The sequence below is a fragment of the Salinicola salarius genome, from assembly GCF_002179555.1.
In the GTDB taxonomy this organism is placed as follows: domain Bacteria; phylum Pseudomonadota; class Gammaproteobacteria; order Pseudomonadales; family Halomonadaceae; genus Salinicola; species Salinicola salarius_A.
The window spans coordinates 57672-257400 of sequence record NZ_NHOU01000003.1 but is presented as its reverse complement, the minus strand read 5'-3'; the positions used below and the strand labels follow the sequence as shown (position 1 = coordinate 257400).

The 199729-nt window shown below is 63.4% G+C and carries 177 protein-coding genes, 8 tRNA genes and 1 pseudogene (1 of these 186 running past the window's edge); 117 read left to right on the top strand and 69 right to left on the bottom strand.

From position 1 onward, the window contains the following. The first annotated feature begins 409 nt into the window (after positions 1–409). Together CCD76_RS04450 and CCD76_RS04445 are read left to right on the top strand one after the other, a co-directional pair. Positions 410–1240 (top strand): VIT1/CCC1 transporter family protein, encoded by an 831-nt coding sequence (locus tag CCD76_RS04450; protein ID WP_087718320.1) that lies wholly within the window; start codon positions 410–412, stop codon positions 1238–1240. Positions 1241–1516: 276 nt separating this feature from the next. Next, entirely contained in the window at positions 1517–1717 is a 201-nt protein-coding gene (locus CCD76_RS04445) for a hypothetical protein (RefSeq protein WP_087718319.1), read from the top strand. Positions 1718–2041: 324 nt separating this feature from the next. On the opposite strand, the gene CCD76_RS04440 is transcribed toward CCD76_RS04445, so the two are convergent. Beyond that, positions 2042–4594 (bottom strand): membrane-bound PQQ-dependent dehydrogenase, glucose/quinate/shikimate family, encoded by a 2553-nt coding sequence (locus CCD76_RS04440; protein WP_087718318.1) that lies wholly within the window; start codon positions 4592–4594, stop codon positions 2042–2044. A 294-nt stretch (positions 4595–4888) separates the two neighbouring features. Here CCD76_RS04440 and CCD76_RS04435 point away from each other — a divergent pair, with 294 nt between their 5' ends. The 8 genes from CCD76_RS04435 (at position 4889) to CCD76_RS04400 (ending at position 12353) form a co-directional block, all read left to right on the top strand. Next, positions 4889–5713, top strand: a complete 825-nt coding sequence (locus CCD76_RS04435; RefSeq protein ID WP_087718317.1) for a hypothetical protein — start codon at positions 4889–4891, stop codon at positions 5711–5713. A gap of 46 nt (positions 5714–5759) precedes the next feature. Continuing rightward, the gene (locus CCD76_RS04430; protein ID WP_087718316.1) at positions 5760–6212 is read left to right on the top strand and encodes a hypothetical protein; all 453 of its coding nucleotides are present in this window, start codon (positions 5760–5762) and stop codon (positions 6210–6212) included. A gap of 336 nt (positions 6213–6548) precedes the next feature. Further along, positions 6549–7670, top strand: a complete 1122-nt coding sequence (locus tag CCD76_RS04425; protein ID WP_087718315.1) for a branched-chain amino acid ABC transporter substrate-binding protein — start codon at positions 6549–6551, stop codon at positions 7668–7670. A 122-nt stretch (positions 7671–7792) separates the two neighbouring features. After that, positions 7793–8707, top strand: a complete 915-nt coding sequence (locus tag CCD76_RS04420) for a branched-chain amino acid ABC transporter permease (RefSeq protein ID WP_087718314.1) — start codon at positions 7793–7795, stop codon at positions 8705–8707. 1 nt (position 8708) lies between these two features. Beyond that, entirely contained in the window at positions 8709–9707 is a 999-nt protein-coding gene (locus tag CCD76_RS04415; protein ID WP_087718313.1) for a branched-chain amino acid ABC transporter permease, read from the top strand. 9 nt (positions 9708–9716) lie between these two features. After that, complete coding sequence (locus CCD76_RS04410; RefSeq protein WP_087718312.1) at positions 9717–10493, top strand: ABC transporter ATP-binding protein; 777 nt, start codon at positions 9717–9719, stop codon at positions 10491–10493. Beyond that, positions 10490–11266, top strand: a complete 777-nt coding sequence (locus tag CCD76_RS04405; RefSeq protein WP_087718311.1) for an ABC transporter ATP-binding protein — start codon at positions 10490–10492, stop codon at positions 11264–11266. The genes CCD76_RS04410 and CCD76_RS04405 overlap by 4 nt, the downstream gene beginning before the upstream one ends. A gap of 49 nt (positions 11267–11315) precedes the next feature. Beyond that, the gene (locus tag CCD76_RS04400) at positions 11316–12353 is read left to right on the top strand and encodes a trans-3-hydroxy-L-proline dehydratase (protein ID WP_087718310.1); all 1038 of its coding nucleotides are present in this window, start codon (positions 11316–11318) and stop codon (positions 12351–12353) included. A 24-nt stretch (positions 12354–12377) separates the two neighbouring features. Here CCD76_RS04400 and CCD76_RS04395 read toward each other — a convergent pair whose 3' ends face one another. The 5 genes from CCD76_RS04395 to CCD76_RS04375 all read right to left on the bottom strand — a co-directional run bounded on the left by CCD76_RS04395 (position 12378) and on the right by CCD76_RS04375 (position 17475). Beyond that, positions 12378–14441, bottom strand: a complete 2064-nt coding sequence (locus CCD76_RS04395; protein ID WP_087718309.1) for an FUSC family protein — start codon at positions 14439–14441, stop codon at positions 12378–12380. Positions 14442–14446: 5 nt separating this feature from the next. Further along, complete coding sequence (locus tag CCD76_RS04390; protein WP_087718308.1) at positions 14447–15451, bottom strand: efflux RND transporter periplasmic adaptor subunit; 1005 nt, start codon at positions 15449–15451, stop codon at positions 14447–14449. Continuing rightward, positions 15451–15669 carry a DUF1656 domain-containing protein gene (locus CCD76_RS04385; protein ID WP_087718307.1) on the bottom strand — a complete coding sequence of 73 codons (219 nt, stop codon included), beginning with the start codon at positions 15667–15669 and terminating at the stop codon, positions 15451–15453. The genes CCD76_RS04390 and CCD76_RS04385 overlap by 1 nt, the downstream gene beginning before the upstream one ends. A 219-nt stretch (positions 15670–15888) precedes the next feature. Then, positions 15889–16506 carry an O-methyltransferase gene (locus tag CCD76_RS04380; protein ID WP_218776953.1) on the bottom strand — a complete coding sequence of 206 codons (618 nt, stop codon included), beginning with the start codon at positions 16504–16506 and terminating at the stop codon, positions 15889–15891. 33 nt (positions 16507–16539) lie between these two features. Continuing rightward, positions 16540–17475: a LysR family transcriptional regulator gene (locus tag CCD76_RS04375; RefSeq protein ID WP_087718306.1), complete on the bottom strand. Its 936-nt coding sequence runs from the start codon at positions 17473–17475 to the stop codon at positions 16540–16542. Positions 17476–17720: 245 nt separating this feature from the next. Between CCD76_RS04375 and CCD76_RS04370 the strand changes: the two genes are divergently transcribed. The 5 genes from CCD76_RS04370 to CCD76_RS04350 all read left to right on the top strand — a co-directional run bounded on the left by CCD76_RS04370 (position 17721) and on the right by CCD76_RS04350 (position 23824). Continuing rightward, positions 17721–19682 carry a TonB-dependent receptor domain-containing protein gene (locus CCD76_RS04370; protein WP_087718305.1) on the top strand — a complete coding sequence of 654 codons (1962 nt, stop codon included), beginning with the start codon at positions 17721–17723 and terminating at the stop codon, positions 19680–19682. Between the two features lie 119 nt (positions 19683–19801). Further along, the gene (locus CCD76_RS04365; protein WP_087718304.1) at positions 19802–20740 is read left to right on the top strand and encodes an ABC transporter substrate-binding protein; all 939 of its coding nucleotides are present in this window, start codon (positions 19802–19804) and stop codon (positions 20738–20740) included. A 121-nt stretch (positions 20741–20861) separates the two neighbouring features. Then, a complete protein-coding gene (locus CCD76_RS04360) occupies positions 20862–21830 on the top strand; it encodes a FecCD family ABC transporter permease (protein WP_087718303.1) in 969 nt (322 codons plus the stop codon). Positions 21831–21836: 6 nt separating this feature from the next. Further along, the gene (locus CCD76_RS04355) at positions 21837–22946 is read left to right on the top strand and encodes a FecCD family ABC transporter permease (RefSeq protein WP_087718302.1); all 1110 of its coding nucleotides are present in this window, start codon (positions 21837–21839) and stop codon (positions 22944–22946) included. Next, positions 22943–23824: an ABC transporter ATP-binding protein gene (locus tag CCD76_RS04350; RefSeq protein ID WP_087718301.1), complete on the top strand. Its 882-nt coding sequence runs from the start codon at positions 22943–22945 to the stop codon at positions 23822–23824. The genes CCD76_RS04355 and CCD76_RS04350 overlap by 4 nt, the downstream gene beginning before the upstream one ends. 12 nt (positions 23825–23836) lie before the next feature. Here CCD76_RS04350 and CCD76_RS04345 read toward each other — a convergent pair whose 3' ends face one another. Both CCD76_RS04345 and CCD76_RS04340 read right to left on the bottom strand, forming a co-directional pair. After that, a complete protein-coding gene (locus tag CCD76_RS04345) occupies positions 23837–24295 on the bottom strand; it encodes a GNAT family N-acetyltransferase (RefSeq protein ID WP_218776952.1) in 459 nt (152 codons plus the stop codon). Continuing rightward, positions 24292–25161 (bottom strand): DMT family transporter, encoded by an 870-nt coding sequence (locus tag CCD76_RS04340; protein ID WP_087718300.1) that lies wholly within the window; start codon positions 25159–25161, stop codon positions 24292–24294. Before CCD76_RS04340 ends, CCD76_RS04345 begins: the two co-directional genes overlap by 4 nt. Before the next feature lie 232 nt (positions 25162–25393). Between CCD76_RS04340 and CCD76_RS19665 the strand changes: the two genes are divergently transcribed. From CCD76_RS19665 to CCD76_RS04295, 9 genes are all read left to right on the top strand, one after another. Continuing rightward, positions 25394–25624 (top strand): hypothetical protein, encoded by a 231-nt coding sequence (locus tag CCD76_RS19665; protein ID WP_143543249.1) that lies wholly within the window; start codon positions 25394–25396, stop codon positions 25622–25624. 52 nt (positions 25625–25676) lie between these two features. After that, entirely contained in the window at positions 25677–26285 is a 609-nt protein-coding gene (locus CCD76_RS04335) for a DedA family protein (protein WP_087718299.1), read from the top strand. 30 nt (positions 26286–26315) lie between these two features. Next, positions 26316–26795 (top strand): DUF192 domain-containing protein, encoded by a 480-nt coding sequence (locus tag CCD76_RS04330; protein ID WP_087718298.1) that lies wholly within the window; start codon positions 26316–26318, stop codon positions 26793–26795. 324 nt (positions 26796–27119) lie between these two features. Next, positions 27120–28094, top strand: coding sequence for a TAXI family TRAP transporter solute-binding subunit (locus CCD76_RS04325; protein ID WP_087718340.1), 975 nt, complete (start codon positions 27120–27122; stop codon positions 28092–28094). Positions 28095–28364: 270 nt separating this feature from the next. Next, positions 28365–30965: a TRAP transporter permease gene (locus CCD76_RS04320; RefSeq protein ID WP_087718297.1), complete on the top strand. Its 2601-nt coding sequence runs from the start codon at positions 28365–28367 to the stop codon at positions 30963–30965. Between the two features lie 135 nt (positions 30966–31100). Then, complete coding sequence (locus CCD76_RS04315; RefSeq protein WP_256961100.1) at positions 31101–31547, top strand: DUF4385 domain-containing protein; 447 nt, start codon at positions 31101–31103, stop codon at positions 31545–31547. 40 nt (positions 31548–31587) lie between these two features. Beyond that, positions 31588–32388, top strand: coding sequence for an MOSC domain-containing protein (locus CCD76_RS04310; RefSeq protein WP_087718295.1), 801 nt, complete (start codon positions 31588–31590; stop codon positions 32386–32388). A 568-nt stretch (positions 32389–32956) separates the two neighbouring features. Next, positions 32957–33616 carry a carbonic anhydrase gene (locus CCD76_RS04300; RefSeq protein WP_087718293.1) on the top strand — a complete coding sequence of 220 codons (660 nt, stop codon included), beginning with the start codon at positions 32957–32959 and terminating at the stop codon, positions 33614–33616. A gap of 79 nt (positions 33617–33695) precedes the next feature. Continuing rightward, positions 33696–35354 (top strand): SulP family inorganic anion transporter, encoded by a 1659-nt coding sequence (locus CCD76_RS04295; protein WP_087718292.1) that lies wholly within the window; start codon positions 33696–33698, stop codon positions 35352–35354. An 82-nt stretch (positions 35355–35436) separates the two neighbouring features. Here CCD76_RS04295 and CCD76_RS04290 read toward each other — a convergent pair whose 3' ends face one another. Both CCD76_RS04290 and cra read right to left on the bottom strand, forming a co-directional pair. After that, positions 35437–37338 carry a hypothetical protein gene (locus tag CCD76_RS04290; RefSeq protein ID WP_087718339.1) on the bottom strand — a complete coding sequence of 634 codons (1902 nt, stop codon included), beginning with the start codon at positions 37336–37338 and terminating at the stop codon, positions 35437–35439. A 196-nt stretch (positions 37339–37534) separates the two neighbouring features. Next, entirely contained in the window at positions 37535–38518 is a 984-nt protein-coding gene (gene cra / locus CCD76_RS04285; RefSeq protein ID WP_087718291.1) for a catabolite repressor/activator, read from the bottom strand. A 319-nt stretch (positions 38519–38837) separates the two neighbouring features. Here cra and ptsP point away from each other — a divergent pair, with 319 nt between their 5' ends. Genes ptsP through CCD76_RS04260 form a run of 4 tightly spaced genes read left to right on the top strand, consistent with a single transcriptional unit; the run spans position 38838 to position 45229 of the window. After that, the gene (gene ptsP, locus CCD76_RS04280; protein WP_087718338.1) at positions 38838–41762 is read left to right on the top strand and encodes a phosphoenolpyruvate--protein phosphotransferase; all 2925 of its coding nucleotides are present in this window, start codon (positions 38838–38840) and stop codon (positions 41760–41762) included. Then, entirely contained in the window at positions 41762–42727 is a 966-nt protein-coding gene (gene pfkB / locus CCD76_RS04275) for a 1-phosphofructokinase (RefSeq protein WP_087718290.1), read from the top strand. Before ptsP ends, pfkB begins: the two co-directional genes overlap by 1 nt. A gap of 11 nt (positions 42728–42738) precedes the next feature. Then, positions 42739–44727 carry a PTS fructose-like transporter subunit IIB gene (locus tag CCD76_RS04270; RefSeq protein ID WP_256961103.1) on the top strand — a complete coding sequence of 663 codons (1989 nt, stop codon included), beginning with the start codon at positions 42739–42741 and terminating at the stop codon, positions 44725–44727. After that, positions 44672–45229 (top strand): hypothetical protein, encoded by a 558-nt coding sequence (locus tag CCD76_RS04260; protein WP_444875466.1) that lies wholly within the window; start codon positions 44672–44674, stop codon positions 45227–45229. The genes CCD76_RS04270 and CCD76_RS04260 overlap by 56 nt, the downstream gene beginning before the upstream one ends. A 64-nt stretch (positions 45230–45293) precedes the next feature. On the opposite strand, the gene wrbA is transcribed toward CCD76_RS04260, so the two are convergent. The 5 genes from wrbA to CCD76_RS04235 form a co-directional block, all read right to left on the bottom strand. Beyond that, on the bottom strand, positions 45294–45890 hold the full coding sequence (gene wrbA / locus CCD76_RS04255) for an NAD(P)H:quinone oxidoreductase (protein WP_087718289.1): 597 nt from the start codon (positions 45888–45890) through the stop codon (positions 45294–45296). Between the two features lie 146 nt (positions 45891–46036). Then, positions 46037–46978, bottom strand: a complete 942-nt coding sequence (locus CCD76_RS04250; protein ID WP_087718288.1) for an aldo/keto reductase — start codon at positions 46976–46978, stop codon at positions 46037–46039. Positions 46979–47042: 64 nt separating this feature from the next. Then, on the bottom strand, positions 47043–47564 hold the full coding sequence (locus CCD76_RS04245) for a cytochrome b (RefSeq protein ID WP_179208840.1): 522 nt from the start codon (positions 47562–47564) through the stop codon (positions 47043–47045). A gap of 93 nt (positions 47565–47657) precedes the next feature. After that, a complete protein-coding gene (locus tag CCD76_RS04240) occupies positions 47658–48452 on the bottom strand; it encodes an SDR family NAD(P)-dependent oxidoreductase (RefSeq protein ID WP_087718287.1) in 795 nt (264 codons plus the stop codon). 65 nt (positions 48453–48517) lie between these two features. Continuing rightward, positions 48518–49348 (bottom strand): DODA-type extradiol aromatic ring-opening family dioxygenase, encoded by an 831-nt coding sequence (locus CCD76_RS04235; RefSeq protein ID WP_087718286.1) that lies wholly within the window; start codon positions 49346–49348, stop codon positions 48518–48520. A 122-nt stretch (positions 49349–49470) separates the two neighbouring features. On the opposite strand from CCD76_RS04235, the gene CCD76_RS04230 reads away from it, so the two are divergent. The 4 genes from CCD76_RS04230 to CCD76_RS04215 all read left to right on the top strand — a co-directional run bounded on the left by CCD76_RS04230 (position 49471) and on the right by CCD76_RS04215 (position 54367). Further along, positions 49471–50439 carry a LysR family transcriptional regulator gene (locus CCD76_RS04230; RefSeq protein WP_087718285.1) on the top strand — a complete coding sequence of 323 codons (969 nt, stop codon included), beginning with the start codon at positions 49471–49473 and terminating at the stop codon, positions 50437–50439. Between the two features lie 367 nt (positions 50440–50806). Further along, a complete protein-coding gene (locus CCD76_RS04225; protein WP_087718284.1) occupies positions 50807–51406 on the top strand; it encodes a recombinase family protein in 600 nt (199 codons plus the stop codon). Positions 51407–51554: 148 nt separating this feature from the next. Continuing rightward, positions 51555–53525 carry a sensor domain-containing diguanylate cyclase gene (locus tag CCD76_RS04220; protein ID WP_179208839.1) on the top strand — a complete coding sequence of 657 codons (1971 nt, stop codon included), beginning with the start codon at positions 51555–51557 and terminating at the stop codon, positions 53523–53525. Between the two features lie 299 nt (positions 53526–53824). Then, complete coding sequence (locus CCD76_RS04215; protein ID WP_087718282.1) at positions 53825–54367, top strand: O-acetyl-ADP-ribose deacetylase; 543 nt, start codon at positions 53825–53827, stop codon at positions 54365–54367. 48 nt (positions 54368–54415) lie between these two features. Here the strand turns inward: CCD76_RS04215 and CCD76_RS04210 are convergent, their stop codons facing one another. The 4 genes from CCD76_RS04210 to folB form a co-directional block, all read right to left on the bottom strand. Continuing rightward, positions 54416–55108, bottom strand: a complete 693-nt coding sequence (locus CCD76_RS04210; protein ID WP_087718281.1) for a response regulator — start codon at positions 55106–55108, stop codon at positions 54416–54418. 15 nt (positions 55109–55123) lie between these two features. Beyond that, positions 55124–56728, bottom strand: a complete 1605-nt coding sequence (locus CCD76_RS04205; RefSeq protein WP_087718280.1) for an ATP-binding protein — start codon at positions 56726–56728, stop codon at positions 55124–55126. Between the two features lie 123 nt (positions 56729–56851). Then, positions 56852–57394: a 2-amino-4-hydroxy-6-hydroxymethyldihydropteridine diphosphokinase gene (gene folK, locus CCD76_RS04200; RefSeq protein ID WP_087718279.1), complete on the bottom strand. Its 543-nt coding sequence runs from the start codon at positions 57392–57394 to the stop codon at positions 56852–56854. Further along, positions 57394–57747, bottom strand: a complete 354-nt coding sequence (gene folB / locus CCD76_RS04195) for a dihydroneopterin aldolase (protein ID WP_087718278.1) — start codon at positions 57745–57747, stop codon at positions 57394–57396. Before folB ends, folK begins: the two co-directional genes overlap by 1 nt. 148 nt (positions 57748–57895) lie before the next feature. Here folB and CCD76_RS04190 point away from each other — a divergent pair, with 148 nt between their 5' ends. Beyond that, positions 57896–58567, top strand: a complete 672-nt coding sequence (locus tag CCD76_RS04190) for a glycerol-3-phosphate acyltransferase (protein ID WP_179208838.1) — start codon at positions 57896–57898, stop codon at positions 58565–58567. Here the strand turns inward: CCD76_RS04190 and tsaD are convergent. Next, positions 58536–59576: a tRNA (adenosine(37)-N6)-threonylcarbamoyltransferase complex transferase subunit TsaD gene (tsaD, locus tag CCD76_RS04185; RefSeq protein WP_087718277.1), complete on the bottom strand. Its 1041-nt coding sequence runs from the start codon at positions 59574–59576 to the stop codon at positions 58536–58538. The two genes, CCD76_RS04190 and tsaD, sit on opposite strands and share 32 nt — an antisense overlap. A gap of 301 nt (positions 59577–59877) precedes the next feature. Between tsaD and rpsU the strand changes: the two genes are divergently transcribed. The 3 genes from rpsU (at position 59878) to rpoD (ending at position 64623) form a co-directional block, all read left to right on the top strand. Next, positions 59878–60093: a 30S ribosomal protein S21 gene (gene rpsU, locus CCD76_RS04180; RefSeq protein WP_075560838.1), complete on the top strand. Its 216-nt coding sequence runs from the start codon at positions 59878–59880 to the stop codon at positions 60091–60093. Between the two features lie 235 nt (positions 60094–60328). Beyond that, positions 60329–62233 carry a DNA primase gene (gene dnaG / locus CCD76_RS04175; protein ID WP_087718276.1) on the top strand — a complete coding sequence of 635 codons (1905 nt, stop codon included), beginning with the start codon at positions 60329–60331 and terminating at the stop codon, positions 62231–62233. A gap of 551 nt (positions 62234–62784) precedes the next feature. Next, the gene (gene rpoD / locus CCD76_RS04170) at positions 62785–64623 is read left to right on the top strand and encodes an RNA polymerase sigma factor RpoD (protein ID WP_087718275.1); all 1839 of its coding nucleotides are present in this window, start codon (positions 62785–62787) and stop codon (positions 64621–64623) included. Between the two features lie 259 nt (positions 64624–64882). Here rpoD and CCD76_RS04160 read toward each other — a convergent pair whose 3' ends face one another. The 4 genes from CCD76_RS04160 to CCD76_RS04145 all read right to left on the bottom strand — a co-directional run bounded on the left by CCD76_RS04160 (position 64883) and on the right by CCD76_RS04145 (position 71594). Next, a complete protein-coding gene (locus tag CCD76_RS04160; RefSeq protein ID WP_087718274.1) occupies positions 64883–68842 on the bottom strand; it encodes a hybrid sensor histidine kinase/response regulator in 3960 nt (1319 codons plus the stop codon). 96 nt (positions 68843–68938) lie between these two features. After that, positions 68939–69454, bottom strand: a complete 516-nt coding sequence (locus CCD76_RS04155; protein ID WP_087718273.1) for a hypothetical protein — start codon at positions 69452–69454, stop codon at positions 68939–68941. Between the two features lie 91 nt (positions 69455–69545). Next, on the bottom strand, positions 69546–71327 hold the full coding sequence (locus tag CCD76_RS04150; RefSeq protein ID WP_087718272.1) for a sodium:solute symporter family protein: 1782 nt from the start codon (positions 71325–71327) through the stop codon (positions 69546–69548). Between the two features lie 6 nt (positions 71328–71333). Next, positions 71334–71594 carry a DUF4212 domain-containing protein gene (locus tag CCD76_RS04145; protein WP_071231497.1) on the bottom strand — a complete coding sequence of 87 codons (261 nt, stop codon included), beginning with the start codon at positions 71592–71594 and terminating at the stop codon, positions 71334–71336. A gap of 720 nt (positions 71595–72314) precedes the next feature. On the opposite strand from CCD76_RS04145, the gene CCD76_RS04140 reads away from it, so the two are divergent. The 3 genes from CCD76_RS04140 (at position 72315) to ttcA (ending at position 75691) form a co-directional block, all read left to right on the top strand. After that, positions 72315–74132 carry a putative nucleotidyltransferase substrate binding domain-containing protein gene (locus CCD76_RS04140; RefSeq protein WP_087718271.1) on the top strand — a complete coding sequence of 606 codons (1818 nt, stop codon included), beginning with the start codon at positions 72315–72317 and terminating at the stop codon, positions 74130–74132. 11 nt (positions 74133–74143) lie between these two features. Beyond that, on the top strand, positions 74144–74761 hold the full coding sequence (locus tag CCD76_RS04135; RefSeq protein WP_087718270.1) for a 3'-5' exonuclease: 618 nt from the start codon (positions 74144–74146) through the stop codon (positions 74759–74761). Between the two features lie 75 nt (positions 74762–74836). Further along, complete coding sequence (gene ttcA / locus CCD76_RS04130) at positions 74837–75691, top strand: tRNA 2-thiocytidine(32) synthetase TtcA (protein WP_087718269.1); 855 nt, start codon at positions 74837–74839, stop codon at positions 75689–75691. Positions 75692–75774: 83 nt separating this feature from the next. Here ttcA and hpxO read toward each other — a convergent pair whose 3' ends face one another. After that, positions 75775–76947, bottom strand: coding sequence for an FAD-dependent urate hydroxylase HpxO (gene hpxO / locus CCD76_RS04125; RefSeq protein ID WP_179208837.1), 1173 nt, complete (start codon positions 76945–76947; stop codon positions 75775–75777). Positions 76948–77234: 287 nt separating this feature from the next. Between hpxO and CCD76_RS04120 the strand changes: the two genes are divergently transcribed. The 13 genes from CCD76_RS04120 to CCD76_RS04060 all read left to right on the top strand — a co-directional run bounded on the left by CCD76_RS04120 (position 77235) and on the right by CCD76_RS04060 (position 88776). Then, a complete protein-coding gene (locus CCD76_RS04120) occupies positions 77235–77960 on the top strand; it encodes an alpha/beta family hydrolase (RefSeq protein ID WP_087718267.1) in 726 nt (241 codons plus the stop codon). A gap of 77 nt (positions 77961–78037) precedes the next feature. Beyond that, a tRNA-Val gene (locus tag CCD76_RS04115) sits at positions 78038–78113 on the top strand. 80 nt (positions 78114–78193) lie between these two features. Continuing rightward, positions 78194–78270 (top strand) — tRNA-Asp (locus CCD76_RS04110). Between the two features lie 104 nt (positions 78271–78374). After that, positions 78375–78451, top strand: a tRNA-Asp gene (locus CCD76_RS04105). 45 nt (positions 78452–78496) lie between these two features. After that, a tRNA-Val gene (locus CCD76_RS04100) sits at positions 78497–78573 on the top strand. 4 nt (positions 78574–78577) lie between these two features. Further along, positions 78578–78654: transfer RNA gene (locus CCD76_RS04095), tRNA-Asp, on the top strand. Between the two features lie 299 nt (positions 78655–78953). After that, on the top strand, positions 78954–80966 hold the full coding sequence (locus CCD76_RS04090; protein ID WP_087718266.1) for an NADPH-dependent 2,4-dienoyl-CoA reductase: 2013 nt from the start codon (positions 78954–78956) through the stop codon (positions 80964–80966). Positions 80967–81229: 263 nt separating this feature from the next. Continuing rightward, positions 81230–82279, top strand: coding sequence for a threonine aldolase family protein (locus tag CCD76_RS04085; RefSeq protein ID WP_087718265.1), 1050 nt, complete (start codon positions 81230–81232; stop codon positions 82277–82279). Positions 82280–82611: 332 nt separating this feature from the next. Next, on the top strand, positions 82612–84534 hold the full coding sequence (locus CCD76_RS04080) for a PrkA family serine protein kinase (RefSeq protein ID WP_087718264.1): 1923 nt from the start codon (positions 82612–82614) through the stop codon (positions 84532–84534). 110 nt (positions 84535–84644) lie between these two features. Further along, complete coding sequence (locus CCD76_RS04075) at positions 84645–85928, top strand: YeaH/YhbH family protein (protein ID WP_087718263.1); 1284 nt, start codon at positions 84645–84647, stop codon at positions 85926–85928. A 47-nt stretch (positions 85929–85975) separates the two neighbouring features. Next, positions 85976–87532: a SpoVR family protein gene (locus tag CCD76_RS04070; RefSeq protein WP_087718335.1), complete on the top strand. Its 1557-nt coding sequence runs from the start codon at positions 85976–85978 to the stop codon at positions 87530–87532. A 107-nt stretch (positions 87533–87639) separates the two neighbouring features. Next, entirely contained in the window at positions 87640–87915 is a 276-nt protein-coding gene (locus tag CCD76_RS04065) for an Lrp/AsnC family transcriptional regulator (RefSeq protein ID WP_071231344.1), read from the top strand. 6 nt (positions 87916–87921) lie between these two features. Beyond that, positions 87922–88776 carry a DNA/RNA non-specific endonuclease gene (locus tag CCD76_RS04060; protein WP_256961092.1) on the top strand — a complete coding sequence of 285 codons (855 nt, stop codon included), beginning with the start codon at positions 87922–87924 and terminating at the stop codon, positions 88774–88776. A 125-nt stretch (positions 88777–88901) separates the two neighbouring features. On the opposite strand, the gene CCD76_RS04055 is transcribed toward CCD76_RS04060, so the two are convergent. The 3 genes from CCD76_RS04055 to CCD76_RS04045 form a co-directional block, all read right to left on the bottom strand. Then, positions 88902–88988 (bottom strand) — tRNA-Leu (locus CCD76_RS04055). 31 nt (positions 88989–89019) lie between these two features. Continuing rightward, positions 89020–89106, bottom strand: a tRNA-Leu gene (locus tag CCD76_RS04050). A gap of 66 nt (positions 89107–89172) precedes the next feature. After that, a tRNA-Leu gene (locus tag CCD76_RS04045) sits at positions 89173–89259 on the bottom strand. A 270-nt stretch (positions 89260–89529) separates the two neighbouring features. Here CCD76_RS04045 and rnr point away from each other — a divergent pair. The 10 genes from rnr (at position 89530) to CCD76_RS03995 (ending at position 99479) form a co-directional block, all read left to right on the top strand. Further along, complete coding sequence (gene rnr, locus CCD76_RS04040; protein ID WP_087718261.1) at positions 89530–91968, top strand: ribonuclease R; 2439 nt, start codon at positions 89530–89532, stop codon at positions 91966–91968. Between the two features lie 52 nt (positions 91969–92020). Beyond that, a complete protein-coding gene (gene rlmB, locus CCD76_RS04035; protein WP_087718334.1) occupies positions 92021–92836 on the top strand; it encodes a 23S rRNA (guanosine(2251)-2'-O)-methyltransferase RlmB in 816 nt (271 codons plus the stop codon). A 267-nt stretch (positions 92837–93103) separates the two neighbouring features. Then, the gene (rpsF, locus tag CCD76_RS04030) at positions 93104–93523 is read left to right on the top strand and encodes a 30S ribosomal protein S6 (RefSeq protein WP_071231347.1); all 420 of its coding nucleotides are present in this window, start codon (positions 93104–93106) and stop codon (positions 93521–93523) included. A gap of 26 nt (positions 93524–93549) precedes the next feature. Then, positions 93550–93777, top strand: coding sequence for a 30S ribosomal protein S18 (gene rpsR, locus CCD76_RS04025; protein ID WP_035472385.1), 228 nt, complete (start codon positions 93550–93552; stop codon positions 93775–93777). 76 nt (positions 93778–93853) lie between these two features. After that, positions 93854–94705: a hypothetical protein gene (locus CCD76_RS04020; protein WP_087718260.1), complete on the top strand. Its 852-nt coding sequence runs from the start codon at positions 93854–93856 to the stop codon at positions 94703–94705. Positions 94706–94721: 16 nt separating this feature from the next. Then, entirely contained in the window at positions 94722–95168 is a 447-nt protein-coding gene (gene rplI / locus CCD76_RS04015; RefSeq protein WP_087718259.1) for a 50S ribosomal protein L9, read from the top strand. Positions 95169–95344: 176 nt separating this feature from the next. After that, positions 95345–96730 (top strand): replicative DNA helicase, encoded by a 1386-nt coding sequence (dnaB, locus tag CCD76_RS04010; RefSeq protein ID WP_071231350.1) that lies wholly within the window; start codon positions 95345–95347, stop codon positions 96728–96730. A 121-nt stretch (positions 96731–96851) separates the two neighbouring features. After that, positions 96852–97145, top strand: a complete 294-nt coding sequence (locus tag CCD76_RS04005) for a hypothetical protein (protein ID WP_087718258.1) — start codon at positions 96852–96854, stop codon at positions 97143–97145. 89 nt (positions 97146–97234) lie between these two features. Then, entirely contained in the window at positions 97235–99007 is a 1773-nt protein-coding gene (locus CCD76_RS04000; protein WP_179208836.1) for a bifunctional diguanylate cyclase/phosphodiesterase, read from the top strand. A 169-nt stretch (positions 99008–99176) separates the two neighbouring features. Next, positions 99177–99479 carry a DUF6482 family protein gene (locus tag CCD76_RS03995; RefSeq protein WP_071231353.1) on the top strand — a complete coding sequence of 101 codons (303 nt, stop codon included), beginning with the start codon at positions 99177–99179 and terminating at the stop codon, positions 99477–99479. Positions 99480–99546: 67 nt separating this feature from the next. Here the strand turns inward: CCD76_RS03995 and CCD76_RS03990 are convergent, their stop codons facing one another. Then, entirely contained in the window at positions 99547–99855 is a 309-nt protein-coding gene (locus CCD76_RS03990) for a hypothetical protein (protein WP_087718256.1), read from the bottom strand. 138 nt (positions 99856–99993) lie between these two features. Between CCD76_RS03990 and hemH the strand changes: the two genes are divergently transcribed. Then, positions 99994–100977, top strand: a complete 984-nt coding sequence (gene hemH / locus CCD76_RS03985; protein ID WP_087718255.1) for a ferrochelatase — start codon at positions 99994–99996, stop codon at positions 100975–100977. A 53-nt stretch (positions 100978–101030) separates the two neighbouring features. Here the strand turns inward: hemH and CCD76_RS03980 are convergent, their stop codons facing one another. The 7 genes from CCD76_RS03980 to CCD76_RS03950 form a co-directional block, all read right to left on the bottom strand. Continuing rightward, positions 101031–101423, bottom strand: a complete 393-nt coding sequence (locus CCD76_RS03980; protein ID WP_179208835.1) for a Na+/H+ antiporter subunit G — start codon at positions 101421–101423, stop codon at positions 101031–101033. A gap of 11 nt (positions 101424–101434) precedes the next feature. Further along, the gene (locus CCD76_RS03975; RefSeq protein ID WP_071231356.1) at positions 101435–101704 is read right to left on the bottom strand and encodes a K+/H+ antiporter subunit F; all 270 of its coding nucleotides are present in this window, start codon (positions 101702–101704) and stop codon (positions 101435–101437) included. Continuing rightward, positions 101701–102198 carry a Na+/H+ antiporter subunit E gene (locus tag CCD76_RS03970; protein WP_071231357.1) on the bottom strand — a complete coding sequence of 166 codons (498 nt, stop codon included), beginning with the start codon at positions 102196–102198 and terminating at the stop codon, positions 101701–101703. The genes CCD76_RS03975 and CCD76_RS03970 overlap by 4 nt, the downstream gene beginning before the upstream one ends. Next, entirely contained in the window at positions 102195–103712 is a 1518-nt protein-coding gene (locus tag CCD76_RS03965; RefSeq protein WP_087718254.1) for a monovalent cation/H+ antiporter subunit D, read from the bottom strand. Before CCD76_RS03965 ends, CCD76_RS03970 begins: the two co-directional genes overlap by 4 nt. Further along, the gene (locus CCD76_RS03960) at positions 103709–104059 is read right to left on the bottom strand and encodes a Na+/H+ antiporter subunit C (protein WP_087718253.1); all 351 of its coding nucleotides are present in this window, start codon (positions 104057–104059) and stop codon (positions 103709–103711) included. The genes CCD76_RS03965 and CCD76_RS03960 overlap by 4 nt, the downstream gene beginning before the upstream one ends. Further along, a complete protein-coding gene (locus CCD76_RS03955; protein WP_087718252.1) occupies positions 104059–106863 on the bottom strand; it encodes a monovalent cation/H+ antiporter subunit A in 2805 nt (934 codons plus the stop codon). The genes CCD76_RS03960 and CCD76_RS03955 overlap by 1 nt, the downstream gene beginning before the upstream one ends. 298 nt (positions 106864–107161) lie before the next feature. Continuing rightward, positions 107162–107356, bottom strand: coding sequence for a hypothetical protein (locus CCD76_RS03950; protein ID WP_087718251.1), 195 nt, complete (start codon positions 107354–107356; stop codon positions 107162–107164). Positions 107357–107835: 479 nt separating this feature from the next. Here CCD76_RS03950 and CCD76_RS03940 point away from each other — a divergent pair, with 479 nt between their 5' ends. From CCD76_RS03940 to CCD76_RS03930, 3 genes are all read left to right on the top strand, one after another. After that, complete coding sequence (locus CCD76_RS03940; RefSeq protein ID WP_256961090.1) at positions 107836–109089, top strand: lytic murein transglycosylase; 1254 nt, start codon at positions 107836–107838, stop codon at positions 109087–109089. A 215-nt stretch (positions 109090–109304) separates the two neighbouring features. Further along, complete coding sequence (gene flhF, locus CCD76_RS03935; protein ID WP_087718248.1) at positions 109305–111566, top strand: flagellar biosynthesis protein FlhF; 2262 nt, start codon at positions 109305–109307, stop codon at positions 111564–111566. Beyond that, a complete protein-coding gene (locus CCD76_RS03930) occupies positions 111563–112036 on the top strand; it encodes a hypothetical protein (RefSeq protein WP_087718247.1) in 474 nt (157 codons plus the stop codon). The genes flhF and CCD76_RS03930 overlap by 4 nt, the downstream gene beginning before the upstream one ends. An 80-nt stretch (positions 112037–112116) precedes the next feature. Here CCD76_RS03930 and CCD76_RS03925 read toward each other — a convergent pair whose 3' ends face one another. Beyond that, positions 112117–112827: a 16S rRNA (uracil(1498)-N(3))-methyltransferase gene (locus CCD76_RS03925; RefSeq protein WP_087718246.1), complete on the bottom strand. Its 711-nt coding sequence runs from the start codon at positions 112825–112827 to the stop codon at positions 112117–112119. A 216-nt stretch (positions 112828–113043) separates the two neighbouring features. On the opposite strand from CCD76_RS03925, the gene purD reads away from it, so the two are divergent. The 4 genes from purD (at position 113044) to coq7 (ending at position 116506) form a co-directional block, all read left to right on the top strand. Continuing rightward, positions 113044–114339, top strand: coding sequence for a phosphoribosylamine--glycine ligase (gene purD, locus CCD76_RS03920; RefSeq protein ID WP_087718245.1), 1296 nt, complete (start codon positions 113044–113046; stop codon positions 114337–114339). Positions 114340–114536: 197 nt separating this feature from the next. Beyond that, positions 114537–115409: a phosphoribulokinase gene (locus CCD76_RS03915; protein WP_071231367.1), complete on the top strand. Its 873-nt coding sequence runs from the start codon at positions 114537–114539 to the stop codon at positions 115407–115409. 33 nt (positions 115410–115442) lie between these two features. Further along, positions 115443–115787 (top strand): histidine triad nucleotide-binding protein, encoded by a 345-nt coding sequence (locus CCD76_RS03910; protein ID WP_071231368.1) that lies wholly within the window; start codon positions 115443–115445, stop codon positions 115785–115787. A gap of 77 nt (positions 115788–115864) precedes the next feature. Next, entirely contained in the window at positions 115865–116506 is a 642-nt protein-coding gene (gene coq7, locus CCD76_RS03905; RefSeq protein ID WP_087718244.1) for a 2-polyprenyl-3-methyl-6-methoxy-1,4-benzoquinone monooxygenase, read from the top strand. A gap of 208 nt (positions 116507–116714) precedes the next feature. Here the strand turns inward: coq7 and CCD76_RS03900 are convergent, their stop codons facing one another. The 3 genes from CCD76_RS03900 to CCD76_RS03890 all read right to left on the bottom strand — a co-directional run bounded on the left by CCD76_RS03900 (position 116715) and on the right by CCD76_RS03890 (position 119068). Beyond that, positions 116715–117134, bottom strand: coding sequence for an OsmC family protein (locus tag CCD76_RS03900; RefSeq protein ID WP_087718243.1), 420 nt, complete (start codon positions 117132–117134; stop codon positions 116715–116717). Positions 117135–117374: 240 nt separating this feature from the next. Next, positions 117375–118040 (bottom strand): N-acetylmuramate alpha-1-phosphate uridylyltransferase MurU, encoded by a 666-nt coding sequence (gene murU / locus CCD76_RS03895; protein ID WP_087718242.1) that lies wholly within the window; start codon positions 118038–118040, stop codon positions 117375–117377. After that, on the bottom strand, positions 118037–119068 hold the full coding sequence (locus CCD76_RS03890) for an aminoglycoside phosphotransferase family protein (RefSeq protein ID WP_087718241.1): 1032 nt from the start codon (positions 119066–119068) through the stop codon (positions 118037–118039). The genes murU and CCD76_RS03890 overlap by 4 nt, the downstream gene beginning before the upstream one ends. Before the next feature lie 369 nt (positions 119069–119437). Here CCD76_RS03890 and CCD76_RS03885 point away from each other — a divergent pair, with 369 nt between their 5' ends. The 8 genes from CCD76_RS03885 (at position 119438) to CCD76_RS03850 (ending at position 127886) form a co-directional block, all read left to right on the top strand. Beyond that, complete coding sequence (locus tag CCD76_RS03885; protein WP_087718240.1) at positions 119438–121903, top strand: LPS-assembly protein LptD; 2466 nt, start codon at positions 119438–119440, stop codon at positions 121901–121903. Between the two features lie 89 nt (positions 121904–121992). Further along, complete coding sequence (locus CCD76_RS03880) at positions 121993–122952, top strand: peptidylprolyl isomerase (RefSeq protein WP_087718239.1); 960 nt, start codon at positions 121993–121995, stop codon at positions 122950–122952. After that, the gene (gene pdxA, locus CCD76_RS03875) at positions 122952–123959 is read left to right on the top strand and encodes a 4-hydroxythreonine-4-phosphate dehydrogenase PdxA (protein ID WP_087718238.1); all 1008 of its coding nucleotides are present in this window, start codon (positions 122952–122954) and stop codon (positions 123957–123959) included. Before CCD76_RS03880 ends, pdxA begins: the two co-directional genes overlap by 1 nt. 15 nt (positions 123960–123974) lie before the next feature. Beyond that, positions 123975–124820 carry a 16S rRNA (adenine(1518)-N(6)/adenine(1519)-N(6))-dimethyltransferase RsmA gene (rsmA, locus tag CCD76_RS03870; protein WP_087718237.1) on the top strand — a complete coding sequence of 282 codons (846 nt, stop codon included), beginning with the start codon at positions 123975–123977 and terminating at the stop codon, positions 124818–124820. Continuing rightward, a complete protein-coding gene (gene apaG, locus CCD76_RS03865; protein WP_087718236.1) occupies positions 124817–125200 on the top strand; it encodes a Co2+/Mg2+ efflux protein ApaG in 384 nt (127 codons plus the stop codon). Before rsmA ends, apaG begins: the two co-directional genes overlap by 4 nt. 106 nt (positions 125201–125306) lie before the next feature. Continuing rightward, positions 125307–126161 (top strand): symmetrical bis(5'-nucleosyl)-tetraphosphatase, encoded by an 855-nt coding sequence (locus tag CCD76_RS03860; protein ID WP_087718235.1) that lies wholly within the window; start codon positions 125307–125309, stop codon positions 126159–126161. A gap of 36 nt (positions 126162–126197) precedes the next feature. Further along, positions 126198–126524 carry a thiosulfate sulfurtransferase GlpE gene (gene glpE, locus CCD76_RS03855; protein ID WP_087718234.1) on the top strand — a complete coding sequence of 109 codons (327 nt, stop codon included), beginning with the start codon at positions 126198–126200 and terminating at the stop codon, positions 126522–126524. A gap of 180 nt (positions 126525–126704) precedes the next feature. Further along, a complete protein-coding gene (locus CCD76_RS03850; protein ID WP_087718233.1) occupies positions 126705–127886 on the top strand; it encodes a polynucleotide adenylyltransferase in 1182 nt (393 codons plus the stop codon). Here the strand turns inward: CCD76_RS03850 and CCD76_RS03845 are convergent. Both CCD76_RS03845 and CCD76_RS03840 read right to left on the bottom strand, forming a co-directional pair. Next, positions 127881–128453 (bottom strand): hypothetical protein, encoded by a 573-nt coding sequence (locus CCD76_RS03845; RefSeq protein ID WP_087718232.1) that lies wholly within the window; start codon positions 128451–128453, stop codon positions 127881–127883. The genes CCD76_RS03850 and CCD76_RS03845 overlap by 6 nt on opposite strands. 13 nt (positions 128454–128466) lie before the next feature. Next, the gene (locus tag CCD76_RS03840; RefSeq protein WP_087718231.1) at positions 128467–129813 is read right to left on the bottom strand and encodes a GntT/GntP/DsdX family permease; all 1347 of its coding nucleotides are present in this window, start codon (positions 129811–129813) and stop codon (positions 128467–128469) included. Positions 129814–130020: 207 nt separating this feature from the next. Here CCD76_RS03840 and CCD76_RS03830 point away from each other — a divergent pair, with 207 nt between their 5' ends. Next, complete coding sequence (locus CCD76_RS03830) at positions 130021–130578, top strand: gluconokinase (protein WP_256961088.1); 558 nt, start codon at positions 130021–130023, stop codon at positions 130576–130578. A gap of 21 nt (positions 130579–130599) precedes the next feature. Here CCD76_RS03830 and CCD76_RS03825 read toward each other — a convergent pair whose 3' ends face one another. The 3 genes from CCD76_RS03825 to CCD76_RS03815 form a co-directional block, all read right to left on the bottom strand. Further along, positions 130600–131607 (bottom strand): LacI family DNA-binding transcriptional regulator, encoded by a 1008-nt coding sequence (locus tag CCD76_RS03825; protein ID WP_179208834.1) that lies wholly within the window; start codon positions 131605–131607, stop codon positions 130600–130602. 120 nt (positions 131608–131727) lie between these two features. Further along, positions 131728–132657 carry a lysine exporter LysO family protein gene (locus tag CCD76_RS03820; protein ID WP_087718228.1) on the bottom strand — a complete coding sequence of 310 codons (930 nt, stop codon included), beginning with the start codon at positions 132655–132657 and terminating at the stop codon, positions 131728–131730. A 133-nt stretch (positions 132658–132790) separates the two neighbouring features. Next, positions 132791–133522 carry a hypothetical protein gene (locus CCD76_RS03815; protein WP_087718227.1) on the bottom strand — a complete coding sequence of 244 codons (732 nt, stop codon included), beginning with the start codon at positions 133520–133522 and terminating at the stop codon, positions 132791–132793. Between the two features lie 165 nt (positions 133523–133687). Between CCD76_RS03815 and CCD76_RS03810 the strand changes: the two genes are divergently transcribed. After that, a complete protein-coding gene (locus tag CCD76_RS03810; RefSeq protein ID WP_256961087.1) occupies positions 133688–134698 on the top strand; it encodes a hypothetical protein in 1011 nt (336 codons plus the stop codon). Between the two features lies 1 nt (position 134699). Next, the gene (locus CCD76_RS03805; RefSeq protein WP_087718225.1) at positions 134700–135446 is read left to right on the top strand and encodes an HIRAN domain-containing protein; all 747 of its coding nucleotides are present in this window, start codon (positions 134700–134702) and stop codon (positions 135444–135446) included. 80 nt (positions 135447–135526) lie between these two features. Here CCD76_RS03805 and CCD76_RS03800 read toward each other — a convergent pair whose 3' ends face one another. The 3 genes from CCD76_RS03800 to ehuR all read right to left on the bottom strand — a co-directional run bounded on the left by CCD76_RS03800 (position 135527) and on the right by ehuR (position 138301). After that, the gene (locus CCD76_RS03800) at positions 135527–135742 is read right to left on the bottom strand and encodes a hypothetical protein (protein WP_087718220.1); all 216 of its coding nucleotides are present in this window, start codon (positions 135740–135742) and stop codon (positions 135527–135529) included. A 130-nt stretch (positions 135743–135872) separates the two neighbouring features. Next, entirely contained in the window at positions 135873–136814 is a 942-nt protein-coding gene (locus tag CCD76_RS03795; protein WP_087718218.1) for a 2-hydroxyacid dehydrogenase, read from the bottom strand. Between the two features lie 80 nt (positions 136815–136894). Further along, positions 136895–138301 (bottom strand): MocR-like ectoine utilization transcription factor EhuR, encoded by a 1407-nt coding sequence (gene ehuR / locus CCD76_RS03790; RefSeq protein ID WP_087718217.1) that lies wholly within the window; start codon positions 138299–138301, stop codon positions 136895–136897. Positions 138302–138497: 196 nt separating this feature from the next. Between ehuR and doeA the strand changes: the two genes are divergently transcribed. The 7 genes from doeA to CCD76_RS03755 all read left to right on the top strand — a co-directional run bounded on the left by doeA (position 138498) and on the right by CCD76_RS03755 (position 147001). Continuing rightward, entirely contained in the window at positions 138498–139697 is a 1200-nt protein-coding gene (gene doeA / locus CCD76_RS03785; protein ID WP_087718216.1) for an ectoine hydrolase DoeA, read from the top strand. 204 nt (positions 139698–139901) lie between these two features. After that, the gene (gene doeB, locus CCD76_RS03780) at positions 139902–140972 is read left to right on the top strand and encodes a N(2)-acetyl-L-2,4-diaminobutanoate deacetylase DoeB (protein WP_087718214.1); all 1071 of its coding nucleotides are present in this window, start codon (positions 139902–139904) and stop codon (positions 140970–140972) included. After that, positions 140969–141451, top strand: coding sequence for an Lrp/AsnC family transcriptional regulator (locus CCD76_RS03775; RefSeq protein ID WP_087718213.1), 483 nt, complete (start codon positions 140969–140971; stop codon positions 141449–141451). Before doeB ends, CCD76_RS03775 begins: the two co-directional genes overlap by 4 nt. Positions 141452–141707: 256 nt before the next feature. Further along, positions 141708–143171: an NAD-dependent succinate-semialdehyde dehydrogenase gene (locus tag CCD76_RS03770; RefSeq protein WP_087718212.1), complete on the top strand. Its 1464-nt coding sequence runs from the start codon at positions 141708–141710 to the stop codon at positions 143169–143171. Positions 143172–143513: 342 nt separating this feature from the next. Beyond that, positions 143514–144914: an aminotransferase gene (locus CCD76_RS03765; protein WP_087718211.1), complete on the top strand. Its 1401-nt coding sequence runs from the start codon at positions 143514–143516 to the stop codon at positions 144912–144914. Positions 144915–145016: 102 nt separating this feature from the next. Then, the gene (gene eutB, locus CCD76_RS03760) at positions 145017–146003 is read left to right on the top strand and encodes a hydroxyectoine utilization dehydratase EutB (RefSeq protein WP_087718209.1); all 987 of its coding nucleotides are present in this window, start codon (positions 145017–145019) and stop codon (positions 146001–146003) included. A gap of 50 nt (positions 146004–146053) precedes the next feature. After that, the gene (locus tag CCD76_RS03755) at positions 146054–147001 is read left to right on the top strand and encodes a cyclodeaminase (RefSeq protein ID WP_087718208.1); all 948 of its coding nucleotides are present in this window, start codon (positions 146054–146056) and stop codon (positions 146999–147001) included. Positions 147002–147052: 51 nt separating this feature from the next. Here CCD76_RS03755 and zwf read toward each other — a convergent pair whose 3' ends face one another. Further along, positions 147053–148654, bottom strand: coding sequence for a glucose-6-phosphate dehydrogenase (gene zwf, locus CCD76_RS03750; protein ID WP_087718207.1), 1602 nt, complete (start codon positions 148652–148654; stop codon positions 147053–147055). A gap of 173 nt (positions 148655–148827) precedes the next feature. On the opposite strand from zwf, the gene CCD76_RS03745 reads away from it, so the two are divergent. From CCD76_RS03745 to CCD76_RS03735, 4 genes and pseudogenes are all read left to right on the top strand, one after another. After that, positions 148828–149151 carry a YrhK family protein gene (locus CCD76_RS03745; RefSeq protein ID WP_087718206.1) on the top strand — a complete coding sequence of 108 codons (324 nt, stop codon included), beginning with the start codon at positions 148828–148830 and terminating at the stop codon, positions 149149–149151. 103 nt (positions 149152–149254) lie between these two features. Beyond that, positions 149255–149719, top strand: a pseudogene (locus tag CCD76_RS20330) (amidase family protein); the annotation flags it as partial. 19 nt (positions 149720–149738) lie between these two features. Next, the gene (locus CCD76_RS20325; protein WP_306298788.1) at positions 149739–150671 is read left to right on the top strand and encodes an amidase family protein; all 933 of its coding nucleotides are present in this window, start codon (positions 149739–149741) and stop codon (positions 150669–150671) included. A 176-nt stretch (positions 150672–150847) separates the two neighbouring features. After that, entirely contained in the window at positions 150848–152560 is a 1713-nt protein-coding gene (locus CCD76_RS03735; protein WP_087718205.1) for a thiamine pyrophosphate-dependent enzyme, read from the top strand. Positions 152561–152712: 152 nt separating this feature from the next. On the opposite strand, the gene CCD76_RS03730 is transcribed toward CCD76_RS03735, so the two are convergent. The 5 genes from CCD76_RS03730 to CCD76_RS03710 all read right to left on the bottom strand — a co-directional run bounded on the left by CCD76_RS03730 (position 152713) and on the right by CCD76_RS03710 (position 156542). Beyond that, the gene (locus tag CCD76_RS03730) at positions 152713–153000 is read right to left on the bottom strand and encodes a DUF1330 domain-containing protein (protein WP_075562974.1); all 288 of its coding nucleotides are present in this window, start codon (positions 152998–153000) and stop codon (positions 152713–152715) included. Between the two features lie 4 nt (positions 153001–153004). Next, positions 153005–153691 (bottom strand): type 1 glutamine amidotransferase domain-containing protein, encoded by a 687-nt coding sequence (locus CCD76_RS03725; RefSeq protein ID WP_087718204.1) that lies wholly within the window; start codon positions 153689–153691, stop codon positions 153005–153007. Between the two features lie 105 nt (positions 153692–153796). Next, positions 153797–154831, bottom strand: a complete 1035-nt coding sequence (locus CCD76_RS03720) for an NADP-dependent oxidoreductase (RefSeq protein ID WP_087718203.1) — start codon at positions 154829–154831, stop codon at positions 153797–153799. Positions 154832–154934: 103 nt separating this feature from the next. Then, positions 154935–155534 (bottom strand): TetR/AcrR family transcriptional regulator, encoded by a 600-nt coding sequence (locus tag CCD76_RS03715; RefSeq protein WP_087718202.1) that lies wholly within the window; start codon positions 155532–155534, stop codon positions 154935–154937. An 81-nt stretch (positions 155535–155615) separates the two neighbouring features. Further along, on the bottom strand, positions 155616–156542 hold the full coding sequence (locus tag CCD76_RS03710; RefSeq protein ID WP_087718201.1) for a LysR substrate-binding domain-containing protein: 927 nt from the start codon (positions 156540–156542) through the stop codon (positions 155616–155618). Between the two features lie 92 nt (positions 156543–156634). Between CCD76_RS03710 and CCD76_RS03705 the strand changes: the two genes are divergently transcribed. After that, positions 156635–157537 carry a DMT family transporter gene (locus CCD76_RS03705; RefSeq protein WP_179208833.1) on the top strand — a complete coding sequence of 301 codons (903 nt, stop codon included), beginning with the start codon at positions 156635–156637 and terminating at the stop codon, positions 157535–157537. A gap of 189 nt (positions 157538–157726) precedes the next feature. After that, positions 157727–158524 carry an MBL fold metallo-hydrolase gene (locus CCD76_RS03700; protein ID WP_087718199.1) on the top strand — a complete coding sequence of 266 codons (798 nt, stop codon included), beginning with the start codon at positions 157727–157729 and terminating at the stop codon, positions 158522–158524. A 32-nt stretch (positions 158525–158556) separates the two neighbouring features. Here CCD76_RS03700 and CCD76_RS03695 read toward each other — a convergent pair whose 3' ends face one another. Together CCD76_RS03695 and CCD76_RS03690 are read right to left on the bottom strand one after the other, a co-directional pair. Continuing rightward, on the bottom strand, positions 158557–159744 hold the full coding sequence (locus CCD76_RS03695) for an HlyD family secretion protein (protein ID WP_087718198.1): 1188 nt from the start codon (positions 159742–159744) through the stop codon (positions 158557–158559). 37 nt (positions 159745–159781) lie between these two features. Beyond that, the gene (locus CCD76_RS03690) at positions 159782–161335 is read right to left on the bottom strand and encodes a DHA2 family efflux MFS transporter permease subunit (protein ID WP_087718197.1); all 1554 of its coding nucleotides are present in this window, start codon (positions 161333–161335) and stop codon (positions 159782–159784) included. Positions 161336–161759: 424 nt separating this feature from the next. Here CCD76_RS03690 and CCD76_RS03685 point away from each other — a divergent pair, with 424 nt between their 5' ends. Further along, positions 161760–162611, top strand: a complete 852-nt coding sequence (locus tag CCD76_RS03685) for an oxidoreductase (RefSeq protein WP_179208832.1) — start codon at positions 161760–161762, stop codon at positions 162609–162611. Between the two features lie 125 nt (positions 162612–162736). Here the strand turns inward: CCD76_RS03685 and CCD76_RS03680 are convergent, their stop codons facing one another. From CCD76_RS03680 to CCD76_RS03665, 4 genes are read right to left on the bottom strand one after another with little or no spacing between them, the layout of a single operon-like run. Then, positions 162737–163501 carry a transporter substrate-binding domain-containing protein gene (locus tag CCD76_RS03680; RefSeq protein ID WP_256961086.1) on the bottom strand — a complete coding sequence of 255 codons (765 nt, stop codon included), beginning with the start codon at positions 163499–163501 and terminating at the stop codon, positions 162737–162739. 53 nt (positions 163502–163554) lie between these two features. Further along, positions 163555–164970, bottom strand: a complete 1416-nt coding sequence (locus CCD76_RS03675) for an NAD(P)/FAD-dependent oxidoreductase (RefSeq protein WP_087718196.1) — start codon at positions 164968–164970, stop codon at positions 163555–163557. After that, positions 164967–165284, bottom strand: coding sequence for a (2Fe-2S)-binding protein (locus CCD76_RS03670; RefSeq protein ID WP_087718195.1), 318 nt, complete (start codon positions 165282–165284; stop codon positions 164967–164969). Before CCD76_RS03670 ends, CCD76_RS03675 begins: the two co-directional genes overlap by 4 nt. After that, positions 165265–166383: an NAD(P)/FAD-dependent oxidoreductase gene (locus tag CCD76_RS03665; RefSeq protein ID WP_179208831.1), complete on the bottom strand. Its 1119-nt coding sequence runs from the start codon at positions 166381–166383 to the stop codon at positions 165265–165267. Before CCD76_RS03665 ends, CCD76_RS03670 begins: the two co-directional genes overlap by 20 nt. 92 nt (positions 166384–166475) lie before the next feature. Between CCD76_RS03665 and CCD76_RS03660 the strand changes: the two genes are divergently transcribed. After that, a complete protein-coding gene (locus tag CCD76_RS03660; RefSeq protein ID WP_087718193.1) occupies positions 166476–167390 on the top strand; it encodes a LysR family transcriptional regulator in 915 nt (304 codons plus the stop codon). An 88-nt stretch (positions 167391–167478) separates the two neighbouring features. After that, positions 167479–167826 (top strand): RidA family protein, encoded by a 348-nt coding sequence (locus CCD76_RS03655; protein WP_087718192.1) that lies wholly within the window; start codon positions 167479–167481, stop codon positions 167824–167826. A gap of 60 nt (positions 167827–167886) precedes the next feature. On the opposite strand, the gene fucP is transcribed toward CCD76_RS03655, so the two are convergent. Beyond that, positions 167887–169185 (bottom strand): L-fucose:H+ symporter permease, encoded by a 1299-nt coding sequence (gene fucP / locus CCD76_RS03650; RefSeq protein ID WP_087718191.1) that lies wholly within the window; start codon positions 169183–169185, stop codon positions 167887–167889. A gap of 540 nt (positions 169186–169725) precedes the next feature. Between fucP and CCD76_RS03645 the strand changes: the two genes are divergently transcribed. The 3 genes from CCD76_RS03645 (at position 169726) to CCD76_RS03635 (ending at position 172598) form a co-directional block, all read left to right on the top strand. Beyond that, positions 169726–170952 carry an MFS transporter gene (locus tag CCD76_RS03645; RefSeq protein WP_143543248.1) on the top strand — a complete coding sequence of 409 codons (1227 nt, stop codon included), beginning with the start codon at positions 169726–169728 and terminating at the stop codon, positions 170950–170952. A gap of 66 nt (positions 170953–171018) precedes the next feature. Beyond that, positions 171019–171531 (top strand): cupin domain-containing protein, encoded by a 513-nt coding sequence (locus tag CCD76_RS03640; RefSeq protein ID WP_087718189.1) that lies wholly within the window; start codon positions 171019–171021, stop codon positions 171529–171531. A 179-nt stretch (positions 171532–171710) separates the two neighbouring features. Next, the gene (locus tag CCD76_RS03635; RefSeq protein ID WP_087718188.1) at positions 171711–172598 is read left to right on the top strand and encodes an NAD(P)-dependent oxidoreductase; all 888 of its coding nucleotides are present in this window, start codon (positions 171711–171713) and stop codon (positions 172596–172598) included. A 96-nt stretch (positions 172599–172694) separates the two neighbouring features. On the opposite strand, the gene argC is transcribed toward CCD76_RS03635, so the two are convergent. Then, positions 172695–173672 carry an N-acetyl-gamma-glutamyl-phosphate reductase gene (argC, locus tag CCD76_RS03630; RefSeq protein ID WP_087718187.1) on the bottom strand — a complete coding sequence of 326 codons (978 nt, stop codon included), beginning with the start codon at positions 173670–173672 and terminating at the stop codon, positions 172695–172697. A 63-nt stretch (positions 173673–173735) separates the two neighbouring features. Then, positions 173736–174956: a pyridoxal phosphate-dependent aminotransferase gene (locus CCD76_RS03625; protein ID WP_087718186.1), complete on the bottom strand. Its 1221-nt coding sequence runs from the start codon at positions 174954–174956 to the stop codon at positions 173736–173738. 224 nt (positions 174957–175180) lie between these two features. Here CCD76_RS03625 and CCD76_RS03620 point away from each other — a divergent pair, with 224 nt between their 5' ends. Continuing rightward, entirely contained in the window at positions 175181–176728 is a 1548-nt protein-coding gene (locus tag CCD76_RS03620; RefSeq protein WP_087718185.1) for a succinate CoA transferase, read from the top strand. A gap of 87 nt (positions 176729–176815) precedes the next feature. Here the strand turns inward: CCD76_RS03620 and CCD76_RS03615 are convergent, their stop codons facing one another. The 3 genes from CCD76_RS03615 to tmpA form a co-directional block, all read right to left on the bottom strand. Then, positions 176816–177772: an ABC transporter substrate-binding protein gene (locus tag CCD76_RS03615; protein ID WP_256961084.1), complete on the bottom strand. Its 957-nt coding sequence runs from the start codon at positions 177770–177772 to the stop codon at positions 176816–176818. 90 nt (positions 177773–177862) lie between these two features. Continuing rightward, on the bottom strand, positions 177863–178441 hold the full coding sequence (locus CCD76_RS03610) for an HD domain-containing protein (RefSeq protein ID WP_087718184.1): 579 nt from the start codon (positions 178439–178441) through the stop codon (positions 177863–177865). Continuing rightward, entirely contained in the window at positions 178438–179568 is a 1131-nt protein-coding gene (tmpA, locus tag CCD76_RS03605) for a 2-trimethylaminoethylphosphonate dioxygenase (RefSeq protein ID WP_087718183.1), read from the bottom strand. Before tmpA ends, CCD76_RS03610 begins: the two co-directional genes overlap by 4 nt. Positions 179569–179663: 95 nt before the next feature. Here tmpA and CCD76_RS03600 point away from each other — a divergent pair, with 95 nt between their 5' ends. From CCD76_RS03600 to CCD76_RS03585, 4 genes are all read left to right on the top strand, one after another. Next, a complete protein-coding gene (locus CCD76_RS03600) occupies positions 179664–180683 on the top strand; it encodes a GlxA family transcriptional regulator (RefSeq protein ID WP_087718328.1) in 1020 nt (339 codons plus the stop codon). A gap of 161 nt (positions 180684–180844) precedes the next feature. After that, positions 180845–181726, top strand: a complete 882-nt coding sequence (locus CCD76_RS03595; protein WP_087718182.1) for a 3-keto-5-aminohexanoate cleavage protein — start codon at positions 180845–180847, stop codon at positions 181724–181726. Positions 181727–181824: 98 nt separating this feature from the next. Continuing rightward, on the top strand, positions 181825–182796 hold the full coding sequence (locus CCD76_RS03590; protein ID WP_087718181.1) for an L-carnitine dehydrogenase: 972 nt from the start codon (positions 181825–181827) through the stop codon (positions 182794–182796). A gap of 17 nt (positions 182797–182813) precedes the next feature. Continuing rightward, positions 182814–183302 carry a thioesterase family protein gene (locus CCD76_RS03585; RefSeq protein WP_256961082.1) on the top strand — a complete coding sequence of 163 codons (489 nt, stop codon included), beginning with the start codon at positions 182814–182816 and terminating at the stop codon, positions 183300–183302. A gap of 122 nt (positions 183303–183424) precedes the next feature. On the opposite strand, the gene CCD76_RS03580 is transcribed toward CCD76_RS03585, so the two are convergent. Both CCD76_RS03580 and CCD76_RS03575 read right to left on the bottom strand, forming a co-directional pair. After that, positions 183425–184675: a TauD/TfdA family dioxygenase gene (locus CCD76_RS03580; protein ID WP_087718180.1), complete on the bottom strand. Its 1251-nt coding sequence runs from the start codon at positions 184673–184675 to the stop codon at positions 183425–183427. A gap of 88 nt (positions 184676–184763) precedes the next feature. Continuing rightward, positions 184764–185765 carry a GlxA family transcriptional regulator gene (locus CCD76_RS03575; protein WP_087718179.1) on the bottom strand — a complete coding sequence of 334 codons (1002 nt, stop codon included), beginning with the start codon at positions 185763–185765 and terminating at the stop codon, positions 184764–184766. Positions 185766–185881: 116 nt separating this feature from the next. Between CCD76_RS03575 and CCD76_RS03570 the strand changes: the two genes are divergently transcribed. From CCD76_RS03570 to CCD76_RS03535, 8 genes are all read left to right on the top strand, one after another. Further along, entirely contained in the window at positions 185882–186577 is a 696-nt protein-coding gene (locus CCD76_RS03570; RefSeq protein ID WP_087718178.1) for a haloacid dehalogenase type II, read from the top strand. 121 nt (positions 186578–186698) lie between these two features. Further along, on the top strand, positions 186699–188051 hold the full coding sequence (locus tag CCD76_RS03565; RefSeq protein WP_179208830.1) for an NfeD family protein: 1353 nt from the start codon (positions 186699–186701) through the stop codon (positions 188049–188051). A 95-nt stretch (positions 188052–188146) separates the two neighbouring features. After that, positions 188147–188935: a slipin family protein gene (locus CCD76_RS03560; protein WP_087718176.1), complete on the top strand. Its 789-nt coding sequence runs from the start codon at positions 188147–188149 to the stop codon at positions 188933–188935. Between the two features lie 70 nt (positions 188936–189005). Continuing rightward, positions 189006–189710 carry an HAD family hydrolase gene (locus tag CCD76_RS03555; protein WP_179208829.1) on the top strand — a complete coding sequence of 235 codons (705 nt, stop codon included), beginning with the start codon at positions 189006–189008 and terminating at the stop codon, positions 189708–189710. A 235-nt stretch (positions 189711–189945) separates the two neighbouring features. Then, positions 189946–191223: an Nramp family divalent metal transporter gene (locus CCD76_RS03550; RefSeq protein WP_256961080.1), complete on the top strand. Its 1278-nt coding sequence runs from the start codon at positions 189946–189948 to the stop codon at positions 191221–191223. A gap of 76 nt (positions 191224–191299) precedes the next feature. After that, positions 191300–191722 (top strand): manganese-binding transcriptional regulator MntR, encoded by a 423-nt coding sequence (gene mntR, locus CCD76_RS03545; protein ID WP_087718174.1) that lies wholly within the window; start codon positions 191300–191302, stop codon positions 191720–191722. Positions 191723–192302: 580 nt separating this feature from the next. Continuing rightward, on the top strand, positions 192303–193790 hold the full coding sequence (locus CCD76_RS03540; protein WP_087718173.1) for a SulP family inorganic anion transporter: 1488 nt from the start codon (positions 192303–192305) through the stop codon (positions 193788–193790). A 68-nt stretch (positions 193791–193858) separates the two neighbouring features. Beyond that, on the top strand, positions 193859–194719 hold the full coding sequence (locus tag CCD76_RS03535; RefSeq protein WP_087718172.1) for a universal stress protein: 861 nt from the start codon (positions 193859–193861) through the stop codon (positions 194717–194719). A gap of 151 nt (positions 194720–194870) precedes the next feature. Here CCD76_RS03535 and CCD76_RS03530 read toward each other — a convergent pair whose 3' ends face one another. Continuing rightward, positions 194871–195476 carry a hypothetical protein gene (locus CCD76_RS03530; RefSeq protein WP_087718171.1) on the bottom strand — a complete coding sequence of 202 codons (606 nt, stop codon included), beginning with the start codon at positions 195474–195476 and terminating at the stop codon, positions 194871–194873. Positions 195477–195801: 325 nt separating this feature from the next. On the opposite strand from CCD76_RS03530, the gene CCD76_RS03525 reads away from it, so the two are divergent. The 4 genes from CCD76_RS03525 to alaS all read left to right on the top strand — a co-directional run. Then, complete coding sequence (locus CCD76_RS03525; protein ID WP_087718170.1) at positions 195802–196332, top strand: CinA family protein; 531 nt, start codon at positions 195802–195804, stop codon at positions 196330–196332. A gap of 178 nt (positions 196333–196510) precedes the next feature. Then, positions 196511–197575 carry a recombinase RecA gene (recA, locus tag CCD76_RS03520; protein WP_087718169.1) on the top strand — a complete coding sequence of 355 codons (1065 nt, stop codon included), beginning with the start codon at positions 196511–196513 and terminating at the stop codon, positions 197573–197575. A gap of 21 nt (positions 197576–197596) precedes the next feature. Further along, positions 197597–198091, top strand: coding sequence for a regulatory protein RecX (locus CCD76_RS03515; protein WP_087718168.1), 495 nt, complete (start codon positions 197597–197599; stop codon positions 198089–198091). A 450-nt stretch (positions 198092–198541) separates the two neighbouring features. Continuing rightward, on the top strand, positions 198542–199729 hold the 5' end (the start) of the coding sequence (gene alaS, locus CCD76_RS03510; protein WP_087718167.1) for an alanine--tRNA ligase. 1416 nt of this gene lie beyond the right edge of the window; only the first 1188 of its 2604 coding nucleotides appear in the window; its start codon is at positions 198542–198544; the stop codon falls past the right edge of the window.

The following is a 199729-nucleotide window of genomic DNA, read 5'->3' as shown; positions in this document are numbered from 1 at the left end:
TCCCCATGTGAGAGTAGGTCATCGTCAGGCACTTATTTCGAACCCCGGCCATTGGTCGGGGTTCATTCGTTTAGGGGTCTCCCATGGAGAGCGCCGGACGACGGGTGGCCGCCCCCGTCATCGTCAGGCATCTATCCCGAAACCCCAGCCCACAAGGCTGGGGTTTTTTTATGTCCGCACGGAACGTCACGGGCCTCTCAGTCAGTCGTGACGGCTTTCTGTCGTGACGGCATCGATCAGGCCGTACTGAACCGTCTATTCGTGCTGAACTGTGTATGAAGAGCGAGCGGGTCTGGACGCGCCATTGCCGATCACGCCAACGAAAATAGCATCCCGCTTTTGATCAGCTCGATATCCTTGTTGTGCATATACTCCTGTGGTTAGCCATCCAGATCACAGGAGGTTCATCATGCCGACTCCCAGCCGCGAGGAGCTTCTGGGCGAGCATCAGCCCGATGCGGTGCGTGCCCGGCTAGCAAGGCCAATGAGAGCATCAACGTTACCTGATGCTGTACTCGGAGGTATCGATGGCTGTGTCACTACCTTTGCTGTGGTATCCGGTGCTTTCGGTGCGGGTTTCTCGCCACAAGTAGCATTGGTACTGGGTTTCGCCAACTTGGCTGCTGATGGCTTCAGCATGGCAGTGAGCAACTATGAGGCTGGCCAAGCACAATTGGCCCAGATTGCTAACGCTGAACAGGTCGAACAACAACATATCGCCTTGGTGCCAGAAGGCGAGCGAGAAGAGATTCGTCAGCTGTTTCAAGCGAAGGGATTTGAGGGGGAGTTGCTTGAACAGGTGGTCGAAGCGCTATGTCACGATCCAGAAGTATGGGTCTCGACCATGTTGCGAGAAGAATATGGGCTTTCCGCTGCTGGAATTAGTCCCTTGCGATCGGCTCTGACTACCTTCGCTGCATTCCTTTTGGTCGGCGCTTTGCCCCTATTGCCCTATGCCCTGCCAGGGCTCGGTATTACCACTCAATTCCTGGTCAGTCTTGGCCTCGCAGGGCTGGTGTTTTTAGGTATCGGCATGCTTAAGAGCGCGGTGTATGGCGTGCCAGTGTGCCGGCCGGGACTACGTACATTGTTAATGGGTACCGCAGCAGCCGGATTGGCTTTTGCTACCGGCTATTTCGCACAAGGGGTACTAGGGCCTGTTGACGTTTTGAGGGNGCCCACAAGGCTGGGGTTTTTTTATGTCCGCAAGAAACGTCACGGGCCACCCAGCCTGTCATAGCGGCATCGCGATGACTTGGTGGCCTCATGGCGAAGCCCGTATGGGTATGTGGATAAGGGTGAGCTTGAAGAGAGCCCTCCGTTACTTCGCTAGCGCCATTCTTGATATCTCATGGCAAGGGACGGAACCCCTTGACGCCAGAAGCAGACACTTTTGCCCATTTTCGAATAATTAGGAGAAATTAGGGAAGGCTGCTTTGAAGTTGGCTGATTCCGCAATCTGTGGCTATGGTTGTTAGGGCAAATACATGGAAGCAGTTGCTCAGGAGAATGCGAGATGCGCACTGACCTATTGAAAAAAATGGCAATGGCTATGCTACTGGGCCTGATGGCATTTGGCGTTGTGGCTTGCGATAACGACGAAGGGCCAGCAGAGGAAGCCGGAGAATCGGTCGATGACGCCGTGGACAACGCAGGCAGCACGATGGAAGATGCTGGCGAAGACATTCAGGATCAGGCAGAGGATGCGCAGAATTAATTCTGTCATGGTGCCCGCGTAGGGTGAGAGAAAAAACTCTGCGTTTATCACCATGGTTTGCCTGAAAACTAATCAGGCGATCATGGAGAAAAGGCCCGAGTGCCGTGCTTACGGCACTCGGGCTTTTCATTGCTATCGATATGAACGTCTAATAGTTGAGTATCGAGATAGCCTTGGCCTTCACTATCACTATTTCGCAATAAAAGAACGGGCGGTGATGTCCACGACACCACCGCCCGTTAATCCTTTATAACACTTACTTCGTTACCAACTCCCCGCACGGATTTTATCCTGACAGGGAGTGGTGCTGGCTAAAGCCATTGATCAGCTATCATCCCTTTTCGGAAGTGCATAGGCGATCACATAGTCACCGGAAGGGGTCTCCATGAAGTGGTGCCCGGTGGCGACGATAACGACGTACTGTCGGCCATTAGCTTCATACATCATCGGGTTGGCCTGGCCGCCCGCGGGTAGGGGAGCCTGCCACACCGTCTCGCCACTTTCGATGTCGATGGCACGAATGAGGTCGTCAGTCGCGGCAGCAATGAAGATCAAGCCACCAGCGGTCACCACGGAGCCGCCGTTGTTGGGCGTGCCGATATCGATAGGTAGCCCTGAACGAATGCCCCACGGGCCGTTGGCACGGGCCGTGCCTAGCGGCCGATCCCATAGCGTATCGCCGCTGGCCAGATCGATGGCGCGGATATGACCATACGGCGGCTGCTTGCAGAGCATGCCGGTGTAGGGCACACGCCAGCCAGCGTTGACGTTGATCGCATACGGCGTATTGGCCTGCGGATCACCGGCACCCTCGGCGCCACCACTATCTTCCTGCTGTTCCTCGCGGGGCACCCAGCCCAGTTTGTTGGCGACGTCACGCGGTACGAGTTCGTTGTAGTTGGGCATGTCGTTGTAGTTGGCAATGATGACACCGCGACGCGGGTCGATCGCCACGCTACCCCAGTCGGAGCCGCCGTTATAGCCGGTGTACTGGATCCACGGCTGCTCGGCGGTCGGCGGGGTATACATGCCCTTCCAACTGGCCTGATGATACTGAATGCGGCAGAACAATTGGTCGAATGGGGTCATGCCCCACATATCCTTCTCGTCGATGTCCGGCTGACGCAGTGTTGCGTAGAGCGAGAAAGGTTGCGTCTTGCTGCGCTGCTCCGGCTCGGCGCCGCCCTGGGGAACCGGGCGCTCTTCGGCGCCGCCGCCCAGCAGCTCACCCGTCTCACGATTGAAGACGTAGATCTCGCCCTGCTTGGTCGGCATGACCAATGCCGGCACCTTGCCATTGTCGGTGGGGAAGTCGATCAATGTCGGCTGTGAGCCCGGATCGTAATCCCAGACGTCCTTGTGCGCCGTCTGGAAATGCCATTTCGGCAGGCCGGTTTCGACGTCCAGGGCAATCATGGAACTGGCCCACTCGTTTTCCTCGGGCGTTCGCGAACTGCTCCAGTAATCGCCAGCGCTGTTGGCCATCGGCAGATAAACCAGGCCGAGCTTGCTGTCACCGGCAGCGGTCGTCCACATGTTGGGAGAGCCGCGCACATAGGTTTCATCGCCGCTCAGGGGTTCGCTCTGATCCGGACGACCAGCATCCCACGCCCAGAGTAGCTCGCCGGTTACGACGTCATAGCCCTTGATCACGCCGGAGGGCGGATAGCGACGCTGACCATCCAGGACCTGGTGACCCGTGACGAGCACGTTGCGTACGACAACCGGAGCGGAATTGATGGAGACATACCCTTCCGGCGTCTCGCCCATATTGCGCTTGATATCCACCTGACCATTGTCACCGAAGCCGGTGCACGGTTCGCCGGTCGCGGCATCGACTTCGATCAGGCGGCCGTCAAGGGTGCCCGAAATGATGCGCGCTTGGCAGGACTGGTCGTCATTCGAAGTGACGGCCATCTGGTTCTGCGATGCCTCGCTGTCCGGCGCCTGACCTTCGTCATCACCTTGTGACTCGTTTGCTGCCGTGGATTGGCCCTGGCCCGTCGGCTGGCCAGCGTCCGGCGAAGGTTCTTCCGGCACCTCGTAATACGTCACGCCGCGGCATGCAGCCGTGTAGGGGATGGCGTCCTCGGAAACCTGCGGATCGTAGCGCCAGTTCTCCTCGCCGGTTGCAGCGTCCAGGGAGATCAGGATGTTGCGCGATGTGCACAGAAAAACGTCGTTCCCGATTTTCAGCGGTGTAGTTTCAGCGCCCCAGCGATGATCGAGAACGTCACCGGTACGATACTGCCAGGCTACCTCCAGGTCGCCGACGTTATCCGGTGTGATCTGATCCAGAGGCGAGTAGCGCGTGGCCGCCGAATCACGACCATAGGCGGCCCAATCGCCCGAGGCCGGGACATCGGCTGGCTGCGCGTTGCCGACATCCGTCGATAGCGACTCGTCGGCTACCGCAGGTACATCCTCGAGATTTTCGTAGCCGCGGTTGGGAAGGAATGCCAGCGCGCCGGCCACCACCAGGCCCAGAAACAGGACGCCTGCCAGCGAGAATCCGGCCTTGCGGGAGGGGCCGTTCTTCAGCGCTGGGGTAACCAGCGCGACCAGAATGGCCAGGATCAGCACGATATCCAGCCGAGGAATCCAGCGCCAGTAATTCAGCCCCGATTCCCAGGCCGCCCACAGGAAGGTACCGATAAAGACGATCCCGTAAATAACGGCGCCAGAAATCTGGTTGCGAAACAGTTGGATGCCAGCAACCAGCATCAGCACACCGGCGATAAGGTAGTACCAGGAACCGCCTAGCGTCGCCAAGTAAGCGCCGCCGGCTCCCAGAGCCAGACCAACGAGCGCAACAATGATTCCGACGAGCTTGGCAAAAATGCCCCCTGCACCGCCGGAAGAAGTCGTATTGGCCACTGTATTCTCCCTTGAATGATATTTGATGTTAGGTTGGTCATGCTCCGAAGCGACCAACTGCCTGATGCGATAAGCTGTGGCATGAAGTAAGGGTAGTCACGGTCATCCAAGCTGGCGATCAATTCCGTCCGGAACCCAATCAGTTCTTTGCCTGCAACTTCTCCGAGGTACCTCTCCCATAAGACAAAGGTTTAAGGACCATAACAGATTTGTTACGGTTCAAGCGAAGCAGGCTAACAATAGCTCCTAACTGCTTCCTACAAGACCTCAGAATTCGTACAAGGGAACGACAACGTGACTTCGAAGACCTTCAAGTCCCTCGGTATTGCCGTGGGCATGATGACGTGCGTCCCGTCAGCACTGGCGCAATCCCCTCAGGACAGCGAAGCCATTCAACGCCGGCTCGATGCGTTGCAGCAGCAGGTTCAGCAACTGCAGCAGCAATTGGCGGAACAGCGGGCCAGCCAGCAGGCAGATAGTGTTCAGACTCGTCAGATCGCCGAAGAAAACCGCTCCCTGCTGGACGAGGTGGGTACGCCACAGTTCACTGGGCTCGTCGAACTTGGTTACACTTTCAACGACTGGGACGAAGCCAGCAAGGACACCACGGGCGACGTCGATTTCGGGAAATTCATTCTCGGGATGGACGGTGGCGAAGGGCCGCTGTCGTACTCTTTCCAGTACCGTTTATACGACGACTACAATTTCCTGCATCACGCCTGGGCGGCCTATCAGTTCAGCGATAACGACAGCGTCAAGCTGGGGCTGTTCCAGACGCCGTTCGGCAACATGGATTACGGCTATCTCGGTTGGTACGGCACGCTGCCGTATCTGGCCGGGTTCAATGACAACCAGAATGCCGGTATTGCCTGGAACCACAGCCAGGGCGCCTGGGATACCAGCCTGGCCTTCTTCAAGAGCGACCAGCTCGGCGACGAGAACGATCATTACGGCGCCAATCCGATTGGCAGTAGCGATCAGGGCAACACCGAAGAGAACCAGCTCGCTGCCCGCATTGCCTATACCTTCAATCAGGGTACGGATTACACCACCGAGGTGAATCTGTCGGCCAAGGGCGGCCAGCTCTATAACAACCAGACGCACGGGCCAGCTCTATAACAACCAGACGCACGAGAGTGGCGACAGCTGGGCAGTCGCACTTGGCATGGATGGCAGCTACGGCAACTGGATGACACAGCTCCAGGCCACGACCTACGAGTTCAATGCCGAGAACCCGGACGAGTCGGTTTCCGGCATTTCCGATAACGTCATCCAGATCGGCGCGTTCAACTTCAACTATCTGATCCCGGCCGAGGGCGAGATGTACTCGGCGAGTCTGGCTTACAGCATGGACGTGGACTGGGGCGCGATCGAGAATCTCTACTTCTACAACGATTTCAGCTATATAGATCCTGCCGACGACTATTCCGCGATCAACGGCGGCTTCGGCGATATGGATGATCCGATGCTCAACGACCTGGGCATGAAGATCACCGCCGGACGCTACTATGCCTGGTTCGATATCGTCACCAACAAGAACGGGCTTAACTACTTCGGCTCGCCGGTCGACGATGGTTGGCACACCAGCTTCCAGACACACGTCGGCATCACTTACTGAGCTTTCGAAAGTCTTGCCTGATCAAGCACCCGGCATCGTTGTCGGGTGCTTTTTTATTTCTGCACGATTCCTGCACGACGCGCTGCCCATCCACGCCATGCCTTGATGCCAAGGGTTGGAATAGCGTGAACAGGGGGTAGGCAAGTTCGCCGGACATGCTCTTGTATATTTTATACAAACACCCTAGTGTCTACGAAAAGCATAGTGTCGGAATGTAATCATCCATGGCAGGATGACTTCGACGCTGCTGTCGATGTGGCTCGAATACGGAAGGGCGCCCGCCCGACCCCTTTGCAGTACGAATAAACAACAATCGCTGAAGGGAGTAATCGCTGTATGGGTAAATTCCTCAAACTGATCGCCTCTGCGGCCGTCGTCAATCTGGCAGCCGGTTCGCTCGCCATGGCGCAGGACGGGCCCATCACCATCGGTGTCCAGGTGCCGACTACCGGCTCCGAAGCCACCTACGGCAAGGACATGTACAACGCCATGATGCTGGCCGCCGACGAGATCAACGCCGACGGTGGGCTGCTGAATGGACGCCAGATCGAACTGGTCACCGGAGACACGGCCTGCGACCCGCAGCAGTCGGTCAACGCCGCCAGTCGTCTGGCCTCGCAGGAGGTCGTCGGTGTGGTGGGCGGCTACTGTTCCGGTGCGACCCAGCCGACGCTCAAGACCTACGGTGATGCCAACATCCCGTTCGTGATCGTGGCAGCCAACTCAACCCAACTGATCCCGGCCAACCCCGGCAACGCGGTAATGATCAACTCCACTGGTGACGACCAGGCCAAGACCGCGCTCGAGTTCTTCGAAGGCAAGGACATCGAGAAACTGGCGATCGTCAATCAGGGGGATGCCTATTCCCAGGATCTGGCCAATCTGACCCGGGACGCCTGGACCGGTGCCGGTCACACCGTCTCGGCCTTCGAATACGTCAACAAGGGGGAGCAGGACTTCTCCGCGCTGGTCAACAAGATCCGTGGCTCCGGTGCCGAAGCGGTTTTCTGGACAGCCTACTACGCCGATGGCGGTCTGCTGATTCGTCAGCTGCGTCAGCGTGGCTTCCAGGGCACCATCGCCGTGGGTGACGGATCCAACTCACCGGAACTGTTCAATATCGCCGGTCAGGCTGCCGAGGGCGTATTCGCATTCTCCAACCCGACAGCCGACTTCCTGCCGGCCGCCAAGCAGTTCACCAGCGACTACGAGTCCCGGTTCGGCAATGCGCCGGGGCCGTATGCGCCGCTCGCCTATGATGGCATGCAGCTGATGGCCTGGGCGATCGACAAGGCCGGCTCCACCGATGGCGACGCCATCATCAAGGCGCTGAACAGCGCCGACGGGCAGGAGTGGCTGGCCGGTCCGATCTCCTTCACGCCTCAGCACACGCTGGCACGCAGCAACTTCGTGGTGCTCGAGGGCCAGGGCGGCAAGTGGACTCGCTACGAGGAATGACGACTCGCTCTTCGGTTCGAGCCTCGGCTCGGACCGAAGGTGCCGTCACGCGTCGCGGGGCGTGAAACCCGCGACGCGCTCGCTCTCCTCATCCGCTTTCCGCTGCCCAGAGACATACGCCCATGACCTGGTACGATTCTTTTCTGCAGCAGCTCGTCGACGGGCTGGTGCTGGGCTCTTTCTATGCCCTGGTGGCGCTCGGTTACACCATGGTGTTCGGGGTCATCAAACTGCTCAACTTCGCCCATGGCGATCTCTACATGACGGGCGCCTTCGCAGGCTTCGGTGGCCTCTCCCTGGTTTCCGGATTCCTCGGCGCCGGCTGGCTTGGCATCTTCGTTGCGATGCTGCTGGCCATGCTCGCCGTCGGCTGCCTGGGGGTGGTGATCGAACGGGTGGCGTACCACCCGATGCTCGGCGCGCCTCGGCTGTCTATCCTGATCACGGCGCTGGCGGTATCGCTGGTGCTGCAGAACGCAGCGCTGGCGCTGACCGGCGGCCAGTACACCGCGTTTCGCACCGATCTCGGGTTCGGCGGCTTCAATCTCGGTAATCTCTTTCTCTCCCACAACCAGATCGTGCTGGTGGCGACCGCAGCGGTATTGATGATCGCGCTCGAGCTGTTCGTCTCCAGGACGCTTTACGGCCGAGCCATGCGGGCGGTCTCCATCGACAAGGACATGTGCCGGATGATGGGGATCAACGTCTCCGCCGTCATCGCGGTGACCTTCTTCATCGGCTCGGGGCTGGCGGCAGCCGCAGGCACCATGGCCGGCGCCTATTACGGCAGCATCTGGTACTTCATGGGCTTTCTGATCGGGCTCAAGGCATTCACAGCCGCGGTGATCGGCGGGATCGGCAGCATCACCGGCGCCATGCTGGGCGGTCTGATCCTGGGGTTGCTGGAGTCCTTCGGAACGCACATTCCGTTCATCGGCAGCGAGTGGAAGGACGTCTTCACCTTCTCGATCCTGATTCTGGTGCTGGTGTTCAAACCCACCGGCCTGCTGGGCAAATCCGAAGTGGAGAGGATGTGACATGGACAGACATTCGCCCCCCACGAGGCCCGATACCCACGAGCCTAGGCCACGCAATCCGCTCCAGCGTCTTTACGCGGCGTTCGAATCGCCAGGCCGGAGACGAGCGCTTCATCTCGCCATCATTGCGATCCTGATCATCACACCCTGGATCTCGAGTCAGTACACCACGGTGATCCTGACCAACGCGCTGCTCTACGTGGTGCTGTGCCTGGGGCTCAATATCGTGGTCGGCTACGCCGGTCTGCTCGATCTCGGCTACGCCGCCTTCTTCGCCGTCGGTGCCTATACCATCGGCATTCTGACGCAGCAGTTCGGCGTCAATTTCTGGGCGGCGATCCCCTTCGCGCTGATGGCGGCGGCGCTGGCCGGCGTCATCATCGGCGGGCCGACGTTACGCCTGCGCAGCGACTATCTCGCGATCGTGACGCTGGGTTTCGGCGAAATCGTGCGCTTCACCGCACGAAACCTCGAAATCACCGGTGGCGCCAGCGGCCTCTCGCATATCCCGGAACCGTCACTGTTCGGTTGGCACATCGATAGCTCGATCGACTTCTACTACGTCTTCGTGGTGTTGGCGGTGCTGGCCTATATTGCCAGCCAGCGGCTGTTCGATTCGCGTCTCGGCAGGGCCTGGCTCTATGTCCGCCATGATGAAGATGCCGCCGAAGCGATGGGGATCAACCGGGTCGCAACCAAGCTGGCGGCGTACGTGATCGGCGCCATCTTCGGGGCGATCGGCGGCATCTTCTTCTCGGTAAATCTGGGCGCCATCTCGCCGGAAAGCTTCAGCTTCCAGCAGTCCGTGCTGATTCTGCTGGCCGTTGTGCTGGGCGGCATGGGCAAGATACCCGGCGTCATTCTGGGCGCGTTCATCGTGGTGCTAGGCCCCGAGTTGCTGCGCGACTTCGGCACCTTGCGACTGCTGATATTCGCCGTGCTGCTGCTGCTGATCATGCTGTTTCGGCCGAGTGGTATCTGGCCCGAGAAACGATCCTAGGGGGAAGCGATGCTGCTGCAACTGAAACAGGTGTCGCTGAGCTTTGCCGGCAACACCGTCCTGCACGACGTCGATTTCGGCGTTGAACCGGGACGCATTCATAGCCTGATCGGCCCCAACGGGGCCGGCAAGACATCGATGTTCAACGTGATTACCGGGTTCTATCGCCCCCAGCAGGGGGAGATCACTCTCGATGGCGAGTCCATCGTCAAGCGCAAGCCGCACGCTGTGACGCGTCTGGGCATCGCTCGGACCTTCCAGAACGTCCGGCTGTTCCGGGAAATGTCGGTGCTGGAGAACGTCATGGCCGGCCAGCACTGCCGGACGCGATCGGGTGCCCTCGCCGCCGTCCTTCGGCTACCGAGTCAGCGCGCCGAAGAGCGCCAAATTCTCGAAACCAGCCTCGAGTGCCTCGATTTCGTCGGCCTGCTGGGGCATCAGGACCGGCTGGCCACCAACCTTGCCTACGGTCATCAGCGGCGTGTCGAAATCGCCCGCGCATTGGCGACCCAGCCCAAGCTGTTGCTGCTCGATGAACCGGCCGCAGGTCTCAACAGCGGCGAGAAGCAGGCGCTGATCGAGTTGATCCGGCGTATCCGTGACGAGCGCGGCGTCGCCGTGCTGTTGATCGAGCATGACATGAGCCTGGTGATGAACGTCTCCGAGCGTATCAGCGTGCTCGACCACGGCAGTCTGATCACCGAAGGCGACCCGCACACCGTGCAGAACGATCCCAAGGTGATCGAGGCCTATCTCGGCCAGGACGATGAGGAGCTGGCACTGTGACGGAAACCCTCAATCAAACCGATAACGATAGGTCGGAAAGCGTCACGCGGCCTGGCAAGGTACGGCTGAGCATCCGCGATGTCGAAGCCTTCTACGGCCAGATCCAGGCGTTGCGTGGGGTATCGCTGGATGTCCATGAAGGGGAAATCGTGACCCTGCTGGGCAGCAACGGGGCCGGCAAGTCGACCACGCTCAAGACCATATCTGGACTGGTGCGGGCCCGGCGCGGCGATGTCCATCTGGAAGGGGAATCGATCGCCACGCTGGCCGCTCACGAGATCGCCCGTCGCGGCGTGGTTCACGTGCCGGAAGGCCGGCGTATCCTGCGCGGGCTGACGGTCAAGGAGAACCTGGAACTGGGTGCCTTCACGGTCAAGGACAACGCGCTGCGGCGACAACGGCTCGAGGAAGTCTATGAGCTGTTCCCGATCCTGCACGAGCGTCGCCATCAGGACGGTTCGCTGCTCTCCGGCGGTCAGCAGCAGATGCTGGCGATGGGGCGTGCCCTGATGCACGGCCCCAGCGTGATGCTGCTCGACGAACCCTCCATGGGGCTGGCGCCGAAGCTCGTTACCGACATCATGCGCATCATCAAGCGCCTGAACGAAGCGGGTACCACCATTCTGCTGGTCGAGCAGAACGCACGGCTCGCGCTGCGGCTGGCGCATTACGCCTACGTGATCGAGAACGGCGAGATTCGCATGCAGGGCGAGGCGGCGAGGCTGCGTGAAGACGAATCGATCGTGAAGGCCTACTTGGGTGTGGGTGAATGACAGGGCGTCGGTGAATGACTCGGTAAATAACGAAGTATCGGAGAATCGTATGCAGACCACTCGCGTGATCCATAGTGTCAGTTGTCATGCCGAGGGAGAAGTGGGGGATGTCATCGTCGGCGGCGTGGCGCCGCCACCCGGCGAGACGCTCTGGGAGCAGTCGCGCTGGATCGCGCGTGACGAAACGCTGCGCAACTTCATGCTCAACGAACCCCGTGGCGGCGTCTTCCGGCACGTCAACCTGCTGGTGCCGCCCAAGGATCCACGGGCGCAGATGGGCTGGATCATCATGGAGCCGGAAGACACGCCACCGATGTCCGGCTCCAACAGTCTCTGTGTCGCGACCGTGCTGCTCGAAACTGGGATCCTGCCGATGCAGGAGCCCGAGACACATCTGGTGCTGGAAGCGCCCGGTGGTCTGATCGAGGCCGTGGCGCGCTGCGAAAATGGTCGGGTGCTAGACGTCACCGTGCGCAATCTGCCGGCGTTCGTCGATCGGCGAGACCTGCGGCTCGAGGTGGAAGGGCTCGGTACGCTGCGTGTCGACACGGCATTCGGCGGCGACAGCTTTGTGATCGTGAATGCCGAGGACCTCGGTTTCAGACTGGAACCGGACGAAGCGCGGGATCTGGTCGAGGCCGGCATTCGGATCACCGATGCCGTCAACGCGCAGTTCGGTTTCCATCACCCCACCAATCCCGACTGGAAGCACGTCTCTTTCTGCCAGATTGCCGCGCCGCTCAGGCGGGAGGGTGATGCCTGGCTTGGCCGCAATACGGTGGCGATCCAGCCGGGCAAGCTCGATCGTTCTCCCACCGGAACCGGCTGCTCGGCGCGCATGGCGCTGCTGCATGCACAGGGCAAACTCAAGCAGGGCGAGACCTTCATCGGTGAATCGATCATCGACTCGCGCTTCTACTGCCGGCTCGATGGCACGACGCGGGTCGGCGACAAGGAAGCGGTGACGCCGCTGATCCGGGGGCGAGCTTTCATCACCGGTACACATCAGCACACCCTCGACCCGCGTGACCCGTGGCCTGCCGGCTACCGTCTCGCCGACACCTGGCCGCGTATCGGTCGTCGATGATAGGCATCAGGCCGCCGGTCGCGATCAGGAGGTGACGGGTTCGGGCTGGCGGTCGGGCTTGATATGCGGGCGCTCGGCCATGATGTGCCCGAGGCGTTCCAGCGCCAGTTCCAGTCGTTCGACCAACCCCACCAGCAACACATGGTGATCCGTCGAGGCATCGCCATGTTTGACTATAGCCTCTTCCAGACGCTCGCCCGCCTCGCGGATCCCCTGCGGCTGGCGGCCGTTGGCACTCTCCTCGAAGCCGGTGGCCAGCGCCTGAAGCAGCTGGCGATGGGCGCGTCGAATGACCGGGTGGGGCGCATCATCGAGTCGATCGCGCAGGCGTAGCGTAGCGGTGCCCAGATCCAGCCCCGTCAATCCGAGTATGAAAAGGTGGCGCTGATCTTGGGGCAGCATGTCGTCGTGCTGGGCCAGTTGCAGGATGCGATCCGCCATATGGCCAATGAAGCGGGTTTCGGCATCGCGTATCGACCGCCGCCGCAGATGATGAATATCCCTGGAGATCGCATTGATCAAGCGGCGCCGACGCAGGCGCGTGCCCAGACCGGGCAACAGCCGGAAGCCCACCACCACGCAGGTGAGGCCGATGATCACCGCGACCGCGCGATTGGCGAAGCTGTCGAAAGAGAAGTCCATGTTGTTGCCGGGCATGGTCAGCAGGATGTTGAAGATGGTGAAGGCCAGGCAATAACCCATCGTCGCCGGATTGGTCGCCCCCATCAGCCCCAGAAACAGCGGCGTGCCGAACAGCAGCGCCAGCATCGGAAAGCCGTTGGCCTGCGACAGCAGTACATGTCCGAACAGGAACGCGCTGGGAATGGCGGCGAGCATGCCCTTGTAGAACATCATGGTGATCGCGACCGGATTGTCTCGGCTGGCAAAGAAGGACGAGAATAGCGTGCCCAGCAACATGGCAATCATGGCGCTGTTCCAGGCCGTGAGAATCCAGAACGTGGCGAGCGTGCCGAAAACGATGCCCGAGCGAATCGCATTGATAGCGGCGGCGAGATGATCGCGGTGCCAGGCCAGAGAAGCGGAGCGCAACTTGTGCGAGCCAGGTGAGGCGATCGCTTCGCGGGCGTTCAGCATGACCATGGCATGGCCGATCGATTCGCGCAGCCCCAAGTGTGCGCGTCGGTCCAACGGTGCCATGCCTTTTTCGTCGCTCTGGTGCACGAGGTGACGCAGCTTCTGAAGTTCCTGACGCCCTTTGACAACGCCCCTGACTTGCTCCGCCTCGCGAAAGCCTTGGGCGACCTGGCGTGCGATCTCGATGCTGCGCGGATCCAGCTTGTCGGCATGGTCACGCATCATTTGATGCAGCGCCTGGAGATTGGCCAGGAAGCGCAGCGTGCGTCGGGTCAGAACGTGGGTGGCACGGACGCGGCCCGGGCCTTCCGGACCCTCGAAGCGCGCCGCCTGGCTATCCGTTTCCAGCGTGGTCAGCGGGCCGAGGCTACCCCGCAGCGCCTTCTGCATGGCGGGAATGTCGTCGCTCGCCTCCAGGCGCAGGGCCGCGTTCTCGAACGCTTCGTTGATGACGCTATCAGCTTGAGTTGAGAGATGCTTGCCGACTCGGGAGGGCCACAGCAACGAGCTGACCAGGGTGGCACAGATCGCGCCCAACCCCAGTTCCGACAGTCGCGCCACGGCGATGTCGAAGATCCCGCCGGGCGTGCTGCCGTTGGAGATCACCACGATCAGCATGGCGGTGACGGCTGCCATCAGACAGCCGTAGGTATAGTTGTTGCGCCATAGTGAGCCGACATAGGTACACAGCATGATCCATAGCGTCAGGGTCATCAGCGCGGGCACCCTGGCCTGGGCAAACAGCGACATGATGACGATTCCCGCCACCGCCCCGACGAACGTGCCGCCGAGCTGGCAGATGCCTTTCTCGATTACCATGCCGCTCATCGGGCGGATCTGCAGAAAGGCCGCCGAAATCAACGCCCAGTAAGGGCGGTCGAGGTTGAACCAGAGCGCCAGATAGAGCGCGATCATCATCGCCACGGTGGTCTTGATGGCGAACTTGACCGCCGTGGCGTCGGGCATCAGGTAGGTCTTGACGAGCGGTGGCATGGCGCTCACTGCGTGTCGTCGGCAGCGTTCCCGGCTGGCATTGCGTCAGCCGGTCTCGATTGAGCCTGCTCGGTCGGGCGCCGGTCGGCTGGCTGGGTCGGCTTCGTTGTCGTACTGACGGGGTCGGCAGGAGACTCGGATGGCGGCGTGCCGTCGCCGTGCTGAATCCTGACCGTTGCCGTCATGCCGGCGCTGAGCAGCGTCTCGTCCGGAATGTCGTCCAGGGTAATGCGAACCGGAATGCGCTGTGCCAGTCGCACCCAGTTGAAGGTTGGCTGCACTTGCGGCAACAGCTGGTTGTTGAGGCTGGTATTGGTATCGGCGATCCCCCGGCCGATGCCGGCGACATGTCCATGCAGATGGGTATCGCCATTCATCAGGATGACCTCCGCGGGATCGCCGACATCGATGGAGGACATCTTGGTCTCTTCGAAATAGCCCATGACGTAATAGGAGTTCGACTGCACCAGCGCCATCACCGGCGTGCCTCGACTGACATAGTTGCCGGCCGACAGCTGCAGGTTGAGCACATGGCCGCTGACCGGCGCGACGACGCGGGTACGCTCCAGGTCGATTCTGGCGCTGGCGAGATCGGCCTGAGCCTGCTTCAGATCGGCGGCGGCAACCCGGCTGTTGATCTGGGCGATCTGGCGATCCTCGGCGCTGATCGAGCGGTTGCTCAACTGATTGCGTCGCTGGGCTTCCGTCTGGCGCAGCTTCAACGTGGCCTCGCGATTTTCGACCGTCGCCTGCGCCTGATCCAGTGCCGCCTGATAACGCGCCTTGTCGATCTCGAACAGCGTATCGCCCTTGGCGACGAAGTCGGTGTCGTTGACGTTGAGCGTGCGTACCCAGCCGGAGACGTCCGGCGCAATCGTGATCACTTCCGCGCGCACGCGGGCATCCCGCGTCCAGGGGGTGAAAAGATAGTAGTTCCAAAGCCAGATGCCGGCGGCCACGGCGATCGCGACGACGACGAGGGTCATGAGGATACGTAGCGAATTGCGCATCAAGTACTCTCGAGCAGGACGGAAAACAGAAAGGTAATGCCGGCAGTGAACAGCACGAACAGCGAGACGTCGAACCAGGCTTCATACCACAAGGCGCGCTGCCCGATCACCCAATGCAGCAGCGAGCGAAGGAAGAGGGTAGCGATGAAGCCAAAGAAGGCATAAATCAGCAGTGGACTGAGAAAGATCCCGCCAACGGCAATTTCCTGTAGACCCATATCTTCCCTGTCAGCCGAGTCGTGATTCGACAAGCGATCAATGTTAGCACGCTATTTAAGTCACTGTCAGACACGCGGCGCTGGAGCCGCCGCGTCTTTCCTGCAGTCTAACCGGAAAAGCCGGAATTCGCGTACCTGGCCCGTGTGAAGGAAAGGGCCGTCAGTGGCGCGCAGGGTAGGTATCGAAGGAGCGGGTATTGAAGGGGCGAGTGGGGGCGTTCATTCGGGATGGTAACGGCTCACTTCCAGCCCCGAGCCAACGGGCAACAAGACGCTGCTCATGCCCGGTGTCGCGCGAACGGCGGCGGCGTAGGCGGCCTGCCCCTTGTCTTCACGTCGGGGAATCATGTTGTCGGCAACCACGATGGCACCGGGTGCCAGTTTGCTCCGGAACGCTTCGAAACTGGGCAGGTAGAGATCTTTCCAGTGATCTACCAGCACGAAATCGAAAGGGCCTGCCTCGTCAGCGAGCAACTGCAAGGCATCGCCTACGCGATAGTCGATCCACTTCGCCAGTCCGGCCTGTTCGGCCATGTCCCGCGCATAGGCCGACTTTTCGGCTTCCAGCTCCATGGTAATGACCTGACCACCCGCAGCGCGTGCGGCGTCGGCCAGCCAGATCGTCGAGTATCCCAGCGAGGTGCCCAGCTCGAGGATTTGCGGTGATTCGAGGCTGCGCACCAGCAGGTTGATCAGACGCCCCGATGCGGGGCCGATCGCCATGTGGCGATGTGGGCCGCCTTGCCCGCGCTTTTCCGCCTCGATGCGCTGATGGTAAAGCTCGATGACGCGTCGCATCGCATCGCTCATGTCCATTTCGGGGAATGACATCGTCATTGGGGTGCTCCAGGTGCAGAGAGTGAATGAGGTTCAGCGACCGATGGCCGGGGTTGGCAGCTCCATCGTCTCGCGTTGCCAGGCGGCCGGTATCGATTGGCGCAACTGCTCGATCAGTGCAGTGATCTTCCGGGGCTGGTGGCCATAGGGATAAAGCAGCGTGACCGGTAGCGGCGGCGCCTGCCACTCTTCCAGACACGGCACCAGGGTCCCCGGATGATGGCGCAAGCGGCGCTCGGCCATCCAGTGGGGCATCAGCCCCAACCCCTGGCCACGAGCGATGGCATCGGAATGTAACGCCAGTTGATCGACACGCAGCCGACTGCCGGCCGACGGCAGGTGATAACGGCCCTGGTAGAGATGACTCAGCGTCACGCCGCTTTCGGTATCGCCGAGCAGGTCGACCCAAGCGTGGTTTTTCAGTTCGTGCGGATGGCTAGGCGCGCCCCGATGGCGGAGATACTCGGGATTGGCGTAGATACCGCGCGTGATCCAGCCCAGCACCTCCTGGCGCAGGCCGCATTCCACCACCGCTCCGACCCAAAGGTGAAGGGCGCTGCCGTCCGGTAGCGAAGGGGCCGATCGAAGCGTGCGCACTTCCAGCCTGGCCTTGGGGTGGCGCTCCAGGAAGCGTTCTGCCTGCCTCGCCACGAAACCGCGCGCCAGCGCCGAGTGAACCTTGACGACGACCTCGCCGCTGATTTCCGCCTTCAAGTCGTCCAGCGCCAGATGGCTCTGTTCTGCAATCCGCAACATCTCCCGCGCGTAACCCAGGAAAAGCCCGCCGGCCTCCGTGGGCATCAGACGGTTGGCCTGGCGCCGAAGCAATGGCTGATCCAGCCGGGTTTCCAGATGCGCGATGCGGCGACTCAAGGTCGATTTGGCGACGCCCAGACGGCGAGCGCTCACCGTCAGGCTGCCGGATTCCATCACATCAGCGAAGGTCGCGAGTTCCTCGAGATCGTACATGAATTTCCTGGCAAGCCTGCCCGGTGGCGGGGCGGATTCGGGCGTGAATGAAAATGGTTATCAGAAACTTTAACGGTTTTATCGCCCCGGTGCGATCTTTCCAGCGGTTGCAAAACACGCAACGCACTGTCGCGAGATTTTAGACAGACAGTATGAAAGAATCTAAATGATAAATATTCGTATTAAGATTTTCGGCCGTGCGAGCCGCTTGTTCATTCGGACTCGTCTTATCAAGGGAACCAACAATGACGTTTTCAACGCCATTACGCTTTTCAGCGCTCACACTGGCGGCTGCGGGGGCCGTCGGGTTTGCGAACCATAGCCAGGCCCAGAGCGAGCTGGACCCTATGGTCGTCACGGCCGCGGGCTACGCGCAGCAGGTGACCAGTGCTCCCGCTTCGATCAGTGTGATCTCACGCGAACAGCTCGAGCGCCGTCAGTACCGCGATGTGACCGATGCCCTGGTGGACGTGCCCGGCGTCATCGTGACGGGCGGCGGGTCGGGGGACAACGGCGCCGACATCAGCATCCGTGGTATGCCTGCCGAATATACCTTGATCCTGGTCGATGGCATGCCGGTCAGTACACGTGAATCGCGCCCCAACGGTAGCGCCGGGTTCGAGCAGGATTGGCTGCCGCCGCTCTATGCCATCGAGCGCATCGAGGTGATCCGTGGGCCGATGTCGACGCTCTACGGATCGGATGCCATCGGTGGGGTGATCAACGTCATCACGCGTAAAGTCCAGGACGAATGGCATGCCAATCTGCGGTTGGGAGCGACGATCCAGGAAGATCGGGACTCCGGCGATGCTCAGCAGACCGAATTCTATACCACCGGGCCGCTGGTCGATGATTTGCTCGGGCTGCAGGTCTTCGGCCGCTACAGCACTCGGCAGGAGGACGACATCGTCGACGGCTACGAGGACAAGGAGCTGGTCAACGGCACGGCGCGCGTGACGCTGACGCCGACCCAGAACCATGACTTCATGCTGGAAGCCGGTCGCACCAAGCAGCAGCGCGAGATGAACGTCGGGAAGACCGTCGAAGAGGGCGGTGATCCTAGTGAATCCGATAATGAGACAGAGCGTTACTCGCTGCGTCATGAAGGGCGCTGGGGTATCGGCACCTCGACCACCTACGTACAACAGGAAGAGACCGAAAACGAGGGGCGAGACATCACGGTCAAGAATACCGAGGCCAAGTCGCAGGTGGTGATGCCTTTTCGCTCGCATACGCTGAGCGTGGGCGGCAGCTACTCCAAGGAGGAGCTGGAAGATACCACTACTAATAAGATCTCCGAGCTCTCCGAGCTGGACATGTACCAGTGGGCGCTGTTCATCGAGGACGAGTACTACCTCACCGATACTTTCTCGGTCACCGCCGGCGTGCGCATGGATGACAACGAAGAGTTCGGCAATCACTTCAGTCCGCGTCTCTACGGTGTCTGGAATCCAGCGCCGCTGTGGACAGTGAAGGGTGGCGTCTCGACGGGCTACAAGGCGCCCGGCGTACGCGATCTCTCGCCGGAATGGGGGGCCGTCAGTCGTGGCGGCAATACCTACGGTAACCCGGATCTCGAGCCCGAGACCTCGGTCACCAAGGAGATCGGCCTGCTCTACGGTCGGCCCAGCGGGCTCAATGGCGGGATCACGCTGTTTCGTAACGACTTCGAGGACAAGATCAGCCGGGTTCCCTGTACGGCCGTGGGCGCCCCCTGTGCGTCGGAGCCCGACAACAGCTATGGCCGTAGCCCCACCACCCGCGTCAATATCGACGAGGCTTATACACAGGGGGTCGAGCTGACGCTGGGAAGTCCGCTGAGCGAGACGCTGTCGGCCAAGGCGAGCTACACCTATACCGATTCCGAACAGGAGTCCGGTGAGGCAGAAGGGGAGCAGCTCACGCAGCTGCCCAGGCATCTGCTGAGCACCACCTTGGACTGGGATCCTGCCGGTCGATTCAGCGGCTGGGGTCGCCTGACATTCCGCGGCGATCAGGAAGAGTATGTGGCGTCGGGGCGTTCCGGCTCCACCGATGCCATTCCCTCCTACACATTGGTCGATACGGGCGGGTCCTGGCGAATCGCCCCGCAAGCCAAATTGCTGTTCGGCGTCTACAACGTCTTCGACAAGCGGATCGATTACGACACCTACAGCCTGGTCGAAGACGGTCGTCGCTACTGGCTCGCTATCGATCTCGAAATATGACGCCGCCTGGAAACTATCCACATAGGATCATCCTCTGGGGCAGCGTAAGACATATCCGGCATCGCCATAGGCCGATGCCGGCTTTCTACTCCATGAACTCGCTAGACAGGAAATCATTCATGCAGATTCGTTCTCACTCTCGTGGCGGCGTGCTGTTTTGCGCTGCGATCGCTCTGGCCGCATTGGCACAGGCTGCCCTGATCCCGCAAGCCCAGGCCCGCACGCTGGATACGGCGTACGGCGATGTCAAAATCGATGGCCAGCCCGAGCGCGTGGTGACGCTGTACGAAGGGGCGCTGGATACCGTCCTGACAGCGGGCGTGACGCCGCTGGGGGCGGTGGCGACTCGCGGCGGCGAGGGCGTGGCGAGCTATCTGGGAGAGGCCGCCGCGGATATAGCCATCGTCGGCACCGCACGCGAGACCAACATCGAGGCGGTCATCGCGCAGCGGCCGGATCTGATCCTGGCCTCGTCGCGCCTGCCCGAGTCGCAGTACCAGCTGCTGTCGCAGATAGCGCCGACGGTGGTGCCCAAAACCGAAGGATTCGAGCCGGAAGCCTGGAAGGCCGAAGCACGTCTCTTCGGCGAAGCGCTGGGCCGCGAGGCGGCGATCGATGACGCCATAGAAGCAATTGAAAATCGTTCTCGATCGCTTGCACAACGCCAGCCCAATGGTGACACTACCGCCACGCTGGCGCGCTGGATGCCCAACGGCCCGCTGGTGATGTCGACCCAGCTGTTCGCGACCGGGCTGCTGGCGGCTAGTGGTTTCGATGTGAAGGACGGCGGTGTGGTCAAGACCGGGCGTCCGCACAGCGATTCGCTGAGTCTCGAGAATCTGTCGAGTATCGACAGCGACTGGCTGTTCCTGGCGACGCTGAACGACGACGGCGAAGCAGCGCTGGAATCCGCCCGCCAGTCGCCGGCCTTCGAGCGCCTCGATGTCGTGCAGCAGGGCCATGTGGTGCCGGTGGACGGCCAGCTCTGGACCAGCGCTTCCGGGCCCATCGCCGCGCAGCGCATTCTCGATGATATCGAGGGCGTGTTGACGCAGTGACTACTGATGCCCTGATCCTGGATTCGATTCCATGCCTCGGATTTCATGACGACCTGCCGTGACTGAAACGATTTCCCGTGAGCGCTCGTCTTTTCGTGAACGATCGTCGCTCCTCAATCTGATGCTCGTCCTGCTGGCCAGCCTCCTGCTGGTCGGCGTGACGAGCCTGCTCCTGGGCGCCGGCGACGTTGGCCCGCTCGACGCCTGGTCGGTTCTGACCGGTGGCGGTAGCGACGAGGCGCGTTTCGTCGTCGAGTCGCTACGCTTGCCGCGCACACTGATCGGCGTGGCCGTCGGCATGGCGCTTGGCGTGGCGGGGTCGCTGATCCAGGCAGTCGCCCGTAATCCGCTGGCCGAGCCAGGGCTTCTCGGTGTCAGCGCGGGCAGTGCCCTGGCGGTGGCGATCGCGCTGGTGCTGGGCGCCAGCGCGGCGACGCTGCGAATCTCCGTGGCGCAGCTGGGGGCGCTGGCCGGATGCCTGTTCGTGCTGACGATGGCGCGCGTCAACGGGGTCGGCAACGATCCGGTCAGGCTGGTGCTGGCCGGGGCGATCCTGTCCGGGCTGCTGGGGGCATTGACCTCACTGCTGCTGCTGGTCGACCAGCGCAGTGCCGACGAAATCCGGTTCTGGGTCATCGGCAGCCTGGCCGGGCGTCGGCTCGAGGACCTTCGCGCTATCCTGCCCAGCCTGCTGTTCGCCGGTGTGCTGATCGTCGCCATCGCCCGGCCGTTGGCGGCGCTCGCGCTCGGCGAACGAGTGGCCGTCGGGCTGGGCCATCATCCCCGCTGGATCCGGCTCCTGTGCGTCATCGCGGTGGCGGTACTGGTCGGCGCGGCCACGGCGGTTGCCGGCCCGATCGCTTTCGTGGGGCTGGTGGTGCCGTTCGTCGCCCGGGCGCTGGCCGGTCCCGACATTCGCCGTACCCTGTGGCTGACGCTACCGCTGGGGCCGATCATGATTCTCAGCGCCGACATTCTGGCGCGACTGTTGGTGGCGCCCTCGGAGATGCCGCTGGGTGTGATTACCGCGCTGGTCGGGGCGCCGGTGCTGATCGCTGTCGTCCGTGCCCACCGATTGCCCGCGCTGTGACGCCTGATGAAGACTCGTACCCTGACACCGCCCGCCTGCCCGATGAATCGTCCTGATGCCGGCGTGACGCCTCCGCCCGGCTCGTGGCGCCTGAGCTGGGCGCTCGGCGAGCGCGACTATTCGATCCTGATCGAGCGTCGCGCCTGCTTCGTCTGCCTCGGCTTGCTGGCTGCGCTGCTGGCCGTTTCGCTTCTGTCGCTATGCCTGGGCACGCTGACGTTGAGCCCGCGGGAGGCGCTGGCCGGCGTCTTCGGTTACGGCGATCCGGTCAGCGCTTTCGTCGTCCAGGAGCTGCGTCTGGTGCGATTGGCCGCGGGTGTCGCGACCGGCGCGGCGTTTTCGCTCTCCGGCTGCCTGATGCAGACGCTGGCCCGCAACCGTCTGGCCACGCCCGGGATCGTCGGCATCGACAACGGCGCCACGGCCTTTGCCGTTGCCTCGGTCGTGGGGCTCGGCACGAGCCTGGCGCCGCCGCCGATGGCGCTGGCGGGGGCCGCCACGGCGACGGCCATCACCTTTGCGCTGGCCAATGACGTCGGGACGCGCGGCTATCGCTTCATCGTGACGGGGATCGGGGTCGGCGCGGTCTTCGGGGCGTTGACGCAACTGCTAATGGCGCGGGTCGCCATCGACACCGCCAACGCCGCTTATCCCTGGACCGTCGGCAGTCTCAACGCCCGCGACGGTGCCGCGCTGGTCTGGCTCTGGTGCGGTCTGGCGATCGGCCTCGTGGTGGCGTGCTATCTCTCCCGGGCGATGCGGATACTGCGCTTTTCGGACGCCGTGGCCCAGGGGCTGGGCTACCGCGTGCGCGCCTGTCGTTACACGGCGCTGGTGGTGTCGGTGGCGCTCGCAGCACTGGCGGTCGCGGTCGCTGGCCCGGTCGGGCTGGTCGGGTTGATCGGCCCGGAAATCGCCCGCCAGCTCTCTTCGCACCGGGGCGTTTCGCTGATCGCTTCGGCACTCTCCGGGGCGATCGTGATGGTCGCCGCGGATCTGGTCGGGCGGTTACTGCTGGCGCCGATCGAAGTGCCCGTCGGTATCGTGACCGCGATCGTCGGGGCACCGTTTCTTCTGTGGATACTGTTACGTCCTGCACCGAGGTTCCAGTCATGAACTCGTTTGCCGCTATCTCGTCCGATGCGTCACTGTCGAATGCGTCGCCCTCGAACGTGTCGCCGGACGTCGCACCGCCCCTGGCCGCGCGCCAGCTCTCGTTGAGCTACGGGCGGGGCAGCGCGCGGCGCACGGTGATCGATGCGCTCGATCTCGAGCTCCCTGCCGGGCAGGTGACGGCGATCGTCGGCCCCAACGGCTGCGGAAAGTCGACGCTACTGGCGAGTCTGGCGCGTCTGCATGTGCCGGATCAGGGCGCGGTGCTGCTCGACGGTCACGATATCCAGCGTCTGCCGGCGCGCGAGATGGCGCAGCGGCTGGCACTGCTGCCGCAGGAAACTCACGCGCCGGAAGGCCTGACCGTCGCCGAGCTGATCCGCTTCGGACGGCAGCCGCATCAAAGTCTGTTCAAGCAGTGGTCGAGGGACGACCGGCGCGTGGTCGACGAAGCGCTGGCGGCGGCGGATCTGCACGCGCTCGCCGACCGGCCTCTGGATGCCATGTCCGGCGGTCAGCGCCAGCGCGCCTGGATCGCCATGGCGATCGCCCAGCAGACACCGCTGCTGCTGCTCGACGAACCGACTTCCGCGCTCGATCTCGGCCATCAGCTGGAAGTGTTCGAACTGATCCGGGACCTGGCCGCGGCGGGCAAGACGCTGGCGATGGTGGTGCACGATCTGGTCAGCGCGTGCCGCTTTGCCGACTACCTGGTGGCGATGCTGGACGGCAGGATCGTCGCTGCCGGCAGGCCGAGCGACGTGGTGACGACGGCGCTGGTTCGTGATCTCTACGGCGTGGAATGTACCTTGATGCAGGATCCGGCCACCGGCAGCCCGCTCCTGACCAACATCCGCTCGGCTCGCCACTCGCGAGGCTAGGGTGGCGTTGGCTCAGGCGTTGGCGTCTTCGACCAGCACGCGGGAAAACTTGACGATCTCATCGCGGCGATCGGCCCAGCCCAGATGCTGCCAGAAGCGGTGAGCCTCGTGATTGTCCGCCAGGGTATCGAGATGCACCTTCTCGATGCCCGCCGCCAGCAGCGCGGCCAGGCAATGATCGACCATCGCCCGGGCGAGCCCCAGCTGGCGATAATCCGGATCGACCATGACGTGTTGCAGATAGCCGCGGCGGCCGTCGTGGCCTGCCATGGCGCAACCCACGATGCTTTCCCCGCTGGCCGGGCGCGCCACGAAGCTCAATCCTGGATTTCGCTCCAGATAGCGTTGCGTGGCCGCGTAGCCATCGGCGGTTCTGAGCACCACGCCCGGCGTGCGCAGCATCATCGCGGTGAAATCCGCATGATCGTCGAGTGTCATGGGCAGGATATCGGGAAAGGCAGGGTGACTCATGAAACGGGCCTCGGCTTGCGTTGACGGCGAAAACGGATGTTGATGACGGCCAACCCGGCGATGACCATGGCCCCGCCCGCGACCTTGTTGATTCCCAGCGGATCGTCGAGCAGCCAGACGCCGAGAATGACGGCGAACACCGGCATCAGCAGCGTCAATGGCACCACGCGGCTGACCGGATGCTTCTGCAGCAACCGGTACCATAACCCGTAAGCGGCGATCGAGGACATCAAGGCGGTATACACCACCGCGCCCCAGCCGGCCCAACTGGCCTGGTGAAGCGCCAGCCACTGGTCGTCCTCGAAGATCCAGCTGCCCAGCGCGACCAGGGGAATCGCGAACAGCGAGATCCAGCCGGTCATGGTCAGCGGCGCGATGGGTGGGGAGAGCTTGATGATCATGGTCGAGACCGCCCAGAAAAAGGCGCTGGCGAGCAGCAGGGCGGTGGCAGCGGGTGGCGGCAGCGACGGGCCGCCGGCCAGCACCACGACGCCACCGAAGGCGAGGATCAGGCCGACGACCCGGCGGGGCCCCAGCTTCTCCTTGAGGAACATCGCCGCCAGCAGAGTGGCGAACGGAGTACCCATCTGGACCAGAAGCGCACCGGTACCGGCCTCCGATTGCTGGAGTCCGAGAAACAGCAGCGGGAAGTGCAGGCCGCCGAAGGTGACCGCCAGCAGCAGGATCCAGGGGAGTTGTTGGCGCGAGATCCGGGTAAACGGTACGACCAGCACCGCGACCAGCATGAAGCGCAGGACCGTCACCAGCAGCGGCGGCAAATCCTCGACCCCGAGCTTGATCACGATGATGTTGAAGGCCCAGATGGCGATGATGCCGAGACCGATCAGTAAATCCTTGAGGGGCACGCGCGGTACTCATCGTTGAAAGACGTTGTCGAAAGGCGTCGTTGGAGACGTTACCGAATGGCGCCGATACCCCATTGTCTCAGCGACTCGGGCGAGAGCAAGGTTATTTTGAGATGTCACGCGGCCGGGCGTGAAACGCCGACAGGTCTCGGCGTGCCATCGCTGGAACCGCGGGCGATGTCCGGTTGCCGGCGGCTAACTCGGCGTCCCGTTATCCGAGGAATGCGCTACCATGCGTCAACGTCTTCCGAAGGATGACGCCCCGATTTCGTCATCATCGCCACCGAGAGCCCGGAACATGTTCAAGGGAATCGCCTTCTGCGTCTGTTTTCTCGTCGTCCAACTGTTCGCGCTGTCCTACATCGACCATCGGGTCGGCCAGGGTGAATCCGCCACGCGTCAGACGGCCACGGCGCAGAACGGCTCGCGCCAGCGCGAGTCCGGGACGGAGGAACAGGCGTGACGATATGGTTTCAGAGTGAGGGGCGCGGCATGCCGCCGGCGGGAGCGGCTGCATGTATTCACTGATTCAGCAGGCGGTCGATACGCTGAGCTACTTCGGGCTGGTGCTGCTGATGTTCGCGGAGAACCTGTTCCCGCCCATTCCCTCCGAACTGATCATGCCGCTGGCGGGTTACCTGTCGAGCCAGGGTAAGCTTTCGCTGATCGGCGCGATCGTGGCGGGCACGGTCGGCTCGGTGCTGGGGGCACTGCCGTTCTACGGCGTCGCTCGCTGGTTCGGCCATGACCGGATGTCCGCTTTCGTCGAGCGCCACGGCCACTGGCTGGCGCTATCGCGGCGGGACCTGGATCGCGCCGATCGCATCTTCAAGCGCCACGGCGACTGGATCATCCTGTTCGGCCGGCTGGTGCCCGGTGTGCGGTCGCTGATTTCGTTGCCGGCCGGGGTCTACGCCATGCCGATCGGGCGCTTTTTGCTGCTCACCGCGTCGGGCAGCGCGATCTGGAGCGCCTTCCTGGCCGTAGCCGGCTATCAGCTGGCCGAGAATTTCCGCGCGCTGGAGGCCTATATCGGCCCGGCGTCGAAGCTGGTGCTGGGGCTGCTGGTGCTGGCCTGGCTCTATCATATCGGTAAGCATTACTGGCGCCGTCGCTACGGGTGAGGCGGCGCCGCAACGGCGAGGAGGAAGGGCATGCTGGCGAGGGTTCGGGCCTGTGGAGTATGGGTGTTGTGCGCGCTCTTCGCGGTACCGGCATGGGCGGAGACGTTGCCGCGCCAGACGGTGATCCTCGACGACGGCCGGCATGAGCATACGCTGCATGTCGAGGTGGCGCGGACGGCATCCGAGCGTGCGCGTGGGCTCATGGAGCGCGAGTCGCTGGCGGAGAACGCGGGCATGCTGTTTCTCTACGACCGCGAGCAGCCGGGCAGCAACGCCTACTGGATGTACAAGACCAGAATCCCGCTGGATATCGCCTTCATCGGCGGTGACGGCGTGATCCGCTCGCTCAGGACGATGCCTCCCTGCCATGCGACCTCATCTCGCGACTGCCCCGTCTATCCGGCAGGCGCGCCGTTTTGGGCTGCGCTCGAGGCCAATGCCGGCTACTTCGACGCCCATGACCTGGCCGTGGGAGATCGAGTCGATCTCTCCTCCTGGCTGGCGCCGTGACGGCATTCGTGTCCGGCATGAGGCATGCCGATCATGAAGGCATTTGAGCCGGGAAGGGCCGCTTTAGGCGACGAAAGCGGGCGATGGATGCGGTGATGGCGCATCATCGGGGGAAACGGACGGCGGACACGTTACCTCGCGGTTTTGCCCGGCTCGAACTCACTATATGATGGCGCGCCGTCAGGGATAAGATATGTTGCAATAGGCAAGTCCACGGGCACGGTGCGATTCGAATCACACCCTGACGCACGCCGGCCAGCCTGTCGTCTTCGCGGTCGGGAAACCGATCAACACAATAAACGGGAAAATCTTCGAGGTATGCGCATGAAACGCCATGCATTAACCGCAGCCGTTCTCTCCTCCGCCCTGATGGGTGCCGCATCGATCTCCACGCCGGCCATGGCTCAGGAGCAGCAGTACATCACCATCGGCACTGGTGGCCAGACCGGCGTTTATTACGTCGTCGGCCAGTCCGTCTGCCGGATGGTCAACCGCAGTGCCGAAGAGAGCGGCATTCGCTGCAACGCACCGTCCACCGGTGGTTCCGTTGCCAACGTCAACGGCATCAAGTCCGGCGAGCTGAACATGGGTGTCGCCCAGTCCGACGTCCAGTACAACGCCTACAACGGCGAAGCGCAGTTCGACCAGCCGATGGAGAACCTGCGTTCGGTCTTCTCGCTGCATGGCGAGCCGCTCACCATCCTGGCGCGCGAAGATGCCAACATCCATTCCGTGCAGGACCTGAAAGGCAAGCGCGTGAACATCGGTAACCCGGGTTCCGGCCAGCGCGCCACCATGGAAGTGCTGATGGACGCGGAAGGCTGGGACACCAGCGTGTTCTCGCTCTCTTCCGAGCTGGGCGCCGCCGAGATGGCTTCCGCGCTGGCGGACAACAACATCGACGCCATGGCGTACGTCGTCGGTCACCCCAACGGCGCGATCCAGGAAGCGACCACCACCGTCGCCTCCAACCTGGTGCCGCTGAACGACGAGGCCGTCAAAGGACTGGTCGAGAAGTTCCCCTACTACAGCATGTCCACCATTCCCGGCGGCATGTACGAGGGTAACCCGGACGACGTCGAGACCTTCGGTGTGCGCGCGACCTTCGTCACGTCTGCCGACGTCGACGACGAAGTCGTCTACCAGACCGTCAAGGCCGTATTCGACAACTTCGACCGCTTCAAGCGTCTGCACCCGGCATTCGCCAACCTGACGCCGGAAGACATGATCAGCCAGGGGCTCTCCGCACCGCTGCATGAAGGCGCCAAGCGCTACTACAAAGAGCAGGGCTGGCTGTAATCGCCCACGGCGTCATTCCTGACGGAATGCGTTAATCTTCGGCGCGGCGGTTGGTTGCAACCGCCGCGCCGTTGGATCGATACCTTGCGACATCGACCGTCGCATCGAGTCAAGCGCGGAACGCGGACGCGAAGCGTAGCGATTCATTCGCGCAGGCGATTACTCAGTGTTTGCTCAGAAGTTGTCTGCAACACGGGCGAGTCTCCGGCTTCCCGCCGTATGGCCGGGTACCGCTCTTCTGAAGGCACCTTCTCAAGTCAGGATCTGCTCATGACGGATAACAAGGCTTCTGGCCCCGATCAGGCCAAGCTGGACGAACTGGCTGCGACCGACACCGGTGGTCGCAAGCTGACCGGAACGCCCAACCGCATCCTGCTGGGTGTGGCGGCGCTGTGGTCGCTGTTTCAGCTCTGGATCGCTTCGCCGCTACCCTTCATCGTCGGGTTCGGTGTCTTCAGCGCCACCGAGGCGCGCTCCATCCATCTGGCGTTCGCCGTTTTCCTCGCCTTCATGGCCTATCCGGCGTTCAAGCGCTCTCCGCGCGAACGCATGCCGATTCTCGACTGGGCCATGGCCCTCGTGGCGGCGTTCTGTGCCTCCTACCTCTACTTTTTCTATGCCCAGCTTTCCCAGCGTCCCGGCGCGCCGATTCTGCAGGACGTGATCGTCGGCGTGGTGGGGATCGTGCTGCTGCTCGAGGCGACACGTCGCGCGCTCGGCCCGCCGCTGATGATCATCGCGCTGATCTTTCTGGTCTACTCGCTGGCCGGACCGTACATGCCGGGCATGCTGGCCCACCGTGGCGTGAGCTTTTCCGGACTGGTCAACCATCAATGGCTGACCACGCAGGGGGTGTTCGGCATCGCGCTGGGGGTCTCCACCAGTTTCGTGTTCCTGTTCGTGCTGTTCGGTGCGCTGCTCGACAAGGCCGGGGCGGGCAACTATTTCATCAAGGTGGCGTTCTCGCTGCTGGGGCACTATCGCGGTGGCCCGGCCAAGGCCGCCGTGGTCTCTTCCGGCCTTACCGGCCTGATTTCCGGTTCCTCGATTGCCAATACGGTCACCACCGGCACCTTTACCATCCCGATGATGAAGCGCGTCGGCTTCAGCGCGACCAAGGCCGGTGCGGTGGAAGTCTCTTCGTCCGTCAACGGTCAGATCATGCCGCCGGTGATGGGCGCGGCAGCGTTCCTGATGGTGGAATACGTCGGTATTCCCTACATCGAGGTGATCAAGCACGCGTTCCTGCCGGCGGTGATCTCCTATATCGCGCTGCTCTACATCGTCCATCTCGAAGCGCTGAAGGCGGGCATGCAGGGCTTGCCCAGCGGTAACCCGCAGCGGCCGTGGCTCAACAAGATTCTCGGCTTCCTGACCGGCCTGGTCGGCATCATGGCGATGGCGTTCGCGGTCTATTACGGCATCGGCTGGCTCAAGCCGGCCTTGGGAGAGGCAGCGCCCTGGGTCATCGCGCTGGGTGTCGGTGCGATCTACATCGCGCTGATGAAGATCGGTTCCCGCTATCCCGAGCTGGAAGTGGACGATCCCTCGCAGGAGATCACTCAACTGCCGCGCACCCGGCCGACCGTCATGGTGGGGCTGCATTACATCCTGCCGGTGGTGGTGCTGGTGTGGTGTCTGATGGTGGAGCGTCTGTCGCCGGGGCTGTCGGCGTTCTGGGCGACCGCCTTCATGATCTTCATCATCCTGACCCAGCGGCCGATCGATGCCTTCTTCCGCGGCAAAAGCGATCTGGCCAACGACATCAAGCGCGGCGGCATGGATCTGTGGGACGGGCTGATCGATGGTGCTCGCAACATGATCGGCATCGGTATCGCCACGGCCACCGCCGGCATCATCGTCGGCGCCGTGGCACAGACCGGCGTCGGCCTGGTGCTGGCGGATCTGGTCGAGACCCTGTCGATGGGCAACCTGCTGCTGATGCTGCTGCTCACCGGCGTGCTCAGTCTGATCCTGGGCATGGGGCTGCCGACGACCGCCAACTACATCGTGGTGTCGGCGCTGCTGGCGCCGGTCATCGTCCAGTTGGGGGAACAGAACGGGCTGATCGTGCCGCTGATCGCCGTCCACCTGTTCGTGTTCTACTTCGGCATCATGGCCGACGTGACGCCGCCGGTGGGGCTAGCCTCGTTCGCGGCGGCGGCGATCTCCGGCGCCGATCCGATCCGGACCGGCTTCCAGGCGTTCTACTACAGCCTGCGGACAGCGGCGCTGCCGTTCCTGTTCATCTTCAACACCGACCTGCTGCTGATCAACGTCGACTGGATCCACGGGATCCTCATCTTCGTCGTGGCGACGGTGGCGATGCTGATCTTCGCGGCCGCGACCCAGGGCTTCATGCTGGTCAGAAGTCGCTGGTACGAAAGCCTGCTGCTGCTGCTGGTCGCCTTCTCGCTGTTCCGTCCGGGCTTCTGGATGGACATGGTCGACGCCCCCTACGAGGAGGTGCCGCCGGCGCAGTTCGAGCAGGCGCTGGGAGAGATCGGACCCAATGAGCACCTGATGACGCGCATCGATGGTCTCGACGCCTACGGCGCGCCCACCAGCTTCGTGATCCAGGTGCCGGCGACGGAAGGCGACACCGGTGCCGAGCGGCTCTCGAGCCTGGGCCTGCATCTGATGCGGGAAGATGGCAAGACGCTGGTGGACATGACCGACTTCGGTAGCCAGGCGGAAAAGCTGGGCTTCGATTTCGACCAGGAGATCGTCTCGGTGCGTATCCCCACGTCCCAACTGCCGAAAGAGCTGATGTGGATCCCGGCGCTTTTGCTGTTCGGATTGGTGGTGGCGCTCCAGCGACGTCGGCGCGGATCTAGGGCCAACAAGCCCCAGCAGGTCGCGGCAACCTGACGTAGCATTAAAGGCGTGGCAACATGACGGTCGTCTCCTCGGAGACGGCCGTTTTTCGTCCCCGCGATGTCTCGCGCTGCCTCCGCCGCGCGATCCCGTCGCGACCCTGAGCGAGATGACCTGAGCGAGGTGAGCGTGAGCTTCCCCGACGCGTCTATCGATTATCGTCGGCATCCGGAATGCTACCGGATCGGCCATGGCGAGCGCGGTGTGTTCCATGTCCAGCCCTACAAGGATGAGCTGCTTCCGCTGTGGGCCATCCGCAACGAGGCGGACGCCAGGCAGGCCGTCGCCGAACTGCACGCGCGCTATTGCGACTATCGCGAACGAGGCGATTTCGTGGGCATGGACATGGCGCGGAAATACCTGCAGATGGGCTATACCCGCGCACGGCGCTATGCGTGCTATCCCGGCGGGCGTAAGAAGGACGCCCAGGGTCGCCAGCGCCAACCGCGAAACGCCGATGCCGAGAAAGCTCGCATCGCCGAGTGCTATCGCGAAAGGCTGGATCGCGTTCGGGCCGACGAGGCCTACCAACAGGCCAAGCGCGAGCATCAGCGTCGTCTGAAATCCAGGCGCTGATCGCCGAATCAAAAGATCAATGTTGTGACAGGAGCCTTTCATGCCAGCGCTTGCTGCCATTCATCATTATCCGATCAAATCCACGGCCGGCTCGTCGCTGCAGCGCGCTCGGGTCGAGGAAGAGGGCCTGGTCGGCGATCGCCGCTTCATGGTGGTCAAGCCCGACGGCACCTTCCTCACGGCGCGGACGCATCCCCAGCTGCAACGGGTGCGGGCGCAGTTCGATGGCGAGCGTCTGACAGTGACCCACGGCACGCTGCCGCCGGTGGATGTGGCGCGCCAGGAGTTCTCCGGGCAGCCGTTCGATACCCAGGTGTGGGCCGATCCTTTCAGTGCGACCACCACGCATGCCTCTCTCGACGACTGGTTCAGCGAGGCCGCGGGCGAGCCCGCACGGCTGCTGTGGCTGGGGGAGCGATCGCCGCGCTATCGGCAGTCGATCGGGGTGAGGGTCAGCTTCGCCGACGGCTATCCGCTGCTGCTGATCTCCGAGGCCTCGCTGGAGGATCTCAACGCCCGCACCGACGGGACGCATGTGATGGCGCAGTTCCGGCCCAATCTCGTCGCGACCGGCACCGAGCCCTACGCCGAGGATGGCTGGAAACGCATCCGGATAGGCGAGGTGACGTTTCGGGTCGATGCGCCATGCTCTCGCTGTGCCATGGTGACGGTCGACCCTTCCAGGGGCGAAAAGCGGGCCGACAAGGAGCCGCTGAAGACCCTGGCGGGCTATCGCCGAGGCGAGAAGGGCAAGGTCTATTTCGGTCAGAATCTCGTGGCGGAGAATAGCGGTGACATCAGCGTGAACGACCCGATCGAGGTGCTGGAATCGTCGCTGTGACATGAACCGAGCATGAACGTCATCGGCGGGTAACGTTCATGCTCGTCGAGCCCTCTCGGCAGCATGAAAGGGTTCATCTTCACGCAAGGTTGTCGTGCCTTCTGTTACATTAGATTTTATTAAATTTCTGATGTTTCTCGACTTTCTTTTCCCTCCCTGAAGCCGGCTGTCATGCAGAGTTCATGAACACGATCGACGAAGGGCGGAAGGCCAGATTTTACGTTTCTTGACACTCGTCGGCTGTCGACCAAGTCGCGAAAAATCGCGATTTCGTGATCCGCTTCGGACCCGCCTGCATCAACACTCCATCACGTAGCCTTACAAAATTTGCAGCCTGCAAAGCGGTTTTTGCTTGCCCGATCCTGCCTTTCCGCCGTACGACTGGAAGCGAAGTCTGCGCCTTTCGTCTCATGCTCGAGTCGTTAGCCAACGATGACGACGGCCAGGCCGACATCACCGCCGGAAAGTCGAGTTCGGACGCCGAAACGACCGCGTGGAAGCCGAGCTCGTCGATCGTCGCTATCCATATCGCCACTACACAGAACGCCACCGCACAAGGAGTGCTGCCATGCAATTCTTCGACCGTCTGCTACTCGAGAATCGGGCCTGGGCCGACGACATGAAGGCCTCCGATCCCGACCTGTTCGAACGTCTGCACCAGGGGCAGTCGCCCGCCGCGCTGTGGATCGGCTGCTGCGACAGTCGGGTGCCGGCGGAGCAGATCTGCAATGCCAGGCCCGGAGAGCTCTTCATCCATCGCAATATTGCCAACCTGGTGCATGAAGACGATGCCAACGTGTCGAGCGTGCTCGAGTACGCGATCAACGCGCTGAAGGTGGACCACATCATCGTCTGCGGGCACCGCGGCTGTGGCGGCATCCAGGCAGCGGTGAGCGGCGGCGACGCCCTTCGGACGCTGCCCCATGTCGACAGGCATCTGGGGCAGGTCAAGCAACTGGTCGCCGAGCGGGACGCCGAGCTCGCGCAGTTCTCGCAACTCGGCGACAAGGTCGACCATCTGGTCGAGCTCAATGTGATCGCGCAGATTGAACGGCTTGCCGGCCTGAAACTGATCACCGGGAGCTGGCAGGCGCGGCGGGCGCCAAGCCTGCATGGCTGGGTCTACGATCTGGCGAGCGGACACCTGGAGGAAGTCTATCGTCGCGAGGTCGAGGGCGCGGAAGACGGGCTCGACGAACAGCGCTGGCAGCGTGTGGCGGCCGGTTAGAAGCTGATCTTCGAGAGCAACCAAAAGCAATAGGCCACGCCATTTCCACGCTGTGACTCAAGGATCCGAGGACACGACAATGACGGCATCGAGACAGACGACATCGACCCAGAAGACATCGAGACAGACGACGCCTGCGGCGTCGGCCGCTCACGACGGCTCCGATACCTTCCGTGACACCAGTCCCGACAGCCCCGATACCTTCTCGCTTCGACATCTCTCCCGCGATATCCCGGCGGGCATCGTGGTCTTCCTGGTGGCGATCCCGCTCTGCCTGGGGATCGCGCTGGCCTCCGGCGCGCCGCCCATTGCGGGACTCGTCGCCGGCATGGTGGGCGGCCTGGTGGTAACGATGTTCAGCGGCTCGGCGCTCAGTGTCAGCGGCCCGGCGGCGGGGCTGACCGTGATCGTGCTGGACGCGATCGAGCAACTGGGCAGCTTCGCTGCGTTCCTGATCGCGGTGATACTCGCCGGCGTGCTGCAGCTGCTGATGGGTGTGTTCAAGCTGGGGCGGATCGGTGCCTTCGTGCCGACTTCGGTGATCAAGGGCATGCTGGCGGGGATCGGCCTGATTCTGGTGCTGGGGCAGTTCCCGATGGCGCTGGGGCATCCGCTGGACGAGATGCCGTCGCTCGCCGACCCGGTTGCGCTGTTCAGTGGCATCTCGCCGCTGGCGACCGGGATTGCGCTGTTCAGTCTGGGCCTGCTGATACTCTGGGAGCAGCCGATGATCAAACGCCATCGCGTGCTGGCTCTGATCCCGGGGCCACTGCTGGTGGTGCTCGGCAGCGTCGCGATCGATCGCCTGGTCGGCGGTGCGATGCCTGGCTGGGCGCTGAGTGCCGGGCACCATATCGACCTGGGCGGGCTATCCGGGCCGACGGAACTGATCGGGCAGATGACACGTCCTGACATCGGCGCGCTGGCCAACCCGGCGGTCTATACGGTCGCGATTACCATCGCCATCATCGCCAGTCTCGAGACCCTGCTGAGCCTGGAGGCCATCGACAAGCTCGATCCTCTCAAGCGCCACTCGCCACCGCATCGCGAGCTGAAGGCGCAGGGTATCGGCAATATGGTCTGCGGGCTGGTGGGGGCACTGCCGGTAACGGCGGTGATCGTGCGCAGCTCCGCCAATGCCAACGCGGGTGGCCGCACCCGGCTGTCGAGCCTGATCCACGGCAGCCTGCTGCTGGTGAGCGTGGCGTTCCTCGCCATGTGGCTGGAGCTGATTCCGCTGGCGACGCTGGCGGCGATCCTGCTGCATACCGGCTACAAGCTGGCCAGGCCGGCGCTGTTCCTCGATCAGTATCGCGAAGGCATGCGCCGTTTCATCCCGTTCACCGTCACGGTGATCACGATTCTGGCTACCGATCTGCTGATGGGCGTGCTTGTGGGGCTAGTGTGCAGTCTCTACTTCCTGCTGCAGTCGGGTTACCGCTCGGCAATCGCCTGCACCCGGCGCGGCGATCACGTGCTGCTCAAGTTCCAGCAGGATGTCTCATTTCTCAACCGCGAAGAGATGCGTCAGTGTCTCGATACCGTGCCGGACAACGGCGAGCTGATCATCGACGCTATCGGTGCCAACTACATCGATCCGGATATTCGCGAGGATATCGATCGTTTCGTCGAGCATGCCGCGGCCAGGGGGATCGTGGTCGAACTACGCGATGTCGAAGGGAGGACCGGCACGTTCGGCGATGTCGAAGCGCTACCGGGTATCGCTCGCGCCGGTTGATGGAGACCCGATGACAATCCATGGCGGTCGCCATGCCCATCGAACCGTGGCAACCAGCATATTCGATCGGCATGGCGCCGTATCACGAGCGGGATTCCGAGAAACGGGTGTCGCAGTCGTCGGCGCCCAGCTGCGTGACCTCTCGTGGCGCGCCCTGATCGTCGAGCAGGACCTGACCGATACCGGCCCGGTTCCACAGGCGCTCGCCTTTCGAGGCCCGTTCGGGATAGTAGGGATCCACCGCCATGCGACGCCGCTTGGTGAGCCAGTTGAGCGGTGACCAGGGCGCGTAGAGCCAGCGATTGAGGCGGTCGAACCAGTCGAGCAGGGTGTCGGGGAAGGTGTTCTTGAGGCCACTGCTGGTGATCTGCCACATGCGAGGGCTGTTGCGATGCTGGCGAATGGTGATCGCGTAGACGAAGGAGTAGTGCACGTCGCCGGAGAGAATCACGTAACGCTGGGGCGTGCGGCTATGGCGCAGGATGTTGAGCATGGTATGAGCCGCACCGGGGTGCGCCATCCAGTTCTCCGCGTCGACCAGCAACGGCTTGCCGAACCAGGTGAAGACGCGCTGGATGCCTTCGATCAGCTTGACCCCGAAGATCGGCGCCGGAGAGACGATGATCACCGAAGGTTCCTCGAGCAGTTCCTGCTGGAATTCGCTCAACGCTTCCCAGTCCATCAGGCCCGAGGGGTGGTGCCGGCGACGTTCGCTACGCCAGCGCCGTGTGCGTGTATCCAGCACCACCAGGCGCGGCGTCGAGTCGAGGGTGTAGCCCCAGCCGGTGAAGCCCAGCAGGTGGGTCACGAGCCGGTTGTGCGTCTCGCAATCGAGCCGGCCGTCATGGCTGGCCGAGTCGAGCCATTCGCGGCTGGCGGCCAGCGGCTCGGCCAGGCCGTCGGGGTCGTTGCCCCATCCCTGACACAGCAGGTACGCGATCAGCGCGTTACCCACGATCCGGCGCGAGAACGGATGCTCATAGACCGCGGCTTCCCAGGCGGCGGAGAGATTCCAGTCGTCGGTGACGTCATGGTCATCGAAGATCATCAGCGTGGGAAGGTGGGCGAACAGGCGCGCCACGTTTGGCAGCCCAGCGACGAAAGCATCGATGTGGCGCTGTTCGGCGCGGTAGCGGTCCTGCTCCTCGGCGGCGAGTTGGGGAATTTCCACCTCGATCAGCCGCCACGGTGTCGGTGACCACACCAGTAGATACATCGCCAGCAGCTCGGCGAAGGTGATCAGGTGATTTTCCGCGCTGGCGGTGGTGAAGATCGGCTTGCGTACGCCGCCGAAGAATTTCTCGCGCAGGGCTTCGGTGGAGCGGATCGCCGGCAGCAGATCGTCGCGATGATAGTAGGTCTCGTCGCGGGCGTAGAGCTCGCTGCCGCTGGCGATCTCCGTTCCCTCCAGGCACTCGTCGTAAAGGCCCAGTCTCGCAATCAGCGCATGAATGGCGGCGAGCATCGGCCCGGCCACGTCGTCGGCATAGATTTGATCGCCGGTCATCAGTAGCGCTGCCGGCCGCGCGGCGCTGTCGGCGTGGCGCTCGCTCAGCCAGCGATCGGCGCGCACCAGGCCATCGGGGCTGGCGTGATGCGGCTTGCGGCAGGAGCCGTGGAGCAGATTGTCGTAGCGCGAACGCAGCACCAGCGTAGGCAGTGGCTCACCGTCGTAGCAAAGGGCCTCGCCCCAATCCCGCATCGAGCACCAGCCGGTGCCTTTCCCTTCCTCATTCACTCCCCCTGCGGCATTCACACGATAGGCGAGGTCGTAGGCGATGCGGACATCCCGGGGCAGGGCATCGCCGAGCGGCAGGTCGATCAGGTGAAGGTGAGCGTGATGACCGACCGCCAGGCGAGTCGTCGCCGACTCGAGATCGTGGTGCTGCGAGAGGTCATCGGCAGATAGCGTCAACTGGAGTTCGATCGGGCGCGAAGCGATCAGCCACATCACCAGTCGCTGCGGCATGGCGCGACGGAGCATTGGCCCGGCCAGGATGTCGGGAAGATCGTCTGACAAATGTCGTTCCTGATACGTCGGTGAACTACGCTCTGTCGGAAAAATGGCTGCGCTTGGCGGCTTTCAGCCAGATTTCAGGCAGAGCTCAAGCATACTTCAGTCGCGACGTTCAGCCCACGCTCTGCCGTGGACAATCCGTCTCGCCGGCATCCACCGGCATTCAACGTCGGCGCTTGAGCGTCCTGTCGATCACGTCCAGCCCGGGCACGTACTGGCCGCGAGCTGCCTGCATGGCGCGCGCCAGGGCCTGTTCGGCAACCCGGTCGTGATCCTGGGGGAGCGAGTTGACCTTGCACGGCAGGAAATCGAGCAGCCGATCGTCACCGAATGTCGCCAGATGCAACTCGGCGGGCGGCGCACCGTGTTCGAGCAGGACGTCGAGCAGCCCGTCCATTAGCGTGTAGGAGGCGGTGACGATGGCATCCGGCAAACCGCCCTCGTCCAGCAGGCGGCGCATCAGCGCTGCGCCGCTGTCACGATCGTAGCGTTCACCGCTGAAGCAGCGCGGGCGACACCGGGGCCTGTCGACCAGGGCGTCCAGAAAGCCGCGCCGTCGTTCGGTGCTGATCGACAGATTCGGCACCGCGTCCAGCCACACCACGTCCGACACGTCGTCGGCCAGCACCGAACGGGTCAGCATTTCCCCGGCAGCGCGACCGTTGGTGACGATGTTGACGAATCGCTCGGGGTCCAGCGGGCGGTCGATGGCGATCACCGGCAATCCCTGGGCCGACAGTTCGATATAGAAAGCGTCCTCGGGGCTCAGGCTGCTGGCGACCAGCAGCACGTCGCAACGCTGGGCGCGCAGCGACTTCGCGACTTCACGCTCGCTTTGCGGATCGTCGTCGGAACCGGCGATCAGCAGTTGATAGCCCTGCTGGCGCGCGCCGTGTTCGAGCCGCTTGGCCAGGCGTGCGTAGCTGCCGTTTTCCAGGTCCGGCACGATCAGGCCCAGCGTCCGGCTGTCGCCGCCGCGCAGGGCCGCCGCCTGGGCATCGATCCGGTAATCGTGGGCATTGGCGATGGCCAGCACGCGGGCTACCGTGGCCTCGCTGATGCGACGCGTCCTGGCCTGGCCGTTGAGCACATAGCTGGCGGTGGTGCGAGAAACGCCGGCCAGTCGGGCGATATCGGCAAGCTTCATGCAAGGCTCCTGCAACGTTCATGATCGACGATGACGCGTCCGCACGGTTGGGAACGATACCGCGTCGGGCCGCCCCGGCCCAGCCTGATTTTACGCTCGGCGCTATCCGGCCCGCTCCGTCGCAGAGAACTGTGGCGAAGATCTGAGGCGAAGGTCTGCTGCGAAGGTCTAGCTTGTCAAACGGCCGACGAACGGAGAGCATGTCGACACGACAGGTGACACGATTCAGCAAAAAGTTGGAACATCCGATGTCCTGGTGGTATCGGAAGCGCCGCTGCCCCATGCTACGGACATCGAACGACCATTCGGAGAGATCGTTATGCTGACCCTCCAGCCGCAGGACGCGGCGCTCAATTGCCAGGCCGACAGCTGGCAGGATGCACTGGATCAGGCCGCCGCGTCGCTGCACCGGGCCGGCCTGGTCGAGGCGAGCTATCGCGACGCGCTGCACGCCCGCGAGGCGCAGGGTTCGACCTTTCTCGGCAGCGGTATCGCCATTCCCCACGGCACCCCGGAGAGCCGCGAACAGATTCACCGAACCGGTGTGCGGCTGCTGCAGTTTCCCCAAGGCGTGACGTGGCACGACGGGAATCAAGTATTCCTGCTGGTGACGATCGCCGCCGCCAGCGACGAACATCTCGACGTTTTGCGGCGATTGACGCACGTGCTCGACGACGAGAGCGTGGCCGAACGCCTGGCCAACGCCGACACGGCCGAGGCGATGGTGGCGCTGCTGGCCAAGCCTCAACGCAAGGCACGCCTGGATGCCGGTACGCTCTGCCTGGGTTTTCCGGCGCGTGACCGTTTCGAGCTGGCGCTGGCGGCGGCCGCGCGGCTGCGCCAGGCCGAGTGCGTCGATGCGCGCTTCGTCGCCGCGATCACCGAGCAGGAACCGATCTCGCTGGGCCAGGGGCTGTGGCTGGTGAGTGCTGCCGCCGGCGTCAGTCAGCCGGCGCTGGCGCTGGCGACGCCGGAACGCTCGTTCACTGGCCCGAAAGGCGTGGTCAATGGCGTGTTCTGCGTGGCGGCGCAAGACGACGTTCATCGGGAGCTGCTGGAACGGCTGGCGGATCTGCTGGATAGCGGCGAAGGCGAAGCGCTGGTCGACGCCGATGCCGACCACGTTCTGGCGCGTCTGTCCGGCGAGTCTAGCCACGCCGAGACCGCTCGCGTGACGCTGCTCAACGCCCACGGACTGCACGCCCGCCCGGCCAAGCTGCTGGTCCAGGCAGCCCGCGAGCAGTCCGTGCCGGTTCGCGTGCGGCTGTTGGAAGGCGCGGCGGAGACGGTTTCCGCCGCCAGCCTGACCAAGGTGATCGGGCTCGGTGCCCGGCGCGGCCAGACGCTGATCTTCTCTGCCGAAGGCGGGGGCGAGGGTGGGAGCGCCGAGGCGGCGTTGGCGGCGATGGTCGCCGCCGTCCAGGGCGGGCTCGGCGAGTCCGTGAGGCCGCTGGCGGATGCCGCCAGCACCAGCCACGTCTCGCGGCGCGATGCGGTGGCCGAGGCAACGGGAGAAATTCCCGGCACGGCGGTACCGGAGCCCATCACCGACGATACCGCGTTGCCGGCTACCGCCGCCTCGCCGGGACTGGCGATCGCGCCGGTCTTCGTGATGCGCGCACCCAGCTTCGATTATCCCGAACGGGCCCGCGATCTGACGCCGGAAAAACAAGGCGACGCCGAACGGCAGCGCGAGCGACTGCGCGCCAGCCTGGTCGAAGCGCGCGAGCAGCTGCACGCGCTGATCGGCACCGCCAAGGGCGGCGACGTGGCCGAGATTCTCTCCATGCATGCCGAGATGCTCGACGACCCGGAATTGCACGAGGCCGCCTTCGAGGGCATGCGCGACGGTATGAGTGCCGAAGCGGCGTGGTGGCAGGCGATCGATACCGCCGCCCGCGCCCAGGAGGTGCTGGCGGATCGGCTGCTGGCCGAGCGCGCCGCCGATCTGCGCGACGTGGGTCGCCGGGTGCTGGGCGTGCTGTGCGGGGTCAAGATGCCGACACCGCCGCAGCGCCCGTACATTCTGGTCACCGACGATATCGGCCCTTCCGACGTGGCGCGCCTCGATACCGCCCAGGTGCGCGGATTGCTGACTGCCCGCGGCGGCGCGACCTCGCACAGCGCGATTCTGGCGCGGGCGCTGGGCATTCCTGCCGTGGTCGGTGCCGGTGAGCGAGCGCTGACACTCGCCAACGACGACGAGCTGATCCTCGACGGTGACCTCGGCCGGGTGATCGTGCGGCCCAGCGCGGAGCGCCGCGACCGTGCCGAACTACGCCTCAAGGAGCTGGAGCGGCTGCGTCGCGAAGCGCACGGCCTGCGCTTCGAAGAGGGCCGCACGGCGGATGGCCGGCGTATCGAAGTCGCTGCCAACTTGGGTAACACCGCCCATGCCGAGGATGCCGTCGAACACGGTGCCGAAGGCGTCGGATTGCTGCGCACCGAATTCCTGTTCATGGCGCACCCGGAGGCGCCGGATCTGGAGACCCAGATCGGCGAGTACCGGCGTGCCTTCGACGCTCTCGACGGCCGCCCGCTGGTGGCGCGTACGCTGGACGTTGGCGGCGACAAGCCGCTGCCTTACTGGCCGGTAGCGGCGGAGGACAACCCGTTCCTCGGCCTGCGCGGCATCCGGCTGGCGCTGACCCGCCCGGACGTGCTGGAAACTCAGCTGCGGGCGCTTCTGACCGCCGCCGGCGATCGGCCGCTGCGGATCATGTTTCCGATGGTCAAGGACGTCGACGAGTACCGTCAGGCCAGGGCGATCGTCGACCGGCTGCAACAGGAGATCGGCGCGTCCGACGTCCAGGTTGGCGTGATGATCGAGATTCCCTCAGCGGCGCTGCTGGCACCGAGCCTGGCGGCGGAGGTCGACTTCTTCTCCATCGGCACCAACGACCTGACCCAGTACACCCTGGCGATCGACCGCGGCCACCCTGAGCTGTCGTCCCAGGCGGATGGCTTGCATCCGGCAGTGCTGCGGCTGATCCGGATGACCGTGGAGGCGGCTCACGCCGAGGGCAAGTGGGTCGGCGTCTGCGGCGAGCTGGGCTCGGACGCTGCCGCCGTGCCGGTGCTGGTCGGGCTGGGCGTCGACGAGCTCTCGGTCTCCGTGCGCCAGGTGCCGATGGTCAAGGCACGCCTGCGCGGGATCACCGAGGAGAGCGCTCGCCTGCACGCCGAGACGGCGCTGGCCCAGGCTACCAGCCAGGCCGTGCGCGATGCGCTGGAGGCGCTCTAATGGCGCACGTGCTGGTGGTGACGCTCAATCCGGCGCTGGATCTGTCGATCCAGCTGCCGCGGCTCGAGCCGGGGGCGGTCAATCGCACGCGTTCGTCGCATCTGGCGGCGGCCGGCAAGGGGCTCAACGTGGCCCAGGTGCTGGCGTCGCTGGGTCACCGGGTCACCCTGTCCGGCTTTCTGGGCGCGGACAACGACACCGCGTTCGTCCAGGCCTGCCGGCGCGACGGGATCGAGGACGCCAGTCTGCGCCTGCCCGGCGAGACCCGGATCAACGCCAAGCTGGCCGAGGACGACGGTCGCGTGACCGACATCAACGGCCCGGGCATCGAGGTCTCCGAGGCGGCACTGGCCGAACTGACGGCCGATCTGGTCACGCGCTGCAAGGCGACGTCGCCGGCTGCGGTCGTGGTGACCGGCAGCCTGCCGCCGGGCGTGTCGCCTGAGGCGCTGGCGACGCTGATCCGGGCGCTCAAGGCCAGCGGCGTGCCGGTCTGGATCGACACCAGCGGCCCGGCCCTGACCGCGGCGCTGGCGGTACTGCCCGACGCGGCCAAGCCCAACGAACAGGAGCTGGCCGACTGGGCCGGCGGCCCGCTGGCCGATCCGGCGGCCCAGCTCGATGCGGTCCGGCGTCTGCACGCTTCCGGTGTCGAGGAGGCGATCCTGTCGCTGGGTGGTGAGGGCGTGCTGTGGATCGGCCGGCGCGGAGAGTGGCGCGCCACGCCGCCCCGGGTCGAGGTCCGCAATACGGTGGGCGCGGGCGATACGTTGCTGGCCGCTTTGCTGCATGGCGTGATCGCGGATCAATCACCGCAGGAGGCGCTGCGCCAGGCGACGGCACTGGCCGCCGAGGCGGTGCGCCATATCGGTGTCGGCAATCCGCACGCCGAAGACTTCCAGGAATTACTGCAACAGACGAGCGTCAGCCGCTGCGGCGAAGCGCGCGTCGGGGGGAATGCATGAACGGGGAACGCATGAATGTCATTCTGATTACCGCCTGCCCCAGCGGCATGGCGACGACCTTTCTGGCTGCAAGACGCCTGGAGCAGGCCGCCAAGCGTCGCGGCTGGGAGGCCCGGACGGAAATGCATGGCGAGCTCGAAGCCGTCACGCCGGTGTCGGAAGCGGCGATCGCCGCGGCGGATCTGATCGTCGTGGCCGCCGAGCGGGTGCCCGAAGCCGCTCGCTTCGCCGGCAAGCGGCTCTATCGCGCGCCGATCCAGCAGGCGCTGCCCGACCCCGAGGCGTTTCTCGAACGCGCCGCCCGCGAGGCGACGGTGTTCAATGCTGCCAGTGAGCCCGCGGAACCAGCGAAGACAGTGTCGCCCGAGTCTTCCGGAATCAAGCGCATCGTCGCAGTGACGGCCTGCCCGACCGGCGTGGCCCATACCTTCATGGCGGCCGAGGCGCTGGAGCAGGCCGGGCGGGCGCTGGGCCACCGGATTCATGTCGAGACGCAGGGATCGGTAGGTGCGCAGAATCCGATCAGCGACGAGGATGTCGAAGCGGCGGATGTGGTGCTGCTGGCCTGCGATATCGAGATCGACAACGCCCGCTTCGCCGGCAAACGGATCTACCGGACCTCTACCGGCAGCGCGCTCAAGCAGCCGCAGCAGACGATCCAGAAAGCGCTCGACGAGGCGCAGGTGGAGTCGGCCGGCAGCGAGCGCAAGAGCGGCGGATCCCCGAAGAGCGCCAAGGAGCGCGGGTTCTACAAGCACCTGCTGACCGGAGTCTCGTTCATGCTGCCGATGGTGGTGGCGGGCGGGCTCTGTATCGCGCTCTCGTTCGTGTTCGGAATCAAGGCCTTCGAGCAGGAAGGGACGCTGGCGGCGGCGCTGATGCAGATCGGCGGCGGCACCGCCTTTGCGCTGATGGTGCCGGTGCTGGCCGGTTACATCGCCTATTCGATTGCCGACCGTCCGGGCATTGCGCCCGGCATGATCGGCGGAATGCTGGCTTCGACGCTGGGCGCCGGCTTCATCGGCGGGATTCTGGCCGGCTTCCTGGCCGGCTACTCGGCCAAGGCGGTGACGCGCTACGTCAAGCTGCCGGCCAGCGTGGAGTCGCTGAAGCCGATCCTGATCATTCCGCTGCTGGCGAGCCTGGTCACCGGCCTGATCATGATCTATGTGGTCGGCACGCCGGTGGCGGCGGTTCTTTCGGCATTGACCGCCTTCCTCAACGACATGGGTTCGACCAATGCGGTCCTGCTGGGCGTGCTGCTCGGCGCGATGATGTGCTTCGACCTGGGCGGGCCGGTCAACAAGGCGGCTTATACCTTCGGCGTCGGCCTGCTCTCGACCGAGACCTACATGCCGATGGCCGCGATCATGGCCGCGGGCATGGTGCCGGCCATCGGGATGGGCCTGGCGACGTTCCTGAGGCGCGGCCGGTTCGCCCAGGCCGAGCGCGAGGCGGGCAAGGCATCGTTCGTGCTGGGGCTCTGTTTCATCAGCGAGGGGGCGATACCCTTTGCCGCCAAGGATCCGCTGCGCGTGATTCCGGTATCGATGGTCGGCGGCGCGGTGACCGGGGCGCTCTCCATGTGGTTCGGCGTCAAGCTGATGGCACCGCACGGCGGCCTGTTCGTGCTGCTGATCCCGAATGCCGTCAACCTGGCGCTGCTCTATCTGCTGGCCATCGCTGCCGGCTCGGTGATCACCGGTGTCGGCTACGCTCTGCTCAAGCGTGGCGAGGCCGGCATGGCACCGGCCGCCGCAACCCTGCCCGAGTCCGCGTCGGCCGAGGCGAGCCGCCAGGTGTCATTTTCAGAAGACGACTGCACCAGGTGGCGGGGCGTAACGCCAGGTGTGAAGGCGGCTCCTGACAGCCCGGTATCAGCAGTCACCTTCACCAACCTCGACTATGCTCAGTACTCCTATGCACCACAGGCGAGTCGGGGGCATGGCGTCAGACTCAACACCGATTGCCGAGCAAGGCGTGGCCACCCTGCCCGATAAAGCCTGGGCCCAGGCCCGGCAGCGAACGGACATCATCGGACCACTGGCAGCGCTTGAGGTGGTGGGGCATGAGGCCGTCGACGCCGCCGCTCAAGCGCTGGGCCTGTCCCGGCGACAGGTATATGTCCTGATCCACCGTGCCCGGCAAGGCACTGGCCTTGTGACGGACCCGGCTCCCGGCCAATCCGGCGGCGGGAAAGGCAAGGGGCGTCTGCCGGAGTCGGTCGAACGCATCATCCGTGAGCTGCTGCAAAAGCGCTTTCTGACCAAGCAGAAGCGCAGTCTGGCGGCGTTTCACCGCGAGGTCGCTCAGGCGTGCAAAGCGCGCCCGTTGCGGGTGCTGGCGGCGTACCTCCCGCTGCTATTACGCCGCTGGAACAAGTGCAGATCGACCACACGGTCATCGTCCTGGTCGTCATGGACGAGCGCGACCGGCTACCCACGAGACCTTCGACCGGACCATCGCCGAGCATCTTGCCCGGGGCTGAACCTCTGGCCCTGACACACGAAAGGCCCCGCACGGGTGACCGGGCGGGGCCTAATCGGCAAGGGCGAGAGGAGCGCTATCATCCGGCCAGCCGTGCAGCGATGCCGGCGACGTGCTCGCCCTGAAAACGGGCGAGGTTCAGCTCGGTCTCGCTGGGTTGACGTGAGCCGTCACCACCGGCGATGGTCGCGGCGCCATACGGCGAGCCGCCCTTGACCTCGGAGATATCGAACTGGGCCTCGAGACCATAGCCGATGGGCACGATCACCATGCCGTGATGGGCCAGGGTCGTCCAAGCGGTGAGAATCGTGGTCTCGTTGCCGCCGCCGGTGCCGGTGGAGGTGAAGACACTGGCCACCTTGCCGCGCAGGCTGCCGCTCGCCCACAGACTGCCGGTCTGGTCGAGGAAGGTGCGCATCTGGCCGGCCATGTTGCCGAAACGGGTCGGCGTGCCAAAGATAACGGCGTCATAGTCGGCCAGTTCCTCGGGACGCGCCTCGGGGGTGTCGAGTGCCTTGCCGCCGGCCTTGGCGAAGGCCTCCGGGTCCATCGTCTCGGGGACCCGCTTGATCGTCACTTCGACACCGTTCACCTGGCGTGCGCCGTCCGCGATGCTGTTCGCCATGGTCTCGATATGGCCATACATGGAGTAGTAGAGCACCAGTACCTGGGTCATGGGGTGTACCTCCTTGGGAGTGTTGCGAGTTGTCGATCTTTCGAACAAACGGGAGTATCCGGAAGTAAGTGGTTGATACCTGTCCATCACAGGAATGAGCCTAGTCGCTTGCTCACCGGATTACCTGGTTGATGGAGGGTGGTCAGTTATCGCCTAGCAACATCTAGCCTGGCCAGCGCCTGTTCAGGCAGCGACAAGCTCACGGAATCCAGTACTTCATCCAGCTGACCTAGGCTAGTGGCGCTGGCAATGGGCGCGGTGACCGCGGGGCGGCTCAGCAGCCAGGCCAGAGCTACTTGGGCGGGCTTGGCGCCAAGCTCATCGGATACGTTCAACAGCTCCTGCAGAAGTCGCTGACCGCGCTCATCGAAGTAGCCCTTCAGGAAATCGGCCCGGGCGTTACCTTCCAGATCTTCGAGCTTCGAATACTTACCGGTCAGAAAGCCGCTGGCCAGGGAGAAGTAGCTCACCACCCCGAGCGCATGCTCCTCGGCCACATTCGCAAGCCCGGCCTCAAAGTCGTCACGGTCATAGAGGTTATAGAGCGGCTGCGTCACTTCGTAGCGGGGCAGCCCCTGATTCCGGGAGACCGCCAGGGCCTCGCCCAGTCGCTCGGCGGAATAGTTGGAAGCGCCGATGGTTCGCACTTTGCCGGCCTCGATCAGCCGGGCGAAGGCCCCAAGGGTTTCCTCCAGTGGCACATCCTGGTCATCGATATGTGCGAAGTAGACGTCCAGGTAATCGGTACGCAGGCGCTTCAGGGAGTCCTCGACGGCGGCCTCGATGTTGGCCGCCGAGAGGCCCTTGCGCGGCTCCCACATGCCCACCTTGCTCATCAGTACGAGATCGTCGCGCCGCCCGCGCCGGGCCAGCCACTGACCCAGAACCGTTTCCGACTCACCGCCCTCGAGCCCCGGCGCCCAGGCCGAATAGACATCGGCGGTGTCGATGGCGTTGAAGCCACGCTCGACGAAGCGATCGAGCAGGGTGAAGGAGCGGTCTTCATCGGCGGTCCAGCCGAAAACGTTGCCACCGAAGACGAGCGGTGCGATCTCGACCCCGGAGCGGCCCAAGTTGCGTTTTTTCATGATCCTTTTCTCTCCCATGTCGAAAACCTGTTGAAGGCAATGCCTGGTACCTGTCACGGTCGCGCTACAGCATCCGCTTGAGCGTATCGTCACGCTGGACAAAGTGGTGAAACAGGGCGATGCCGATATGCCCGAGGACCAGCGCGGTCAACGCCCAAGCCAGCGGTGAGTGCAGGCTGCCGAGACTTGCGGCCCAAGCGATCTCTTCACTCTCCGCAAAGATCTCCAACCCGAAGGCGGTCAGTCCATAGCCGCCTCCCAGCATCACCATCACCCCGGTGATCGGCATCAGCAGCATGCCGGCGAAGAGCAGGCCATGCCCGGCCTTGACCAGCTTGGCAGTGGCCGGGTCCTGGGCCGGACGCTGATGACGCTGACGCGCCACCCACGCCAGGCGCAGCACGATCAACACCAGTAGCAGGGTGCCGATGGAGACGTGCCAGGGAACCAGGGTCTGGCCTACCCAGTGCTCCCCCTCGGCGATCCGGTCACCAAACTTGAGCAGCTGCCAGATGATCAATACCGCCATCAGCCAATGGAAGGCCTTGCTGACGCTGCCATAGCGTTCTTTGGAATCGTTGATCATCGACATCTCCGCCAGGTAGTTTCAAAAATTCAAGCAGCTCCAAGCTAGCAGGCTAGCAAACCGCCTGCTATCGCCGCGGTCCCGACGTCTCGATCAGGCAATGCTCTCGACGATGCCGCCTTCCACTCGCAGGGCGGAGCCGGTGGTGGCACTGGCCTGGGGCGAGGCCGCATAGACGCACAGGCTGGCGACCTCCTCGGGGGTGGCGAAGCGCTTGAGCAGCGTCGAGGGGCGGTTCTCCTCCAGGAACAGGGTCTCCATCTCTTCGGCCGAGACGCCGCGCTCGGCGGCCAGCTTGGCCATCATCGCCTGGGCGCCTTCGGTACGGGTCGGGCCGGGCAGGATGGTGTTGACCGTGACGCCACCGCCGGCCAGCACCTTGGCCAGACCGCGGGAGACACCCTGCAGGGCCGCCTTGCTGACGCCGTAGTGCACCATCTCGGCGGGTATGTTGAGTGCCGACTCGCTGGAGATGAACTGGATGCGCCCCCAGCCACGGGCCTGCATGCCCTGGGCATAGTGCCGCGCCAGGCGCACCCCGCTCATGACATTGATCTGGAAGATCTCTTCCCAGGCGGCGTCGTCAATCTCGAAGAAGGGGCGGCCGCCGTAGATACCCAGGTTGTTGACCAGGATATCGACCTCGGGGCGGGCCGCGATCAGCGCCTGACAGCCTTCGGCGGTGCCGGGGTCGGCCACCACGCCGCTGGCATCGTCACGGCCACTGGCCTGCTGGATATGGGCCACGGCCTTGTCCACCTTGGCCTGATCGCGACCGACCACGGTCACGCTAGCACCCGCCTGGGCCAGGCCAGTGGCGATCGCCAGCCCAATGCCCGCGGTGGAGCCGGTGACTAGGGCCTGTTTGCCAGAAAGTTCAATTCGCATCATCTACCTCCTGCTGTATTGCGTGAGTTGCCATGTGAGGTGGCTGTGAAAGTGGCGTGGCCGCCTCAGCCGAAGCGGTAGGCGGACAGCTGCGTCTTGAGCACTTGTTCCGAATAGATCTTGCGGCCCTTGTCCTTCCCCGCGGCGCCGGCGGCGACCATCAGCGGGATCAGGTGCTCTTCGTCGCCCGGCGGGTGGCACTGAGGCGCATGGGGTGCCCGAGCCCAGTCGCCAAGCGCGGCGTGGCGCCGATCCGGCTCAGCCTCCACGGTCTGAGTCAGCCAGTCATCAAAGGCCTCGGAGGGTGCGGTAAAACGCGCATCCCCGTAGCCGCGCATGTTGTGGAAGCTCATGCCGCTGCCGACGATCAGTACACCTTCATCACGCAGCGACGCCAAGGCCTCGCCAGCGGCGAGATGGGCCGCGGGATCGAGATCATCGCGCAGCGACAACTGCACTACGGGGATATCCGCCTCGGGGAACATCAGCTTCAGCGGCACGAACATACCGTGATCGAACCCCCGCTCGGTGTCCCGTTGGCTGGCCAGACCGGCTTGAGAGAGCAGCCTGTCGACCTGCTCTGCCAGGGCCGGTGCGCCGGGGGCCGGGTAGGTGAGCTCATAGGTGTGGTCAGGAAACCCGTGGTAATCGTAGATCAGCTCGGGGTATTCACCCGCGCTCACGCGAAAGCCGGGGGTTCGCCAGTGGGCGGAGACCATCAGGATCGCGCGGGGGCGGGCCGGCAGCGAGGCGGCCACGCCCTTGAGGAAGCCTGCCATGCCTTCCCAGGTGCCGGGCGGGTTCCAGTCCATGAAGAAGCACGGGCCGGCGCCGTGGGGAATGAACAGCACCGGCTGGGTGGTTGAATCAGGGGGCGATACGCTCGCGTTGGTCATCGTGTAATTCCTTGGGCCATGCGGCCCGGTGAATACTTAGGTAGGTAATACTGTATCCTCACTCCCTTAGTAAGAGAATATGGTATTTTATGCAAACACCTTTAACTATGAGTGCGAAATAGATGCTGGACCGTTTTACGGGGATGCGGGTCTTTACCCAAGCGGCAACCCACGGCAGCCTATCGGCGGCGGGACGCGCGCTGGGCATGTCGCCGGCTATGGCCACCAAGCACATGGATGCCCTGGAGGCCCGGCTGGGCGTCAAGCTACTGCATCGCACCACCCGACGGCTGACGTTGACGGACGCCGGCACCGACTATCTCGAGGCCTGCCGGCGCATCCTGCAGGAACTCGACGAGGCGGAGTCGGAAGTGGCCGCCCAGAGAGTCGAAGCGGTCGGGCGGCTGCGCATGAATGTACCGCTCTCCTTCGGCGTGCGCTTCATCGCGCCACTGCTACCCGCGTTCCACCGTCGCTATCCGAAGGTGGAGGTCGAACTGGGCCTGAGCGATGCCCAGCACGGCCTGATCCAGGAAGGCTGGGACCTGGCGATCCGCATCGGTCATCTTGCCGACAGCTCGCTCAAGGCGCGACGGCTGGGCGACTGCCCGATGCGGGTATGTGCCGCGCCGGACTATCTGGAACGATACGGCACGCCGGGGGGCGTCGCCGAACTATCCGGCCATAACTGTCTGAGCTATACCCTGTCGCCCTCTCAGAGAGAGGGGACCTGGAGCTTCGGTCGCGAGGGCGACATTCAGGTGCCTGTGCAAGGCGATCTCAAAGCCAACAATGGTGATGCATTATTGGCGGCGGCGCTTGGCGGGCAGGGCGTGATCTATCAGCCGAACTTCATCGTGGGGGAGGCCCTGGCGCGCGGTACCCTGGTGGCCCTGGAACTCGACCAGCCCACGCTCGACCTGGGCGGCTTGCATGTGCTGTTTCCCCCCGACCGGCGCCCACCAGCCAAGGTCAGGGCGATGATCGATTACTTGGTTGAGGCATTTGCGCAGTCCTCCTGCCAGACCCCGTCTCTGACAACTAGGGAAAGCTCGGCCAGTGTAAGGAGACTCCGTGACCAGCCCGACTGATAACATTCTCCATCTGCCGGACTTCCAAGGACGATAGCATTCTGGAGAATCGCGCCATTTGGTTCTTGAACACAGGGCCACAGGGCCCAGAGGAGGCCGTTCAATACCTGGCGGTGATCCCGCCCTGGCAAGCTCATCGTCTGGAGCGGCGAGACGATGTCCTCGATCAGCGACCAGCTGGTCAACAGGAAAGCGCACTTGTTCAAAGCGATTGCCCGCTTGCTCAGAACTCCCGTGCATAATGCATGCTTTGTCCGGAAAACGATCATTAGACGGCCAACCCGGACAATGTCCGAGAATAGACTTGTTTGATGGGTTTTCGGACAATAAGATAGGCGGACGGATTAACGGACAAAAGGGGCGGTCAATGGCGCTGATCGGCTATGCGCGGGTCTCGACGGCGGAGCAGGATACCGCCTTGCAGACGGATGCGCTTCGCAAGGCGGGGTGCGAGCGGATCTTCGATGACACTGTCTCCGGGGCCAAGGCGGATCGACCGGGCCTGACGGCCGCGTTGGAGTTTCTACGCGACGGGGATGTGCTGGTCGTGTGGCGACTGGATCGACTGGGACGCTCGCTGCCGCATCTGATCGAGGTCGTCAGTGCCCTGGAGGCGCGGGGTATCGGGTTCCGGTCGCTGACCGAAGCCATCGACACCACCACGCCCGGTGGGCGGCTGATCTTCCATGTGTTCGGTGCCCTGGGGCAGTTTGAGCGTGACCTGATCCGGGATCGTACCAGGGCGGGACTGGCCGCTGCCGCCGCTCGCGGGCGCAAAGGGGGACGCAAGCCTGTCGTCACCGAGGACAAATTGAAGCGGGCAAGGGAGTACCTGGCCAACGGGCTGAACGTCCGCGAGGCCGCCGCACGGATCAAGGTCAGCAAGACGGCCCTCTACGCCGCCTTGAAGGCCAGCCAGCCCGATATCCACGATAAGGCCGAAAAGGCGGACGACCTTACAAGATGACGGCCGCCAAGCAGCGGATTGCGCCATGTCGGTCGCCATGCGGGCTGTGCGGACATGGCGTAGGGTGTTACCGAAACAGGCTTTGGGAACAAGCGTCGCCGATTGCGCCGCGGGAGTGGCGTCGCCGTTGAGCATAGGAGTGCCGAATATGAGGGTCGCCCAGTCTCTGAAACACGTCCTGCATCATTACCTCTTCTCGTTGCGGGGCCGCCTGCTGTTGGGGGTCGTGGTGATCTGGACGCTGCTGAGCATGACACTACTGGCCTTCGGCTGGCAGTCCGGCACCCTGCTGGTCGAGGAATCCAACCGCGTGCATCTGCGGTATGAGGCGGAGCTGATCCGCAACGACATCACGCATGAGATCGAGCAGCGTCTGGAGGTACTGGAGCGCCTGGCCGGGCTGTATCCCGACGCCTCGCCGGGAATGCTGGCCCGGGGTAACCATGACCCCTTGCTCGCCCTCTTCGAGGGCCTGATTCTGGTCGATGCCGAGAACATCGTCGTCGATGACTGGCCGACGCTTGAAGGTCGCCGCGGCCAGGACATCGGCTATCGGTCCTATGCGCGCTTCATGCGCAACGTGCAGCGCCCGCATGTCAGTGAACCCTTCGTCGGAGCGGTCTCCGGCAAGCCCATGGTCATGATGCTGGTACCGCGCCACACGGAGCAGGGCCGCTACACGGGCTTCGTGGGTGGCCTGGTGGAGATCGCCCGCAGCGAGCTGTTCGAGGGGTTCCAGCGCCTCCGGCTGGGCGACGAGGGCCATGTGGTGATCGCCACGGCCTCGGGCCGGCTGCTCTATCACCCCGACCAGCGGCAAGACCTGCCAACGCTGGAGGACGTGGCGCGCGACCCCTGGCTCGATCTGGCGCGCGATGGCTGGCAGGGCGAGGCCAGTGGCAACCTGCTTGGAAGCAGCGCGGGCCTGACGGCCTATCGCCAGATTTGGCCCGCCGACTGGATACTGGGTCTCTACCTGCCCCTCGATCAGGTCTATACCCCCCTGGCAAACGTCATGGAGCGCATTACGTGGCGGGGCTGGTGGGTGTTGGGGCTGTTGCTGCCGATGATGGCGGCCGTGATCTGGCTGACCCTGCGGCCACTGACGCGCCTGGCCCAGCAGCTCAAGGAGCTGAGCCAAGGCCACCGGCGCTCCCTTCAGATCGCCACCCGCCTGTCCGAGCTGCGCAACGTCATCGACGTCTTCAATGAGGTGGAGCATGGCCGTCTGAAGGCCATGGAAGACCTGCAACAGCGTAAGGCATTCCTGAAAGGTATCCTGGCCGCCTCGCCCCAGGGCATGTTCGTCACCGACACCCAGGGAAACCTGACTTTCGTCAATCAGGCACTGAGACAACTGCTGGGGATCACGCCGCCGGTCCACCTGCCGACCTGGGCCCAGCGTATCCACGAAGAGGATCGCAAACCGGTGGTGGCCGCCTGGCAGGCGAGCCTTCTCCGGCACCAGGACGTCGCGCGCCAGTTTCGCTACTACGGCGAGCATGGTGAGCTGTACTGGTTGGACGTCCACGCCACTGCGATCCGGGTGGACGGCGAGATCATCGGCCAGGTGGGGGTCGTACGCGATATCACCCAGCGTCAGCACGAGGATGCCCTGCGCCGCTGGGAAGCGGAGCACGATCCGCTGACCGGCCTGCTCAACCGCCGCGGTTTCGAGCGCCGGCTGGAGGAAGCCTTTGCCGCTTGGAAAAAAGCCGGCACCCAGTCGGCCCTGCTGATGTTCGATCTGGACCATTTCAAGGCCATCAACGACGCAGGCGGTCACGCCCTGGGCGACAGCATGCTCCGCGAGGTGGCGGCCGCGATGAGCGCGGAAACGCGCAGCAGCGACCATGCCGCCCGCCAGGGGGGCGACGAGTTCGCCATTCTGCTGCCTGGCTGCGAGTTCTCCCAGGCCATGCGCATTGCCGAGTCGCTGCGAGCGCGCATTGCGGCCAAGGGTCTGGAACACAACGGCCGCACGTGGAAAGTGACGGCCAGCATCGGGGTGAGCAACTTCCAATGGTCGGACCAGAGCGTCGATGACGTGGTAAGGCGTGCCGATGCTGCGAGCTATGCAGTCAAGTCACGGGGGCGAAATGGTGTGGTCAACGCATGACCCTGCCCTGGAGGTAGCCGGCAGGGAAAGGGCAAGACCGAGTGTTACCTATGCCACAGCAGCAAGCCCGGAGGGTGCAATCGACCCCTGACATTCCGTGCAGCCGTCTTCTGAAAATGACACCAGGCCTCCTGATTCGAAACGGCTCTGGTTCGCGAGCGTTGGCATCGCGTCCTACATTGTGTGAAAACGACGGGTTGGGAAAGAGGGGTTGGGAAAGAGGGGTTGGCAGCGATTCGGTCGTTGCCAACCTTTTGCGTTTTACCGATCGAGTATGCGTGGTCCACAGGAGAGACGTGATGAAGATTCACTGGCAGGGCGACCGCCTGGTCGTTGCCGAGGGCGATATCACCCGCTTCGAGGGCGATGCGATCGTCAATGCCGCCAACAAGAGTCTGCAGGGCGGTGGCGGCGTCGATGGCGCGATCCATCGCGCGGCGGGGCCGGACCTTCTCGAGGCGTGCCGCGAGTTGCGACGCACGACCTGGCCGGAGGGGCTACCGGTGGGCGAAGTGGCGATGACGCCGGGGTTCCGGCTGCCGGCGTCTCACGTGATCCACACCGTGGGGCCGGTTTTCGCCAAGTCGGAGGATCGCTCCGAGCAGCTGGCCGATTGCTATCGTAATGCGCTGCGCCTGGCGGGAGAGCATCGATTCACGCGGCTGGCGTTTCCGGCCATCTCGACCGGTGTCTACGGTTATCCGGCCGACGCGGCTGCCGCCATCGTGGCCGGCGTGATGCGCGAGTTGCTGCCCACGCTTCCCGACCTCGAGGTGACGCTGCTGTTCTTCTCGGCGAGGGATGTCGATACCTTCCTGGCCCACGGCGTCCCGGCCGGCTGACTGGTGCCGGCGCTTGCCGGCCAGCGTCGAGACCGGGCCGGGGCGGTCTCACTCCTCGGGCTGATACTTGTAGCCGACGCCGTAGACGGAGCGGATGATGTCGCGGTCCGGCCAGACATCGGCGATCTTGCGTCTGAGCTTCTTGACGTGGCTATCGACGGTACGCTCGGAAACGATACGGTGATCGCGATACATGTGATCCATCAACTGGTCGCGGGAGAAGATGCGCCCGGGGCTGTACATCATCACCTTGAGGAGCTGGAACTCGACCGCGGTGAGATTCAGGTCCTCGCTGCCCGCCATCGCGCGCCAGCCGTCTTCGTCCAGCGTCAGGCGGTCGCCTTCGGAGGTGGATTCGTCCGTGCCGGTGGCGCCGTAGCTGCGGCGCAGCACGGCCTTGACACGGGCCACGACCTCCCGGGGGCTGAAGGGTTTACAGATATAGTCGTCGGCGCCCAGCTCGAGTCCCAGCAGGCGATCCACTTCCTCGACACGGGCGGTCAGCATGATCACGGGGATGGCGGGAAATCGCTCGCGGATCTGGCGGCACAGGGTGAGACCATCGGTGCCGGGCAGCATCAGGTCGAGCAGGATCAGCATCGGCTGATTCTCTTCGAGCCACGCCATCACGGCATTGCCGTGATCGATGTGATCGGAAGCGTAGCCGCTCTTCGACAGATAGTCGGCGACCAGGCGTGCGATCTTGGGTTCGTCCTCGACGATCAGGATGGTGTCGTTCATCAAACCGGCTCCCTGTCAGTTGGCATGGCTGCCGTGGCTACTGAATGGTTCGTTGTATCGTTCGTGTCGTTCGTGTCGTTCGTGTCGCTCGCCGGCCCGCTCCGGGAGCGACGCCTTGGCGGGCGAGCCGCACGAGTGGTCGGCGCGCTCGAGGGAGGCGTCCGCCGTCCGGTCGGCGGGAAGCGCCTGCGGGAACGTCAGCGTCCAGCGCAAACCGCCGAGTGGCGAAACCGAGGGCACCAGCGTGCCGCCCTGCGCTTCGATCAGCGCGTTGGCGATCGACAGTCCCAGGCCGCTGCCACCGCTGCGGCGATTGCGCGACCCTTCCACCCGGTACAGCCGCTCGGTCAGGCGGGGCAGCTCGTCCTCCGGCACGCCGGGGGCGGTGTCCTCCCAGACGACGGTCGCCTGATCGCCACGGCGCTTCAGCGTGACGCGCAGCGTGCCGGGGCTGTCGGTATAGGCGATGGTGTTGGACAGCAGGTTATCCCAAAGCTGACGCAGACGCTGGCTGTCGGCACGCACCCACAGCGGTTCGGTTTCGAGCTGAAGCGCGAGGCCGAGGCTTTCCAGTCTCGGCTGACTGTCCTCGAGGCGCTGTACCAGCGACTCCTCGAGATCCACGGGCACGAGGTGCATGTCCAGCGCGCCGGCGTCGCTCTGGGCCAGCAGGCGCAAGTCCTCGACCAGATGCCCGAGCTGGTCGACCTCCTGCTGCAACGATCCCAGGTTGTCCACCGACAGAGGGCGGATGCCGTCCTGCATGGCTTCGATCTCGCCTCGCAGCACTGCCAGCGGCGTGCGCAGCTCATGGGCGATATCGGCGACCCAGCGCTGGCGCGCGCGACGGTTGGCCTCGAGCGTCTCGGCGAGCTGGTTGAAATCCGCCGAGAGACGCGACAGCTCGTCGCGGCCACGTTCGGAAAGGCGCACGCTGTAGTCACCGAGAGTCAGCCGGCGTGTGGCCAGGGTCATGAGCCGGGCACGGCGGCCCAGCCACCAGGCGAGCCCGCCAGCCAGGAGCAGAGAGGCGAGAAACAGCGAACCGACGATGATGGTCAGGTTGCGCTGCTGGCGCTCGAGAAAGATCTGGTCCATCCGCGCCATCAGTCGTTCCGGCGGCAGATAGCCCAGTTGGCCGACCAGCTTGTCGCCACTGCGGATCGGCACAAAATGGGGCTCTGGCGGCGGCGGAATGTCCAGATCGTCCCGGGGAGGCGGCTTGAGCAGGGGCTCGCCGATCACCGGATTGCTCAGCTCGTCGAGCAGAACGTAGCCGCGGGCATCGGAAAACTGGCGGTCGATCCCGCTGGGAGGGCGTTTCTCGCTCGACCAGAGCTGGCTGCGAACCAGACTTTGCCAGGCGCGAGGATTGTCGCGCAGCCACTGCCAGCTGCCGCGCTGTGTCCACTGTTCGCCCAGTGCGTTGGCCAGTGTCTCGGCGCGTGTCGACTGGCTGCGCTCGAGATAGTTGACGAAACCTTCGTCCAGGCTGCGCGAGACGAACACGAACACCAGTCCGCTGATCAAGACGTTGGTGATCAGGATGATGGCGAACAGTTTGATGCCGAGACGCGACAGTCGAGGCCAGTCGCGCCATCTGCTATACGATAAGGACATGGGATCCGGCTTTTTCACGGGCGGTATCGATTCCTCCAGTGTGTCTCAACGCGCAGCAGTGACAGTTCAGACAATGGGCAAAGAAGATGGAGATTGCGAGTGCTTCATCGTTGCTGGTTGCCGTCAGGCATCGGTGGCGCGGGAAACGAGTCGGCCTTTCCACCGGAAGTCCACCGGCCAGTGAGGTTGAGCGCGGGATTGATCGGCGGCGTCGAAAGCGGCCCATAGCGCCCCGAACGTGCGGCCGTCGACCGGATGGGCGTGGGAGGGCAGCAGGTCGGCCAGCGGGTGCAGCACGAAAGCGTAGCGCAGGATGTCTTCGCGCGGCAGGCGGGCGTCGCCATGGCGGCCGACGGCCTCGCCCCACAGCAGCAGGTCGATGTCCAGCGTGCGGGCGACGAACTTGGTCGGGCCGGCGGGCCGGCCATTGTCGCGCTCGATGCGCTTGCAGCGGTCGTTGAGCGCGGTCGGCGACAGCTCGGTCTCGAACGCCACCACCAGATTGTAGAAGGGGCGATCGTCCTCGAAGCCGACTGCGGGACTCTCGTAAACCGGGGAGAGTCGTAGCGGGGCCGGGTCGGCGAGGGTTGCCAGCGCGTCCAGGGCGCGGGTCAGGTGATGCCGGCGCTGGATGTTGCTGCCCAGCCCGAGAACGGCCAGCGGCATCAGTCGGCACTGCGCTCGATGCGAATGCCCACGGCGCGTGCCGCGGCCACGGCGCCGGGCTTGCGCACGGTCAGGCGTAGCTGGCGGACGCCGAATTCGTCGATCAGCAGTGCCGCGACGCGCTCGGCGAAGGTTTCCACCAGGCCGTGGGCGTTGGCGTCGGCGTAATCGGCAAGACGCTGACAGATGGCGGCGTAGTCGAGCGTCCGGTCGAGGTCGTCGTCCCGGGCGGCCGGGCGGATATCGGTGCCGAGTTCCAGATCCAGCTCCAGGCGTTGGCGCACCGTACGTTCCCAGTCATAGACGCCGATGACCGTCTCCAGGCTCAAGCCTTCGATCAATACCTGATCCACGCTAACTCCTCGTCGGCAGCGATGCTTTTGGCGGTGATTGCCATCGGCGGGCCGTTCCCGCTCGACGCAACGGCCATCGATTGTACGCGAAGAGAGTGGCAGAATCAGGGCTCGATGATGACCGCCACGCGGCCAGGGGAGTGTTGTCTTGCCACCGATCCTTGTTACCGGCCTGCTGGTGGGGGCCGGCTATCTCAGCGGTTCGCTGCTCGGGGCGATCTGGGTATGCCGTGCCTGGGGCCTGCGCGATCCTCGCTGGGCGGGCTCGGGGAATCCGGGATTTTCCAATGTGCTGCGTGCCTTCGGCTGGCGGCCGGCGCTGGTGACGCTGACCATCGATGCCGCCAAGGGCATGCCGGTGCTGTGGCTGGCCGGCGCGGCGTCGCTGTCGGTCTGGTCCCAGGGGCTGGTCGGCCTCGGCGTGCTGATCGGGCACAGCTGCCCGGTCTGGCACCGGGGGCGCGGCGGCAAGGCGGTGGCCAGTGCGTTCGGCGTGCTGCTGATGCTGGCGACGCCGGTGGCGCTGATCTGCGCGATCTGCTGGTTCCTGCTCGCCTGGCGGGTGCGCACGGCGGCGGTGGCCTCGCTGGCCACGGCGTTGATGGCGCCGCTGCTGAGCTACTGGCTGGTGCCGCCGATGACAGGCGTCATCTGCGTGTTCTCGCTACTGGTTCTGGCTCGGCACGCCTGGAACATCCGGCTGTGGCGGGAGCGACGCCGCGAAACGCACGAACCGGCGCTGGCCGATCCGTTCGACGAAGAAGATGCCCTGTGCGATCGCCGCGGGCTCAGACAACAGGACAGGCAGCAGGAGGAGTGAGCTCCGCCAGCGGCCAGCGCGGGCGCGGCTGCAGGGTCTGGCTGCGCTGGCCGGCGGCGAGACGCTGCGCGCCGGCGTAGGCGATCATCGCGCCGTTGTCGGTGCAGAAGCGGCCACGCGGGTAGAATGCCTGGGCGCCCAGTTTGGCGAGCGCGGTATCCAGCGTCTCGCGCAGGCGACGATTGGCGCTGACGCCGCCGGCGACGACCAGGCGTTTCCGCCCGCTCTCCTTGAGGGCGCGCCGGCACTTGATCACCAGCGTGTCGACCACGGCATCCTCGAAGGCGCGGGCGACGTCGGCGCGCGCCTGGGCGTCGAGGGCGTCCTGTTCGCGAAGCGTGCGCAGTGCGGTCAGGGTGTGGGTCTTCAGTCCGGAGAAGCTGAAATCGAGCCCCGGCCGGTCGGTCATCGGGCGGGGAAAGCGAAAGCGCTCGCTGCGCCCCTGCTCGGCCAGCGCGGCCACCTGCGGGCCGCCGGGGTAGGGGAGTTCCAGCATCTTGGCGACCTTGTCGAACGCTTCGCCGGCCGCATCGTCGACGGATTCCCCCAGCAGCCGATAGTCGCCCAGGCCGCGGACGTCCACGAGCTGGGTGTGCCCACCGGAAACCAGCAGGGCGACGAAGGGAAACGCCGGCGGATTCTCCTCCAGCATCGGCGCCAGCAGGTGGCCTTCCATGTGATGCACGCCGAGTACGGGGATTCCGAGTGCGCGCGCCATGCCGTGAGCGGTGCAGGCACCCACCATCAGCGCGCCGACCAGGCCGGGGCCGGCAGTGTAGGCGATGGCATCGAGATCGCGCTTGGCCAACCCGGCCTCGTCGAGCACCTGATCCACCAGTGGCAGCAGCTTGCGGGTGTGATCGCGGGAGGCGAGTTCCGGCACCACGCCGCCAAATTCGGCATGTAGCGCTATCTGACTGTAGAGCGCATCGGCCAGTAGCCCGGCCTCGGTGTCATAGAGGGCGACGCCGGTTTCGTCGCAGGAGGTTTCGATGCCCAGCACGCGCATGATCGGGTGTCCGTCGGGGTCGTGAAGCGAAAAGGGGCGTTAGTTTACGCTGTCGAAAAGCCATTTGCATTGGTTCCGGGGCGCGACTAGAATACTCTGCTCTGTAGAACTGGGTCGTGCGCCTTTAACACGTCCTCGGCTGTCGATCGATCTCGTGAGACAGATCTGGGCCGGGAAGATCCGGATAGCGACACGTCAGGATTCGAAGCCTTTCGCGGCGTTGTCTCGAATTTCTCGGGTCGTGCGTTCAAAAGGGCGTGCGTTCAAACCGAACTCAATTCCCAAGGTAGGTGAGTGCTTCATGCCCGCTGTTAAAGTACGTGATAACGAGCCGTTCGACGTCGCGCTGCGTCGCTTCAAACGCTCCTGCGAAAAAGCCGGAGTCCTGTCCGAAGTCCGCCGTCGCGAAACTTACGAAAAGCCCACTGCAGTCCGCAAGCGTAAAGCCGCGGCTGCCGTGAAGCGTCATGCCAAGAAGTTGCAGCGTGAGCGTAAGCGTTTCGAACGCTTGTATTGATCCGTACTGCGGGTGACTTCGGTCACCCCAGAGGGACGATCAAACGGCCGCCGTTCAGGTGGCCGTTTGTTTTTGTTCCGCTGCCATTGCGCCAACGTCCATGGGATCAAGATCCATGTCGGCGCGGATGCAGTGTTTTCTTGCCTGTCCTATCTTCAGCTGGATATCTCTCCATGACAGGCATGGCAGTTCGCAGCCTGGCCTGCGAGCGGATCCCCCGAGAGCGTCTGATGATATGGCCGGACAGATTTCCCAACGTTTCATCGATGACCTGTTGGCCCGTACCGACATCGTCGATGTGATTTCCGAGCGGGTGCAGCTCAAGAAAAGCGGGCGCAACCACAGCGGCCTCTGCCCGTTCCATCAGGAAAACTCCCCGTCGTTCACGGTAAGCCACGACAAGCAGTTCTATCACTGCTTCGGCTGCAGCGCGCACGGCAATGCGCTGCGGTTTCTGATGGAGTTCGACAATCTGCGCTTTCCCGAAGCGGTCGAGCAGTTGGCATCCCGGGCAGGTATGCAGGTCGAGCGGGAAGGCGGCGAGGATCCGGGAGCGCGTCAGCGTCAGCAGAAGCGTGAAGAGGGCGTCAATCTGCTGGAGCTGGCTTCGCGCTTCTTTCGCGAGCGCCTGGCGCTCGGCGGCGGACGCCAGGCCCGGGAGTATCTCGATCGTCGCGGCCTGAGCCAGGAGATCATCCGGGATTTCGGCATCGGTTACGCCGAGGACGAGTGGGAGTCGCTCAAGCGCTATCTGCTGCAACAGGGCATCAGCGAAGCGGTCCAGGTCGAGTACGGCCTGCTGGTGCACCGCGAAGAGACCGGACGCACCTACGATCGGTTTCGTGACCGGGTGATGTTTCCGATTCGCGACTGGAAAGGCCGCACCATCGCCTTCGGTGGCAGGGTGCTGGGCGATGCCAAGCCCAAGTATCTCAATTCGCCGGAGACGCCGGTCTTTCACAAGGGACGCGAACTCTACGGACTGTTCGAGGCGCGTCAGGCCAATCGGCAGCTCTCCCGGGTTCTGGTGGTCGAAGGCTACATGGATGTGGTCGCGCTGGCGCAGTTCGGCATTCGCAACGCCTGCGCCACCCTGGGTACGGCGCTGACGACGGACCATCTGCAGCGGCTGTTCCGGCTGGTCGACGAGGTGGTGTTCTGCTTCGATGGCGACAACGCCGGCCGTCAGGCTGCGCGTCGCTCGTTGCAGACGGCGCTGCCGTCGATGATCGATGGGCGGCAGGTGCGATTCCTGTTCCTGCCCGAGGGCGAAGACCCCGATACGGTGGTTCGCCAGGAAGGTCAGGAGGCGTTCGAGAAGCGCATCACCTGCGCCAGCCCCCTGTCGGAGTTTCTGTTCGAGCAGGCGGCGGAAGGGCGTGATCTCAAGCAGGTGGAAGGGCGCGAGCGCTTCGTGACGGCGGTGCTGGACGCCCTGAAACTTTTACCGGAAGGCGTGCTCAAATCGCTGCTGGTCAAGGAGCTGTCGGTCAGAAGCGGGATAGACCAGTCGCACTTCGCCGGCTGGCTGGAGAAGCACGCGATGCCTGAGCCGCGCCAGGCGATGACGCCGGACGCTGGCTACGAAGCGCTGATGATGACCTCGGATGGCGATATCGACGCCACTTCAGACCCGGGCGTGACGGTCGATAATAGCAATAATCGTGCAAGGCGGCGCGGACTCCCGGCATCTCGCCCAGGAACTGCTACGCTTTCTCTGAGCATTCCGGCTCGGATATTGCATCTGTTGTTGCACGAACCGGGATTGGTCGAGGGGCTGCCGGAGACGGTCGAGTGGTGTCCGATCGAAGCATCCGATGGGCGCTTGTGCCGCGAAGTGGTGCAGTTGTTGCGCGCCGGACGCTATCGCAGCCCCCAGGTACTACTGGCTCACTTCCACGGCAGCGCGGACGGTGAGCGCCTCGATCAGCTGGCGCGTCGTGAACTGGAAATTCCGCGCGACGTTCGGGCCAGTGAGCTGGAAAGCTGGGTACGTTATCTCGAGCGCGAGAGCGCTCGTTTGACGCCGGTGGAGGAGTACCGCCAGTTACTGGAAAAGAGCCGTCAACCGGGAGCACTCAGCAGCGCGGACAAGCAGCGCCTGAGAGAGCTGATCGGAAAGTTGGCCGAAGGGCCGTGAATCATGAAGTTCGTAGGGCACGAAACGTCGCGAATAAGGTCAGGACTACTAGGGTCTGTTGACGTTTCATGCACGGCCGCGCCGGAGCCAGTTTTTGTGCGGGGCAAGGCGTGAGGAGCGTAGTTTGGTCATTCCAAATGAACGACGAATAACGCAGCACCGTGCAAAAACTGGCCCGGCCCTTCGGGTTGCGCGGCAAATGGCGCCATGCGGCGTTGCGGGATTGGAAAAGGGAACCACCCTTCTCTGCATCCCGCGCCTGGCCTGGCGCCATTTGGCGCAGCAACGCGGTTCGCGCTGAAACGTCAACAGACCCTAGGCAAGGAAGCGTGAAGTGGTCAATCGGTAAGGTTATCAACCGAGAGCGCGGTCGAAAGGTTGAAATGGCGGTGATCGCCACCAAATAGGTTAACCAAGCACACTAGCACACCTGGCAGGCAAGGTAATAGAAGCTGGCAGCAAAAAGCGGGGGCGCGCTATACTAGCCGGCTTTTGGGTCGTCGCGCCGTCGCCCCCAGGTGCTTCATTCTTCTTCGTCGAGTAGGGTTTCTATGGCTGGAAATGCGCAGCAGTCACGTTTGAAGGAGCTGATCGCACGCGGCAAAGAGCAGGGTTTCCTGACTTATGCCGAAGTGAACGATCATCTCCCCGAAGATATCGCTGATCCGGATCAGGTGGAAGACATTATCTCCATGATCAACGACATGGGGATCAATGTCGTCGAGGAGGCGCCTGATGAAGACACGCTGATGATGTCCGACGATTCCACCGACGAATCCGCGGCGGAAGAGGCCGTGGCGGCGTTGGCGGCAGTGGAGAGCGATGTCGGACGTACGACCGACCCGGTGCGCATGTACATGCGCGAGATGGGCACGGTGGAGCTGCTGACCCGCGAAGGCGAAATCCTGATTGCCAAGCGCATCGAGGAAGGCCTGCGGGAAGTCATGTCTTCCCTGGCCTATCTGCCCGGCGCGGTGGATTCCATTCTCGACGTCTACGATCAGACCCAGGACGAGGAAGCCCCCGGGCGCCTCTCGGATCTGTTCTCCGGTTTCATCGATCCTGACGAAGGGATCCCGGGGGTTGCCGAAGTCGAGATGCCGGAAGAAGTCGAAGCCGACATCAGCGGCGATGAAGACGACGAGGACAGCGAAGACGACGACAGCGCGAGCGAAGGCGGCCCCGACCCCGAAGAGGCACGGGTGCGCTTCGAGCAGATTCGCGATCAGAACGAAGCGGCCAAGGCGGCTATCGAGAAGCACGGGCGCGGCTCCGAAGAAGCCAATGTCGAGCAGGCGCGTCTGGCCGAGCTGTTCTCGCCGATCAAGCTGTCGCCCAAGCATTTCGAGCGCCTGGTCGGCCAGGTACGGATCAGTGTCGATCAGGTACGGAGTCAGGAAAAGGCGATCATGCAGGTGTTCGTCAAGCAGGGCAAAGTGCCGCGCAAGACGTTCATCAGCTCGTTTCTGGGCAACGAAACCGCCGAAGGCTGGTTCGACGAATTCATCGCCAAGAACGGCAAGTATGCCGATCGTCTCGAACCGTTCCGCGGTGACGTTCAGCGCGCCCAGCGCAAGATCGGTTTCGAGCAGGAAATGGTGTTGCTCAATGTCGGCCAGTTGAAGGAAGTCAACCGCCGTCTCTCCATCGGCGAAGCCAAGGCGCGTCGTGCCAAGAAAGAGATGGTCGAAGCCAACCTGCGTCTGGTCATCTCGATCGCCAAGAAGTACACCAACCGCGGCCTGCAGTTCCTGGATCTGATCCAGGAGGGCAACATCGGCCTGATGAAGGCGGTGGACAAGTTCGAGTACCGCCGTGGCTACAAGTTCTCCACGTATGCCACCTGGTGGATTCGCCAGGCGATCACGCGCTCCATCGCCGACCAGGCCCGCACCATCCGTATTCCGGTGCACATGATCGAGACGATCAACAAGCTCAACCGCGTATCGCGTCAGATGCTGCAGGAGATGGGCCGCGAGCCCACTCCGGAAGAGCTGGGCGAGCGTCTCGAGATGCCGGAAGACAAGGTGCGCAAGGTGCTCAAGATCGCCAAGGAGCCGATCTCCATGGAGACGCCCATCGGTGATGACGAAGACTCGCACCTGGGCGACTTCATCGAAGACAGCACCATGGTGCTGCCGATCGACTCCGCTACCGGCGAGGGTCTGATCGAGGCGACTCGTAACGTCCTCGGCGGCCTGACCGCGCGCGAAGCCAAGGTGCTGCGCATGCGCTTCGGCATCGACATGAACACCGACCACACGCTGGAAGAGGTTGGCAAGCAGTTCGACGTCACCCGCGAGCGTATCCGTCAGATCGAAGCCAAGGCGTTACGCAAGCTGCGTCACCCGTCGCGCTCCGAACCGCTGCGCTCGTTTCTCGACGAATAGAACATAGCCGCGAGCCACGGGCTTCGAGCAAAAGCTAGTTGCCTTGCTATGCGGAGTGGTTTGATTTTGGCTTTGAATAAAAAATGTCAGCGACGCTAGCGTCGCTGACATTTTTTTGTTCAAAAACAGCATCCTGATTTTCGAAGCTCGAAGCTCGAAGCTCGAAGCTCGAAGCTCGAAGCTCGAAGCTCGAAGCTCGAAGCTCGAAGCTCGAAGCTCGAAGCCCGAAGCCCGAAGCCCGAAGCCCGAAGCCCGAAGCTCAGTCGCCCGACAGCCTCGCTGCGCGACTGGCCTGCAGTGTCCGGGTCATCAGCGCGCGCAGAGCGGCCGGGCGCACCGGCTTGAGCAGGATCTGATAGCCGCCGCGCTTGATCTCCTCGGCGACTTCTTCGGTGCGGTCGGCGGTGATCACGATGCCCGGTACGGCCTGCTCGCAGAGCTCTTCCAGCGCTTCCAGGGCCATCATGCCGGTGACTTCGTTGTCGAGATGGTAGTCCGCGAGAATCGCATCCGGATCGCCCCCCATGTTGCGAAGCGCCGACTTGGCGCCACCGATCGAGGTGGCCGTATAGACTTCGCACTCCCAGCCTTCCAGCATCGCTTTCATGCCTTCGAGGATGAGGCGCTCGTTGTCGATGCAGAGAATGCGCGTGCCCGCCAGCTTGTTGCTGGCCCGCTTGTTGGGCGCCGTCTCTTCCGGCGTGGCGGCGCCGCGGCGATCGGCGATCATCGGCACGGAGACCGAGAACACGGTTCCCAAGCCGACTCGGGAGCGAACGAGAATCGGGTGATCCAGTACGCGGCTCATGCGCTCGGAAATCGACAGGCCCAGGCCCAGACCGCGCTCGCTCTCCTTGTGCCGGGAGGCCTGATCGAGACGCCGGAACTCCTGGAATATCTCGCTCAGCTTGGATTCCGGTATCCCCGGACCGGTATCCCAGACCTCGATCGTCACCCGGCCGCCGGCGCGACGGCAGCCCAGCAGGACGCGTCCCTGCTGGGTGTAGCGCAGGGCATTGGACAGGAAGTTCTGAATGATGCGTCGCAGCATCTGGGCATCGCTCTCCACCCACAGACTGGTCGTGACCATGTCCAGATCGAGGCCGCGATCGTCAGCCATGACTTCGAATTCGGCGCGCAGCGGACGCAGGATGTCGGCCAGGGGGAACTGGCTGCGACGCGGCGTGAGCGCGCCGGCGTCGAGCTTGGAGATATCCAGCAGCGTGCCCAGCAGTTCCTCGGCAGCCTGCAGGGAGTTGTCGATATGACCGATGGTGCGGCCGTGATCGGGATCCTCGATCTGCTGGCCCAGCGCCGAGGTGAACAGTCTGGCGGCATTGAGCGGTTGCAGCAGATCGTGGCTGGCGGCGGCGAGGAAGCGCGTCTTCGAGGCGTTGGCGTCCTCGGCGGTCTGCTTGGCCTGACGCAGCGCCTGTTCGGCCTCGGCGCGGACGCGGTTTTCCTGACGCAGCGCCGCGTTGGCTTCGGATAGCGCCTGGGTACGCTCGCGGACTCGCTCCTCGAGATTCTCGTTGGTCTCGCGCAGGGCGATTTCTGCCAGCCGGCGCTCGGTGATGTCCTGGTAGAGCGCGAAGAAGCCGAGGATTCGCCCGCCTTCGCCGAAGTGCGGCGTGTAGGTCACCAGCATGTAGCGAATGCCGCCGTCGCCGTCGTCGAGCGAGATCTCGAAGGTGACCCGCTCGCCGCTCAGGGCTCGCTGCATCCAGGGCGTGCGTTGACGCGCCGTCTGCGGCGGCAGCACGTTATCCGCCCGCTCCCCGATCACCGCGTTGCGGTCGATCCCCATCGCCGCTTCGTAGGCGCGGTTGGTGAAGAGATAGCGACACTCCTTGTCGAAGTAGGCGATCAGTGCCGGCACGTTGTCGGTGTAGATGCGGATGTTGCTTTCGGAGCGGATCAGCGCTTCCTCGGTGCGCTTCTGCTGCGTGATGTCCTGATAGGTGTAGACGAAGCCGCCCCCCGGCATCGGGTTGCCCAGCACCTCGAGCACCGAGCCATCCGGGCGGTAGCGCTCGTAGCGGTGGGGCTGGCCGCTGCGGATGTTCTCGATCAGCTGCTCGACGTGTTCCTCGGGATCGCCGGGGCCGTATTCGCCGTTGTGGGCGTTGTAGCGGAACACCTTTTCCATCGGCGTGCCGACACGGATCAGGTTGTCGGGGAAGCGGAAAATCTCCAGATAGCGCTGGTTCCAGACCACCAGGTTGAGATTCTGATCGACCACGCCGATGCCCTGGTTGATGTTCTCGATGGTCGCCTGCAGCAGCGCCCGGTTGAACTCCAGCACCTGTGACGCTTCGTCGACGATCGATATGACGTCCGAGATGCCGATACCGCGGCCCTGAAGCGCGGAGTTGACCACGATGCGCGCCGACGATGCGCCGAGAACCGAGGCCAGAAGGCGTTCGGTGAACTGGATGACGTCGATCGATGCCCGAATGTTGTTGTCCACCGGCTTGGCGTTGCGCCGGGCGTAGTCCTCGAAGGCGCGTTCGACCTGCGATTTGCCCAGGAAACGCTCGCACAGCACCTTGAGGTCGCCCATGGTCGTGGCGCCCGTCCAGGGGCGGTTGACCGTGGTCTGACGGGTTTCGATGCTGTCGACGAACAGCGAGGCCTGGATGCGCTCGACGACCCGCTGCGGTGTCAGCTGCGAGATGAAGATGTAGAAGAACAGGTTGAAGCCCAGCGACAGCATCACGCCGTGGGCGAAACTGTCGGTGACGTTGAGGCCGAACAGATGCAGCGGCGAGAGCCACTCCAGCCCCAGCGGGCCCCCGATCAGCCACGCTTCCGGCAGCAGGTTGGCCTGGATCAGCGCCGGCATCAGCAGGGTGTAGGCCCAGATCGCGAAGCCGACGTTGAGTCCGGTCACCACGCCGAGACGATTGCCGCGCTTCCAGTAGAGCCCGCCGAGCAGCGCCGGGGCGAACTGGGCGGCGGCCGAGAGCGATAGCAGGCCGGTGGCGGCGAGCGAGCTGTACTCGGCGACCAGCTGGTAGAACAGGTAGGCCAGGGCCAGGATGACGACGATGGTGAGTCGACGGGCGCGCAGCACCAGCCGGCCGTAGTCCCGGGGCTGCTCCTCGAACCAGCGCAGTCGGAACAGCGCCGGCAGCACGATTTCGTTGGAGATCATGATCGCGTTGGAGACGACGGCCATGATCACCATGCCGGTGGCCGCCGAGAGTCCGCCGACGAAGGTCATCATCGCCAGCCACGGCTGGTCGGCGACGATCGGCAGGGCGAGGACATAGCTGTCCGGCGAAATGCCCTCGCCGGGAAACAGCGATAGCCCCGCAGCCGCCAGGGGCAGGACGAAGAAGCCGATGGCCACCAGATAGACCGGAAATAGCCAGCGTGCCCGCTTGGCATCATCGGTATGGGTATTCTCGACTACCGTGATATGAAATTGCCGAGGTAGACAGAACACCGCCAGCATCGCCAGCAGCGTCTGGGTCCAGAAACTGGTATCGAAGTTCTGCTCGGTCAGCTGCTGCTGCAGCTTCAGATAGGTATCCGCGCGCGTCAGCAGTTCGCCCAGGCCATCGAACATGCCCCAGGTGACGTAGGCGCCCAGCACCAGAAAGACCAGTAGCTTGACCACCGACTCGAAGGCAATGGCCTGGATCAGCCCTTCGTGATGCTCGGTGGCGTTGGTATCGCGGGTACCGAAGAGGATCGCGAAGACCGCCATGAAAATGGTGATATAGAACGCCGTGTCGTCGACGATCGGCGCCTTCACTGCATGGCCGTCGCTGGTCATCACTCGAAAGGCGCTGGAGACGGCTTTCAGCTGGAGGGCGATGTAGGGCAGCGTCCCGATCAGGGCGATCATGCTGGCAAAAGCGGCCAGCGACTGGGACTTGCCGTAACGCGAGGCGATGAAGTCGGCGATCGAGGTCACGTTCTGGCGCTTGGCGACCCGGATCATCTTGGTGATTACCGGCCAGAACAGCAGGAACGCGAGCACCGGGCCTACGAAGATGCTGGCAAACGACCAGCCCGACGTCGCGGCCTGGCCGACGCTGCCGTAGAAGGTCCAGGACGTGCAGTAGACCGCCAGCGCCAGACTGTAGACGATTGGCCGGCGGCTTGCGGCGCCGTGGCGTCTGGCGTGCCGATCCCCGCGCCAGGCAATGGCGAACAACGTGGCGACATAGAGCAGTGCCACCACGATCAATAAACCGCCTTCGAACATGAACTCTCTCCCTTGATATGCGGCCATTCTAGGGCAACGCCAACCTCGAGGGCAGCCGCGATCCGGGGCTTGATATCGATGGTGCCGCGTGCCGGATCAGCTTTCGGAACAGACCGTCTCGAGTTGCGGGTCGTCGCCCGCGAGATGACGCAAACGGCCGATGTCGGGCTGGCGGCTATCGCCCACGAGCGGGACGCTCTCGCGAGCGCTGCAATTGACCAGATACGCCTGGTGGGTCAGCACGTCGCGATACTGCATTTCGAAACGATAGAGAACGAACTCGACGAGGCGCTCGCCGTTGGCTCGCGATTGCACCAGTTTGTCCCGGTCGACGACGCTGAACGCCGTGGTCAGCGGATGGAGATAGGTCCATGGGCGCCATAACATCCGGCTCTTCTCGGTCGACACCACTGTCGCCGATTCGGGCAACTGCTGGCGCTTGTATTCATACCAGTCGTACTCGTAGTTGATCTGGTAGGCCAGTAGGCCCAGCCCCGCGCAGGCTGGGATGATCCAGCGCGGTAGACGTTTACCGCTGAGAGAACGCAACAGTAGCGCCACGCCGGCGGCGCCCAGGCCGGCGGAGGCTGCCGCGACCAAATGCCATATCATGGTGATTCCTTGCTCAAAGAATCGGGCTTCCCGCTGGGAAGCCCGATTCGAGTGGTGCCAGTTAGCCTGACTCTTCAGAAAGCATTGTCGCTTAGTGATCGATCGCGACACCAGCCCCCTTGGGATAGCGCACGCTTTCCACCAGATCCTGAATCTCCTGCGGCGGCTCCTCAGTGACGCTGGAAACCATGTATGCCACGGCGAAGTTGAGGATGGCGCCCACGGAGCCGATGGACAGCGGCGAGATGCCCATTACCCAGTTGGCCTCAGTGTCCGGCAGGTTGTTGGTATCGGGAATGAAGAACCAGCCCTTGTAGACGAAGATGTATACCAGGGTGAAGATCAGGCCCGAGAGCATGCCGGCGATCGCTCCCTTGTTGTTGATCCGCTTGGAGAAGATTCCCATCATCAGCGCGGGAAACAGCGAGGCGGCGGCGATACCGAAGGCCAGCGCCACGACCTGGGCGGCGAATCCGGGAGGGTTGACGCCGAGGTACGTCGCGACCACGATCGCCACGGACATCGAAATGCGGGCTGCCCGCAGTTCGCCCCTTTCGGTGATCCTCGGATTGATCGCCCCTTTGATCAGGTCATGACTGATCGCCGAGGAAATCGCCAGTAACAGACCTGCCGCCGTGGACAGCGCTGCAGCCAGGCCCCCCGCGGCGATCAGACCGACCACCCAGCCGGGCAGATTGGCGATTTCGGGGTTGGCCAGCACCAGAATGTCGTTGCTGACCTCCAGTTCGTTACCTTGCCACCCGCGGTCGGAGAAATCGGCGGCGCCGTTGTAGAGTTGAATGTTGCCGTCGTTGTTCTTGTCGTCGAAGGTTATCAGTCCTGTCTCTTCCCAGGTGCGAATCCAGTCGGGACGGTCCGCGTACGCGATGGGATTGGCGGCGGCGTCCTCGTAGTTCTCGACCTGGGCGGCCATGTCCGGGTAGATGGTGGTCACCAGATTGAGGCGGGCCATCGAGGCCACGGCAGGCGCGGTCAGATAGAGCAGGCCGATGAACACCAGCGCCCAGCCGGCGGACCAGCGTGCGTCGGCGACCTTGGGAACGGTGAAAAAGCGCATGATGACGTGCGGCAGCCCCGCGGTACCGATCATCAGCGATAGCGTGAACAGCACCATGTTCAGCTTGTTGTCGACCATCGCCGTGTACTCATTGAAGCCCAGTGCGGTGACGACTTCGTTGAGCTTGGCCAATAGCGGCTCGCCGGAGGCGCTGTGATCGGAGAACAGGCCGAGCGGCGGTATCGGGTTGTCGGTCAGTTGCAGCGAAATGAATACCGCCGGGATGGTGTAGGCGATGATCAGTACGATGTACTGAGCCACCTGGGTATAGGTGATGCCCTTCATGCCCCCCAGGACCGAATAGAAGAACACGACAATGGCGGCGATGATGAGGCCGGTGGTCGCATCGACTTCCAGAAAGCGCGAGAAGGCCACGCCGGCACCGGCCATCTGACCGATGACGTAGGTGAGCGAGGCGATGATCAGGCAGACCACCGCTACCATGCGCGCCGATTTGCTGTAGAAACGGTCGCCGATAAACTCGGGGACGGTGAACTTGCCGAACTTGCGCAAGTAAGGGGCCAGCAGCAGAGCCAACAGGACATAGCCTCCGGTCCAGCCCATCAGGAAGGTGGAGGCGCCATAGCCTGCCGAGGCGATGATGCCCGCCATGGAAATGAACGAGGCGGCGGACATCCAGTCGGCGCCGATCGCCATGCCGTTGGTGATGGGGTGTACCCCGCCGCCTGCGACGTAGAAGTCCTTGGTCGAACCGGCCTTGGCCCAGATCGCAATGCCGATGTAGATGGCAAAGGAGCCGCCGACGAAGAGAACGTTGATGGCAAATTGACTCATGCAGGCTTACTCCCCGAGACCGAATTGTTTGTCCAGCCGGTTCATCTTCCAGGCATAGAAGAAGATCAAGCCGATGAAGATCAGAATGGACCCCTGTTGCGCGAACCAGAAACCCAGGTCAGTGCCACCGATGGATATGCCAGCCAGCAAGGGTCGTAACAGGATAGCGCAGCCATAGGACGCCAGCGCCCAGACGATCAGGCAGCCGGTTATCAGGCGAAGATTCGCCTTCCAATAGGCAGCAGCGTTGGATTTGTCATCTGCCATATTATCGTTCTCCGCGTCATTGAAGCTGGGAAGTGTTCCGAGTTTATGCCCGCCCGGCGGGAAACCGCTCGACTACAAACTACATTTATCATGAGTGATTCACATGCGTACGAATTTTACGCGGGAAGGTTCGGTCGACAGCCGCTTTTCGATCACTCATTTATGAAGACTAAAGTCTCCTTTATTCGCGCCTTGGCTCGTCGACAGGGTACGTTATCGACTTGCGATCTCCCTATAGTGCTCAATAGCAATATTGAGTAGCGAAAACAAGATGTTAAATCTTCTACCTTAGTATCGTGGAAACGATTGGCTAATGTTTTATACATAGTTGATTGGATATGAAATCGCTTTTTAATGATTTTGATTGAGATCTATAAGACCATGGTCTAGCCAAAAGTGCGGGGCGTTGAGTCCAGCTGGGTGTAGATATTCTGCTTTGCTATAAAAGTGATAAGTCATGACTTAATAAGGGAAGGGGAGGTTCGTTAAGTTATGATGAGTTGGCAAACAAATCGTTAAGTGTAGAGTGCCGGAAGGATATCGGGAGAGTATACAGAGCGCCGTAGATTGCGTTTTTGCCTGAGCATCGCCGCAATGGCGCTTTTTTGAAGGGTGAATTCTCGTGGCTGAAACGATATGACGGTTCGAGCATGCCTTCGTCGAGCCCGCTCGCGGCAGGGTGCTCGGCAAGAGTGCCATTGCGATGACGGGGGCCGCCTGATGGTCGATATGGACCTTTCCCAGCCGCCTTTCACGCTGCTCGACGATAGCGGGCGTGAGCGTGTCGTTCGTGGCGTCGATCTGCTCTACTTCAATCGCGGCGAGATCATTCTCGACGCCGGACAGCCCGGCGAGTTCGTGTACATCATCCACAAGGGCGAGGTCGCGGAGCTCGACCCCCACGCGCCGAGCGATCAGGCGCGCATTGCCCATTACACGGCTGGCGACCTGTTCGGTGCTATCAGCATTCTCAAAGGATCCAGCCGATATCGCTTCAAGGTGGAGCAGGAAAGCCTCTGCTATGCGATGCCCAAGACACTCTTCGAGCACCTTTGCGACGATTACCCGGCTTTCGCCGACTTCTTCCAGCGCGGGCTGGCGCAGAAGACCCGCCTGCTAGCCGAGCGTCGCGCCGAAAGTGGCGTGAACATGGCGGGTTTCATGCTGGCTCGGGTCAGCGCCTGCATGCGAGCGCCGTTGATCGTCGAGGCGACCACCAGTATTGCCGCGGCGGCCAACCGGCTCAACGAAAGCCATGCCGACAGCATGCTGGTCGGCAAGGACGGTCGCTTCGGGGTGGTGACCAAGACCGATCTGCTCAATGCATTAGTGATGGAAGGCGCGACGCAGGCGCGTCCGGTGGTCACCATCGCTCACTTCGAGCTGGTTTCCGCCGCTCCCGATCAGTATCTGTTCGAAGCGCTGGTGCAGATGACCCGGCATCAGGTGGCCAGGGTGGTGGTGGTCGAGCAGGACCGGCCGGTTGGCGTGGTGGAGTTGACCGATGTGCTCAGCCATTTCTCGAGCCGTTCCTACATGGTCAGTCTCGAGCTCGAGCAGGCCGACGATCTCGAGGCCCTGGCTCGCGCCAGCGCACGGCTGCCGGAGCTGGTCCAGGCGCTGATGGCCCAGGGGATCAAGCTCCGCTTCGTCATGGATCTGCTGGCGGCGCTCAACGGGCGTATCGTCGACAAGGCCTATCAGTTTCTCGTCGCCCCCCGCTACCGCGCTCAGAGCTGTCTATTGGTAATGGGCAGTGAAGGACGCGGTGAGCAGATCCTCAAGACCGATCAGGACAATGCGCTGATCGTCGCCGACGACAGCGATTGGCCTGATCGCGAGATCGCCATGCAGCGTTTCACCGAAACGCTCTATACGCTGGGCTACCCGCCCTGTCCGGGCAATATCATGGTCTCGAATCCTGCCTGGGTAGATAACGAGAGCGGCTGGCGAAGGACGGTCACGCGCTGGGTCGAGCGTCGTGACGGCGCGTCGCTGATGAATCTCGCCATCATGCTCGATGCCCGTGGCGTCGCCGGCGACACTCGTTTGCTGGATCGCGTGCGCGAACATCTCTTCGCCAGCTGCTCCCACGATGAATTGCTGCTTTCCTACTTTGCTCGGGCCGCGCTGCATTTCGCCGCGCCGTTGACCCTGTTCGGCACGCTCAAGACACCCAGACACGGTATCGACATCAAGAAAGGCGGTATCTTCCCGATCGTGCACGGGGTGCGCACTCTGACGCTGGAATGTCGCATCAACGAGACATCGACCCTGGCTCGGCTGGCGGCGCTTGCCGAACAGGGGCGGCTGGAAGCGGACTTTGCCGCAGATCTCGGCGAGGCGCTGGCGCTGTTCATCGAACTGCGCCTCAAGCAACAGCTGGCCCAACTCGACGGACGGCAGAACAGCGACGAACCCAACCTGGTCGTGGTGCAGTCTCTGTCGTCGCTGGAGCGCGACCTGTTGCGCCAGGCGCTGCATATCGTCAAGGATTTCCAGCAACGTCTGACGCACCGTTTTCATCTCGAATACTGACGAGGACTGCGATGATACGTTCGCTACGCCGTGTGGCCGATCGCCGCCGCCAGGCGGATGGCCGCTATGGCTGGCTGTTCAGTCCCTACACCGGTGACGAGATGGTGGCCATCGACTGCGAGACCACCGGCCTCGATACCAGGACCGCCGAACTGGTCTCGATCGCTGCGGTACGCATCCAGGGCGAGCGCGTGCTGACCAGCGGCTCGCTGGATCTGCGCCTCCAGCCGCCGGCCAGCCTGCGCGGTGATTCCATCAAGATCCATCGTATGCGCGGGATCGACTTGAATGATGGCGACGAGCTGGGGGAGGCGCTGGAAAAGTTTCTCGATTTCATCGGCAACCGCCCGCTGTTGGGTTGGTGCATCGATTACGACCGGGCGGTGATCGACCGTCAGCTTCGGCCGCTGTTCGGCTTCAGCCTACCCAATGCATGCCTTGACGTGGCACAGCTCTATCTGCGCGAGATGCATCGGACGCGCCCGCAGCTGGAGCCGACGGTAAATTTCGAGTCGGTCGCCGAGGCGCTCAATGTGCCGGTGATGGGCCGCCACACCGCCCTCGGTGATGCGACAACCACGGCCTTGATGTACATACGCCTGAAGAAGGGCGCCCTGACGACGAGTTAGCGAGGGCGCATCGCAAGTCGCCGGGCGCAGTGATAGCATGAGCGCGCCTTCATACCCATATGTGTCGTTCGACCCATGCAAGCATCTACCGTTACCCAGAAGTACGAGTTCAACAAGCTGCAGAAGCGCCTTCGCCGTCAGGTCGGCAACGCGATCATCGATTACGGGATGATCCACGAAGGCGACAAGGTGATGGTGTGCCTTTCCGGCGGCAAGGACTCCTACACCATGCTGGAGATTCTGATGAATCTGCAGCGTAACGCGCCGGTCAATTTCGAACTGGTCGCGGTCAATCTCGATCAGAAGCAGCCGGGCTTCCCCGAACACGTGCTGCCCGAGTATCTGGATGCCAAGGGGGTGAACTACCACATCCTCGAGCGCGATACCTATTCGGTGGTCAAGGAGAAGACGCCGGAGGGCAAGACCACCTGTGCGCTCTGTTCGCGGCTGCGGCGCGGCTCGCTCTACGGCTTCGCCGAGGAGATCGGGGCGACCAAGGTGGCGCTCGGGCACCATCGCGAGGACATCCTGGAGACGCTGTTCCTCAACATGTTCTTCGGCGGTTCGCTCAAGGCGATGCCGCCCAAGCTGCTGTCGGACGATGGCAAGAACATCGTCATTCGTCCGCTGGCCTACTGCCGCGAGGCCGACATTGCTGAATTCTCGCGGCAGATGGCATTCCCGATCATTCCCTGCAACCTGTGCGGATCGCAGCCCAACCTGCAGCGTCAGGTGGTCAAGGAGATGCTGGCGGAGTGGGAGGTCAAGCACCCCGGGCGGCTCGAGACCATGTTCAAGGCGGTGACCAATGTCGCGCCCTCGCAGCTTGCGGATCGCGGCCTGTTCGATTTCGAGGGGCTGGAAGCCAAGCAGCGTCAGATGCAGGAGACGCGGATCGATGCCTTCGATCTGCTCGCCCGCGAAGCCTGAGCGAACACGGAATTCAGAAGGCCCGCCGGAGATGATATTCGGCGGGCCTTTTGCATTGGGGCTGGGCGGTTTTCAGGCAGTGCCTAGCCCAGTGGACCGCCCAATATCGTCTTGCGCATACCGCTCATGATATGGGTGCCGTCCTCTTCGGCGAGTTCTGAATACCATGCTTGCGTCGCCGAAGGCTCGGCGCCATGGGTCGTGTCGGCACGCTGGCGTGCGCGCGTGACGATACTGCCGACCCGCTGGACGCGGGCACGGTCGTAGGCTTGCAGGGCGGCGGGAATGTCGCCATCGGCGTCATCGAGCGTGCGAGCCAGTACCCACGCGTCTTCCATCGCCTGGCAGCCCCCCTGGCCCAGATCCGGCGCCATGCCGTGCGCCGCGTCGCCGAGAATGGCAGCACGTTCGCCGATCAACGTCTCCAGCGGTGCGATGTCGTGAATCTCCACGCGAGCCATCGCGGCGGGGTCGACGCGCTCGATCAGCCGCTGAACCGGCGGTGCCCAGCCGGCGAAATGCCGTGCGAGCTCGTCACGATAACTGGCGGGATCGTTGGGCGTGCCGGCGGGCAGCGGGACGTCGAAGAAACAGTAGAACTCGGGCGAGGCGCCTTCGCCGCTCATCGGCATCATCGAGACGCGCTGATGGTCGCCGACGTACTGCACCCACCGGTCGAGCGGGGCGAGATCGGGCGTGGCAGCGACCCGCACGTTCCAGTTGACGTAGCCGCAGTAGCGACGCTCCACGGCATGGCCAAGCGCCCGTTCGCGCAATCGGGAGTGCGTGCCGTCGGCGATCACGATCAGGTCGGCCCGGCGCGTCGAACCGTCGTCAAAGGTGGCTTCCACGCCGCTGTCGTCGCAGCGGTAATCGGTACAGGCCAGGCCGAGCGTGACGTTGTCCGACCCCACGGCATCCAGCAGCAGCTGCTGGAGCGCCGCCCGCGCAATGGGGCAGGCCCGCTGTCCCACCTGATCGTAGAGCGGCTGCAGGCTGAAATGGGTCAGGGGCTGGCCGTTCTTGGTGAGATAGGCCATGTCGTTCATGCGCCCGCTGGCCTGTTCGACGGCATCGCCCAGTCCCAGAGCCTTGAGCACCTTGACGCCGTTGGACCAGACCGAGATGGCCGCGCCCACCGGGCGAAGCTCGGCGACGCGGTCGATGACCTCGACCTGGTGACCTGCCTTCTGGAGCGCCAGGGCAGCGGTGAGTCCGCCCATGCCGGCGCCGATGACGAGAACGTTCAGCGTCATGGGAATGTCCTGGTTGTTGTCGTTAGCTTGTTGTCGTTAGCTTGTTGTCGTTGGCTTATTGTCATCAAGGAATGCGTCGTTGAACGACGTATCTTGAGAATCTGTCATGCCAGATGAGCACAACCAGAAAACCTGACCGATCGATCAAGTTTTGTCATCCTACGCAAAAAAGATGCCGCATGGGAATGCCGGAGTCATCGCCGGGCCTGACGCGAGGCTTCACCGATTCATCGCTGGCACCGGCTGAAGCGGCATGATTTGCCGGAACCAATCGACAAGGGGGCACGATGACCGGAACGGCCATAGTTCCATCACTCGAGACTCAGGATAGCGAAACATTACGTGCAGCGCTGGCAGCGGGCGACGGCGCGAGCCATGAGGCCGTCCTGGGCGGATTCGTCGTCGAAGGGGAGGCGAAGCATGCGCGCCTGATTCTCTGTCACGGGGCAGGGGTCGGGCACGATTCCCCGTTTCTGACCCGATTGCGCCAGCAGTTGGCCGCGTGCGGCATTCAGGTCGTGGCGCTGGAGTTCGGCTACATGGCGACCATGCGCAAGGAGGGCAAACGACGGCCACCGCCCAGGATCGAGAGGCTGGTGACGGAGCTGGCCGAATGGCACCGGGCGTTGCAGGCGCTGGATGGCGAGACGCCGCTGTGGCTTGGCGGCAAGTCCATGGGAGGCAGGGTCGCGAGCCTGCTGGCCACGCAAGTCGACGTGGCGGGGCTGGTCCTGTGTGGCTACCCGTTTCATCCCCCCGGCAAGCCTGCGCGTTTGCGACTCGATCACTGGCCGGAGATTCGGTGTCCGCTGCTGTTGCTTCAGGGGACGCGCGACCCGTTCGGGCGACGCGACGAGGTCGAAGGATACGATTTACCGGCACAGACGGAGTGCCACTTCCTGGATGGCGGAGACCACGATTGGAAGCCGCCCAAACGCCACGCGCGGACGCAGTCGACATTGATCGATGAGGCTGTCGGCCACGTATCACGCCGGCTGGGCGCAAGTGAATGATCCGGATGGAAAATAGTGGTGTGAAAAGCTGTTGACTTTCGACCGGTCACAGGTAGAATGCAGCGCCACGTGACCACGGGTGGTTAGCTCAGCTGGGAGAGCACCAGCCTTACAAGCTGGGGGTCACAGGTTCGAACCCTGTACCACCCACCATTACGTTTTCGTAGTGCTCGGGTTCACGTGTTGCAAGTCGTAGTTGCAAGAAAGAGTGGCAAGAAGCAGTTGGAAAATGCGGACCGGTAGTTCAGTTGGTTAGAATGCCGGCCTGTCACGCCGGAGGTCGCGAGTTCGAGTCTCGTCCGGTCCGCCATTTCCACCGACATCGGCACGTCGCAAGGCATGCTATGTCACCCGCTAGTCGCGTAGTTGGTATCGTTGGTCTGTGTTTCGACTCAAGCCTCTGATACATCGAGTGGACCGGTAGTTCAGTTGGTTAGAATGCCGGCCTGTCACGCCGGAGGTCGCGAGTTCGAGTCTCGTCCGGTCCGCCACGCTTCGCACTGCTAGTGTTTGTTGTATCGAATTGTTTGACGTCTGGGTGGTTAGCTCAGCTGGTTAGAGCACCAGCCTCACATGCTGGGGGTCACAGGTTCGAGTCCTGTACCACCCACCACAGCGGACCGGTAGTTCAGCTGGTTAGAATGCCGGCCTGTCACGCCGGAGGTCGCGGGTTCGAGTCCCGTCCGGTCCGCCATCGACGTCTTCTGCTCCGATTATCTCCTCGCTGTTATTCTCTGCTGTCGCGATACCTTCAGGCCGACACGCTCGCCATTCGATGGTTTTCACGCCATTCGATAGTCTTCGCGCCCCAGCCTCGCTGGCATTTTATCGATCTGTCTTGTTCCGTTCGTCCCTGCGCTGCTCATCCTCGGCCGCACCCTGATACCGCTTTGGTGGAATGGTTCCCGTCGGTGTTTTCGTTACACTGATGTTCATACGTGCGTTTGAAAGCCGCTATCGGCGGTAAGCGCCCCGACATGAGTGGATCCGACCGTGACGCGTTTCTCCCATCTATTTCGCCCTCTGCAAGTCGGCTCGTTGACACTGCGCAATCGCGTGGTGATGGGGTCGATGCATACCAACCTGGAAGAAGCGTCGAACGGCTTCGAGCGTCTGGCGGCGTTCTATGCGGAACGGGCGCGTCATGGCGTCGGCTTGATCGTCACCGGCGGCATCGCGCCCAACGCGGAAGGGGCGGTCTTCCAGGACGCCGCCAAGCTCACCGATGGTGTCGAGGCCGAGCGGCATCGCCCCGTCGTGGAAGCGGTGCACGCCCACGGCGCTCATATCTGCCTGCAGATACTGCATGCGGGCCGCTATGCCTATTCGCCGGATCTGGTCGCGCCCTCGGCGATCGCCGCGCCGATCAATCGCTTCACGCCACGCGCGCTGAATGGCGACGAGGTCGAGCGGCAGATCGACGACTTCGTCCGCTGCGCCAGGCTGGCCCAGGCCGCCGGGTACGACGGCGTCGAGATCATGGGTTCGGAAGGTTACCTGATCAATCAGTTCCTTTGTCGCCGTACCAACCATCGCGATGACGCCTGGGGTGGCGATAGCGCGGGACGCCAGCGTTTCGCGATCGAGATCGTGCGTCGGGTTCGCGAAGCCTGCGGCACGGATTTCCTGCTGATCTTTCGACTGTCGATGATCGATCTGGTCGAGGAGGGCAGCACCCGCGAGGAGATCGTGGCGCTGGCGCAGGCGATAGAAGGCGCCGGGGCGGACATGATCAACAGCGGCATCGGCTGGCACGAGGCACGAGTGCCGACCATTGTCACCAGCGTGCCGCGTGCGGCGTTCGTTCCTGTCAGCCGGGCGGTGCGCGAGGCGATTTCGATACCGCTGATCGCGACCAATCGTATCAACATGCCGGCGGTGGCGGAGGCGGTGCTGGCCGAGGGGCATGCCGATCTGGTGTCGATGGCGCGTCCCTTCCTGGCCGATCCGGCATGGGTGAGCAAGGCCGAGCAAGGCCGGGTCGACGAGATCAACACCTGCATCGCCTGCAATCAGGCCTGTCTCGATCACACCTTCAAGGGCAAGCTGACCTCCTGTCTGGTCAATCCGCGCGCCTGCCACGAAACGGAACTGACGCTGACGCCGACCGATACGCCCAAACGGATCGCCGTGGTGGGGGCCGGCCCGGCCGGACTGGCTGCCGCCGTTGCCTGCGCCGAGCGCGGGCATCGGGTGACGCTGTTCGAGCGTGATTCAAAGGTTGGCGGCCAGTTCCGGCTGGCGCAGCGCATCCCGGGAAAGGAGGAGTTCGCCGAGACGTTACGCTACTTCACCACCCAACTGATGCTGCGCGGTGTGGAACTGCGCCTCGATACCCAGGCCGATGTCGAGCAGTTGCGGGGCTTCGACGAGGTTGTCGTCGCCACCGGCGTCAAGCCTCGCGAGCTCGAGCTCGAAGGCATCGATCACCCCAGCGTGCTTCCCTATCCCGTGGCGATCCAATACCCCGAGCGAGTAGGGCGGCGAGTGGCGATCATCGGTGCCGGCGGAATCGGTTTCGATGTCGCGGAACTGCTGGCCCACGCAACGTTGCCTGCGCAGGATGTCGAACGCTGGTGCGACGAGTGGGGCGTTGATCTGTCGGTGGCTACCGCTGGCGGGCTGAAGCCGCGGATGTCGCCGGCGGTGCCGCGCCAGATCACGCTGCTGCAGCGCAAGACCGGCAAACCGGGCGAGGGGCTTGGCGTGACCACCGGCTGGGTCCACCGGGCGGTGCTCCGGGCGCGTCGGGTCGAGACGTTGTCGGGCTGTGTCTATCGGCGTATCGATAATGATGGTCTGCATGTCAGCGTCAACGGGGAGCCCCGGCTGCTGGCAGTCGACAATATCGTGATCTGTGCCGGTCAGGTGTCGCAGCAGGCACTTCATGAGGCGCTGGTCGCAAGCGGCGTGAGGGCTCATCGAATCGGCGGTGCCGATCTGGCTGCGGAGCTCGATGCCAAGCGTGCCATCGATCAGGGCGTGCGGCTGGCGGCGAGTCTATGAGCCTGGGCCGGTTGCGTTGAGTCAGCGTGAGTGGCGAGTGCTCGTGCGCTGCCGAGCGTCGAAGACAGGTGTTAGACTGGAATTTCACCAGTGAGCGCGAGCCGTGCGACGGCGACCCCGTCGCTCCCCGGGTCGCGCTTCTTGTTATTCAGGCTGCCGTGTCTCGCGACCGCCATGCCTGACCCTCAGAAAACGCAGACTCTCGTGTCGTGACCGGCCTTGGTCGCTTTTTCTCGATGGAGGGATCGTACAAGGACCCCCAGATGACATCCGATTGTAGCCCTCGCTATCTGGCGAGCGATAACACCTCCGGTATTTGCCCGGAAGCCCTCGATTACCTGATTCGGGCCAATGCCAGCGATGATCTCGCTTATGGCAATGATGCCTGGACCCATCGCGCTGCGGATCGTTTCCGCGAGCTTTTCGATTACGACTGTGACGTCTTCTTCGTCTTCAATGGCACAGCCGCCAACTCGCTGTCGCTAGCGGCGCTGGGGCAGAGCTATCACAGCGTGATCTGTCACGAACTGGCCCACATCGAGACCGACGAGTGCGGCGGGCCGGAGTTCTTTTCCAACGGCTCCAAGCTGCTGACCAGCTCGGGTGAAGATGGCAAGCTGACGCCGGAAGGGATCGAGCGGCTGGTGGTGAAGCGTAACGACATTCACTACCCCAAGCCGCGGGTCGTCTCGATCACCCAGGCCACCGAGGTGGGCACGGTCTATTCTCGCGAGGAGCTGTTGGCGATCCGCACCGTCGCGGACAAGTATGATCTGCGTGTTCACATGGATGGCGCCCGTTTTGCCAACGCCTGTAGTGCCTTGGGGGCGTCTCCGGCCGAGCTGACCTGGCAGGCCGGGGTCGACGTGCTCTGTTTCTCCGGCACCAAGAACGGCTTGCCGATGGGCGAGGCGATTCTGTTCTTCAACAAGGAGCTGGCCGAGGATTTTCCCTACCGCTGCAAGCAGGCGGGTCAACTGGCTTCCAAGATGCGCTTCATCGCCGCACCCTGGCTGGGGCTGCTGGAATCCGGCGCCTGGAGAAGCAATGCCGACCATGCCAATGCCATGGCGCGTTATCTCGCCGAGGGGTTGGCCGCGCTACCCGGTGCTTCGCTGATGTTTCCAACGCAGGCCAACAGCGTCTTCGTCAGTTTGCCCGAGCCGGTCATTTCGCAATTGCGCGCCAAGGGCTGGACCTTTTATACCTTCATCGGCGCTGGCGGTGCGCGGTTCGTCTGCTCCTGGAACACCACTTCCGAGCTGCTCGATCAATTGCTGGCCGACGCCCGGGCCGCTTTCGACGCGCCCTGATGCATCCGGCGCCCTGAGGTCTCGGGCGCCGGTTTTCTCGCCTTTTTCTCCTTGCTCGATTCGCGAACGAATTTTGTCGTGATTTTTCTATGAGTTACCGGAAATCGCGCGACGCAGTGCGTTTTGTCGGCGCAAAATTCCCCGTGCATCGAAACCGGATCGTGGTAGCGTGTTCTAAAGCGTGTGTTCCGACGCTGCGTTGAAAAGGCTCGCGAAACGGGTCTGTCCGACGCTTCGTGCATCTGTCTATGTCTGTCTATGCTGTTAGTCAGCTAGCCCGGCTGGCAGGGCATCCGTCCTGTGCGGTTGGGGGTCATGACCAGGAGGCTTCCATGAGCATCTTCGATCACGTGCAGAGCCGTTACGAACAGGTTCAACAGGAAGAAATGAGCCTGCAGGAATATCTAGAGCTGTGCCGGAAAGATCCCCGTGTCTACGCCAACGCCGCCGAGCGGATGCTGAGTGCCATCGGGGAACCGGAAGCGATCGACACGGCCAAGGATCCTCGCCTTTCCCGTATTTTCTCCAACAAGGTCATTCGCCGCTATCCCGCCTTTGCCGAGTTCTACGGCATGGAAGAGGCGATCGAGCAGATCGTCTCCTATTTCCGTCATGCCGCTCAGGGGTTGGAGGAGCGCAAGCAGATTCTCTACCTGCTGGGCCCGGTCGGTGGCGGCAAGTCGTCGCTGGCCGAACGCCTGAAGCTGCTCATGGAGCGCGTACCGTTCTATGCGATCAAGGATTCGCCGGTCTACGAATCGCCGCTCGGGCTGTTCTCGCCTGAGGAAGATGGCGAGCTGCTCGAGAAGGAATACAACATTCCCCAGCGCCACCTGCGGGGGCCGATGTCGCCCTGGGCGGCCAAGCGCCTCAAGGAGTACGGCGGGGATCTGTCGCAGTTCCGCGTGGTGCGTCTGCATCCGTCGCGACTCAATCAGATTGCGGTGTCCAAGACCGAGCCTGGCGACGAGAACAACCAGGATATCTCGTCATTGGTGGGCAAGGTCGATATCCGTCAGTTGGAGCTCTATTCCCAGGACGACCCGGATGCCTACAGCTTCTCCGGCGGCCTGTGCAAGGCCAACCAGGGGCTGATGGAGTTCGTCGAGATGTTCAAGGCGCCGATCAAGGTGCTGCATCCGCTGCTCACGGCCACGCAGGAGGGGAACTACAACCCCACCGAGGGCATGGGGGCGATTCCGTTCGATGGCATCATCATGGCCCACTCCAACGAGAGCGAGTGGCAGCAGTTCCGTAACAACCGCAATAACGAGGCATTTCTCGACCGCGTCTATATCGTCAAGGTGCCTTACTGTCTGCGCGTTTCCGAAGAGATCAAGATCTATCAGAAGCTGCTGGAGCATTCGTCGCTCAACGAAGCCCCCTGCGCGCCGGATACGCTGCGCATGCTGGCGCAGTTCTCGGTGTTGTCGCGGCTCAAGGAGTCGGAAAACTCGAGCATCTACTCCAAAATGCGGGTCTACGATGGGGAGAACCTGAAGGATACCGATCCCAAGGCCAAGTCGATCCAGGAGTATCGCGACGCGGCCGGGGTCGATGAAGGCATGAACGGACTCTCCACCCGTTTCGCCTTCAAGATTCTCTCCAAGGTGTTCAACTTCGATGCCCACGAGATTGCCGCCAACCCAGTGCATTTGCTTTACGTGCTGGAGCAGGCGCTGGAACGCGAGCAGTTGCCCAAGGAAGTCCACGAGCGCTACCTGCGGTTCATCAAGGAATACCTGGCGCCGCGTTACGTCGACTTCATCGGCAAGGAGATCCAGACCGCGTACCTCGAGTCCTATACCGAGTACGGCCAGAACATCTTCGACCGCTACGTGACCTACGCCGACTTCTGGATTCAGGATCAGGAGTATCGCGATCCGGAAACGGGCGAGCTGTTCGACCGGCAGTCGCTCAACGAGGATCTCGAGAAGATCGAGAAGCCCGCCGGGATCTCCAATCCCAAGGACTTCCGCCACGAGGTCGTCAATTTCGTGCTGCGCGCGCGCGCCCACAACAACGGTATGAACCCGAGCTGGCAGTCCTACGAGAAGCTCCGCGGCGTGATCGAGCACAAGATGTTCGCCAATACCGAGGAGTTGCTGCCGGTCATCTCGTTCAATGCCAAGGCGTCGGCGTCGGATCAGCGCAAGCACGAGGATTTCGTCGATCGCATGGTGCAGCGCGGCTATACCGAAAAGCAGGTGCGCCTGCTCTCCGAGTGGTATCTGCGGGTGCGCAAGTCACACTAGCACGTGGTTAGTTGATGTCAGCAGGAGCGGCGGCTGCGAGTCGGGCCGCGCTCCCAGAGGCAGAGGCCATTCCCGATGGCCACTGTCGCAGCCAGTCTGCGGGAGGTGCCATGAGTTACTTCATCGATCGACGCCCCAACGCACGCCACAAGAGCGCGGTCAATCGTCAACGGTTCTTGCAGCGCTATCGTTCCCACATCAAGCGCGCCGTGGAAGAGTCGGTGAATCGGCGCTCAATCACCGATATGGAGCGCGGCGAAAAGGTCTCGATTCCCACCAAGGACATCTCCGAACCCTCGTTTCAACACGGGCCGGGTGGTCGACGTACGGTAGTGAGTCCAGGGAACAAGGAGTTTGCCGAGGGGGATCGGTTGCGCCGCCCTGGGGGCGGAGGCGGTGGTGGCGGCAGTGGCGAAGGTCAGGCAGGAAACCAGGGCGAGGGCATGGACGAGTTCGTGTTCTCGCTGTCACGAGAAGAGTTTCTCGATTTCGTCTTCGATGGCCTGGAGCTGCCGCATCTGGAGCGCAAGCAGCTGCAGGTTCTGGAGGAGACCCGGCCGGTAAGGGCTGGCATCTCCAAGGAAGGCGTGCCGGCGCGCATCAATATCGTGCGTTCGATGCGCGAGGCCCAGGCCCGGCGTATCGGCATGCGGGCGCCATTGAAACGGGCACTGCGCGAGGCCCAGGAGGCGCTCGATGCTGAGGAGCGCAAGGATCCGGTATTGCGCAATCCGGCGCGTATCGATGAGTTGAAGTCCGAGATCGCCAGGCTGGAGAAGCGGATCGCGTCGATTCCGTTTCTGGATACCTACGACCTGCGCTACAACCACCTCACCCATCAGCCCATGCCGTCGAACCAGGCCGTGATGTTCTGCATCATGGACGTCTCCGGCTCGATGACCCAGGCGCACAAGGATATCGGCAAGCGCTTCTTCCTGTTGCTCTATCTGTTTCTCGAACGCAATTACGAGAAGGTCGAGCTGGTGTTCGTGCGTCACCATACCGTGGCCAAGGAGGTCGACGAAGAGGAGTTCTTCTATTCGCGGGAGACCGGCGGCACGATCGTCTCCAGTGCCCTGACGCTGGTCAACAGCATCATCGAGGCACGCTACGCGCCCGAGCAGTGGAACCTCTACGTGGCCCAGGCCAGTGACGGCGACAACTGGGATGACGACTCGTCGAACTGCCTCGAGCTGCTCAACGAGTCGTTGATGCGCAAGTTGCAGTACTTCACCTACGTGGAGATCACGCCTCACGCCCATCAGGCGCTGTGGGAGGCCTACGACACGGTGCGGGCGGCCTATCCCGAGCGTTTCGCCATGCAGCAGATCGTTCAGGCGGAAGATATCTATCCGGTCTTCCGCAAGCTCTTTCGTCAGCGTGCGCAGGGCTGACATCGATATCTCGGGCAGGATGGGACGGACGCAGCGAGGAAACCATGATGACGCGACGCAAGCCCATAGCCACCGGTTCGGATTGGAACTTCGAGGCGCTCGAAGCCTATGAACGTGCCATCGCCGAACTGGCCAAGGAATATCGGTTGGATACCTATCCCAACCAGATAGAGATCATCACCTCCGAGCAGATGATGGATGCCTACGCCAGTGTGGGCATGCCGATCGGCTATCACCACTGGTCGTTCGGCAAACAGTTCCTGTCAGTGGAGCAGGCCTACCGTCGCGGCCAGATGGGGCTGGCCTATGAGCTGGTGATCAATTCCGACCCCTGCATCGCTTATCTGATGGAAGAGAATTCGCTGATGATGCAGGTGTTGGTCATCGCGCATGCCTGCTACGGGCACAACTCGTTCTTCAAGGGCAATTACCTGTTTCGAACCTGGACCGATGCTTCGGCGATCGTCGATTACCTGGTCTTTGCACGCAGCTATGTCGCCAAGTGCGAAGAGCGTCACGGGGTCGAGGCCGTCGAGCAGTTACTCGATGCCTGTCACGCCCTGCAGAATTATGGGGTCGATCGCTACAAGCGGCCCTCACCGATTTCGGCCGATGAAGAAGCGCGCCGACAGGAGGAGCGGGAGGCGTATCTACAGACGCAGGTCAACCGGATCTGGAGCACGATTCCGCCGGTAGTGAGCGAGCTGGCCCAGGAGCCACTGCACGATCACGAAAACGATCCGCTGGGGTTGCATCGTCATGGTCGCTATCCCAGCGAGCCGCAGGAGAACCTGCTCTATTTCCTTGAGAAGAATGCGCCGCTGCTGGAGCCCTGGCAGCGCGAGGTCGTGCGTATCGTGCGTAAGCTTGCCCAGTATTTCTATCCGCAGCGTCAGACCCAGGTGATGAACGAAGGCTGGGCGACGTTCTGGCACTACACCCTGATGAACCGCCTGTATGACGACGGGTTGATCGACGAGGGCATCATGCTCGAGTTCCTGCAGTCGCATACCTCGGTCGTCACTCAGCCGGGTTTCGACAGCCCTTATTTCAACGGCATCAATCCGTATGCGCTGGGATTCGCGATGTTCAGCGATATCCAGCGCATCTGCCAGGCACCGACCGACGAGGACCGCGAGTGGTTCCCGGATATCGCCGGCAGCGACTGGCTGGAGACGCTGCATTTCGCGATGCAGAACTTCAAGGACGAATCATTCATTCAGCAGTTCCTGTCGCCCAAGGTGATTCGCGATCTCAAGCTCTTCAGTCTGGTCGATGATGATCGCGACGACAGCCTCCAGATCGAGGCGATTCACGACGACCGCGGCTATCGCCGAATTCGCGAGGCGTTGAGCGTGCAGTACGCGTTATCCGCTCGGGAGCCCAACATCCAGGTCTGGGAAGCCGACATTCGTGGTGATCGTTCGCTGACGCTGCGCCATGTGCAGGATCGACGCCGTCCGCTGGGGCAGAGCCTGTTTCCGGTCATGCGCTATCTGCACCAGTTGTGGGGATTTCCCATCAAGCTCGAATCGACGGAAGGGGACGATATCGTGCGTCGCTACCAATGGCCGATTCCCGAGCCGACGCGAGAATCGGCGTGAATACGCCCGTGCGGCATGTCCCGTCGCAGAGCTGATATACTCGCCCGATCGCTATCATTCTGGTTATGGGTCTGCCGGTTGCGGGCCTGATTCGGTGGGAGAGGGAAATGCAGAACGCCGTCATTCTGATCAATGTCGAAAAGGGCCGGATTCGCGGTGTCGCCGAACAGCTGGCCGACCTGGAAGGAATCAGCGAAGTCTATTCGACCTGCGGTCGCTATGACCTGATCGCCATCGCCCGCACGCGGGATTTCGAGTCTCTGGCCACGCTGGTGACCGAGCGCCTGATGAGCGTCGAGGGGATTCGCGATACCGAGACACTCAATGCCATGCAGGTGCATTCGCGCCACGATCTCGACGCCATGTTCTCCGTCGGTCTCTAAGTTCTGGTGGCGCGTCGTCGTAGGCGAGGGCTGCTGGGGCAGTTGGCTCGCTCGTCCCGAATCGGGCTCGTTTTTGTCGTCGTCATCAGCGGGCTGTGGTACTGGCAGGAAGGTGATGTCCGTGATCGGCTCAGTTGGATGGGCGTGCCGGAGTGGCAGTGGAACGACTGGCGGGGCTGGAACCGAGTGCTGCGCAACGACGGCTTCCTGGTCGGGTGGTCGGACGTGCGGGGCGAAGCATTGTGGGTGGGCTACGTGCTGAACCGGGTCGATAGCCCCCGCAGTCAGCCGCGGCCCGATCGCTTCGAGCCCGACTGGCGTAGCCTGTGGCCGATCGGCAGCGACGACTACACCCATAGCGGCTACGACCGGGGGCATCTGGCGCCGAATTATGCGATGTCGGTCGTTCACGGCCGCGATGCGCAGCTGGCCAGTTTCCTGATGACCAACATCACCCCGCAACGGCCCAAGCTCAATCGGCAGCTTTGGCAACGCCTGGAGGAGGCCGTCATCGATGACTTCGTGCCGCGCTTCGGCCGCGTGTGGGTCGTCACCGGACCGGTCTTCGACGATCAGCTACTGCATCGGGTGGGCTTTACCCAGGTCCCCGTGGGCTTCTACAAGATACTGGTCGTTCCCGGTCAGACGCCGCGGGCGCTGGCATTTCTCATGCCCCAGGACGTCAGCGGCAACGAGCCGCTGGCTCGCTTTCTGGTCACTGTCGATGAGATCGAGGCGCATACCGGGCTCGATTTCTTTCCGCAACTGCCCGATTCCATCGAGCGTCAGATGGAAGGGTACGTGGAAACTGCCGGTTGGGGGCTGGAAGCCGTTTCGACACGTCCGGGGCGTTATCAGTAACGTCCGTGGACGTCGGCCCTGAATCTTGGTATTGAGCGTGCGATGGAAGCAGGCAATGCTTCGAAAACGGGAGATGCAGGAATAGCAGAGAGAAGAGGACTGCGAGGAAACAATGACATGACACATGGTGCCCAGGAGAGGACTTGAACCTCCACGTCCGTAAGGACACTAGCACCTGAAGCTAGCGCGTCTACCAATTCCGCCACCTGGGCATGTCATGCAAATCTGATACTGCAGTCTGGATGGTGCCCGGAAGAGGACTTGAACCTCCACGTCCGTAAGGACACTAGCACCTGAAGCTAGCGCGTCTACCAATTCCGCCATCCGGGCTTATCCGGCCTTGAATGCATGGCTTTCGTGAATTCTCATTCCCGAAAGCGCCATCGCCGTAAGCGATGGTGCCCAGAAGAGGACTTGAACCTCCACGTCCGTAAGGACACTAGCACCTGAAGCTAGCGCGTCTACCAATTCCGCCATCTGGGCCAAGGCGCGATGCATAATACCGACTCTGTGTCCGAATGCAAGCATCTCATGCGCGTTGATATATCCCGCTCGGTCATGGTCTTGCGGTGCGGCGATGCGCGCCGCGGCACGGGCAATTGGTCACATTGGACAGTGCATGGTTGGGTCGAACAGGCGTGGCCGCTATACTTGGGGCATGAATCCCAAAAAATCGAACGGCCCAGGCCGCCCGCCGCGTGACTATTCTCTACAAATCAGGCCCCGCTGGCTCAACGCAAGGATGATGGTTGCATGACTCATTGGACGTTGAACGACGATCCGCACGCGGCTCGCGAAACCCAGAAATACGATAACCCCGTGCCCAGTCGCGAATATCTGCTGTCGCGTCTGGAGGAGTACGGCAAGCCGATTACGCACGAAAACATGAGCGCCATGCTGGGGCTCGAGGACGAGAACCAGCTGGAAGCCGTGCGTCGGCGCCTGGCCGCCATGGAACGCGACGGTCAGATCCTCAGGGACCGCAAGGGCGCCTATGCCCTGATCGACAAGCTCGACCTGATCAAGGGCCGGGTGCAGGGCCACCGGGATGGGATGGGCTTTCTGATTCGCCACGATGGCGTCAAGCCTGACCTGGTGTTGCCGCCGCGTCAGATGCGCCGCGTCTTCGATGGCGATGTGGTGCTGGCGCGCATCAGCGGTCGGGATCGTCGTGGTCGCGCCGAAGGCACCATAGCCGAAGTGCTGGCGCGCAATACCCAGACGCTGGTCGGCGTGTTCCGTCAGAACACCTCGGAATTCGCCGTGTTGATACCGGAGAACTCCCGCATCAGCCAGGAAGTGATCATCCCGCACAGCGTCAGCGGTGGCGCAAGAGACGGCCAGATCGTGTCGGTGCGTATCACCCAGCAGCCGGAAACCCGCAAGCAGCCGGTCGGCGAGGTGGTGGAGATCCTGGGGGAGAGGATGGACCCCGGTCTCGAGATCGATATCGCGATTCGTTCCCACGATATCCCGGCAGAGTTTCCGCCGGAAGTGGAACATCAGATCGCTGGCATGTCGGCCGAAGTGAAGGAAGAGGACAAGGTGGCGCGCATCGATCTGCGCGAGATGCCGTTGGTGACCATCGACGGCGAAGACGCCAAGGATTTCGACGACGCCGTCTGTGCCTGGAAGACGAAATCCGGGAGCTGGAAACTGGTCGTGGCGATTGCCGATGTTTCCCATTACGTCCGTGGCGGCAGTGCGCTGGATAACGAGGCCCATATTCGCGGCAACTCGGTCTACTTCCCTGGTCAGGTCGTGCCGATGCTGCCGGAGCTGCTCTCCAATGGGCTCTGTTCGCTCAATCCGCACGTCGATCGCCTGACCATGGTCTGCGAAATGAACATCTCGCAGAACGGAACGATCAGCCGCTACAAGTTCTACGAGGCGGTGATCCAGTCTCATGCGCGACTGACCTACAACCAGGTCGGCACCATGCTGGAGGAGCCGGATGGCGAAGAGGGAACGGCGCTACGCGAGCAGTATCGCGAGCTGGTGCCTTCGCTCGAGAATTTGCACGCGCTCTACCAGGTGCTGCGCAAGGCGCGGGAAGTGCGTGGCGCCATCGACTTCGATACCACCGAAACGCAGATCGTCTTCAACGACGAGCGCAAGATCGAAAAGATCGTCCCGCGCAGCCGCAACGACGCCCACAAGCTGATCGAGGAGTGCATGCTGGCCGCCAACGTGGCCACGGCGCGCTTCCTCGACAAGCATGACCTGCCCGCGCTCTATCGTGTTCACCAGTCGCCAGCCTCGGAGCGGCTGGAGAACCTGCGCGTGTTCCTGGGCGAGCTGGGCCTGACCTTGGGTGGTGGCGATGAGCCGACACCCAAGGATTATCAGGCGCTGCGAGAGGCGATTCAGGGTCGCCCGGACTTCGATATCATCCAGACCGTAATGCTGCGCTCGATGAGCCAGGCCGTCTATTCGCCGCAGAACGATGGGCACTTCGGTCTCGCCTATCAGGCGTACGCACATTTCACCTCGCCGATCCGCCGCTATCCGGATCTGCTGGTCCATCGTGCGATCCGCTCCGTCATTCGAGGGCCGCGCCAGACGCAGACCGTGCTGCGTGCCGAGGGGGCGCCGGTGGAAAAACCCTCCACCTGGTGCCCGTACACCTTCGAGCAGATGATCGAGCTGGGCGAGCACTGCTCGATGACCGAGCGCCGTGCCGACGAGGCGACCCGCGACGTGACCGACTGGCTGAAGTGCGAGTTCCTCTCGGACAAGGTTGGCGAGGTCTACGAAGGCACGATCGCCTCGGTGACGCAGTTCGGGATCTTCGTGCGTCTCGACGACGTCTACGTGGAAGGGCTGGTGCATGTCACTTCCCTGCCATCCGACTACTACCACTACGAAGCCGAGAAACACCGCCTCAAGGGCGAGCGCAGTGGCGTTGCCTATCGTCTGGGCGATGGAGTGACCGTTCGCGTGGCGCGTGTGGATCTCGACGACCGCAAGATCGATTTCGATCTGGCCGATGCGACGCCGCGTCATCACCGTACGCCACGTAGTCATAAGCCCGGTGCAGAAGCCAATGACAGCGCTGCGCCGGCCAAGAAGTCATCAGGCAAGAATCGCCCCGGCAAGCGCGAGCGTCAGGGTGCCTCTACCGGCAACGAAGAGGGCGGTGCGCCCAAGCGCCGGTCTCGCGGTCCGCGCCAGCGTCGAGGCAAGCGATGAACGCGTTGATCGTTGTAGGCGTGGTGCCAGGCGGGTCAAGGTGGGTGATGCCATGAGCCGTTCAGCGAACCGGCGCCAATCGGCCAGAACGGGGGATTGTCCCCGCACGCCAGACGGGCTGGAGCCGGTCTACGGAGTGCATGCCGTTCGGGCGTTGTTCGAGCGGGGGCAGCCGCCCAGGGTGCTGTGGATTCAGCAAGGGCACGCCGAGCACCGTCTGGAAGCCCTGCTGCAGCTGGCTCATGCGGCGGGCTGTGATTTGAAACGAGTGGGGCGAGAAACACTGGACGGGATTTCCAACCAGGCCTCCCACCAGGGCGTGATCGGATTCTGCGAACCGCTGGTCGCGGAAAGCGAAACTACCTTGTGGTGGCGCCTCGAGCAGTGGCTGGCGGACAAGCCCCTGCTGCTACTGATCCTCGATGGCGTCACGGACCCGCACAACCTGGGCGCTTGCCTGCGTAGTGCCGATGCTGCCGGTGTCAATGGCGTGATCGTGCCCAAGGACAAGTCCGCACCGCTGAACGCCACCGTACGCAAGGTGGCCTGTGGCGCGGCCGAACTCGTTCCGGTGTTTCAGGTCACCAACCTGGCGCGCTGCATGGAGAAGCTCAAGCAGCAGGGCGTCTGGATCACCGGCACCGCCGGCGAGGCCGATGCGCTCGTCTATGATGCCGATTTCACCGTGCCCTGCGCGCTGGTAATGGGCGCGGAAGGCAAGGGCCTGCGCCGCTTGACTCGCGAAGCCTGCGATGGGCTGGTCAAGCTGCCGATGCAGGGCGGGGTTTCCAGCCTCAACGTTTCGGTTGCCACCGGGATTTGCCTGTTCGAAGCCGTCCGCCAGCGCGGGCTCGTTGCCGCCGGTTGAGCTTGCACCCGGTGGCCCCTGTCTCTACAATTGCGCGGTTCTATGGGCAGGCTATGCTCATGGAATGCGGCTCCGTTCCGGGGTATATCCGATTCGCCAGGCTTGCCTGATGGCTCGGAAGCGCCGGGATAGAGCGCCAATTGGTCTGAATATTCGGATGTAGATGCGGTCGAGTACCGCAATCCGGTATCGACTCCTTGCTTCTCGTGGTAGCCATCTCTTGATGATCGGCACCGCGCGGAAGCTGCCAAACCGAAAGGAGCTAACATGCGTCATTATGAAATCGTGTTCATGGTCCATCCGGACCAGAGCGAGCAGGTTCCGGCCATGGTCGAGCGCTACACCAGCCTCGTCACCGAAAACGGCGGTACCGTGCATCGTCTCGAAGACTGGGGTCGCCGTCACCTGGCTTACCCGATTAACAAGATCCACAAGGCACATTACGTGCTGATGAACATCGAATGCAGCGGCGAGACCCTCGACGAGATCGAGAACATCTTCCGCTTCAACGATGCCATCATCCGCAGCATGATCGTGCGCAGCAAAGAGGCCGTGACCGAAGCCTCGCCGATGATGAAGCCGGCTGAAGAAAAGAGCCGTCGCCGTGACGACAAGTCCTCCGAGCGTGGCGATCGTGAGCGTTCTGAGCGCCCCGAGCGTTCCGAAACTGCCGCAGAAACCAACTGATCCGATTTCGCTAAGGAGAGACTCTCATGGCACGTTTTTTCCGTCGCCGTAAGTTCTGCCGCTTCACCGCCGAAGGCGTGAAGTACATCGACTACAAAGACATCGATACGCTGAAGGCCTACGTCACCGAAACCGGCAAGATCGTTCCGAGCCGCATTACGGGTACCCAGGCACGCTACCAGCGTCAGCTGTCCACCGCTATCAAGCGGGCGCGTTACCTGGCGCTGCTGCCGTACTCCGACAGCCACCAGTAAACCCTGATTCGATATCCTTGATCGGTAAACCCGGGTTCCGGTAAACCCAGGTTTCGGTAAACCACAGCGAGGCATCATGCTGGTACTGGCCCGTTGGATCATGCGCGGTACGCCGCAGGCCGTTGCGGCAGCCGCACTGACGGCGCTTGTGCCATGGCTGTTCTGGTTCAGCGCTGCCGTGGCGGGGCTGGTCACGCTGCGTCGAGGCATGACGACTGCAGCACCGGTACTGATCGCAGCGGCGCTGCCCGCCGGCTGGTGGTGGGTGCAGGGCGATGCGGTACCGCTGGCCAGTATTCTGCTGGTGACGCTGATGGCGACGGTACTGCGGTCGCGCATGCGCTGGTCGGAAGCCTTGATTGTCGGCAGCGTGGTCTGCATGGCGATGGTCCAGTTGGGGATCTTCCTCCCGGCGGGTGGCACCGAATCGCTGCTGGCGGAGCTGCGTCAAAGCTCGTCAGAGGTTGCCCGCATGCTGGATCAGCTATCGGCGCAGGGCGTCGATACCGAAATGATGGCGGCGCTGGTGATCGGTGGCGCGACCGGCTTGGTGGTATTGCTCGCCGGCATTGCCTGCCTGGCACTGGCCCGCAGTTGGCAGGCCGGGCTCTACAACCCGGGCGGGTTCCGCGAGGAGTTTCACGCGCTGAGGCTCTCGCGGAAGCAGCTTCTGCTACTGGTCGGGCTGATGGTGCTGGGGATAGTGCTGGCCGTCCCTGCTGCCAGCCTGCTGGCCTGGGTGCCGTTACTGGTTGCCGGTGTGGCGCTGGTACATGGGTTTATCGGTTTGAAGGGAATGAGCGGGTTCTGGCTGGTAGGCTTCTATGCCTTGCTGTTGACCACCTGGCCCACGATTCTGATTGTACTGCTGTTGGCGTTGGTAGATACCTTCGCGGATTTTCGCGGTCGTCTGACACGCAGTGATTGACGAGAGGTTCACGAGAATGGAAGTCATTCTGCTCGATAACATCGGCAAGCTGGGCGATCTGGGTGACAAGGTCACCGTCAAGCCCGGTTACGGCCGTAATTACCTGGTTCCCTACGGCCTGGCCGTACCGGCAACCAAAGACAACGTCGAAGCGTTCGAAGCGCAGCGCGCCGAGCTCGAAGCCCAGGCTGCCGAGCGCAAGGCTCAGGCCGAAACACGCGCCGCTCAGCTCGCCGAGATCGAACTGTCTCTGGTCGCCAAGGCGGGTGACGAAGGCAAGCTGTTTGGTTCTATCGGTCCGCGTGATCTGGCCGAAGCCATGGCTCAGGCCGGCATCGAAGTCGCCAAGAGCGAAGTGCGCATGCCGGAAGGTCCGATTCGCCAGACCGGTGAATACGACATCGCGCTGCAGCTGCACGCCGAAGTCACTTCCAGCGTTCGCGTCGTGGTCGTGGCCGAGTAAAGCTCGACTTCTATCGCCGATGTGACGTCTGGCTCAAGGCACGTAGGGCTTACCGCCCTACGTGCCTTTTTCGTGATCGGCAGGCGACGAACGACTGGGTAGAATGGGCGCCAGACCACTCCCGTTTGTCCAGCGCGCGATCATTCAGCGCAAGATGACATAGGTGAACGCCAAGCATGAACCAACGCGTCGACAACGATCAGGAAACCGCGCAGCTGAAGGTACCGCCGCACTCGCTCGAGGCGGAGCAGTCGGTACTGGGCGGGCTGATGCTCGACAACAGCAGCTGGGATACGGTGTCGGAGCGTCTGGTGGCAGACGACTTCTACCGCCATGAGCACCGGTTGACGTTCAATGCGATGGCGGAGCTGGCCGAGAGCGCACATCCGCTCGATGTCGTGACCCTGTCGGAAGCGCTCGAACGCCGGGATCAGCTCGAAAGCGTAGGCGGGCTCGCCTATCTGGCGGAACTGGCACGCAATACGCCCTCTGCAAGCAATATCCGCGCCTATGCCGATATCGTTCGCGAGCGGGCGACGTTGCGCAAGCTGATCCAGGCCTCGCGCCAGATCGCCGACAGCGCCTATTCTCCGGAAGGGCGGCTGCCGGACGAGCTGGTCAACGAAGCCGAACGGCTGGTATTCCAGATCAGCGAGTCCCGGCCCAAGTTCGGTGGCCCCATCGGCATGAGCCAGCTGCTGACCAAGGCCGTCGATCGGATCGACGAGCTGTTCAACATGAAGGGCCAGATGACCGGGATCTCTACCGGGTTCCGCGATCTGGACGACATGACATCGGGTCTGCAGCCGTCGGACCTGGTGATCATCGCCGGGCGCCCGTCGATGGGCAAGACGACGTTCGCCATGAATCTGGTCGAACATGCCGTTGTCTCCAATGACAAGCCGGTCATCGTCTTCTCGATGGAGATGCCTGCCGAGTCGTTGATGCTGCGCATGCTCTCTTCCCTGGGCAGGATCGATCAGACACGCGTCCGAACCGGCCAGCTCGAGGACGAGGACTGGCCGCGGTTGACTTCGGCGGTCAACCTGCTCAAGGATCGCCAGCTGTTCATCGACGACACTCCGGCGCTTTCTCCCAATGAATTGCGCTCCCGCGTGCGCCGAATCGCTCGCGAGCACGGCAATATCGGTCTGGTGATGATCGACTACCTGCAGCTGATGCAGGTGCCGGGGCTTTCCGAGAATCGTACCGCAGAGATCTCCGAGATTTCGCGATCGCTGAAGGGCATCGCGAAGGAGTTCAACTGCCCGGTGGTGTCGCTGTCCCAGCTCAACCGATCACTGGAGCAGCGTCCCAACAAGCGGCCCGTAATGTCGGATCTGCGTGAGTCGGGTGCCATCGAGCAGGATGCCGATGTCATCGCCTTCGTCTATCGTGACGAGGTCTACAATACCGACAATCCCGACAACAAGGGGTTGGCGGAGCTGATTATCGGCAAGCAGCGTAACGGCCCGATCGGTACCGTCCATATGGCATTCATTGGCAAGTACACCCGTTTCGAGGATCTGGCGCCGGATAGTTACGGTCAGCACTACGAATAAGTCGGTACGTCCAGTTCGCGATACGTCCAGTTCGCGATACGTCCAGTTCGATACGTCCAGTTCGATACAACCGAAACATGTCGGCAGCGCCGACGTAGAAAAGACATCAAGGAGTCAAACCATGGCAGGCGGTTTTCAGCGAGGTCGTCGTCAGCGTGTGCCCAAGATCGAAGTGCGCGGCCAACTGGAGAAGCTCGAACGGGAAGGGCCGTTCAAGGAGTGGCTGGGCATGCCGGATCTCTATCGTCACTGGCTGACCGTCGACGGCGAGCTCTACAGTTACCAGACGGAAGACGCCGAATTGCCGGTAGCCGTCGGTGACCGGGTCGTGTTTCGCTACAAGGAAGCCAAGGCGGGAAAATGGATCGACCGCAACTCCCTAGGCAAGGCCATCGATCCTTCCGCTTACCAGTAGACTGTCGATCTTTCCCTGAAACGGCGCGTTCTTTCCATGTAATGTTTTGTGTCACCATGTTGTCATGACCTTGGGGCTCAATGGCGTTCATGGACCAATCCGCCGTTTCTCTTGCCCCCGGCTCTCTCGAAGCCCTGATCGCCCAGCGCGATCTGAACGTGCACTTTCAGCCTATCGTCTCCGTCGCCACCGGTCGGGTGCTGGCTTACGAGGCATTGTCCCGCGGGCCGCGAACCTCTCGCTTCTCCAGCCCGCTGGCAATGTTCCAGACGGCCCGTGACCGCGGTCTGCTGGCTTCCCTGGAGCGGGTCTGTCGCGAGAGGGCCTTCGAGCGCTGGGTCGAGACGGGGCTGGGTGAACTGCTGTTTCTCAATGTCAGTCCGGAAGTGCTGATCGACCCGGCCCACATCAGCGGCCAGACGTTACAATTGCTGTCCGATCATGGCCTGACACCGTCCCAGATCGTCATCGAAATTACCGAGCAGTCTCCCGGCATCGATCCAGAACTGATGGCCGAAGCCGCCGAGCATTATCAGTCGATGGGGTTCTCCATCGCGCTCGACGATCTCGGTGACGGCTACGCCGGGCTCAGGCTCTGGTCACAACTCAACCCCGACTACGTCAAGCTTGATCGCCACTTCGTGGCTGGGGTAGATCGCGACCGCGTGAAAAGGCGCTTCGTGCGGTCGATTATCGACATCGCACACAGCCTGGGAAGCCGCGTGGTTGCCGAGGGCGTCGAACGAGAGGAAGAGCTCGATACCCTGCTCGAACTCGGGGCCGACTACTGCCAGGGGTGGCTGTTCGCTCGTCCCGAACCGGCGCCTCAGCGATCGCGTGACGTACTGGAGTCGCGCCTGGTCGCCCTGGCGGCATCGCGTCGTCCGGCAGCGGCAGCCACGGAAATTCGCCGGCTGTGCGTACCCTTGCCGGCACTGACGACCACGCTCAGCATCGGAGAGGCCGCGGAGCGCTTCAGCCGTCTGCCTGAGGCCAATGCCCTGGCTGTGGTCGACGAGCAGGGAACGCCGGTGGGGTTGCTCGGCCGCCGGCAGTTGATGGCCTTGCTCGGCAACCGCTTCGGCTTCGATCTCTACGGCCGCCAGTCCATCGACAAGATCATGCAGAGAGGGGCGCTCTGCGTCGAGGCGGGGGAACCGCTCGAGCGCGTATCGCGCAAGGTGACCGGACGCGACGACTCGATGCGTGACGAGGACTTCATCATTACCGATGGCGGGCGCTATCTCGGCATCGGACACGTCATCAATCTTCTGCAGCTCTTTACCGAACAGCAGGTCCAGATCGCCCGCCAGGCCAATCCGCTGACTCAGCTTCCAGGGAATCGGCCGATCCGTGCAGCGCTGGAACATTATCGAAGCCAGGCAAGTCCCTTCGTTGCCTGTTATCTCGATCTGGACCATTTCAAGCCGTTCAACGATCGCTTCGGCTACGCAATGGGTGACCAGATGATCCTGACACTGGCGAGAGTGCTGAGCGATGCGGCGGGGCGGAACGACTTCCTGGGCCATCTCGGAGGCGACGACTTCATTCTTCTGCTCAACGACGATAGCGGCTTGCAGTCGAAACTGAGCCGGATCCAGCGCTGCTTTCGCGATGAGAGCCTGCAGTTGCTGCCGGAATCGGAGCGGCAGGCGGGCGGCTTTCATGCCAAGGATCGCTTCGATCAATGGCGATTCTTCCCCATCACCCGGCTTTCCATCACGGCGTTGCGGGTACCGCCCACCGCGCGGATCGACAATTTCGGTGATCTCTGGAGCCGCTTCAAAGGTGCGGCCAAGCGGGCCGAGAACGGGCGCGTTGTCGTGACCGTTCGCACGAATAGCGACGAAATCCCGCGCTGAACTCTCGTGGTGCAACATAGTCTTAATAAAGATGAGGCTCAATTGGCCGATTGTCCCGGTAAGGCCGAGGCGGATTCTGCATCGGCATTCGGGAAGCGGCTAGTCAAAGGTTCGGCAAGGAGTGCCGGCCTGCCGTAACGATTCCATACTCAACCCACAGGAGGGAACCATGGAGCTCAAGGAGCTTGAACACTATCAGCGACACCATGAAGACTTCGAAATACGGGTCATCGCCCATGCCGGCAGTCGCTACTATCAGGTCATGCTGGAGCCCGGGGATGGCGCCACGCAGGCCTTGACCCGGCGCGGCAAGCCGATGCTGTTTCGTTCGCTCGAGGACGTCTACGGCGAATTGAAACGGGCCGGCATCCATCGTGCCTACCTGGTTCAACAGGTCGCCAACGACGAGATCGTCGGCCACGAGCCGCATTATCACGATCCGCTGCTGTCGCGAATGCCGCTGGTCTTCTGATCCGGAAAGCGTCGGCTAGTCGACACGTCATTCATCAATCCATTTCATTCGCCAACCATTTCATTCATCAATTCAGTTCCCTCCGGCGAGTCGAAGAGTGACTTGCCTCGACACGGAGGGAAGTTCGCCGTCCACGCCTTTCCCCTCGTTCCTCTCCAGCTTCTCTGCCCCCGTTGAAACCGTCCAGGATGCCGAAACGATCGCCGAAGTGCGCTTCGATCAGCACGTTAACTTGGCTTGTGATGTCGTTCCGATACGGATACGGCGGCCGCTCGGCTTTCTGGAGCAGATTGCTGCTGGTTGCCATCGTCTTCGGGTCTGCTGTATGAACCTGATACCCTTTGTCGCGCAGGGTATCGGCAAAGTGGCGCATCATCGACAATATCAGCGGGCGGACGCGCCCATGGGTTATCCATAACTTATACACATGGTATTGATCGTATAAGATGATCGGGCCGGTTCACGCGGCAGTGGTAGAATCTCGACAAAAGTCGGCAGGGAAAGGAGTGGTTTTATGGCGGCCCGTTTCGGAGTGCTGCTGGTCAATCTGGGAACGCCCGAGGCGCCCACGCCCAAGGCCGTGAGGCAGTATCTTGGCGAGTTCCTCGGCGATCCGCGAGTCATCGATGCGCCACGCTGGCTGTGGTGGCCGATTCTGCATGGCGTCATTCTTCGCATCCGCCCGCCCAAGGTCGCCAAGGCTTATGCGTCGGTATGGCAGGAGGAAGGCTCGCCACTGATGGCGATCGGCCGCCGCCAGCAGCGAGCGCTGCGTGAACGTCTGGCGAGCCAGACGGGCGAGTCGATCCCGGTCGAGCTGGCGATGACCTACGGCAAGCCGAGCATGGAAGAAGCCGGGCTCAGGCTGCGCGAGGCCGGCGTGGAGCGCATTCTGGTGCTGCCGCTCTATCCGCAGTTCTCCCGCACGACCACCGGGGCGGTATTCCAGCGGCTGGCCAAGGCACTGGAACCTTGCCCGCACCTGCCGGAGCTGCGCTTCGTGCGCGATTATCATGATCACCCCGACTATATTTCGGCTCTCGCTGCCAGCGTTCGCCAGCACTGGGAGGCCAACGGCGACGGCGGCCGGCTGCTGATGTCCTATCACGGCATCCCCAAGCGCTACGTCGACAACGGCGATCCCTATGCCAGGCACTGCGAGAAGACCAGCCGGCTGCTGGCGGAAGAGCTTGGACTGAGCGAGGGCGAGTGGTTCCAGAGCTACCAGTCGCGCTTCGGCCGCGAGGAGTGGCTCAAGCCCTACACCGACGAGACGCTGAAGGCATGGGGCGCGGACAAGATCGAGTGCGTCGACGTCATCAGTCCGGCCTTCGCGGCGGACTGCCTCGAGACGCTCGAGGAGATCGACGCCGAGAATCGCCACTACTTCCAGGAAGCCGGAGGCGGGCGCTATCGCTATATTCCCGCCCTCAACGATCGTCCGGAGCACATTACCCTGCTGACCAGCCTGGTCGAACAGCACACCGCCGGCTGGTGAAGCCGACGGCGCGCCGTCTCGGAGACGGCGCGCACTTTTCAGCGCTTAACCCTTCAAGGGAGGGGAGAGTCGCCTTGGGGGGCTTCCTCGATGGTGTGCTTGGGCTTCTCGCTCTCCAGCTCGACCGGATTGCCGCGGGTGCGGGGATCCGGTTTGAGCTTGTGGTGCAGGGCGCTCTTGGCCAGCATGTGTGCCGATACCGGCGCGGTGATGAACGCGAAGATCGTGATCAGCAGTTCCTGAACGATCGGGCCGTCTTCCTGGCTGAAATAGATCAGCGAACCGATCAGGGTGCAGCCGACCCCCAGCGTCGTCGTTTTCGAAGGGCCGTGCAGACGCATGTAGAAATCCTTCAAATGCGTCAGGCCCAGCGAGCCGATGAAGGCGAACGCGCCTCCGGCGACCAGCATGAAGGCGATCACGCCCTCGATGACCGTATTCAGCATCGTTATCCCTCCTATTCGATGATGTCGCCGCGCAGCAGGTACTTGCAGACGGCGATGGTGCTGACGAAGCCGAGCATCGCGATCAGCAGCGCCGCCTCGAAGTAGTCCTTGTTGTCGACCCAGATACCGAACAGCACGATCAGAGCGATCGAGTTCATGTACATGGTATCCACCGCCAAAATGCGATCCGGCAGGCTCGGCCCGACCACGGCACGATAGAAATTGAGTACGACGGCGGCGCAGAACAGCGCCAGCGCGATCCACAGAGCCATGTCGATCATGATTCGAAGATCTCCAGCAGTGGGCGCTCGTAGCGCTGGTGAATGTCGTCGATCAGGGCGTTGATATCGCCCACGTCCAGCGCGTGAATGAGCAGGGTCTTGCCATCCAGGCGCAGGTGGGCCGAGACGGTCCCCGGCGTCATGGTGATGGTGCTGGCCAGGATGGTGATCGGAAAGCTCTCCTTCAGCGTCAGCGGATATTCCACGAAGGCGGGGCGCATCCGGCCGCGGGGATCGAGAATCAGCTTCGAAACCTGCAGATTGGCGGTCACGATGTCGCCCAGCACCCGAAAGAAGTAGCCGACCAGTTTCAAGGGGCGCTTGATGGTGGGCTGGCGTTCCCAGAACGGTCGACAGATCACCGGAATCAGGATCGCCAGGACGCCGCCAAGAATCCATTGTCCGAGTGCCACGCTCTGCTGCAGCAACAGCCAGACGACCAGCAGCAGCAGTGACAGCACCGGCATCGGCAGCCAGCGAATGGGAGGAATCATGAGTCACCTCCGGTAACGTTCGGGGAGATAATCGCTTCGCCGTAGGCGTCTTGATCGAGCAGCTGTGTGGCACTGGCATCGGTGAAGCGAGTGATCGGGCCGGCCAGGATCGAGAGCACCGGCGAGGCGCCGAGCAGCAGGATCAGGCCCGCCAGCATTGCCGTCTTCAGCCTGGGGCCATCGTTGTCGCCGCGGCCAGCCTTCCAGAAGACGGTGGAGCCGCTGCGCGCCATGGCGACGAGACCGGCGAGGCTCGACAGCAGCAACAGCGACCACAGCCACGGCTGTTCGCTCGGCAGGGCCGAATCGAGCAGCAGTGCCTTGCCGATAGCGCCCGAAAACGGCGGTAGCCCGATGATGGTCGCCGCACCGATGAAGTAGAACAGACCCAGCAGCGCAGGCTGGGTGACGCCCCGGCCGGGCACGATACGTGCCCCGGCCTTGCCGCGCTGTTCGCCGATCGCATCGGCCAGCAGGAACAGGCCGCCGCTGACCAGCGTGGTGTGGATCATGTAGTAGAGCAGGGCGGCGATGGGCGCCTCGCGGTTCATGCTGACGCCGACCAGCAACGTCCCCACCGAAATCAGCAGCAGATAGGCCACCTGATTACGCAGATCCCGCGCCGACAAGACACCCAGCCCGCCGAGGGCCAGCGTCGCCAGTGCGAACCACCAGAGCCAGGGCTGGACGAAATTGGCGAGCCCGCCTGCGCTGTCGCCGAAGATGAGCGTATAGACCCGCAGAATGGCGTAGATCCCCACCTTGGTCATGATCGCGAACAGTGCCGCCACCGGCGCCGGTGCACTGCTGTAGGCCCGCGGCAGCCAGAAATAGAGCGGGAGGATCGCGGCCTTCAGCCCGAACACCACCAGCAGCAAAAACGCCCCCGCCTTGAGCAGGCCAAGACGATCGGGGTCGAGCGATGCCACCTTCTGGGACATGTCGGCCATGTTGAGCGTGCCGGTGGTGCCGTAGAGCACCCCGAGCGCGATCAGAAACATCGCCGAGCCCGCCAGGTTCAGCGCCACGTAGTGGAAGCCGGCCTGGGTGCGATCCTTGCCGCCGCCATGCATCAGCAGCGAGTAGGAGGCGATCAGCAGCACCTCGAAGAACACGAACAGGTTGAAGATGTCGCCAGTCAGGAAGGCGCCGTTGATCCCCATCAACTGGAGCTGGAACAGACCGTGGAAATTGCTGCCCTTGCGATCGTCGCCGGCACAGGCGTAGGCCACGCTGCCGAGCGCCAGGAAGCTGGTAAGGCATACCATCAGTGCGGAGAGCCGGTCGAGTACCAGGATGATGCCGAACGGCGGCTGCCAGTCGCCCAGGGCGTAGTAGGTGATGTCACCGCTGTCGCTCTGGACCACCAGCATGGCACTGACTGCCAGCAGCAGCGCCGTGCTGACCAGGGCGATCGCCCGGCGAGGCAGTACGGCCGAGTCCCGCTTGACCAGCATCAGCAGGCCGCTCAACAGCGGCAGAAGAATCGGAAGGATGATCAGGTGCTGCATCACGACTTGTCCTCCTTCGACTCTTCGCCACGCTGGTCGTTGACCTGATCGCTGCCCAGGTCGCCGCGCACGCGCATCGCCAGGATCACCGAGAACGCCGTCATGGCGAAGCCGATCACGATGGCCGTCAGCACCAGGGCCTGTGGCAGCGGGTCGGCGTAATAATCGACGCCGTCACGAATCACCGCCGCGCCATTGGTGGTCAGGCCGCCGGTGGAAAAAAGGAACAGGTTGACCGCGTAGGAGAGCAGCGTCAGCCCCACGACCACGGGGAAGGTGCGGCCACGCAGCGCCAGGTAGAGCCCGCTGGCGGCCAGGAAACCGGTTACGGTGGCAAAGAGCGCTTCCATCAGACGGTCTCCTTTTCATTCTCTTTGCTGGGACGGTGCCGTGTCGTCAACTTGCCCAGATTGGCCAGAATCATCAGCGTGGCGCCGACGACGGTGAGATAGACGCCGAGGTCGAACAGCATCGGCGTGACGAGCTCGATCTCGCCGATATAGGGAATCGAGAAGTGCCCGAAGGCAGAGGTCAGGAAGTTGTGGCCGAAGGCCCAGCTGCCGAGTCCGGTCAGCGCGGCGATGGCGACACCGACCACGGCGATCGGCTGATACTGGAACGACATTCTCTGTTGGGTCCAGTCGACCCCACGGGCGATATACAGCAGGATCAAGGCCACGGCCGTCACCAGGCCGGCGATGAAGCCGCCACCGGGTTCGTTGTGACCCCGCAGGAAGATGAACACCGACACCAGCAGCGCCAGCGGCAGTAGGCTCTGCGATACCGTACCCAGCAGCATGGGATGCAGATCGCGGGACCAGGGGCGCCCTTCGCTATCGCTGGAGGGCATGAACAGACGCAGGCGGTTGAGCAGCTTGTAGATGCCGATGGCGGCAATGCACAGCACGGTGATCTCGCCCAGCGTATCGAAGCCGCGGAAGTCGACCAGGATGACGTTGACCACGTTGTGGCCGCCGCCGCCGCTGACGCTGTTCTCCAGGAAGAAGCCGGAAATGGTGTCCAGCGGTCGCGTCAGCATCGCATAGTTGAGACTCGCGACGATGCCGCCGAAGCCCGCCGCCAGCAGAACATCGCGGACCACGCGTGCGCCGCTGGACTCCTTGGGCGTACGCTGCGGCAGGAAGAACAGCGCCAGCATCAGCAGGATGACCGTCACCACCTCGACCGCCAGCTGGGTCAGGGCGAGGTCGGGAGCCGAGAAGCGGGCAAAGGCCAACGAAACCATCAGCCCCACCACCGACAGCATCATCAGCGAGACCAGGCGTCGGCGATGCAGCACCGCCGTGCCCAGGCCCGCCAGAATGGTGATCACCGCGCCCGCGATCAGCAGGCCATCGAGCGCCTGGAGCTGGCGCGGCCCGCGCAACTGGGTAAGGTCCAGCAGGCCGCTGCCGGTGAGGAATAGCACGGCGATGATCAACCACAGCATGTAGCGCTGCAGCGAGCCATTCTCGAAGCGATCGATCGCTTGCTGGGTCCAGTGCAGCAGGCTGCGGACGTTGTGCTCGAAGATCATCGAGGCGTTGCGCTGCGGGAACTGGCGCTGGAAGGCGAACAGCTTGCGGCGTACGGCGTAGATGCCGACCCCGCCGGCCAGAGCGATGACGCTCATCAGCAGGGGCAGGTTGAATCCGTGCCAGATCGCCAGGTGCAGCTCCGGTCTCGGTGGCAGAATCGTGACCTGCGCGGCGGCACCGAGCAGTCCGGTGACGATCAGCGCGGGCAGCAGGCCGATCACGACGCACAGCGCGACCAACAGCAGCATCGGCAGACGCATCAGGAAAGGCGCCTCGTGGGGCGTCTTGGGCAGCTCCTGCGCTTCCGGGCCGAAGAAGACGTTGCGTACGTAACGCAGCGAATAGGCCACCGACAGCACGCTGCCGAGGGTCGCGAGCACCGGGATCAGCCAGGCCAGGCCGCCCAGGATCCCGGTTTCCAGCGTCTCGGTCAGCATCATCTCCTTCGATATGAAGCCGTTGAGCAGGGGAACGCCGGCCATGGAAGCCGCGGCGAGACCGGCCAGTGCGGCCGTCATCGGCATGCTGCGTCGCAGGCCGCTCAGCTTGCGGATGTCTCGCGAACCGGTCTCGTGATCGACGATGCCCGCCGACATGAACAGCGTCGCCTTGAACATGGCATGGTTGAGAATATGAAACAGCCCGGCCGCCACCGCCATCTTGCTGTCCAGCCCGAACAGCATGGTAATCATGCCCAGATGGCTGACGGTGGAAAATGCCAGCACGCCCTTGAGATCGTACTTGAGCAGCGCGAAATAGGCGGCGTAGATCATCGTCACCAGCCCGGTCAGGGTGACGATATAGAGCCAGAGCTGCGAGCCGGCCAGTGCCGGATGCATGCGCGCGAGCAGGAAGACCCCGGCCTTGACCATCGTGGCGGAGTGCAGGAATGCCGAGACCGGCGTCGGCGCTGCCATGGCGTGGGGCAGCCAGAAATGGAACGGAAACTGCGCCGACTTGGTGAAGGCGCCCAGCAGCACCAGCAGCAGTGCCGGCAGATAGCGCGGATCGGCCTGGATCAGATCACGGCTGTCGAGCACCGTCTGCATGTCGAAGGTCCCGACGATATGGCCGATCAGCAGGAAACCGGCCAGCATCGCCAGCCCGCCCATGCCGGTGACGGCCAGGGCCATGCGGGCGCCTCGTCGTGCCTCGCTCTGCTGGTACCAGTAGCCGATCAACAGAAACGACGACAGGCTGGTCAATTCCCAGAATACCCACAGCAGCAGCAGGTTGTCGGCCATGACGATGCCGATCATGGAAGTCATGAACAGCATCAGGTAGGCGTAGAACCGAGGCATGCTGTCGTCCGGCGACAGATAATAGCGGGAATACAGAATGATCAGCAGCCCGATGCCCAGGATCAGCAGCAAAAACAGCAGCGAGAGCCCGTCGAGCCGGAACGCCAGATCGAGCCCCAGTTGCGGCACCCAGCTCATGCTGAAGTGATACACCTCGCCGGAGATCACTCCAGGCGCATGCGAAATGGCCATGCCTAGCGCGATCGCAGGGAGCAGCGCGGTGGACCAGGCATTGAGCGTGCGTTGCCGATTGTTGCTCAGCAACGGTATCAGGCTGCCCAGTAGCGGCAGTAGAACGATCAGCGGCAGTGACATGAAATCGTCGCTCTATTCTTGGATCAGGGAGGCTCGATCATCGGCCCGGCGCAGGGCGACGGTCCGGTGGGTTCGAGCTTCGTTCTCGCGTTCATCGCGATCGGTCCGCGACCGTAACTCGCTCCAGTGTAAGCGATGTTGCCAGCCGCACGAGGCGTAGGTCGCGAGACTGTGGCAGAGAGTCGGTGCGGTAGTGATCTTCTCCGCGAGGCAGGCTCGCTCAGGCGGACAAGAGACGACGGCGAGCGGGGGACCCGCGGTGGCGGCGCGCGTCGCGCCACGGGAACTCGTCGCCGGGTCAGAGACGCTGGGGCGGATCGGTCAGATAGGGACGGCGCACGCCGCGAGGCGCCAGCATCCAGGCGGGTGTCTGGTTCTGGGTCGTGATCGTGCCGGCACGGGGCGGCAGAGCCCGGGCACCGATACGAGTCTGGGCGCCAATACGACAGGTCGCGCATGTCAGCGACAGCTGGCTAGGCATGTGGCCCGGCATGGTGTCTCTCCTCCCTTCAGAAAGCGCCCGATCATAATTTGCGATACGCGAAATTATTGAAAGTATTGATGATTTATGAGAATCGGGCGACAGCGTTGAACCGACTTTACCACGCCGATATGCCCCTAGCCATAGGGGGCGGCACCGGGGAAGTCATCCGGGTAGAATCGCCGGAGGACGTCGAAAAGGGGGACTCGAGCCGTGAGCCTGGCGCTTCCATCGGTGTATCCCGGATATCGAGGCGATCACCGATCGAGGTTCCCGGGGCGGCGGGATACGCTACACTGCGGGGGCAATTTGGTTGGCGTATCGACGCCGACATACAGGATATTCAGCATTAAGGATGTGCTTTTGTGAAGCGTTCACTGCCGGTCAAGGCTCCTGCCACACTCTCGCTCTGTCTTTGTCTAGCGCTTCTGGGATGTCAGAGCGTTGCCGATACGCATACTGTGTCGAACGCCTCGAACACGAGTGGCGCCGTGGCTTCGTCATCGTCGTCTTCCGTCGCTTCCGGGGCGACCTCCTCGAAATCGGCCGATGCTGCGGACAGCGCCGGTGAGAGTGCTGATGCCGCAACCGACGCCAAAGCAAGCCCGGAAACGCCGAAGGATCCGGCGGCGTTCGACGCCTGGGTGGCCGATTTCCGGCAGCGGGCCGCCGCCGAGGGTATCGATCAGGCAACCCTGGCCGAGGCGTTCGACCCGGTCAGCTATCAGCCCCGCATCCTCGAGTACGACCGCTCCCAGCCCGAATTCACCCGCCAGGTCTGGAGCTATCTCGACAGTGCCGTCTCGGCGCAGCGCGTTTCCACCGGCCGCGCGCGTCTTGCCGAACATCGCGCCACGGCGGATCAGGTAACGCAGCAGTATGGCGTACCGGGGGAGGTGATCGTCGCCATCTGGGGGATCGAGAGCAATTACGGCAGCAACTTCGGCAACTTCGAGACCATCGACGCGCTGTCGACGCTGGGGTTCGATGGCCGCCGTCAGTCGTTCGCGCGCGGCGAACTGATGGCCGCGCTCAAGATTCTACAGAACGGCGATATCGACCGCGATCGCATGCGGGGTTCCTGGGCCGGGGCGATGGGTCATACCCAATTCATTCCGAGCAGTTTCCTGGCCTACGCGGTGGATGAAGATGGCGACGGCCGTCGCGATATCTGGGGCAGCATTCCCGACGTGATGGCGTCGACCGCCAACTATCTGGAGGCTTCCGGCTGGCAGCGGGGGCAGCCCTGGGGCGTCGAAGTCACATTGCCGGACGACTTCGACTATTCGCAGACCGAGCTGTCGGTACGCCACGATGCCCGGGCGTGGCAAACCCAGGGAGTGAAGCGTCTCGACGGCAGCCCGCTGCCGGACTTCGATCAGGCCTCGGTCATCGCGCCCGCCGGCGCCAAGGGGCCGGCGTTCCTGGTCGGCCACAACTTCCGCGTGATCATGCGCTACAACGCCTCCACCAGCTATGCGCTGGCGGTGGCGACGCTGTCGGATCGGCTGGCCGGACGGCCGGGCATCCAGGGCGAGTGGCCGCGCGGGGAGCCGGCCCTGTCACGTGATCGCATCCGGCGCATGCAGCAGGAGCTCAATTCCCACGGGTTCGATGTCGGCACTCCGGATGGCCTGGTCGGTCCCAACACCCGTGCCGGATTACGCGCCTATCAGCGCAGCATCGGTGTCATTCCGGATGGTTACCCCACGCAGTCGCTGTTCCGGCGCCTGACCGAGAGCTGAACCGTCAGGGAAGGCTGAGCCGGACGCAAGCGCTGCGCCGAGCGCGGATCCGGCAGGGCTCGTTGCCTAGCTGTCCGGTCAGCCCTCGAATTGGCGCCGGTTTGATGGCCATTCCCACCCATGCCCGCGATCTTCCGACTGGCAGACTGTGGGCGCGAAACTCCAGAGGCGGTCAGCGGTAGAACGGCAGACTGCCTCGCATCATCGAGGAAGTCATGGGCGTCCAACGTTTCACTGCCAGCAATAGCCGCGAAGCCATGCGTCAGGTGAGGGCGGCGCTGGGGGATCAGGTACTGATCCTTTCCAACCGTTCCGTCGAGGGTGGCGTCGAGATCATCGCCATGCCCGAGCAGGAGCATGAGCAGACGCTCTCCAGCCTCGAGTCGCCGGCGGCGGAAGCGCCCCCCGCGGAAGCGCCGGCCCCGGCTCCGGCCCCCAACCCGACCCTGGAAACGCTGCAGGCCCTGAACCGCCAGTTGCTGGAGGACGTGCGCGCCATGCTTAGCGGGGGCACGGCTTCCTCGCAGAGCGACGCAGCATCGTTGACGACCGCATTGCGTCAACGTCTGATCCAGGCCGGCTTCAGCGCTTCGCTCGCCGACGAGGTCATTCAGGATCCGCCGGAAGAGCTGCGCGACGAACAACCGGAGTCCCCCGCCGCGAAGGCCTGGCTCGTGCGCCAGCTGCGCGCTCGCCTGTCGCTGCTGGATGACGAGGAAGCCCTGTTCGAGAGCGGCGGCGTGTTTGCCCTGGTCGGCCCCACCGGTGTCGGCAAGACCACCACCACCGCCAAGCTGGCCTCCCGCTACGTGATGCGTCACGGCCCGAAGGACGTCGCGCTGGTGACGACGGATAGCTACCGTATCGGTGCGGCCGAGCAGCTACGCATCTACGCCCGGCTACTGGGCTCGGAAGTCCACGCGCTCGAGGAGAACGGCAATCTCGGCGACCTGCTGGCGCGTCTGACCCAACCGCGCCGGGCACTGCTGTCACGCAGCGGAGGCAAGAAGCTCACGGTGATCGACACGGTCGGCATGAGCCAGCGGGACCAGCGGCTGGTAGGCGAGATCGCGCGGCTGGGGGCCGGCCCGGCGCCGGCTCGGCGGGTGCTGGTGCTCAACGCGGCCAGTCACGGCGATACCCTGGCGCAGGTCATCGAGGCCTGGCAGCAGGCCTCGCAGGAGGCGGGAGAGCCGCTGTGGGGCTGCATCCTGACCAAGCTCGACGAGGCGGCACGGCTGGGTAACGTGCTGGATGTGGTCATTCGCCATCGGCTCAGGCTCTGCTACGTCTCCCGCGGCCAGCGCGTGCCGGAAGATCTCGAACTCGTCGATGCCGACGCCCTGCTCGACGAAGCGCTGGCACTGGCCGGCGATTCGCCCTTCGTCAGCGAGGCGGCGGCCACGGTGCCTCCGCAGCAGGCGCGGCAGCAGGCGCTCTCGCGTGGTGTTCTGCGTCAGCGCGATGCCCTGGTTGCGACGCTCGATACCCTGAGACAGCACAATCTGGGCATGACGCTGCTCGAGCAGATCTGGCGCCGTGCCAAGCGTTCGACGCAAGCCGGGGGCGACGAGTTCGCCCGGCTCATGGCGGGCGCTACCCAACAGAGCCTGCTGGCCGCTGCGGACGTGCCCCACGCGCTCTACTGGTCCAAGGCCACCAGCGTCAGTGGCGCCGATCAGGCGATGCCACTGGTGTCGCTGGATCATCACGGCATGCCCCAGCCGCTGACCTGGCCGCGACACCGTCTCCCCGCGGGCAGTGCCGAACAGTTTCGCTGGGCCGACGATCTCGGCGCGGGCTGGCATCTGCTGGCGCAACTGCCGGCCGTCGCCGACCTCGAACGTTTCGAGGCCGCCGGGCGCGGCTGGCTGGCGGCCGTGACCGGCGCGCGCCGGATTCGTCATGCCGGCGAATGGCTGCCGCTGTCTCGGGCGATGACGCTGGGCGAAGCCGTCGAGCCGCAACCCCTGCGCCACCAGGGGCGTGCCGCCACTCTTCACCTGACGCGGCTGGAAACGAGCGTCAGCCAGCGGCGCCAGGATGCCTACAGCCTGCCGGTGGTGGCGTGGTACGGCGAAATTCGCGACGCCGACGATGGCCGCAGGCTGGCCAGACGTTACTGGCTGAGCAGCAGCCAGGCGGGGCTCGATATCGCATCGCGCCTGCCCCCGGCGGTCATGATCGAGACCCTGCCCGGGCTGACCCGGCAGGCCGATCAGGCAATGCAGGAGCGCGGGCTGGTGAAGGATCGGGAGCAGCGCTGGCAGCTGGCCTCGACGCTGGCGGCGCTGGCGGTGCGCTTGAGTGCGGAAGAGGCGGATTGGGCGATGGACGTTCGCGCACGGCTTTCCGGTATCGCCCAGCGTCGTTGCGGTCGTCGGCCCAAGGCGCTGATGGAAGCGCTGATGGACACGCTGAGCGCCCATGACGCCCTGATGGGGCTCGACGCCAGCGACCGGGGGCAGGCGGCATGACCGATCAGGCGGCAGGGCTGCGCGCCTGGGCTGCCCCCGGCACCGTGCCGCTGGGGGTGATCGGAGAACCGGACGACGAGGGGCTGATGCAGGCGCTGGCGCAACTACCAGCTCCTGCGGGCCGGCGCTGGCAGGTCACGCTGGAAGCTCAGGCCGCGTCGGCGACCGTGCGGGCCTGGGTGCTGTGGGTCGATGCCGCGCAGGTCGACGTGGCCGATCTCTACCGGCGGGTGAAGCGGACGCTGGCACCGGTTGCCTCGAGCGCTGGCCCTGCCGTGCCTCTGCTGCTGTGGGTGCAAGACGCCGGCAACAGCGGGGCCAGGCCCACCCTGGATGCCGCGACGGCGCAGCTGCTCACCAACCTGGGCACGACGCTGCGGCGCTTTCTGAATATCGAACTCATCCGCGACCTGGCTGACTGGCAGCGCCGCCTGCCCGAGGAGTTACCGAAGCCGGCCACGGATTTTTGACGCGTGCATGAATGTTCTGACGCGCGCGGGCGCTCTCGGCCCAGCCGTCACGCCGCGCCATCGGGCCGGCAGCCGGCGGCTCAGAACAGTCGAGACAGCAGCGCCGTCACGGCCGTCTCGACGCGCAGGATGCGCTCTCCCAGATGGATCCCCTCGAAGCCCAGTTCGAGGAACTTCTCCACCTCGTAATCGACGAAACCGCCTTCCGGACCGATGGCCAGCAATGTGGCATCGCTGATGCCGCGCGGGCAGGCCTGAGCCAGCCCGGGGTGGGCCAGCAAACCGCGATGATCCGCGAGCATGGCCGGCAGTCGATCTTCCGCGAACGGCTTGAAACGGGTTTCGAACGCGATCTCCGGTAGCCGGGTATCGCGGGCCTGCTCCAGCCCGAGCAGCAGATGCTGGCGGATCTTTTCCGGCTTCAGCTCGGGAGATTGCCAATAGCTCTTCTCGACGCGGCGGGTATGCATCAGCGTTACGCGTTTGACCCCCAGCGCCGAGACGTGCTCCAGCGTTCGCGCCAGCATGCGCGGCCTCGGCAGTGCCAGCAGCAGGTGAACCGGCAGCGGCGCCGGCGGCTCGCGATCGAGCGTGACCCGGAACTGTGCTTCGGTATCGGTCAACGACAGCAGCTCGCCGCGGCCGATCAGGCCGTCGAGGGCGCCCACGGTCAGGCAGTCTCCCGGCGCGGCGCGATGGACTTCGCGGAGATGGTGCAGGCGGCGCGGATCATGGAGACAGGCGTGAGTGTCGTTCGCCCAATCTTCGGGCTGGAGCAGAATCAGGTTCATGGAGATGGCGGTTCAGCGCATGGCAACAGGGAGTCAGGCAGGCGGCCATTCTGCCTGAACGGCGCACGCGAACATAGCATGCGAATATAGCCGCCCAGGGCCAGCGGGATGCCCGAACACAGCGGCGAGCAGGACACCTTTCTGACATAATGCCCGTTCACTCTCTCACTCAGCCACTCACTCAGCCAATCAAGGCTCGGCAGAAGAAGGTTAGCGATGAAGGTTCTGATCATTGGCGGGGGCGGGCGCGAACATGCGCTGGCATGGAAAGCGGCACAATCACCGCAGGTCGAGACGGTTTTCGTGGCACCGGGCAATGCCGGCACCGCGCGGGAGCCGGGGCTGACCAACGTTGCCATCGATGTCATGGACAGCGAAGCGCTGATCGTCTTCGCGCGTGACAACGCCGTCGATCTGACGATCGTCGGGCCGGAAGCGCCGCTCGTCGCCGGCGTCGTCGACGCGTTCCAGGCAGCGGGGCTGGCCATCTTCGGCCCGACCGAGGGCGCCGCGCAGCTCGAGGGCTCCAAGGCATTCACCAAGGACTTCCTGGCACGCCACGCGATTCCGTCCGCCGACTACCAGACGTTCAGCGAGGTCGAATCCGCGCTGGCCTACCTCGGGCAGAAGGGCGCGCCGATCGTGATCAAGGCCGACGGGCTGGCCGCGGGCAAGGGCGTGGTCGTGGCGATGGCCGAAGCCGAGGCCGAAGCGGCGATCCGTGACATGCTCGAGGACAACGCCTTCGGCGATGCCGGAGCGCGGGTCGTGATCGAGGATTTCCTCGAGGGCGAGGAGGCCAGCTTCATCGTCATGGTCGATGGCGAGCACGTGCTGCCGATGGCCACCAGCCAGGATCACAAGCGCGCCGGCGACGGCGATACCGGGCCCAATACCGGTGGCATGGGCGCTTACTCGCCGGCGCCGGTGGTCACCGAGAGCGTTCATCGACGCATCATGGATGAGGTGATCCTGCCCACGGTGCGGGGCATGGCCGCCGAAGGCCACCCCTATACCGGTTTCCTCTACGCCGGGCTGATGATCGATGCCGACGGCGCCCCTAGAGTGATCGAGTACAACTGTCGTTTCGGCGATCCGGAAACCCAGCCGATCCTGATGCGGCTGAAGAGCGATCTGGTGGCGCTGTGCCAGGCCGCGCTGGAACGGCGTCTCGATCAGGTCGAGTGCGAATGGGATTCCCGTGCCGCCGTGGGCGTGGTGCTGGCGGCGAAAGGCTATCCCGGCAGCTATCGCAAGGGTGACGAGATTACCGGGCTCGACGCGGCGGACGCGGCCGGCTGCAAGGTGTTCCACGCCGGTACCCGCATGAGCGACGATGGTCGCGTCGTCACCAGCGGCGGGCGCGTGCTATGTGTGACCGCTCTCGGCAACACGGTCGGCGCGGCGACGTCGCAGGCCTATGCCGGGCTCGAGATGGTCCGCTGGGACGGCGCCGAATATCGCCGCGACATCGCCCATCGCGCCATTGCCCGAGAACGTCAGTCGTCCTGAACGATCGGGCGTCATAGAGACAAGGAAACCCGCCATGCAGCGTGCGATGCGCCAACGACCGGCCAATCGCCGGCTCGATCTGTCGAGCTATCGCGGGGCCACGTCGAATGGCCGCGGCAGCGCGCTGATCTGGCGAGAGCGGATCTGGCGAAAGCGGGTTTGGCGAAAGCGAGTTTGGCGAAACAGAGAGGCATCGCATGTCGCGTGAATTTCCGATCATCGCGGTGACCGGCTCGTCGGGAGCCGGTACCACCACGGTCAAGCGAACGTTCGAGCGCATGTTCGCCCGCGAGGACGTGCACGCCGCGTTCATCGACGGCGATGCCTTCCATCGCTACTCGCGGGCGGAGCTGGCGCAGATTCTGCAGACCGAGCCGGAGCGCAAGGCCGAGCTTTCTCACTTCTCGGTCAACGCCAACCTGCTCGACCGGCTCGACGCGCTGTTTCAGGAGTACGGCGAGAGCGGCAAGGGGACCTATCGCCACTACATTCATGCCGAAGACAAGCGCATGATCGAGGCGGGCTGGCAGGTCGGCACCTTCACCGACTGGCAGCCGATCCCCAGCGGCACCGACCTGATGCTCTACGAGGGGCTTCATGGTGGCCTGGTGACCCACGAGGTCGACATCGCCCGCCACGTCGACATGCTGATCGGCGTGGCGCCGACGATCAATCTCGAATGGCTGCAGAAGATCGATCGCGACACCAAGCTGCGGGGCTATTCCCAGGAGGCGGTCATCGACACGATTCTGGGCCGCATGCACGACTACGTGCGCTATATCCAGCCCCAGCTCTCCCGTACGCACATCAACTTCCAGCGCGTGCCGACGGTCGATACCTCCAACCCGTTCGAGCTTCAGGACGTACCCAACGATGGCGAATCCTTCGTGGTCATCCGCTTCCGCGACCCGGCGGCCGTCGACTTCCCCTATCTGGTCACCATGATTCATGATGCCTTCATGAGTCGCCCCAACACGCTGGTCGTGCCCGGCGCGCGACTGTCGCTGGCGATGGATCTGATCCTCGCGCCGCAGGTACGACAGCTGCTGGCCCAGCGACGCTTTCGCTGAGGCCGGGACATCATTTCGATATCAGGAGTTCTCATGGAGCCGACACTTTTCAGCAAGATCATCGATCGCGAGATACCGGCAGACATCGTCTACGAAGACGACGAGGTACTGGCCTTCAACGACATCGATCCCAAGGCGCCCACGCACATTCTGATCATCCCCAAGAAGCCGATCGCCACTCTCAACGACATCGAGGAAGAAGACCTGGCGCTGATCGGCCGGCTGCAGTACACCGCCGCCAAGCTGGCCAAGCAGCTCGGATTCGCCGAGGACGGCTACCGCGTGGTGATGAACTGCAACGAAGCGGGCGGGCAGTCGGTCTATCATATTCACATGCATCTGCTGGGCGGGCGCCGGATGCAGTGGCCGCCGGGCTGAGCGCAACGGCGCAACGCGCGCCGGCCCACTCGACAGTGACCGACCTTGTTAAGCCGCCAGACCGCCAGGAGACTCCGATGACACGCCAGATTTCCCGTGCCGACAATCTGATCCATCAGTTCGATACCGTGCTGCGCACGCTGGTACCCAAGGCGGCCCAGCCGAGTCGACCATCCCCGGCCAATGTGCAACCCGAAAGCTTTCTCGACGAGGAGCAGCGTCGTCAGGTCGCGGGGTTGATGCGCATCAACCATACCGGCGAGGTCTGCGCGCAGGCGCTCTATCAGGGTCAGGGCCTGACGGCGAAATTGACCGAGACCCGCGAACGCATGGAAGAAGCCGCCGCGGAGGAGATCGATCACCTGGCATGGTGCGACCAGCGCCTGCAGGAGCTCGACGGCCGCACCAGCTATCTCAACCCCGCGTTCTACGCCGCCTCCTTCGGCTTGGGCGCGCTGGCCGGCGCGATCGGCGACCGTGTCAGTCTCGGCTTCGTTGCCGCCACCGAAGAGCAGGTGGGACGCCATCTCGAGTCGCATCTGCGCAAGCTGCCGATCGACGACAAGCGCTCGCGGGCGGTACTGGAGCAGATGTGCATCGACGAAGCGCAGCACGAACGCTGGGCGCTGGAATCCGGCGGCAGCCGCTTCCCGCTACCGGTGAAGTGGGGCATGCGGTTGGTGTCGAAGGTCATGACGAAAAGCGTCTACCGGATCTGAACCGCAAGCGACGACGAAGGGGCAGCTTTAAAAAGCATCCTCGAACGAAAATGCCAGCGATAAACATCGCTGGCATTTTGCGTTTGAGGCAGGAGCCTGCTCCTCGCGGCTCGCGGCTCGCGGCTCGCGGCTCGCGGCTCGCGGCTCGCGGCTCGCGGCTCGCGGCTCGCGGCTCGCGGCTCGCGGCTCGCGTCTCGCGTCTCGCGTCTTACGCCTCGACGATCTCGTAGGAGTGGGTGATTTCCACGCCGCCCTTGGCGAGCATCAGCGAGGCGCTGCAGTATTTCTCGGCAGAGAGGTCGACGGCGCGCTTCACCACGGCATCCTTCAGCCCTTTGCCGGTGACGACGAAGTGGACGTGGATCTTGGTGAACACGCTGGGGGTGCCGTCGAAGCGCTCGGCTTCCAGGGTGGCGACGCAGTCGGTGACGTTGGCGCGAGCCTTTTCGAGAATCTGGATGACGTCGAACGACGTGCAGCCGCCGAGACCCATCAGCACCATTTCCATCGGGCGCGGGCCGGTGTTGCGGCCGCCGTGGTCCGGGTTGCCGTCGATCACGATACTGTGGCCGCTGCCGGATTCGGTGACGAACTGGCGGCCGTCGGTCCATTTGACTGTGGCTTTCATGGCAAGGATTCCTTAGAGGGTGTTTACAAATTCGACGAGCGAAGGCAAGACAAGGCGAAATCGGTCGAAAAAGCGGAGTTTACATGGAGTAAATGAGTATTTTGAGATCGATTTCAACGCCGTATTGCCGAGCGCAGGCATTTTGTAAATGCCCTCTTACTGGGGATTCGTCGTTGAATCACGTGTTGATCGATGAGGGCAGGATAACATTCCCGGCGCTCGCTGGTGATGTCCGCGCCGTCATGACTGCAGCCTGGCTTCCAGTTCGGCCAGCCGTTCCGGGGTGCCGACATCGACCCAGTCGCCGCGATGGTGCCAGCCGCCGACGTGGCCGGCCTGCATGGCCTCGGTCAGCAGCGGCGCCAGCCTGGCGACCGTGCCGACTGGCAGGTCGGCAACCAGTTGGGGGTGGATGACACCCAGGCCGGCATAGATCAGACGCGGTTCGCCCTCGGCATGCAGACGGCCGCGGGCATCGAGGTGAAAGTCGCCGCGACGATGGAAGTCGGTAGTGTTCACCATCACCAGCGAGGCCAGGTCGCCTTCGGTCAACGCCAGCCGCTCGAGGGGGAAGTCCGTCCAGACATCGCCGTTGACCAGCACGAAAGGCGCCTCGCCGAGCGCGGGTAACGCCTGGCGCAGGCCGCCGGCGGTTTCCAGCGGTGCCTCTTCGACGCTGAAGGTGAGCGAGACACCGTAACGGTCGCCGTCGCCGAGCGCATCGATGATCTGCTGCGCCCGGAAGCTGACATTGATCACGATGTCGCAAATTCCCGCCGCTGCCAGGCGTTCGAGATGATGGACGATCAGCGGCTTGCCGGCGACCGGCAGCAGCGGCTTGGGGCAGTGGTCGGTGAGCGGGCGCATGCGGGTGCCGAGGCCGGCGGCGAGAATCATCGCCTTCATGAGTCGCCTCCGCCGCCGTTGGCCGCGCGGTGCTCGGCCAGGCGCGCTTCCATGGCCGGGCGATAGCTTTCACGTAGCCAGGCGTGGAAGTCGCCGAGGGCGGGCAGTGCTTCCAGTCCGTCGTCGAGATGCGCGTAGAAGTGGGGCAGCCATTCGAGATAGCGCGGCTTGCCGTCGCGCAGGCAGAGCCGGCAGAACTGGCCGAGGATCTTGAGCTGGCGCTGGGCGCCGATCGCCTCGACGCTCGTGCGGAACGCTCGGGCGTCGATGTCAGGTGCGATGCGCCCCGCGGCGAGGCAGCGCTGGCGGAAGCCTTCGATCCAGTCGTCCATCTGCTGGCGCGACCAGCGATGGTAGCGCCCCCGCAGCAGCGAAATCAGATCGTAGCCGAGCGGCCCGGCCAGCGCGCCCTGGAAATCGATGATCCACAGCCGGTCCTCACGGATCATCAGGTTCATGGCGTCGAAGTCGCGGTGCACGGCGACGGTGGGGAGTCTGGCGATGCTGTCGAGCAGATGGCGCTTGACCTCCGGCCACTGTGGCGGCGTTTCGATCCCGAGCCAGCGCGTCAGGCCCCAGTCGGGGAAGCGGTCCATCTCTTCCTCGAGAAACGCGGGCTCGTAGCGCGGCAACGAGGAGAACGGTGCGCGCTGTTCGATGGCGTCGAGCAGGTCGAGCGCCTGCGCGGTGCCCGCCCGCGCGCCGGCATCGGTATCAAAATGGTGATGCAGGCTATCGTTGCCGAGATCGTCGAGCTCGATGAATCCCTGCTCGAGATCAATGGCATGGATCGTTGGCACCGGCAGCCCTGCGGCGTGCCATTCCCGGCCGATGGCCACGAAGGGGCCGCTATCTTCCAGCGTCGGCGGCGCATCCATGACGATCCGGGTGGTGGCGTCGGGAAAGGTGACACGGCAGTAGCCGCGCAGGCTGGCATCGCCGGCGACCGCTTCCCATCGGCAGGCATCGGGTGAAAGACGGTGCTGGGTGGCGATCCAGTGACGAAGGGAGTCGAGGCGCAAGGTCATGCAGGCTTCCGGTCGTGATGATGGGGCGTTTCGATGCGTCGCCGCGGCCAGCTCGCGTGGCGAGTTGACGGGCCGGAGATGGCACCGCATGCTGGGCCCTAATCTGGGTGTGCCGTGCGCGTCGTCGATGCATCGTTCGTGCAGGGCGATACGTTTTCGAGCGTGATGGCGAGACCATCGAACGGCGAGACATCGAACGGCTGTCATCAGTGTGCCGCGTTTGGCCGGCATCGCCAAATCGAAAGGTGCCGTCGAATTCGATGTAATGGACGCGGTAGATACTCGGACGGTTCAACAAGGAATGGCTTCGCGGCAACTCCCGTCGAGGTCTGTATAATACCGACTCCACTCGGCAAGGACACAGAGGACATGGGCAAGCGACTGGTCTGGACTGCCCTGACTGGCCTGATTTCATCGACGGCCCAGGCGGCGCCCCCCGCACCGTTACCCGCGGATCAACTGGATTGGGCGCCATGGGGCGATCAAGCGCCGGCCGGCGCCCTGTGTGGTGGCCGCTATATCGAACCGGGCTATTTGCTGCCCGAAGGCAAGACCCCCGAAGAGGTGCTGTCCGACTCGGCATCGGCCGAGTACGGCAACGACGGTGAAACCATCCTGGGCGGGAACGTCGTGCTGCGGCGCGGCGAGAGCCAGCTGGAATCGCCGCGAGTTAGCGTCAATGCCGCGCGCGACACGGCATTCGCCGAAGGACCGCTGGCCATTCGCTATCCGGGCATGCTGGTACGTGGCGAAGAAGGCCAGGTATCGCTCGACAGCGATGCCGCGCGTATCGATGACGCGCACTACGTGGTTCACGATCAGCGGATTCGAGGCGACGCCCAGTCGATGCAGCGTCTCGCCGATGGCCGCTACCGCATGCGTGAGGCCAGCTTCACTACCTGCGCACCGGATAGCCGGCTATGGCGTCTGGTGGGAAGCGACGTCACCATCGATCGCGAGCAGGGGTTCGGCACCGCATCCAACGCGCGGCTGGAAATGGGAGACGTCCCCGTCTTCTACTGGCCTTGGGTGCGTTTCCCTATCGATGATCGGCGTCAAAGCGGCTTTCTATGGCCGACGATGGGAATCTCCAGCGACGGTCTCGATTACAGCCAGCCCTACTATCTCAACCTGGCGCCCAATTACGACGCCACGATCACGCCGCGGGTCATCTCCGATCACGGCTTCATGCTGGGTGGCGAATTCCGCTATCTGTTCGGCAGCGACCAGGGCTCGATCGAAGGCTCCTACCTGCCCAACGACAACGGTGGCGAGAGCGACAACCCCAACGATCCCGACGACGCCTTCGACGGCGAGGATCGCTGGTACGTCGATTACAGCCACTACGGTCGGTTCACCGAACGGCTGGATTACGCCATGCGCTACGGCGCCGCGAGTGACGGGCGCTACTTCGATGACTTCGGTCGCGACTTCGGCGAGCAGGATACCGAGTATCTCGAACGCCTGGCGCGGCTGAGCTATCAAGGCACGACCTGGAATCTCGATGCGCGGGCGCAGGGCTACCAGCGGATGGACTACCCGCTGGACGAGGACGACCGTCCTTACTATCAGTTGCCGAGCCTGACCGCCAACGCGCGCTGGCAGCAGGACAACGGCTTCTACCAGGAGTGGAACTCCAACGCGACCTACTTCTGGCGCGATCTGCAAGGCGTCGACAGCGACGGCTTCTGGGAAGACGAGGAAACCGGCAACACGCGTCGCATACTGCTGCGCGAAGCGGCCAACGGTACGCGCGTCAACCTGACGCCGGCCATCGGCTGGCGTGCCCAGCCCAGTTGGGGCTTCCTCGAGCCGCGCTTCCAGCTCTGGCAGACCAATTACGAGCTCGACTACGGCAACCGGGATACCGACCGCGACGAGAGTCTGTCGCGCACCGTGCCGGTGTACTCGGTCGACTCCGGGCTGATCTTCCAGCGCGACGTGTCGCTGTTCGATAACGACTGGAAACAGACCTTCGAGCCGCGTCTCTACTACGCCTACGTGCCCGAGCGCGACCAGTCGGAGTTCCCGGAGTTCGATACCGACGAGCGTTCGGTCTCCTGGAGCCAGCTGTGGTCGCCTTACCGGTTCACGGGCGCCGATCGCGTGGGAGACGTCAACAAGCTCTCTTATGGGGCCTCGACGCGCTTCCTCGAGGACGATACCGGCCGTGAGCGGCTGTCGCTCTCCGTGGGGCAGAGTGCCTACTTCTCCGATCGCAACATCGACATTGAAGGCGATCCGGATACGTTGCCGGACAAGGAAACCAACTACGAGGACTGGTATCGCGCCACCCGCGATCGTTCGCCGGTCATCACCCAGCTCGATTGGCGCATCAACGACCAGTGGCGCTCGCGTTACGAGTGGTTCTACGATCCCGATCGTTCCACCACCGAACGAACGTCGGCGTATCTCCAGTATCTGAGTCCTGTCGGTCACGTAGTGAACCTTGGCTACCGTTGGCAACTCCAAGGGTTCGATCCCTCGGGTTATGCGGAGGATCGTCTGGGCTACGACCGGGAAGATTTCGACGTGTCGTTCGCCTACAAGGCGACGTCGTCCCTGGATCTGATCGGCCGCTACCTCTACGACAATACCAACAGCCGCGATCTGGAAACCCTGGCCGGTGTCCAGTTCAACAGCTGCTGCAGCGCGGTGCAGGTGGTATGGCGCGAATGGGTCGAGGACAATCACACTGCCAACACCATCGAAGACGATTACACCGACCGAGGCCTGTTCCTGCGTTTCGTGTTCAAGGGGCTGGGCGGCGTCGGTCAGGAAGCCGACAGCTACTTCGCGCAGGCCGTGCCGGGTTACGAAGCGACGCAGTTCTGACGAAACCGGGCCGGCGAGAGATCGCAGTCAATCAATGTTTACGGCGAGCCCGAGCGGCTCGCCGCTCCATCAAAGCAAGAGAGGTAGGCATGCGTCCTAGAGTATGGATCCCCCTGGCGCTGGTAATGCTGCTGTCGCCGTTGTCCGCGATGGCGGAGGTGGTGCCGCTGGATCGTATCGTTGCCGTGGTCAACGACGATGCCATCATGCACAGTCAGCTCGAAAGGCGTGTCGTCCAGGCGCGCGACCAGCTGCAGGCCAACAATATCCCGATGCCGCCGGGACAGGCGCTGGAGCGTCAGGTGCTGGATCGCATGATTGTCGAGCAGATCGAGCTGCAGATGGCCGAAGATGCCAATCTGAGCATCGATGAAACCCAGCTCAACAGCACCATGCGTGGCATTGCCGAAAACAACGGCATGAGTCTGGACGAGTTCGCCAATACGCTGGAACAGCAGGGCCAGAGCCTGGCCGAAGTGCGCGAGCAGGTTCGGCGCGAGCTGCTGATTCGCCAGGTACAGCAGAGCCGGGTCGCCAGCAGGGTCACGGTGTCGGATCGGGAGGTCGATCGTTTCCTGAGCCAGCGCAGCGAAAACAGCAACGTTGCCTACCATCTCGCTCAGATCCTGGTCGCCGTGCCCCAGTCGCCGACGCCGGATCAGGTCACCCAGGCGCAGGCGGAGGCGCAGAAGCTCTATCGGCAGCTGCGGGATGGCGCCGACTTCCAGCAACTCGCCGTGGCCGAGTCCGACGACGCCCAGGCGTTGCAGGGGGGCGATCTCGGCTGGCGCCAGTCGGCGCAGATTCCCACCATCTTCTCCGACGTCATTCCCGATCTCTCTCCGGGAGAAGTCAGCGAGCCGATCCGCAGCCCCAGCGGCTTCCACCTGGTCAAGCTGATCGAGACCCGTGGCGGTGACAGTGGCCAGATGAGCCGGGAGCAGGCCAGCCAGGCGATCTTCCAGCGCAAGGTGAGTGACGAGCTCGAGGCGTGGACGCAGGAAATCCGTGCCAGCGCCTACATCGACAACCGTCTCGACCGGAACTGATGACATTGCCGGTACTGGCATTGACCACCGGCGAACCGGCCGGTATCGGTCCCGAGCTCGCCCTGGCGGCGGCGCGGGACTGGCAGCAGCTGGATGCAACGGTAGTCGCCGTCGGCGACCCGGACCTGCTGGCCGAACGGGCAAGGCGGCTGGGCTGGTCGGTCGAGCTCGACGTGCTAGCTCCCGGCGATGCATTGCCGGCGCCAATCAATGGCCGGCTGCCGGTCTGGCCGGTGTCGCTGGCAGCGCCCTCGACGCCAGGACGGCTCGATCCCGCCAACGCCGGTTACGTGCTGAAGACGCTGGATGTCGCCATCGAGGCCTGTCAGCAGGGCATCGCCGATGCGATGGTGACGGCGCCGCTGCACAAGGGCGCGATCATCGAAGGCGGGCATGTCGGCTTCACCGGACATACCGAGTATCTGCGTGACGCCTGCGGTGCCGAGGAGGTGGTGATGATGCTGGCCACCGAACGCACCGCCAGGCCGCTGCGGGTCGCCCTGGCCACCACGCATCTGCCGCTCTCCCGGGTCTCCAGCGCGATCACCGGCCCCGGCCTGATGCGTGTCGGCCGGATCCTGGCGGCCGAGCTGGAGCAGCGCTTCGACATCGCGTCGCCGCGCATCCTGGTCTGCGGGCTCAACCCCCACGCCGGCGAGGATGGCCATCTGGGCCGCGAGGAGATCGAGGTCATCACGCCCGCGCTGAACCGACTGCGCGAAGAAGGGCTCGACCTGATCGGGCCGTTACCGGCGGATACGCTGTTCACGCCGCGCCATCTCGATCACGCCGATGCGGTGCTGGCGATGTATCACGACCAGGGCCTGCCGGTGCTCAAGTATGCCGGGTTCGGGCAGGCCGCCAATATCACGCTGGGGCTGGGCATGGTACGGACCTCCGTCGATCACGGCACCGCACTCGATCTTGCCGGCACTGGCCTGGCCGATGTGGGTAGCCTCCGGGTGGCACTGCAGGTGGCCCGCCAGATGACGGCCCGCGTTCACTGAAGGAATTCGTTTTTCATGTCTACACGCTCCTCCGACCGTTCTCCGATGCCGCGTGCCCGGAAGCGTTTCGGTCAGAACTTTCTCCGCGATAGTGGAGTGATCTCCCGCATCGTGCGTGCCATCGCCCCGCGTAGCGGCGATCGCCTGATCGAAATCGGCCCCGGCCAGGGCGCGTTGACCGGCCCGATCCTCGAAGCGGCCGGCGCGCTGGAAGTGATCGAGCTCGATCGCGACCTGATCCCCGGATTGCGGGTGCAGTTCTACGACTACCCCGATTTCAGGATTCACGAAGGCGACGCGCTCAAGTTCGATTTCCACGCGTTGTCGCAGCAGGATGGCAGGCCGTTGCGGGTGGTGGGCAACCTGCCCTACAACATCTCCACGCCGCTGATCTTCCATCTGCTGGCCGCGCGCGGCGCCATCCAGGACATGCACTTCATGCTGCAGAAGGAGGTCGTCGAGCGCCTCGCCGCCGAACCCGGCGGGCCGGACTGGGGGCGACTGTCGGTGATGACCCAGTATCACTGCGCGGTCGAATCGCTGTTCATCGTGCCGCCCGGCGCCTTCGTGCCCCAGCCCAAGGTGGACTCGGCGATCGTGCGATTGACGCCCTATGCCGAGCTGCCGTCGCCCGCTCACGACGAGGCCCATTTCGCCGACGTGGTGCGGGTGGCATTCGGCCAGCGGCGCAAGACGCTGCGCAACAATCTCAAGGGGGTGATCGACGCCGAGGCGCTGGAGTCGCTGGGCATCGACCCCGGCCGCCGCCCCCAGACGCTGCGCGTCGAGGAGCTGGTCGCCATCAGCAATCACCTGACAGGCAGCGCGACGAGCCACCCAGTGACGGAGAAGACCTCATGAGCGAGACGACACCAGACATCACGGTCGACGTCGAGCCAGCGTTTCGCGAGGACGAATCGTCGCCCAACGACAAGCGTTTCGTGTTCAGCTACACGGTGACCGTTCACAACCATTCCGACCGCAGCGTGCAGTTGCTGTCGCGCTACTGGAAGATCACCCAGGGCCACGGCAAGGTGCAGGAAGTGCGTGGCAACGGCGTGGTCGGCAAGCAGCCGACGATCACCGCCGGGCACAGTTTCCGCTACACCAGTCGCGCGGTCATCGAATGCCCCGTCGGCGTCATGCAGGGCAGCTATACCTGCATCGACCTGTCCACCCAGGCCTCCTTCGACGTCGCCATCGCGCCGTTTCGGCTGGCCGGTCCCAACCAGATCCACTGATCGAGGCGGTCGAATCGACCATCTCGGCCGCGTCTCGAACGGCAGCGAATCGCCGCTCCCGATCGCACCATCAATACGAGATCGCACCACCGACACGAGGAAGCGCATGGCGACCTACGCAATCGGCGATCTGCAGGGCTGTTACGCCGAATTCGAAGCCCTGCTCGAACGTCTCGACTTCTCGCCCTCGCGGGATCATCTGTGGCTGGCGGGCGACCTGGTCAATCGCGGCCCGGACTCGCTCGGCTGCCTGCGCAGGAGCGTCGCCCTGGATGGCGCCGCCAGCGTGGTGCTGGGCAATCACGATCTTCACCTGCTGGCGGTGGCGCGAGGCCACGGCAAGCTCAAGCGCAACGACACCCTGACGGACATTCTCGAAGCCCCGGACCGCTCGGAGATGCTCGAATGGCTGCGCGGCCAGCCGCTGCTGGTCGCCGATCGCGAGCGGGGCCCTGTCAAAAATGGCTATGTGATGACCCACGCCGGCCTGTTGCCGCAGTGGTCGCTCGCCGAGGCTGCCGAACTCGCTGCCGAAGCGGAAGCGGTCCTGCGCGGCGACGAGGTGGATGCGTTCCTGAGCGTGATGTACGGCAACCGTCCGGCCCGGTTCACGCCCGAGCTGACCGGCGAGGATCGGATTCGAGCCATCGTCAACGTCTTTACCCGCATGCGCTTCATCGCCGACGACGGCACGCTGGACTTCGCTGCCAAGGAGGGGCTGGACAGCGCCCCGGCCGGTTTCGCGCCCTGGTTCACCTATCCGCGTCACGATGAACTTGCCGGCGGTGGCAGGCTCACGCTGCTGTTCGGCCACTGGGCGGCGCTGGAAGGTCGCACGCCGGGAGCGCGAATCAACGCGCAGGCGTTGGACACCGGTTGCGTATGGGGAGGATCATTGACCGCACTCGATCTCGACAGTGGCGAACGGATCGCCGTGCCCGCCGCCGCTTCAAGCCGTTGAGCTGTACGCTAGTCACCATTCTTTCAGGAGCGACCCATGACCCAGTCTTTCGAACATCTCGACCCGGCGACGCTGGCGCAGTGGCTGAGCGAGGGGCGCCCGTTGCAGCTGGTCGACATCCGCGATCCGTTGAGCTTCGCGCAGGGGCACATTCCCGGCAGCCGCCATCTCGACAACACCACGGTGGCGGAACTGGTGGACAACACGCCCAGCGAAACGCCGCTGGTGGTGGTCTGCTATCACGGCCACTCCAGCCAGCAGGCCGCGGGCTGGCTGGCGGGGCAAGGCTTCGACGAGGTTTACAGCCTGGATGGCGGCTTCGTGGATTGGGCGCATCGTCGGCCCGAGAGCGTCGAACGTTAGGGAACCACTGCATAAATGCCTGCACGAGCGAATCGCTACGTTGCGCGGTACTCGAAGACTCGCCTAACCCCATGTTATGTCTCGTCTTCTGTGTGCCGTGCGCCTTGCGCCTCATCTCGTTCGCCTATTTATTCAGCGCTTCCTTAGGTTTTCGCCCCGCACTGACTACGGAGCCAGACGATGAGTACGCAACCCGATTCGCGTCTCGACCCTCAAACCGATCCCAGGCTCGACGGGCTGGAGGTCTATCTCGTGGGCGGCGCCGTCCGCGATGCCCGCCTGGGCTGGCCGATCGGCGACCGGGACTGGGTCGTGGTCGGCGCGACGCCGGAAGCGATGCGTCAGCGCGGGTTCAAATCGGTCGGCCGGGACTTTCCGGTCTTTCTCCATCCCGACACCCACGAGGAGTACGCGCTGGCCCGCACCGAGCGCAAGCAGGGGCGCGGCTATACCGGGTTCGAGGTCCACGCCAGCCCCGACGTGACGCTGGAGGCCGATCTGGCGCGGCGTGATTTCACCATCAATGCGATGGCCGAGACGCCTGCCGGTGAACTGGTCGACCCCTACGGCGGCGCTGCCGATCTCGAGGCCAGGCAGCTCCGGCATGTTTCGGCCGCCTTCGTCGAGGACCCGCTGCGGGTATTGCGAGCGGCCCGGTTTCTGGCCCGCTATCGCAAGCTGGGTTTCACCATCGCCCCGCAGACGATGACCCTGATGCGCCAGCTCACCGACAGCGGCGAGATGTCGTACCTGGTTGCCGAGCGCGTCTGGACCGAGACGCACAAGGCGCTGGGGGAAGCCGATCCCGCTGCCTATTTCCAGACGCTGGAATCCTGCGGCGCCCTGGCGGAGCTGATGCCGCCCCTGTCGACCCCGACGTTGGAACAGGTGCTGGCGCGACTCGAGCACGTCCCCGACGCATCGGCTGCCTACCCGCTGACGCTCTGGCGCTGGGCGCGGCTCGGCGAGCACCTGCAGGACGACGAGCAGTCCCGGCTCAACGACGCCGTCAAGGCACCCAATGCGTTCCGTGATGCCATGCGGCTGGCAGCGCTGTCCTACCGGTTGCGCCAGCAGATCGGTGGGCAGCGGCCCGGTGTCGAAACGGACCATGCCGGCACGATCATGGCCTGGCTCGACGCCATCGATGCCTGGCGACGCCCCGAACGGGTCGCGCCCTTGCTGGCCCTGATCGCCCACGACGACGGCAGCCTGGCGGACGATCTGGTGCTGGCCTGGCGGCTTGCCTCGCAGATCGTGCCGAAGGCGCTGCTCGACGAAGGCTTTCGCGGGCCGGCGCTGGGCGAAGAGCTATCCAGACGGCGGAAGGAAACAGTGCGGGAAGCGCTGGGAACGTCATAAGGTCGTTGGCCCGATGTCGGTCCGGTCCATGGAAAACGCCTGATTCATGAAAGACGCCTGATTCATGAAAGACGCCTGATTCATGAAAGACGCCTGATTCATGAAAGACGCCTGATTCATGAAAGACGCCTGATTCATGAAAGACGCCTGATTCATGAAAGACGCCTGATTCATGAAAGACGCCTGATTCATGAAAGACGCCTGATTCATGAAAGACGCCTGATTCATGAAAGACGCCTGATTCATGAAAGACGCCTGATTCATGAAAGACGCCTGATTCATGAAAGACGCCTGATTCATGAAAGACGCCTGATTCATGAAAGACGCCTGATTCATGAAAGACGCCTGATTCATGAAAGACGCCTGATTCATGAAAGACGCCTGATTCATGAAAGACGCCTGATTCATGAAAGACGCCTGATTCATGAAAGACGCCTGATTCATGAAAGACGCCTGATTCATGAAAGACGCCTGATTCATGAAAGACGCCTGATTCATGAAAGACGCCTGATCCATGAAAAACGCCCGCTGCGGAAAACTCTCCACAGCGGGCGTCTTGTATCGCATGGCGCGTGTCGGGTCAGACGAACAGCCCGATGATCAGCGACATGACCAGCCCGACCAGCCCGATGATGGTCTCCATCACCGTCCAGCTTCTCAGGGTCTGCGCTTCGGTGAGGCCGAAGTAGCGGTTGACCAGCCAGAACCCGGAGTCGTTGACGTGGCTCAGTACCGTGGCGCCGGAGGCGATCGAGATCACCAGCAGACCGAGCACCGGGCCGTCGAGGTTGAGCGTGGTGATGACCGGCGCCATCAGGCCGGCAGCGGTAATCATCGCGACCGTGGCCGAACCCTGAATCACGCGCACCGCGGTGGAGATCAGGAACGCCAGCAGGATCGGGGGCAGGGCGCTTTCGGCCATGATGTTGCCCATCACTTCGCCCACGCCGGAATCGATCAGCACCTGCTTGAAGACGCCGCCGGCCCCGGTGACCAGAATGATGATGCCGGCCGGCTCCAGCGCCTTGGTGGCGACTTCCATGACCTGCTCCCGCTTCATGCCGCGGCGCGTGCCCAGCAGCGTGAAGGCAAGCAGCGTGGCCAGCGTGAGTGCCACGAACGGGTGGCCGAGGAAGGTTAGGGCGGCCAGGACTGGGCTCTCTTCCGGCAGGATCACGCCGGAAACGGTGTTGAGCACGATCAGCGCCAGCGGCAGCAGGATGATCGACAGGATCAGCTTGAAGCTGGGCAGGCCTGTGGTATCGATATCATTCTTCGGCAGCTCCATGTAGTCGGGGATCTGCGCATCGATGCGCTTGCCGATCCAGCGCCCGAATAGCGGCCCGGCGATGATCATGGCCGGCAGGCCAGCGATGGCGCCGAATAGGATCACGTAGCCGAGATCGGCACCGATCAGCTTGGCGACGGCAATGGGGCCCGGCGTCGGCGGAATGAACGAGTGGGTCACGGCGAGACCCGCCAGCAGCGGAATGCCGTAGTAGAGCAGCGAGCGACCGGTGCGACGCGTCAGGGCGTAGATCAGCGGCACCAGGATGATGAAGGCGACATCCAGAAACACGGGAATTGCTACCAGAAAACCGGTGACGCCCATCGCCCACTGCGAACGGTTTTCGCCGAACTTGTCCAGTAGCGTATTGGCCAGCCGGTCGACACCGCCGGAGACCTCCAGCATCTTGCCGAACATGGCGCCAAGCCCGACGACGGTCGCGACGAACCCCAGCGTGCCGCCCATGCCTTTCTCGACGGTATCCAGCAGTTCCTCGACATTCATGCCGGTGGCCAGCCCGACCAGGCCACTGACGACGAGCAGGGCGACGAAGGCGTGCAGGCGCAGCTTCATGACCAGATAGAGCAGCACGATGATGCTGCCCAGCGCGGCAAGGATCAGGGATGTTGGGCTATCCATGTCAAACGAATTCCTTGGTGAGAGCACACGGTGCCAAGACGGGATATACGCCCTTGGTGGCGTTGTGCTTCGCGGTGGAGTTGGCGAAAATGAATGTTACCGGTAACAGCTGGATCTCAACAATGCGCCTAAAGGTGTAGAGACAACCGTGGCCGAATCGGTTTAGGCCGATAGGCGAGTCAGCAAACGAAACGGCACGAATCATACATGCAACAATCGGAAGGCAACGTCATGGACGCAAAGATGGGTCAGCGCATCGTCGTGATGGGCGTATCGAGCTGCGGCAAGACCGAAGTCGGGCAGCGGCTGGCGACCGCGCTGGGTGGGCGGTTCCTGGACGGAGACGATTACCACTCGCCGGAGAGCGTCGCCAAGATGTCTCGCGGCGAGCCCCTCGACGACGATGATCGGGCCGGCTGGCTCGAACGGCTGGCGTCGTTTCTGGCCGAAGCCAGGGCGCAGGGCGAAACGCTGGTCATCGGCTGCTCGGCGCTCAAGAAGCGCTACCGCGATACCCTGCGCAAGGGCGACGAGGCGTTGACGTTCGTTCACCTCGCCGGCAGCCGCGAGCTGCTGCTGCAGCGCATTCAGTCGCGTCAGGATCACTTCTTCAAGGGCGAGGCGATGCTCGACAGCCAGCTGGCGACACTCGAGGCGCCGGGCGATGACGAAGCCGTCACCGTCGATATCGCCGGCACTCTCGATCAGGTAGTCAACGAAGCGGTGTTGAGGCTCGAGAAGCGCTTTCTCGCCGCCGAGAGCTGAAGTCTGGAGGCGTGATGTCGGTCACAGACTGCCGCCACGCCGAATCCGGAACCCCAGGTTTTCGCTGGTGGATTGCAGCGGCGCGCCCTGAAGGCGTGCCAGCAGGCGTCTGGCGATGGTGTCCCCGATGCCGCGCCGGGGCGTGACGACCGTCGCCAGTGGCGGCGCGGTCGCCTCGGTGATGTCCAGCCCGTTGAAGCCGGCCAGGGCCAGCTGATCCGGCACGTTGAGGCGGCGACGCTGGCATTCGAACAGCGCCCCCGCGGCCAGGTCGTCGTTGCCACAGAAGATGCCCTCCAGATCCGGCCAGCGCTCCAGCATGGAAGCCAGCATCTCCCCGCCCAGCCGATAGGAAGACGGATGCGGCGTCGTCAGGCAGCGCTCGGCCGACAGCCCCGCCTGGCGCATGGCCGCCTCCCACCCTGCCATGCGCAATTGCGCCCGATAATCCATGCGTGCGCCCAGAAAGCCGATCTTTCGGTGGCCCCGATCGAGAAAGGCCTGCGTCATCGCCTTGCCGGCTTCGTGCTGATCGAGCCCGACATTGATATCCAGCGGCGTCTCGGTCAGCTCCAGCGTCTCGACCACCGGCACGCGCGCGCGGGCCAGCAGGCGACGGGCGTGGTCGGTGTGGCGGGTGCCGGGAAGAATCAGCGCCTCGACGCCATAGCTCAGGTAGGTGTCGATCAGCCGCTCTTCCTCGAGGATCGAGTAGCCGGTATGGCCAATCAATACCTGATAGCCGGCCTGGCCCAACCCTTCCTCGATCCCGCGCTGGATTTCCGAGAACACGGCGTTGGAGAGCGAGGGGATCAACAGCGCGACACTGTGCGACCGCCCGCTGGCCAAAGCCCCGGCGGAGTGGTTGGGGATATAGCCGAGTTCGTCGATGGCGGATTCGATGCGCAGTCGCAGCGCCGCGGAGACGAGATGCGGCTCGCGCAGGGCGCGCGATACCGTGATCTTGGTAACGCCGACGCGTTCGGCAATATGCTGCAGCGTCACGCGTCCTGAAGAACGACGTGGCATGGAGATCCCCGCAAATCGATTATTCTGTCCGGTGTTACCGGTAACTTTCGGGGGAGATTATCATGCCGGGGCTGGCGAGCACCCTAAGCCCATGGTCGTAGAGAACAGCGTCGACGCGGGTCAGAACGACAGCAGCAACAGAATCAGCGGCGGCGACAGCAGCGACAGCAGAAAGCCGCTGACGATGGCCAGCGGTACGCAGGTAATGCCGCCATACTGCTGGATCACCGGCAGGCTGACGTCCATGGAAGTGGCGCCGGCGTAGCCGATCGCCAGCGGCACGGCGCGCCGAATGAACAGCGGCACCAGCAGGAAGGCGAGCAGCTCGCGGGCCAGATCATTGAAGAAGGCCGCGCCGCCGAGCACCGGCCCGAGCTGGTCGCCGATCAGAATCCCCGACAGCGAATACCAGCCGAACCCGGCCGCCATCGCCATGCCCTGATTCCATGGCAATTGCAGCAGCGGTGCCGCGATCAGCCCCGCCAGCATCGAACTCAGGAACACCGTCATCGCGATGGCCAGCCCCAGCCGGTTGAGCAGGATCTGGCGCAGCCCCAGCCCGGAATTGCGCAGCTGGCAGCCGATCAGGAAGAGCAGGGCATAGAGCGCCCAGGTCGCCAGCGTTTCCGCCAGCGAGGCCAGATGCCAGCCCAGGAGCTGGGCGCCCGCGCCCAGACAGACGCCGAGAAGCACCACGCCCGCCAGTTGCAACGAACCCAGCATCGCCTGCAGCTTGCCGGCTGGGGCCGCGCTGCCTTCGCCGTACGCCTGCGATTTTCGACGGGCCAGTCGTCGGCGGGCGAGCCAGGCCAGCGCCAGCAGGTTGATCGGCGTGATCACCAGAAACAGCGTCAGCGCGGTCGTCCCGATGCGCGACAGCTGGCCAAGCAGATCCTCGAGCCCGCCGAGGCTGATGCCCATCAGCAGCAGGATCACGTAGACCGAGGCACTGACGCCGCGATCGATGGCCTGACGAATTCCTGTCCGCCGCACGGGAATGAGATAGCCCACGATCAACGGCAGCAATATCCACAACAGACCCAGCAGCATGATTTCCCCCGAGCGAACCTGTAGCGCATCGGCGATGACGCGCCACGAAAAAACGGACGCCGATGAATCGGCGTCCGTGATTGGCTAAAGACTCTAGAGGATGTGGGATAAAGAGGGAAGAAGAGCTGAACGGTTATTGCTCGGCAGTGCTTCTTGCGGCGTTGTCCGCGGCGTCGCTCAGCCGATCCAGTGTCAGATCGGTCAACGTCAGGTGGCTGCGCGCTTCATCCTTCTTGACGTAGCGCATCTCCAATAGCAGACCCGGTATCTCTCGGTGGAAAGTGAAGTAGATATGGCGGTCGCGCTTGTCCGGATCCCAGGTATCCACGGTAACGCCGGGAAACGTGCCGGCCGGCGTCTCGATATCGCTGCGGTCGGTCACGCGATAGAAAAGCCGCTCCGTCTTGCCCTTATGGTTCTGGTAGTCGAGTTCGCAGGGCGACACCTGCGGGTTGGCGCAGCGAGCGTCAGGCGCCTTGCGCGACAGCTCGAACAGAGCAGTCTGGCGATCCGGCAACGCCTGCAACTGATCCTTGTCCAGATGGTAGTCGTCACCGATGCCGACCAGCGAATACGCGCTGGTGTAGTCCAGCGCCTGCACCCGACCGCCATCCAGCCGGAACTGGCCCCGTTCCTCGCCGCTGGCGACCTTGATGCTGGCGCGCATGTCGCTCTCCCATACCTCGCCGGGGGAGGAGACATCGTCCTGGCGCGACAGCGTATGGGTGATCGTCGCATCCGGCCAGCCGCTGATATCGAGCCGGTAATGGGCGGTGAACGGCGTCGGTGCGGCAAGTGCCAGCGAGCTGGCAGCCGTCAGCAGCAGCGTGGCAAGGGTCTTGATCGTTAGAAATCGGTATGACATGAACATCCTTGAAAGCGAATCGGTGATCTGTCCGTATCAGACGCCGATCGAGGTGAGACGTTCCGGGATGCAGATTGGCTTTCTCAATTGGCGAATGGACTCATGTGGATGCCATCGTAATGTTAATTCGCGTTACTGTATGCAAGAGGCGGAATGGAGCATGCAATGACGGAGAGCAAGTGCCTGATAGATCGTGACGGGGTTGATCAAGGGCCAGATCAGATTATCGATATCGCGGACTGGCCGATGTACGGGGACTACGAAGTTTACCCAGTAGGCGCCCGGGATAAGTCGTTGCTAATTTCTCCGGATCCTGCCCCTCATACCTTCTGTCTGCCAGGGCATCGCTATCTGTTCAAAGAAGCGATCAAAAGCGTCAAGAATCCTGGGCAGCCACGGCATCCTGACCAGTACTGGGCCGAGGTCATCGCTTTTCGTATCGGGCGGTTCATGGGACTGACGCTGCCGCCAGTATTCGTAGCAATCGACTCATCGAGAGACGAGCCTGGCACGATCAACGAGTGGTTCATGGGCTATCCGGATAGCGGAGAGGAGCGCCACGTCCCAGGCGGTGACTATATGCAACGCTTGATTCCTGGTTATGACCGCGAAAAGGGGCGTGAGCACAATCTATCCACCATCCTCTCCCTCAGCCGGGCATTGGCACGCACTGGCACGCTCACTCATGATTGGGAGATATATTGGGGGTTGTGTTTATGCTTCGATGCACTGATTGGCAATACGGACCGTCATCAGGAAAATTGGGGATTGATATGGCGTGACAATGGCTCGACCGGGCGTTTCACACCATACTTCGATAATGGCACCAGCCTTGGTCATGAGTTGCAGCCGCAGAAGATGGGGCGCATGATGCGCGACCCCAATGAGCTCGATGCCTATCTGAACCGGGGGCGGCACCAGATGCGTTGGTCCAGAAGTGAACCGTCGCGACTACCGCTGATCGAAGGCGTGGAGCGCTACTGTCGCCGCTATCCGGCTGTGAAGCCGGTCCTGATAGAACGTCTGCGCGGATGGAGTCATGAGTCATTGAAAGCGATGCTTCATGAATTGATGCTTTTCGACATGCCTCATCCTTTGACCGAGCAACGTGCCGAATTCGTTACTTTACTGACCTCAACGAGGAGAGAGCGCCTGCTTCAGGCTCTGGAGAACTGACATGAATCGTCTAATCGAACATCTGGTAGAACCGCAACGCTTGCTGCTGTGTTGGCAGGCGCGTGAGAGCAAGAACCGCTCTCGCTACTGCGTGGGCCAGTTGGTCAAGCATGGCGATGACGTCTGGCTTCAGTACGGCATGGATGAACAGGATATGGCCGAGGCCATTGAAATGGGATTCCAGGGTTATCCAGCATTCCCTCTGAACCGGGCAGAACATCGGCATCATGTTCTTGACGCTTTCATGCGGCGTTTACCGCCGCGTAGTCGGCGAGACTTCGGTCGTTATCTCGAACTGCGCGGCATTCCGCCGGATGCTGACATCAGTGACTTCGGTCTGCTGGGGTACACAGGCGCAAAATTGCCCAACGATGGGTTCGAGCTGGTACACCCCTTCGACAACGCACCCGCAGCCTTTGAGATGCTGCTGGAAGTGGCCGGTTTTCGGCACGAGACACAGATAGCGGTTTCTCAGCTTCAGACAGGCGAGCCAGTTCGATTCGTTCCCGAGCCTGACAATACTTATGACCGCCTGGCTATCCGTATTGAGGCCCAGGGACACAAGCTGGGTTATGTGCCGCGCGGGCAGCTTGAACTGCTGCACCGAATGATAGGTCAGGGTGCGGGTCTGGAAGGCATGATTTTTCGTATCAACGGCACCGATGACCGCCCCCTCGTCTATGTATTGACGAGCGTCACCCGAGATCAGTCGGCTATACCGAAAACCACCCAGCGGCTGAAAGCCTAACCAGTCGCCAGCCGTTTATAGCTAGTTCATTGCCATTCCCGATTGGCCCTCGCTTTCGTGAGGGCCAATTTGTATGGCGGTTACTGACTCGTGGCGTTGGCTACCACCGCCTCGGCTAGCCGGGTGCGGGGCTCACCGGCTTCACCCAAGCGGGCCTTGAGCTGGTCGCAGAGGGCCATTAGCCCGTCGACTTTTTTGACGATGCGATATCGTTCATTTTCAGGAGGAGCTGGCTCAAGAGCCGGCGTGATGAACCTGGTACCGATATCGCGTTCGGTAAGCGTCTTCTTGTTCACCGCATCCCTCGCAGACGAGTAGCCCAGCCGGTTGTAAATCCGACTTTACGTTCTGAAACAGAGGCTATCATCGTCTTTGGGTGAAATCAGGTGGCCCGGCCGAAAATGGCGATGCCGGCTCCCGTCTCGCTCAATACCCCGCTTCGGGATCGATGGTTTCGACCGCCTTGCCTTTCGACATCGCGTCCAGCGCGTCGGCGACCTGGTCGGCGGCGGCGCCGATCGGCGTCGGCCCGGCCATGTGCGGGGTGATCAGGATGCGGGGGTGGCGCCATAGCGGGCTGTCCGCTGCCAGCGGTTCGTTGGGGAAGGCGTCCAGCAGCGCGCCGCGCAGGCGACCTTCGGACACTCCATCGCGCTCTCCATAACCCAGTGCTTCGAGCAGGGCGGGCTCGTCGATCAGGGTGCCGCGACCGGGGTTGATCAGGCTGGCGCCGACGGGGAGCTTGGCCAGGTTGTCGCGGTTGATGATGTGGCGCGTCGCGGGCGTGTCCGGCAGCAGGGTAACCAGCGTCTTGACCTGGTGCAGCAGGGTATCGAGCCCGTCGTCGCCGTGATGGCAACTGATCCCGTCGATCCGTTTGGGCGAGCGGCTCCAGCCGTGAACGGGATAGCCGTCGGCGGCGAGCATCTTCGCGACACGGGTGCCGATCGCGCCGAGGCCCAGCACGCCGATGGGCCAGTCGGGCTTGTCGATCACCGGCACTTCCCGCCATTCGCTCGTCGCCTGTTGTCGGCGATAGCGGTCGAAGTCGCGCTGGAAATGCAGCACGCCGTAGCGGGTGTAGTCACCGATCAGTTCGCCCATGCCGGCGTCGCGCAGCTTGACGATGGGGATCTCGCGGGGCAGCGATGGGTTCTGCAGCAAGGCGTCCACTCCGGCGCCCAGGTTGACGACGCCCTTGAGCACCGTCTGCTCGTCGAAGACCGAGGCCGGCGGTTTCCAGGCGACCAGGTAATCCACCTGTGGGTTGCCGCTGTCCGCCGCGACGTGGAACTCGGCATTCGGCAGGCGTTCGAGCAGGATGTCACGCCATTGCTCGGCGTCGTTGTGGTAGATCAGGACTCGCATCTGGGCTCCGTCGCCGTTGTCTTGTTGGAGCCGGTCATCATCGCAGGTTATGGGCGGCGAAAGAAATCGCCGCTCGCAGCTCAGTACGCGATCTCCAGCATCGGCGGCGGCGCTTCGCCCAGCAACTGGCTCAGTACGTCCAACCCGCTGGAAAGCCGGGCCAGATCCGGCTCCGCTCCCAGGCTGATGCGCACGCGACGCGGCATGGCGGACTGCTCGACCAGAAACGGCTGGGCGGTGGTGATGGCGACGCCTTCCTGGCGGGCCTGCTGCTGCAGTTCCTCGGCGCGCCACGGCTCCGGCAGCGTCAGCCAGACATGCAGGCTGCTGGGGCGCGATTCGATGGTATGGCCCGCCAGCTTGCGCGCGGCCAGCGCCTGCCGTTCCGCCAGCAACTGGCGCTGCTCGTGGGCGAGCGTGTCGACCATGCCGCTGGCCAGCCAGTAATCCGCCAGTTCGAAGATCAGCGGGGTCGCCATCCAGCTGGTGGCGCGCAGGCGCGGCAGGGTGTGATGCATCTGGCCGCGCGGCACGGTGAGATAGCCGGCGCGCAGCCCGGGCACGGTCGACTTGGTCAGGCTGGTGACATGGAAACTCTGCTGGGGCAGGCGAGCGGTCAGGGACTTGAGGCCCGGCGGTTCCAGCAGCGCATGAACGTCGTCCTCGATCAGCCAGACGTCGTGACGCAGCAGGATCTCGGCCACGGCGTCGCGACGGGCGTTCTCCATGGTCGCGCCGGTGGGATTGAGCTGGGTCGGCGTCAGGCAGACGGCACGCGGCCGGAATTTCACGATGGCCGCCTCCAGCGCTTCGGGGATGACGCCCTGCTCGTCGATCGCCACGCCGTGAAGCTGGAAGCCCAGCGTGCGCGCCAGCGCGATCAGGCCGTGGTCGGTCAGCGTCTCCGTCAGCACGACATCGCCGTGCTGGACGACCGTGGCGATCGCCAGCATCAGGCCGTGGGCGGCGCCGTTGCAGAGTAGCCGGTCGTCGGCCTCGCCGGGCACGCCGAGGCGCTCCTTGAGCCAGGCGTTGGCGCGCTCGCGCTGATGCTGCAGGCCGGCGATCGGGCGGCAGGCGCCGATCACGTCGGCGTGGGCGGTCTCGGCGAGCTCCGCCAGCGCATCGCGAAAGCGCCGATGGTGGGAAGGCGGGCAGACCGGATGCGCGATCGACAGGTCGATGGGCGCCGCATCGGTGACCGCCGCCGGGGCGCGCAGGTATTCGTTCTCGGAATCGCCTTCGGCATCGCGAATCCAGGTGCCGCTGCCGACCCGGGCCTGGACGAGGCCGCTCTTCTCGGCCTGTTCGTAGGCGCGGGAAACCGTCTGCACGCTGACGCCCAGCGTCTCGGCGAGCTCGCGGTGCGTGGGCAGGCGCATACCGGGAGACAGCACGCCGTGGCGGACCGCTTCGGCGAGGGCGCGGGCGATGGAAAGATATTTGGGGCCGTGGCCGCCGAGGAAGGGCGTCAGATCGATTGTCATGATGCAATAAAGCCTTTGACGGCACGCTGAGCGACGATGCTACTATCGTCCTCGATGCATTGACCGATAATTGTCATGAATGTTGATAGTTAAATCATGACAATTTCACACCCGGTCGGCAAGCGGCAGGACACCCGGCACGATCCCCTCGACCGCCGATGTCCCTACAATTTGGTCCCGTTAGTCGAGTGGCTCCATGTTTCAGGTTTCTTTACCTTTCTCGCGTGAAGAGTACGCCAGTCGTTTGCACAAAGTGCGCGTTTCCATGGCGAGCCGCGGAATCGATGTTCTCGTCGTCAGCGATCCCTCCAACATGGGATGGCTGACGGGTTACGACGGTTGGTCGTTCTATGTGCATCAGTGTGTGCTGGTGGGCCTGGAAGGCGAGCCGGTCTGGTACGGCCGGCGTCAGGATGCCAACGGCGCCTGGCGCACCTGCTGGATGGACGCCGAACGCGTGCGCTACTACCCGGATTACTACGTCCAGAACCCGGACATGCATCCGATGGAATATCTGGCCCAGTCGGTGCTGCCGGAGTATGGCTGGCATACCGGCAATGTCGGGCTGGAGATGGACAACTACTACTTCTCGGGCAAGGCCTACGTCAGCCTGCTCAAGGAGTTGCCACACGCCCAGCTGATCGATGCCACGGCGCTGGTCAACTGGTGCCGTGCGATCAAGTCGCCGCAGGAGATCGCCTACATGCGCACGGCGGCGCGAATCGTCGAGTGCATGCATACGCGCATCATCGAGATGATCGAGCCCGGCCTTGCCAAGAGCAAGCTGGTTTCCGAGATCTACCGGGTCGGCACCGAGGGCTGGACCGACGAGCACGGCAAGGTCCACGGCGGCGATTATCCGGCGATCGTGCCGCTGCTGCCGACCGGCAGCGACGCCGCCGCGCCGCACCTGACCTGGGACGACACCCCGTTTCGCAAGGGCGAAGGGACGTTCTTCGAGATCGCCGGCTGCTACAAGCGCTACCACGCGCCGCTGTCGCGAACCGTCTTCCTCGGCAAACCTCCGCAGGACTTCATACGCGGTGAATCGGCCCTGCTCGAAGGGATCGAGAACGGCCTGGCGGTGGCCAAGCCCGGCAACCGATGCGCCGATATCGCGCTGGCGCTGGGCGCGGCGATGGACAAGTACGGCTTCGACCGGGGCGGCGCGCGCTGCGGCTATCCGATCGGGATCAGCTATCCGCCGGATTGGGGCGAGCGCACCATGAGTCTGCGTCCCTCCGACGAGACGATCCTCGAACCCGGCATGACCTTCCACTTCATGCCTGGCATGTGGATGGACGACTGGGGGCTCGAGATCACCGAAAGCATCCTGATCACCGAGAACGGTGCCGAGCCGCTGTGCAATTTTCCGCGCCAGCTGTTCGTCAAGTAAGACGCGTCAGCTGTTCGTCAAACAAGAACGTGCCGGGCGTCCGTGAAAGTCGATCGTTCGTGAAAGTCGATCGTGGAACAAGGCCAAACAGCGGGCCTGGAGCCCGCCACGAATCCGGCTCGCCCGGCTATTTTGCTACCTTTCAATGACGCGCCTGCAGCGATCCGCCAGGGCGCGTCATCCGCTTCATTGAGGAGAGTTCGCATGTCCGCAACCCTGCGTCCCAGCCCGATCAGCGCCACCGTCGACTTCGATGCCCAGGGCGTTCAGCACGGTTTTCTCAAGCTGCCGATCTCGGTCGACGAGTCGGCCTGGGGCGCGGTGATGATCCCGATCACCGTGGTCGCCAACGGCGAAGGTCCGACGGCGCTGCTGACCGGCGGCAACCACGGCGACGAGTACGAAGGCATCACCTCGCTGCTCAAGCTCGCCAGCACGCTCGAGGCGAAGGACGTGCGCGGTCGCGTGATCATCGTGCCGATGATGAACACGCCGGCGGCGGAAGCGGGCAAGCGGACCTCGCCGCTGGATGGCGGCAACCTCAATCGCAGCTTCCCCGGCGATCCCAACGGCGGCGTCACCTCACAGATCGCCGACTACTTCAATCGGGTTCTGGTGCCGATGTGCGACGTGGCGCTGGACCTGCACTCCGGCGGCCGCACGCTGGATATCGTGCCGTTTGCCGCCGCCCACCGGCTCGACGATCTCGCCCAGGAGAACGCGAGCCTGGCCGGTGCGGTCGCCTTCGGTGCGCCCTACGCGATGATGATGTTCGAACTCGACGCCACCAAGCTCTATGACACGGCGGTGGAGTCTCAGGGCAAGACCTTCGTCACCACCGAGCTGGGTGGCGGCGGCACCTCGACGCCGGAAAGCCTGGCCATCACCGAGCGCGGCGTGCGGAACTTTCTGTTGCACTATGGTTTATTGAAGACGGGTTTAATCGAGGGCGAGATCGAGAAGCCAACGGAGCCGATGATCTACGTCGATATGCCAGATGCCAGCTGCTACGTCCAGAGCGAGCACTCCGGCCTGCTGGAACTGACGGTGTCCCTGGGTGATACGGTCGAGAAGGGCGAAGTGATCGCCCGGGTCTACGACATGACGCGCACCGGCGCCGCGCCGGTCGAATACCGCGCCCAGCGCGACGGCATCCTCATCGCCCGGCGGTTCCCGGCCAAGGTCGGGATGGGCGATACCATTGCCGTGGTGGCGGAAGTGGTCGAATCACTGGAGCGTGCGGGTTCTTTATCGGCCCCGAAGCTGGCCGAATGAAACTGGATCGTTACGACCTCAAAATCCTCGAGATCCTCAGTCGCGACGGTCGCATCACCAAGTCGCGGCTGGCGGAGGCGATCAGCCTCTCCGTCAGCCCGTGCTGGGAGCGGGTCAAGCGGCTGGAGAAAGCCGGGATCATCGAGGGCTACAGCGCTCGCATCAATCCCGACGCCATCGTCAAGCGTACGCCGGTGTGGGTGCAGATCGAGCTCAAGCAGCATAACGCCGAGAGCTTCGCCCGCTTCGAGCGCATGGTGGCGGAGACCGACGCCGTGGCCGAGTGCGTCGCGGTGGGTGGCGGCGTCGACTACCTGGTCAAGATCGCCGCCGACAGCATCGACGCCTATCAGCGCCTGATCGATGCCTGGCTCGTCTCCGATCTGGGTATCGAGCGCTACTTCACCTATATCGTCACCAAGACGGTCAAGCGCGAAGGGCCGCCGGCATTATCCGGGTCAAATGAATCGCTTGTCTGAAATCGGATGACAATGAGCCCGGCCTTGGCCGGGCTCATTGGTTCTTGCCTATATCCCGCCAAAAAAAACCGAAACTCCCCCGCCAAAAAAACCGCAACTCCTGGCCGGGCTTTCGAAAGAAAGCGTGCCGCTGATCGATCGAGACAAAAAAATTCCGCGTCGCCGAATCGATACCATGATCGTACTCGCAGGATAGGCCACTTGTTCTGCCCCACCGCCGACAGCCTTTTTTGTCCAGAGCCAAGCAGGAGGCGATATGAAACTCAACGATCCCCGGCTTTTCCGCCAGTATGCCTACGTCGATGGCAAATGGACCCACGGTAGCGAGGGCCGCGAGGAAGCGGTCGTCGATCCCGCCACCGGCGAAACCTTGGGCCATTGCGCTCTGCTGGAGGCGGCACAGATCACCGATACAGTGACGGCGGCCGAGAACGCCTTCGCCGAATGGCGGGCGATCAACGTCCACGAGCGGGCCGAGAAGCTCAACGCCTGGTATCGCCTGCTGCACGAGCACAAGGAAGACCTGGCGCTGCTGATGACCTACGAACAGGGCAAGCCGCTCAACGATTCACGGGGCGAGGTCGATTACGGCGCCAGCTTCATTCAGTGGTTCGCCGAGGAGGCCAAGCGCGCCTACGGCGTGACCATTCCCAGCCATATTCCCAACGCGGCGCTGGGCACGATCAAGGAACCCGTCGGGGTCTCGGCGATGTTCACGCCGTGGAACTTCCCGCTGGCGATGATCACCCGCAAGGCCGGTGCCGCGCTGGCGGCGGGCTGCCCGGTGATCGTCAAGCCGGCCAACGAGACGCCATACTCCGCGCTGGCACTGGCGGAGCTGGCCGAGCGGGCCGGCATCCCGGCGGGCGTGTTCAACGTCGTCACCGGTGATCCGGCAACCGTGTCCGAAGTGCTGTGCAACGACAACCGCATCCGCAATATCTCGTTCACCGGTTCGACCCGCGTCGGCAAGCTGCTGATGCGCCAGAGCTCGTCCAGCGTCAAGCGCATGTCGCTGGAGCTGGGCGGCAATGCGCCGTTCATCGTCTGCGACGACATGGACCCGGATGCCGCGGCGAAGGAAGCGGTCGCCGCCAAGTTCCAGACCGCCGGCCAGGATTGCCTCGCCGCCAATCGTATCTTCGTTCAGCGCGGCATCTACGATGCCTTCGTCGAGCGATTCGTGGCGCACATGGAGGCACTGAAGGTCGGCAACGGTCTCGAGGGCAGCGATATCGGGCCGCTGATCCACAAGCGGGCGGTGGACATGGCCAGGGGTATCGTCGAGGACGGTATCAGCAAGGGCGCGCGTCAACTGGGCGGCGCAGGCCAGGCGCCCGGCGAGAACTTCTTCATGCCGACGCTGCTGGCCGATATCACGCCGGAGATGCGCGTGTTCCGCGAGGAGACCTTCTCGCCGGTCGCGGGTGTCTGTGCGTTCGACGATGACGACGAGGTCATCCAGCTCGCCAACGATACCGAGTACGGCCTGGCCGCCTACGTCTACACCCACGACGTGCGCCGGATCTGGAAGCTGATGCGCGGGCTGGAGTACGGCATGGTCAGCGTCAACAGCGTCAAGATGACCGGCGCACCGATTCCGTTCGGTGGCGTCAAGCAGTCGGGGCTGGGGCGCGAAGGCGGCGCCGCGGGGCTCGACGAGTATCTCGATACGAAGTATTACTGTCTGGGCAATATGCCGTCGGCCAGCTCTTCTTGAGCCAGCGCGGAATCGCTGACTGCGCGAGCGAATCGCCGCGTTGCCCGATACTCGGAGTCCTCACCTATAACCCATAGGCTCCGGCTCCTGCGTGTCGTGCGCCTTGCGCTTCGCCCGCTCGCCTAGTGCTTACGCGCTGTCTCGTGAACGGCGGCGCGTTGTTCTGACGGTGTCGCGCCCGCGCGTCGCTGACATGGATAATGACCGGCTGGACGCCACTGGCCGGTCCAGAGATAACATTCTACAAGCGGGTATTACACAAGGATCGCTCCGATCGCTGCGCCCGCCCCTGAAACGCCGTCCGGACAGATGGCGGCGTTTCGTTTTGGTTAAGGAAAGGTTATGACCGATACTCGTGCCCTGATCGAAAACGATCGCCGCCACGTTTTCCATGCGTCCACCCATCTGCGCGATTACGCCCAAGGCGATGCGCCGGGGCGCGTCATCACCGGTGGCAATGGAATCTCCATCGTCGATCGCGATGGCCGCGAGATGATCGACGCCTTCGCCGGGCTCTACTGCGTCAATATCGGCTACGGGCGCACCGAGATCGCCGAGGCGATCTATGCCCAGGCCAAGGAGCTGGCGTACTACCACACTTATGTCGGCCACTCCAACGAGCCGCTGATCGCGCTCTCCGAGCGCATTGCCAAGCTCGCCGGCAACGGTCTGAACAAGGTCTACTACGGCCTCTCCGGCAGCGACGCCAACGAGACCCAGATCAAGCTGGTGCGCTACTACCACAACGTCATCGGCCAGCCGAAGAAGAAAAAGATCATCGCGCGCCAGCGTGGCTATCACGGCTCCAGCATCGCTGCCGGTTCGCTCACCGGCCTGCCGGCGTTCCACCAGCATTTCGATCTGCCGATCGACGGCGTGCTGCATACCAAGGCGCCTTACTACTATCGGCGCGAGCGTGGCGACATGAGCGAGCGCGAATTCTCCGCCTACTGCGCCGAACAGCTCGAAGCGATGATCCAGCGCGAAGGGCCGGACACCATCGGCGCCTTCATCGGCGAGCCGGTGCTGGGAACCGGCGGCATCATCCCGCCGCCGGAAGGCTACTGGGACGAGATCCAGGCCGTGCTCAAGCGCCACGATATCCTGCTGATCTGCGATGAAGTGGTCAGTGGCTTCGGCCGCCTGGGCAGCGAATTCGGCTTCCAGCACTACGGCATCCAGCCGGATCTGGTGACCATCGCCAAGGGGCTGACCAGCGCCTACCAGCCGCTTTCCGGCGTCATCGTCGGTGAACGGGTGTGGAAAGCGCTGGAAGACGGCACCGGCGAATATGGCCCGATCGGCCACGGCTGGACCTACTCCGGCCACCCGCTGGGCGCCGCCGCCGCCATGGCCAACCTGGACATCATCGAGCGCGAGAATCTGGTGGGCAACGCCGCCGAGACCGGCGCCTACTTCAACGCCCAGCTCAAGAAGACCTTCGGCGAGCATCCGCTGGTCGGCGATGTCCGCGGCGAGGGGCTGATGGCCGCACTGGAATTCGCGCCCACCAAGGGCGAGTACACGCCGTTCGAGCCGTCGCTCAAGGTCGGCGCGCGCGTTGCCGCCGCAGCGCTGGAAGAGAACCTGATCGCCCGCGCCATGCCCAACGGCGACATCCTCGGCTTCGCGCCGCCGCTGGTGATCGACCGCGGCCAGGTCGACGAAGTGATCGCCCGCGCCAAGCGTGCCATCGACAAGGTGACCGATGAGTTGACGCGTAGCGGTGATCTCAAGGGCTAAGTCGCAGCCATCGCCATATTGTCTTGATGACACGACAAGCCTGCGGCAGGGTGGAGAGATCCACTCTGCCGCACTTGTCTTACCAACCGGGATTCCCCAACGATGTCCGACCCCGTCACGCTTCATGACATCTACCTGGCCCGAAGCCGCATCGCCGGCCAGGCAATGCGCACGCCGCTGATTCTCTCCCAGAGCCTGTCGGCACGCTTCGATGCCGAGATCTATCTGAAACTCGAAACTCTGCAGCCGAGCGGGGCGTTCAAGCTCAGGGGCGCGCTCAACAAGATCGCGTCGCTCTCGCCCGAGCAGCTCGAACGCGGCGTGACCACGGCATCCACCGGCAATCACGGTCGCGCAGTGGCGTGGGCCGCGAAGCGTCTCGGTGCCCGCGCGATCATCTGCGTTTCCGAGCTGGTGCCGGCCAACAAGGTGGCCGCCATCGAGGCGCTGGGTGCCGAAGCCCGCGTGGTCGGCCGCTCTCAGGACGACGCCTTCGTCGAGGCACGACGGCTGGTGAGCGAGGAGGGCATGGCGCTGATCGAACCCTTCGACGATCCGCTGATCGCGGCCGGCCAGGGCACCATCGGGCTCGAGCTGATGGAAGATATTCCCGAGCTCGACCGGGTGCTGATCGGGCTTTCCGGTGGCGGCCTGCTGGGCGGCATCGGTCGCGCGGTGAAGGGCATCAACCCGAAGGTACGAGTCACCGGTGTGAGCATGCTCGAGGGCGCGGCGATGATCGAAAGCCTGGCTGCCGGCAAGCCCGTCGAGGTCGAGGAAGAGGCATCGCTGGCGGATTCGCTGGGCGGCGGGATCGGTCTCGACAACCGCTGCACCTTCGAGCTGGTCCGCGAGGTGATGGACGATCACCACCAGGTCTCGGAAGCGGCCATCGCCCGCGCCATGCTTCATTTCTTCGAGCAGGAGAAGATGCTGGTGGAAGGCGCCGCGGTGGTCGGGCTCGCCGCCATCGAAGAGCGCGCCATCGATATCCGTGGCGAAAAGGTGGCGCTGATCATTTCCGGTAACGGCGTCGATGCGGGAACGCTGATGCGGGCCCGTGCCATGCTCGATTATCCGGAACGCTGAAGGTCCGGACAAAAAACGAATTCGAACGAATGGAATCAGGAGCAACCTCGATGGAACTCTACAACCGCGCACAGATTCAGAACGTCGTCAGCCTCGACCGCGACGCGCTCGAGGCGGTCGAAGCCGGCTTTCGCGCGCTGGGCGAGGGCAATGTCGTCCAGCCGCCGATCCTGTCGATGGCGATCGAGGAGGCCAACGGCGAGGTCGACGTCAAGACCGCGCATATCAAGGGTAACTCGCGCTTCGCGATCAAGGTCAGCCCCGGCTTCTTCGACAACCCGAAACTGGGACTACCAAGTCTTAACGGGTTGATGATCGTGTTCTCGGCGAAGACCGGACTGGTCGAGGCGGTGCTGTTCGACGAAGGCTATCTCACCGACATCCGCACCGCGTTGGCCGGCGCCATCGCCGCCAAGCATTTATCCCGCGCCGACAGCAAGCGTGTCACCGTGCTGGGTGCCGGGTTGCAGGCGGAACTCCAGATTGCCGCGCTCAAGCTGGTACGAGATATCGACACACTGGATGTCTGGGCACGGGACGTGAAGAAGGCCGAAGCCTACGCGGCGCGGATGCAGCAAACGTACGGGCTGACCGTGGCGGTACATACCGATATCGCCGACGCCTGCCGCGAGGCGGACATCATCGTCACTACCACGCCGTCGCGCGAGCCGTTACTCTCCGGAGAGCATCTGCGCGAGGGCGTGCATGTCACCGCCATGGGCTCCGACAGCCCGGACAAGCGCGAGCTGGATACCTCCGTCATGGAGCGCGCCGATCATTTCGTCGCCGATACCCGCGCCCAGAGCGAGAACAACGGTGAACTCAAGGCCTACGCCGGCCACCAGCCGCCGTTCACCGTCAACGAGCTGGGCAAGGTGATCGCGTCCGGCAAGAGCCTGCGCACGGCGGACTCGCAGATCACCGTCTGCGATCTCACCGGTACCGGCGTGCAGGACACCGCCATCGCCGGATTCGCGCTGGGCCGGCTGGTGTCGTGAGACGTTCGAAAGACGTGTGAAGCGCTCGGCGGTTTCGCCGAGCGCGGAGTCTCATGAAGGCGACTTCTCGCCACGCTTCGGCACCGGTGCCACGCCAGGGCCGGTGGGCTCGCCGACCTTGTGCCACAGGCGGCCGTCGCGCTGGATCAATTCATGGGCGCCGCTGGGGCCGTCGGTGCCTGCGGCATAACCTTCGATGCCCGGTTCTCCGCTCCCCGATTCGCGGGACCAGGCTTTCAGAAACGGCTGCACGGCGCGCCAGCCGTTCTCGATGGTATCCGCACGCTGGAACAGCATCTGGTCGCCGGTCAGGCAGTCGTAGATCAATGTCTCGTAGCCGGTGACCGCCGGCAGGTCGAAGAAATCCTTGTAGGCAAAGCCCATCTTGACGGTGTCCATTTCCAGCTCGGGGCCGGGCCGCTTGGCCTGGAAGTCGAACCACATGCCTTCGTTGGGCTGGATCTGGATGATCAGCCAGTTGGAGGCCATCCGCTCCACGTCGGTGTTGCGAAACTGCGCGTAGGGCGCCGGCTTGAAGCAGATCGCGATCTCGGTGTCCCGCGCGCTCATGCGCTTGCCGGTACGCAGATAGAACGGCACGCCGATCCAGCGCCAGTTGTCGACCATCACTTTCATGGCGACGAACGTTTCCGTCTGGCTGTCGGCGTCGACACCTTTCTCCTCGAGGTAGCCGGGCACCTGGCGGTCGCCGAGCGTGCCAGCCTCGTAGCGTCCGCGCGCCGAATTGTGGGCAGCTTCCTCCGTCGTCCATGGGCGAATGGCGCCCAGCACCTTCGATTTCTCGCTGCGCAGGGCATCCGCGCCGAACGCGGCCGGGGGTTCGATGGCGACCATGGCGAGCAGCTGGAACAGGTGATTGGGCACCATGTCGCGCATGGCCCCGGCCTTGTCGTAGAAGGCGGCCCGCTCCTCGACGCCGACCGTCTCCGCGGCGGTGATCTGGATGTGGTCGATGTAGTGGTTGTTCCAGAACGGCTCGAACAGCACGTTGGCGAAACGGGCGACGAGGATGTTCTGAACCGTCTCCTTGCCGAGGAAATGGTCGATCCGGTAGATCTGGTCTTCCCGCATCATGTCGAGCAGCTCGGCATTCAACGCCCGGGCTGACTCGAGATCATGGCCGAACGGCTTTTCGACGATGACCCGGCGGTAGTTTCCGCCTTGCTCCGTCAGTAATCCGGTCTGGCCAAGCTGCCTTGCAATCTCGCCAAAGAAGCGGGATGCGGTCGCGCAATAGAAGATCGCATTGCCGCTGTCGGATGACGCAATCGCGTCCTCGATCTGGCGGTAAATCGCCTCGTCGGTGAAATCGCCCTGCAGATAATGGAGCCGCTGCTCGAATTCGCGCCAGCGCGATTCGTCCAGTGCGCTGCCGCGGCCTTCCGAGTGGTGATCGGCGGCCTTAGCGGCAATGAACTGCTTGAGATGGGCGCGAAATCCCGCGTCGTCATGCTCGGCGAGATCGACGCCGACGATCCGCATGTTGGAATCGATCAACTGATCCCGGTCCAGATTGTAGAGCGAAGGAATCAGCAGCCGTTTCACCAGATCACCGCCGGCACCGAAGACGAACATCGTGGTGTTGTCGGCCGCTGGCGTCTGCTCGTACTGCGCTTGCGTCGAATGGGACACGGACTTTCACCTCTTCATGTCGTTGCCGGAGCAGGTCGTCTCGTTCGACTTCATCATGGAAGACAAACCGCACGGGAGCCAGTGAATCTGCTTCGAGGCCGGGCGCTGTCTTTGCGGAGCACGGCGGGCTGAACCAGAATATCGTGACCAATCTCGAAGGGAGTAAAAGTGATATGCACGAGAGGACACGACAGCGTGGCGTCCATTCAAATAGCGCCAATGAACCATTGACCCTTCACTTCGGCCGGGATGAGCTGGTCATTCGCCAGCGCTATGAAGTCGTGAGCATCGTCAACGATATTCTGATCGGTATCTGGTTCGTGATCGGCAGCATTTTCTTCTTCTACGACTCCCTGACTTATGCCGGTACCTGGCTGTTCGTGATCGGCAGTATCGAGATGTTGATTCGTCCGGTCATTCGCCTGCTTCGGCGCCTGCATCTGCAGCGCATGAACGCCGCATCGCCCTCTCCATCCGAGGCCGAGCACGATTTCTGACGTGCTGAAAGTCGTCATCCTTCCGGTAGCGACGTTGCGCGTCTTTCAGGACGCCGACTAACCTTGGCGACATGAAACTCGTACCACAGGACGTGGAGGAATCGTGAGCGACACCGACCTTGGCAATCTGGACGCTGGAAAACTCGAGCAGCTCTATCGAACCGGCGAGGCTTCGCCGCTGGAGGCGACGCGGGCGGCGCTCGACCGTATCGACCGCTTCAACGACGCCGTGAACGCCTACGTTCATGTCGACCGCGAGGGGGCCGAGAAGGCGGCCAAGGCTTCTGCCAGGCGCTGGGGGCAGGGCAAGCCGCTGAGCGCCATCGACGGCATTCCCGTCTCGATGAAGGATCTGGCCGAGGTGGCTGGTATGCCGGCGCGTGGCGGCTCGCTGACCACATCGGAATCGCTCTGCGAGGAAGACTGCCCGCCGGCCCGCATGCTCCGCGAAGCCGGGGCGGTGATTCTCGGCAAGACCAACACGCCGGAGTTCGGCTGGAAAGCGGTGACCGACAACCGGGTGTTCGGTGCGAGCTACAATCCCTGGGATACGCGCCTGACGCCGGGCGGCTCCTCCGGCGGGGCCGCTGCCGCTGCCGCGCTCAACATGGGCGTGCTGCATCAGGGGGGGCGACTCCGGCGGCTCGATCCGCATTCCCGCCGCGTTCACCGGCGTCTTCGGCTTCAAGCCCACCTACGGCTGGACCCCGCAATGGCCGCCGGCGACAGAACCTTCGCTCTCTCATATCGGCCCGTTGACTCGCAGCGTCGACGACGCGGTGCGCATGCTCAACGTGATCGGGCGCTACGACTATCGTGACCCTTACGCCACGCGGGGCCAGCCGAAGGATTGGGGGGCCGATCTCGGCAAGGATCTGCGCGGGCTGCGCATCGCCTACTCGCCGACCTTGGGCTATGCCGAGGTCGATGACCAGGTCGCCGCTCGCGTGCGCGAAGCGGCTCGCAATCTCGAGCAGCTTGGCGCCGAGATCGAGGAGATTCACCCGGGGTTCGAATCGCCGATCGATATCTTCCAGAAGCTCTGGTTCACCGCGTCGCTGGATTTCTGGTCGAAATGCAGCGACCGGCAGCGCGAACAGCTCGATCCGGGCCTCGTTGCCAATGCGCGTACCGCGCAGCAGTGGAGCGCGCTCGACCTGTTCCAGGCGCTGGGTCGCCGAGCCAATTTCACCGAGGGCCTGGAGCGCTTCAATCAGGATTATCATCTGTTGATGACGCCGACCGTACCGATCGAGCCGTTCGAGGCGGGTCACGAAGTGCCGCCGGGCAGCGGCATGCGCGACTGGGAAGAGTGGGCGCCGTTCTCCTATCCATTCAATCTGAGCCAGCAGCCGGCAGCGTCCGTTCCCTGCGGATTCACCGAATCCGGCCTGCCGGTCGGGTTCCAGCTCGCCGGCGGCAAGCACGATGACGTCCGAGTGCTGCGGGCCTGTCACGCCTACATGAAAGCGCATCCGCCGCGGTTCCCGCGGGTGCCCGATCCTTCCGAAATGGCCTGAGTTCGAGCGAGGCGCTGATTGCCGACTACGCTTGGATGAGGCGTCATGCACGCAGCATGGCGCCTGGCAATTCGTCTTTCATCGCCCAGTTCATCGGGCCCGCGACGGCCGAAGCTTCCTCGTTTCGACGAGTTCGCCGTCCGCGCGAGTTAGTCGTCCGCGAAAGGAGTCGCATCATGAGCCATCAGAATGTCGCTGAAATCATTGTCGAAACGCTTGCCGAGGCGGGCGCCAAGCGCTGCTATGGCGTGGTTGGCGACACCATCAATCATTTTACCGACGCGATCCGGCGCAGCGATCTCGAATGGGTGCATGTCCGCCACGAGGAGGTCGGCGGTTTCGCCGCCGGTGGCGAAGCCTACATGACCCGGGAGCTGGCGCTGTGCGCCGGCACCTGCGGTCCGGGCACGCTGCACTTCGTCAACGGGCTGTTCGAAGCCCATCGCAGCGGTTCGCCGGTGGTGTTGATCGCTTCTCAGGTCGGCACCGCCGATACCGGCATCGGCTTCCCGCAGGATGTCGACCCCAAGCCGATCTACGATCAGTACAGCGTCTTCTGCGAGACGATCATCAACCCCGACCAGGCGCGTAGGATGACAGCGTTGGCAGCACAGGCGGCGTTGTCGAAGAACGGCGTGGCGGTGCTGATCGTGCACGGCGATCTGTTCACCCAGAAGCCGAGCCAGGATCTGCCGTATCGCGCCCATCGATTCAACCCGATCACCCGGCCGAGCGCCGAGGAGCTGGTGCCGGCGATCAAGGCGCTCAACGCCGGCGGCAAGATCTCGATTTTCGCCGGCTCCGGCTGCGAGCACGCGCGTAACGAGGTGATGGTGCTGGCGGCCAAGCTCAACGCGCCGGTAGCGTGGACTTCACGGGCCAAGGATTTCATCGAACCGGACAATCCCTTCGAGGTCGGCATGACCGGGGTTTTCGGCCTGGCCGGGGGTTACCACGCCGTGGCGGAATGCGATACCTTGCTGCTGCTCGGCTGCAACTTCGCCTGGACGCAATTCTATCCCGAGAAGGCGACGATCATTCAGGTCGATATCGATCCGCAGCAGATCGGCAAACGTCACCCGGTCGACATCGGACTGCTCGGCAGCGTGCGCGATACCTGTGCCGCGCTGGCCCAGATCGTCGACGAGCAGAGCGACACGTCCTGGCTGGAGCGCTGCCGCAAGAGCTACCACAAGGCGCTGGCGCGCGACGCTCACGAGTCCGACGACGACGGCCTGATCCATCCCCAGGAACTGACGCTGGCGCTGGACGAAGCCGCCCACGACGACGCCTTCTTTACCGCCGATGGCGGCAGCCCGATGGTCTGGATGCTGCGTCACATCCGCGCCAACGGAAAGCGCCGCACGCTGTCGAGCCTCGTTCACGGCACCATGGCCAACGCCTATCCGCAGGCGATCGGCATTCAGAAGGCATTCCCCGAGCGTCAGGTCATCGCGATGTGCGGCGACGGTGGCATGACCATGCTGATGGGCGACCTGCTGACCCTGAAGCAGGAGAAGATTCCGCTCAAGATCGTCGTCTTCAACAATAGCTCGCTGGGTTTCGTCGAGCTGGAGCAGAAAGTCGACGGTCTGCTGGACAGCTACACCGACCTCGACAACCCCGATTTCGGGCTGCTGGCGCAGTCGATCGGCCTGTGGGGGCGGCGGGTCGAGCAGGAACACGAGCTCAAGCACGCCATCGCCGAGTGGCTGGCCCATCCCGGCCCGGCGATTCTCGACGTCAAGGTCAACCGCATGGAGCTGGTGATGCCGCCCAAGATCGAACCGGGGCAGGTAACGTCCACCGCGCTCTATTCGGGCAAGGCCGTGCTCAACGGCCGCATGAGCGATGTGGTCGATCTGGTGAAGAGCAACTTCTGGAGGTAGACGATCCGGCGGTTTTTTCTGCCGAGCTGGCGGTGGCATCGATGACGGCCGGAGGTTGTCGGTCCATACCGGAGAGGCTGCACAATAAAGGGGGCGGCATTATCACTTGCCGCCCCCTTTGCACTGGAATTTCTACCGGCAACCGCTAGCCGTTAAACCCCTTCCACCATCATGACACGATAGTCGGCGCCTTTGAGCCGATGCTGCTTGGCCTCCTGATAGGCCGGGCTTTCATACCACGCCAGCGCGGCCTGGCGGTCGGGAAACTCCAGCACCACGGCACCCTCGGCTTCTGGGCCCTCTAGGGTGGTGATATCGCCATAGAATGCCAGGGGCTTGGGAGGGACCTCCCCCCTTGCCTTGCTGGCCTTGTCGGCGTAGATCGCCATCTCCTCGCTATCGAGGGTGGCGTCCTTGATGAAGATCACGTAAGTGCTCATTGAACTACCCCTTTTCGTTGAGTCGTTTCAGCAGGGCCTTCGCGGTTTCGGCGGAGGAGCCCGGGTTCTGGCCGGTAATCAGCAGGTCGTCGGTCAGAACGTAAGAGGACCAGTCAGCGCCTTTGCTGTAGTCGCCACCCTGTGACTTGAGCACGTCCTCGACCAGAAACGGCACCACGTCTGTCAAGCCGACAGCCTCTTCCTCGCTGTTGGAAAAGCCGGTGACCTTTTTACCCTTCACGATCGGCGCGCCGTCAGCGTCCTTCACGTGACGCAGTACGCCAGGCGCATGGCAAACGAGCGCCGCGGGACGGCCGGTCCGCAGGGTACGTTCGATCAGCGCAATGGATGCCTTGTCTTCGGCCAGGTCCCACAGCGGGCCGTGGCCGCCAGGGTAGAAGACTGCGTCGAAATCGTCGCTATCGATATCTGCCAGCACGTGGGTGCTGGCAAGTGCCTTGATGGCCTCCGCGTCAGCGCGGAAACGTTTGACCTCTTCGGTATCCGCCGTCGGGTCGTCGCTTTTAGGGTCCAGCGGGGGCTGACCCCCCTTGGGCGAGGCCAGCGTGATATCGGCGCCGGCGTCCTGGAAGACGACATAAGGCGCTGCCAGCTCTTCGAGCCAGAAGCCGGTTTTCTCACCGGTGTCGCCAAGTTGATCGTGTGATGTCAGTACCATTAATACTTTCATGGGATGAATGCCTTTGTGGTGGTTACGCAATCGATGACCGCGGGATCCGGTGCTTCGAAGTCGAGGAGGACGAGATCGAGGGGGACGAGATCGAGCGACATGGGATCAGCGCTCGCCGACCTGGATGACGAGTTTGCCGAAGTTCTCACCCTTCAGCAGACCGCTGAACGCCTTGGGGGCATTTTCCAGGCCTTCCTTGATCTCTTCGCGATAGTGAATGCGACCTTCCTCGATCCAGCCCGACATCTCGTTGAAGAACTCGTCGAAGCGGTGACCGTAGTCATCGAAGATGATGAAGCCGCGCACGGTGAGACGCTTTTTGAGAATGGTATCCAGCAGCAGTGGCAGGCGGTCCGGCCCCTCCGGTAGATCCGTCGCGTTGTACTGAGCGACCACCCCGCAGACCGGTATCCGAGCGCTGGTATTCAGCAGCGGCAGGACCGCATCGAAGACCTTGCCACCCACGTTTTCGTAGTAGACGTCGATGCCGGCATCGCAGGCGGCCTCGAGCTGGGCTTCGAAGTCGTCGGCTCGGTGGTCGATACAGGCATCGAAGCCCAGTGTCTCGACCACATAGCGGCACTTTTCGTCACCGCCGGCAATACCGACGACCCGCATGCCCTTGATCTTGCCGATCTGTCCAACCGTCGCACCGACAGGGCCGGTAGCGGCAGCGACCACCAGGGTCTCACCCGCCTTGGGTTTGCCGATATCCGTCAGCCCCATGTAGGCGGTAAAGCCCGGCATGCCCATGACGCCAAGAGCGTAGGAAGGATTCTCGGGCTGCTGTCCCAGGTTGGTCAGGGCCGTGCCGTCCGACAGGGCGTAGTCCTGCCAGCCGCTGTAGCCCAGCACCCAATCGCCTGGCTGGAAATCGGCATGTCGAGATTCGACGACGCGGCTGACGGTGCCGCCCACCATGACCTGATCGATCTTCGCGGGCGGGGCATAAGAGGGTGCGTCGCTCATGCGGCCCCGCATGTAGGGGTCGAGCGAGAGATAGACCGTGCGCAGCAAGACCGTGCCTTCCGTGGCGGCGGGAATCTCGGTCTCTTCCAGGCGGAAGTTATCCTGACGCGGCTCGCCGTGGGGGCGCGAGGCCAGTACCCACTGTCGGTTGATCGTATGATTCTGCGTCATGATGTACTCCTTTCACTTCAATGAATCTGATTTGATTAGACCAGTCGTCTAGTCCCAAGGTAAATAAAAGGGCCAAATCATCGGCCCTGGATTCACTCTCGATTCAGTGACGGCCGAGCAAGCGTCGTGTCGTGCTCAATGCCGACTGCAACGGTCTATCGTCCTGGGTCACCTTAGCCAACATGCTGGCCCCTAGCCACATCTGATACAGCGAGGCGGCCAGCTCTCCGTCATCGTCATCGGCGGTGATTTCTCCATTCTGCCGGGCGCGGGTCAGCTCGCGGGTCAGGCGTTCGATGATTCGATCCGTGCCGTTTTCCAGTACCTGGCGCATCGAATCGGAAAGATCGCTGACCTCGGCACCCAGCTTGACCACCAGACAACGGCTTTGCAGGTCGTGCCCGGTCTGGGTGTCCACCCAGCGTTGCCAGTAACGCATCAGCCTTGAGACGGAGGAACTCTCGTCGCGAGTGGCGAGCAACTCATCAAGTTCGGCCAGATAGCGGCTGAAGTAACGTTCCAGCAGTGCGACACCAAACGCCTCTTTCGACTCGAAGTAGTGGTAGAAAGAGCCTTTGGGTACCTGGGCCGCCTTGAGAATTTCATTCAGCCCGACCGCGGAAAACCCTCGGCTCCCCATGGTGGACTGAGCGATATCCAGGATCTGCGTCTTGACGTCGCGGGTGGCTAGTGAGCTGTTCATGCGTCCACTCTAGCCTTGAATAGACCGGTCGTCTAGTGCTCGTTAATCAGAGGTCGCCATGACGGGCGGGTGGAGTCGTCGCTAGCTGGGTGTATCGTTCAGTGTGTCGTTCAGTGTTTCTGCCAGCCAGTCGAGCAGCACCCGACACGCGTAGCGATCCATCGCCTCTCGGTGGGTATAGACGGCGATCGCCTCGGGTTGAATGAGAGCTTCCTCGACGGGTCTTATCAGCTCTCCAGCGTCGATCAAACGCTCGGTCGTGCGCCGCCATCCCAGTGCGATACCGTGCCCGGCCAGTGTCGCCTGCAGCATCAGCGGATAGCTGTCGAACACTTTCCCCGGCAGCGGTGGCGAGACCTCCTGGCCCATGGCCGTGAACCAGCCGCTCCACTCCATCCAGTCGGGCGGTTCTGCGCGATGATGAAGCAGCTCCTCGCCCGCCAACGATTCCAGCGAGATTGGCGCGTTCCGCGCGGCCGAATGATCGGGACTGCAGACGGGATAGATCGTATCCGCGGCGATAAATGCCAGCGTGTGGTTGCCACTAGGTCTGCCATGCGTCTGCAGGGCGATATCGAACGGGTCGCGTTGCTCGGTCATCGGTCGGGTCGATGTCACCAGCTTCAGATCGATGTCGGGGTGGCGCTGATTGAACGTCGCCAACCGGGGCATCAGCCAGTAGAACGCTTCGCAGAGTTGACAGAATAGAATCACTCGGGGCGCGCGCTCGCCGCCGCGGAGATCGTCGGCCTGCTGTGCGATCCGGGACAATCCATCGGTGATGACGTTGGCCAGTTCGCGTCCGGCCGGCGTCAGGAAGACGCCGCGGTTTCTGCGCTCGAACAGGGTCGCGCCAAGATCCTTTTCCAGCGATCGCACTTGGCGGCTGATGGCCGCCTGAGTCAGGCCGAGCTCTTCGGCAGCGCGAGTGAAGCTTTCCCATCGGGCGGCGGCTTCGAACGGGAGCAGGGTGGCGAGGGGCGGCAGCGAACGGTTCAGCGGAAACATAACCCTGGCTCATGGATAGTGACGCCACCATCGCTGGTGACGGCGGCGGTCGGTGGGGCACGCTCTGGCGGTTGCCACCGACAGGAACCGCCATGAAAGCACCTTCCACGTTCGAAGATAACCCTCGCCGCGGCATTCTGCTGATCGTCGGCGCGGTTTTCCTCCTCGCCCTGGCAGACGCGTTGGTCAAGTATCTCAGCGACAGCCTCTCACTTTGGCAACTGTTGGTAATTGCGCCCTCGATCTCGTTGCCGATACTGCTGATGGGCTGGCGATGTCAGAGCGGCAATCTTCCTCGGTGCCTCGATAGCTGGGGCTGGATCGCGTTGCGGAGCCTGCTGCTGCTGGCAATGTGGATTGCGTTTTATGCCGCGCTGCCCTGGATTCCACTGAGCATTGCCGCCGTTGGAATCTACACCACGCCGCTGTTTATCGCGATGCTGGCCGCGCTGACGGGCGAGCCGTTGACGGGGCGACGCTGGGCCGCACTGTGGCTCGGTTTCGCTGGCGTGTTGACCGTGCTGCGTCCCGGTGGGGCGCTGTTCTCGCCAGCCATGTTGCTTCCGTTACTGGCGGCGCTCTGCTATGCCGGGGCGATGGTTGTGACGCGAACGCGCTGCCGCGACGTGTCTCCGTGGCTGTTGGCCCTCGGGCTCAATGTCGCTTTCCTGCTGGCGGGTGTGGTCGGCAGTGTCACCGTGACTGTCCTCGTGTCTGAGGCGTTATCCGGGTTTCTCACCCGTGGCTGGCAGCGACTCGATACGGTGCCGTGTCTGCTGATCCTGCTCTACGCGTTACTCATGGTGAGCGTCAATACCGCGGTTGCCCGAGCCTATCAGCTTGCGCCTTCGTCGCTGGTGGGGGCGTTCGATTACGCCTATCTGCTATTCGCCATAGGGTGGGGAATCTGGTTGTTCGATGAGATTCCCGATGGGCCAACGCTGGTGGGCATGGCGATTGTCCTGATGGCGGGATGGCTGGCGATTCGTCGATAAAAGCCATGATCGGGCGTGGCAAGCGCTCGACCTCAAGCTAAGTGGATTACACTTGAGTTGGTAACAACGGGGTTGATAGCAAGCGACATTGATCAAGAGTATCGACAAGAAAAGCAGCGACAAGAAGAGTAGCGGTAAGAAGAGTAGCGACAAGAGATGACCTGAGTCGGTTCTACGGGGAAATGCGAAATGCGTAACCATGGTTTTATCTGCGCCACCTGCGGTGTGCAATATCCGCCGAGCGAGACACCGCCGGAACACTGTGAAATCTGCGAGGACGAGCGCCAGTTCGTGCCCGTCGAAGGCCAGCGCTGGACGACGCCGAGCGAGCTGGCGGCCAGCCACGCTAATACTTTCCGCCATATGGCGCCGGGCTTGATGGCGATAGGCACCACGCCACATTTCGCCATCGGCCAACGCGCCTTCCTGGTACGAACGCCCGCGGGCAACGTGCTGTGGGACTGCCTGACGCTGCTCGACGAGGCGACCATCGAGATCATCGAAGGTCTCGGCGGGCTCGATGCCATCGTGCTGTCGCATCCGCATTTCTTTTCCACCATGGCGGATTGGGCGCAGACGTTCGGCTGCCCGATTCATGTCCACGCCGCGGATCGTGACTGGGTCACCGTGGCGGATCCTGGGATCGAGTTCTGGGAAGGAGAGTCACGCGAGATCTTGCCCGGCATCGATGTCTATCGTCTGGGCGGTCATTTTCCCGGCGCCAGCGTGCTCCACTGGCCCGAGCACCGGATTCTGCTGACCGGCGATACGCTGCTGGTGACGCCGGATCGGATGGCGTCGTTCATGTGGTCCTATCCCAACAACATTCCGCTCGATGCGGGAGCGGTCGAGAGCATCGCCAGGCGCCTCGAGCCGCTCGACTTCGACAGTGCCTATTCCGCTTTCTGGGGTCGCGAGATACTGATCGATGCCAAGCACGTCATCGAGGAGTCGGCGCAGCGCCATTGTCGGGCGCTGCGCGGGTGACAGTTTTCACCGCTCCGATCTCTCCGGTTTGGTCAGCTGCCGGAATCGATGCCCGGTTGTGAATCCGGTTGGCGTTTGTTGGCACCGCTGATGTCGATATCCACCTCCACCATCATGCCGGGGCCGATAAGTTCGGTGGGGCCATCGTCGAAACGGATACGCACCGGGATTCGCTGGGTAATCTTGGTGAAGTTGCCGGAAGGGTTCGGATCCGGCTGCAGGGCGAACTGGCTGGTGGCGGCGCGACCGATGACGGCGACATGACCGGTGAAGGTTCGATCGGGAAAGGCATCGACGGTGATGGCGACGGGCTGGCCGATGCGTAGCGCGCCGATGTCGGTTTCCTTGATGTTGGCCTCCACCCACAGCTTCGAGGGGTCGTGCATCATCAGGATCGGCTGGCCGGCACTGACGTACTCGCCCTGATCGATCAGCGTCTTGTTGATCACGCCGTCGACCGGGCTGTCGATCTGCAGATCGGCGATGCGAAGTTGCTCCTGCTCCAGTTTCGCCTGGGCTTCGGCCAGTTCCTGGCGGGCGATCTGCACCTGCTGGCGCAGTACGTCCGGATTGGGCAGCGGCATCTGCGAGCCATTGATGAAGCCGACCTGGGCATTGTCGGCTAGCGCCTGGCTGACCTGAACCTCCTGCTGGGCCTGGGCGTGTTCGGCGAGCGCTGCCTGGTAAGCGTAGTAATCCTGGTCACGGCGCTGTTCGGAAACGGAGTGCTTCCGATACAGCTTGTCGGAACGCTGGAAGTCTCGTTTCGCCTCGGTCAGCCGCGCCTGAGCGGCTTTCTCGGCAGCCTTGCTGGCCTCGAGCTGGCGGTGCGTCAGGTTCATACCGCCTTTGAGTTGCTTCTCGGCCATCGACAGCCGCGCTTTCTCGTAATCCAGCCGCGCCTGTTGCGTGGCAACGTTGGCTGTCAACGCCTCGAGCTTGCGCTGATCCGGCTTGTCGTAGAGGGTCGCCACGGCATCACCGCGATGCAGCGTATCGCCCTCGGTCAGCTCGAATGTCGTTACCCAGCCGCCCAGCCGGCTGCTGACAGTCACCTGATCGGCCATCACGCGCGCATCCTGGGCGCTGACGTGCGACAGACGATGGGCGATGGCCAGGCCGATCCAGATCAGACACAGCACCACGACGATGGCGAGTATCAACAGTTTGCCGCTACGTGGCAGGCGGCGCTTGGCAGGTCGAGCTGAGTCAGCGGTCATGGCGCAAACGGGTCCTTCGATGATCGAGTGAACGGAATCAGGTGCGAGGCAGGCCCCGCCAGCGGCTAAGCAGCAGTGAGGGAATCACCACCAGCAGCAGGCTACCGATCAGAATCCAGAAGCCATCCTGATAGGCGAGAATCGAGGCCCAGATCGACTCGATGCGACCCATCAGGTAGCCGGCCATGGCTTGCTGGTGCGTGTCCGGCACTCCCAGGCGGCCGACCAGTTCGGATAACTGGCCCAGCTGCTGCCGAGCGATGGCGTTGTCGGCATTGACGCCGGCGTTCAGGTATTGGCCGTGAAAGGCGGTCTGGCGGTCCAGAAGAATGACCAGACCTGCCGTACCCAGAGCACCGCCCAACTGCAGGGCGAAGTTGATCGCGCCCGAGCCGTGGCCGGTGAGATGCACCGGCAGCCCGGCGATGGCGTTCGACAGTGTCGGCGGCGGAAAGGCGGCCATGCCCACGGAGAGGATACCCATCGCCATGGCGAGATAGAAAAACGAGGTGTTCCAGTCCATCTGTGCCATTAGCCAAACCGACAGCAGCGCACAGCCCAACCCGGGCAGCGTGATCCAGTGGGGCGGGTAGCGGTCGCTGAGCCAGCCGACCAGCGGCACCAGAATGCCGAGAACGGCGGTGGACGGCAGAAAGATCTTGCCGGCAGAAATCGGACTGTAATGCAGTACCGCCTGCACGAATTGCGGCAGCAGATACATGATGCCGTAGAAGGTGCCACCGAACAGACACATCGCCAGTGTGCCGACGACGAACAGCCGGTTGCGGAAGATATCGAGATTGAGCAGCGGATGCGCGGTCCGCTTCTGCCAGGCGATGAACGACGCCCCGCAGAGCACCGATACCAGGATCAACTCGGGCACCCGCGGATCGTACCAGCCCCAGCGCTGCCCGTTGGAGAGCGCCGCGAGCATGGAAAAGACGGCCACGAACAACAGCACCACGCCGGCCCAGTCGAACGGTGGGCGCGGCCCCTTGTGCTCGCGGGTCGGCAGGAAGAATAGCCCCATGACGATAGCGGCGGCGCAGATCGGCAGCGTCACGAAGAAGACATAGCGCCAGGTGAAATGCTCCACCAGCCAGCCACCGATGACCGTCGCCAGCGTGAGCGGCAAGCCCAGGCACATGCCGTACATGGCGGTCGCCATGCCGCGCCCTTCGGGCGGATAGGCGGCAAAGAGTGCCTGCATGGCGACAGGGCGGATCAGGCCGGTCATGCCGCCCTGAACGATCCTGGCGGCGACCAGCGCGGCCATGCCCTGACCCAGGCCGCCCAGAATGGATGCCGCGATGAACGCCAGCAGCAGGCCGACGAACGTGGCGCGCTGACCGACGGCGGCCACCAGCCAGGGAGCGACCAGCAGCGATACGGTGGTCGACGCCAGGAAGCCGGTGGAAAGCCACTGGACCTGAGAGTCGCTCATGCCGAAGGCGCCCTTGATATAAGGGATGGCCACGTTGACGATGGTGATCGACATGCCCAGCGCTACCAGCCCCAGCATTACCGTCAGCGTGACCCACAGCCGGTAGCGCGGGCCGTAGCGCTCGAAGAACTGCTCGACCTGCGTCATGCGTCGTCATCCCGGCTATCGATGTCGGAGGCTGTCCGGCGGGTGAAAGGCAATGGTTGTCCTTGTTCGTTTCGTTGACGCGATACCGTCCCAGGCCGCGCGGGTAGACGAGGCAGTGAGCATCGAACCTGGGCGGGAAATCGAGCCGGAAGCCCCTGACAGGGCGTGGAGGTCCGGCGACTAAGAAAGCAGGCGAATCGATAACGCGTCTATTTTTTGCTCGCTAAGAGATTATCCCGATTCAGTTGTCTGACTTTCAAGGTGCTTGCGACCAAGGTCGAAGAACGTGCAGGGGCTTCAATCTGCGGGCGCAGGCGCCAATCGCTGCGGTATCGTCTACGCTGGGAGTTCACGTTCATCGACGACGCCGCCGTGTCAGTGACGTTTTATTTTCCGGCGTCGTGCTTTCGAAAGGAGGTGTTTCATGTCCATGCCCGATTCTCCCGTCTGGTTTATCACGGGGTGCTCCACCGGCTTTGGTCGCGAGCTGGCCCGGTTGATCATCGAGCAGGGCGGCAAGGTCGTCGCGACCGCTCGTTCAAGCGAACGCGTGGCGGATCTGGTCGAGGGTGCCGAAGATCGCGCGCTCGCCCTGGCGCTGGACGTCACCGACGCCGCCCAGATCGAAGAGGCGGTTGCCGCTGCCAACGCCAGGTTCGGCCGTGTCGATGTGCTGGTGAACAACGCAGGCTACGGCTATCAGGCCTCCTGCGAGGAGGGCGTGGAAGATGCGATTCGCGCCCAGTTCGATGCCAATGTCTTCGGTCTGTTCGCGATGACGCGGGCGGTGCTGCCCGGCATGCGCGAACGCCGCGCCGGCCATGTCATCAACATCAGTTCGGTGGCGGGTTTCATCGGCTTTCCCGGATCCGGTTACTACGCGGCCACCAAGCACGCGGTTGAGGGCTGGTCAGACTCGCTCAGGGCCGAGGTCGGGCCGCTGGGCGTTCGCGTGACCTGTGTCGAGCCGGGGCCGTTCCGCACCGACTGGGCCGGGCGCTCCTTGCAGCAGACGCCCAGCCGGATCGATGACTACGCCGATACGGTCAAGGCGCGCATGGAAGGGACCAGTGGCAACAGCGGCAAGCAGCCCGGCGATCCCGTGCGTGCCGCCCAGGCGATGATCGATCTGGTGGCGCATCCGCAGCCGCCACGCCATCTGGTGCTGGGCGCCTGGGGTGTCGACAAGGTGATCAAGAATCTCGAGGAGACGCTGGCGGAAATTCGCGAGTGGCGCGCGGTCGGCGAAGCGGCCGATTATCCACAAGGTGAGTGATGGCGCGACGAAGCTATGACGAGGCTATATAGAACCACTTCATCGACGATATCTCGTGACGAAACCGGATGAGAGATCGAAGACGGCGCCAGAGCGGCGCCGTCCGTCGTTAAAGCGAATCGAACTCAGTCGCCGAAGTACTGTTGATGCAGACGGTCGTAGGTGCCGTCCTGCTTCACCTCGTGCATCGCTCGGTTGAACTCGTCGACGAGTTCGCGATCTCGCTTGCGGAAAGCCGCGCCGATACCCGGGCCATAGATCGATTCCGGACCAGTGACCAATTCGCCGATGCGTTCGAAATGCGAGTCCCCGAGTAGAGTTTCCTGAGCGAGCGGAAACGCGGTGAAGGCGAGATCCAGGCGTTGGGCCAGCATGTCATTGACCATGGCGGCAGAATCGCTATACCGATTTATCTCGGCATTGGGGTAATACTGAGTCACGTATTCATCCTGGATCGTGCCCTGTTGGACGCCGATCATCGCCTCCGTGAGGCCGCCGTCATCGGGCTGCCAGTCGCTGCCGGCCCGGGCGACCCAAGCCGATGGCACCTGGAAGTAGGGATCGGAAAACAGCACCGTCTTGGCGCGATCTTCGGTAATGTTCATCGACGAGGCGATGAGGTCGAACTTGCGCGCCTGCAGGGCAGGGATGATGCCGTTCCAGGGCTGTTCGACCCACTCGCAGTGCCGCTGCATGCGTTCGCAGGCCGCATTGACCAGATCGACCTCGAAGCCGGCAATGGTGCCGTCGGGCTTCTTGAACTGGAACGGCATGTAGGGCACGTCGACCCCGATTCTGAGAGTGTCGTTCTCGGCCTGGGCGCTGTTGCCCAGCATTAGCGTCAGTAGCAGCGTCGGCGCCACGGCGCCAATGAAAGTCTTGCGTTGCATTGCCATTTCCTCTTGCTGTTGTTGTGCGTGGATTTTGCTCAGCATCGTTATGACTAGGTTTCGCGGTTCTCGACCACGCCCGGTGTAGCCAGTTCGCCGAGTGTGATCGTCTGGACCGGGGGGCGTATCTGCCACTGCCCAATCTGATCTGGTGTTTGCGCCAGGCGTCGAGAAAGCAGCAGCGTGGCGTTGACGCTGCACTGACGTCCCTGGCACGGCCCCATGCCGCAGCGGGTGAAAGCCTTGAGTTGATTGGGGCCCTCGGCACCATCCGAGATCGCTTGATCTAGATCGCCGCGGGTCAGCGCTTCGCAACGGCAGATGATGGTTTCTTCGGGCATGGCATCGATGTTCAGCGGCGGGAGAAACATGGCGTCCAGCAACTGGCGCGCGCAGAGATCCCGGGCGCGCTCGCGGCGTAAGCCATCACGTTCGTGCCGTTCCTCCTTCGTGAGCCCGTGATGGGACGCAATGACCTCCAGCGCGCTCAACGTTCCTTCCCGCATGGCATTCACCGCGCCGCCTATCGCCGCCCCATCGCCCACGACCCATAGATTCTCGTCAGCGCTCAGGGTGTCGTCGCGTACCGGCAAGAAGCTCTGTTGTTCGGCGTGCCAACGATGCGTCAGGCCGAGCGAGCGCGTGAGGTGGGTTTCTGGCACGACGCCGACATGGCTCAGCAACAGACTCGCCGGGCGCTGCTTCCAATGGCCACGCTGGCGATAGCGAATCTGTTCCAGGACCTTGTCGCCGATAGCCTCGAGGGCGTCGATATCACGCTCGATGGCAACGCCGGCCCGCTTCAGGGCCAGCATCATTTTCAGGCCCTTGAACAGGTAGCCGCGTGCATGCCAGGCCTTCACCGGTTGGCGAAGCGGCAGGCGCCACTGGTGGCGCGGCGTGAGATCGAGTATGCAGGTCGGGGGACGTCCAGCCTGAAGATATTGCCAGCCAAGCAGATAGATCAGCGGCCCGCTGCCTACGAGTATCGGCGCGTCCTCGGGGAGCAGGCCGCCTTGTTTGAGCAGGACCTGGGCGGCACCGGCGGTCATCACGCCTGGTAGTTGCCAGCCGGGAAAAGGAAACGGACGTTCCATCGCACCATGGCAGAGAATTAGACGCCGGGCCCGCCAGACAGCGGAACGGCCTTCATGCAACACGCCCAGCTCGAAGCCGGCATCGACGCGCTGTACCCACCACACCCGGCTATCGGGTCGATAATCGACCCGGGCGCGGCGAAAGGCTTCCACCACTCGTTGGCCGAGGCGGTAGTCGATGCCTGTCACTCTAAGATCGGCCTGCGGAGATTCGACTTGCCGATAGACTTGTCCGCCGGGGGCGGCATTGAGATCGAATACCACCGGCTTCAGACCCGCCTTGGCCAGGCGCGTGGCGGCAGCGAGGCCTGAGGGGCCTGCACCGATGATGGCAACTTCGGCGACCTGGGACGATGTGGAATTCTCGCTCATCCTGTCGACGCTCCGGGCGTTGGCTGGGCCGCGGGCATTTGCGTTTCGATACGCATGCCGTCTTTGACGATGACGAGACAGCCTTGACGATTGGGCTCGCCGTCGATCGTGATCAGGCAGTCGTGACAAACTCCCATCATGCACAACGGCGCACGGGGCGTACCGTCATGGTGAAGGCGGTATTCGGCCCAACCGTGCTGTTGCAGGAGTGCCGCAGCAACGCTCAGCGTGGCGCCCACCTGCCGTGGTTCACCATCCACCCACAGGGTGACTTCGGCCGAATCGCTCGCCGTTTCAGGGAGTCGACGGAACATGGAAGCGTGCTCCCGAAAATTGCGAAAAATGTGTGTGAATCCGGTCGTTCAGGATTGCCTGGGCAAGGCCATCGGCATGAAAGGCAGCCAGGGTGATGCCGCTGTGGCAATTGACGTTATAGGCGCCGGGATGAGTCATCGAGCGTTCGTAGAGCGGATAGCCATCCGGCGTCATGACTCTGAGAGCGGCCCAGGCACGAACCAGGCGGGTCGAGCGCAGAAACGGGAAGATACGGACTGCCTTGTCGGCCAGCGTTTGCAACATCGGAAGCGTAACGCCCTTGTCGTGACCGACTCGTTCATGGGTGTCACCTATCAGGTAGCCGCCGGTCGCTGTCTGGCGAATCTGGGGCGTGGGCAACTGCTCGACCCGAGGCATGCGCTCGGTGATCAGCATCTGCCCTCGTAACGGAAAGACATCATCCGAAAGCCCGAGCTGCGGTGCAAGCCTTTTGGCGCCGAGCCCGGCAGCGACGATGCAGCGTTCGGCCTCGACATGACCCTCGCGTAATGTCGCCCGAAAGCCCGATTCGGTTCGCGCCAGATTTTCGACCGGGGTCGCTTGACGAATGTCGACGCCAAGACGCCGGCAGGCAGCATGAAGCGCTCGGAGCAGGTACAGCGGATTGCAATGCCCGTCATGGGGCGACCAGGTACCACCAGCGACGCGTTTGCCCAGGCCGGGCAGAAACGGGAGCAATTGCTCCCGATCCAGATATTCCCAATGAAAATCCCGACGCAGACGTTCGGACTGTGCCTGAAGCTCGCGATATTCCGTTCGTCTGGCGTGAGCTTCCTCTTCGTCCAGACATAAATCGACGCCACCGCGACGCTCATACTCGAGCTCGAGGCCGGTACGCTGCTGCAGTTCGAGAGCGAAGGATGGCCAGGCCTGGACCGAATCCAGGCTCATTTCCGCATAGCTCGGCATGCCTACGCCCTTGCCCTGGACCCATGTCAATCCGGCATTGCCGCGCGATGCCCGAAAGGCCGTATCGTCGGCGTCCAGGACCGTCACGCCCTGACCGGCACGGGCGAGGCCATAGGCGATCGCCATCCCGACCACGCCACCACCGACGATAAAGAAGTCCTGACGCATACTGTCGTCCAACCGAGGCATTTGGCTGACGATAGCGATAGAGCCGGTATACTATCCAATACCAATCAATGGTCGCCCTATAGTCTATTGTTATGCGTACACCTCAACTGCGCGATCGGCAGATCCTTGCCTTCAAATGGATGATGGAGTGCGGCACCGTTACCGCCGCCGCTCAACGAATGCGTACCGCTCAGCCCGGGGTGACGCGCTTGCTCAAGCAGCTCGAACATGACGTTGGTTTTGCGTTGTTCGAGCGGGTACGCGGCCGGCTGACTCCGACGCCGGAAGCGCGGCTATTCCATCGCGAAGTCGTGAGTGTGTGGCGCGGCATCGATCATCTGCGTGATACCGCGACTCGCATTCGTGAACGGGAAGTCGGCGGATTGAGAATCAGCACCATGCCCCTGCTAGGCATGACCTTCGTGCCAGACGTCCTGGCCGATTTCGTCCCCGAGCATCCGGACGCCGATGTCGAGTTGACCACCTTCCGCTCCGAGCAGGTGATCGACGAAGTCATGACGCAACGCTGCGATCTGGGGTTTGCCATCGTGGCGGAAAACGAGGATCGCGTGGATCAGACTCGTTACCGGCTGCCAAGCCTTTGCGCCATGTTCCCGGATCACCCGCTGGCCCGGCGAGACGTCATCGCGATCAGCGACCTGGACGATCAGGCATTGATCTGCTTCGAACGCCACGACCCGCTACGGATAGAACTCGATCGCCGCCTGGAAAGCGCGGGCGCCAGGCCTCGCCGCCGTATCGAGGTGTCATTGGCGCTACAGGCGACTCGCTTGGTCTCCCACGGCTTGGGGATAGCCATTCTCGATCCGATCAGTGCAGCTTCATGGGGGCAGGACGGGGTGACACTCAAGCCGCTGGCAGTCGAGCTGGGAGAGGATTTCTCCCTGTTGACGCCGCGCGATCAGCCGTTGTCGCAACTGGCCCAGGCATTCCGTGCTGCTTTTCTGCGCAAGCTGGAAACGCTCAATCTTTCGTCGTGGTCATAACAACGCGCTATAGCGTGCGCGGCGATTGGCATTATCCGTGATAGAAAGCGACTGATAGCGTTGGCGCTTTCTCACAGGAGAGCTGTTCATGATCACGCGTCACCTCAAGACACCCATTATGCATCGCATCGTGGAAGCCAACGGAATCCTGTTCTTCGGTGGTATTGCCGCCGACGACATGTCACTGGATATGGCAGGGCAGACACGTCAGGTGCTGGAAAAGCTCGGCACTTATCTGGGCGAGGTCGGTATCGACCGCTCGCAGGTCGTATCGGCCAATGTCTTCGTATCCGACCTCGCATTGAAGCAGGAGATGAATGCGGTGTGGACAGACTGGTTCGGCGATGCGTTACCGGCTCGCGCGACGATTGGCGCCGGCGATCTCGGCGCGGGCACCCTGATAGAGATCGTGGTCACGGCCGTCAGGGAGAGATAGCCAAGCAGTAAGCCGGAAACGCCCCTCCATGGAGGGGCGTTCCTTGTTTCGGTTGGAGCGTTACGAAGCGGCCTTGGCTTCATCCTGGACCGACGGGTGCGGGTTGATGACCCGGGAGCCGCGGAAGCCGTAGAAGGCGATGAACAGGTAGCAGATCAGCGGTAGCACGAAGGCGTGATGGATGCCGACCGTGTCGGCGATCGCGCCCTGGGCGACCGGGAGAATGGCGCCGCCGACGATGGCCATGATCAGCAGGCTGGACGCCTTGCTGGTCAGCGGGCCGAGCTTGGCGATCCCCAGCGTGAAGATGGTCGGGAACATGATCGAGTTGAACAACCCGATGGCGACGATGCTCCACATCGCGATGTGGCCGGAGGTCAGCATGGTGGTCAGCACCAGCAGCGCCGCGACGATCGCGAACAGGCCCAGCAGCAGGCTGGGGCGGAATCTCTGCATCAACGCCGAGCCGATGAAACGGCCGATCATGGCCCCGCCCCAGTAGTAGGCGACATAGCTGGCAGCGCTGCTTTCACTCATGTTGCCGATCTCCGGCAGCGACAGATAGTTGATCATGAAACTGCCGATGGAGACCTCGGCGCCGACATAGGCAAAGATGCCGATCACGCCGAACAGCACGTGAGGATGACGCAAGGCCTGGGCGGCGGTGACGTTTTCGGTCGGGCTGTCGTCGCTGGCCTGCTCCTTGAAGTTGGGGAGCTTCCACAGATAGACCACCACCGCGAGGATCGCGAGCACGGCAGCCAGCAGCAGGTAGGGCAACTGCACGCTCTGGGCCTGCTCGACCTTGTAGGCCATCCGATCGGCGGCGGACATGTCGGCCAGCTCGCTGGCGCCCAGTACCGCCGCTCCCAGAATCAGCATGCCGCCGAAATAGGGGGCCAGCGTCGTGCCCAGCGAATTGAACGCCTGCGCCAGGTTGAGCCGGCTGGAAGCGGAGCCCTCCGGCCCCAGCAGGCTGACATAAGGGTTGGCCGCGACCTGCAGCATGGTGACGCCGCTGGCCAGCACGAACAGCGCGGTGAGAAACAGCGGGTAGGAGGGCGCCCGGGCGGCCGGGTAGAACATTACCGCCCCCACGGCCGCAATGAGAAGCCCGAGACTGATGGCATTCTTGTAGCCGACCTTGGCCAGTACCTTGCCCATCGGTAACGACATGATGAAATAGGCACCGAAGAAGGTGAACTGGATCAGCATGGTCTGGGTGTAGTTCAGCGAGAAGACCGCTTTCAGGTGAGGAATCAGAATGTCGTTGAGACAGGTGATGAAACCCCACATGAAAAAGATCGTCGTGACGACGACCAGCGCGCTGCGATAATTCAGCCGTTGCGTTTCGGGCATGATCGAAATCCTGTTGATGAGGCGTCCAGAGTACGAGCTGCCGACCCGAGGATAATCGTGTCAGCTCGCATGCTGGCGCGAGATGATGCATTAAGGAAGCCAGCTTATAAAGCATGCGTTCATTATTAGAACGTTAATATGGCGAACGCCAGTCGATGAATTATCAGCGATGACGAATGCCAATAACGGCATTTAAAGGTCGAGGTTTCGTATTGTTTTTTCTTCATTGGCGTTCGTTGGCCGAAATCTCGGATGGCTTGATTGTTTTGTCGTAAATTAACCACGTCGGGTCGTTGCAATATGGGCTTTTCAACGGGCGCGTTTGCGCGATCTTTGTGCCGGGCGTCGCTCATGAGAGACGTACGACGCTGCCATCTCCGGTGCATGATACGGAAACGGCCCTGGAGGACTGCTCGGAGAGCGCGGTTCTGTTATTTTCTGGCACTTGTCCATCGCGCCGGTTCATCGCGCGCATTTTCCCGCGCCAGGCTCTCCGTGGCGCTCGTTCATTAGGTGGCGTCATTGGTCCAGCGTTCACGCGTGCAATCTTCCATTCTCTCGACGATCCGCGCTGCGGAATTGCCTTGGGGCGCACTGGCGTTGCTGTGGTTGGTCGGCCTCTACATGCGGCTGCCGATCCTGATCGCGCCCCCGCTGGCCGGAGAGATTGCCGAATCTCTGTCGCTGGGCAGTGCCGCCGTCGGCGCCCTGACGACGGTGCCGTACGTGGTACTGGCATTGAGCATGATGCTGGCGGTGCGATTCGCCCGGCGTATTGGCATGCTGCGCGCCCTGGCGTTGGCGCTGGCAGTCGTGGCGATCGGTTCCGGCGCGCGCGGGCTCACGTTCTCCGCACCCTTGCTGTTCGGCGCCTCGGTGGTCATGGGGCTCGGGCTGGCGGTCATGCAGGTGACGATACCGGCGCTGCTACGGGACTGGACACCGGCCCATCTGGCGCTGGGCAGCTCGGTCTATCTCAATGGCATGACCGTCGGTGAGCTGATCGGCGCGGGGGGCACGCGGCCCGTCGTGTTGGCGCTGGCCGGGGGGAGCTGGCAGGTGGCGATGCTGCTGTGGTCGCTGCCGGCACTGGTGATCGTCGCGCTGTTGGTGTGGCGCCTGCGACGGCGTCCGCAGTGCTCTGACGAAATCGCCAACCTCGAAGAAGCACCGCGTCGCTCGATTTCATTGCGCACCGCCCGTGTCTGGCTGATGGGCGTGCCGCTGGCGGCCTCGGTGGGGCTTTTCATGGCGACCAACGCCTACATGAGCAGCATTCTCGATACCCGCGGAGAAACGGAACTGCTGGCACTGGCGTTGCTACTCTACAACGCGAGCCCGCTGGCGGCATCGCTCTCCATGCTGTGGCGGGGGCGACGCTGGGTTTCCCGCCGCTGGCCGTTGGGGCTGTTCGCCACGCTCGGCGTGCTGGGCCTGGCCGCCTTCCTGGCGCTGGATGGATGGCCGGCACTGATCGCGCTGGTGATCTCCGGCTTCGGCATCACCCTCGAACTCACGCTGATCATGGCGCTGCCGCCGTGCCTGGAGCGAGGCGACGCGGTCGCGTCGCTGACCGCCGGCATGTCCTTCGTCGGCTACTGTCTGGCTTTCGTCATGCCGATGATCGGCGGCTGGCTGGCGGAGGCATTCGCCAACGCGAACCTGGCGCTATGGCCGATGCTGCTGTTTGCCGCGCTGAGCCTCTGCGCGATCCCGCGCATGCCGATGTCGGCAAAGGAGGCTGGCGATTCCGCGGCTATCACCTAGGTTTCCAGGGTGTCGAGCCTGGAATTTGGAACCTAGAACTTAGAACCGAGAATCGAGGAGGAAACCATGACGACGCCCCAACCCGAGATGCTGGTACTGGAACCGGATGCGGCCAGCGGCTTTCCCAACTCGCCGTTGCCGGTGCTGCTTTATCGCCAGGTCATCGATGCCTCCGAGGAGAACCCGGCGGCGCGATTCGAAGCGCTGTTCGACCGTCACCGGTGGCCGCCGCAATGGCGGTACGGCCTCTACGATTTCGATCATTTCCACTCCACGGCGCACGAGGCGCTGGGCGTCTTTCGCGGCCGCGCGCATATCCGTCTCGGCGGCCCCAACGGCAGCGAGCACGATATCGCCGCCGGCGACGTGCTGGTGCTGCCGGCGGGCGTCGGGCATGCCTGTCTCGAGGCCAGCGAGGATTTCTCCATGGTAGGCGCCTATCCGCCGGGGCAGTCGTGGGAAGTGGAGCGCGGCAAGCCCGACGAGATCGAGGCCGCCTGCCGCCGAGTCGCCGCCGTGGCGTTGCCCGACGACGATCCGGTCGGCGGAACACTGCTGTCGTCATGGCAAGAGCGGTGATTTCCTAGAGAGAACGGCAAATCGGACTCGGTACGATGGCCTCGGCGCTGATCCTGGGGAGATATGGGGCTTGGTCGATATGAGTCTTGTCGATATGAGTCTTGGGTCGATCCCGGTCTTTGAAGTGTACGACTTTCGTCTATAGTTAGGAGCCTACACTTCTCTCAAGGATCAACCCGATGTCCGATTCTCGTTCCGTCGCCGTGCTTGGCCTGGGCGCCATGGGGCACGCCTTCGCGACCAACCTTCTGAAAGCCGATTTCGAGGTCACCGTCTGGAACCGTTCTGCCGACAAGGCGGGGGATCTGGTCGAGGCGGGCGCGCGCCTGGCCGATTCGCCCGCCGACGCCGTCGCGCAAGCCCAGGCGGTGATACTGATGCTGCCGGACCTCGCGGTGACGCGTGACGTGCTACTGGGGGACAGCGGCGCGCTGGCCGCGATGCCCGAAGGCGCGACGTTGATCCAGATGGGCACCCTCGGCGTGGCCGAGACCGACCGCCTGATCGCCGAGGCAGACGATGCGCGTGACGACATCGTCTTCATCGACGCGCCGGTTTCCGGTACCAAGGCACCAGCGGAGCAGGGCAAGATCGCCATCCTGGCCAGCGGCGATCGCGAGCGTGCCGCTGCCGTGGTCGAGCCGATCTTCGACGTGCTGGGCAAGCAGACCCACTGGCTGGGCCAGGCCGGCCAGGGGGCGCGGATGAAGATCGTCGTCAACGCCTGGCTGGTCTCGATGATGCAGGGAATCGCCGAGACCGCGCATCTCGCCGACACGCTCGGCTTCACCACCGACGATCTGTGGCAGGTGCTCGATGGCGGGCCGCTGGCCACGCCCTACATGAAGCTCAAGCTGGACATGATCGCCAGCGGCGACTTCGACCCGCAGATGGCGATGCAGTGGGGGCTGAAGGATGCCGGGTTGGCGTTGGAAGCGGGCGATGGCAAGGCACTGCCATCGCTGACGCAGATCCGCAATCTCTGGTCCGATGCAGTCAGCGCCGGATATGGCGAGGAGGATATCGCCTCGATCCACGCCTATCTGGAGAAGTATCGGCACCGATAAAGCGGTGCCATCACCTTCGGCGAGACGCGACGCCGAACCGGAGGGCCGGATGATGTTCGAATTCGGCCCGGCGATTTTCGTTTCAGACCTCGGACCTCAGACGCTCAAACCCGTCGTCTCGTCCACGCCCAGGTGAACGTTCATGTTCTGCACCGCGGAGCCGGCAGCACCCTTGCCGAGGTTGTCGAGCCGGGATACCAGGCAGACCCGCTCCTCGTTGCCGAACACGAACAGGTCGACGCGGTTGGTCTCGTTGGCGCCCCGGACGTCGAAGAAGCCGTTGTCCAGGTTGTCGATCTCCTCGAAAGGCCTGACCTGGACGAACGGCTCGTCGGCGTAATGGGCGCGATAGGCGTCGAGCAGATCTTCCGCCCGCACCCCGGCCGGCAGATGGGAAAGCTGCAGCGGTACGTTGACCATCAAGCCTTTCAGAAAGGGGCCGACGATCGGCGAGAAGACCGGCGGCCGGGCCAGACGGCCGTGCTGCTGCATTTCCGGCAGGTGCTTGTGGCCGAGCGCCATGGCGTAGGGGCGCGGCGCGTCGAGGCGGCCCTCGCTGCTGGATCTTTCCTCGATAGCGGCTTCGTAGTCCGCGATCATCTTCTTGCCGCCGCCGCTGTAGCCGGTAAGCGAGAAGGCGGAGAGCGGGTAGTCCGCCGGCAGCAGCCCGGCATCCACCAGCGGGCGCACCAGCAGGATGAACGCGCTGGCGTGGCAGCCGACATTGGCGATGCGCTTGCTGGCGCGAATCCGCTCCCGCTGGCCGTCGCTCAGTTCGGGCAGCCCGTAGACCCAGTCGGGATCGGTGCGGAACGCCGTGCTGGCATCGATCAGGCAGGTCTGCGGATTCTCGACCATCGCCGCCGCCTCGCGGGAGGCCGCGTCCGGCAGGCACAAGAAGGCGACATCGGCGGCGTTCAGCAGCCGTGCCCGTTCGGCCGGATCCTTGCGCTTGTCGCTGTCGATGCGCAGCAGCTCGATGTCGTCGCGAGCCTGGAGATAGTCGAACAGTCGCAGGCCGGTGGTGCCTTCCTGTCCGTCGACATAGACTTTGAACAAGTCCTTGAGTGCCATGAGCGTTTTTCCTGCCGTTGATCTTTGACGATGCCGCGATCGCGATATTGTGCGGATTCGGGCTCAGCTTGTCATGCCGTTGAGCGGTCTGGCCGCCAGTCGGGCTTCTCCCTGGCACTCCTGGGCGCAGCGCTCGATCCGCCGGCAGGCCTCGCGCAGGCGCTCGGCATCCACGGTCAGGCTCAGGCGCACGAAGCCCGCGGCGGAGGCGCCGAAGGCATCGCCCGCGAGTACCGAAACGCCATATTCGTCGAGCAGCCGGTCGGCGAAGGCGTGCGTGCCGAGCCCGGTGGCGCGGATATCGACCATCATGAACATGCCCGCAGCGGGCGACAGCGTGGCGACGATCTCACTGTCGCGCAGCGTCTCGACCACGGCATCGCGGCGTTCCCGGTAGGTATCACGCATCGCGGCCAGCGCTGCCGGCGGTTCGTCCAGCGCGGCGATGGCGGCGTCCTGGATGAACGGCTGGCATCCGTAGAGCATGCACAGGGCGAGGTTGACCAGGTGCGACATCAGCTCGCGGGGGCCGACGACCCAGCCGAGCCGCCAGCCGGTCATGGCATGGGACTTGGACAGGCTGCTGATGACCACGGTGCGCTCGCGCATGCCCGGCAGGCTGTCGGGGCTTGCGTGTTCGCCGTCGAAGATCAGATCGGCATAGACCGCATCGACGATCAGCCACAGATCGTGTTCGCGACAGAGCGTGGCGATCGACTCCCACATCGCCGGCGTCAGGCACTGGCCGGTGGGATTGTGCGGGCTGTTGAGCAGGATCGCCTTCGTGCGCGGCGTGATCGACGCCTCGATGGCCGCCACCCGCGGCTGGAAACCGTCGTCGGCGGACAGCGGCACCCAGACCGGCACGGCGCCGGTGGCCTGGACCACGGCCTCGTAGGTGACGTAGGCCGGCTCGGGGATGATTACCTCGTCGCTCGGATCGAGCAGGCACTGGGCCGTGGCGTAGAGACCGCACTGCGCCCCCGCAAGTACGGCGACGTGTTCCGCGTCGGTCTCGGCATGGCCACCGTGGCTGCGGTGAAAGGCGGCGATGCGCTCGCGCAGGGCGTGCTTCCCCTGTACGTCCGCGTAATGGGTGGCGCCACTGCGCAGGCTGGTGACGGCCGCCTCGACGATGGAAGGTGGCGTGTCGAAATCGGGGTCGCCCACCGACAGGATGATGACATCCTCGCCGCGAGCCTGGCGCGCCTTGGCGCGGAAGTGGATGTTCCAGGCGCTGGCGCCTTCGCCGGCGATGCGCTGTGTCAGTGCGGAATAGGGCATGGCGGTTCCGTGTTGCGGGCAAGGATATCTTGGCAGCCTAACGGTTCGTCGGCTTGGCGAACAGAGCGTCCAGCGCCATGCGGTGGCGGTAGCGGTATGCGACTAAAGTTTTATAGGTGATCTTGCGCGAACGGCGGAGGATGAAACGAGACGAACGTCGAAGGCGCTGATGCCGTGCATGAGAATCGTGCATAAGAACCGCGCATGACAAGAACGAGGACCGTATGACCGAGCTTGCAGACCAGCGCTGCCAGTTACCCAACTGGCGCGACCGAATGATGAGTGCCGACGAAGCGGCCACTCTGATCGATGACGGCATGGTCGTCGGCATGAGCGGCTTCACCCGCGCCGGGGAAGCCAAGGCGGTGCCGCTGGCACTGGCACGGCGCGCCGAGCGCGATCCGCTCAAGATCACCCTGATGACCGGCGCCTCGCTCGGCAACGATATCGATGGCATCTTGAGCGATGCCCACGTGCTGGCACGGCGCATGCCGTTCCAGGTCGATCGCAGCCTGCGTGCCGCGATCAACGCAGGCGAGGTGATGTTCACCGACCAGCATCTGTCGGAAACCGTGGAACTGTTGCGCAACAAGCAGCTCGGCAAGCTGGACGTTGCGGTTATAGAAGCCGCCGCGATCACCGCCGACGGTGGCATCGTGCCCACGGCTTCAGTCGGCAACTCCGCCAGTTTCGCGATTCTCGCCGACAAGGTGATCGTCGAACTCAACCTGGCCACGCCGGAGGCGATGATCGGGCTGCACGACATTTACATTCCCGGCATGCGGCCCAACCGTCAACCGATCCCGGTGACAGCGCCGGATTCGCGCATCGGAACGCCCCATATCCCCATCGATCCGGACAAGATTGCCGCCATCGTGCTGACCCAGGGCCACGACAGCCCCTCGACCGTCAACCAGCCCAACGACGCCACGCGACGCATCGCCCGGCATCTGATCGGGTTCTTCGAGAACGAGGTGCGCGAGGAACGGCTGACGCCCTCGCTGCTGCCGCTGCAGGCCGGTATCGGCAGCATGGCAAATGCTGTCATGCATGGCCTGATGGAAGGCCCTTTCGAAGGTCTGACGATGTACTCCGAAGTGCTGCAGGACAGCACTTTCGATCTGCTCGACAGCGGCAAGATGACGTTCGCCTCCGGCAGCTCCATCACGCTGTCGTCGAGCTGCGGCCAGCGCGTGTGGAACCATCTCGAACGCTACAAGGATCGTGTGGTGCTACGGCCGCAGGAGCTCTCGAACCATCCCGGCATCGTGCGTCGGCTGGGGGTGATCGCCATCAACACCGCGCTGGAAATCGACATCTACGGCAACGTCAATTCGACCCACGTCAACGGCACCCACATGATGAACGGTATCGGCGGCTCGGGGGACTTCGCCCGTAACGGCCAGTTGTCGATCTTCATCACCACGGCGACGGCCAGGGATGGCGACCTGTCCAGCGTGGTGCCCTTCGTCAGCCACGTCGACCACACCGAGCACGATGTCGATATCGTGGTCACCGAACACGGCCTGGCCGATCTGCGTGGCCTGGCGCCCCGCGAGCGTGCCCGCTGCATCATCGAGAATTGCGCCGATCCCTATTACCGTCCGGCGCTGGCGGACTACTTCGAGACTGCCTGCACCCGTGGCGGACATACGCCGCACTGCCTGGAGCGAGCGCTGGCCTGGCACGCCACCGCGCGGCGCGACGGCTCGATGCGCGCCGTTGTCGAAGCCGTTCCGGCATCCACGACCGAACTCGCGCCAGATAGCTGAGAGACGTTCGCCATCCCGGCGCCGTCATTCCGATACCAAGCCACGAATCCCGCCACCTGGCGGGATTCGTGCGTTGTCAGGAGAGGATCAGTCGAGGCTGGCCTTCACCGCTTCCAGCGCCGGCTTGCCGGCGCGGGTGGTGATGCCGTCGAGGAACGTGGCGACCCGCTCGGGATGGTCCTGCAACCAGGTGCGGGCGACCTGCTCGGCCGGAAGCTCCTGGCGGCCGTAGCCGTCGATGAATTCGCTCTGTTCGTCCGCCGTCAGCGTGAACTGCTCGAGCAGGGCGAGCAAGTTCGGGTTGGCCTCGGCGAACGCCTTGTTGACGATGGTGCGCACGTCGCTCCTGCCGTTGTCCGGTCCGTAGACCGACTGCGGATCGTCGAGGATGCGCATGTCGTAGGCCGGGGCCATCCAGTGCGGGGTCCACCCGTACCAGACGATCCAGCGCTCGTCGTTGAAGGCTGCCTTCACTTCCGACAGCATGCCCGGCGTCGAAGAGTCGAGAATCTGCCAATCCCCCAGGCCGTAGGTGTCGTTGTCCTCGGCGTCATGAATGAAGGTACTCACGGTCGAGCCGGATTCGATCGAGTAGAAGCGCCCGCCGAATCGGTCGCGATGCGCGTCCAGATCCTCGGCGCTGTGGATGCCGGCGTCGTAGACGTAGCCCGGCACCGCGAAGCCCATCTGCGCCCCGGTGACGTTGTTGCCGAGATCCATGATCTTGCCGCTGGCCATCGCTTGGTCGTGGCTCTCCTGCTGGGCGGGTATCCAGCCGGCCAGGAAGACGTCGCTGTCGCCGGTCTGCAGGGTCTGGTAGCCGACGGTGCTGCTGACCTCCTGCGTCTCGCTGTCGTAGCCGAGCGGGGCGATCAGCTGGCTGAACACCTCGGTCTTGACGGTGACGCCGGGCCATGGCGGGACGACGAAATTGACGCTGTCGGCCGCATCCTGTTGTGGGCTCTGGGCGAAAGCCGCCATCGATACGGTCATTAGCGATAGCGGCAGCAGCGTGGCGGCCAGAAGCGTGGTACGCAGTGTCATTGTGACTCCTTTGTTGTGATGGGCGCTTCGATTGTTGTGATGAGCGCTTTGACTGTCGTGATAGGCGCGTCGACCGATGAACTTTCGCGTTCAACCGGTCGATACGCTGGGCAAGCCGTTGCCTTCGAACGGCGGGCGCGCCAGAACGCGCTCGAGCAGGGGGCGGAAGTGCTCGAGCGGATAGGTGTCGTAATCGGGATCGAACGACGCCTGATCCCACTCGTCGCAGAAGCGAACCGTACGCTCATAGGCGGGATGGTCGCGGTAGTCGTCGCGAGCGTGGCGATCCAGGCCGTAGAAGTGGCGGTAATGATAACCCTGGAACAGCTCGTGATGACGAATCATCCAGACATTCAAGGGTTCGATGAACGGCTCTAGAATCGCCGCCGCGATCTCGGCATGATTGTCCGGCGCCAGATCGTCGCCGATGTCGTGAAGCAGGGCGCAGACGATGGTCTCCTCGTCGGCGCCGGCGCGCTCGGCTCGGGTCGCGGTCTGCAGGCAGTGCGTATAACGGTCGACCGGGTAGCCGTGGGTGTCGCCCTCGAGCCGCAGCAGATGGGCGACGACGCGATCGACGACGCCTTCGCGATAGTCGCGGAATTGGGCGTCGATCTCGCGCCAGTCTTCCGCCTGGCTATGGTCGAAACGAGTAAAAGTGGCGCTCATGCGGACTCCTGCAGCGAGTGTGAAGTGGCATCGGCCTGACGACGCAGGGTCAGGCGCCGGCTGGCAGTGGTATCGCGGTCGACGTAACCCTGGCGCAGGTGGCGTACTCCCTGGCTGAGTCGGAAGGCCGTCCGTCCATGCAGCAGCCGGTAGTTGTCCATGATCAGCATCTCGCCCGGCGCTAGCTTGGGCGTCAGCGTCAGTTCCGGTGCGGTGATCAGCGTGAAGAATGCGCGCCGGGCAGCGTAATAGCGCTCCAGTTGCTCGGGCGGTAGTAGCGGAATCCGTTCGGTACGATTGTTGTAGCGCACCCGGATCACCTCGCCGCGGCTGTCCAGCTCGATCAGCGGCCCTTCGCTCTCCAGATGCGCGCTGTCGTCGACGTAGCGGAAGCGGGTCGATGTCTGCGTCAGGCAGTCGAAGGCCGCGGGATCCTGCTGGCGGAGCCGTTCGGCGGCCATGAAACCGTCCGCCAGCGTGCTGTCGCCGCCGCTGTCGGCATTGCTCAGGCAGTGCAGCCAGATATAGCCGGGAATCGGATCGCGATAGGGGTTGTCGGTATGCGGTTCGAGCCCGCGCTGGGTCATGGTCAGGTCGTAGGCTTCGGCGATCGACTTGACGTCGGCGATGCCGCCCCAATTGGTGCGGCGCAGTGGCCCCAGTCGCTCAACCAGCGGCATCATGCCGTCGAGCGTCAACGGGACGCCGCTCACCTTGACGAAACCGTAGCGCTCGAGCGACTCGAGCATCGCCGCCAGCGCCTCGTCGCTGTCGAGAGCCTGCCGGAAATCGGCGCTGGGGAGCTCCGCCAGAGACGCATCCCAACGTTGCTGTACCACGTGGGATCGTGGCGCGGGATGGAGGTCTCTCAGGTCGAAGCGGGCGTGATGACCGTCGCTGAACGTCAGGTCGATCCGCTCGCCATCGCAGCTTGCCTCTAGCAGCGAGAGATCCAGCGGCAGCGCGGCCGCTTCGATCAGGCGCTGGCCGGTACGTGGGTCGAGGGTTTCGGCATTCGGGGCGCGCTCGCGCAGCCACAGCGCGTGGAAGCGCGTCTCCCGATTCCCTTCGACCACTCTCAGCTGCCGTGCCCGGGTGCCCGGAATGATCTCGACGAAAACGTCCATGGCGACATCTCTCGGTGTGTCAGTGTCCTGATACCCTAGAAGGTGGCGTCTAGGATCAATTGATCTTTTTGGCCTTATCGGCGACGCTTTTCGCCATGACCGATCATTCGACGCCACAATGGCTCTACCCCCGCCCCGACCTGCCGCCCGTGCTCTCGCCCGAGGAAGCGGACGTCACGGTCAATCTCTGGTTGCTGCCCAAGTTCTCGATGCTGACGCTTTACTGCCTGCTCGAGCCGCTGCGCGTCGCCAACCGCTTCGGGCGTTCGCTGTTCGCGTGGCGGCTGTTTTCCAACGATGGCGGGCCGGTGACGGCCAGCAACGGCGTGACCGTCGATGTCGATGCGGCGCTGGGGGAGGCGCCAATCTTCGACAACCTGTTCGTCGTCGCCTCCTATGAAGCCGAGGCGACCGTGGCGCCGTCGCAATGGGCGATGTTACGTCAGGTCGCGGCCCACGGCGGACTGCTGGCGGCGCTGGAGACGGGGGCATTCATATTGGCTCGAGCCGGGCTGCTGGACGGCTTCGAGGTAGCGCTGCACTGGGAGAGCGCCCCGGCGTTCGTGGAGGAGTTCCCGGCGCTGAAACTGAGCGATGCCCGCTATCGCTTCGATCGCCAGCGCCTGACCGGCGGCGGCGGGGCGGCCAGTCTCGATCTGATGATGGCCTTCATCGAGCGCGAACACGGCGCCAATCTCGTCGCGGCGCTGAGTCGCCAGCTGGTGCATTCGCGGCTGGACCCTCGCGTCGAGGGGGAGGGCGGTCTGAACGCCGGCTCGGATTATCGCCCGCGTAGCGTGCGACGGGCGGAGGCGATCATGGAGGCCAACCTGGCCCAGCCGTTGACGATCCCCGAGATCTGCCGACGTATCGGACAGTCGCAGCGCCAGCTCAATCGTCTGTTCCAGCGCTATTGCGGCGAAACCGCGAAAGGCCGCTACCTGTCGCTGCGGCTCGATCGGGCGCAGCAGATTCTGGCCGATAGCCGCACCAGCGTGACCCAGGCTGCCCTGGCGGCGGGGTTTGGTCAGCCGGCGCATTTTTCCCGGGTCTATCGGGCGCGGTTCGGCGAGTCGCCGCGAACCACGGCGCAGCGAGGCAAGCGTTCGTCGTGACGGGTCATCGGTTGTCGCTTCCGGTCAACGTCACGACGTCTCATGACAACAGGTGAGCCGGTTCGGCACCCACAATGAGTGTCATCGCAACGCACCTGCTGGTGCGCTCATACACTGCCCCGTACCGTGATCGGCTCGGGGCCGGACCGAGAGGCTCTTTCATGAATCGCGACGTCATCCTCACCTGCGCTGTCACCGGTGCCGGCGATACTGCCGGCAAGCATCCGGATCTTCCGATCACTCCGAAGCAGATCGCCGACAGTGCGCTGGACGCCGCCCGTGCCGGGGCCAGCATCGTCCATCTGCACGTTCGCGATCCGGAAACCGGCGGCGTCAGCCACTCCACCGATCATTTCCGTGAAGTCGTCGAGCGCATCCGCGAGTCCGATGTCGACGCGGTGATCAACATCACCGCCGGCGGCGGCGGCGACCTGTTCCCCGAGATCCGCGACGGCGTGATCCACGGGCTCGAGGGTACCGACCTGCAGACAGCGGCCGAGCGCCACGAGCCGGTGGGCCAGCTGTTGCCGGAGCTGTGCACGCTGGATTGCGGCAGCTTGAACTTCGGTGACATGGTCTACCTCAACAGCGCCGATTGGCTGCGCGAGCATGCGCGTCTGATCCAGCAGGCCGGGGTCAAGCCGGAACTCGAGTGCTTCGACCTGGGCCACGTCTGGTTCGCGCGGCAGCTCGTCGACGAAGGACTGATCGATGGCGATCCGCTGTTCCAGCTTTGCCTGGGCATTCCCTGGGGCGCCGAAGCGGACACCGAGACCATGCTGGCGATGCGCAACAAGCTGCCGGAGAACGCGATCTGGTCCGCGTTCGGCATCGGCCGCCAGCAGTTTCCCATGGCGGCGCAGTCGATGATCATGGGCGGACACATGCGTGTCGGGCTGGAAGACAACCTCTATCTGAGCAAGGGCGTCTTCGCCACCAACGCGCAGCTGGTCGAGCGTGCCGCGACCATCGTCGAAAACCTCGGCGGCAAGGTGCAGACGCCGCAGCAGACCCGTGAGTCGCTGGCGCTGCGCCAACCCTGATCCCCGCTGATTCTCCCTTGGGTTCGCGCCCACGGAACCGGCCGTCGGCATCGTCCGGCGGCTGCTACCTTTTTCCCTACCCGATTTCGAGAGATGTGATGAACGCTACCACGCTTCCCAAGACCGTCGCCGTCATCGGCACCGGGGTGATCGGCAACGGCTGGATCGCCCGCGCCCTGGCCGCCGGCTGCCGTGTGACCGCCTTCGACCCCGATCCCGCTGCCACCGCGCGCACTCGCGCCTTCGTCGAGCGTGCCTGGCCGTCACTCGAGCGACTCGGGCTTGCCGATGACGCCAATCCGCAGGCGCTGACCTTCGTCGACTCGCTGGAAGCCGCGGTGAAGGGCGCCGAGCTGATCCAGGAAAACGTGCCCGAGCGGCTGGCGCTCAAGCACGACGTGCTGAGCCAGCTCGACGCGCTGGCCGAGCCGGACGTGGTGATCGGCTCCTCGACCTCCGGCATCAAGCCGAGCGACCTGCAGTCCGCCTGCCAGAAGACGCCGGGCCGCGTGATCGTGGCGCACCCGTTCAACCCGGTCTATCTGCTGCCGTTGGTTGAGCTGGTCGGTGGCGAGCATACCGCGCCGGTGGTAATCGAGCGCGCTCAGGCGCAGTACGCCGCGCTGGGCATGCGTCCGCTGGTGGTGCGTCGCGAGATCGAAGGCCATGTCGCCGACCGGCTGATGGAAGCGCTGTGGCGCGAGGCGCTGCACCTGGTCAACGACGGCGTCGCCACTACCGAGGAGATCGACGCGGCCGTGGTCTACGGCTGTGGTCTGCGCTGGTCGCTGATGGGGACATTCCTCACCTTCCACCTGGCCGGTGGCGATGGCGGCATGCGCCACATGCTGCACCAGTTCGGGCCGGCGCTGAAACTGCCGTGGACCAAGCTGGAAGCACCCGAGCTGACCGAGGAACTGATCGAGAAGGTGGCCGATGGCTGCGAGCATCAGGCCGCCGGACGCAGCGTTGCCGAGCTCGAGACACGCCGTGACGCGTTTCTCACCGAACTGCTCGAGCTGACCCAGAAATATTGGCCGGAAGCCGAAGGGCTCCAGGGGCGGATTTAATGAACGAGACGAATCCGATGAGCGAGGCACATCTGATGACCACGATCCCGGACGATCCGCTGTTCAAGACTCGGGTGCAGGATGGCTGGGTCGATTACAACGGCCATATGAACGATGCCGAATACGCCCGGGTCTTCTCGCTGGCGGTGGAGGCGCTGATGGATTGCGTTGGGCTCGACGAGGCCGGTCGCGCCGAGCACGGCTACACGATCTACACCCTCGAGACGCATCTCTGCTACCGCCAGGAAGCGCATCGTGGCGAGGCGCTGGCGGTGGCGTTGACGCTGCTGGACAGCGACGCCAAGCGTCTGCACGTGCTGTTCACGCTGACCAATGCCGATGACGATACGCTGGCGACCAGCGAACAGATGCTGATGGGGATCGACGTGGCCAGCGGCCGCCCGGCGCCGTTCCCCGAGCCGGTGGCCGCGCGCGTCGAAGCACTGCCGAAAGCCGGAGACGAATGGCCGAAGGCCGCCGGCCGCAGAATCGGGATCCGACGCTGATCGGCTCACCGGCCGTCTGAAACACCAACGACCCCGCTGAAAACAGCGGGGTCGTTGCATTGTTGCGTTGCATTTTTGTGTTGGGTCGTTACGTTGCGCAAGGCACTGGTCGGCCTCCGGGCTCAGGCGTCTTCCAGCCGCGCCCGGCGTTTGGCGCGCTTCAACATGCGTAGACGCGAGCGCGCTTCGTCGCGTTCCAGATAGCATCCCTGCAGCCAGCGGCTCCCGCCCTGGCTGACATCGAAGGCGTCTCGCGCGTGGAGCAGACGCCGGTTGTCGAAAATCACCAAGTCGCCGGGCGCGTAGCTGAAGCGCAGCGCGAATTCGGGCTCGCGCAACAACCGTTGTAGCGCCATCAGCGCCGCGTAGGCGGGCTCCACCTCGTCGAACGGCGCCATCAACGGGCCGCGCAGAAAGTCGGCGATGCGCACCTCGTCGAACTCGCCATTGGCGTCGAGCTTGATCATCGGATCGAACCAGACGTAGTCGCTGGTTCTGGCGGTGTTGGCATAGCACCAGCGCACCCGGGTCAGCGTCGCGAAGTGATCCGGATGGCGATCGCGCAGCGCCTCGGCCACGGCAAAGCCGTCCATCATGACCGCTTCTCCTCCCACCGTATCGTTCTCAAGGCAGTGCAACAGCTGCAGGCCTGGCTGGTACTCCCGCGTCGGCAGGTCGACATGCGGCGGCAGGGCGATCGAGGTGTAGGCGTTGGAGTCCGGATCCGGCTTGGCGCGGACATCGAACAGGGCGCCGAAATTGGTCGGCCGCGGCGGCCCGATACGCCGGGCAATGGCGTCCAGGCTGCCCGGCTCGGTGGGCAGGTTGCGCAGCCGGACCAGCCCTTCACCGATCACGGCCTCCAGTGCCTGCTCCAGCAGGGGATCGACGCTCATGGCATCGTGGTCTTCTGCCATCCAGCCGGCCGCGTCGAGGGTGATCGGGGCATCTCGATCCACGCCCCGCCACAGGGTGCGCGGCACCAATGCGGGCTCATGCTCGATGAGGTTGGCGTAATCGTGGGCTCTCAGCCAGCCGGGATGGAACGACAGCTGGCGCTGCTCGGGCAGGAATGCCAGCGTGACGGCGCCGTTGGCTTCCAGTCGGGCCTGCTCAAGAGTCGGCCACGCCTCCAGCCGGGAAAGATCGAGGATGCGCTCCCGCGTCGCCGGATTGACGGTGCTGTCGTCGGCGGCGTTCTCGCGCAGCCAGATGCTGTGATAGCGGCTCCGGCGGCCGTCTTCCCAGATGACCGTCAGGGTGTGGGCGTCGTGGTCGACGGCAGCGATGGCTACGTCCACCGGCCAGGCGTCGAAATCCGGGGTGGCGGGCAGCGCCGGGGAGGGAGACGGGGAATCGGGTTGGGCTGGCATGAAGGCTCCGACGATTTCTGGTGAGATTGACACCAGCGTGGCGGATGCCTCGGGGAGGAGGTTGACCTAAAGCGCCATTTTCTTGAGGTTATTGGCCGCGATCGTTCGTCGGTGATGACGGTGCTGCGCCAGGGCGGCGGGCATCGCTCGGCGCCTGGGCGTAGCGCTGGCGGTAGGCGCGGGAGAAGCTCGAGGCCGAACTGAAGCCGCAGGCCAGGCCGATGCTCAGGATGTCGCGGTCGGTCTCCTCGAGCAGATGCCGGGCCCGGTCCAGACGCAGTTCGAGATAGTAATCCCGCGGGCGCTTGCCGAGCTCCTCGAGGAACAGGCGCTGAAGCTGACGCAGCGACAGGCCGATGCGCTCGCTGAGCGCCGTCATCGACAGTGGCTGCTCGAGATGCTGCTCCATCAGCGCGACGGCATCGACCAGCGGGCGGCGGTGCGTACCCAGGCGTTTCGCCAACGGCAGGCGCTGATGGTCCTGGCGCGGGCGCAGGCGGGCGTGGATCAGCTGTTCGGAGATAGCGTCGGCCAGGTCCTGGCCGTGGCGACTGGCGATCATGCTCAACGTCATGTCCATGGCGGCGGCACCGCCGGCACAGGTGAAGCGGCGGGCGCCGATTTCGAACAGCGACTCCACCGCGTCGAGTCCCGGGAAGCGTTCGCGAAAGGCGGGCAGGCTTTCCCAGTGCAGCGTCAGGCGATGACCGTCGAGCAGGCCGACCTCGGCGAGGATCAGCGGGCCGGTATCGATGCCGCCCAGCAGGCAGCCTTCGCTGGCCTGGCGATGCAGCCACTGGCCGAGCCGGCGCGAGCGGTCCCGCTCGGGTTCGAAGCCGGCACACACCGCCAGGGTCGGCAGGGAAGGGGCGTCGGCCAGGCCGCAATCGACGAGCAGGGTCATGTCGTTGCTGGCGGTGACCGGCTGGCCATCCTCGCTGATCAGCAGCCACCGGTAGAGTGCGCGGCCGGCCAGCCTATTGGCGATTCGCAGCGGCTCCACGGCCGAGAAGAACGCCATCATCGAAAAGCGCGGGACCAGAAGAAACCCCACGGGTTCGGGTAAGGGCCCTGCGTAGTCCAGGCGCATGGTTTGTCACCCTGTCATTACAAAATAAAACAATGATTTGATTCGGATTTTTCCCAGTTCCGTGTGCTTATAGTGACAAAAAACGCGGGACGAAACACTTTGACCAAGGATTTAACATGCAAACACCGGTACTGGCCTTCGATGTATACGGGACGCTGGTGGATACGCAGGGAGTGGTCTCCCTTCTCGGCTCCCGTATCGGCGACGAGGCCGACGTCTTCGCTGGCCGCTGGCGCGACAAGCAACTCGAGTTCGCCTTTCGCCGCGGGTTGATGGGCGCCTACGCCGATTTTTCCCAGTGCAAGCGGGAAGCCCTGGATCTGCTCGATCAGGAGTGGGGCACACGGTTCGGCGAGGAATTCAAGCAGAGCCTGATGGCCGCCTACCGCCGCTTGCCGGCGTTCGAGGAGGTGCCGGCGGCGCTCGAACGTATTCGCGGGTTGGGCGTGCGCTGCGTGGCGTTCTCCAACGGCAGCCGCCAGAGCGTCGAGCTGCTGTTCGACAATGCCGGAATGATGGCGATGTTCGACGACATCATCAGCGTCGAGGAGGTGCGGCGGTTCAAGCCGGATGCGGTCGTCTACGCCCACTTGCGGCAGCGCACGCATAGCCGTGCCGACAATACCTGGCTGGTCTCCAGCAACCCCTTCGACATCATCGGGGCGCGCTACGCCGGCCTGCGCGCGGCCTGGGTCCAGCGCAACCCCAAGACACCGTTCGAGCCCTGGGGCGATCCACCCGACATGATGGCGCCCGACCTGGAAGCGCTAGCCGATCAGTTTGAGGTGATGCTCAAGCGCGAGCGGGCGTGAGGATAAGCGCCGGAGGCGAGTCGAGACGGCGCGACGATCCAACGGCACGACGATCCAACGGCACGACGATCCAACGGCACGAACGCGGGAAACTGGCTACGCTGCGAGTATGATCGATTCCATGGGCCACTCTCGCAGACTTTTGACGCACCGACAGCGCTGCGCCTGTTGGCTCGTCTGCCTTTTGTTGGGCGGCATCCTGGCAATGACGGCGCTGGCCCAGTCGCCGGTCGCGGAACGGGCGCTGGTGCTTACCCTCGAGGACAGCATCAACCCGGCGACGCGGGATTACGTCGAACGCGGCATTCGCCGCGCCGAGTCGATGGACGCCGAACTCCTTGTCGTCGAGCTAGACACGCCCGGTGGGCAGGTCGAGTCGATGCGCCGGCTGGCGCAGACGATCCTCGCCGCCAGGGTGCCGGTCGCGACCTACGTCACTCCGAGCGGGGCGCGGGCAGCCAGCGCCGGCACCTATCTGCTCTACGCCAGCCCCATCGCGGCGATGTCACCCGGCACCCATCTCGGTTCGGCCACGCCGGTGACCCTGGGCGGAGAGACGCCCGAGGACGCCAACAGCCAGGCGATGCGCCAGAAGATGATCGAGGATGCCGTGGCCACGATTCGTGGCTACGCCGAGCGTCACGGCCGCAACGCCGACTGGGCCGAGCAGGCGGTACGCGAGGCGGCCAATCTCGGCGCGAAGGAGGCGCTGGAACGCGATGTCATCGACGTGGTGGCCGTGGATCTCGATGACCTGATGGCACAGCTGGACGGCCGGCAGGTCGAGCTGGAAGACGGGACTCGAACGCTTTCGACGGCGGATATCGAACTCGTCCGCGAAGCGCCGGACTGGCGCACGTCGCTGCTGTCGCTGATCGCCAACCCAATCGTGGCCTATGGCCTGCTGTTGATCGGCTTCTACGGGCTGGTGTTCGAACTCGCCAGCCCCGGCACGCTGGTTCCGGGCGTCATTGGCGGCATCAGCCTGATGCTGGGGCTGTTTGCCTTTCAGGTTCTGTCGATCGACCTGGCCGGCCTGGGACTGGTGCTGCTGGGGTTGGCCATGATCGTCGGCGAGGCCTTCCTGCCCAGCTTCGGCGCGCTCGGTGCCGGCGGTATCGCTGCGTTCGTGATCGGTTCCATCCTGCTGATGGACGAGGCCAACAGTGCCGTGGCGTGGCCGCTGATCGGCGGCACGGCGCTGGTAGCGGCCGGCTTCCTGCTGTGGGGCGTGATGCGCCTGATGGGGGTACGGCGACGCATGCCCTTGACCGGTCGCGAAGAGTTGATCGGTGCCGAGGCCGTGGCGCTGGGGGATTTTGTCGCCGGACGCGGCAAGGTGCTGCTGCACGGAGAGCGCTGGCAGGCGCGTGGCAAGGGGCCTATCCGGAAAGGCGACAAGCTGCGCGTCATGGCGCTGGACGGCTTGACCGTCAGCGTGGAACCCACGGGCGTCGAGCGCCCGTCGACGTAAGCCCGATCCTGAAGCCGGTCACGTCGTTGACCACATGGTCGACCGCGTGGTCGAACCGAAGAGACGACGGCCGGCTTTCCCATGGAGGAGACGAAATGATGTTCGCCTATCTGGTACCTGTGGTACTGCTGATCCTGCTGTTGCTGGCTTCGATCCGGATTCTGCCGGAGTACCGTCGCGGCGTGGTGTTTTTCCTGGGCCGATTCCAGGACGTCAAGGGACCCGGGCTGTTCTTCCTGATTCCGGTAGTGCAGAAAATGGAGGTCGTGGACCTGCGCGTCATCACCATGGACGTGCCGGAGCAGGACGTCATTTCCCAGGATAACGTCACCGTTCGCGTCAACGCGGTGCTGTACTTCCGCGTCGTCGACCCGCAGAAGGCGATCATCCAGGTCGAGAATTACGTCAATGCCACCAGCCAGCTGGCCCAGACCACGCTGCGTTCGGTACTGGGCAAGCACGATCTCGACGAGATGCTCTCCGAGCGGGACAAGCTCAATGATGACATCCAGGAGATCATCGACGCCCAGACGGAGGCGTGGGGCATCAAGGTGGCCAACGTCGAGATCAAGCACGTCGATCTCGACGAGAGCATGATTCGCGCCATCGCCCGCCAGGCCGAGGCCGAACGCGAACGCCGGGCCAAGGTGATCCACGCCGAGGGCGAGCAGCAGGCGGCCGAGAAACTGGTCGAGGCAGCCGATATCATGTCGCGCAACCCGGCGGCGCTGCAGCTGCGCTATCTGCAGACCATGAGCGACATGAGCAACAAGAACGCCTCGACCATCGTCTTCCCGCTGCCGATGGACATCATGGAGGCGTTCAAGACCATGGCGGGATTCAATACCCCGAAGCCCGACCCCAGGCCGCAGGAAGAGATCTGACCTCGGGTCACCGTGGTGGCTGGAGCGTGTATGCTTGAGATTCATTCCGCCGATAGAACAGGGAGTCCGCTTGGCCACGTCACAACCCCCTTCACCACACCAGCCATCCGCGCTCGCCATCTTCGATCTCGACGACACGCTGCTCGACGGCGACTGCACGCATCTGTGGCTCGAGTGGATCATCGATTGCGGCTGGGTCGAGGATGGCGAGGCGCTGCTGGCGCAGATGCGTGAGCACGACAGGCAGTACCACGCCGGTACGCTGAACATGACCGACCATCTGCGTTTCACGCTAGCGCCGCTGGTCGGCCGCCCCCGTCAGGTCGTGCGTGAACAGGTCGAGGCGTTCGTCGATGCCAGGGTGCGTCCGCGCCTGATGCAGGAAGGGGTGGAGCGGCTCCAGGCCCACAGCCGGGATGGACACGCCACGCTGGTGATCTCCGCCTCGATGCACCATCTGGTCGAGCCCATCGCGCATGCCGTCGGCGCCGATGGTGCGCTCGCCTCGCTGCCCGAGTTCGACGCCGACGATCGCTTCACCGGCGAGCCGACCGGCATCCAGACCTACCAGCGCGGCAAGCTCGAGGCGTTTGCCCAGTGGCTCGAGGCTCACGATACCGGCTTCGCCGCAGGCTGGGAGACCTGGGGCTACAGTGACTCCTTCAACGATCTGCCGCTGCTCGAATTCGTCGATCATCCGCATGCCACGCAGCCGGACGAGCGTCTGCAGGCAACCGCCGAGGCGCGGGGGTGGCCGATTCTGCGATGGCGCTAGGTTTCGTGCGACTCCAGGATTCCGTCCGGAAGCCGCCTGGGCCGGTCCCATTGTCGCGACGCAGGGTCATCGGGCTTGGGTGAGATAACCATTGGAATCAATCGTCCTGATTGAAATAACTCATGACGGGACACCGTTGCGTCGTTGGTAACTGGGGTATATTTTGTCAACCAAGGTTTAACTTGATAACCAGGGGATCATCACCTTGGCGTGTTGACCATCTCCAGAGGCAATCGTGTCCAACTCCTTGACCCAAGCCCGTGACGAACACTTGACGACGCCAGCGGCTGCCCGGCGTCGTTCGACGCTGTCGCGCTTTCTGCCGTTCTTCGGGCCGGCGATGATCGCGGCGGTGGCCTATATCGATCCGGGCAACTTCGCCACCAATATCGAAGCCGGCTCGCGCTATGGCTACTTGCTGCTGTGGGTCGTGCTGTGGGCCAATCTGATGGCGATGGTGATCCAGACGCTATCGGTGCGGCTGGGGCTGGCAACCGGCAAGAATCTGGCGGAGATGATTCGGGAGCGCTATCCGCGGCCGCTGGTCTGGTTCTACTGGGTCCAGGCCGAACTGGTGGCGATCGCAACGGATCTGGCCGAATTTCTCGGTGCCGCGCTGGCGTTCAATCTGCTGTTCGGCATGTCGATGCTCGAAGGGGCGCTGCTGACCGGGGCGATCACCTACGGGGCGCTCTACATGCAGCGCTTCGGCTTTCGCCTGCTCGAGATCATCATCGGCAGCATGCTGCTGGCGGTGGCCGCCGGATTCGTCATCCAGATCATCATGGGACGCCCCGAGGCCGCGCCGGCGCTCGAGGGCTTGCTGCTGCCCCAGTTCCCGGATGGCTATGCGGTATTTCTCGCCGCCGGCATCCTGGGTGCGACGGTGATGCCGCACGTCATCTATCTTCACTCGTCGCTGTCGCAGCGACGCGTCGCGACCCATACCGACGAGCAGCGTCGCCGCGCCATGCGCTACTACCGGTGGGACGTGATCATCGGCATGGGAATCGCCGGCGTCATCAACCTTTCGATGCTGGCGCTGGCCGCCTCGGTCTTCTTCGACAACGGGCGTACCGGCGTCGCCACGATCGAGCAGAGCTATCAACTGCTGGCGCCGCTGATGAACCAGGAGCTGGCGAGCACCCTGTTCGGCTTCACGCTGCTGATGGCCGGGCTGTCCTCGTCGATCGTCGGCACCCTGGCGGGGCAGGTGGTGATGCAGGGCTTCGTCGGCTTCACCATCCCGCTGTGGCTGCGGCGCCTGATGACCATGCTGCCGGCGATCGTGGTGATCATGCTGGGGTTCCCCGAGCAGCAGGTTCTCGTCGCCAGCCAGGTGGTGCTGAGCTTCGGGATTCCCTTCGCGCTGATCCCGCTGATCCACTTCACCGCCCAGCACCGGCTGATGGGCAATCTGACCAGTCGCCCCTGGGTCACGGGCCTGGGATGTCTCCTAGCGGCAGTCATCATCTTGCTGAATGGTTATGTGTTGGCCTTCGAGTTGCTGTAGGCTCTCTAGGACGCGCGCGGGCGAACTCCTGAAAGGCCCCCGTCGCCCATCATTTCTGCCCGTCGATGAGAACACCATGCCAGCAACGCCACGCCCACGTTATGCCCGCTTCGAGCGCACGCGTCTCGATCACCAGCAGGAGCTGGTGGAAGATTACGTGGAGGAAATCGCGCAGCTGCACCGCGACCACGGCGAGGCCAGGGCCAGCGATCTGGCCGAACGGTTCGGCGTCAGTGCCGCTGCGGTCTCCAAGGTGATCGCGAGGCTCAAGCGTGACGGTCTGGCCGAGGCGCGCCCGTATCGCGGCGTCTTTCTGACCGAGAAGGGCAGCGAACTGGCCGAGAAGGTCGAGGCGCGCCACCAGCTGGTGCTATCGACCCTGCTGGCGCTCGGTGTACCGCCCCATGTGGCCGAAGCCGATTCCGAAGGGATCGAGCACCACTGCAGCGACGCCACCGTCGAAGCGATGCAGCGCTTTCTGGAAGCGCATGATCGCTGATACGCCGATACCGTCAGGGGCCTGCCGATAGTCGTTCCCGGGAATGCCGTCTGGGAACCTTTCGACGTTGGTGGTAGACTCCTGCGCGCTCAGGATAGGCTGAATAAATCGGCGAGCAGGATGAAGCGCAAGGCGCACGGAGCGCAGGAACCGGAGCCTATGGGGTATAGGTGAGGATTCCGAGCACCGCGCAACGCAGCGATTCGCCTGCGTAGGCATTTATGCAGTGTTTCCCTAAAGTTTTAGATCATTCAACGACGCGCTCGACAGGTCGCTCCCATGCAAGACCGCATCGACAACACCATCGCTGGCATGACGCCACCCTAGCGTAACGCCCCCACCCCGGCGTGCCTCTTGCGCGCGCTTCGCTGTCTCCGATACCTCTGTATCGGCACGACGGCATGCTCTTGTTCGACCCATTCAAATCAAACTCTTGCCGCGACTGCGTGGCCGTCGTTCGACTGCACGCTGTATCGATCCCGCCGACGACCGGGTGATACAGGTGGCCATTCCGCTTTGGCTAAGGGCGGATCGGCGCGATCGGCAACGGTCTATCGCGGCCCATGACAGGGAACTGCCCATGTTAGAAACGATAAAACAACACTGGTTTTCCAACGTCCGTGCCGACGTGCTGGCCGGCACCGTCGTCGCGATGGCGCTGATCCCCGAGGCGATCGCCTTCTCGATCATCGCCGGCGTCGATCCCAAGATCGGCCTCTATGCGTCGTTCTCGATTGCCGTGATGATCGCTTTCACCGGCGGTCGGCCGGGGATGATCTCTGCCGCCACCGGCGCCACGGCGCTGTTGATGGTGACCCTGGTGCGCGATCACGGTCTGGAGTACCTGCTGGCGGCAACGCTGCTGACGGGGGTGATCCAGATCGTGTGCGGCTATCTCAGGCTGGGCGAGCTGATGCGCTTCGTGTCGCGCTCGGTGGTCACCGGCTTCGTCAACGCCCTGGCCATCCTGATCTTCATGGCGCAGCTGCCGGAACTGACCGGCGTGACCTGGCATGTCTACGCGATGACGGCGGCCGGGCTCGGCATCATCTATCTGTTTCCGTATCTGCCGGTCATCGGCAGGATGTTGCCGTCGCCGCTGGTGTGCATCGTGGTACTGACGATCGTCTACATGGTCAGCGGCATGGATATCCGTACCGTGGGTGACATGGGCGAGCTGCCGGACTCCCTGCCGGTGTTCCTGTGGCCGGACGTGCCGCTCAATCTCGACACGCTGATGATCATCCTGCCGTATTCGCTGGGCATCGCCGTCGTCGGCCTGCTCGAGTCGATGATGACCGCAACGATCGTCGATGAACTGACCGATACCTCGAGCGACAAGAACCGCGAGTGCAAGGGGCAGGGCGTCGCCAACATCTTCTCCGGTCTGCTCGGCGGCATGGCGGGCTGCGCGATGATCGGCCAGTCGGTGATCAACGTGAAATCCGGTGGACGCACGCGTCTTTCCACGCTGGTGGCCGGTGTCTTTCTGCTGATTCTGGTCGTCTTCCTGGGCGACTGGGTCTCGCAGATTCCGATGGCCGCCCTGGTCGCCGTCATGATCATGGTCTCGATCGGGACGTTCAGCTGGGAGTCGATCCGCAACCTGCGCCGCCACCCGATGTCGACGAACATCGTCATGATCGCCACCGTCGCCGTCGTCGTCACCACCCACAACCTGGCGATCGGCGTGCTGGTCGGCGTGCTGCTGGCGTCGCTGTTCTTCGCCAACAAGGTGGGACAGATTCTCTACATCGGGAGTCGCATGGACGACGATGGCAAGACGCGCAACTATGAGGTCGTGGGGCAGGTGTTCTTCGCGTCATCGACCCGTTTCACGGCCGGCTTCGATTTCAAGGAGGCGATCGAGCGAGCCACGATCGACGTTTCCCGAGCGCACTTCTGGGATATCACGGCGGTCGAGGCGTTGGACAACGTGGTGATCAAGTTCCGCCGCGAAGGCACCGAGGTCGAAGTGGTGGGCATGAATCAGGCCAGTGCCACTCTGGTCGATCGTTTCGGGGTGCATGACAAGCCGGACGCCGTAGAGAAGCTCATGGGTCACTGACGCCCGATTATCGGGCCGGTCTGGCCCGCTTTCGATCATCAACCAAGAACGGCTGAAAGGAGAATCCCATGAGTGAACGTCAGGTTCTGGCCTGCATCGACGATTCGCGTCACGCTTTCGCGGTGTGCGCCGCGGCTGCCTGGGCCGCCGAACGGATCGGCGCCCCGCTCGAGCTGATGCACGTGCTGAGCAAGGCGCCGTGTCTGGGCGCTACCGATGCCAGCGGGCAGATCGGGCTCGGGAGCCGAGAACATCTGCGCGAACAGCTGACCGATCTCGACGAGCAGCGTGCCAAGCTGGCCCAGCAGCATGGTCGCGAATTGCTGGAGGCCGCCCGCGGCCAGGCCGAGCGCCTGGCTCCGAACACCACGGTTTCCACTGCGCTGCGTCACGGCAATCTGATCGAATCCCTGGTCGAGCGCGAGCCTCAGACTCGCCTGGTCGTGCTGGGCAAGCGCGGCGAGTCAGAGGATGAGGCGCTCGAACATCTGGGCGGCAATCTGGAGCGGGTCGTACGCACGCTGCATACCCCGATCCTGGTGACGCCTCCGGAATTCCAGCCGCCCTCGAGACTGCTGCTGGCTTTCGACGGTGGCCGGACGACCCGCAAGGGCGTCGAGATGATCGCCGACAGCCCGCTGCTCAACGGCCTGATCTGTCACGTGATCATGGTCGGGGCCGGTACCGACGATCAGCGAGCCCAGCTCGAATGGGCGCTGAATCGGCTTCGCGAGGGTGAGGTCGATGCCCAGGGCACGATTCTGGCCGGCGACGTCGACGAGATGCTCGCCGAATACGCCGACCAGCATCAGATCGACCTGATGATCATGGGCGCCTATGGCCATTCGCGGATTCGCCACCTGCTGGTCGGCAGTACCACGACCGCCATGCTGCGCCACGCGCGGACGGCAACGCTCATTCTGCGCTGATACTGGTACTGCGCTGACTGGGCACCCACAGCCGACCGATCGCCAGGACGCTCGTCGTGGCGATCGGTCGTCAGTCGCTTCGGGTATCGGTGGCCCGGGTGTTGGATCGGGTGTCGGTAGACCGGGGCGTCAGCGGATGATAGGGAATCGATCAGGCGTCGTGGCGGGAGGGTGGCGCCGGCTGGTGTTGCAGGAAGCGCGACAGCCGCTCCGCCTGGCTCTCGCCGACCTGGCACAGCTGCCAGGCGATCTCGGCGTACTGCATGAGTGTCGGCAGCATCAGTTGCAGGCGATGCGCGTCATTCTCGTGGCGCTGCGCCTCGGCATCCAGCCATTCGAAGAGTTGCGCCAGGCGGGTGTAATTCACGTCGCCCCGGCCGCTGTTGCCGCGCAGAGCATCGACCGCCAGACAGCGCATGACGCTGCGCTTGTTGGGATCGAGGCCCTCCTTGTCCAGCAACGCTTCGGCATGCTGCACGAACTGGCTCATCAACTGGGACAGTTCGGCCGCTTCCAGCTGGCGGCGCACCGCATCCTGGCTTTCGATCAGCGCCTGCTGCTGGCGTGTCAGTCCTCTCGCCAGAATCACCAGTTGCACGCAGAGCCAGCCCGCCAGTACCAGTGCCAGTAGATACAGGCCCAACGGTGCCAGCGCATCGGCCGGCAGCGGCCAGCGGAGGTCGCTGGCGAGCACGCCGCCAGCGGCCAGCGCCAGTAGCACGATGATGATCAGAGCGATGGAAATGCCAGATTTCATGTGGTGTCCATAAAAGAGGGGCGTCGTCTCCATGACGCTTTATCGGCGCTGGATGGCTATCCTTGAGCATTGTCTAAAATGGATATTCATGTTCATCCCGTGCAGATATTCATTGCGCACGCGCCGCCCCGGATGTGGATCGATCCCTGCATTGCACGAGCACCGATTCTCCGCATACTGAATGGCAGTCGGCTTCCTGCGGTCATTCAGGCACTGTCATTCAGATACGATCACCCAGAGCGAGTTTCGGGAATCGTGCCGCCGGTAGGATAGCCATTGTCATTGACAGAAGCGTGTCGGGATTTAGAAGAAGGAGAGGTCGTTCATGTCACTGGAATCCACGGTGCCTTCCGAGGCCCAACTGGGATGCGACGAGCTGTCCCGGCGTCTGGGCGAAGCCTGTCTGGCACGGGGCGTTCGGGTGACGACGGCGGAATCCTGCACTGGAGGCGGCGTCGCCAGCGCCATCACCGCGATCGCCGGTAGTTCCGCTTATTTCGAGACCGGTTACGTGACCTATTCCAATGCCGCCAAGCAGCGCCTGCTGGGGGTCGCGAGCGTCACGCTGGAGACGCACGGCGCCGTCAGCGAGGCGACCGTGCGCGAAATGGTCGCTGGTGCCTGCCGTGACAGCGGCGCGGAGCTTGGCGTCGCGGTCAGCGGCATTGCCGGTCCGGAGGGTGGCAGCCCCGATAAGCCGGTGGGCACGGTCTGGTTCGCCTGGGGCGATGAACGATACCAGCGCGCACGCTGCCTTCTCTTGCCCGGCGATCGTCAGGGTGTGCGTGAGCTGGCCGTGTCGGTGGCATTGGCGGGATTGATAGAATCGCTGTCGGAAAGTGACCGTGACACATGATCCGCATCGGCGACGACGCTGGCGTCGTGGCCGTATCAGAACTTGATCGAAAAACTTCGAACGGGGATAGGCGCGCGACGGTTTTTTCGCCATACTACTGTCTAATCATACAGTATGTGAGCCGAGCGCCGTGACTGGCGTTGCCCCGTCTCACCCTGCGCATTCATAGGAGACGTTCATGGCACAGGACGAAAACCGCAGCAAGGCACTCAATGCGGCTCTGTCACAGATCGATCGCCAATTCGGCAAGGGCACCGTGATGCGCTTGGGTGACACCCCGCGTACCGCGATTCCGGTAGTCTCGACGGGCTCTCTGGGGCTGGATATCGCGCTGGGTGTCGGCGGCCTGCCTTACGGCCGTGTCGTCGAGATCTTCGGTCCGGAATCCTCGGGCAAGACGACGCTGACGCTATCGGTCATCGCCCAGGCGCAGAAGGACGGCAAGACCTGCGCCTTCATCGATGCCGAGCACGCGCTCGATCCCAGCTACGCCGAGAAGCTGGGCGTCAATCTCGACGATCTGCTGGTGTCGCAGCCCGACACGGGCGAGCAGGCGCTGGAAATCTGCGACATGCTGGTGCGCTCGGGTGGTGTCGACGTCATCATCATCGACTCCGTGGCGGCGTTGACGCCGCGTGCCGAGATCGAAGGGGAAATGGGCGATTCCCACGTCGGTCTGCAGGCGCGTCTGATGTCGCAGGCGCTGCGCAAGATCACCGGCAACATCAAGAACGCCAACTGCATGGTGGTGTTCATCAACCAGATCCGCATGAAGATCGGTGTCATGTTCGGCAGCCCGGAGACCACCACCGGTGGTAACGCGCTGAAGTTCTACTCCAGCGTGCGCCTCGATATTCGTCGTATCGGCTCGGTCAAGCAGGGCGACGAGGTCACCGGCAACGAGACCCGGGTCAAGGTGGTCAAGAACAAGGTGGCGCCACCGTTCCGGCAGTCCGAGTTCCAGATCCTGTACGGCAAGGGCATCTACCACGCCGGCGAGGTCATCGATCTCGGCGTTCAGTGCAATCTGGTGGACAAGGCAGGTGCCTGGTACAGCTACAAGGGCAGCAAGATCGGTCAGGGCAAGGCCAATGCCGCGCAGTATCTCGAGGAGCATCCCGAGACGATGACCGAGATCGAAGACCAGATCCGGGCCCAGCTGCTCGCCACGCCGACGACGCAGGAAAAGGCGCCCGAGGCTGCCGCTGCCGAAAGCGACGACGCCAACGATACGTTGCTGTAAGGCTTTCCGGGAGCTTTACCGATGTTCGGTAACGGCGGCGGCGAGCCTTCCGGCGGCGCCAGGTCCCGAGAGGCGTCTCCTCGGGACATGGCCATCCAGTTCCTGGCTCGGCGCGAGTACTCTCGCGCCGAGCTGGTGAGCCGGCTGAGCGCCAAAGGCGTCGACGGCGACGATATCCATCGCGTGCTGGATGATTTGGCCGATGAGGGTCTTCAGTCCGATGCGCGTTTTGCCGAAGTCTTCGTGCGCTCGCGCATCGCGCGGGGGCAGGGGCCTGTCAGGATTCGCGTCGACATGGGACAGCGCGGCATCGCCGAACCACTGATGGTGCTGGCTTTCGAGGCGGAGTCCGCCGATTGGCAGAGCCTGGCTTGCGAGGCACTGGCCAAGCGTTTCGACGGCCCCGGTGCAACGCCACGGGAACGCGCCAAGCGCGAGCGCTTCCTTGCCGGGCGCGGCTTCGAATTCGATCAGGTTCGCCACGCCATGAGGCATGCCTGGAACGACGGAGCGTGATCTTCGGCTACTGAAATTCGGCTCTCTCGATTCCTATTTATGGGTTCGCCACCGCTCCGTGCCGCTGGTTCAAAGCGGCACGATATTTCGAATTCTCCACGGCGTTTCTCCTCGCACCACCTTTCCTCCTCGCACCACCTTTTCCTCATACGATCTCCGTATGCTTCGTCTCCAGATTTCCCACCAAACCGGCGAACCGTCTCTGGTACGTCTGATATCGCTTTCCCTGGCGGAACGCATCTGGTTCTTCGAAGACAGGCAGCGAAGAGACCGAGCTGTCGAATCCCGCCGACAGTGGCGTCGCACTCGACAGACTATTGGCCCTCCACGTTATACTAATGCGCTTTGCGATGGCCGGAGAGGTGTTGATAGCGCCTTTCCGTTGCCGGATTTTGCGTCGCCACGTGGTCTGCTAGCCGCCGTGGACGCGCCTATCGCCACGGATTGTTTATGAAAAGTGCAGATATCAGACAGGCTTTCCTGAGATTCTTCGAGGAGCGCGGACACACCATCGTGCCTTCCGCCTCCCTGGTGCCGGAAAACGACCCGACGCTTCTCTTCACCAACGCCGGCATGGTGCCGTTCAAGGACGTGTTCCTCGGTCGAGATCCGCGTCCTTACGTGCGTGCCACGTCGGCACAGCGCTGCGTGCGCGCCGGCGGCAAGCACAACGACCTCGACAACGTCGGCTATACCGCCCGCCATCACACCTTCTTCGAGATGATGGGCAACTTCAGCTTCGGTGACTACTTCAAGGCCGACGCCATCCGTTATGCCTGGACTTTCATCACCGAGGTGCTGGGATTACCCCAGGACAAGCTCTGGGTCACCGTCCATATCAGCGACGATGAAGCGGCCAGGATCTGGGTCGAAGACATCGGTGTCGATCCGGCGCGCCTGTCGCGCCTGGACGAGGACAACTTCTGGCAGATGGGCGACACCGGCCCTTGCGGACCCTGCTCGGAAATCTTCTACGATCATGGCCCCGAAGTCTGGGGTGGCCCGCCGGGCAGCCCGGAAGAGGACGGCGATCGCTATATCGAAGTGTGGAACCTCGTTTTCATGCAGTTCGACCGCGACGCCTCCGGCAAGATGACGCCACTGCCCAAGCCGTCGATCGATACCGGCATGGGCCTGGAGCGCATGGCGGCGGTGATGCAGGGCGTGCACTCCAACTACGAAATCGATCTGTTCCAGAACCTGTTGAAGGCCGCTGCCGAGCTGACCGGCCACGGCGATATCAAGACGCCTTCGCTGCGCGTCATCGCCGACCATATCCGCTCCTGCGCCTTCCTGATCGTCGACGGCGTGCTGCCGTCCAACGAAGGGCGCGGCTACGTGCTGCGCCGCATCATCCGTCGCGCGATACGCCATGGTCACAAGCTGGGCGCCAGCGAGCCGTTCTTCCACAAGCTGGTGGCGGCGCTGGACGCCGAGATGGGCGAGGCCTACCCCGAACTCCATCAGGCTCGCGATCAGATCGAACGCGTGCTGCTGAAGGAAGAGCAGCAGTTCGCGCGTACCCTGGATCATGGCATGGGGCTGCTCGAAGAGGCGCTTTCCACGCTGGAGGGCGATGTCCTGGCGGGCGAGACGATCTTCAAGCTCTACGATACCTACGGCTTCCCCTACGACCTG

Excerpts from the sequence above, each read along its gene's own strand:
- CCD76_RS04380 (WP_218776953.1), bottom strand. The coding sequence starts at position 16,506 with ATGACGATGTCATTCCCCGAAATGGACATGAGCGATGCGATGCGACGC.
- dnaB (WP_071231350.1), top strand. The coding sequence starts at position 95,345 with ATGAACCAACGCGTCGACAACGATCAGGAAACCGCGCAGCTGAAGGTA.
- CCD76_RS04420 (WP_087718314.1), top strand. The coding sequence starts at position 7,793 with ATGACCTGGTACGATTCTTTTCTGCAGCAGCTCGTCGACGGGCTGGTG.
- CCD76_RS03635 (WP_087718188.1), top strand. The coding sequence starts at position 171,711 with ATGTCCGATTCTCGTTCCGTCGCCGTGCTTGGCCTGGGCGCCATGGGG.
- CCD76_RS03690 (WP_087718197.1), bottom strand. The coding sequence starts at position 161,335 with ATGACGCAGGTCGAGCAGTTCTTCGAGCGCTACGGCCCGCGCTACCGG.
- recA (WP_087718169.1), top strand. The coding sequence starts at position 196,511 with ATGGCACAGGACGAAAACCGCAGCAAGGCACTCAATGCGGCTCTGTCA.
- eutB (WP_087718209.1), top strand. The coding sequence starts at position 145,017 with ATGTCCGACCCCGTCACGCTTCATGACATCTACCTGGCCCGAAGCCGC.
- CCD76_RS03830 (WP_256961088.1), top strand. The coding sequence starts at position 130,021 with ATGCAACAATCGGAAGGCAACGTCATGGACGCAAAGATGGGTCAGCGC.
- CCD76_RS03885 (WP_087718240.1), top strand. The coding sequence starts at position 119,438 with ATGGGCAAGCGACTGGTCTGGACTGCCCTGACTGGCCTGATTTCATCG.
- CCD76_RS03770 (WP_087718212.1), top strand. The coding sequence starts at position 141,708 with ATGAAACTCAACGATCCCCGGCTTTTCCGCCAGTATGCCTACGTCGAT.
- CCD76_RS04325 (WP_087718340.1), top strand. The coding sequence starts at position 27,120 with ATGAAACGCCATGCATTAACCGCAGCCGTTCTCTCCTCCGCCCTGATG.
- rpsR (WP_035472385.1), top strand. The coding sequence starts at position 93,550 with ATGGCACGTTTTTTCCGTCGCCGTAAGTTCTGCCGCTTCACCGCCGAA.
- ptsP (WP_087718338.1), top strand. The coding sequence starts at position 38,838 with ATGCTGACCCTCCAGCCGCAGGACGCGGCGCTCAATTGCCAGGCCGAC.
- CCD76_RS03910 (WP_071231368.1), top strand. The coding sequence starts at position 115,443 with ATGGAGCCGACACTTTTCAGCAAGATCATCGATCGCGAGATACCGGCA.
- glpE (WP_087718234.1), top strand. The coding sequence starts at position 126,198 with ATGACCCAGTCTTTCGAACATCTCGACCCGGCGACGCTGGCGCAGTGG.
- CCD76_RS04270 (WP_256961103.1), top strand. The coding sequence starts at position 42,739 with ATGAATGTCATTCTGATTACCGCCTGCCCCAGCGGCATGGCGACGACC.
- CCD76_RS03615 (WP_256961084.1), bottom strand. The coding sequence starts at position 177,772 with ATGACACTGCGTACCACGCTTCTGGCCGCCACGCTGCTGCCGCTATCG.
- CCD76_RS03695 (WP_087718198.1), bottom strand. The coding sequence starts at position 159,744 with ATGACCGCTGACTCAGCTCGACCTGCCAAGCGCCGCCTGCCACGTAGC.
- CCD76_RS03565 (WP_179208830.1), top strand. The coding sequence starts at position 186,699 with ATGGGCCACTCTCGCAGACTTTTGACGCACCGACAGCGCTGCGCCTGT.
- CCD76_RS03795 (WP_087718218.1), bottom strand. The coding sequence starts at position 136,814 with ATGCGAGTCCTGATCTACCACAACGACGCCGAGCAATGGCGTGACATC.
- CCD76_RS03915 (WP_071231367.1), top strand. The coding sequence starts at position 114,537 with ATGTCGCGTGAATTTCCGATCATCGCGGTGACCGGCTCGTCGGGAGCC.
- CCD76_RS04390 (WP_087718308.1), bottom strand. The coding sequence starts at position 15,451 with ATGCGCAATTCGCTACGTATCCTCATGACCCTCGTCGTCGTCGCGATC.
- CCD76_RS03775 (WP_087718213.1), top strand. The coding sequence starts at position 140,969 with ATGAAACTGGATCGTTACGACCTCAAAATCCTCGAGATCCTCAGTCGC.
- CCD76_RS04310 (WP_087718295.1), top strand. The coding sequence starts at position 31,588 with ATGCCAGCGCTTGCTGCCATTCATCATTATCCGATCAAATCCACGGCC.
- CCD76_RS04120 (WP_087718267.1), top strand. The coding sequence starts at position 77,235 with ATGACCGGAACGGCCATAGTTCCATCACTCGAGACTCAGGATAGCGAA.
- CCD76_RS04415 (WP_087718313.1), top strand. The coding sequence starts at position 8,709 with ATGGACAGACATTCGCCCCCCACGAGGCCCGATACCCACGAGCCTAGG.
- tsaD (WP_087718277.1), bottom strand. The coding sequence starts at position 59,576 with ATGCGCGTGCTGGGCATCGAAACCTCCTGCGACGAAACCGGCGTCGCC.
- rlmB (WP_087718334.1), top strand. The coding sequence starts at position 92,021 with ATGAGCCGTTCAGCGAACCGGCGCCAATCGGCCAGAACGGGGGATTGT.
- CCD76_RS03610 (WP_087718184.1), bottom strand. The coding sequence starts at position 178,441 with ATGAGCGCCACTTTTACTCGTTTCGACCATAGCCAGGCGGAAGACTGG.
- CCD76_RS04395 (WP_087718309.1), bottom strand. The coding sequence starts at position 14,441 with ATGCCACCGCTCGTCAAGACCTACCTGATGCCCGACGCCACGGCGGTC.
- CCD76_RS03755 (WP_087718208.1), top strand. The coding sequence starts at position 146,054 with ATGGAACTCTACAACCGCGCACAGATTCAGAACGTCGTCAGCCTCGAC.
- CCD76_RS03955 (WP_087718252.1), bottom strand. The coding sequence starts at position 106,863 with ATGTCACTGCCGCTGATCGTTCTACTGCCGCTACTGGGCAGCCTGATA.
- CCD76_RS03580 (WP_087718180.1), bottom strand. The coding sequence starts at position 184,675 with ATGCCAGCCCAACCCGATTCCCCGTCTCCCTCCCCGGCGCTGCCCGCC.
- CCD76_RS03705 (WP_179208833.1), top strand. The coding sequence starts at position 156,635 with ATGAAAGCACCTTCCACGTTCGAAGATAACCCTCGCCGCGGCATTCTG.
- CCD76_RS04020 (WP_087718260.1), top strand. The coding sequence starts at position 93,854 with ATGCTGGTACTGGCCCGTTGGATCATGCGCGGTACGCCGCAGGCCGTT.
- CCD76_RS03880 (WP_087718239.1), top strand. The coding sequence starts at position 121,993 with ATGCGTCCTAGAGTATGGATCCCCCTGGCGCTGGTAATGCTGCTGTCG.
- folK (WP_087718279.1), bottom strand. The coding sequence starts at position 57,394 with ATGCCGCTGGCCGTTCTCGGGCTGGGCAGCAACATCCAGCGCCGGCAT.
- cra (WP_087718291.1), bottom strand. The coding sequence starts at position 38,518 with ATGAAGCTTGCCGATATCGCCCGACTGGCCGGCGTTTCTCGCACCACC.
- doeA (WP_087718216.1), top strand. The coding sequence starts at position 138,498 with ATGTTTCAGGTTTCTTTACCTTTCTCGCGTGAAGAGTACGCCAGTCGT.
- CCD76_RS04425 (WP_087718315.1), top strand. The coding sequence starts at position 6,549 with ATGGGTAAATTCCTCAAACTGATCGCCTCTGCGGCCGTCGTCAATCTG.
- tmpA (WP_087718183.1), bottom strand. The coding sequence starts at position 179,568 with ATGGACGTTTTCGTCGAGATCATTCCGGGCACCCGGGCACGGCAGCTG.
- CCD76_RS03745 (WP_087718206.1), top strand. The coding sequence starts at position 148,828 with ATGCACGAGAGGACACGACAGCGTGGCGTCCATTCAAATAGCGCCAAT.
- CCD76_RS04365 (WP_087718304.1), top strand. The coding sequence starts at position 19,802 with ATGCAGATTCGTTCTCACTCTCGTGGCGGCGTGCTGTTTTGCGCTGCG.
- argC (WP_087718187.1), bottom strand. The coding sequence starts at position 173,672 with ATGGCACTCAAGGACTTGTTCAAAGTCTATGTCGACGGACAGGAAGGC.
- CCD76_RS04065 (WP_071231344.1), top strand. The coding sequence starts at position 87,640 with ATGCAGAACGCCGTCATTCTGATCAATGTCGAAAAGGGCCGGATTCGC.
- CCD76_RS04225 (WP_087718284.1), top strand. The coding sequence starts at position 50,807 with ATGGCGCTGATCGGCTATGCGCGGGTCTCGACGGCGGAGCAGGATACC.
- CCD76_RS19665 (WP_143543249.1), top strand. The coding sequence starts at position 25,394 with ATGCGTCAACGTCTTCCGAAGGATGACGCCCCGATTTCGTCATCATCG.
- CCD76_RS04075 (WP_087718263.1), top strand. The coding sequence starts at position 84,645 with ATGAGTTACTTCATCGATCGACGCCCCAACGCACGCCACAAGAGCGCG.
- CCD76_RS04085 (WP_087718265.1), top strand. The coding sequence starts at position 81,230 with ATGACATCCGATTGTAGCCCTCGCTATCTGGCGAGCGATAACACCTCC.
- purD (WP_087718245.1), top strand. The coding sequence starts at position 113,044 with ATGAAGGTTCTGATCATTGGCGGGGGCGGGCGCGAACATGCGCTGGCA.
- CCD76_RS03930 (WP_087718247.1), top strand. The coding sequence starts at position 111,563 with ATGACCGATCAGGCGGCAGGGCTGCGCGCCTGGGCTGCCCCCGGCACC.
- CCD76_RS04240 (WP_087718287.1), bottom strand. The coding sequence starts at position 48,452 with ATGCGAATTGAACTTTCTGGCAAACAGGCCCTAGTCACCGGCTCCACC.
- CCD76_RS03680 (WP_256961086.1), bottom strand. The coding sequence starts at position 163,501 with ATGCAACGCAAGACTTTCATTGGCGCCGTGGCGCCGACGCTGCTACTG.
- CCD76_RS04330 (WP_087718298.1), top strand. The coding sequence starts at position 26,316 with ATGCTGGCGAGGGTTCGGGCCTGTGGAGTATGGGTGTTGTGCGCGCTC.
- CCD76_RS03900 (WP_087718243.1), bottom strand. The coding sequence starts at position 117,134 with ATGAAAGCCACAGTCAAATGGACCGACGGCCGCCAGTTCGTCACCGAA.
- CCD76_RS04360 (WP_087718303.1), top strand. The coding sequence starts at position 20,862 with ATGCTCGTCCTGCTGGCCAGCCTCCTGCTGGTCGGCGTGACGAGCCTG.
- CCD76_RS03665 (WP_179208831.1), bottom strand. The coding sequence starts at position 166,383 with ATGCGTCAGGACTTCTTTATCGTCGGTGGTGGCGTGGTCGGGATGGCG.
- CCD76_RS03845 (WP_087718232.1), bottom strand. The coding sequence starts at position 128,453 with ATGCGATACAAGACGCCCGCTGTGGAGAGTTTTCCGCAGCGGGCGTTT.
- CCD76_RS03685 (WP_179208832.1), top strand. The coding sequence starts at position 161,760 with ATGTCCATGCCCGATTCTCCCGTCTGGTTTATCACGGGGTGCTCCACC.
- CCD76_RS04410 (WP_087718312.1), top strand. The coding sequence starts at position 9,717 with ATGCTGCTGCAACTGAAACAGGTGTCGCTGAGCTTTGCCGGCAACACC.
- CCD76_RS04445 (WP_087718319.1), top strand. The coding sequence starts at position 1,517 with ATGCGCACTGACCTATTGAAAAAAATGGCAATGGCTATGCTACTGGGC.
- CCD76_RS04005 (WP_087718258.1), top strand. The coding sequence starts at position 96,852 with ATGGCAGGCGGTTTTCAGCGAGGTCGTCGTCAGCGTGTGCCCAAGATC.
- CCD76_RS04320 (WP_087718297.1), top strand. The coding sequence starts at position 28,365 with ATGACGGATAACAAGGCTTCTGGCCCCGATCAGGCCAAGCTGGACGAA.
- CCD76_RS03560 (WP_087718176.1), top strand. The coding sequence starts at position 188,147 with ATGATGTTCGCCTATCTGGTACCTGTGGTACTGCTGATCCTGCTGTTG.
- CCD76_RS03570 (WP_087718178.1), top strand. The coding sequence starts at position 185,882 with ATGCAAACACCGGTACTGGCCTTCGATGTATACGGGACGCTGGTGGAT.
- CCD76_RS03620 (WP_087718185.1), top strand. The coding sequence starts at position 175,181 with ATGACCGAGCTTGCAGACCAGCGCTGCCAGTTACCCAACTGGCGCGAC.
- CCD76_RS03805 (WP_087718225.1), top strand. The coding sequence starts at position 134,700 with ATGAATCGTCTAATCGAACATCTGGTAGAACCGCAACGCTTGCTGCTG.
- CCD76_RS04375 (WP_087718306.1), bottom strand. The coding sequence starts at position 17,475 with ATGTACGATCTCGAGGAACTCGCGACCTTCGCTGATGTGATGGAATCC.
- CCD76_RS03810 (WP_256961087.1), top strand. The coding sequence starts at position 133,688 with ATGACGGAGAGCAAGTGCCTGATAGATCGTGACGGGGTTGATCAAGGG.
- CCD76_RS03640 (WP_087718189.1), top strand. The coding sequence starts at position 171,019 with ATGACGACGCCCCAACCCGAGATGCTGGTACTGGAACCGGATGCGGCC.
- CCD76_RS04345 (WP_218776952.1), bottom strand. The coding sequence starts at position 24,295 with ATGAGTCACCCTGCCTTTCCCGATATCCTGCCCATGACACTCGACGAT.
- CCD76_RS04000 (WP_179208836.1), top strand. The coding sequence starts at position 97,235 with ATGGACCAATCCGCCGTTTCTCTTGCCCCCGGCTCTCTCGAAGCCCTG.
- CCD76_RS03925 (WP_087718246.1), bottom strand. The coding sequence starts at position 112,827 with ATGAACCTGATTCTGCTCCAGCCCGAAGATTGGGCGAACGACACTCAC.
- CCD76_RS03525 (WP_087718170.1), top strand. The coding sequence starts at position 195,802 with ATGTCACTGGAATCCACGGTGCCTTCCGAGGCCCAACTGGGATGCGAC.
- doeB (WP_087718214.1), top strand. The coding sequence starts at position 139,902 with ATGTCCGCAACCCTGCGTCCCAGCCCGATCAGCGCCACCGTCGACTTC.
- CCD76_RS04385 (WP_087718307.1), bottom strand. The coding sequence starts at position 15,669 with ATGGGTCTACAGGAAATTGCCGTTGGCGGGATCTTTCTCAGTCCACTG.
- CCD76_RS04210 (WP_087718281.1), bottom strand. The coding sequence starts at position 55,108 with ATGAACGACACCATCCTGATCGTCGAGGACGAACCCAAGATCGCACGC.
- CCD76_RS04400 (WP_087718310.1), top strand. The coding sequence starts at position 11,316 with ATGCAGACCACTCGCGTGATCCATAGTGTCAGTTGTCATGCCGAGGGA.
- pdxA (WP_087718238.1), top strand. The coding sequence starts at position 122,952 with ATGACATTGCCGGTACTGGCATTGACCACCGGCGAACCGGCCGGTATC.
- flhF (WP_087718248.1), top strand. The coding sequence starts at position 109,305 with ATGGGCGTCCAACGTTTCACTGCCAGCAATAGCCGCGAAGCCATGCGT.
- CCD76_RS03655 (WP_087718192.1), top strand. The coding sequence starts at position 167,479 with ATGATCACGCGTCACCTCAAGACACCCATTATGCATCGCATCGTGGAA.
- coq7 (WP_087718244.1), top strand. The coding sequence starts at position 115,865 with ATGACACGCCAGATTTCCCGTGCCGACAATCTGATCCATCAGTTCGAT.
- CCD76_RS03765 (WP_087718211.1), top strand. The coding sequence starts at position 143,514 with ATGACCGATACTCGTGCCCTGATCGAAAACGATCGCCGCCACGTTTTC.
- CCD76_RS03820 (WP_087718228.1), bottom strand. The coding sequence starts at position 132,657 with ATGCTGCTGGGTCTGTTGTGGATATTGCTGCCGTTGATCGTGGGCTAT.
- murU (WP_087718242.1), bottom strand. The coding sequence starts at position 118,040 with ATGAAGGCGATGATTCTCGCCGCCGGCCTCGGCACCCGCATGCGCCCG.
- rpsF (WP_071231347.1), top strand. The coding sequence starts at position 93,104 with ATGCGTCATTATGAAATCGTGTTCATGGTCCATCCGGACCAGAGCGAG.
- CCD76_RS03700 (WP_087718199.1), top strand. The coding sequence starts at position 157,727 with ATGCGTAACCATGGTTTTATCTGCGCCACCTGCGGTGTGCAATATCCG.
- rplI (WP_087718259.1), top strand. The coding sequence starts at position 94,722 with ATGGAAGTCATTCTGCTCGATAACATCGGCAAGCTGGGCGATCTGGGT.
- hemH (WP_087718255.1), top strand. The coding sequence starts at position 99,994 with ATGGCGGCCCGTTTCGGAGTGCTGCTGGTCAATCTGGGAACGCCCGAG.
- hpxO (WP_179208837.1), bottom strand. The coding sequence starts at position 76,947 with ATGACGCTGAACGTTCTCGTCATCGGCGCCGGCATGGGCGGACTCACC.
- CCD76_RS04295 (WP_087718292.1), top strand. The coding sequence starts at position 33,696 with ATGACGGCATCGAGACAGACGACATCGACCCAGAAGACATCGAGACAG.
- CCD76_RS04290 (WP_087718339.1), bottom strand. The coding sequence starts at position 37,338 with ATGCTCCGTCGCGCCATGCCGCAGCGACTGGTGATGTGGCTGATCGCT.
- CCD76_RS03575 (WP_087718179.1), bottom strand. The coding sequence starts at position 185,765 with ATGCGCCTGGACTACGCAGGGCCCTTACCCGAACCCGTGGGGTTTCTT.
- CCD76_RS04335 (WP_087718299.1), top strand. The coding sequence starts at position 25,677 with ATGTATTCACTGATTCAGCAGGCGGTCGATACGCTGAGCTACTTCGGG.
- CCD76_RS04245 (WP_179208840.1), bottom strand. The coding sequence starts at position 47,564 with ATGATCAACGATTCCAAAGAACGCTATGGCAGCGTCAGCAAGGCCTTC.
- CCD76_RS03515 (WP_087718168.1), top strand. The coding sequence starts at position 197,597 with ATGTTCGGTAACGGCGGCGGCGAGCCTTCCGGCGGCGCCAGGTCCCGA.
- CCD76_RS04070 (WP_087718335.1), top strand. The coding sequence starts at position 85,976 with ATGACGCGACGCAAGCCCATAGCCACCGGTTCGGATTGGAACTTCGAG.
- CCD76_RS03595 (WP_087718182.1), top strand. The coding sequence starts at position 180,845 with ATGAATCGCGACGTCATCCTCACCTGCGCTGTCACCGGTGCCGGCGAT.
- CCD76_RS04145 (WP_071231497.1), bottom strand. The coding sequence starts at position 71,594 with ATGGCAGATGACAAATCCAACGCTGCTGCCTATTGGAAGGCGAATCTT.
- CCD76_RS03710 (WP_087718201.1), bottom strand. The coding sequence starts at position 156,542 with ATGTTTCCGCTGAACCGTTCGCTGCCGCCCCTCGCCACCCTGCTCCCG.
- CCD76_RS03975 (WP_071231356.1), bottom strand. The coding sequence starts at position 101,704 with ATGATCGACATGGCTCTGTGGATCGCGCTGGCGCTGTTCTGCGCCGCC.
- CCD76_RS04140 (WP_087718271.1), top strand. The coding sequence starts at position 72,315 with ATGGTCGATATGGACCTTTCCCAGCCGCCTTTCACGCTGCTCGACGAT.
- CCD76_RS03725 (WP_087718204.1), bottom strand. The coding sequence starts at position 153,691 with ATGAAAGTATTAATGGTACTGACATCACACGATCAACTTGGCGACACC.
- ttcA (WP_087718269.1), top strand. The coding sequence starts at position 74,837 with ATGCAAGCATCTACCGTTACCCAGAAGTACGAGTTCAACAAGCTGCAG.
- CCD76_RS03540 (WP_087718173.1), top strand. The coding sequence starts at position 192,303 with ATGTTAGAAACGATAAAACAACACTGGTTTTCCAACGTCCGTGCCGAC.
- CCD76_RS03960 (WP_087718253.1), bottom strand. The coding sequence starts at position 104,059 with ATGGAAGCGCTCTTTGCCACCGTAACCGGTTTCCTGGCCGCCAGCGGG.
- CCD76_RS04300 (WP_087718293.1), top strand. The coding sequence starts at position 32,957 with ATGCAATTCTTCGACCGTCTGCTACTCGAGAATCGGGCCTGGGCCGAC.
- rpsU (WP_075560838.1), top strand. The coding sequence starts at position 59,878 with ATGCCCGCTGTTAAAGTACGTGATAACGAGCCGTTCGACGTCGCGCTG.
- mntR (WP_087718174.1), top strand. The coding sequence starts at position 191,300 with ATGCCAGCAACGCCACGCCCACGTTATGCCCGCTTCGAGCGCACGCGT.
- ehuR (WP_087718217.1), bottom strand. The coding sequence starts at position 138,301 with ATGACAATCGATCTGACGCCCTTCCTCGGCGGCCACGGCCCCAAATAT.
- wrbA (WP_087718289.1), bottom strand. The coding sequence starts at position 45,890 with ATGACCCAGGTACTGGTGCTCTACTACTCCATGTATGGCCATATCGAG.
- CCD76_RS04230 (WP_087718285.1), top strand. The coding sequence starts at position 49,471 with ATGCTGGACCGTTTTACGGGGATGCGGGTCTTTACCCAAGCGGCAACC.
- CCD76_RS03675 (WP_087718196.1), bottom strand. The coding sequence starts at position 164,970 with ATGAGCGAGAATTCCACATCGTCCCAGGTCGCCGAAGTTGCCATCATC.
- CCD76_RS04080 (WP_087718264.1), top strand. The coding sequence starts at position 82,612 with ATGAGCATCTTCGATCACGTGCAGAGCCGTTACGAACAGGTTCAACAG.
- CCD76_RS03715 (WP_087718202.1), bottom strand. The coding sequence starts at position 155,534 with ATGAACAGCTCACTAGCCACCCGCGACGTCAAGACGCAGATCCTGGAT.
- pfkB (WP_087718290.1), top strand. The coding sequence starts at position 41,762 with ATGGCGCACGTGCTGGTGGTGACGCTCAATCCGGCGCTGGATCTGTCG.
- CCD76_RS03720 (WP_087718203.1), bottom strand. The coding sequence starts at position 154,831 with ATGACGCAGAATCATACGATCAACCGACAGTGGGTACTGGCCTCGCGC.
- CCD76_RS04355 (WP_087718302.1), top strand. The coding sequence starts at position 21,837 with ATGAAGACTCGTACCCTGACACCGCCCGCCTGCCCGATGAATCGTCCT.
- CCD76_RS03850 (WP_087718233.1), top strand. The coding sequence starts at position 126,705 with ATGAGTACGCAACCCGATTCGCGTCTCGACCCTCAAACCGATCCCAGG.
- apaG (WP_087718236.1), top strand. The coding sequence starts at position 124,817 with ATGAGCGAGACGACACCAGACATCACGGTCGACGTCGAGCCAGCGTTT.
- CCD76_RS03990 (WP_087718256.1), bottom strand. The coding sequence starts at position 99,855 with ATGATGCGCCACTTTGCCGATACCCTGCGCGACAAAGGGTATCAGGTT.
- CCD76_RS04260 (WP_444875466.1), top strand. The coding sequence starts at position 44,672 with ATGGCGTCAGACTCAACACCGATTGCCGAGCAAGGCGTGGCCACCCTG.
- CCD76_RS03660 (WP_087718193.1), top strand. The coding sequence starts at position 166,476 with ATGCGTACACCTCAACTGCGCGATCGGCAGATCCTTGCCTTCAAATGG.
- CCD76_RS04215 (WP_087718282.1), top strand. The coding sequence starts at position 53,825 with ATGAAGATTCACTGGCAGGGCGACCGCCTGGTCGTTGCCGAGGGCGAT.
- fucP (WP_087718191.1), bottom strand. The coding sequence starts at position 169,185 with ATGCCCGAAACGCAACGGCTGAATTATCGCAGCGCGCTGGTCGTCGTC.
- CCD76_RS03995 (WP_071231353.1), top strand. The coding sequence starts at position 99,177 with ATGGAGCTCAAGGAGCTTGAACACTATCAGCGACACCATGAAGACTTC.
- CCD76_RS04430 (WP_087718316.1), top strand. The coding sequence starts at position 5,760 with ATGGATGGCAGCTACGGCAACTGGATGACACAGCTCCAGGCCACGACC.
- CCD76_RS04250 (WP_087718288.1), bottom strand. The coding sequence starts at position 46,978 with ATGAAAAAACGCAACTTGGGCCGCTCCGGGGTCGAGATCGCACCGCTC.
- dnaG (WP_087718276.1), top strand. The coding sequence starts at position 60,329 with ATGGCCGGACAGATTTCCCAACGTTTCATCGATGACCTGTTGGCCCGT.
- CCD76_RS03730 (WP_075562974.1), bottom strand. The coding sequence starts at position 153,000 with ATGAGCACTTACGTGATCTTCATCAAGGACGCCACCCTCGATAGCGAG.
- CCD76_RS03590 (WP_087718181.1), top strand. The coding sequence starts at position 181,825 with ATGAACGCTACCACGCTTCCCAAGACCGTCGCCGTCATCGGCACCGGG.
- CCD76_RS03530 (WP_087718171.1), bottom strand. The coding sequence starts at position 195,476 with ATGAAATCTGGCATTTCCATCGCTCTGATCATCATCGTGCTACTGGCG.
- CCD76_RS03735 (WP_087718205.1), top strand. The coding sequence starts at position 150,848 with ATGAGCCATCAGAATGTCGCTGAAATCATTGTCGAAACGCTTGCCGAG.
- CCD76_RS03670 (WP_087718195.1), bottom strand. The coding sequence starts at position 165,284 with ATGTTCCGTCGACTCCCTGAAACGGCGAGCGATTCGGCCGAAGTCACC.
- CCD76_RS03840 (WP_087718231.1), bottom strand. The coding sequence starts at position 129,813 with ATGGATAGCCCAACATCCCTGATCCTTGCCGCGCTGGGCAGCATCATC.
- rnr (WP_087718261.1), top strand. The coding sequence starts at position 89,530 with ATGACTCATTGGACGTTGAACGACGATCCGCACGCGGCTCGCGAAACC.
- rpoD (WP_087718275.1), top strand. The coding sequence starts at position 62,785 with ATGGCTGGAAATGCGCAGCAGTCACGTTTGAAGGAGCTGATCGCACGC.
- CCD76_RS03860 (WP_087718235.1), top strand. The coding sequence starts at position 125,307 with ATGGCGACCTACGCAATCGGCGATCTGCAGGGCTGTTACGCCGAATTC.
- CCD76_RS03980 (WP_179208835.1), bottom strand. The coding sequence starts at position 101,423 with ATGCTGAATACGGTCATCGAGGGCGTGATCGCCTTCATGCTGGTCGCC.
- CCD76_RS04160 (WP_087718274.1), bottom strand. The coding sequence starts at position 68,842 with ATGTTCGAAGGCGGTTTATTGATCGTGGTGGCACTGCTCTATGTCGCC.
- CCD76_RS03825 (WP_179208834.1), bottom strand. The coding sequence starts at position 131,607 with ATGCCACGTCGTTCTTCAGGACGCGTGACGCTGCAGCATATTGCCGAA.
- CCD76_RS03950 (WP_087718251.1), bottom strand. The coding sequence starts at position 107,356 with ATGCCGGGCCACATGCCTAGCCAGCTGTCGCTGACATGCGCGACCTGT.
- CCD76_RS03890 (WP_087718241.1), bottom strand. The coding sequence starts at position 119,068 with ATGACCTTGCGCCTCGACTCCCTTCGTCACTGGATCGCCACCCAGCAC.
- CCD76_RS03970 (WP_071231357.1), bottom strand. The coding sequence starts at position 102,198 with ATGATTCCTCCCATTCGCTGGCTGCCGATGCCGGTGCTGTCACTGCTG.
- CCD76_RS04150 (WP_087718272.1), bottom strand. The coding sequence starts at position 71,327 with ATGAGTCAATTTGCCATCAACGTTCTCTTCGTCGGCGGCTCCTTTGCC.
- CCD76_RS03535 (WP_087718172.1), top strand. The coding sequence starts at position 193,859 with ATGAGTGAACGTCAGGTTCTGGCCTGCATCGACGATTCGCGTCACGCT.
- CCD76_RS04205 (WP_087718280.1), bottom strand. The coding sequence starts at position 56,728 with ATGTCCTTATCGTATAGCAGATGGCGCGACTGGCCTCGACTGTCGCGT.
- CCD76_RS04350 (WP_087718301.1), top strand. The coding sequence starts at position 22,943 with ATGAACTCGTTTGCCGCTATCTCGTCCGATGCGTCACTGTCGAATGCG.
- CCD76_RS04135 (WP_087718270.1), top strand. The coding sequence starts at position 74,144 with ATGATACGTTCGCTACGCCGTGTGGCCGATCGCCGCCGCCAGGCGGAT.
- CCD76_RS04155 (WP_087718273.1), bottom strand. The coding sequence starts at position 69,454 with ATGATATGGCATTTGGTCGCGGCAGCCTCCGCCGGCCTGGGCGCCGCC.
- CCD76_RS04220 (WP_179208839.1), top strand. The coding sequence starts at position 51,555 with ATGAGGGTCGCCCAGTCTCTGAAACACGTCCTGCATCATTACCTCTTC.
- CCD76_RS03585 (WP_256961082.1), top strand. The coding sequence starts at position 182,814 with ATGAGCGAGGCACATCTGATGACCACGATCCCGGACGATCCGCTGTTC.
- CCD76_RS04370 (WP_087718305.1), top strand. The coding sequence starts at position 17,721 with ATGACGTTTTCAACGCCATTACGCTTTTCAGCGCTCACACTGGCGGCT.
- CCD76_RS03815 (WP_087718227.1), bottom strand. The coding sequence starts at position 133,522 with ATGTCATACCGATTTCTAACGATCAAGACCCTTGCCACGCTGCTGCTG.
- rsmA (WP_087718237.1), top strand. The coding sequence starts at position 123,975 with ATGTCTACACGCTCCTCCGACCGTTCTCCGATGCCGCGTGCCCGGAAG.
- CCD76_RS03600 (WP_087718328.1), top strand. The coding sequence starts at position 179,664 with ATGACCGATCATTCGACGCCACAATGGCTCTACCCCCGCCCCGACCTG.
- CCD76_RS04235 (WP_087718286.1), bottom strand. The coding sequence starts at position 49,348 with ATGACCAACGCGAGCGTATCGCCCCCTGATTCAACCACCCAGCCGGTG.
- CCD76_RS03625 (WP_087718186.1), bottom strand. The coding sequence starts at position 174,956 with ATGCCCTATTCCGCACTGACACAGCGCATCGCCGGCGAAGGCGCCAGC.